Here is a 219808-nt window from a genome sequence, read left to right as displayed (position 1 = left end):
TGGGCTTCCGCGAGTCGCGCTGTGGGCTTCCGCGAGTCGCGCTGTGGGCTTCCGCGAGTCGCGCCCTGGACTCCCGCGAGTCGCGCTGTGGGCTTCCGCGAGTCGCGCTGTGGGCTTCCGCGAGTCGCGCTCAGGGCACGGGCGGCCACGAGGTCGGTACCGGTCGCGAGCAGCGGGTTCCAGGCCCCGGCCGCGGCGTCGGCGGGAAGGTCCTCGACGGCGTCGAGCAGGTGGGTGAGCCGTCCGAACAGCCGCCCGGCCTCGGCGAGCGGTTCCGCGTTGTCCGGCCGTCCGGCCGTCCGGCCGTCCGGCCGTCCGGCCGTCCGGCCGTCCGGCCCGGCGGTGCGGCGGCCCCGGCCGGGGACTGGGCGTCGAGCAGGACCGAGACCAGCAGGCCGTCGTCGTTCGTGGCGATCCGTGCGGCCTGGCCGTGCTCGTCGCGCAGCGCGTAGCAGAGCCCGCACAGGTGGCCGACCCACTCGGCGCGCAGGGCAGGGGAGAGGGTGTGCCGGCAGGGCCGGACCATGCCGAACACGCGCGGGATCGTAGCGGGGGGCCGAGCCGTCCGGTGCGCGTCGGCTTCCCCGCCCCCGCGGGTCCTCAGTAGCGTCGCGTCGGGAGGGCGGTCGCGCGGACGAGGGGATGAGCGATGGCGAACCCGCTGGCCACGCTGCGGCAGGGGAAGCTCCGGATCGACAAGCTCGAGAACGTCCGGGTACCGCCGAACACGGAGCGCACGGTCTTCGCCCGGACCGGTCCCGGGGTCGTCGTCTCTCTCTGGATGGCGCTCGGCGGGGGCAACGTGCCGGCCCTGGACGCCCGGCTGCGGGTCGCCTACGACGGCTCGCCGACGCCCGCGGTTGACATCGACATGGGCACGCTGCTGGCGACGCACTGGGGCGCCGGCAGCGCGAACACCAGCCACTCCTGCCCGCACCTGCACGTCGAGATCGACAGCGCGAGCTACCGGACGGCGTTCCTGTCGACCTACCCCCTGCCCTTCGGGAGCTCGATCACGATCTCCTACTTCAACATCGACGCGGGGCAGACCGCGAGCATCTACTCGATGGCGACCTACAGCCTGAGCTCGACCGACGAGGCCGACGGCCGGCGCCTGCGCTGCCAGGGCCCGCGCTACCTCGACCAGAAGGTCACCCGCACGGCCGCATCCACCACCATGCTCGCGCAGATCACGGGAGGCCCCGGGTCGATCGTCCACCACTCCTACGTCGGCGGGGTGGGGGCCACGAACCTGTCCTGGCTCGAGCGCAACTTCTCGGTCGCGGTCGACGGCGAGCCGACGCCGCAGATCGAGGCGACGGGGACCGAGGACTGGTTCGACAGCGGGTGGTACTTCCACGGCCGCCGGGACTACGGCACCAGCGTCCACAGCTACGTCGGCACGGACCGCCCGGCCGGCAACGTGAACGTGGTGGGCATGGCCACCGACCTGTGGTCGAAGTGGGGCGGGATCCCCTTCACCAGCTCCGCCGTGGTCAGGTCCCTGCCCGAGCCCGCGTGCACCACGGGCGACACCCTCTGCTGGTGCCTCCTCTACTACCAGTGACGGCCCCGCGAAACACGTGGCGGAGGCACGAACCACCGCCTTACCGTCACCGGCATGCCCTCGACCGGCGGGATCCTCGCCTTCCTCGCCGCGTCGCTGGTCCTGGTGGCGATCCCCGGCCCAAGCGTGCTCTTCATCGTGGGCCGTGCGCTCGCGCACGGCCGCCGCGCCGCGCTGACCAGCGTCGCGGGCAACACGACGGGCGTGGCCGTGCTGGTCGTGGTCGTCGCGCTGGGGCTCGGCGCCGTGGCCGCGGCGTCGGCCGCGGTGTTCACGATCGTCACGTTCGCAGGCGCGGCCTACCTCGTCTGGCTCGGCGTGCACACCATCCGCACCCGCGGCGACCTGGTGGCCGCGCTGGGCGCTCCCGGCGCCGTCGCCGACCGGCGGGTGTTCCTGCAGGGCGTGGTCGTCGGGTTGACCAACCCGAAGGCGCTGGTGTTCTTCGCGGCCGTGCTGCCGCAGTTCCTCGGTCCGCAGGCGGCGGACCCGGCCCTGCAGCTGCTGATCGTCGGCCTGCTCTTCTGCGTGACGGCGGCGCTGCTGGACTCGACCTGGGGGCTCGCCGCCGGCGCGGCGCGGGACTGGTTCGCGAGGAGCCCGGCCCGCCTGCGCCGGATGGGCGGTGCGGGCGGACTGGTGCTCGTCGGGAGGGGGTCGGGCTGGCCCTCAGCGGCCGTCCCGACTGATCACGGCACCTCGCTCCCTTCTCTGCGAGAGTGGAACCCTTCGCCTGTGTGCGGGTCGGGGTGACCCCGGAAGTGTGCATGCCTGTACGTCGGATCGGTCTGGTCGCCGCCCTGCTCCTGCTGGTCGCCGCCGGGTGCGCGGGCGCACCGGCGGAGACCGCCCAACTGCTCCGATCGCCCGCCGTGCCCACCGGCGGCATCGCCCCGACCACGAAGTTCACGCCGCTGTCGGCCACCACGGTGACCACCCCCGCGCCCGTCCTGGCAACGGACGGCAAGACCCACGTGACGTACGAGCTGCTGCTCACCAACGCCACGTCGGCCCCGTTCACCCTGGACACGGTCGACGTCCTGGCGGACCAGGGCGTCGTGCTCTCCCTGAGCGGACCGGAGCTGGCCGCCCAGGCGAACCTGCTCGCCGCGCAGACCGGAGACCAGGGCGTCGGCGACGCGACCGGGTCCACCGCGCCGATCCCCGGCGGCAGCACCGCCACCGCCGCGGGCTGGCCCCGATCAACGGGCAGCTGCTGGTCCCGCAGCGCTACGCCATCGACTGGTACCTGCTCGACGACCAGCACCGCGCCTGGGTGAACGCCCCCTCGCAGCTGGGACGACGTGCTGGCCGAGCAGCCCCACCCCGGAGCTGCCGTACACGGCGTCGACGGACACGAGCGAGCGGCGGGGTCAGATGCCGCTCGACCGCAACGTCGTCACCTTCTGCTGAGCAGGGCGGCGGCGAACCACTCGAAGGCCGGGACGCTCGGCGGCCGCCCCGGCCAGCCGTTGAGCCGGCCGAGCAGGGTCCAGTACCGCTCGACCCGCCGGTCGCTGAACGTGCGGACCGTCGCCGCCAGCCCGGCCCGGTCGGCGGTCTCGTCGACGCCGATCCGCTCCAGCACCGCGGCCGCCTCCGGCGAGGCGGGGTCGACGCCCTCCCGCAGCGCCGCCCCGGCGTGCTCCAGCACCGCGGCGGGGTCGTAGGGCGGCGGCGCGGCGGCCTCCGACCCCGCGACGGCCATCTCCCGCACCCGCGCCTTGAATGCGGGATCGGCGACGAGGTCGGCGAGCTCGACCCACGCCTCCACCTGCTCCGTCGTCGGCTCGTCCGGCAGTTCGGCCGGCATCGTGCGCATGGCGGAGGCGATGCCCGCGCCGGGCGCTTCGGGGTCGGTGCCGGCGAAGGCCTCCGCCACGAACTCGTCGATCATCCGCTGCCGCTCCTCGGCGGACAGCCTGGCCAGGTCGTTCATCAGTCTCAGCTCCCTCGGTGCGGGATCCGTGCCGTCGCGGGCGAGCAGCGTGCACACGGCACGCTGCACCCGCAGGGCACGGATCCGTTCGTCGATGGCCCGCACGTGCGCGGCGGCCACCTCGCCGACGCGACGGCGACGCAGCAGCACCTCCCGCACGTCGTCCAGCCCCATCCCGAGCTCCCGCAGGGTGCGGACGAGATCGAGCCGGGCCACGGCGGCCGCGTCGTAGCGCCGGTAGCCGGCGGGGCTCCGGTCGGTCTCGGGCAGCAGGCCCTCGTCCGACCAGAAGCGGATGGTGCGGACGGGCACCCCCGAGCGCCGGGCGAGCTGCCCGATCGTCAGCAGGGGGTCCGGCCGGTGGTGCGTCGCGGTCACGGGATCCACCTTCGGGGTTCCAGCGGCTGGAAGGTCAAGGTGGTCGGGCCCTCAGCCCGCACACAGCCGGCGCTGCCAGACTCGGCGCGTGCTGCCACCCGAGGTCCAGGGCGTGCTCGACGCGATCGTGGACGGCCTCACCGCGCGCCCCGCCGAGCTGGCCGCGGCGGCCGCCGCACTGCTCGTCGTGCTGTGGACGGTGTCCTGGCGGATGACCAGGACGGTCGTGACGATCGCGCACGAGGGCGGGCACGCGCTCGTCGCCGTGCTGGTCGGGCGCGGGCTCACCGGGATCCGGCTGCACTCGGACACGTCCGGCGTCACGCACTCGACGGGTGCGGGCCGCGGGCCGGGCGTGGTGCTGATGTTCCTCGCCGGGTACGTCTTCCCGCCGCTGCTCGGGCTGGGCGGCGCCGCGCTCGTCGCGGGCGGGTACACGAGCGCGCTGCTCTGGCTCGGGGTCGCGCTGCTGGTCGCGACGCTCGTCTACATCCGCAACCTGTACGGGGCCTTCGCCGTGCTGGTGACGGGCGGTGTGCTCGGGGCGGTCGCGACGTGGGCGCCGCCGGACTGGCGGGCCGGGTTCGCCGCCGCGCTGTGCTGGTTCCTGCTGTTCGGCGGCCTGCGAGCGGTGCGGGAGCTGCAGCGAAGCCGCCGCCGGCGCCGCACCACGACCTCCGACGCCGACCAGCTCGCCGCCATCACGGGCGTGCCGGGCGGAATGTGGGCGGGGGTGTTCGGCTTGATCGGGCTGGGGGCCACACTGGCCGCCGCAGTGATCGTCTTCATGCCCTGAGCATGATCGGCCGAGAGGAACCCAGTGCCCGAGGACTTCAACGTCCGCGTCATCCGTGAGTTCAAGGAGAACGACGGCAAGGTGGGCCCGCCCTTCGAGGGCGCCCCGATGATCCTGGTCCACCACGTCGGCGCGAAGTCCGGCGCGGTCCGCACCAGCCCGCTGGTGTACTTCGAGGACGGGGACCGCTACCTGATCGTCGCCTCCGCCGCCGGCGCCCCGTCCCATCCGGCGTGGTACCACAACCTCAAGGCCCACCCGCGGATCTCCGTGGACCTGGCCACGGAGGAGGGCGTGCGCGAGTTGACCGTCGAGGCGTCCGAGCTCGCCGGCGCCGAGCGGGACCGGAAGTGGGAGGAGATCAAGGCCGCTGCCCCGGGCTTCGGCGACTACGAGAAGAAGACCGAGGGCATCCGCACCATCCCGGTCCTCGCCCTCATCCCCGCCGCCTGACGATCGGCCCGCCGAGGCCGTACCGGGCCGGGACGCGATCCGGGTCGGCGACGGGACCCCGCGTCTGAGAGGCTCGGGTCTCGTGAGCATCTCGCTGGAGCAGGCCCGCACGATCGTCGACGCCGCCCTCGCGCACGGCACCGAGCAGGGCTTCAAGCCCCTGACCGTCGCCGTCCTCGACCCGGGTGGCGCGATCGTCGCCCTCGCCCGCCAGGACGGGTCCGGCTACCTGCGGCCGGACCTCGCCGTCGCCAAGGCCAACGGCGTCCTGGCGCTGGGCATGACGAACCGCGCCATCGCGGCGCGCGCCGCCGACTCGCCCGAGTTCTTCACCTCGGTCGCCACCCTCGCCGGCGGGAAGATCCTCTCCGTGCCGGGCGGGGTGTTCGTCCGGGACGGCGAGGGCGTTCTCCTCGGCGCGGTGGGGGTGACCGGCGACCTGTCGCTCAACGACGAGGCCGCCGCCGTCGCGGGGATCGAGGCCGCCGGCCTGGTCGCCGTCACCGGCGCGGAGTGACACCCGGGCACGACCCGCGGCCCACCGATCCCGCCGGTCGGGCGATCCAGGTCGGTCTCGCGTTCGCCGTCGTGTCGGCGGTGTCGTTCGGGCTCTCCGGTCCGTTCGCGAAGGCGCTGATCGACGCCGGCTGGTCCTCCGCCGGGGCGGCGTTCGTCCGCATCGGGGGGTCGGCCGTCGTGGTGCTGGTGCTGCTCGCGGCGACCCGACCCGGTGTGCTGGCCGCGCTGCGGGCCGACGCCCCCGCCCTGCTGCTCTACGGCCTGCTGGCGATGGCCGGCGTGCAGGTCGCGTTCTTCAACGCGGTCCGGTACCTCCCGGTCAGCATCGCCCTGCTGCTGGAGTACCTCGGCCCGGTGCTGGTCATCGGCTGGGCCTGGGTGGTCCGCCGGCAGCCGCCGAGCCGGCGCACGCTCGTCGGCGCCGCGGTCGCGATCGTCGGCCTGCTGCTGGTGGTGCAGGTCTGGTCGGGCACCGCCGTGCCGCCGGCCGGTCTCGCGTGGGGCCTGGCCGCGGCGGTCTGCCAGGCGAGCTACTTCCTGCTCGCCGACCGCGCGGGCGTCGCGACCCCGCCGCTGGTGCTGGCGGGTGTCGGGATGGCAGTGGGCACGGTCGTGGTCGCGACACTGGGCCTGACCGGGGTATTGCCGCTGGTGATGACCACACCGCCCGCGGGCCCGGTGCTCCTCGCCGGCGTCGATGTCGGCTGGGTCGTGGCGGCGGGCCTGCTCGTGCTGGTCTCGACGGTCGTCGCCTATCTGACCGGCGTCGTCGCGATCCGGCGGATCGGGGCCGCGCGGGGTTCGCTCGTGGCGTTGCTGGAGGTCGTCGCCACCGCGGTGGCGAGCTGGCTGCTGCTGGGCGAGGTCCCCGCGGCGATCCAGCTGGCGGGGGGAGTGCTGATCCTGGTCGGCGTCGCGCTGACCCGGTCCCGCCCCGCCGGTGTCGCGGAACCCCTGGCCCCCTGAGAACGCGGCGACGGCCCGCCACCCCGGCGGAACGGGGTGCACGGGCCGCCACCTGGGCCGACCATCCGACCGCCGCGGCCCGACCGCGTACCCGCAGGCCGGACCGCGCTCGCGCGATCAGACGTCGTAGTACAGCGCGAACTCGTACGGGTGCGGGCGCAGCCGCAGCGGGTCGATCTCGTTCTCCCGCTTGTACGAGATCCAGGTCTCGATCAGGTCCGGGGTGAACACGCCGCCCTCGAGGAGGTAGTCGTGGTCCTCCTCGAGCTTGTCGATGACCGCACCGAGCGACGCCGGGACCTGCGCGATGTCCTTGGCCTCCTCCGGCGGGAGCTCGTAGAGGTCCTTGTCGATCGGGGCCGGCGGCTCGATCTTGTTCTTGATGCCGTCGAGGCCCGCCATCAGCATCGCCGAGAAGGCGAGGTACGGGTTGCCGGACGAGTCCGGGCAGCGGAACTCGATGCGCTTGGCCTTGGGGCTGTCGCCGGACAGCGGGATCCGGATGCAGGCCGAGCGGTTGCGGGCCGAGTACACCAGGTTCACCGGCGCCTCGAAGCCCGGGACCAGGCGGTGGAAGGAGTTCACCGTCGGGTTGGTGAAGGCCAGCAGCGACGGCGCGTGGTGCAGCAGGCCGCCGATGTAGTAGCGGGCGGTGTCCGAGAGCCCGCCGTAGCCGGACTCGTCGTGGAACAGCGGCTGGCCGTCCTTCCACAACGACTGGTGGACGTGCATGCCGGACCCGTTGTCGCCGAACAGCGGCTTCGGCATGAAGGTCGCGGTCTTGCCCGCCTGCCACGCCACGTTCTTGACGATGTACTTGAACAGCATGATGTCGTCCGCCGCGTGGAGCAGCGTGTCGAACTTGTAGTTGATCTCGGCCTGGCCGGCGGTGCCGACCTCGTGGTGCTCGCGCTCCACGGTGAAACCTGAGTCGATCATCGTCGACACGATGTCGGCGCGCAGGTCGGCGTAGTGGTCCACCGGCGGGACGGGGAAGTACCCGCCCTTGTAGTTGACCTTGTAGCCGAGGTTGCCGCCGTCCTCCTCACGGCCGGTGTTCCACCAGCCCTCGGAGGAGTCGATGTGGTGGTAGGTCTCGTGCGGGTTCGAGCCGAAGCGGATCGAGTCGAAGATGTAGAACTCCGCCTCGGGCGCCATGTAGGCGGTGTCGGCGATGCCCGAGGCGGCCAGGTACTCCTCCGCCTTGCGCGCGATGTTGCGCGGGTCGCGGCTGTAGGGCTCACCCGTGATCGGGTCGTGCACGAAGAAGTTGATGTTGAGCGTGCGGTGCTTCCGGAACGGGTCGAGCCGCGCGGTCTTCGAGTCCGGCAGGAGGGCCATGTCCGACTCGTTGATCGCCTGGAAGCCGCGGACGGACGAACCGTCGAACGCGGCGCCGTTCTCCAGCAGGTCGCCGGCGGTGGAGGCGGGGACGGTGAGGTGCTGCATCACGCCGGGCAGGTCGCAGAACCTGATGTCGACGTACTCGACCTTCTCGTCCGAGATGTACTTGAGTACCTCTTCGGAGTTGTTGAACACGCGCGCTGGCTCCTTCAGTCGTCTCCGTGGATTCGGCCGCGACGGTATGGCGGCCGTGTTGCCCGTGCATCACTCGCGGGTTTCACAGACGTTAACGGGCCGGTATCGCGTCGTCTCTCACATGGGACAACTAGGGTAGGGGCCATGGCGGGGTTCCTCGACTCCTGGAGGGCGGATTCACCGTCCGCGCACGAGCAGGACCACCCGGGTGAGCGGTTCGGCCTGCCGGCCGAGGGCGTGGGCGCGGTCGCGGGGTTCGGCAGGCGGCTGGCCGGGGTCACGATCGACTGGCTGCTCGCGTACGTGCTCACCCTGGCGGTCCTGGGCCTCGACGCGCTCGGTGGCTCGTCGGTCGGATGGTGGGTGTGGGCGGTCTGGTTCGTCCTCACGCTGGTGCCCACCGCGTTCTTCGGCATGACGCCGGGGATGGTCGCGGTCGGCATCCGGGTCGCCCGGGTGGACATGGCCGCGATGGTCGGCTTCCGGGCGGTTCTGCGCACGCTGCTGCTCGGCCTGGTGATCCCGCCGGTCATCCGGGACGCGGACGGTCGAGGCTGGCACGACCGTGCCGCCCAGACGATCGTCGTCCGCACCCGCGCCTGAACCGGCTCTCGCTCACCGGTGCACGAGTGGGAGCGTCCGGCCGCTGGTCCGGCAGTGGTGCGCCCAGGGCGCCCGTCCGCTCACGACAGGTGAACGGGCGAGCGGTCCACCGAGGTCCGGTCAGCGGCGGCGGACGGTCCGCTGCACGCTGCGCATCTTCGCGCCCTGCGGCATCGGCCCCTTGGGCAGCGCGGCGGCGCGGTTGCCCAGCGCGGCGAGCCGGGCGTCGAGCGACTCCATCTCGGTGGCGCTGATGTTGCGCGGCAGCTTCATCAGGTGCCGCTGCAGACCCTTGAGGGGGACCTGACCCTCCTCGTCGCCCACGATCACGTCGTAGATCGGGGTCTGGCCGACGACGCGCGCGGTGCGCTTCTTCTCCTGCGCCAGCAGCGACTTCACCCGGTGTGGTGCGCCCTCGGCCACCAGGACCACGCCGGGCCGGCCGATGACCCGGTGCACGGCGTCGAGGTGCGTGGTCCCCGCGACGCCCTGGGTCACCCGCCACTGCCCACGCAGCTGGTCGAGCGCCCAGCCCGCCGCACCCGGCTGGCCCTCCGCCTGCGCGTAGACCGAGCGCTGCACCCGGCGGCCGAAGATGCTGACCGCGATCAGCGCGCCGATGACGATGCCGAAGGCCAGGAAGATCCACTCGAGGCCGAAGATCAGCCCGATCAGGAACGCGACGACGGCCGCGCCCACCACCGACCCGATCATCAGCGGCAGCAGGAGCTTGTCCTGTTTGCGCTGCATCTGGAACGCCTGCCAGATCTGCGCACGCCGCTGCTTGGACGCCGCGCGCTTCTCCGCCTTCAGGCGCTTCTGGGTCTCCTTGTCGGGCTTGCCGGCCATGCGGGCCAGGATACGTCGCCCGGGCGGTGTTCCGCCGCGAGGACCGGGGTCCCGTCCGCCGGGCCGATCAGCTCAACTGCGGGCGAGCAGCGAGCGGGCCTCCTGGGCCGCCGGGGCCTCGGCGGCGAGGTGCGCGAGCTCGGGGGAGAGCTCCTGGCCGCGGTGCGCGACGGTCTGCGCGTAGAGCCGCCCGGCCCGGTACGAGGAGCGCACCAGCGGGCCCGCCATCACGCCCGCGAAGCCGATCTCCTCGGCGGTCTCGGCGTGCTCGACGAACTCCTCGGGCCTGACCCAGCGCTCGACGGGGTGGTGGCGCGCGGACGGGCGCAGGTACTGGGTGATCGTGATGATCTCGCAGCCGGCCTCGTGCAGGTCGGTCAGCGCGGCGGTGACCTCGTCGGGGGTCTCGCCCATGCCGAGGATGAGGTTGGACTTGGTGACCAGCCCGTCCCCGCGTGCGGCGGTGAGCACGTCGAGCGAGCGCTCGTAGCGGAACGCCGGACGGATCCGCTTGAAGATCCGGGGCACGGTCTCGAGGTTGTGCGCGAGCACCTCGGGGCGGGACCCGAACACCTCGGCCAGCTGCTCGGGCCTGGCGTTGAAGTCCGGGATCAGCAGCTCGACGCCGGTGCCGGGGTTCAGCGCGTGGATCCGGCGGACGGTCTCGGCGTAGAGCCAGGCGCCGCCGTCGGGCAGGTCGTCGCGGGCCACGCCGGTGACGGTGGAGTAGCGCAGGCCCATCTGGCGCACCGACTCGGCGACCCGGCGGGGCTCGTCGCGGTCCAGCTCGGCGGGCTTGCCGGTGTCGATCTGGCAGAAGTCGCAGCGCCGGGTGCACTGCTCGCCGCCGATGAGGAAGGTGGCCTCGCGGTCCTCCCAGCACTCGTAGATGTTGGGGCAGCCGGCCTCCTCGCACACGGTGTGCAGGCCGCCGGCGCGGACCAGACCCTTGAGCTCGGTGTACTGCGGGCCGGTGCGGGCCTTGGTCCGGATCCACGAGGGCTTGCGCTCGATCGGGGTCTCGGCGTTGCGGACCTCGAGACGGAGCAGCTTGCGGCCTTCCGGAGCGATCGTCACGGCGACCAGCCTACGCCCGGGATCAGGCGTGACGCCCGTCTCCGGCGGCTCGGCGCGGCCCGGGCTAGCGTTGCCCGGCGTGGACCTCCGGATCTTCACCGAACCGCAGCAGGGCGCCGACTACGACGACCTCCTCAGGGTCGCGAGGACCGCGGAGGAGGCCGGTTTCGACGCCTTCTTCCGCTCCGACCACTACCTCGCGATGGGCGGCAGCGGCGAGCCCGGGCCGACGGACGCCTGGCTGACGCTCGCCGGGCTGGCCCGCGAGACGTCCCGGATCCGCCTCGGCACGCTCGTGTCGTCGGCCACCTTCCGGCTGCCCGGGCCGCTGGCGGTCTCGGTGGCGCAGGTGGACCGGATGTCCGGCGGACGGGTGGAGCTCGGCCTGGGTACGGGCTGGTTCGAGGCGGAGCACGCCGCCTACGGCATCCCGTTCCCGCCCCTGCGGGAGCGCTTCGACCGGCTCGCCGAGCAGCTGGAGATCGTCACCGGGCTGTGGGGCACGCTGCCGGGGGAGCGTTTCGGGTACTCCGGCGACCACTACACCGTCACCGACTCGCCCGCGCTGCCCAAGCCCGTCCAGCAGCCCGGCCCGCCGGTGATCGTCGGAGGCAAGGGCAGGCGGCGCACGCCGGCGCTGGCCGCGCGGTTCGCCTCGGAGTTCAACGTCCCCTTCTCGTCCATGGAGGAGGTCGCCGCGCAGTTCCGCCGGGTCGACGAGGCCTGCGCCGCCGCGGGCCGCGACCCGGAGGAGATCGTCCGCTCCATCGCCCAGGTGGTCTGCATGGGCCGGACGGAGGAGCAGGTGAGGGCCCGGGCCCTGGCCATCGGCCGGGACGTCGACGAGCTGCGGGCGACCGGCCTCGCCGGGACCCCGGACGAGTTCGCGGACCGCCTGGGGCAGTGGGCGGAGCGGACCGGCATCACCCGCGTCTACCTCCAGGTGCTGGACCTGGGCGACCTCGACCATCTGGAGCTCATCGCGGCGCACCTCCGCTAGGCCGACGCGCCGCCCGTCACTTCTTCACGAAAAGTCCGTAACAGGCGCGTTCCCTCGTCCGATTGCCAAATGCAAGGATCGGCCACGCTCCGTGAGATTTCGGAGCAGCGCAGTAGTCCGTTCGCATTACTGGATTACTCGGACGAGGGATACCTGCTCGTGCGTACGCACTCCGGGTCAGGGCGCCGTACGGCCCTGAGCCTCTTGCTCGCCCTCGTGGTGCCGCTCCTCGCGGCCTGCGGCGCGGGCCCGTCGACGGACGCGGAACCGGACACCGCTCGGGCCGACACCGCGGCCACCGCCGCGCCCCCGTCCGGCACCCGGCTGCGGCCCTACGTCGACGCCTCGCTCGCACCCTCTCCGCTCCCCGCCATGGCCGACGCCACCGGGGTCGCCGATGCCGTCCTGGGCTTCGTCCTCGCCGGGCCCACCGGCTGCACGCCGACCTGGGGCGGCATCGAGCCCGTCACCGCCCCGGCCGTCGTCGCGGCGGCCCGCGACCTCACCGGCCGCGGTGGCACGGTCGCCGTCGCCACCGGCGGCGCCTCGGGGACCTACCTCGAGAGCACCTGCCCCGACGCGGCCTCCCTCGCCCGCGCGTACGGCGAGGCGCTCGACGCGGTCGGCAGCACCGACCTCGTCGTCGACGTGGAGGAGGACGTCCCCGTCGCCACCGTCGTCGAGGCGCTGCGGACCGTGCAGGAGGAGCGCGGGGCCACGGTCACGCTGACCCTGAAGGTCGACGACGCGGACCGCGGGCTCACCGGCCCCGCCGTCGACCTCGTGCGCGCGAGCGACCGGGCCGGGGTCGACGCCCACGTCGACGCGATGGTCATGAACTTCCCGTACACCGGATCCTGGGCCGATGCGATGACCGACGCGACGGACACGGTCCTCGCCCAGCTCGGCGAGATCCGGCCGGGCGCCGACGAGGCGGCCGTCGCCGCCCGCGCGGGCGTCACCTTCATGCTCGGCCGCACCGACCTCGGCGCGACCACCACGCTCGACGACGCCACCGCTCTCGTCCGGGCGGCCCGCGACCGCGGCCTCGGGACCGTCGGCTTCTGGTCCGTCGGCCGCGACAACGGCGGTTGCCCCGACCGCCCCACCGCCTCCTTCGACTGCAGCGGAATTGCGCAGTCGCCCTTCGCCTTCACCCTCGCCGCCCGCGACGCGGCGGCCGCGTCCCCCGAGGAAGGTCCCCGATGATCGACGACGACACCCTCGCCTACCGGGAGGACCCCGATCGGGGCCCGGTGTTCGTCGACGGCACCGGCCGCCGGCAGCGCCGGATCCGCAAGGTCGTGTACGGGCTGGTCTCGATGTGCCTGGTGTTCCTGATCGTCGTCGGGACGAGCCTGGCGGCCGGGCAGCGCACCCCGATGCTGGACATCCCCGTGCTCGGCGACCTGCTGCCCGTGCCCGAGGCCGAGGCCTCGGACGACACCGAGGGCGAACTGCGCCCGGCGGCCCCGCCGTTCCGGGACGGCCTGATCGGCGAGGTCGTCACCGGCTCCGGCGTGACCGCCGCCACGGGCGCGACGACGGCCGGCGCCGCGGGCGTGATCGCCCCGCTGGCCGGGCTGCCCGCGGCTCCGCTCGCGCCGGCTGCGGCGGGTGCGGCTCCGGCGGCGCCCGCCCCGGCACCGGGTGACCCGGCAGCCCCCACCGGCCCGACGACCCCGGCGGGCCCGGTCCCGGCCGACCCGACGACCCCGGCCGACCCGACGACCCCGGCCGACCCGACGACCCCGCCGGACACGGAGGGCGAGCCGGACCCCACGACCCCGCCCACCACGAACCCGCCGGCCGACCCGACGCCGCCCCCCGCCACGAGCACCCCACCGGCGACCACCGCGACGACACCCCCGGCCATCCCGAGGACGACCACCCCGGTGCCGACCAACCCGGCCCCGACGACCACGACCACGACGGCGCCGGTCGTCGTCACGACGACCACCACGACCCCCGTCCCGCCCCCCGCGTAGAGCAGGCAGGTCATGTCCCGTTCCCGCCGCCGGCGCGCGAGCTCCTTCTCCGCCGGCAAGTTCGTGGTCGCCGTGGTGGTGCTGGCGACGTTCGTCGCCGTGCTGCTCCTCAACGGCGTCCTCACCGCCACGACCTCGAACGACGCCGAGGGGCACCTCGAGCGCGGCGCCGACGACCGGGTCCCCGTCGCGGTGCACGAGGGCGGCTCGGCCATCGACACCATCCACGACCCGGTCCGCACGCTGGGCTACCCGGCGAAGACGATCGCCCTGACGTTCGACGACGGCCCGGACCCCGAGTGGACCCCGCAGATCCTCGAGATCCTGGAGAAGTACCGGGTCCCCGGCACCTTCTTCGTGCTCGGCTCGCTGGCCGCGCAGCATCCGGACCTGGTCCGGGAGATGCGCGCCACCGGATCCGAGGTCGGCCTGCACACCTTCACCCACCCGAACCTGGCGGAGGCGTCGGCGAACCGCCTCGACCGCGAGCTCACCCTGACCCAGCTGGCCCTGGCCGGTGCGACGGGCGAGATCTCCTACCTGGTGCGGCCGCCGTACTCCTCGCGCTCCGACGCGCTCACCAACAACGAGTACGAGGTCGTTCGGGAGCTCGGCGGGCGCGGCTACGTCACCGCGCTCACCGACTTCGACAGCCGCGACTGGGAACGCAAGGGCGTCGACGTCATCGAGAAGGCCTCGACCCCGACCTCCGACGCCGGCGGTGCCCTGCTGCTCCACGACGCCGGCGGGGACCGGGCGCAGACCGTCGCCGCGCTGGACCGACTGATCCCGCAGCTGCAGGCGCAGGGCTGGCGCTTCACGACCGTCAGCGAGGGTCTCGGGCTACCGACGGCCAACACGCCTGCCGATGTCTGGGACCGCGCCTTCGGCACGGTCCTGGTCGGCGCCGCGGCGGTCTCGACGTACATCGTGCGAACCCTGGAGTGGATGCTCCTGCTGGTGGGCGCGCTCGTCGTCGCCCGGCTGGCGATCATGATCGTGGTCGCCCGCCGGCACGCGAAGCAGAGCCGGATCGCCACCCGGAGCCGCAACGGACCCTGGTACACCGAACCCGTCTCGGTGGTGGTGCCCGCCTACAACGAGAAGGAGTGCATCGAGCACACGGTGCGCTCGCTGGTGGCGAGCGACCATCCGGTCGAGATCATCGTGGTCGACGACGGCTCCACGGACGGCACGCCGGACATCGTCGAGGGGCTCCGCCTCCCCGGGGTGCGCGTGATCCGGCAGCCCAACGGCGGCAAGCCCGTCGCGCTGAACGCCGGCATCAGGGCGGCGAGTCACGAGGTCGTGGTGATGATCGACGGCGACACCGTGTTCGAGCCGACGACGGTCGGGACGCTGGTGCAACCCTTCGTCCGCCCCGAGGTCGGTGCGGTCGCCGGCAACGCCAAGGTCGCCAACCGCCGCGGCTTGGTCTCCCGGTGGCAGCACATCGAGTACGTGATGGGCTTCAACCTCGACCGCCGCGTCTACGACCTGTGGCGCTGCATGACGACCGTGCCGGGCGCGGTCGGCGCGTTCCGGCGGACCGCGCTGCTCGACGTCGGCGGTGTCAGCGACGACACCCTCGCCGAGGACACCGACCTCACGATGGCGCTGTGCCGGGCGGGCTGGCGGGTCGTCTACGAGGAGCGCGCCCGCGCCTGGACCGAGGCGCCGGGCACGCTCGGCCAGCTGTGGCGGCAGCGCTACCGCTGGAGCTACGGGACGATCCAGTCGATGTGGAAGCACCGGGCGTCGGTCGCGGCGCGCGGGCCGGCCGGTCACTTCGGTCGGGTGGGCCTGCTGAACATCGCGCTGTTCCAGGTGGTGCTGCCCCTGCTCGCACCGCTGGTCGACGTGTTCCTGGTGTACGGCCTGTTCTTCCTCGACCCGGTGACCACGCTGCTGGCCTGGGGCGGCGTGCAGCTCGTCCAGCTCGTCGCGGCGGTCTACGCATTCCGGCTGGAGCGGGAGCGGATCGGTGTGCTGTGGCTGCTGCCCCTCCAGCAGATCGTCTACCGGCAGTTGATGTACGCGGTGCTCATCCAGTCGATCATGACCGCGCTGGCGGGGATCCGGCTGAAGTGGCAGAAGCTGCGTCGCACCGGCGACTTCGGCGGCGCGCCCGTGGAGAAGACGGTGGGCGCAGGCCTGTAGCCCGCTGTGAGTGGCGATAGTCGCCATGGCGACTATCGCCACTCACGAGGTCAGTGGAGCGAGGGGTGCAGCTGCAGGTCCAGGCCGGCGACGTCCGCGGCGACCGGGGCCTCGCGCCGCGGGACGACGTGCTCGCGGACCGGCAGCGTGCCCTCGAGCGCGGCGAGCACCGCGTCGGTGACGCTCACCAGCACCTCCTCCGTGGCCACCTCGCGGCCCAGCTCGGCCGACAACGAGGTCACCCCGGCGTCCGTGATCCCGCAGGGCACGATCCGGCCGAACTCGGTGAGGTCCGGGTCGCAGTTGAGGGCGAAGCCGTGCAGCGTCACGCCGCCCTGTACCCGGACGCCGATGGCGGCGATCTTGCGCTCGGGCCGCAGGTCGTCGGCCGGGAGCCACACGCCGCTGCGGCCGTCGATGCGACCGGCGGTGCTCACGCCGATGCCGTGGCAGACCGCGATCAGGGCCTCCTCGAGCCGCCGCACGTAGTCGACGACGTCGAGGGGCTCGCCCAGCGAGACGATCGGGTAGCCGACGAGCTGGCCGGGGCCGTGCCAGGTGATCCGACCCCCGCGGTCGACGTCGATGACGGGGGTGCCGTCCGTCGGACGGTCCTCCGGGCGGGTCCGCTTGCCCGCGGTGTACACCGACGGGTGCTCGAGGAGCATGAGCACGTCCGGTCCGGTACCGGCGCGCCGCGCCTCGGCGTTGGCGCGCTGCCCGTCCCAGGCGGTGAGGTAGTCGACCGTGCCGAGCAGGTCCACCCGAACGGGGTTGGGGGAGCGGCGGCACGAGGTTCCCTGGCTGGCCACCGGCCCAGAGTACGCCCGCGTCCCGGCCCGGCAGGGCGGGTGTGGTCACACCACAGGGACCTCACAGCCGTTGCTGTGCAGGGGATCAGCGGATCGCCACGTCGCTCGACGGAGCCCCGGCTTCGGGGTCGACGGGTTCTCGGGCGAGGGCGCGCAGCACCTCCGCGGCCGCCCGCCGGCCGCTGACCAGGGCGCCCTGTGTCGACGGGGTGTCCCGGTGGTCCCCGCACACGTACAGCCCCTCGCCGAGCGCCACCCCGCTGCGCACCGGGCGGTCGGGGAGGAAGGCGGGCAGTGCCCCGCGGACCTCCGCGGTGTGCACGAGCTCCCAGTCGTCCGTACCGGTGCCGTGGATCCGGGCCAGCTCGCGACGCACCTCGGGCTCGGGGATCGCCGGGCCGACGACCGTCGAGGACACCAGCGGGCGGCCGGAGGCCGAGTACTCCGGCGCCGCCGCGGTGAGCACGACGGTGTTGACGACGGGCCCGCCGGTCCCGTCGAGGTGCAGGACCGGTTCGTCGGCCGGGGGCTCCGCCATGGTGTGGTACCAGGTCGAGAGCGTGCGGGTCTCCGGTGCGGCCAGGTCGGGGAGCAGCCGCGCGGCCGTCTCACCGTCGGTGGCCACCACGACGGCGCGGGCGGCGATCACCTCCCCACCCGTGTGGACGGCCGGAGCCGGGCCACCGGTGACGTGCTCGACCGGGGCGTGCAGCCGGACCGGCACCCCGGCGGCGAGGCGCCGGGGGAGGGCCTCCATGCCGTCCGCCGGCACGAAGATCCGGCCGAGCGCGAAGCTCCGCCACACCAGCCGCACGAAGCCCTCGCTCGTCGCCAGCTCCCGCTCGGCGAGCACCCCGGACAGGAAGGGGCGCAGGAAGGTCTCGGTTGCGGTGCCGCCCAGCCCGGCCGCGGCCAGGTCGGCGGCCGCCGACCGGGCGGTGCGTCGGGCGGTGCGCCCCGGCGGGGTGGCCAGCACCCGCATGGTCCACCCCGCGAGCTTCGCCAGGTCGGCGGGTGGGAGCGCGCGCAGGGAGGCGGGCGCGCCGGTGGGGCTGCGCAGCGGGTTGACGAACCGGTGCAGCGACCCGTCGGCGGTCCGGATCGCCGCACCCGGGACGAACGGGCGTGCGGCCAGCGACTCCACCCCGTCCGGCCCGAGGACGGTGCGCAGGGCGGGGTAGGCGGTGTGGAGGACCTGGAAGCCGCGGTCGCAGCGGAAGCCGTCCACGACGTCGGTCGCGATGCGGCCGCCGACCCGGTCGGCCGCCTCCAGCACGGTGACGTCGAGGCCGCGGCGGCGCAGGATCCGCGCGGCCCGCAGCCCCGCCACGCCGGCGCCGACGACCACGACGTCGGTGTCGGGTCCGCTCACGTGCGCACGGCCGCGGAGAGGGCGTCGGCGAGCGTGGTGTGCCGGAACGAGAAGCCGGCGCCGAGCAGCGCCCGCGGCATCGCCCGCTGAGAGAACAGCAGCGTCTCGCGCCCCATCTCGCCCAGCACGGTGTTCACCACGACCGCGGGAACGACCAGCGGAGCGGGCCGGCCGACCGCACCCGCCAGGGTCTGGGTGAAGACCTTGTTGGGGACCGGCGTCGGCCCGGTGACGTTGACCGGCCCCCGCAGCGCCTCGTTCTCGACGGCGAACCGGATGGCGGCGATCTCGTCGTCGAGCGAGACCCAGGACATGTACTGCTCGCCGCTGCCGATCCGCGCGCCGAGGAAGGACTTCCAGACCGGCCGCATCAGCGCGAGCAGACCGCCCGACGGCGAGAGCACCAGCCCGGTGCGCAGCCGCACCACCCGGGCGCCCGCCTCGTCGGCCGGCACGGTCGCGGCCTCCCAGTCCCGGCAGACGTCGGCGAGGAACCCCTCCCCGGAGGGCGCGGACTCGTCGATCTCGTCCGGCCCGGCGTCGCCGTAGTAGCCGACACCCGACGCGCTGATCATGGTCGGGACCCCGGCGCGGGCGACGGCCGTGGCCAGGACCTCGGTCGGGACGTTGCGGCTGTCGCGGATCGCCTGCTTGCGCGCCCCGCTCCACGGCCGGTCGGCGAGCCCGACCCCGCCCAGGCCGACCACCGCCCCGGCCCCGTCGAGCGCACCCTCGTCGATCGAGCCGGACGGCGGGTCCCAGCCCCGCTCGTCGGGCGCGGACGGGGTGCGGCGGACGAGCCGCACGACCTCGTGGCCGGCCTCCCGCAGGCCGGCGACCAGAGCGGTTCCGATCAGGCCGGACGAACCGGCGACGACGACGCGCACGGACCGGATCCTTCCGAACCCGGCCGGGAGGCGCGACCCGGGCGCGCCGGAGCAGAGCCGTGGCGACGGCCGGAGGGCCCCGCGACCTGCGGAACCCCCCGGCCGTGCGCTCGGTGTGATCTCGTGAGCGGCGGCCGTTCGCCGCCACTCACCACGGGATCAGAGGCCCAGCTCGGCCTCGAACGCGCCCTCCTCGAGGCGGGCACGGATCGCGCTGACGAACCGGCCGGCGTCGGCGCCGTCGACGATCCGGTGGTCGTAGGTCAGCGGGAGGTAGCAGACCGACCGCACGGCGATGGCGTCCTCGCCGTCCGGCCCCGCCACGACCCTCGGCTCCTTCGCGATCGCGCCGGTACCGAGGATCGCGACCTGCGGCTGGTTGATGATCGGCGTGTCGAACAGCGCCCCGGCGCTGCCGATGTTGGTGATGGTGAAGGTGCCGCCGGACAGCTCGTCGGGCTTGATCGTGTTGTCCCGGGTGCGGGCCGCGACGTCGGCGATCTTGCGGGCGAGCCCGGCCAGCGACAGGTCCTCGGCGTTCTTGATCACCGGGACGAGCAGCCCGCGCGGGGTGTCGACCGCGATCGCCAGGTGGACGTTGCCGTGGTACTCGATCTGCTTGCCGTCCTCGGAGATCGAGGCGTTGACGACCGGGAAGGCCTTGAGCGCCTCGACCGTGGCCTTCGCGAAGAACGGCAGGTAGGTGAGCTTGACCCCCTCACGCTGCTCGAAGGCGGCCTTGGCCCGCGCCCGCAGCGTGGCGATGCGGGTGACGTCGACCTCCTGCACGGTGGTCAGCTGCGCCGAGGTGTGCAGCGACTCGCTCATCCGCTGGGCGATGATCTGGCGCAGGCGCGTCATCTTCACCGTGGTGCCCGGCTGCGGGGCGTCGGCGGCGCGCGCCGGCACCGTCGTGGGCTCCTTCGGCGCACCGGTCGGCGCGGTGGCCGCGGCCGGCTGCTCGGGGGCCGCCGCGGGGGCCGGGGCCTTGGCCGCCTCGGCGGCGGCGAGGACGTCCTGCTTGCGGATACGCCCGCCGACGCCCGAGCCCTCGACCTGGTCGAGGTCCACGCCGTGCTCCGCGGCCAGCTTGCGCACCAGCGGGGTGACGTACGGCGGCGTGGAGCTGCCCTTGGTCTCGGCCTGTCCGTTGCCGGACGGGCTGGGCGCGGTCTCGGTGGCGCGCGCGGTGTCCTCGGTCTCCGGCTCGGCCGGCTCCGGGGCGGCCTGTTCCTGCTTCACCGGCTCCCTCGGGGCCTCCTGCTTCGGCTCCTCGGTCCTGGGGGCCTCGGCCGCCGGGGGCTCGGGGGTCTTCTCCTCGGCCGGCGCCGGCGCGGAGTCCTGGTCGCCGATGACCGCGAGCCGGCCGCCGACCTCGACCGTGTCGTCCTCGCCGACCGACAGCTCGAGGACCGTGCCGGCGATCGGCGACGGGATCTCGGTGTCGACCTTGTCGGTGGAGACCTCGAGCAGCGGCTCGTCGACCTCGACGGTGTCGCCGACCTGCTTGAGCCAGCGGGTCACGGTGCCCTCGGTGACCGACTCGCCCAGCTCGGGCATGGTCACCGGGGTGCCGCCGCCGGAGGACGACCCGGTCGAGGCCCTCGGAGCCTCCTGCGGCTCCTCCTGCTGCTGGGGCGCCTCGGCCTGCGCGGGCTCCGGCTCCTCGGCCGCCTCGGACCGCGGCTCGGCCGCCTCGGAGCGGGGCTGGGCCTCGGGCTGCGCGGCGCCCTCGTCGGCACCCTCGTCGCCGATCAGGGCGAGCTCGCCGCCGACCTCGACGGTCTCGTCCTCGCCGGCCACGATCCGCTGCAGGACGCCGGCGACCGGGGACGGGATCTCGGTGTCGACCTTGTCGGTGGAGACCTCGAGCAGCGGCTCGTCGACCTCGACGGTGTCGCCCTCCGCCTTGAGCCAGCGGGTGACGGTGCCTTCGGTGACGCTCTCACCGAGGGCGGGCATCTGGACGGAGAAGGCCATGTCTGCTCGGATCCTCTTTCGACGTGCGGTGGTGCGGTCCGTGGGACCTCAGCCGTGGGTGTGCAGGGGTTTGCCGGCCAGGGCGAGGTGTGCCTCGCCGAACGCCTCGTTCTGGGTGGGGTGGGCGTGGACGAGCGGGGCGACGTCGCCGGGTTCGGCCTCCCAGTTGTAGACGAGCTGGGCCTCGCCGACGAGTTCGCCGACGCGGGCACCGACCATGTGGATCCCGACCACCGGGCCGTCCTTCGCGCGCACGAGCTTGATGGCGCCGGAGGTCTGCAGGATCTGGGACTTGCCGTTGCCGCCGAGGTCGTAGGTGAGGGTCTCGACCTCGCCGTGCCGCTCCTTGGCCTGCGCCTCGGTCAGGCCGACCGAGGCGACCTCGGGCTCGCAGTAGGTGACCCGCGGGATGCCGGCCTCGTCGATCGGGCGGGGGTCCAGGCCGGCGATGTCCTCGGCGACGAAGATGCCCTGGGCGAAGCCGCGGTGGGCCAGCTGCAGGCCGGCGACGATGTCGCCGACGGCGTGGACGCCGTCGAGGTTGGTGCGCAGCCGGTCGTCGGTGGTGACGAACCCGCGGTCCATGGCCAGCCCGGCCTCGTCGTAGCCGTGGCCGGTGGTGTTCGGGCCGCGCCCGACCGCGACCAGCAGCAGGTCGGCCTCGATCTCCTCGCCGGACTCCAGGGAGACGGTGACGGAGTCGCGGGTCTGCTTCGCGCCGGTGAACTTGACCCCGGTCTTGGTGGTGATCTTGCGGCGGCGGAAGGCGCGTTCGAGCAGCTTCGAGGCGAACTCGTCCTCGTTGGGCACGAGCCTGGGCAGGGCCTCGACCACGGTGACCTCCGCGCCGAAGCTGCGCCACACCGAGGCGAACTCGACCCCGATCACGCCGCCGCCGAGCACCACCACCCGCTGCGGCACCTCGTCGAGGGTCAGGGCCTGGTCGGACGTGAGGATCCGGCCGCCGATCTCCAGCCCGGGCAGGGTCTTGGAGTACGAGCCGGTGGCCAGCACGACGTGGCGGCCGGTGTAGGTGGTGCCGTCGACCTCGACCGACCTCGGCCCGCGGAAGGTGCCGGCGCCCTCGACGAGCTCGATCCTGCGGCTCGTCACCAGGCCCTGCAGGCCCTTGTAGAGGCGGCCGACGACGCCGTCCTTGTAGGTGTTGACCCCGGTCATGTCGATGCCGACCAGCTGGGAGAGCACGCCGACCTTGGCGCCGTCGCGGGCGGCGTCGGCCACCTCGGCCGCGTGCAGCAGGGCCTTGGTGGGGATGCAGCCGCGGTGCAGGCAGGTGCCGCCGAGCTTGTCCTTCTCCACCAGCACCACCGACATGCCCAGCTCCGCCGCGCGCAACGCGCACGCGTAGCCGCCGGACCCACCGCCGAGGATCACCAGGTCGGCAGTCCGTTCCGGCACGTCCGTTCTCCTCACTCGCGGCGTCGGCGACCCGGTGCTCGGTCCGGGGCGGCCCCATCTTGTCACTCGTCGGCGGCAGTCGCTGGAACAGGTCCGGGAGAAATCCGGACAGGTCACGCGTTGGTCGGGTAGCCGACGAGGAGCGGAGGCCCGATGGGACTGTTCGGTCGCAAGCGCGCCGGTCGACGGCGTGGTGCCGCGGCCGCGGACGCCGAGTACCTGCGCGCGTGGGCCGCGGTGCGCGAGGGAGTGGAGGCGTTCGTCGAGCCCCGTACCGCCGTGACCGAGACGACGATGGTCCTCGTGGCCAAGGACGGCGAATGGACGCGGCGTCGGGTCGCCGGACCCGAGGGCGCCCGCAAGCTCGCCCGGTCCCTGACGATCCCGGTCTACGACGTCCAACTCGTCGGTTATCCGCAGCGGATGCGCGACCACGACGCACGGCAGCGGGTGCTGCGCGAGCGGGAGCGACGGCGCGGGCTGGGAGAGCTCGGCGGCCTGGGCTGAACGGGGCCGGGACCCGGCCGGACCCGTGCTACCGGCTCTTGCGTGCGCCGATCGCCTGCATCACCGGGGCGGCGCGCAGCAGCGGGCCGGGGGCCAGGGCGGTGAGCCGCATCATCGCGCCGCGCCAGCCCGGGACCGTCCGGTAGACGCGCCCCGTGCCGAACAGGCCGACCAGCTCGGCGGCCACGCGGTCCGGGGTGAGCAGTACACCCGAGCGGACGAGCGCCCGCGCTCGCGGCTCCATCGTGTCGAGCAGGGCGGTCGCGACGCCGTCGGGATTGATCGCGTGCACGCGGATGCCGTCCGCCCGCACCTCCGCGGACAGGGCGGAGGCGAGCGAGAGCACCGCCGCCTTCGTCGCGGCGTAGAGGGACAGGCCGGGCACCGGACCGAGCCCGGACAGCGAGGCGGTGATCGCGAGGTCGCCCCCGTCGCCCTGCTCGCGGAAGGCCGCGATCGCCGCCCGGGAGCCCCACACCGGGCCCAGCAGGTTGATCTCCACCAGGGCCCGGGCCTCGGCGTCGGTCAGCTCGGCGAGCGGGCCGCCGGTGCCGACGCCCGCGTTGCTCACCCAGGCGCCGAGCGGGGCCAGGTCGCGGGCGCGGGCCGCGATCGCGCGCGCCGCCGCCGGGTCGGTGACGTCGTAGGCGGCGGACTCGCCGCCGATCTCGGCGGCCGCGGCCTTCGCCGCGGGCCCGTCGACGTCGGTGACGAGGACCCGGTAGCCGCGCCCGGCGAGCTCGCGGGCGACCGCGGCGCCGATGCCGCGTGCGCCGCCGGTGACGACGGCCGAGCGGGAGCCTGCGGGGACCGAGTGGGCGACACGGCGGCGGATCACGGGCGCGACCCTACCCACGGGTAGCCCTCCGGGGAGCCCCCGACGCCGATCGGGGGCTCCCCGGATGTCCGGTCCGTCCCCGGCGGGTGGACTCGGGAGGTGCCTCCCGCAACGCCCTCCCGGCCGGGCCCGTCCGGCGCCGCCCGTGGTTCCGCCCGGACCTGGCGCCGGCTCGCCGTCTGGGTCCACCTGCTGTCCTCGGTGGGCTGGATGACCTGCGCCCTCGCCCTCTTCGCGCTGCTCGTCCCGGCCCTGCGGGGCGGCGCGCCGTGGGCGGTCGAGGCGGCCCACCACCTCGACACCCGGCTGCTCGCGCCGCTGGCCAACACCTCCGGAGCGACCGGCCTGGTGCTCTCGCTCGGCACCGCGTGGGGGCTGGCGGTGCACCGGTGGGTCCTGACCAAGCTCGTCATCACCCTGGTGCAGCTCTACCTCGGGATCTTCGTCCTGTCGCGAGCGCTGGACACCGCCGCCGACACCCTTCGCGTCTCGCCCGCCCTGGTCGTGGGCACCGCGCTGATGGCGGGCGCGATCGCCGTACAGGCCTGGTTGTCGGTCGCCAAGCCCGGCGGCCGCACCCGGTGGGGCACCCGCGGCGGGCGGCCGGTCACCCTCCCGACCGCGCCGCCCTGGGTGTTCGCGGTGGTCGTCGCCGCTCCGGTGGCGGACGTGGCGCTGAGCCTGCTCCTCGGCTTCCCCTCGCCCCTGTGCTCGATCGCCGCCGTGGTCGTCGGCGCGGTGGTCCGCCGCCGCTCCCTCCGCCGCCGCTCCCTCCGCCGCCGCACCCTCCGCCGCACCCGCCGCGGGTCCGCCCCGGCGTAGCCCCGACGCGCGGTGCGTCAGCGCCCGACGCGCGAACCAAGATCACCGTTGCTCTGCTTCCAGGGTGGCCAGCTGAACCCTGGGTACACGCGGGTGCCGATCATGGTTGCGCGGCCGGGCGAGTGATCGCCGTTCGGGTGCAGCGGCGCTCGCGGACACCGCGCTCACCGCACGCGAACGTCGATCTTCAGCCGGCGCGCGCCCGGGCCGGCGTCGCCGCCACCGCCCCGACGCTCGTGGAACCGCCCGTGCCGGAGTGCCCGACTCGCGGGAGCCCAGGGCGCGACTCGCGGGGGCCCAGGGCGCGACTCGCGGGAACTCGAGCGATCCGCGGGTCAGCCGTGCGCGGCGATGTCCTCGAGGAGGGCGACCAGGGTGCGGACCGGGACGCCCGTGCCGCCCTTGGGCGTGTACCCCCAGGGGCCACCGGTGTTGAACGAGGGGCCGGCGATGTCGATGTGCGCCCACGGCAGCCCCTCCGCGACGAACTCGCGCAGGAAGATCCCGGCCGCGAGCATGCCGCCGAAGCGGTTGCCGGTGACGTTGGCCAGGTCGGCGATCCGGGAGTCGAGCTCGCCGCGCAGGTGCTCGGGCAGTGGCATCGCCCAGGCGTCCTCGCCGGCGGCGCGACCCAGCGCGGCGACCCGGTCGCGGAAGTCGTCGCTGCCCATCACACCGGCGGTGCGGGTGCCGAGCGCGACCATCTGCGCGCCGGTGAGGGTGGAGGTCTCGACGAGGTAGTCCGGCTCGTCCTCGGCCGCACGCACCATCGCGTCGGCCAGGATCAGCCGGCCCTCCGCGTCCGTGTTCAGCACCTCGACGGTCTTGCCGCCGTACATCGACAGCACGTCCCCGGGCCGGTACGCGGTGTCCGAGGGCATGTTCTCGGCCATCGGCACGGTCGCGGTCACGGCCACCGGCAGCTGCAGCTTCGCAGCCAGCACCGTCGTCGCGATCACGGCGGCGGCCCCGGACATGTCCGAGGTCATGTGGTCCATGTTCGCCGCGGGCTTGATCGAGATGCCGCCGGTGTCGAAGGTGATGCCCTTGCCGACCAGCGCGACCTTCTTCGCCGGGTTCTCCCCGCCCGCCCAGTGCAGCCGGACCAGCCGCGGCAGCCGCGACGAGCCCTGCCCGACGCCGAGGATCCCGCCGTAGCCGCCGGCGGCCAGCGCCTCGTGGTCGAGCACCTCGACCTCCAGCCCGGCCGCCTCGCCGAGCTCGCGGGCCCGGGCGGCGAAGGTCTCGGGGTAGAGGGCGTTGGGCGGGGTGTTGATCAGGTCGCGGGCGGTGGTGACCGCCTGGGCGACGGCGAAGGCGTGCTCCAGCACGTCGGCGTCGGCGCCCGGGAACTCGACGGACGTGATCGGCTTCTTCCCGGCCGCCGGGTCGCCCTTGAAGGCGGTGAACCGGTAGGCGCCGAGCAGCACCCCTTCGGCGGCGGCGGTCAGGTCCACCGCACCGAGGGTGCTGACCACGCGACCGCTGCCGGCCAGCGCCCGGGCCACCGCGCCCGACGCCCGCCGCACCTGGTCCGCGGGGACCGCACCGGACTCGTCGGGCTTGCCGAGGCCGACCCCGACGACGAGCGGTGCACCGACCGTGCCCCGCGAGGGCAGCTTGACGACCTCCTCGACCTTGCCGGTGGCTCCGGCGAGCGCGAGCAGCCCGGCGAGGGTGCCGTCGAAGGCGGCGTCGATCTCCTCGGCGCCGGGCGCGAGGACCGGCTCGGTCCCGGCGCCGTTCGTCGCGCCGGTGCCGTCACCGCCGTCGTCGCCGTTCCCGCCCGGCAGCACACCGACGACGAGGACGTCGGCCTCCGCCGCCGCGGCGGAGCCCTCCAGGGCGCCGATGCGGGTGCCGGGCTGCAGGGCGGTGGTCGTCAAGGCGGATCTCCTCCGGTCGGGATCGGCCCCGTCGGGCCGCTCGGTCGGGTCGCTCGGTCGCCGCACCGCCGCCGGGCCCCGGCGGGGGCACGGCGTGGGTACGGCGGCACGACGGGCGGGAATCACCGGGCCCGGGCGCCGCTCCGGCCGGGGACGGGCGGCCCGAGTGCCCGGCGAGACCTCTTCGAAATGCTAATGACACCGTCGCGGGTCCGTTTCGCGCAGGGTCGGATGCGATGGTGGTCCTGTGGCTACGACCCTGGGCCGTCGTCTGGGTACCGCCGACGTGGTGGTGCTCGGGCTCGTCGCCATGCTCGGATCGGGAGTGTTCGCCGTCTTCGCCCCGGCGGGCGCCGCCGCGGGGCCGTGGCTGCTGCTCGCGGTGCTGCTCGCCGCCGTCGTCGCCGGGGCGTGCGTGCTGTCGACCGCGGAGCTGGTGCTCGCGGGCGGCGCGGGCGGGGCGAGCTTCTCCGCCGGGTACACCGCGGGCTACGGCGCGGCCCGCGAGCGCCTGCACCCGGTCGCGGGCCGGCTCGCCGGAGTCACGCTGCTGATCGGCGGGGTGGCTTCCGCGGCGGCCGCCGCGGGGGTGTTCGGGGCGTACGTGCTGCCGTCGAACCCGCTGGTGGCCGCGATCGTCATGATCGTCGCGGCCTCGGTGCTCAACATCGTCGGGGTCCGGACCACCGCCCGGTCCTCCTGGCTGCTCGCCGGCGGCACGCTGGCGGTGCTGGTCGTGGTGGTCGTCGTCGGGCTGCTGGGGCCCGGCGGGGAACAGACGGTCTCGGCGTCGGTGACCGCGGCGGGGGAGGCCCGCGGGGTCGCGGTGCCCGTGCCGCAGGCGTCGCCGGGCGCGCTGGGTGTGCTGTCCGCGGCGGGGCTCGTGTTCTTCGCGTTCGTCGGGTTCGCCAACGTGGCGACCTACCGCGAGGAGGTCCGCACCCCGGCCCGGACCCTGCGCCGCGCGATCCCGATCGCCCTCGGCGTCTGCACCCTGACCTACCTCGCGGTCGCCGGGGCGTTGCTGATGGGCCTCGGCACGGACCGGATCGGCGAGGAGCACGCCCCGCTGGTGGCCCTCGTCGACACCGGCCAGGCGCCCGCGCTGGGCGTGCTCGTGCGGATCGGCGCGGCCGCGGCGGCCGGCTCGACGCTGCTCGCCGTGCTGATCGGGATCAGCCGCACCGCCATGGAGATGGGCACCCGCGAGGACCTGCCCCGCTCGTTCGCGAAGGTCTGCGGCAGCGGCGCGCCCTGGCGGTCCGACGTCCTCGGCGCGGCCCTGGCGATCCTGGTCGCCGTGCTCGCCGGGCCGATCGCCTCCATCGCGCTGTCGGCCTGCGCGATGCTGCTGCACTACGCGCTCGTGCACGCGGCCGCGTTGCGGGTGTCCGGACGGCGGACCCCGGCCTGGGTGCCGGCCGTCGGGTTCGTGCTCTGTCTGGGCCTGGCCGCGCTGCTGCCCCGGTCGTCCGTGCTGATCACCCTCGGCGCCCTGCTCGTCGGCTGGGGGCTGGCCGAGCTGTCGGCGCTGCGGGCCCGCCGGAGACCGCCGGCGGAACAGGAGGAGCCGCCGGGGGAGCAGGCCGCGTAGGGTTCCTCGGTACGGTTCGCCCGTGAGCGACGAGCTGATCACCGGACCGCTGCACGACCGGCACGTCGCGCTGGGGGCGACCCTGGGCGCCTTCGGCGGCTGGTCGATGCCGATCGCCTACCCGGCCGGCACGGTGGCCGAGCACACCGCGGTCCGCGAGGCGGTCGGGATCTTCGACGTCAGCCACCTCGGCAAACTCCTGGTCCGCGGGGCCGGTGCGGCCGACTTCGTCAACTCCTGCCTCACCGCCGACCTCGGGAGGATCGCGCCGGGCAAGGCGCAGTACACGCTGTGCTGCACGGATTCCGGGGGCGTGGTCGACGACCTGATCTGCTACCTCGACGGACCGGACGAGGTCCTCCTGGTCCCCAACGCCGCCAACGCCGCCCGGGTCGCCGAGCTCCTGCGCGCGGCGTCGCCGGCCGGGATCGAGATCGTCGACCGGCACCGCGAGCTCGCCGTGATCGCCGTGCAGGGCCCGCGCTCCGCCGAGCTGCTCCCCACCCTGTTCGCCGGGTTCCCCGGCGTCTCCGGACTGGACTACATGGCGTTCGCCGACGCCGGCGCCGTCCGGGTCTGCCGCACCGGTTACACCGGCGAGCACGGCTACGAGCTGCTGGTGCCGGCCGAGCAGGCCGCCGCCGTCTGGGACGGGCTGCTCACCGGCGCGGAGCCGCTCGGCGGGCGGCCGTGCGGCCTGGGCGCGCGGGACACCCTGCGCACCGAGATGGGCTACCCGCTGCACGGCCAGGACCTGAGCGAGGAGATCACGCCGGTGCAGGCGGGCAGCTCGTGGGCGGTCGGCTGGTCGAAGCCGGCGTTCTGGGGCCGCGAGGCGCTGCTGGGCGAGCGCGAGGCCGGCCCGGCGCGGCGGCTGCGCGGGCTGCGGGCGACCGGACGCGGGGTCCCGCGTTCGGGGATGACCGTGCTGAAGGCGGGCGAACCGGTCGGTGTGACGACCTCGGGCACCTTCTCGCCGACCCTGCGGACCGGCATCGCGCTCGCGTTGATCGACACGGCGGCGGGCGTCGCGGCGGACGACCTCGTCACCGTCGACGTGCGCGGGCGGGCGCTGGACGCACGGGTGGTCACGCCGCCCTTCGTGCCGTCGCACGTCCGGTGATCGGGCACTCGACCGGCTGACGCGTGCCTTGCCCGCCGGGTTACCGTTCACCCATGAGCGCGCCGCTGTTCACCCGAACCCCGAACCCCGCCCCGGCCTCCGACCAGCGGCGCGCCGAGATCCTGGCCGCGCCGGGGTTCGGCCGCTACTTCACCGACCACATGGTCTCGATCCGCTGGACCTCCGACGAGGGCTGGCACGACTTCCGGGTCGAGCCGTACGGGCCGCTCACGCTCGACCCGGCCACGATGGTCCTGCACTACGGGCAGGAGATCTTCGAGGGCCTCAAGGCGTACAGCCAGCCGGACGGCACCATCGCGTCGTTCCGGCCGGAGGAGAACGCGGCGCGATTCCGGCGGTCCGCGGTGCGGCTGGGCATGCCCGAGCTGCCGGACGAGCTGTTCATGGCCGCGTTGCGCGAGCTGATCGCGGTCGACCGCGCCTGGGTGCCTCCGGCCGGCGGCGAGGAGTCGCTCTACCTGCGGCCGTTCATGATCTCCACCGAGGTCGGGCTGGGCGTCAGGCCCGCCGACTCGTACCTGTTCCTGCTGATCGCCTCGCCGGCCGGCGCGTACTTCCCGGGCGGGGTCAAGCCCGTCGACGTCTGGTTGTGCACGGACTTCACCCGCGCCGCGATCGGCGGCACCGGCACCGCGAAGTGCGGCGGGAACTACGCCGCCTCGCTGCTCCCGCAGGCCCAGGCCGCGCAGCACGGGTGCGCGCAGGTCGCCTACCTCGACGCCGCCGAGAAGCGGTGGGTCGAGGAGATGGGCGGGATGAACCTGTTCTTCGTCTTCGGCTCCGGGGAGTCGGCCGAGCTGGTCACGCCGGAGCTGTCCGGCAGCATCCTCGAGGGCGTCACCCGGCACTCGCTGCTGACGCTGGGCAAGGAGATCGGCTGCCAGGTCACCGAGCGCAAGATCTCCGCGCGGGAGTGGCTGACGGGGTGTGCCGACGGCGCCATCACCGAGGTGTTCGCCTGCGGCACCGCCGCGGTGATCACCCCGGTCGGGACGGTCAAGTTCAGCGAGAACGACGGCGTCGGGTCCATCCGCGTGGCGGACGGCGAGCCCGGCGCGGTCACCATGCGCCTGCGCACGCTGCTCACCGACATCCAGCGGGGCACCGGTACGGACACCCACGGCTGGATGACGGCGCTCTGACCCCGCCGATCGATCGCCGTAGGGAACCATGATGCGCTCGTCGGACGCTGCGCTCGGTCGGCTCCGGGGTCGCCTCGTGGAGCCGTCGTGCGGTCAGGTAGCCAGGAGCAGGAGGACGGCCGCGGTGCCGAGCTCGGCGGCCGCGCCGAGGACGTCGCCGGACATCCCGCCGAAGCGGCGTGCGGTGTGGGCCGACAGCCCGACCACGACCACCGCCGCCAGCCCGACGCCGGCCGGGCCGCGCCAGCCCGCGAGCGCGTAGCCCGCTACGGCCGACAGCAGCCACCACGCCGGCGCCACCCAGACCGGCTGCGACTGCGCGACCAGGGCTCCGAGCCCGCCCGGGCGCGCCGCGGGCACCCCATGCCGTGCGACCCAGCAGAAGCCGGCGCGCCCGGTGGCGGCGGCGAGCGCGGCGGCCGCGACGACCTGCCAGCCCGCCGGGTACGAGCCCAGCGCCCCCGCCTGCACCCCCAGCACCACCAGCAGCGTCACCACGGCGAACGGGCCCGCGCCGCCGTCCTTCATCACCGCGAGCGCGCGCTCCGGAGGGCCGAAGCAGCCCAGGCCGTCGGCGGTGTCGGCGAGCCCGTCGACGTGCATCCCGCGCGTCCCGAGCGCCAGCAGCCCGACGGCGAGCAGCCCCGCCACCAGCCCGGGGACGCCCAGCGCGGCGAGCCCCCAGACGATCAGCCCCGCGCCGGCGCCGAGCCCCGCCCCGACCACCGGTGCCCAGCGCAGCGCCCCGGCGGCGACCTGCGCCGTCGGTTCGCCGGTGCGGACCGGCAGCACGCTCAGCCAGCTCAGGGCCAGGGCCAGCCCCTTCATGCGGTGCTCCGCGCCCGTCGGACGCGGCGGCGCGCGCCGGGGGTCATCCGGCGACGGCGCGCACCGGCGCGATCCCGCTGGCCTGCGCGGTCGCGGTCTCGCCGAGCAGCCGTGCGGCGGCCTGGACGAGTGGGAGCACGGCGACCGCGCCCGTGCCGTCGCCCTGGCGGACCTGCAGGTCCAGGACGGGCACGAGCTGCAGGTGCTGCAGCACCAGCGTCATCGCGGGCTCGGGGGACTGCTGGGCGGCGAGCCACCACTGGTGCGCGCCCGGGGCCAGGTCATCGGCCAGCAGGCCCGCCGCGCCGACCACCAGCCCGTCGAGCAGCACGGGGGTCCGGCGCAGCGCGGCCTGGACCAGGAAGCCGGCGAGGACGGCGAGGTCGGCGCCACCGGCGGTCCGCAGCAGCGCGTACGGGTCACGGACGTGCGGCTTCGCCCGGCGCAGCGCGTCGCGGATCGCCGCGGCCTTGCGCATCCACGCATCGTCGCCGATGCCGGACCCGCGCCCGACGACGGCGACCGGCTCGGCCCCCGTCACCGCCGCGACCAGGGTCGACGCCGGAGTGGTCGCACCGACCCCCAGCGAGGCGGGGACCAGCAGGTCGGCCCCGGAGTCGACCTCCTCGTCGGCCAGCGCGCGGCCGATGCGGATCGCGGTCTCCACCTCCTCGGCGCTCAGCGCGTCCTCTCTGTCGATCCGGCCGCTGCCCCGGCGGACCCTGAAGCGGTCCTGGCCGGGCAACACGGCCTCGCGGTCGAGCCCGGCGTCGACCACCCGGACCGAGGCCCCCGCGACCGACGCCGTCACCGCCACCGGCGCCGACTGCTCGAGCGCGGCCGCGACCTGCCGGGCGGTGACCTCCGGCGGGTACGCGGAGACGCCGGCCGCGGCGATGCCGTGGTCCGCGGCTACGACGACGACGCGGGCCCGCGCGGGCGGCCGTGGCGGGCACACACCCTGCATCGACGCCAGCCACAGTCCGAGGTCGGCGAGCACGCCCAGCCCGCCCGCCGGCACCGCCAGTGCCTCGTAGCGGGCGACGGCCTCGCGCCGCGCCTCGAGATCGGGTGCGGGGACCTCGGGGAAGGGGCTCTCGCTCACGCGCTCTTCCTACCGTCCGCGGCGCGCGGCCCGTTCGGCAGCCCGCCCCGGACGTCGGGCGGGCGCAGGACGACCGGCCACGACGAGCCGGTGGCGGGCCCTTCCGTCGGCCGCTAGTCCTGCTCCTGGGTCATTGTCAAGCCATTGCATCACAGAGTGGCGGCGATCACTATCGAATGCGCTCTTTCCGGCATCAGTGCGAGGAGCCGCCCGTGATCCCGATCATCGAATTCGTCCTGGGCATCGCGGTGCTGGTCTACAGCGCCGAGAAACTGATCGGACACCTGGTGGGGGTCGCCAGCCGATGGGCGATCTCGCTGTTCCTCATCGCGGTCGTCTTCACCGGGATCGAGTTCGACGATCTCGCGTTCGGTGTCGTGCTGAACGTCGAGGGCCTCGAACAGGTCGCCCTGGGCACCGTGATCGGGACGACGATCGCGATGACCGGCATCGTCCTCGCACTGGCGGCGCTCGTCGCGCCGTGCCGCGTGGACGTCCCCAAGGACTACCTCGCACTCTTCGTGGTGGCGCCCGTGGTGCTGTTCGCCCTCGCGCTGACCGGGGTGCTGACGCCCCTCCTCGGCGTCGTGCTGGTGCTCCTGTTCGTGGCCTTCGTGGGCTGGATCGCCTACCGCGAGTACGCCTCGCGACGGCCGGTCTTCCGCAACGCGGAGCTCTACGAGCAACTGGAGAAGGTCGGCGCCGACGGCACGACGATCACCCTCCCGCACGACGGCGGCGAGGCAGACCCGGCCGGAGGGGACGGCTCGGCCGACCGGGCGGGCGGGCGCGGCGGCTTCGACCTCCCGGACGACCTGCGCATCGACCAGGGGTTCCTGAAGGCGCGCCGGCGCTCCCCGTGGGGCGGACTCGCGCTCGCCGTGCTGGCGCTGGTCGGACTCGTCGTCGGGGCGTTCGTCGCGGCCCGGGGCACGGACGGGATCCTCGACACGTTCGAGATCACCGGCACCGTCTTCGGCGTCACGATCGCGACGCTGGCGCTCTCCCTCGAGGACATCTTCCTCACGGTCGAACCCGCCCGCCGGGGCGCGCCGGAGATCGGTGTCGCCAACGTCGTCGGCAGCGTGGTGTTCTCGGCGACCGGCAAGATCGGGATCATCCTGCTCGCCGGCGGGACGATCACCGTCGACCGCGGGGTGCTGTCCTGGCACCTCCCGGTCCTGCTGGTGATGACGCTGCTCGCAGCGGCCTTCCTGGCGACCGGCCGGCTGCGTCGCTGGCACGGGGCCGTGCTGCTCGCCCTGTACGTCGCCTACTTCGTCGTGAGCCTGGTGCTCTTCGGCGGGGTCCCGCTCGACAGCGACTGACCGGGGCCGCCCCGGCTCCCGGGCGGGAGCCGGCACCGGGCCGGGCACGACCACGTCCTGCAGCTCGCGCGGTCGGCCCGACGACCATCGACGAGGGCCGCGGTCAGGTCGCCGCGGCCGGCTTGAGCCGCAGGGGCAGGCCCGCCACCAGCAGCACCACCTCGTCGCACACCTCGGCGAGCGCGGCGTTGAGCGCGCCCAGCTCGTCCCGGAACAGCCGGCCGGCCCGGGTCGCCGGGACCACGCCCAGTCCCACCTCGGCCGACACGAGTACGCACGGCGCCTCGGGGGACGACGGGCACCGCCGCACGGCCTCGACGAGCGTCGCGACGGCATCGGCGACCGCGGGCGGCGGCGTGGCGGACTCCCAGGCCTCGCAGTCGTCGAGTACGCCGGTGAGCCAGGTGGCCAGGTCGTCGACCAGCAGCGGCCCGCCCCGGGCCAGCTCGGCGACGAGATCGGGCTCCTCGACCGTGGTCCAGCAGGCCGGGCGGCGCGCGGCGTGCCGGGCGATCCGGGCCTCCCACTCCGCGTCGTCCGGCCGGCGGCGGGCGGTGGCGGCGTAGCGGACCGGCGCGTCCGCGGGCAGCAACGCCTCGGCATGGCCGGACTTGCCCGATCGGGTGCCGCCCAGGACGAGGGTGCTCAGACCTGCGCCCCGCGCTGGACCCGGGGCTTGGGCACCCGCAGCTTGCGGATCTGGCTGGCCCGGGTGAAGGCGTACCACCCGGTGCCGAGACCGCTGATCTGCTCGTTCGGGAACTTGGCGCGCGCCTGCTTCGTGACCCGCATCCCGAGCAGGACGCCCTCGGCCACCATCACGACCAGCACGACCAGGCTGAACAGGCTCAGGTACTGCTGCACGGACGGGATCGGCAACAGGACCGAGATCAGCACCAGCACGGCGAGCGGCATGAACAGGCCCATGAGGTGCGGCCGGGAGTCCACGACGTCGCGGATGTAGGCCTTGACCGGCCCGCGGTCGCGGGGGAGGAGCACCCGGTCGTCACCGGCATCCATCCGGGCGCGGCGCTCGGCGGCCTGGGCGCGGCGCTCGTCCTTGCTCGGGCGGTTGGCCTTGGCCAGGCGGGCGGCCTCGCGCTGGGTCCGCGGCGGGGGCGGGGCGGGGCCGCGGCGCTTGGTCTCGGCGTCCCGCCGCTTCGGCGTCGGCCGGCCCTTGCCCTGGGTCCAGCGCGGATCGAGCGGCTTCTTCTCCTGCGTGCCCTCGGCGTCGTCCGTGTCGACGGACGTGGCCGGGGATTCGTCGGAGCGGCGCAGGAACCTCACAGGTCCACAGGGTACGGGCGATAGCGTGCGCGGTGTGCGTGTGGTCGTCGCTCCCGACTCCTTCGGTGGAACACTGAGCGCGCGGGCCGCGGCCGGCGCGATCGCGGAGGGCTGGCTGCGCGCCGTGCCCGACGCCCGGATCGACCGCCTCCCGCTGGCCGACGGCGGCACCGGCTTCGTCGACGTCCTGCAGGAGCGGCTGGGCGGGACCCTGCACGAACCGCGGGTCACGGGCCCGTTCGGCGACCCGGTGCCGGCGCCGTGGCTGCAGGTCGGTACGACCGCGTACCTCGAGTCGGCCGCGGCCTGCGGGCTGCACCACGTGCCCCGGGAACGCCGGACGCCGGAGGTCGCGGGGAGCGTGACGACGCGCGGGGTGGGCGAGCTGCTGCGTGCGGCCCGCGAGGCCGGGTGCACCGAGGCCGTGATCGGGCTCGGCGGCTCGGCGACCACCGACGGGGGTGCGGGCATGCTCGCCGCCCTCGGCGCCGCCCCGCTCGACGCCTCGGGGGCGGAGCTGCCGCCGGGTGGCGCCGCCCTGGGAAGGTGCGTGCGCCTGTCCGGCGCCCCGCAGGTCGGGATGACCCTGGTCGCCGCCGCCGACGTCGACAACCCGCTGCTCGGCCCGCACGGTGCGGCCGCGGTCTTCGGCCCGCAGAAGGGCGCCGACGAGCGGGCCGTCGCGGTGCTCGACGACGCGCTCGAGGTCTGGGCGGGCGTTCTGGCCGGGGCCACCGGACGCGACGTGCGCGACGAACCGGCGGCCGGGGCCGCGGGTGGGCTGGGCGCGGCCCTGCTGGCGCTCGGGGCGCGCCCGGAGTCGGGGGCGGGTCTGGTCCGTCGGCTGCTGGGGCTGGACGAGGCGCTCGACGCCGTCGCCGCCGAGGGCGGGCTGGCGGTCACCGGCGAGGGCAGCTTCGACTGGCAGAGTCTGCGGGGGAAGCTGATCACCGCGGTGGCCGGGGCGGCGGCCGAGCGGGGCGTGCCGTGTGTCGTCCTGGCGGGCCAGGTCGGCGTCGGGCGGCGGGAGGCGGCCGCCGCGGGAGTGGACGCCGCCTACTCGGCCTCGGAGCACGCGGGCGGGGTCGAGGCCTCGATGGCGGATCCGGCCGGGTCCCTGTCGGCCCTCGCCGAGCACGTCGCCCGTCGGTGGGGCGGGTACCCGGCCAGCCGGTGAGCCGGATCACCCGTCCGGCGGACGGTCCGTTCCCGCAGGCCCGGGAGGCTGTCGGCGCGAGGGCCTACTATGGGTCGCGGTACGACTCCCGGGTCACCGGGAACAGTTCCGCCACGTGCGCTGTTGGGAGAGTTCATGACCGTCGAGAACACCGTCGAGGCCGGCGCCGCCGAGGAGACCCACGGCGTCGAGCTGACCGACAACGCCGCCCTCAAGGCGCGCTCCCTGCTCGAGCAGGAGGGCCGCGACGACATGCACCTGCGCATCGCCGTGCAGCCCGGTGGCTGTGCCGGCCTGCGCTACCAGCTCTTCTTCGACGACCGTTCGCTCGACGGCGACCTGTTCCGTGACTTCCACGGCCTCAAGGTCGGCGTGGACCGGATGAGCGCGCCGTACCTGCAGGGCGCGGTCATCGACTTCGTCGACACGATCGAGAAGCAGGGCTTCACCATCGACAACCCGAACGCGGGCGGCTCCTGCGCCTGCGGCGACTCGTTCAACTGAGTTTCGGCGTCGCGGACCCCCGGGCGGAGGAGAGCACCTCCTTCGCCCGGGGGTTTCGTCGTGTCTGACGTAAGGTGACCCGACGTGCGCATCGCCGTCACCGGATCCATCGCCACGGACCACCTCATGCACTTCCCGGGGAGGTTCGCGGACCAGCTCGTCGCCGAGCAGCTCGACCGGGTCTCGCTGTCGTTCCTCGTCGACGAGCTCACGATCAAGCGGGGCGGCGTCGCCGGGAACATCGCCTACGCACTCGGCGTGCTCGGGCAGTCGCCCGTGCTGGTCGGGGCGGTGGGCGCGGACTTCGCGGACTACCGCTCGTGGCTCGACCGCCACGGCGTGGACACCACGGGTGTGCACGTGTTCGACGACGTCCACACCGCCCGGTTCGTCTGCACCACGGACGACGACATGCGCCAGATCGCCTCTTTCTACGCGGGCGCCATGGCCCGGGCCCGGCTGATCGAGCTGCAGCCCGTCGCGGAGCGGGTCGGCGGCGTGGACCTCGTGCTCGTCGGCGCGAACGACCCCGAGGCGATGGTCCGGCACACCGAGGAGTGCCGCCAGCGCGGCTACGCCTTCGCCGCGGACCCGTCCCAGCAGCTCGCCCGCATGGACGGCCCGGAGATCCGGAAGCTGATCGAGGGCGCGCGCTACCTGCTGACGAACGACTACGAGTGGGAGCTCCTGCTCAAGAAGACCGGCTGGACGCCCGAGCAGGTGGGCGAGAAGGTCGGCACCCGGATCACCACGCTCGGCGAGAAGGGCGTGCAGATCGTGGGGCGCGACGGGGTCGCCCTCGAGGTCGGGGTGGTGCCGGAGACGGCGAAGGTCGACCCGACGGGTGTCGGCGACGCCTTCCGCGCCGGGTTCCTCGCGGGCACGGCGCAGGGCCTGTCGCTGGAGCGCGCCGCGCAGCTGGGCTCCCTGGTCGCGGTCCTGGTGCTGGAGACGGACGGCCCGCAGGAGTGGCGGTGGGACCGCGGGAGCGCCCTCGACCGCCTGCAGCAGGCCTACGGACCCGACGCGGCCTCCGAGATCGCCTCCGCCCTCCCCGCCTGACCACCGACTCGCCGACCCACTGACCCACTGACCCACTGACCACGTCCCCGAAGTCCGCGAGTCGCGCTACGGCCTTCCGCGAGTCGCGCCCTGAGCTTCCGCGAGTCGCGCTCTGAGCTCCCGCGAGTCGCGCCCTGAGCTTCCGCGAGTCGCGCCCTGAGCTTCCGCGAGTCGGGGTGTGGGCTTCGGCGAGTCGCGCTACTCCGTCCGGCACACCGAGTCGGCAACTCCGGGACACCAGGTCGGCGAACCCGGGAGGCCACACGGCCGTGATGTCCTGATCAACGAGGTCAGGATGTCGAGATCGTGCTCGCGACGGCGATCGTCGCGCGGCCGGGTTGGGCGGCGCGCTGCTACTTCGATGGCTGTTCGACCCGGCCACCACCCACGGCCCGAGCCGGGAGCGCTCGGTGGGATCGGCGACCCGTTCGGCCTTGGCCTCTGAGACACCGCCCAGAGCAACTCGCGGGAGCCCAGGCCCCGACTCGCGGGAGCTCAGGGCGCGACTCGCGGAAGCTCAGAGCGCGACTCGCGGGAGCCCAGGGCGCGACTCGCGGGAGCCCAGAGCTCGACTCGCGGGAGCTCAGGCCCCGACTCGCGGGAGCCCACAGCGCGACTCGCGGGAGCTCAGGGCCCGACTCGCGGGAGCTCAGGGCCCGACTCGCGGAAGCCCAGGCCTCGACTCGCGGGAGCCCACAGCGCGACTCGCGGGAGCTCAGGGTGCGACTCGCGGGAAGGGTTACAGGGTGACGGGGTAGGCGGGTTCGGGGACCTCGGGAGTGATCCGACGCTCGACGAAGATGCCGTACCAGATCAGGAAGACCAGCAGCGTCCAGATCCGGCGGCTGTGGTCGACGGGGCCCTCGCGGTGGGCGTCGAGCATCGCCTGGACCGCCGGCAGGTCGACCAGGTGGCCGGCGCCGGAGTCGCGGATGATCTCGCGCGCCCAGGCGTACATCTCGTCCCGCAGCCAGTGCCGGATCGGCACCGGGAAGCCCAGCTTGCGCCGGTTCAGCACGTGCGACGGCACGATCTGCGACAGCGCCCCGCGCAGCGCGTACTTGGTGGTGCCGCCCGCGCCGCCGGTGATCTTCTGTGCCAGGGGCAGCGCGGAGGCGAGCCGGAAGACCTCGGGGTCGAGGAACGGCACCCGCAGCTCGAGCGAGTTGGCCATGGTCATCTTGTCGGCCTTGACCAGGATGTCGCCGCGCAGCCAGGTGAACAGGTCGACGTGCTGCATCCGCGCCACCGGGTCCCACTTCTCGGAGGCGGCGTAGTGCGGGGCGGTCACGTCGGTGTGCGAGACCCGCGGGTCGTACTGGCGCAGGATCTCGTGCAACTGGTCGTCCCGGAAGATCCGGGCGTTGCCGTAGTAGCGGTCCTCGAGGCGCAGCGAGCCGCGGCGCAGCAGGTCCTTGCCCCGCATGCCCTCCGGGAGCCGGCGTGACGCCCGCCCGAGCAGCGGCCGCAGCGTGCCCGGCACCTTCTCGAACGGCGCGAGCGACAGCGGCTCGCGGTAGATCGTGTAGCCGCCGAACAGCTCGTCGGCGCCCTCGCCGGACAGCACCACCTTGACGTGCTGGCGGGCCTCGCGGGCGATGAACCACAACGGGACGAGCGCCGGGTCGGCCACCGGGTCGTCGAGGTACCAGACGATGAGCGGCAGCGCCTCCATCATCTCGTCCGGCTTGACCGTCCGGACGACGTGCCGCACGCCGATCGCCGCCGCCGACTCGGCCGCGACGTCAACCTCCGAGTAGCCCTCGCGCTCGAAGCCGGTGGTGAAGGTGATGAGGTCCGGGTTGTGCTCCTTGGCCAGCGCCGCGATCGCCGTGGAGTCGATGCCGCCGGAGAGGAAGGCGCCCACCGTGACGTCGGCGCGCATGTGCTTGGCCACCGAGTCCCGCAGCACCTCGGTGATCTCGCCGTGCACGATCGCCTCCGCCTCGACGCTGGCCGGGGCGTGCGAGGGCAGCGAGACGAACTGCGGGTGGAAGTAGCGCTGCGGCACGGGCTGCTGCCCGGGCTTCACGGTGACGTACGTGCCGGACTCGACCCGCCCGATCGCGCGGTGCAGCGTCTCGGGCTCCGGGACGTACTGCAGGATCAGGTAGTGCTGCAGCGCGGCCGGGTCCAGCTCGTCCGACCCCGCGATGCCCAGCTCGGGGGCCAGCTCCAGCAGGCTCTTCTTCTCGCTGGCGAAGGCGACGCCGGTGGGCCCGGACGCGAGGAACAGCGGCTTGATGCCGAAGGGGTCCCGCGCGACGAACAGCTGCCGCTCCTGCGCGTCCCAGATGGCGAAGGCGAACATCCCGCGCAGCCGCGTGACGGCCTCGGCACCCCAGTGGTGGTAGGCGGCGACGATCGCCTCGGTGTCGCCCTCGGTCGCGAACTCCGCGCCCAGCCCGGCGAGCTCCTCGCGCAGCTCCAGGTAGTTGTAGATCTCGCCGTTGAAGACGATCGTGTACCGCCGGTCGCCGCCGGGCCGCAGGTGCGAGCCCGAGGGGTCCCAGTGCAGCGGTTGGTGGGAGCCGGCCACGTCGATGATCGACAGCCGGTTGAAGCCGAGCACCACGTCGTCGTCGTTCCAGGTGCCGCTCTCGTCCGGCCCGCGGTGCCGGGCGCACCTCAGCGCGCCGGCGATGGCCTCGGTCCGGTCGGCCGCGTCGGCCGCGGAGGTCAGCAGTCCCAGCAGTCCGCACACAGCGAGCAAGTATGGCGGGCCCGGACCGGGGACCCCCGGACGGGTCACGCGCGACGGCGCGACCCCCGGGGGCGCGTCGGGGCGATCTGCTCGGCTAGTCTCTACGCGTGGTCGAAGGTCCGCCCCGTCCCGGGTGCGCGGACGCTCGGCCGGACCGACCGGGCCCGACCGTGTTCGTGCTGGTCGGATCGAGGCAAGGGTGTGGTGGGAGCACCACGCGGACGAGGGGAAGGCGGCGGGCAGTGAGCCGATCGGAACGCGGCGGCACGACCGTGCGTGGCCGCACCGGGTACGTCCGGGCGGCGAAGCTCGCCGGTCTCGGGCTGCTGACGATTCCGCTCCTGGCCGGGTGCTCGGTCCAGGAGGTCATCCGCTTCGGGTGGCCGGTCGGCGTCACGCCCCAGGCCGAGCAGATGCGCCACCTGTGGACCTGGTCGGCGATCGCGGCGCTGGTCGTGGGCGTGATCACCTGGGGCGCGATGTTCTGGGCCATCGCCTTCCACCGCAAGAAGAAGGGCGACGACGAGTCGGTCCCGCGCCAGACCCAGTACAACCTGCCGGTCGAGATCGTCTTCACGGTGATCCCGACGATCATCGTGGCGGTGCTGTTCGGGTTCACCGTGGCCGTGCAGCAGTACGTCGACAAGGACGCCCCGGCCGACGTGCGGGTGGACGTCACCGGCTTCCAGTGGAACTGGGCCTTCCGCTACCCCGGTCAGATCGCGGCGAACGGCGAGCCGGTCGAGACCATCGGGACCTCGAACACGATCCCGCTGCTGGTCCTGCCGACGGACCGCTCGATCGAGTTCACGATCGCGTCGAACGACGTGATCCACAGCTTCTACGTGCCGGAGTTCCTCTTCAAGCGGGACGTCTTCCCGCTGCCGGAGAAGAACGACACCGACAACACGTTCATGATCGACCGGATCGACCAGGAGGGCGCGTTCGTCGGCCGCTGCGCCGAGCTCTGCGGGACCTACCACGCGTCGATGAACTTCGAGGTCCGCGCGCTCAGCCCGGCCCTGTACGACCGGTACATCGCGCTGCGCAAGGAGATCAACCCGGCCACGGGCGTGCCGTACTCGGCCCAGGAGGCCCTGGCCACGCTGAACTGCGGCCAGTGGTGCGCACCGGAGGCGATCACGACCAGCCCGTTCAAGAACCGCGGGCAGATCGCCCAGGCGGACGCCCAGCCCGTCGCGGCCGGGAACTGAGGGAGGACCACCGATGAAGGTCGAATCCCGGATCTTCGAGATCTGCACCGGCTTCTTCTTCGTCGCCGCGATCGTCTACACGGTCCTGACGCACGAGCCGGTCGGCATCGCCGCACTGTTCCTCACCGGCGGCCTGTCGCTGATCATCGGCACCTACTTCCGGTTCGTGTCCCGCCGGCTCGAGGAGCGGCCCGAGGACAACCCGGAGGCCGAGGTCGCGGACGGCGCCGGCGAGGTCGGCTTCTTCTCGCCGGGCAGCTACTGGCCGATCGCCGTCGCCGCCTGCGCCGCCCTCGTGGGCGTCGGGCTGGCGTTCTTCTTCTGGTGGCTGATCATCATCGCCGGCGTCATGCTGCTGATCGCGGTCGGCGGGCTGGTCTTCGAGTACCACATCCGCCCCGCGGACCACTGAGCCGCACACCGGGCCGGAACACCCGAGCACGCCGACCGACGGCGCCGGATCCCCTTCGCAGGGACCGGCGTCGTCGGCGTTCTCGGGCGAGTCAGAGGCTGGGGTGAGTCAGAGGCTGCGGTGAGTCAGAGGCTGCGGTGAGTCAGAGGCCGGGGTGAGTCAGAGGCTGCGATGCATGATGTGCAGCCCGACCAGCCCGTCCCTGGCGTGCCGGAAGGCCTCGGGGACGGTGCCGACGACCGCGAAGCCGAGGGACTCCCACAGCCGGACGGCCCGGACGTTGGAGGCGACGACGGCCGAGAACTGCATCGCTCGGTAGCCGCGGCGGCGCGCCTCGTCGAGGGTGAACTCCGCGAGGGCGCGGCCGATGCCGCCGCCGGCCTGCTCCGGGGCGACCATGAACCCCGCATTGGCGACGTGGTCGCCGAGGCCGGGCTGTACGGGCTTGAGCAGCGCCGTACCGACGACGGCGTCCTCCCGCTCGGCGACGATCGTGACCGCGGGTTCCGGGGGCATCCACAGGCCCCGGGCCTCGTCCTCGGAGGTCGCGGGGTCCCAGGTGTAGGTGTCGCCGGCCGCGACGACGCGGTGCCAGATCGGCCAGATCGCCGACCAGTCCTCCCGCCCGGCGAGCCGGACGGTCACCTCAGCCACGCGCGGCCGGGCCGAGCGCGTCGCGGGCGATGATGACCTGCTGGATCTGGCTGGTGCCTTCGTAGATGCGGAACAGCCGAACGTCGCGGTAGAAGCGCTCGACGGCGACGCCACGCATGTACCCCGCGCCGCCGTGCACCTGGACCGCCCGGTCCGCCACCCGGCCCACCATCTCGGAGCAGAAGTACTTCGCCGCGGCCGGTCCGGCGATCCGGTCCGTTCCGGCGTCGAACGCCCTGGCGGTCTCCAGCACCAGCGCGCGTCCGGCGTGATAGTCCGTCACCGAGTCCGCGACGAGGCCCTGGATGAGCTGGAAACGGGCGATCGGCGCCCCGCCCTGCTCACGCGTCCTCGCGAACTCGGTGGTCTCGTGGACCAGCCGGGCCGCCATGCCCGCACACACCGCCGCGATGTGCAGCCGGCCGTGGGCCAGACACTTGGCGGCGATCCGGAAGCCCTGGTCGACACCCTCCTCCCCGCCGATCACCGCGTCGGCCGGCACGCGCACGTCGTCGAGGTGGACGTCGGCGGTCCAGGCGCCCGACTGCCCCATCTTCTTGTCCTTCGGGCCGATCGAGAGCCCGGGCGTGCCCCTGGGCACCAGGAAGGTCGAGATGCCGCGGTTGCCCTTGGCCTCGGGAGTGGTCCGGGCGAAGACCATGATCACGTCGGCGACCGGGGAGTTGGTGATGTAACGCTTCGAGCCGTTGATCACCCAGTGGTCGCCGTCGCGCTTCGCGACCGTGGTCAGCGCCGAGGGGTCGGACCCCGCATCGGCCTCGGTGAGCCCGAACGACGCGGTGACCTCGCCCGACGCCAGCCGCGGCAGCCAGGTCTTCCTCTGCTCCTCGGTGGCGCCCTCCAGCAGCACGTGCCCGGCGATGCCGTTGTTGGTGCCGAAGAGCGACCGCAGTGCCGGGGTGGTCCAGCCGAGCTCCATGGCCAGCTGCACCTCCTCGTACGCGGAGAGCCCCAGCCCGCCGTACTCCTCGGGGATGGTGAAGCCGTAGAGCCCCATCTCCTTGCACTGCGTGACGATCCGCTCGGGTATCACGTCCTGCTCGTCGATCTGTTCCTCGAGCGGCACGACCTCGGTGCGGATGAAGTCCCGCACGGACTCGAGCACGTGCCTCAGGTCGTCGGCGTCCACCGCTGCTCCTCTCGTTCCCTCACCCATCGACGCTACTTCAGCGTCGATGTCTGCTCCGCGGACTCCGCTCAGCGCCGAGGTGAGCTCCGCGGGCTCCGCTCAGCGCCGAGGTGAGCTCCGCGGGCTCCGCTCAGCGCCGAGGTGAGCTCCGCGGGCTCCGCTCAGCGGTGGAGTGGGCTCCGCTCAGCGAACCCGGGCGAGGAGGAACCCGTCGTACCCCTTCGCGCCGACCGTCTGCAGCGCGGTCGCCTCCACCCGTTCCTCCCGCTGCAGGGCCGCGAACATCCGGCGCGAGCCCTCCACCTGCGGATCCCCGCCCGTGAGGAGCCGCCCGCCGCGGACCACGTTGTCGACGACGATCACGGTGCCGGGGCGCCCCAACCGGATCGCGTGGTCGAGGTAGGCGGCGTTGTTCTGCTTGTCGGCGTCGACGAACACCAGGTCGAACGGGCCCGTGAGGGTCGGCAGGGTCTCGAGGGCTGGCCCGACCCGGATCTCCACGCGCTCGGCGAGCCCGGCCTGCTCGAGGTTGGCCCGGGCGACCGCGGCGTGATCGGGTGAGTACTCGCAGGTGACGACGACGCCGTCGGTGGGCAGGGCCCGGGCGAGCTGGATCGTCGAGTAGCCGCCGAGCGTGCCGATCTCGAGGATCCGGCGGGCGCCCGCGATCCGCGCGAGCAGGTGCAGGAACCGACCCTGCGCGGGGGAGACGTCGATCGGTGGCAGGCCCTCGTCCGCGTTGCGTGCGAGCGCCTGCGCCAGCGCCGGGTCCTCGGGGAGGAGGGCGGTCTCCAGGTAGCGGTCGACCCTGCTCCAGACGTCCCGGTCCCCCGTGCTGTCGCTCATGACCCCACCCTGGCCCTCGGTCGGGTCGGCGGCCAGCGTGACCGGCGTCGCGGACCCCGACCGTGTCGGATCGGCCACGCGCGTCCGGTGGGCAGGCTGTGGACGGCCTAGGGTGCGGTACATGTCGGAAGCGAACGATCCGGGGTCCGCCCGGCGGGTCCCGGCCGGGGAGCGGGTCGTGTTCGACGGCACCGCCGGCAAGCTGGTCGGCGACCGCTGGTCCGCCGTCGGCGAGCGCCGGGGGCCTGCGCTCCTCCTGCACGGCGGCGGCCAGACCCGGCACTCCTGGTTCCGCACCGCCGCCGCGCTGGCCGAGGCGGGATGGGAGGCGACCGCGCTCGACGCCCGCGGGCACGGCGACAGCGACTGGGCGCCCGACGGTGACTACGGCACGGACGCCCTCAACGCCGACCTGGCCGCCGTCGTCGAGCAGGTGGGGGAGCCCGCGCTGCTGCTCGGCGCCTCGATGGGCGGGATGACCGCGCTGGTCACCGAGGGTGAGCGGGGTGGCATGGCTCGTGCGCTGGTGTTGGTGGACATCGTGCCCCGGGTCGAGCCCGACGGCGCCGCGCGGATCATGGCGTTCATGGGCGCGAACCCGGACGGCTTCGGCTCGCTCGAGGAGGTCGCCGAGGCCGTGCGGGCCTACAACCCGCACCGCAAGCGCCCGCCGAACCCCGAGGGCCTGCGCAAGAACGTGCGGCTCCGGGAGAACGGCCGGTGGTACTGGCACTGGGATCCCGCCTTCCTCCGGGTCGGGGACGAGCCCCGCCGCTCGACGACCCACGAGCGCGCCACGGCCGCCGCCGCCCGCGTGACCGTGCCGACGCTGCTGGTCCGCGGCGCCCAGTCGGACATCGTGAGCGAGGAGGGCGTGCAGGAACTGCTGCGGCTGATCCCCGGCGCGGTGCACGTCGACGTGTCCGCCACCGGCCACATGGTCGCGGGCGATGACAACGACGTCTTCACCAGCACCGTGCTCGGCTTCCTGGCCGACCAGGAGGTGTAGCCGGGCGCGCCGCCTCAGAGGTTGTCGAGCGCGACGCGGGCGATCGCCGTGGCGGCCTCCCGCGTCTGCTGCTCGGTGCCCGAGCCCTGCAGCGAGACGTCGATCGTCGCGCCGTCGCTGCGCACCAGCAACCCGCCAAGGCCCTCCGGGAAGTCCCGGTCGCTGTAGAGGAACAGCGCCTGGTCGCCGAGCCCGGGTACGTCGACGCCCGGCACCCCCACCGAGCTGCGCGAGGCCGCCGCCTTGGCGTCGAACCGCGAGCCCGACTCGACGCCCACGCTCAGCCCCGGCACCGTGCCCGACGCGGGATACGCGCACACGCTTCGCGTGGTGCCCGCCGTCGGCGTGGGCGTGCCGAAGGCCAGCCCGGTGGCCTGTGCGATCTCCTCCTGCGGGACCAGCTCGCAGGCCTGCGGCAGCGCGCCGCCGACGCCGGCCGGGTTCGGTTCGCCCGGTGCGACTCCGGCCGACGGTCCCGCTGCCGACGGTGCCGCCGCCGACGGTGCCTCCGAGGGCGACGCCGCAGGGGCGGCCGGGACCGAGGACGCGGCCTGTTCCCCGCTCCCGCAGGCGCTCAGCGCCAGAGCCCCGACGAGCACGCCGACCAGCGCGAACCCGCGGAGGCGGCTTCGGGCGCGCACGTGCGGGGAGCGTCGGGGCGAGGGGTTGAGGAAGCGCTGCGGGAACCGGACGGATCGGACGCGCATTCGCCGAGGGTAGCGACGCGCCGTGCACGACCCGCGACCGGGAGTGACCCCGACACGGGTACGGCCACGTCCGGCGAGGCGTTGCCGGCCTCGCGCCGGGGACGCCCGACCCCCTCATCCGATCAACGCCAGCGGTGTCGGCTCGGGCCGCGGGCGCCGGGCCCGGGGCACCCGGGCCGCGGGGACCGGCTCCGGTACCGCCGCCATCTCCGGCAGCCGGCGCCCGGCCGCGCGGATCAGCACCGCGGTCCACGTGCGGAACGGCCGCCAGGGCTCCGCGATCCGGGCCAGGTCCTCCTCACCGGCCGGGCCGCCGAGTCCATAGGCCGCGCCGACCAGGGCGGCGAGCCGGGGCTCGCCCGCGACCAGCGCGTCCTGCACCCCGGACGCGCGCAGGTGGATCAGGGTCGACGCGAAGGCGCCGATCCCGGGCACCGTGCGCAGCCGCGCCCGGACCTCGTCCGGGTCGCCCGCGCGCAGCGCAGGCGGATCGAGCAGACCGGCCTCGGCGGCCCGCGCCACCGCCCGGAGCCGCTCCTGCTTGAGCTCGGGCAGGCCGGGCAACCGGTCGGCGGCCAGCACCTGCGCGGGCGTGGGCACTGCGGCCGTCTCCTCGCCGGCGACCTCGAGCATCCGGCCGAACCCGCGGGCGAGCCGCTCGCGCGCCGCGAGCGACTGGCGCCGCCCCCAGCGCTGGGAGAGCACGCACCACAGCGCGGCCTCCCAGGCCGAGGGGAAGAGCACCGGCCGCAGACCCGGAGCGGCCGCCATGATCCGGCCGATCAGCGGGTCCCGCTCGCCGACCTCGGCGAACGCCGCACCGTCGCCGTCGAGCGAGAGCATCCGGGCCACCTGGTCCCGCACGGGATCGAGGGGCTCGCCCGGATCCAGTCCGCCGACGACGCCGTGCACGCCCCCGGCATCCTGCGTGAGGGCCACACCGACCTGGCCCCGCAGGTCGTCCCGGCAGAAGGCGAGCCGCAGCACGCCCCCGGCGGAGGCACCGCCACCGGGCCAGTCCCCGGCCGGCTCGGCGCCGCGGCCGAAGGCGCCCGCCTCCAGCAGGGAGAACGCGCCGCGGGGTCGGATCGTGAAGGTCTGCTCGGACACCGTCGAAGTGGTCATGGCCGCAGCATGCCCGCCGCCACCGACAGTTCCCGGCGCTCGGTGCCGCGTCCCGGCAGGTTGTCCACGGGCCGATGCTCCGGTCGGTGGTGATGCATCTGCATGACCTCCGCTCCGGGCCCGGCGTGGGCCATCCAGGGAGGACCGACCGCGACGGAGGCGGGGCATGACCGAGTTCGACCTGGTGGTCCGGGGTGGGCCCGTGCTCGACGGGAACGGGGCCGGCCCGCACGGCGGACGTCGGGATCGTCGGGGACCGGATCGCGGAGGTCGGCCGGGTCGCCGGCAACGGCGGGGTCGGCTTCCCGTCCGCCCGCCCGCTGCGCGGGGGCCTCGTGCGGTCTGCCCGACGAGGCGGGCGCCGAGGTGGTGGCGGTCGGCGACGGGGCGGCGCTGGTCACCGCGGTGAAGGAGCACCAGCCGCTCACGCCCCGTGAGCGCGAGGTGCTCGGCTCCATGACCGACGGGCAGCCCGACGTGGGCGGTCGGTCGCGACCTCGTGATCACGCAGGGCGCCGTGGAGAAGCACATCTCGTCGATCTTCACCGAGCTGGGGCTCGCGCCGTCGGGTGACGAGTATCGACGGGTGATGGCGGTCCTCGCCTGGTTGCGGACCTGACGCCCACAGGAGCCCCGGATCTTGCCCGTCCGTGTGATGGCGGATGCGGCACGTGTCGGCCAAGCTCTCGCCGGTCCAGTCGGGGCGACCGGTCGGGGGAAAGTCGATGGTGCTGCGCGAGCGTGTGCCGGCAACGGAGTCACGGTCCGTCACGAAGCGGTCGGGCCGGCACCGGGCCGGGTCGCACCGGCCCGCGATCGTCGTGCCGGAGCAGCGGGGCACCTCCCACCGCTGGATCACCGCGGAGGCCGACGAGCGGGCGCGGCGGCGTGCGTCGCGGCGGCGGCCGGCCGAGTCGGGTACCGGGGCGGAGGCCCCGTCGCTGTGCGCGGCGGCGGCCCGCGGTAGGGCCGACGGGACCGATGCCGGTGTCGAGAGCCGTTCCGTCCGTGCCGAGGCGGCCCGGAGCGCGGCCGCCGGCCTCGCGGGGGCGCGGATGGCCACGGCGCTGGTCGGGCGGGTCGTCGCGGACTGCCGCCGCGAGGCGGCCACCCGGATCGCGGACCGGATCGCCACCGTGCGCGCGCCGCAGCCCGAGCCCGGTGTCGTCGACCGCGAGCCGGAGCCGGGCGTCACGCGGACGCTCCCGGTCCGCTACCGGGGTGTGCCGACGCGCCACCGGCCGCGGCCGGCCGCCGGGGTGTGGATGCTGCTCGGGTTGCTGCTGGTGGTGGCGGTGGCCGTGCCGTCGGCGGTGCGGCAGGCCGGGCACGCGACGACCGCCGACGTGGCCGCCGAACGCTTCCCCGGCGCCTTCCCCGAGAACACCGGGCCCGGGTCCGGTGGTGGCGGACCGGTCGCGCCGGCGCCCGCCGAGTTCACGACCGCACTGCCCGACGGGCGCGCGCAGGTCGCGATCGACGCCGCCCTCTCGCAGGTGGGTGTGCCCTACCAGTGGGGCGGCGACGGACCGGCCGCCGGCGACCAGGGGTTCGACTGCTCGGGGCTGACCGTGTTCGCCTACGGTGCAGCCGGGATCACCCTGCCGCGCACCGCGCACACCCAGTACGTCGCCGGCCCGCACGTGCCCGCCGACGCCCCGCTGCAGCCCGGTGACCTCGTCTTCTACGGCACGCCGTCCGCGGTGCACCACGTCGGCGTCTACCTCGGCGACGGCCGGATGGTGAACGCGCCGACCTACGGCCGGCCGGTGCAGACCTCGTACTACCGCTGGCGCGGCGACGACTACCTCGGCGCCACCCGACCCGCCGCCCCCGGACCGCGCACCACCGGGATGCTGCAGGTGCTGCCGGAGCCCCGGGTCACCGCGCCCGACGGGTGGCCGCGGACCTTCGACGCCCCCGCCGCGCCGGTCCCCGCCGCCGCGATCGCCCCGAGCGAGAGCCTGCCGCCGGAGCCCGTGACCGCCGCCGCGGCGGTGGCCGCCTCCGCCGGGCCGCGAAGCGTGGTCGACGGCGCGGCACCGACCGAGGTGGTCACGGGACCGGTGTCCGGTGAACCAGCTGCCGCTTCGGCCACCGGCCCGACCTCGGCCCGGCAGGTGTGGCGGCCCGCCGCGGCGACGTGGCGGGTGCCCGTTCGGGCGAGCCGGTCCGGGGATGCGGCCACGACGGACCAGCCCGGCGCCGGTCCGGCCGAAGCCCCGGCGGCCCCCACGGTTCCGGCGGCCCCTACGGTTCCTGCGGCCCCGGCGGCTCTGGCGGCCCCGGCTGCGGCTCCGGCGGCCCCGACCGCTCCGACGTCGGCAGAACCTGCCGACACCGCCCCGCCCGGTGCCGCCCCGGCCGGGGGCACCCCGGCCGCGGAGGCCCCGACCGTCGGCACCCTGACCCTGCCCGGCGGTGAGCTCCCGCTGGTGGCGGCGCGGCTCGACGAGGCAGGCGTCCCGGTGACCCCCGAGCCGGGCACCGCCGCGTTGCTCGACGAGGGCGGCGCCCAACTCGTCGTGCTCCACTCGGCCGACGATCTCCCACTCGACCAGCAGCTGACCGTCGCCGTCGACGGCGCCAACCCCCGCTCGCGCACGGTCGTCGAGGCGACGTCGCTGGCGGCGGAGGCGCTGGCCGAGCACGTCCGCACCCTCCCGGAGGGCGAGTTCCAGGTCGCCGCCCCCACCGCCGACGGCACCTGGACGGTGGCCGAGCTCGAGTAGTGATCGTCGTCCCGGTGCGCTGAGGGCGGTGATGCCCGCCCTCAGCGCACACAAGCGCCGATCACGAACTCCGGCCCGTCACCGCCCGCAGGTCCAGCACGAGCTCGGCCGGGGCGATGCCGTCGCCGTCCGCCACCACCCGCACCGGCACGCCCCAGTCCTGCTGGTACCGATGGCAGGCCGCGAAGACGGCGTCGCCCTCGTCGCAGGCCGCGGCGGCGACGCTCACCGACAGCACCCCCTCGCCGGGGGCCAGGACGAGCGAGCGGACCAGGCCCGGCGCGGTGCCGCCGCCCTCGACCAGCAGCGACGACGGCGACGCGTCCACCGTCAGCACCGTCGGATCGCCGAAGCGCGTGTCGAGGTGCTGCCCGGTGGGCGGGGTGAAGTCGATCGTGAGCGCGACGGGCCCGGCCGCGAGGTCGGTGCGCGGGCGGCGGACGGTGCGCGCGCCGGCGTCGACCAGGGCGCCGGCCGGGATCGGCAGCCGCACCAGCCGGTGCGCCGCCGACTCCACGACCACCAGCGTCTCCCCGTCGACGAGGACGTCGCCGGGTTCGGCGAGGCCCTGCGCCAGCGTGGTCACCTGCCCGCCCGCGATCCGGCGGACCGCGCCGTTGTAGGTGTCCGCCACGGCGATCGAGCCGTCGGGCAGCACGCCGACACCGAGCGGGTGCTGAAGCAGCGCCTCGCGGGCCGGTCCGTCCCGGAACCCGAAGTCGAACAGGCCGAGCCCGACGGCGGTGCTGACCTGCGGCGTCGCGTCGAGATCGAGGGCGCGCACGGCGGAGGTCTCGGCGTCGGCGATCCAGAGCGTGTCGCCCGCGACCGCCAGCCCGGACGGCTGGGCGAAGAACGCGTCGGTCACCGGCCCGTCGCGGAGTCCCTCGGTGGTCGTGCCGGCGAGGACGACGAGCTTCCCGGAGACCGGCGAGAAGGTCCACAGCTGGTGCCATCCCGCCATCGCGACGACGATCCGGCCGCGCCACCACGCCACGTCCCACGGCGTCGACAGCTCGGCCGCGGTGCCACCGGGCTCGATCCGCTCGCGCAGTGGTGAGCCGGTGCCGGCGACCGTCGTGACGTGTCCGTCGGCGAGCCGCAGCCCGCACAGGGCGTGGTTCACCGAGTCGGCGACGACGACGTCGTACCCCGTCTCCGCGGCCACCTCGGGGGGCAGCACCGCCAGGCCCTGCGGCTCGGAGAACTCCGGCGCGGACCCGTCCGCGAAGCCGCGGGCGCCGGTCCCGAACCGCCGGACCTCGGTGAACCCGGCGTCGACCAGCACCACCTGGTGGTGCGCCGTGTCCGAGACCAGGAACCCGCCCCGGGAGATCGACGACGGCACCGCCGCGACCTTCCCCGGGAACCGCAGCGCGGTCGACGGCGGCGGGGGCGCCACGTACGGCCCGTCGCCCCGGCGCAGCGTCCCCTTCGCGGTGTGCTCGGCCACCAGCTCGTGGATCAGCACCGCCAGGCCGTGCGCGTGCCCCTCGCCCGCCAGCTGCGCGACGACGTACCCCTCCGGGTCCACCACCGCGAGGGTCGGCCAGGCGCGGGCGGCGTAGGCGTCCCACATCGCGAGGTCCGGGTCGTCGAGCACGGGGTGGTGCACGCCGTACCGCTCGACGGCCGCCTCGACGGCCTTCGGGTCGCCCTCGTGGGCGAACTTCGGCGAGTGCACCCCGACGACCACGAGGACGTCCGCGAACTCCTCCTCGACCGGGCGCAGCTCGTCGAGCACGTGCAGGCAGTTGACGCAGCAGAAGGTCCAGAAGTCGAGCAGGACGATCTTGCCTCGCAGGTCCGGCGCCCGGCCGCCCGTGTTGAGCCATCGACGTCCCTGCAGCTTCGGCGCCCTCACCCGCATCACGGTCCGGATCAACGCGCGGCCCGCCCGCCGCTGTTCCAGACTGGGGCCGTGCCGGAACTGCCCGAGGTGGAGACCGCGCGGAAGGTGCTGGAGGAGGCCCTGGACCGCGAGATCAGGTCCGTCGACGACAACGACGAGTGGGTCTGCCGGCCCCATCCACCGGGCGAGATCGCCAAGGCACTCGTCGGGGGGAGGCTGACCGCGGCCCACCGGCGCGGCAAGACGATGTGGTGCGAGACCGTCGACCGGGACGGCGAGGAGGGCCCGACCCTCGGGGTGCACCTCGGCATGGGCGGGCGCGTCATCGTCACGAGCCCGGACGGGGAGCGTGTCGGCGGCGGCCCGGAGCGCCCGGACCGGCAGCCCCGCAAGCCGGAGTGGGACCGGTTCACGGTGAACTTCGCCGACGGCGGCCGGTTCCGGCTGTTCGACAAGCGCCGGCTGGGGCGGATCCGGCTCGAGCCGGACCTCTCCGGCCTGGGGCCCGACGCCGAGGAGATCTCCGCCGCCGACTTCCGCACGCGGGTCGCGCGCAGCCGCTCCGCGGTGAAGGCGCGGCTGCTGGACCAGTCCGTGATCGCGGGGGTCGGGAACCTCCTCGCCGACGAGACGCTGTGGCGCGCCAGGATCAACCCGGCGGCGCCCGCGGACGAGCTGGAGCGCACGGAGCTCGACCGCCTGTACCGCAACCTCGAGAAGTCGCTGAGGTCCGCGATCGCGAACGGCGGCGTGCACACCGGTGAGGTCATCGAGCACCGTCACCCCGGCGGGCACTGCCCACGCTGCGGCGCCGAGATGCGTCACGGGACCGTCGGTGGCCGCAGCACCTGGTGGTGCTCGAAGGAGCAGCAGTAGCCAGGTCAGCTCAGTTCAGGGCGGGCTCGGGGTGCCGGGCGCGCCGCCACAGCAGGACGCCGGTGCACACCGCGAGCCAGGCGGCACCGGTGGCCCAACCGGCCACGACGTCGCTGAACCAGTGCACGCCCAGGTAGATGCGGGTGTAGCCGATCCCGCCGATCCACGTCGCCGCGACCAGCAGGGCGCCCAGCCGCAACGGGCCGCTGAGGTGCGGCCAGGCCAGCACGACGAGCGCCCCGACGACGGCCATGGACATCGTCGCGTGCCCGGAGGGCAGCGACTCGTTCCCGGCCTCGACCAGGCGCACCGCCAGCGGTGGGCGCGGACGGTCCAGCACGTGCTTGACCAGCGTGAACACCGCGCTGGCGCCGGCCATGGTGGCGATCAGCCACACGCCGTCGACCCGTCGTCCGCGCACGATCAGCACGATGCCCGTGACCACGGCGAGCACCGCCATCGCGGCGGTGCTGCCGAGGTTGGTGAACACGACCAGGATCGCCGTGACCCCGACGGACCGGCTGTCGATCGCCCCGGCGAGGGCCGAGCCGTCCTCGTCCGCCGGCCCGACGCCGGTGAACGCGGCCCAGATCAGCCCGGCCGCCAGGGCGAGCAGGAGGACGGAGCAGGTCGCGGTGAGCGCGAGGACGCGGCGGCCGGGCACCCCACCACTCTGCCCACACCGGACCGCCGGCGCCCGCCGACCGGCCGGATCCTCAGCCGCAGCTCAGGAGGGGTCGGGAGTGCCTACCGCCCCTCAAGGGGCAGTAAGCACTCACGGGTCAGCCGCGGCCGCGGAGGGTGCGGTACCGGCGGATGAGCGCCGCGGTGGAGGCGTCGAGCGCGGAGAAGTCCGGGTCGTCGCCGTACAGGGCGGGGCCGAACTGCTTGGCCATCACCTTGCCCAGCTCCACGCCCCACTGGTCGAAGCTGTCGATGCCCCAGATCGTGCCCTCGACGAAGGTCTGGTGCTCGTAGAAGGCGATGAGCTGGCCCAGCGTCGACGGCGTGAGCTTCGGCGCGAGGATCGTCGACGTGGGCCGGTTACCCGGCATCACCTTGTGCGGCACGACGTCGGCCGGGGTGCCCTCGGCCTCGATCTCCTCCTTGGTCTTGCCGAAGGCGAGCGCGGCCGTCTGCGCGAACAGGTTGGACATGAACAGGTCGTGCATGTCCGCCCCACCCTCACCCGGCAGGTCGTGGTGGGGCTCGGCGAAGCCGATGAAGTCCGCCGGCACGAGCCGGGTGCCCTGGTGGAGCAGCTGGTAGAAGGCGTGCTGGCCGTTGGTGCCGGGCTCGCCCCAGAAGATCTCGCCGGTCTCGGTGGTGACCGGGGTGCCGTCGCCGCGCACCGACTTGCCGTTGCTCTCCATCGTGAGCTGCTGCAGGTAGGCGGGCAGGCGGTGCAGGTACTGCGAGTACGGCAGCACCGCGTGGGTCTCGACGCCGAAGAAGTTGTCGTACCAGACGCCCAGCAGGCCGCTGATCACCGGCAGGTTCGCGGTCAGCGGGGCGGTGCGGAAGTGCTCGTCGATCGCGTGCATGCCGGCGAGGAACTCGGCGAAGCCCTCCTTGCCGATCGCGACCATGAGCGAGAGCCCGATCGCGGAGTCGACGGAGTAGCGCCCGCCCACCCAGTCCCAGAAGCCGAACATGTTGGCCTCGTCGATGCCGAACTCGCGGACCTTCTCGGCGTTCGTCGACACGGCCACGAAGTGCCGCGGGATCGCCTTCTCGGCGGAGACGTCCCCTGGCAGGCCGTCGACCAGCCAGGTCCGGGCGTTGCGGGCGTTGGTGAGCGTCTCGAGCGTGGTGAAGGTCTTCGACGAGACGATGAACAACGTGGTCGCCGGGTCGAGGTCGCGGGTGGTCTCGGCGAGGTCGGTCGGGTCGATGTTCGACACGAACCGGCACTCGATCTCGCGCAGCGAGTAGTCCTTGAGCGCCTCGTACGCCATGACGGGGCCCAGGTCCGAGCCGCCGATGCCGATGTTGACGACGGTGCGGATCCGCTCGCCGGTGGCCCCGGTCCACTCCCCGGAGCGGACCGTGTCGGTGAACTCGCCCATCCGGTCGAGCACGGCGTGGACGTCGGCGACGACGTCCTGGCCGTCGACCGTCAGCGAGGCCGTCCGCGGCAGGCGCAGCGCGGTGTGCAGCACCGCCCGGTCCTCGCTGGTGTTGATGTGCGCGCCGGAGAACATCGCGGTGATCCGGTCCGGCAGGCCGGCGGCCTCGGCCAGCGCCACCAGCTTCGGCAGCGTCTCGCCGGTGATCCGGTGCTTCGAGTAGTCGAGGACGAGGTCGGCGCCCTGGACGGTCATCGCCTCGGCCCGGCCGGGCTCGGCGTCGAACAGCTCGCGCAGGTGCGCCGGCCCGACGGCCGCGTGGTGCTCGGTCAGGGCCGCCCACTCCGGGGTCGCGGTGATGTCTCGGGGGATGTCCACGCCGGACATCATGCCCGCGTACGGCCTGCCTGACACGTCCCGCGAACCGGCCGTCGGCGGGTGTGGCTACCACGAACCCGGGTGTGGTGGCGGTGTGCTGTCCGGGGCGGGGTCCCGCGGGATCTGCTGTGACCCGACCCGAGAGACCAACCCCCGAAGGAGCGTCCCGTGAGCGAGCAGCCCGTCCCCGCCCCCGACAGCACCGGTTCCGCCGTCCTCGCCAGCCCCGCATGGGTCATCGGCGGCCTGCGCAACCGCCCCGGCTACCTCGTCGCCGCGGAGAAGCGAGTGGCGTTCACCGACGGCGAGGAGACCCTGTTCGACGTCCCGCTCGCCGAGATCTCCGGCGTGACCTACCCCTGGTACTGGTTCGGCGGCGGCCTCAAGGCCCGGATCGCCGGGAAGACCGTGAAGATCACGTTCGTGAAGCCGAACGGCATGCCGAGTCCGGACCCGTCCGCCCTGGAGCTCGGCCTCTCGGCCCTGGGGGTGGCGGCCGCTTTCCAGGGCGTCGGGCACGTCGGCGACCTGGCCGGGCCGGCGTGGATCGCCGCCGGTCGCAAGGCCACGGCGCAGTGGCGGGAGGTGCTCCCGACCTGAGCTCCGCGGGGCCCGTCCGGGCCCCTCCCGTCCACGGGCGTACCCCCGCTCGCCGACGCCGCGCCACCCGGGTGGGTGGACGCGGCGCGCCGACCAGCGGGGGAGTCGCAGAGACGAACGGTCCGTAACCACGTGCTCCGGGTTTCGTTACACGGATGAGTGGTTCGCACGTGCTGTTCATCGCGTGCGAACGGCGGACCACCGCAGGAGCGGCTGTTCGGCCTAGCTTCGGCCGCGTTCCGGTCTAGCTTCGTCACTCACCGCGGTTGCCGACGACCCGTAGTCAGGAGAGCCCGAGAATGTTGACCCGTTCGCTCCCCGAACCCGCGAAGCACGTGCTGATCCTCCTGGCCCGGTTGACGGTCGCCTTCATCATGTTGGCGCACGTCTGGGACACCTTCTGGGTCAAGGGCTTCGGGACGGCAACCGACGCGTTCACCAACTTCGGGATCCCGTTGGCCATCGTGGCCACGGCGTTCACGCTGGTCGTGGAGCTCATCGGGTCGATCATGCTGGCGCTGGGGATCTTCGTGCCCTGGGCGTCCGGGGCGATGGCGTTCGTCATGCTCGGCGCCATCTACTTCGTTCACGCCCCGCACGGCGTCTTCGTGAAGAACAACGGGTGGGAGCTCGTCGCGCTGATCGCGGGGATCGTGCTGGCCATCGCGGCCTTCGGTCCCGGCCGCTACAGCCTCGACCACCTGATCTTCGAGCGGAGGCGCGAGGACGACGTGCCCGCGCCGGTCGACGTGCGCTCCGACCCCGCCGGTGTCCCGATCGCCCCGGCCCCTGCCGCGTTCGCCGCCCGTCCCGGCCCGCGCTGGGACGCACCGCGCCGGGAGGACGAGCAGCACCGGCACGCCGCTGCGCCCGCCCCGCGCTGGGACACCGAGCCCGCCCCGCAGCAGCCGGTGCGGGTCGGCACCGCCCAGCCGTTCTCCCTGTGGGACGACGGGCAGGCCGGCCCCGGTGTCGCCGCCCCGGCGCCCCGACGGGTGCCGAGCGCGTACTCGAACTCGACGACCCGGCCCGGTGCCCGACGCGCCGTCCACCCCGGCGCCCCGTCCGTCGATCACGTCGACCACGCGGACTACGCGGACTACGCGGACCCGTACACCGGTCCCCGGACCCACCTCGACGCCCCGCAGCAGCGCGAGCAGCAGCACTGACCCCGGAGGCGCACCCGAGCGCACCGTGACCTCCTGACCAGGGCCCCGCGGCCCGTCCGTCCCGCCGCCACGCGACCGCGGCGGGACGGGCGGCCGCGGGGCCCTCGTCGTTCCCGGCAGGGCGTGCCGCTGCTGGTCGTGGGCGCGTGACGGTCCCGCCGCCGCATCCGTTCGCGACGCAGGGGATCATCGGGGCGGAACGAGGGGGGATCGCGTGCTGCGCCACGTCACGGCGACCCGCTACGTCACGCCGCTGCGTGAGGGCGGGTCGTTGCCCGGCCTGATGGAGGCCGACGACCTCGGTACCTACGTCGTGAAGTTCCACGGCGCGGGGCAGGGCCGCAAGGTCCTGGTCGCCGAGATCGTGGCCGGCGAGCTGGCCCGGGAACTGGGTCTGCCGGTGCCCGAGCTGGTCACCGTCGACCTCGATCCCGAGCTCGGCCTCGCCGAGCCGGACCAGGAGGTGCAGGACCTGCTGCACCGCTCCGCCGGGCTGAACCTCGGCCTGGACTACCTGCCGGGCGCGCTGGACTTCGACCCGCTGGCCTTCGACCCGGGCCCGGAGTTCGCCGGGCGGGTGCTGTGGTTCGACGCGCTGGTCGGCAACGTCGACCGCTCCTGGCGCAACGCCAACATGCTGCTCTGGCACCGGGCGCCGTACCTGATCGACCACGGGGCCACGCTGACCTTCCACCACGGCTGGGCCCGGACGCTCGCCGATCCGGCGGCGGTCGCCGCCCGGCCGTTCGACGCCGGCGACCACGTCCTGCTCGGGTCCTTCCCCGACCTCGACGCGGCCGACGCCGCCCTCGCGCCGCTGCTCACCGCGTCGACCGTCGAGCGTGCGGCCGCGGCGGTGCCGGACGGGTGGCTGGCCGGCGAGCCCGGCTTCGCCGGCCCCGACGAGGTCCGTGCCGCCTACGCCGAGATCCTCACCGCGCGGGTCGCGGCCCGGGAGGCCTGGCTGCCGACCGTGCGGGAGGCGGCGGCGACGGGCCGTCCCCGCCCGATCACCCGGACCGGCCGCCCGCCGGCCTGGCTGGCCGCCCGACTCCCGAAGGTGCCGCGGTGAGCACGGCGAACGCCCTGGAGGTCTACGAGTACGCGGTGCTGCAGGTCGTGCCGCGGCCCGAGCGGGGCGAGACGATGAACGCCGGCGTGCTCGTCTACTGCCGGGCGAGGGACTTCCTGGGCGGGCGGGTGCACCTGGACCGGGACCGGTTGCGGGCCCTCGACCGGCACGCCGACGCCGACGCGATCGCCGATGCCCTCGAGGTCGCCGCCGCGGTCTGCGCCGTGCCCACCCCGCCGCGGGCGGACCGGCGGACGGAGGGGGCGCTGGCCGCGTCGGGCCCGGGGGCGGGGGAGGACCTCGGCCGCCGCTTCCGCCGGCTCACGGCCCCCCGCAGCACGGTAGTGCGGCCCGGCCCGGTGCACAGCGGGCTCACCGCGGACCCGGCCGCCGAACCGGACCGCCTGCTCGCGGCGCTGGTCCTGCCCCTGTGAATCCTGCCCCTGTGAATCCTGCCGCTGTGAATCCTGCCCTGCAGTGGGCGCGGTGCCGCTCGTCACCATGGCGGTGATCGCAGGTCACGAGGCAAGGTGACGGGATGAGCGGATCGACGCAGATCGCCACCGACCCCGTCCCCGCCGCGGCGCTCACCGAGTGGCTGCGGGCCGAGGTCCCCGAGATAGCGACCGGTGCCGGGCCCGTCGAGGTCCGCCGGATCTCCGGCGGGCACTCCAACCTGACCTACCGGGTCGTCGACGCCGCGGGGGGTCGGTGGGCCCTGCGCCGCCCGCCCACCGGCGGGGTCCTCGCCACCGCCCACGACATGAGCCGCGAGTGGCGGTTCATCGCCGCGCTGGCCGACACCCCGGTCCCGGTCCCGCGGGCCGTGGCGTTCTGCTCCGACCACGCGGTGATCGGCGCCGACTTCTACGTCATGGGGTTCGTCGACGGCGTCGTCCCCGGCGACGTCGAGGCCGGCGCGGCCATGCCCGTCGGGATCCGCCACGCCGCGGGGTTGGCGGTCGCGGACGTGCTCGCCGACCTGCACGCGGTCGACCCCGACGCCGTCGGGCTGGGGGAGCTCCGCCGCCCCGGCAGCTACCTGGAGCGCCAGCTGCGCCGCTGGCACCGGCAGGCCCACGACTCGGCCGTCGAGGACCTGTCCGTGGTCGACGAGGGCCATCGGCTGCTCGTGGAGCGGCGGCCGGCCGACGAGGAGCTGACCATCGCGCACGGCGACTACCGGCCCGGCAACCTTTCCTTCGGCCCGGACGGGCGCATCGGGGCGATCTTCGACTGGGAGCTGGCGACGCTCGGCGAGCCGCTCGCGGACCTCGGCTACCTGTTGGCGTCGTGGGGTCGCCCGGACGACACCGTCCGGGAGATCACCTCCGGCCCGACCACGCTCGAGGGCTGGCCCGAGCGCGACGAGATCCTGGCCCGCTACGCCGAGCGCTCCGGCCGCGGCGACCGGATCGCCGGGCAGGCGGACTACTTCGAGGCCTTCGCGCGGTGGCGGTCGGCCTGCATCGGCGCGGGCGTCTACACCCGGTACGCCGCCGGGCACATGGGCGAGTCCACGGACGACCCCGGGACGGCCCGGTCGCGCCTGGCGAACCTGCAGGAGCAGGCGACCGCGGCCGTGGAGATCCTGCACCGGGACGCGGGTTAGGGTCACCGGGTGACCTGGGGTTCCTACGGCGCCTACCTGGGCATCGCCGTCCTGCTCGTGCTCGCGCCGGGGCCGGACACGCTGGTCCTGCTCCGCAACGCCCTGGCCGGCGGCCGCCGCGGCGGCCTGCTCGCGTGCGCGGGCATCCTCGCCGGGAACCTGCTGCAGGGCAGCGCGGCGGCCTTCGGGCTCGGCGTGCTGGTCGCGAGCTCGCGGCCGCTGTTCGAGACGCTGCGCTGGGCAGGGGTGGTCTACCTGTTGTTCCTCGCCGTGCAGGCGCTGCGCGGCGCGTGGCGCGGAAACTACGCGGCGTTCACCGAGCTCGTGGAGAAGCGCCGTGGGCAGGGCTTCCGCCGGTTCCGCGAGGGCTTGCTGTCCAACGTGACCAACCCGAAGGTGCTGGTCATGTACCTGTCGGTGCTGCCGCAGTTCCTGGTCCCGGGCGTCACGACCACGGCCGACGCGCTGCTGCTCGCCTACACCGTCGGTGTCCTCGGTGCGGTGTGGCTGGTCGCGCTGGTGTTCGTGGTGCACCGGGTGCGGGCGTGGCTGGGCCGGCGGCGCGTACGGCGGACGATCGACGCGGCGACCGGGACCGCGCTGGTCGGGTTCGGCCTCGCCCTGGCCGCCGAGTAGGGCCCTGGGGCACCGAGGAGGCGTCGCGGCCGGCGCCGGGACCCCTGCCGGGAGGCGCTCCCCGCTACCGGACCGGCGGTTTCTCGGTGCCGTGGGCGAACCCGGCCGACTCCGGCCCGCGCTGCGGCCCGCTCTGCCGGCGGAGCTGCTCGAGGGCCCGGTCCAGGTCGTCGAGCAGCAGGTTCGCCAGGTCGTGGCTGAAGCCGTTGCGCACCACGATCCGCAGCGCCGCGATGTCCTCCCGTTTCGCCGGGAACGTGTAGGCGGGCACCAGCCAACCGCGCTCGCGCAGGGCCGCGGACACGTCGAACGCCGAGAAGGGCTGCCCGTCGGCCACGGTGAAGGCGAAGACCGGCAGCTGCGAGCCGTCGGTGAGCAGCCGGAAAGCGCCCGTCCCGGCGATCCGGGCCGACAGCGTCATGGCCACGTCCCGGCAGGTCTGCTGCACGCGCGCGAACCCGGCCTGGCCCAGCCGCAGGAACTGGAAGTACTGCGCGATCACCTGGCCGCCGGGCCGGGAGAAGTTCAGCGCGAAGGTCGGCATGTCGCCGCCCAGGTAGTTGACCCGGAACACGAGGTCCTCGGGCAGCGCGTCCTCGTCGCGCCACAGCGCCCAGCCGACGCCGGGGTAGACCAGGCCGTACTTGTGCCCGGAGGTGTTGATCGACGCCACCCGCGGCAGCCGGAAGTCCCACGGCAGGTCGGGGTCGCAGAACGGGGCGATCATCGCGCCGGAGGCCCCGTCGACGTGCACCGGGACGTCCAGCCCGGTGCGGGACTGCAGGTCGTCGAGCGCGGCGCAGACCTCCTCGACGGGTTCGTAGCTGCCGTCGAAGGTCGAGCCCAGCACCACGACCACGCCGATGGTGTTCTCGTCGCAGAGCGACACCGCCTCGGCGGCCCCGAGGTGTAGCCGGTCGCCCTCCATCGGGACCAGCCGCGGTTCGACCTCGAAGTAGTTCGCGAACTTCTCCCAGCAGATCTGGACGTTGATGCCCATCACGATGTTGGGGCGGGCGGTGTCCTTGCCCTCCGACCGCCGGCGGGCCTGCCAGCGCCGCTTGAGTGCCAGCCCGCCGAGCATGCAGGCCTCGCTGGACCCGGTCGTCGAGCAGCCGATCGCCCGGCTCGGGTCCGGCGCGTTCCACAGGTCCGCGAGCATCCGCACACAGCGCTGCTCGATGTCGGCGGTCCGCGGGTACTCGTCCTTGTCGATCATGTTCTTGTCGAACGACTCGGCCATCAGCCGCTGTGCGGCCTCCTCCTCCCACGTCGTGACGAACGTGGCGAGGTTGAGCCGGGCGTTGCCGTCGAGCATCAGCTCGTCGTGCACGATCTGGTAGGCGACGCCCGGGTCGAGCCCGGACTCCGGCAGCTCGAAGCGGGGGACCGTGATGGGCTCCGCCCCGAAGACGGGATTCGCGACGACCGGCCGTTCGCCGGGCTCGGACCGCTGAGGTGTGGGCATTCTCACGACCTTAAGGGAAGTCGGTGACATATCCGTGGGCCCGAAGCCACGGAAGGAGACGGTCCAACGCCTCCACCGTCCGGGCGCGGTTCCCGGCCCCGGTCGTGCAGGAGGACGACGCCCGATCACGCCGCGAGGCGACCCAGGAGTCGGCGCAGCTCCGGAAGCGCGTCCTTGATGCTCGTCGTGACTGTGAGGTCGGCGGGGTGGTCCTGGGCGATCTCGGTGCTGATCAGGACGTGGGTGCCGCCGGTGGAGGTGATCTCGAGCTCCTGGGCGGTCAGCTTCGCCCTCGTCGGCGGGAAGCCGTCGATGTCGCCGCCGAGCAGTTCCCTGGCCGGCCGCGTACTGGTGTTGACCGCGGCGATGTGGTCGTAGTGGTACTCGTGGGTGTCCACGTTCTTGTGCGCACCGGTCGCCAGGTCGAGCTCGAAGGTCAGGACGGCGAGATGGTGCTTCGCCGAGCAGACGATCGCGACCGAGTAGGCCGTGAAGCGGCGGATGCGGTCCTCGGAGTTCGGCCGGTGCCGGGCACCCGGTGCCGGTCCGGCGAAGACCAACGGGTCACCCGGACCGCGCTCGACGACACGGGCGTTCGGGAGGTGTACGGGACCGGCATGCAGGATCAGGTCCTCGCCGGTGAGCCCGAACCTCTCGAGCGCCTGTGTCATCGCCTTGCGCAGGTCGGCGTCGAGGGTGCGGTCGAGGTGCCGGCCGCTCGGCTTGGCGTCGGCGTGGCGAACCGCGAAACAGTGGGTGCGGTAGAGCGTGAACCCGCTGAGGAGCAGAACCAGGCCGACGCCCGCGAACGCGGCCGACCAGCCCGCCATGCCGACGGCGAGCTGGGCCCCCGCCAGGAGCAGGCCCAGTCCACCGAACTGCGCGTAGCGGATCGCGCGACGGCCCTGCTCCGGCGGCGGCGACGGTCGGAAGTACCGCCGGACCCACTCCTTGCGCTCGCCGCTGCCCGCCGGACCGAGCGTCCGGCGCCCGGGCGCCGGCGCCGGCCACGGCCCGGGCGCGACCCGCTCGAGGTGTTCGCGCCACGACGCGCCGAGCGCGGCCCGTCGGCGGGCGAAGGCACCCCGGACGCGCCGGAACCAGTGGTCGATTCGTCCATCGAAAGCGTTCACGTTCGTTCCCCCCGCGCCCGACCTCCGTGCACCGGGCGTGGGGAGGACTCGTTCCGCCCGCTCCCGGCGTTGCGGGGGAGCGAGCATGATCACTCCGCTGGAGTAGATCCGCAGCTCCGAAGGGGATACTGCGGACGAACGGGTGCACGAGCGTCACGCCGTCCGCTCTTGCGGACGCAGCGGTGGGCGGCCCACGACGTCCGGACGAGTGGTCCAGGTCGTCGACCGCCGGCCGGCAGGGGTCAGGGGCCGCCGACCGCGACCGCCAGTCCGGTGGATCCGCGGTCACCGCGGAAGAGCCGGCTGGACCCCACGACGAGCCGGCCGACCAGCCCGTACTTGCGGGCGACGGCGCGGCGGACCCGGCGGACGCCCTCGGCGTCGAGCAGCTCGGCGGTGCCGGGGACGGCCGGCCCGAGCGGCTTCCCGCGGCGGTCGCACTCGGCCACCTCGACGGCCCCGGACCGGCGGATCCGCGTGACCTTGCCGGACTTCGCGACCGTCCAGACGCCGAGCCGGCCGTCGTCCAGCCCGGCCGCCCAGACCGGCGTCGGGACGGGGGTGCCGTCTTTGCGGAAGGTCGTGAGCAGCAGGTACCGGGCCTCGGCGAGGCGCTGTGCCGAGGGACCGTGCGCGGGCTCGCTCACGCCGGCACGCTCGCCCGGTTCAGCTCCACCGGCACGCTCTCGTAGCCGCGCAGGAGCTTGGTGCGGCGGCGGACCGGGGTACCGGCCGGGCGCATGTCCGGGAAGCGGTCGACCAGGGCGCGCAGCGCCACCTCGCCCTCCATCCGCGCCAGCGCCGCGCCGAGGCAGAAGTGGATGCCCTGCGAGAACGCGAGGTGCTTGTGCGCCTCCTCGCGCGTGACGTCGAAGCGGTGCGGGTCCGGGAACACCGCGGGGTCGCGGTTGGCCCCGCCGAGGTGCGTGATCACGAAGGTGCCCCGCTTCACCGGGACGCCCCCGACCTCGGTGTCCCGCTCCGCGACGCGCCCGGTCCGCTGCACCGGCGACTCGAAGCGCAGCATCTCGTCGATGGCGACCGGCCATCGCTCCGGCTCGGCGTGCAGGAGTTCCAGCTGGTCGGGGTGGTCGAGCAGGAGTGCGGCCCCGCTGCCGATGAGGTTCACGGTGGTCTCGAAGCCGGCGGCGAGCAGCAGCATGGCGATGCTAGACAGCTCGTCCTCGGTGAGCGCGCCGCCCTCGTCGTGCGCGGTGACCAGGGCGGACAGGATGTCCTCGCCCGGCTCGCGGCGGATCCGCCCGAAGTGGCCGAGCATCCAGGTGTGCAGGGCGTCGATGTCGCGCTCCGAACGCCGGAAGTCGGCGTAGGAGAGCCCGGCGTCGAGCGAGATCGCGGCGCCCTCGCCCCACACCAGGAACTGCTCGCGCATCGACACCGGCGCGCCGAGCATCTCCGCGATCACGGTCGCGGGGAGCAGGGCGGCGAAGTCCTTCACGAGGTCCGCGCGATCGCCCTGGGCCGACGACCGGGCGGCCATCGCGTCGAGCAGCTCGACGGCGATCTCCTCGGCGCGCGAGCGCAGCGCCGCGACCTTCTTGGCGCTGAACGCCCTCGTCACGAGCTTGCGGTAGCGGGTGTGGTCCGGCGGATCGGAGGCCAGCATGGACGGCGGCTGGGCCGGACCGAGGGCCCAGGACCCGCCGAGCGCCAGCGCGGCCCTGACCACGCCGGGCAGGTTCTCGGGCATGCGGCCGCCGACGCCGAAGTCCGGACTGCGCAGGACCTGGGTGCAGACCTCGTGATCCACGGTCGCGTGCAGCATGCCGGTGTCGACGAGCCTCCCGCGGGAGCGCAGCTCGTCGTAGAAGGGGTACGGGTTCGCGACGACCTCGGGATCGGTCATCAGCCGCGCGCCCAGTTCCCCGGCCCGCACCTGGCGGCGGACCATGCGTCGCATCATCCCGTGCCGGATCCCCCACCGGACCACCCGGCGCACGCCCCGTGACCCCGCCATACTGACCTCCTCGCCGTCGTCCCCGGTTCAACTTACCGCCGGTAACCAGTGCTGCCCAGGACCGCGGCTCAGGGGATCCTCAGCGCCCGTTCCCGCCCCGCCCGCTGGTGCCGGTGCTCGCTCCGCCCGCTCCGCTCGGTGCCGGTGCTCGCTCCGCCCGCTCCGCTCGGTGCCGGTGCTCGCTCCGCCCGCTCCGCTCGGTGCCGGTGCTCGCTCCGCCCGCTCCGCTCGGTGCGTCTGCTAGATGTGGTGGGGTGTCCCGCCTGCTCGCCGTCAGCGACCTGCACGTGCGTCATCCCGAGAACCGTGAGATCGCGGAGGGGCTGGCCGGGGACCCGGGGGACTGGCTGATCGTCGCCGGGGACGTCGCGGAACGGGTCGAGGACACCGTCGCCACCCTGGCCGACCTGGCCGCGCGGTTCGCCCGGGTGATCTGGGTGCCCGGCAACCACGAGCTGTGGACGCGCACGAAGGACCCCGTGGACCTGCGCGGCGAGCACCGCTACCGGCACCTGGTGGAGCGGTGCCGGGAGCTCGGCGTGGTCACGCCCGAGGACCCCTTCCCGGTGTGGGAGGCCGACGGCGGCCCGGTGGTCGTCGCCCCGTTGTTCCTGCTCTACGACTACTCGTTCCTGCCCGCCGGGGCGACGACGGGCGAGGAGGGCCTGGCCGCGGCCTACCGGGCGGGCGTGGTCTGCACGGACGAGCACCTGTTGTACCCGGAGCCGCACCCGTCGCGGGAGGCGTGGTGCGCCGCCCGGATCGCGGAGACCCGCCGCCGGCTCGACGCGCTCGACCCGGACCTGCCGACGGTTTTGGTCAACCACTGGCCGCTGACCCGGCTGCCCACCGAGGTCCTGCGCTATCCCGAGTTCGCGCTGTGGTGCGGCACCACGGCGACGGCGGACTGGCACGTCCGCTACCGCGCCCGGGCCGTCGTCTACGGGCACCTGCACATCCCGCGGGTGCTCTACGAGGACGGCGTCCGCTTCGTGGAGGCCTCGCTCGGCTACCCGCGGGAGTGGCGGCCACGGGAGGAGCGGCACGGCCACCCCGCCGACGTCCTGCCCCGCCAGGTGCTGCCCGTCCCCGCCGAGGACTTCGGCGTCCGCCGCTGAGAACACGGGAACGGCACCCCCGCCTGTGCGAGGGTGCCGTCCGCGTGGTCGCTCAGCGCCGGCGGCCGTAGCGCCGGGTGAACTTCTCGACCTGGCCCGCCGAGTCCAGGACCCGGGCCGCGCCCGTCCAGAACGGGTGCGAGTAGGAGCTCATGTCGACGCGGACGAGTGGGTAGGTCCGCCCGTCGGTCCACTCGATCGTCTCCCGCGAGGTCGTGGTCGACCGGGTGAGGAATGCGTCGCCCGTGCTCCGGTCCTGGTACACGACCGGCTCGTACGTGGGGTGGATGTTCGGTCGCACGGTGTCCTCCTCGGGCTGTCCTGCTATGTTCACTGATGATAACGGTTGTCGTTTGCAGGAGATTCCCATGGATCGCACCGGGTTCGTCGCCGTCCGCTGCACCGCCTGCGCCGCCCACCCGGCGCTCGACGACACGCTCCGCGAAGCGGTGCGGGGGAGCAGGGGCGGGATCCTGGTCCGGTCGCGGTGCGTGCTCGGGGCGGGGTGCGGGGGCGGGTTCGTCGTCGTCCAGCCGTGCGACGACGCACAGCGCGCCACCCACCCGGCCCTGCGGATCGGGCCGGTGCGCACCACGGCCGACGTCGCCGCCGTCGGCAACTGGCTGGGTGCCGGGCGCCTCGACCCGCGGGAGCTCCCGGCTCACCTGATCGGGCTGCCCGCGGCGTCGGTGAACTGACCCGATCACAGACGCCGCACAGGCGACGGACAGGGACGCGACAGAGCGCCGACGGACCCTCGTGGGAACAGCTCGACGACCGCGAGGAGACCCCCGTGAGCACCGCGACCCCGGTCCGCCCTCCGCGCCCCCCGCGCGCGCCCGACCCCGGGCGGCACCGCGCCGAGAGATCCCAGGGGGGCGCTCCGCCCGGCGCCCCCCGGCTCCGACGGCTGGTGCGCGGTCCGGAGGGCGAGCCCCGCTGGTCCCGTCCGGCGCTGCTCGTCCTGCTGGCCGGCACCGCCGTGCTGTACCTGTGGCACCTGTCCGCCTCCGAGTGGGCCAACGACTTCTACGCGGCCGCCGTCCAGGCCGGCACGCAGTCCTGGAAGGCCTGGCTGTTCGGGTCACTCGACTCCGGCAACGCGATCACGGTCGACAAGCCGCCCGCCGCGCTGTGGGTCATGACGCTCGCGGCGCGGATCTTCGGCTTCTCGTCGTGGAGCCTGCTGGTGCCGCAGGCGCTGATGGGCGTCGCGTCCGTCGGGCTGCTGCACGCGGCGGTGAAGCGGTGGGCCGGGCCGGCCGCGGGCCTGCTGGCGGGGGCGGCGCTGGCCCTCACCCCCGCCGCGGTGCTGATGTTCCGCTTCGACAACCCGGACGCGCTGCTGGTCCTGCTCCTGGTGACGGCCGCCTGGGCGGTCACGCGGGCCGTCGACGCCGCGTCGGTGAGGGCGTCGAGCTGGTGGCTGGCGGCGGCGGGATCGGCGGTCGGGTTCGCCTTCCTGACGAAGATGGGCCAGGCGCTGCTCGTCGTCCCCGCCCTCGGCTGCGTGTACCTGGTCGCCGGGGCGCCGCGGCTGCGGACCCGCATCGTGCAGCTGGTCGGGGCGCTCACCGCGATGGTGATCTCGGCAGGCTGGTTCGTCGCGCTCGTCGAGCTGTGGCCGGCGGACAGCCGTCCCTACATCGGCGGGTCCACCACGAACTCGCTGCTGGAGCTCGCACTCGGCTACAACGGGCTGGGCCGCCTGCTCGGCGGCAGCGGCAACGGCGGCGGTGGCGCCGCCGGGAACACCGGCTTCGGCGGGGAGGCCGGCATCACCCGGCTGTTCACCGGCGAGATCGCCCACGAGGTCTCCTGGCTGCTGCCCGCGGCGCTGATCCTCCTGGTCGCGGGCCTGTGGGTGACCCGCCGGTCGCCGCGGACCGACCGCACCCGCGCCGGCCTGCTGCTCTGGGGCGGCTGGACACTGGTCACCGGCCTGGTCCTCAGCTTCATGAGCGGCACGATGCACCCGTACTACACGGTGGCGCTGGCCCCGGGGATCGCCGGCGTGCTGGCGGTCGGGGCGCGGGCGCTGTGGCAGCGCCGCGCCTCGATCCGGGCGCGGGCGACGCTCGCCCTCGCGGTCGCCGCCACCGGCGCCTGGTCCTTCGCGTTGCTGGCCGCGAGCGCGGAGGGCTTCACCTGGCTGCGCTGGCCGGTCGTGGTGCTCGCCCTGGTCGGGGTGGTCACCCTGGTGGCGGGGGGCCGGTGGCGGCGCCTGCTGCTGGTCGGGGTCACCGCGGCCGTGCTCTCCGGCCTCGCCGGCACGAGCGCCTACGCCGTCGCGACGGCGTCGGTCGCCCACACCGGCAGCATCCCCTCGGTCGGGACCACCTCGAGCTCGTTCGGCTCCTCGGGCACCGGCGGTGGCCTCGGCGGCCCGGGCGGCGGCATGCCGCCGGGGGCGGCGCCGGGCACCGACGGGGTACGGGGCGCTCCGACCGGGCTGCCCGACGGCGGTCAGGACGGTCAGGGCGGGCCCGGTGGCCGCACGGGCGGCATGGGCGGCGGGACGAGCGTCGAGCTGAGCGCGCTGCTCGCGTCGACCGACTCGACCTGGTCGGCGGCGGTGTCGACCTCGCAGACCGCGGCCTCGCTGGAGCTGGCGTCGGGCACCGCGGTGATGTCGACCGGCGGCTGGGGCGGCTCCGACCCGGCGGTCACGCCGGCGCAGTTCCAGCAGTACGTCGCCGAGGGGAAGATCCACTACTACGTCGCCGGCGGCCAGGGCGGCGGGCCCGGCGGCGACTCGGACTCCAGCAGCAGCGAGATCGCGGCCTGGGTGGCGGAGAAGTTCACGGCCACCACGATCGGCGGTCAGACCGTCTACGACCTCACCACCGGCTGAACACCCGCGCCCGGCACCCCCGGCCTCCTCGCGACCCGGGGGTGCCGACGCGTCAAGCCCCCGTCCGCGTGCGTCTCCCCACCGGACGTCGCCTGTTCGCAGGATGGGCACCCACGGATCCGGGCACGCAAGATCTGGATCGGTACACGGACGTCGGACCGAGGGGAGCCCGCGAGTGGTGGTCACCACCGCCCGGACGCGCACGCGTCGGCCGGGCCCGCGCGGCGGCCGGCTCCGCGCGCTGGTTCGCGAGTCCCGCTCCTGGCCGACGCTGCTGATGATCGGGCTGTGCCTGCTCGCGGGCATCCCGCTGACCATCGCGCTGACCCCGGATCAGGAGCTGACGATCCTCGGCCAGCACATCTCCGTCGGCGCGCGCACGCCCGACCTCTCGCTGGAGGGCCCTGCCCGGCTCGTCCAGATCGGCAACACCGAGCTCGACATCCCGCGGCTGCAGGTCGTCGGGCCGCTGCGGCCACAGCTCGAGATGGGCCCGGTGCAGCGCAACGAGGACGCCGCGAAGGTGTTCGACCCCGACACGACCGCCGAGGCGACCGCCCGGGCGGTCGACCAGCTGCGGACCGGGTTCGTGAACTGGTACCTGCTCGCCACGCTCGGGGTGGTGGGTACGGCCCTCGCCGCCGCCGCGCTGGTCGGGTGTGCGCGGGTGCTCGGCATCCTGCGGCAGGCGAAGACGCGCGAGCACGTCACCGTGGCCGACGTCTGGCACCGCTGCTCCGGCATGATCGGCCGGATGGCGCTGCTCGCCGTCACGGTGTCGCTCGTGGCCTGGGGTGCGTGCGGAGCGCTCGCCTACAGCGGCACCATGCGCGGCCTGGCCCAGGTCGGTTCGCTCTCCGACCTGGTCGGCGGTGCGCGCGTCACGCCGGCGCCGGTCGGTCCACCCGTCTTCGGCTATGCGGGGGCAGTGATCGGCGACTCCCGCGCCGCCCGGGTCGGCGGCCCACCGGTGGCGGAGCCGGAGGGCGACGACGTCGCGTGCGAGCGGAGCGCGGACTCCCTCGCCGCCGAGCTGAGCACCATGGTCCCCGGCCGGGTCCGCAACCTGGCGTGCCCGAGCGCGACCGTGGCGGAGGGCCTGCGCGGGCCCCAGCAACGCGGCGACGTCCAGGTCCCGGCGCAGCTCGCGCTGCTCAAGCAGATGCAGGACCTGGAGTTCGTGGTGGTCGCGATCGGGCCCAACGACGTGGGCTGGTCGGATCTGATCACCTACTGCTACGGCGTCGGGACCTGCGACGACAACCTCACCCGGGGCGAGTTCGACTACCGGATGGCCGCGTTCGACCGCGACTACGCCGCGCTGCTGCAGGACCTCGCCACGCTGCCGGGGGCCCCGCAGGTGATCGTCATGACCTCCTACGACGCCTTTCCCGGGGACACCGATCCGGCCTGCCCCGACGCCCGCGGCCCGGTCCACGCGGTCGGCCTCACCCAGGACAAGATCGACCTGCTCACCGGCCGCAACGACGAGCTCAACGCCGTGCTGCGGGCGGGCGCCGAGAAGTACGGGTTCGCCGTGGCGGAGCCCGCCCTGACCCTGCTGTGCAGCGCCGGGGCCGACGGGCTCGGGCCGGACCTGCAGGGTCTGGCCGACCCGTTCGCCTTCCACCCGACGGCCGTCGGGTCGCTGCGGCTCGCCGCGACCGTGGCCCGCGCCGTCGGCCCGTTCGACGGCTGAACCCACCACCGGGGGAGCGGGCGCCCGGACCTGGAACGATGGTGGTATGGCCTTGCCGATCGACCTGTCCCCGGAGGACCACGCGCGCCCCGGCGCCGTCACCGACCCCCGCGAGGTGCTGCGCCTCGGCGGGACACCGCTGCCGCTGACCGTCCCGGCGCGGCTCTACGTCTGCGGCATCACCCCGTACGACGTCACGCACCTCGGGCACGCGGCGGCCTTCGTCTGGGCCGACACCGCGGCGCGGGTGATGCGGATGAGCGGGGTCGAGACCGTGGTGACCCGCAACGTCACGGACGTCGACGACGTCCTCACCCGCGTCGCCGCCGAGCGCGGCCGGGCGTTCGACGAGTTCGGCCTGACCCAGGAGTACTACGTCGAGCGGGACATGGCCGCCCTGCACGTGCGCCCGCCGACGCACTCGCCGCACGCGCGCCACCACGTCGCGCACGTGGTCCGGCTGGCGATCGCGCTGCTCGCGGCCGACGCGGCCTACGAGCGCGACGGCTTCGTCTACTTCCGCGGCGCCGCCGTCGTCGCCGGCCGGGACCGCGAGGAGTCGCTGGCGCTGCTGGCCGAGAACGGCGACGACCCCCGGGACCCGCACCGCGACGACCCCTTCGACGTCGCCGTGTGGCGACCGTCCGGCGACGGTGACCCGGCGTGGCCGAGCCCGTGGGGTCCCGGCCGGCCGGGCTGGCACGCCGAGTGTGCGGCGATGGCGCTGGCCACCCTCGGCGGGGTCGTCGACGTCCTGGCCGGCGGGGCGGATCTCGCCTTCCCGCACCACGCCTACCAGGTCGCGATGGCCGCCGCCGCCACCGGGAGCGCCCCCTTCGCCCGCCGGGAGCTGCGGGCCGGAACGGTCGGGATCGACGGCGCCAAGATGGCCAAGTCGGCCGGCAACCTGGTGCTGGTCCACGACCTCCTGCGCGAGGCACCGGGGCCGGCGGTGCGGCTCATGCTGCTCGACCGCGCGTGGGCGCAGCCGTGGGACTACCGCCCGGAGGCGCTCGACGACGCGGCCGCGCTCCTGGAGCGGCTCTACGTCGCGGCGGGTCGCCGGGGCGGCTCGCCCGGGGCCGTCGGGGAGGTCCGTGCGGCGCTGCTCGCCGATCTCGACGTCCCGCGGGCGTTGCGGATCGCGGTCGACGCCGGCGGCGATGCGGCCCGGCAGGTCCTGCGCACACTGGCCCTGCAGTAGCTACTTCTTCAGGTCGAAGTAGCTAGCGACCAAGCGACATCCCGCTCCAGCACCTGGCGTTCCTGGTGCCCGAGGAGGACTTCGACGCGATCGTCGGCCGGATCCGCGCCGCCGGTCTCGACCACTTCGCCGACCCGCGCAGGACGCAGCCCGGCATCAACCACAACCACGGCGGCCGCGGCGTCTACTCCTCGACCCCGCCGGCACGGGATGGAGGTGCTGACGGCGCCGTACGACACCCACGCCTGAGAACGACGGAGGCCCCCGGTCTGCGGGGGCCTTCCCGAACGGCCGGATCGTCTCCCGCCGTCACCAAGGTATAGCGCACCGGGGGGCTTGCGGCAAGACCCGGGGAGTGCCGCAGAATCGCCGTCCGACGCCGCGACCTGCGGAAACGCCGGAGGCGGGCGGGCGACGACCTCGGGGGGTCCATGTTCGACGTGATCATCGTGGGTGGCGGGCCGACCGGCATGATGCTGGCGGCGGAGCTGCGCCTGCACGACGCGCACGTGCTCGTGCTGGAGAAGGAGGAGGAGCCGCCGCAGTTCGTCCGCGCGCTCGGGCTGCACGTGCGCAGCATCGAGGTGATGGATCAGCGCGGGCTGCTGGAGCGGTTCCTGGCGCAGGGGAAGAAGATCGAGGTCGGCGGGTTCTTCGCCGGCATCCCGACGCCGTGGCCGCGGCTGGACTCCGCGCACGGCTACGTCCTCGGGATCCCGCAGACGGTCACCGACCGGTTGCTGGGGGAGCACGCCGCCGAGGTCGGCGCCGAGATCTGTCGCGGCACCGAGGTCGTCGATCTGGAGCAGGACGCCGACGGGGTGACCGTCGGGCTCGCCGACGGCACCACTCTGCGCGCCCGCCATCTCGTCGGCTGCGACGGCGGCCGCAGCACCGTGCGCCGGCTGCTCGGCATAGGCTTCCCGGGCGAGCCCTCGACCGTCGAGACGCTGCTGGGCGAGATGGAGGTGACCGCGCCGCCGGAGACGGTGGCCACGGTGGTGGCGAAGGTCCGGGAGACCGAGAAGCGGTTCGGCCTCGGCCCGGTCGGGGACGGGCGGTACCGCGTCGTCGTGCCCGCGGACGGGATGACCGGGGACCGCGCCGTCCGGCCGACCCTCGAGGACTTCCGCCGGCAACTGCAGGCGTTCGCGGGCACCGACTTCGGCGTGCACTCGCCGCGCTGGCTGTCCCGCTTCGGCAACGCCACCCGGCAGGCCGAGCGCTACCGGGAGGGCCGCGCGTTCCTGGCCGGCGACGCGGCGCACGTCCACCCGCCCACGGGCGGGCAGGGCCTCAACCTCGGCATCCAGGACGCGTTCAACCTCGGCTGGAAGCTCGCCGCCGCAGTCGCGGGGTGGGCACCGGAGGGCTTGCTGGACAGCTACGGGGCGGAGCGGCACCCGGTGGCCGCGGACGTGCTGGACAACACCCGCGCGCAGATGGAGCTGATGTCGACCGCTCCCGGGCCCCGGGCCGTGCGGCGGCTGGTGGCGGAGCTGATGGAGTTCGAGGAGGTGAACCGCCACCTGATCGAGAAGATCACGGCGATCGGCATCCGGTACGACCTCGGCGAGGGGCCCGACCTGGTCGGGCGCCGCCTGCGGGACCTGTCGCTCGAGAAGGGCCGCCTCTACGAACTGATGCGCGACGGCCGCGGCCTGCTGCTCGACCGGACCGGCCTGCTGTCGGTCGCCGGGTGGGCGGACCGGGTGGACCACGTCGTCGACGTCGGCGACGAACCGGACGCCCCGGCCGTCCTGGTGCGACCGGACGGCCACGTGGCCTGGGTGGGGGAGGACCAGGAGGAGCTGCACGACCGGCTGGCCCGGTGGTTCGGCGCGCCCCGAGATTCCGGGAACCGTCCCGGGTCCTGAGAACGCCGACGGCCCCCTGTTTCCAGGGGGCCGTCTCGGGTGGTGGGCGATACTGGGATTGAACCAGTGACCTCTTCCGTGTCAATGCTGATTCAGTGGGCGACTGGATAGGCTTTGGTCGCGTCGGTACAGGTCAGCGGCCCGGCGCATTGGGGCTTATCACGTCCAGTGCCGGTGGCGCGTGCCTCCGTTGATGACTTCCGGTTGACGTACTGACCGCTCACAGATGGCAGACGCTGGCTCCGGTGTCGGGCGTCTTCCTACTCTGCTCCCCGCTCCTCTATGGGAGGGTTCCATGGGTTGGTGCCGTCCCCGGCCGGAGTCGACTAACGTGCTCGGATGAACGCGGGAGCTCGCCGGAGCGGGCTGAGAGGGCGGTTATCGGCCGCCGACCGCAGGAACCTGTCCGGGTAATTCCGGCGTAGGGAGGCGAATGGTGGAGCGGACTGTGGGCGTTACCCCGCCGCGGGTGTTGACGATCGCGGGCACCGACTCCGGCGGGGGCGCCGGCGTGGCTGCGGATCTGCGCACATGGGCTGCGTGCGGAGTTCACGGGTGCGTCGCCGTGACCGCAGTGACCGTCCAGAACTCGGTCGGTGTGTCCGATGTCCACCTCATCCCTGCGCGAGCTGTCGCCGCGCAGATTCAGGCGGTCGTCGACGATATCGGCCTCGACGCCGCGAAGACCGGGATGCTCGCGACGGTCGCGATCATCGACGCGGTGTGCGACGCCTGTGACCAGGCCGCTATCGGCTCAAGCGGTGACATTCCGTTCGTCGTCGATCCGGTCGCGGCGGCCTCGACTGGGGCGTCGCTCCTGACCGACGATGCGCTCGACGTGGTACGGAGGAAGCTGTTCCCCCGTGCCACTCTGGTCACCCCGAACCTCGACGAGGTGCGACTACTGGTTGGCGTCGACGTGCGCGACCGCACCGCTCAGTACGAGGCCGCCCGCCGCTTGCACGCGCTCGGTCCGGCTCATGTGCTGGTCAAGGGCGGGCATCTGCACGAGGACACCGACCAGTGCGTGGATCTCCTGTATGACGGCGCGGAGTTCGTCGAATTGCCGGGCCCGCGGTTCGACACGCACCACACCCACGGCAGCGGCGAGACGTTCGGCGCGGTCATCACCGCCGGGCTCGCGCATGGCCTCAGCATCCTCGACGCCGTGCAGGTGGGCAAGCGGTTCATCATCGACGCTGTCCGCCACTCGTATCCGCTCGGGAAGGGAAACGGCCCGGTGTCGCCGCTGTGGGCGACGTCGAGCTGGTGGGGGACTCGTCCGGGTGTCCGGAACTACGACGTCACGGCTGGCATGACGGGACCGGACGCGGGACGGACGGCATGAGTGAGCTTCCCGATGACGGACTACCGATTGTGGAACGAGATGTTGTGCGGCTCATCGTCCTCGACGCCGGGTCACGGATCCTCCTGCTGGCGACGCGCGACGCTACTGAGGCGACTGGGGAGGTGGTCTGGCAGGTCCCCGGCGGTGGCATCGAGTTCGGCGAGAGCTGGGCTGACGCTGCGGTTCGTGAGTTGCGAGAGGAGACCGACCTACGCATTTCTGGGTCCCAGCTCCGAAAGCCATGTTGGCGGCGGACCGCGACCTACCGCTATCGAGGTGCGCGACGTCTCCAACATGAACGAATTGCCACCGTGCAACTGACCCAGCACGAGCCGGACGTGACCTCGCGCGGCGGGGACGACGACGAGAAGACCGACTGCATCGGTGCTCGCTGGTGGCTTCCCTCGGAGATTGTGAGCAGCACGAGCCGGTTCTATCCCGGCAGCCTGCCCAGCTTGTTGCCTGAAGTGCTTGCCGGTACGCCGATCGACGAGCCGTTCGAAATCTGGTCGTAGGCAGGAGAGCAGCCCCCTCGGGGCCCTTCTCGTCCTGCTCGGCACGGACGGATGGATCGAGGAAGAGTGGTGATCCACATCGGCGTGGGTTCTTCCACGTCACGGGCGCCCTCGTGCTGGTCTCCTCGCGGCGCGGGTTCCACCCTGCCGGGGCGAGGGGTGGGCTGCAAGGCACGCTGTCCCGCCTTGTGGCCCACCCCTCGGTCCGGCAGCCGTCTCGGCGCGCCGTGAGGAGGGCAGCACGTTCCCTGGTCTCCGAGCGGTGTCGGGTGTGGGCGGAGCCCGCGATTGACCTGAACCCGAGTCGAGGGGCGACTATGCGCTTCGTGGACTTCGATGTTGATGAGTTCCTGCAGGCGCCGCTGACGGCCCGTGTTGCGACGTCTGGTCCGACGGTGCGCCCCACCTGGTTCTTGTGGGAGGACGGCGCGTTCTGGATCCTGACCGGCCCATGGTCGCGTCTGCCTGGCCACGTCGAGGCTGATCCTCGTGTCGCGCTGACGATCGACGTCTGTGATGTGTCGTCCGGGTTGGTGCGGCAGGTGATCGCAAGGGGCCGCGGGGTGCTCATGCCCTTCGACGTGGCGCGGGGGCGTCGGAAGCTCGTCCGGTACCTCGGCGCTGACGAGATGCGCTGGGACTCGCGGTTCCGGGACTACCTCGCTGGTGAGCCGGGGGCCAGGGGCACGGTGTGGTTGCAGGTGCGCCCGGAGCGCATGACGGCTGCTGACCTGAGCTACCGAGTCGCTGATGAGCAAGAGCCCGACCCGGAAGACAGGGCCGGGTAGCTGGTGCCGCCGGCCGCGCGCGGGCCGGAGGCAGGAGCGAGCGAGCCGAGCGGGGCCGGCGTGGCCGGCCCGCGCCGCCGGAGGCGGCGCCTTGATCCATAAGAGGTAGATCCGGCAGCGCGACCAGCGCGGCCCGCCTTCGGCTCGGCCCGACCCGTAGCGGGGCTGGCGTCGTCCGTCGAATCTGAAATTGCGAGTGAGTCAAGCTTGTCGGCTGTAACTTGGCACTATGGCTACCGATATCCCGCATCTCGATCGATCTCGGGTGGAAGGTTTGGAACTTCGGCGCTTGAGTACGACAAGTTTCGTCCCCACTATCCCAGTGAGCTGTTCGACAAGTTCGAGGCGCTCGGCCCTGTTCACGTTCTCGATATCGGTTGCGGGACTGGTCGTGTCGCACTCCCCCTCATTGATCGCGGAATGAACGTTCTAGCTAGGCTAGGGCTAGGCTTGGAGCCGGACGCTCGCATGGCGGACGTTGCCCGATCCCGTGGAGTTCCGGTTGAAATCGGCACGTTTGAGCGCTGGGATGACGCTGGTCGGCGCTTCGACCTCATCACCTGTGGGGCCGCCTGGCATTGGATCGAGCCTGAGGAGGGCGCCGACAAGGCTGCCCACATCCTCAGGTCTGGTGGAACACTCGCCCGCTTCATAAATTTCCGACTGTTGGATGATCATGCGCTGGCATCGTTCGATGCCGTCTACTCCTCGTATGCCCCTGAGGTGACAACAGACGGGCGTCCTCCCTCGTATCTCGATGCGGACGACCCGGTCTCTACCAGCACCTCATCTTCTGGCACTCGATCTCACGTTCTACGCAGTATTCGGGAGTTCTCAACCGATGAGTGGCTTGGCATGATCGCAACCCTCAGTGATCACATCGCGCTCGGGTCGGAGCGACTGGGCGCGCTTCTGATGGTGTTGCGCGATCTCACCGACAACGATTTCGATGGCCGGCTTCGCGTCACGTCCTGCACACACGTTGTGCTGCCACGCGCCTTCGAAGAACCTGTAGCTCTGGTGCTCTATCTGCATTTCGAATCGGTGCTGACGTCGTTGGATAGTCCGGCGATGGCGTGGGCTGCCGAGTTACTACTCTTGACCTGTGCGTATTGTTCGGTGGGCCGAGTCGACAGCCCGTGATCGCTTGGCGGAGGCGTTGCCGCGTCGGTGGTCGCATGTGCAGGCGGTGGCTCGTCGCGCTGAGCAGCTCTCGGAGGCGCTCGGTGAGGATGGGGAGCTGCTGCACGCTGCTGCGTGGCTTCACGATGTCGGCTATGCCCCGGAGCTGGCGAGGACCGGGTTTCATCCGCTCGATGGGGCTCGGTACCTCGTGAACACGGACGTCCCGGAGCGGCTGGTCGGCCTGGTCGCGATGCACTCGTCGGCGGCTGCGGAGGCGGAGCTGTTTGGGGTGGCGGATCAGCTGGCGGAGTTCTCCGATGAGCGGACGCTGACGCGGGATCTGTTGTGGTGGTGCGACATGACCACCGGCCCGGACGGGCAGTGCATGTCCTTCGAGGAACGGATGGACGAGGTGCGGGCTCGGTACGGCCCGGACCACTACGTCACGCAGGCCCTGGACCGGGGCATGGCTGAGCGGGTGGGTGCGGTCGAGCGGGCGGAGGCGTGGATCGCCTCGGTGGGGCTGGCCGGTCAGGTGTAGAAGGGCTCTGCCCGTTCCTGGAGTCCGTGGTCGATGCGGAGCCGGATGGAGGGGTGGATGTCCAGCTCGTCGAGCTGGGCGGGGTCGACCCACCGGACCTCGGAGGACTCGTCGCTCGTGCGCGGCTCGCCGGCCACGGGGCGGGCGCGGAAGCAGATGGAGAACTCCTGGCGGACCTCGCCGTCGTCGTAGGCCATGACGTGGTGGGGGTTGGAGTAGATGCCGATCAGGCCGGTGACCTCGACGGTGATGCCGGTTTCCTCGATGGTCTCGCGGATCACTGCTTCGGTCATGGTCTCGCCGAGCTCGTGGCGGCCGCCGGGGATAGCATGCTTGTCGTTGTCGGTGCGGCGGATCATGAGCAGCCGCCCGGCGTCGTCGCGGACGAGCGCGGACAGGGCGATGACGATGCTGTTGGGCTTGGGTGCGTCGGGGTCGTCGAGGTAGTCGGTCCGGGTCACGGACTCAATGGTTCACCATGTGGCGGGCTTCGACAGCTTCCAGACGTCGACGAAGCTGGTGGCGTAGGTGTCGAACAGGTCGCCGGCGCCGAGTTTGCGCAGGTGCAGGGCGGGGGCGTGGGCTCCGGGGACGCCGTAGACGTGGGCGTTCACGATCATCTGCTCGTCGAAGCGGAAGATCGAGTTGTAGAGCGTGGTCTTGTGGAAGCGGAACTCGATGCCGGGGGTGCCGAGCAGGGGCTTGTAGGCGGCGAGGCCGTAGCGGATGCGGGCGGCGAGGACGCCCTTGCCGAGCTGTTCTTCCTCGCTGCGCATGGTCACCGCGCGGCTGGCGGGGTCGCCGAAGTTGATCCGGATGGTGACGCCGGCGGCGGCCTTCTCCGACAGGGTGCGGATGAAGTTGGGGCGCTCGACGAGGAACTGGCCGGCGTGCACGAGGACGTCTATGCGGTCGCGGGCCTCGGCGAGCAGGTGGTCCCACAGGTCGAGCGGGACGGCGTTGCGGTGCGGGTAGGCCCCGACGATCTCGGACGCGGCGATGCTGGCCTGACGCTCGGGCGGCAGCGCAGCGGGCCACAGGTACGACTCCGGCTGCGCGAGCACGGCGGCTAAGGCGTTGCGGTGCTTGGGGTACGGCGTGCGATCCTGTGTCATCCACCGCTCGACCGTCTTGGGGTCGACGCCGATCTTCTCGGCCGCGTCGGCGGTGCTGAGGCCGGCGCTGAGCAGTGCGTCGCGGAGCCGTTCGTTCGCCACTGCCACTCCCGAGGGGACGACTTCAGGGACGACTTAATCGTCCCTTAGACGTCCTGAGTTGTCCAGCTGTGTGGTGAAGCCGTCCGCCTGATCTGCGGAGAGTGAGTAGCCGACGGACACCGGGTCGGCCGGGTCCGCGGACCTCACGGAGTCACCTGTGATGCAGGGCAACACGTACGCCACCTACAACAAGTTCCCCAGCTCGATGGAGCAGCTGATGCCCTTTGGGGCGTGGCTCGTGTCGGGTGTCGAGCCGATCAAGGACTTCGATGCGTCCGGGCGCGGTCCGGACGAGTTCGTGCAGGCACGGGACAAGGACACCGGGCTCCCGCTGTGGACGGTCACGGTGCAATCCGGGGACCTGGAGAACGCCCCGGCCTGGCTGCACCGGCTGAAGGTCAAGGTCGTCGCCGAGCGCCAGCCGGAACTGCCGCCGGTCATGCCCGGCACCCCGTTCCGGCCGGTCTACCTGGAGGGGCTGGTCGTCGTCCCGTACATGGACGATAAGGCGTGCACACCGGCTGAGCCGGGGCGCCGGCACCGGTGCCGGGCCAAGGTCGCGTACTCGGTGCGGGCCTCGGGCATCCGGGCGCCGAAGACCAACGAGCGTCCGGCGCCGAGCCAGGAGAACGCGGCATGAACGCTCCGTCCTCGACCGCGCTGACCGTGATCCCCGTTCCCGTCCTCGTCGACCGCGCCCTCGACCGGCTCTGGCGGGCCAAGACCGCGGCGTTCCGGATGCCCTACGCCACCGACGCCCAGTCCGCGGCCCGCGCTCGCACCATCGCCGAGCTGTATAGCCGTGAGCGGCGTTGGTGGGAGGTGCTGTCGCGGCACGCCTCCTCGGATGTCCTGTCGGCCTACCGGCTGGCGGTGATCGAGGCGTCGGCCAAGGCCCGCGGGGACGCGATCTTCTGGAACGACACCGCCGCCTACTGGGCCGCCCGCGCCAACGGCGCCACCGCGGCTGAGGCGGACACAGCCAGGTGGTCGGCATGAGTACCGATCGTGTCCTGGCCCGCGTGCGGCAGGTCGTCGGCACCGCCGGGCTGGAGCGCCTCGGCCCCGGCGGTACCCGCTCGACGCTGCGGGCGCTGTTGTTCGGCGGCGCCGGCGTTCCCGTCTGGCATCAGGCCGCCGCGTGCCGGGATCTCGGCTCGGAGGCGTTCTTCGTTGACTCCGGCCCGGACGCGAACCTGCGGGTGCAGGCGGCCAAGCGGGTTTGCCGGGGCTGTCCGGTCCGCACGGCCTGTCTGGCCGACGTCATGGCCTGGGAGCGGCCCTCGCGCCGCTACGGCGTCGTCGGTGGGCTGTCCCCGGTCGAGCGGCAGCGGCTGCACCTGCGGATGCGGGAGGCCTGATGCGCCGCACCCGCCCCCGCCGGGCCCCGGAGCGCTGCGGTCTGTGTGACCGGCAGATCGCCCGGCGCACCGCCACCCACCGCCACCACTGCTGTGCCCGACTGACCGCCGGTCTCGTCCCGGCGAGGAGGTGCCTCTGATGTCCCGTCGCATGATCGTTCGCCCGAGCGACACCCGGAACAACCGGGCCGAGCCGTTCGAGGTCTTCACCCGTCCCCAGCGCTCCCTCCCGGCCCGGATCGCCGGGCTCGTGCTGCGGCTGCGCGCCGAGATCACCACCGCCGCCGTCGTGCTGATCGTCTGGCTCTGGCTCGCCGGCCTGGTCGACGACTGGCCGGTCACCGCGACGTTCGGGGAGCTGATCACCGGCCCACCCGAAACGCCGGACACTGGGCCGGCCACCGTCGGCGGGCTGGTGCTCTCCGGGCTCGTGGTCGCTCTGGTCGTCGGGGTCCTGTTCGTGGTGCCGCGCTCGCGTCGGTTCGTGGTCCGTCGCGGGTGGGCGGTGATGTCGCGGCACCGGCTGCGGGCGGTGTTCGTCGAGCGCCGGGTCATGAACTACACCGGGAACCTGCCGGTCATTGTGTGGGCGCGCCCCACTGCCGTGGGTGAGCGGGTGTGGCTGGTTCTGCGGGCGGGGATCGAGCTGGGCGACGTCGAGCGCAACCTCGACTACATCGCGTCGGGCTGCTGGGGAAGGGCTGCCCGGGCGGAGGCGCGCCGCTCGATGACGGCGCTGGTGGTCGTCGATGTCGTGCGCCGCGACCCGCTGTCCACCGGCCCGGCCGTGGTCTCGCCGATCCCGCATGTGGTCCCTGCGCCGGTGCCCGTCCTGGAAGGGGCCTGAACCATGAGCGTCCTGTCCCGCTTCACCCCACGCCCTGCGCCGACTCCGGGCAGGCTGTCGATGTTCGATCCGGTCGCGCTGGGCATCGACGAGAACACCACCCCGGTGCGGATCGGGCTCGCCTACCGGAACATCCTGCTGGCCGGGGAGCCCGGCTCGGGCAAGTCCGGCGGGCTGAACAACATCGTTGCCCACGCCGCCCTCTCGCTGGACTGTCGGCTGTGGCTGATGGACGGCAAGCGCGTCGAGCTCGGCCTGTGGCGCTCGTGTGCGGACCGGTTCGTCGGCGCGGACATCGCCGAGGCCCTCGACACGCTCGCCGCCCTGCAGGTCGAGATGGACCGTCGCTACGACGACCTCGACGCCGCCGGTGCGCGGAAGATCGCCCCGGGCGGGGAGCCGCTGATCGTCCTGGTCGTCGACGAGGTCGCCTACTACTCGGCCACTACCGGCGACCGCAAGCAACGCGACGCCTTCGCGATGCTGCTGCGTGACGTCGTCGCCCGTGGCCGCGCCGCCGGGATCATCACCGTCGCGGCCACGCAGCGGCCCTCGCACGACATCATCCCCACCAGCCTGCGCGACCTGTTCGGGTACCGGCTGGCGTTCCGGTGCACCACGGAGACCAGCTCCGACATCGTCCTCGGCCACGGCTGGGCCGCCCGCGGCGCCGACGCCTCGCTCATCGACCCGGCCGACCGCGGCGTCGGATGGCTGCTCGCCGAGGGCGGTCTCCCACGCCGGATCCGCTGCGCCTACCTCGACGACCCCACCATCACCGCGATCGCCTCCTACGCGGCGGAGCTGCGCGGGGGTGAGCACTGATGGGGCTGCACCGCTCCACCGAGGCGACGCTGATCCACGTCGTGGTCACCGTGGTCACGCTCGCCGCCGGGGTCGCCGCGGTCTTCCCGACCGTCGAGTTCTGGTTCAACACCGTGGGCCTGGTCCTGCTCGGCGCTGGCGCGCTGTGGATCGTCGTCGCGCTCGTCCGGCGGGAGCTGCGCATCCGTCGCCGCCTCGCCGCCATCCGCGCCGAGGCCCCATCGGTAGCGGCACCGAAGACCTGGAATCGGGAGGCAGCGTGACCGAGATCGAGACCCCGGCGCCGGTGGGCAAGCTCGTCGCCCCGCTCGCCCGCCAGCTCGCCGAGACCATGGCCACCGAGGTCGGCGCCTGCGTACGGCCCCTCGCCGTGCGCCGCACCGACACCACCACCGGCGCCACCACCGTCGTACCGATCCCGTGCGGGACGACCCGCGCCTCCAAGTGCCCCTCCTGTGCGGACCGGGCGCGGAAGCTGCGGGTCTGGCAGGCACGGGAGGGTTGGCACCTCACCGAGGAGCCGCGGATCGAGACCGCCGAGCCCACGCAGGAACAGATGGCGCTGATCGGCTACCGCGCCGACCTCGAGGCCGCCCGCGCCGCCGCCCTCGATGCCGACGACCGACACCAGGTCACCGAGCTGGACCGCGCCATCGACGACTGCGAGACCCTGCTCCGAGGCGAAGGCATCCGCGGCAGCCTCCCGCGCCGTCACCCGGACGACGAGAAGCCCCGCCGACGTGTGCGCTCCACCCGCCGACGTCAGGACGTCCCAGATCTCCCGCGGCGGCGGGTCTCGGCCCGCACCACCGGCCGGACCTTCGAGGGCAAGGACGGGCGCACCTTCCAGCCCTCGACGTTCCTGACGCTCACGATGCCCTCCTACGGCCGCGTGCACGACGACGGGACGCCGGTCGACCCGAACCGCTACGACTACCGCCGCGCCGCCCGCGACGCGATCCACTTCGGGCTGCTGATCGACCGGTTCTGGCAGAACCTGCGGCGGGCGTGCGGCTGGAACGTGCAGTACTTCGCCACCGTCGAGCCCCAGCGCCGCGGGGCACCGCACCTGCACGCCGCGATCCGCGGCACCATCCCGCGGGCACTGCTCCGGCAGGTCGCCGCCGCGACCTACCACCAGGTGTGGTGGCCCCAGCACGACCAGCCCGTCTACTCCGCCGACGCACTGCCGATCTGGGACGAGACCCGCCCCGAGCCCTGCTACGTCGACCCCACCACCGGTGAACCGCTGCGGACCTTCGACCAGGCCCTCGACGACATCGACGACGACCCCCGGCTCCCGCCCGCCCACGTCGTGCGGCTCGGGACGCAGGTCGATGTTCAAGGCGTGCTCGGCGGCAGCGAGAAGGCCGGCGAGTGCCTGGGCTACCTCGTGAAGTACCTGACCAAGTCCATCGACGAATGCCACACCGCCGAGACCGACCGTCAGGCCGTGCACGTCGAGCGCTTCGTCCAGGCCCTCCGGTATGAGCCCTGCTCCGAACGCTGCGCGAACTGGCTGCTCTACGGCGTGCAGCCCGAGGGAGCCAAAGCCGGGCTAATCCCCGGACGGTGCAAGGGCAAGGCCCACAAGCCCGAACACCTCGGCTACGCCGGCCGCCGCTGCCTGGTCTCCCGCAAGTGGTCCGGCAAGAACCTCACCGAGCACCGCACCGACCGTCGCGACCACGTCCTCCGCGCCCTCGGCGCCGTCGGGATCACCCCGCGGCAGGCCACCGAAGACGAGCCCGGCGACCGGTACGTGTGGACGCCGATCCGGCCCACCGACCCCGACCAACCCGACCGCGTCGAGCTGCTCATGCGCTCCATCTCCGAACGACGCCGATGGCGCGAGCAGTACGAGCGAGCACGGGCAGAACTTCCGGCAACCGAGGGGAGGGCCGATGACACGACGGCTGCGTGAGGACGAACCCGCGCTGCGGCTCATGATCGGTCAGGAGCCCGACGACCCAGTCTCGCTCAACGACCTGCCCGTCCGGGCCATCCTGACCGTCCCGCAGGCGGCGGCACGGCTCGGCATCAGCGTCGGGCTCGCCTATGAGCTGGTGCGCACGGGGGAGATTCCGGCAAAGCGGCTCGGTCGCCGTTGGGTCGTCCCTCAGGCCCGGTTCACGGCCTGGCTCAACGACCTCCCGAAGGGCGCCTGATGTCCAACATCTCCAAGACCCCGGCCGGTACCTACCGCGCGAACTGGCGCGAGCCCTCGGGCCGGCTGCGGGCCAAGACGTTCAAGACCAAGAAGGAGGCCGCCCGCTTCCTCGCCGACCTCGACTCGACGCTGAGCCGCGGGACCTACGTCGACCCGCACGCCGGTCGGACGACGTTCCGGCAGCACGCGGAGCGCTGGCTCGCGAGCCGCAACGACGAGGCGACGACGAAGGCGCGTGACGCGTCGATCATGCGGAACCACGTCCTCCCACAGTGGGGCGACTGGCAGATCGGCAAGATCGACCACTCGGCCGTGCAGGAGTGGGTCTCAACCCTCGGCGCGGCCAAGGCGCCCGCCACGGTCGCCCAGTGCCACCGGATCACCTCGGCCGTGATGCGGGCCGCCGTGCGGAACCGGGTGCTGGCCGCGAACCCCTGCGACGGCGTCCGGCTCCCGCGCAACCGGCGTCGGGACACCGCGGACCAGATCATCACGCGCGAGCAGCTGCGCGAGAGTCTGCTCCCGGAGCTGCCCCGCCGGTATCGTGGGATCGTCGCGACGGCCGGGGGAGCGGGCCTGCGCTGGGGCGAGGCAGCGGGACTCTGCTGGGACGCGGTGGACCTCGACCGGCGGCGCATCTCGATCATCCGGACCGTCGTCGAGGTGAGCGGCCGGACGACCTTCAAGCCGTACCCGAAGAGTGCCGCGAGCCAGCGGACGGTGCCGATCCCGGCCTGGCTCGCACCGATCCTTGCGGAGCACCGGGCCTGGTACGAGCCGGGGGAGCGGGGGCTCGTGTTCGGCAACTCGGTCGGCAAGCCGCTCCGGCGAACGCTGTTCCGCTCCCGCGTCTGGCGGCCCGCGCTCGTCCGGGCCGGGCTGCTCGGCAAGCTCACCCAGGTCGCCGACGACCGCTACCGGGCCGAGTGGCCGGACGGGGAGGGTGGCAGCGCTGAGGCCGAGGTCGGCTCCGAGCGGGAGGCCATCGCGCTCATCGTGCGCTCGGCGGCGGGCGGCCTGCGCTTCCACGACCTGCGGCACTCCTACGCCACGTGGCTCGTCGACGACGGGGTCCCGGTCAACATGGTGCAGCGGGTGATGGGGCACGAGAAGTCCTCGACGACCCTCGACCTCTACACCCGCCGGACCGACGACCACGGCCGCATTTTGGAAGCCCTCGCCGATGACGACGAACCCACCGGATGACTTTTCGATGACTCTGGCGCCGGGAGCGGCCTACTCACACCGACCCCTGAAACGCCGAAGTCCCCCTGACCTGCTGGTCAGGGGGACTTCTCGGGTGGTGGGCGATACTGGGATTGAACCAGTGACCTCTTCCGTGTCAAGGAAGCGCTCTCCCACTGAGCTAATCGCCCGAGGCGGAGGCGGGAATCGAACCCGCGTACAGGGCTTTGCAGGCCCTTGCCTAAGCCACTCGGCCACTCCGCCCGAGGTCCCCCGGATGGCTTCACGGGGATCGGACCTGGAGGCCCAGGCATGAACACGTGGTTTCCTCCGAGCGGACGACGGGACTCGAACCCGCGACCCTCACCTTGGCAAGGTGATGCGCTACCAGCTGCGCTACGTCCGCATGCACTCGGTTTCCCGGTGCTCGCCGGGGCTGCTCGCTCCGACGTGAAGAACATTAGCGCAGGGTCCCGGGGGGCTCCACACCGGCCCCCCACTTTCCCTGCGCCGGACCTCTGACCTGCGCCAACGGGCCGCAGGGAGTGCTGCGGCCCGACGGCACGCCCCGGTCAGTCGCGGGCGCCGTCGCTGGAGTTGGGGGTGAGGAGCTGGTCCAGGGCGGCGTCGAAGTCGAGCCACGAGTACTCCGTGGCCGGCGGCACGAGCTCGAAGGTGCGGTCGAGGAACGCGGCCAGCGTCGCGGCACACGTGGTGAACACCGCGTGACCGGACGGGGAGGCGAGCTCGACCTCGATCCGGGTGGGCTCGTGCGCCACCGGCTGCACCCGGACGTCGCCGGTCCCGGCCGGGCCGAGCAGGCCGTCGGCCAGCAGGTCGCGGGCGAAGACCCAGTCGACCGGGCTGCCCTGGCCGGTCCGGAACGACGCCTGGACCGCGTACGGGTCCCGGCTGGAGTACGAGAGCTCGACCCGCACGGGGACCGGCGCCGAGTCCGGGGTGATGAGCTCGAACGTGGCCGGTTCGTGGATGATCGTGGGCTCGTCGCGCATCCTTGGTCCTCTTCCTCGTGCCGCGTGGTCCGTCGTGCGGAAGAACGAGCGGATCGCCGAGATGTGACGGGTCGGGGGACGTTCTCGGGGGGCCGGACCGGCCGCTTTCACACGGACGGGTTAGTGGTGTTCCCGTGTCGGGTGTGTCCGACCTGCGAGGACGGGTGATCGCCCGGACGGCTGTGATCCACGCTTCAGGCAGGATGTCGGTGAACCGGCCGTGCGCCGGCGCCGAACACGAGGCTGTGAGGGACGTACTGGTGGCGGATGTCGCTGACGGGGCGGGGCCGTCACCGGGGCGTCCCCGGGGCGTGCGCCCGGCGAGCGCGGTACGCGCCGGGGTCGACGCGGCCCTCGTCGCGCGGCTGGCGGAGGGTGACGACCGTGCCCTCGCCGAGCTCTACGACCGCTACGGCCGTCCGGCGTGGACCCTGGTGCGGCGCATCTGTGCCGACGACGGGCTGGCCGAGGACGTCGTCCAGGAGGTGTTCCTCACGCTGTGGCGTGATCCCGCACGCTTCGACGCCGGTCGCGGTGCCTTCGCGACCTGGCTGCTGACACTCGTGCACCACAAGGCCGTCGACGCCGTCCGGCGCGAGGCCACCGTCCGGCGTCGCACGGTGTCGGTCGAGGACACCGACGCGGTGGCGACGCCGGCCGTTCCGGGCGCGGACCAGGACGCGTTGGGTGCCGTCGTCGCCGGGCAGGTGCGCGACGCCCTCGATGGGCTGCCGACCGAGCAGCGGCAGGCCCTGGCGCTCGCCTACTACGGCGGCTACACCCAGCGGGAGGTGGCGGCGCTGACCGGCGTCCCGCTCGGCACGGTCAAGTCGCGGATGTTCACCGGGCTGGCCCGGCTGCGCTCGGCGCTGGGCCCGCTCGCCGAGGACGGACCGACCACGGACGGGGGTGCGCGATGACCGGTTCGGACGCGCGGGGCTGCCCCTCGGAGGAGCAGGTGGTCGCCTGGGCGCTGAGGGCCGCCGAGCCGGAGGACGAGGCCGAGGTGCGGCGGCACCTGCCCACCTGTCCGTCGTGCCGTGCGCTCGTCCGGGAGACCGAGGAGACGCTCGCCGCGCTGGGCGGGGCGGTCGAGCCCGACGAGCCGCCGCCGGACCTGCGCGACCGGATCCTGGACGCCGCCGGGCGCACACCGCAGGCGCGCCGCGCCGCGGCGAACCCGCCGAGACCGGCGGCGGCCGGTACGGACGAGGGCGCCGACGCCCCGCGCCCGCGGGCGACCTCCCGTCCGCGGGGTGGGAGCCCGTCCGGCGGCGCGGGAGCGGGCCCCGGCCGCGACGGCCGGCGCCGCAGCGTCCGCGGCCGGATCGTGGCCGCCGCGGCCGCCGGCCTGGTCGCCGTGGCCGCGATCACCGGGCTCGGGGTGTACAGCGCCGAGATGAAGGCGGAGCGCGACGTCGCGGCCGCGCGTGCACAGGGCGTGGTCACGGGGATCCAGCAGCTGGCCGAGCCGGGCACCACGCACGCCTTCCTCGAGCCCGTGGACGGCGGGCCGGTGGTCGCGGCCGTCATGACGCACGGGTCCGAGCGGATGGTCCTGCCCGTCGCCCTGCCCGCGAACGGCGACGACCGGGTGTACGTCCTCTGGGGCCTCCGGGCCGAGGGAACACCGACGCCGCTCGGGACGTTCGACGTCCGCGGGGACGCCGCCGGCGTGCAGTCGGTAGGGTCGTCCGCCGGCGGGACCGGATACGAGCAGTTCGCGATCTCGATCGAACCGGGTCGGGTCGCCCCGGCGACGCCGACCCAGGTCGTGGCGAGCGGGCGGGCAGAGATCTGAGCAGCACCGAGCAGGCCTCGCGCAGCGAGGACGAACACGAGGACGGACGGTCCCACGGCATCAAGGGCCGGCTGCGGGAGTTCCGCGCGCGCATCGACGAGCGCCCGACGGCGCGCCGCACCTACCGCGTCGCCATCGGGGTGCTCGGCACGGTCGTGCTCGCGGGCGGGATCGTCGCGATCCCCTACCCGGGCCCCGGCTGGGCGATCGTGTTCGTGGGACTCGCCATCCTCTCCTCGGAGTTCGCCTGGGCGAGGCGCGTGCTGCACTACTCCCGCGGGAAGTACGACGCCTGGACGGACTGGCTCGGCCGGCAGAACCTGTTCGTCAAGCTCCTCGTCCTCACCGCGACCGGCCTGGTCGTGGTCGCCACGCTGTGGCTGCTGAACGCGTTCTGGCTGGTCGCCGGGTGGTCCGGGCTCCAGGGGTGGACCTGGTTGCAGAGCCCGGTCCTGGGGTGATGTAGGGTTCCACCCGTGACGGCGGGCGATTAGCTCAGGGGGAGAGCGCTTCGTTCACACCGAAGAGGTCACTGGTTCGATCCCAGTATCGCCCACCAGCCGAAGGCCCTGGTCAAGGCTCCGCAAGGAGTTCCGAGACCAGGGCCTTCGCCGTTCCCAGGGCCGGGAAGGCATCAGAAGGGCATCACGTGCTCCGCGAAGCATCGTCGTCCGGGCCGTCGTTGAGCGCCCGGAGGATGCGATCGGAGTTGTTCGTCCGGCGCGTGTAGAGGTCGCCGGCCGCGTCCGCCCGGAGTCGATTGGCATCCGCATCCTGGTTCCGGACCCCGCCATGCCGTGACACTGCCCGCGACCGTAGACGGGCTCGGCGACAGCCCGGTGTTCCGCCGTCGTGGCACCGGCATCATGCAGCGCCACACCGAGGCGATCGTCGAAGCCGTGCAGGAGCTGGGCGATCTCGGGCTGGTGGCGGAGTCGAGTGCCGAGGTGCGGGTGGCTCCCGCGGTCCCGATGTTCACGCTCTATGTACGGGGGAGCCAGCACGCTGCCGATGCGGTGCGTCGTGCGCTCGGGGCAGCCGAGTGGCGTCGCATGGGCGACCACTCGGCCAGCTACTCCGAGGACCCGTTCGACGTGCTGCGGTACGTCTCGTGGCCCACGATGGAGGCCCGGATCGCTGCCTCGGAGTTGTTGCTGACGATCGTGATGGTGTGGTCGCTGGCGCGAAGGGCGGCAACAGCCTGACCTCGAGGGGAACGTCGACGGGGCGGTGGGCCGTACGCGGGCGCGGCCGACGATCTGAAGCCGGACCCGTTCCTGGTGCACCGAGCCCTGGACGAGCTCGCGGCGAAGCCGTCGGAGGGGCAGTACTCGTCGGAGACTCGATCACGGACATCCAAGCGGGCCGGGCTGCCGGAGTCGAAGTTATTGCCTATGCGAACAAACCGGGCAAGGACCGAGCACTCGGCTCGTTCGAGCCAGACGCCTTGATCACGTCGACGGCTGAACTCGTCCGCGCTTCCTGACTGACTTCCAAGATCAGAAGAGAGCGCACACCTAGCCCTGGGCTAGGCATCGTGATCCAGATGGCCTCGCGGGAGCAGTGTGCGACGAACCACGCGTCGAGCAGTAGGACCCCGTCTCCGAGGCGCTCGCAAGAATCTTGCTCCGAGGTACGCGAGCGTCCTTCGTCCTCCCGCTCGCCTCATATGGTCCGATCCGAGCGATGCGCCCGCCCGGTCGCACCCGGTTTCGTGTACGGCTGGTGCACTCGACGGAGGACGTCGGGAATGTCCGGCCTTCGTGACCGCGGTGCGGGGAGGAGCATGCCGTGAAGGATCGCCGTGATTGGGAGCAGGCGGGGGCCGCGATCGGCATCCTCGCGTCGTTGCTGCTTGCCCTGGGAATCGGGATGGGGGTAAGCGCCAATGTGCAGAGTCCGGCACCGAATGTCGCCAACGCTCAGTCCGCGCCCCTGTTCATCGCGTTGGGCCTTTCGCAACTGAGGCTGGCGGTGCTGTTCACGAGCCTCGGGCTGGCCTTGTTCCTGTGGTTCCTGGGGGCTTTGTGGGTTCGGCTCAGGGAGGGAGAAGGCGAGTCTGCGCGTGGCTCGATGGTCGCCGTGGTCGGGGCGACCGTCGGGTCGGCATTGATCCTCGGAGGGCTGGTCGTGCTGTCGGCGACGGCGTTGAGTGCCAGTGCTCTGCAAGCGAACGCGGTTCCCGCTCTCTATGTCGTTTCGGCGTTGTCGGTGGCCGTCGGTGGGGGCGTGTTCTCGATCTTCTTCTTCGGCGTCGCCACGGTGATCCTGCACACCGGCGCGATGGGGCGGTGGCTGGGATGGCTTGCCGTTCTCGTCGGCGTCTTGTGTGCACTCGCTTTCACGGCGCCGTTCTTCGACTCCGGGCTGCTGGACGCGGCGAGCGGCGTGCTCGGCCGTTACGCCTGGTTCATCGGGCTGGTGGTGTGGGTGTTGCTCGCGAGCGTCGTCCTGACACGAGACCAGCGGAGGCGGATCCGCCAAGGGGCAACCCCTTCAGGGACCACCCCGTCGGAGCGCGAAGCCGTGCCGCCGCCCGTCGAGCACGAGAAAGACGTTGCGGCGGCCAGCTACAGCACGGATGCCGGCCTGGCCGGCTCCGAGGGAAGGGCCTAGACGATGAGCGTGTGGCACAAGATCTGGCGTGTCGGGAAACCTGTGCTGGAGGTGGGCGCAGCCGTCGTCCTCGTCCTGGCACTCACGCTCATCCCGATGCTGTCCGGTACGAACGCCGCGGTGATCCCTACCTTGGAGGGGGTCGCGGTGGCTTCGACCTCGGCGAGCACGAACGGGCCACTCAGCGGAGCCCAGAGCGCATTTGTCAACGAGGTCGGGTGCATGAGCAAGCTGTCGGCGGACCCCGCCAACAACATGGTCAACTACTGGCCGTCCATCGGCGCGGCCGAACACGTGGACAACATCAAGACGGGTTCTTATCCGTGTGGCACCTGGACCGGGGACTTCAACGGAAGCAATCAGGTGTACCAGTACAAGTCCGACACCACCTACAGCCAGATCCTCTTCATCACCTTCAAGGGCCCGAACGACGCCTACCTGATGGGAGGCTCCGCCGGGCCGCCCTCACCGGGGCAGTACGTGTCGAAGTTCGACCCGAGCACGGGTCGGGAGATCTGGCGGACGACGCTGACGAACGTGAATCTCTCGGGCCAGTGGATGGCCGCCGGGAGTATGGCGATCTACAAGGACGGGTCCATCCTCGCTGCCGCCGGCCCCAACTTGTGGAGGTTGGATTCGGATACCGGGCGCATCCTCGCGAGCGGGACAGTGCCGATCGATCCGAGCGTGCAACCGGCGACAGGCGCGAACCTGGACGGGCTGACCCTCGCTCCGGATGAGCGCGGCACGATCTTGATGAAGACCCAGACCCGCCCGAACGGTTGCCCGACGCAGGGCAATCAGGCGATGTCGGCCTGCCAGCAGCAGTACGGGCCCCAACCCAACACCACCGTGGTCGCCGTCGACCCCGTCACGCTCACCACGCTGGCCACGCTCACACTCGACCAGTCGGTGACGGCGCGACCGATCACGACGGCGTACGACGGAACGATCTACATGTACATGAACGCGGCGAAGACCCTGCTGCGGGTGGTCTGGGACCCGGCGTCGTCGACCCTGCGTACCGATCCCTCCTGGCAGCCGGCGGTCATCCAGGACGGCCAGACGGGCGGGACCGCCCCCGGCGTGCTCGGCAAGTGGATCGTCTGGAACACCAATGCGAACCCCTCACAGACCGCGCCGCAGTGCGCGGGCACGGTCAGCCAGGCCGATCCCACCGACATCCACCGCGTGTGCCCGTGGGGGAACACGATGCCCGCAGGCGCGACCACGAGTGAGACCCCGGCGTTGCCGGGGGTGGATCCGGTCACCAGCCAGGTCTACTTCCAGGACTGGTTCCTCGGGGGCGTCCACGCCTACCGGGTCGATCAGAACACCGGCGATCTCACCGACGTCTGGAGCCGCGACGACTGGATCACCTCCGACTACTTCACGATGGTCGGGCCGGCTGATCAGCGGGTCCTGGTCAGCCAGAACCTCGAGCCGAACTTCAAGAAGGGCCTCGCCGGGTCGACGTATCGGGAGAGCGTCCTGTGGGTGAACAGTGCCAACGGGGCGACCGTCGCCGAATCCGCGCACAACTCGGCCACCGCCTGGGGCAGCCTCATCAACCTCGGCTACGGCGGCAGGTGGTACAGCATGGGCCTCAACGGCACGATCTACATCTACCAGGTGAGCGCCTGCTCCGCGATGATCCCGGGCGCGCAGCCCGCCGTCCCGCAGCCGACGACGAACTGCGCATCCCAGACCAGCGGTGGAGGCGGATGACGACACGCCCGCACCGGCCCTCGAAACCCGAGGGTCGGCGCGGTGTCGTGAATGCACACGGCCGCACGCGTTGGGCACCGGCGACATCCTGCGGAGTGTGCACAGCAGCTGGTTCGGGACGTCGAGGCGGAGTCAAGGGGCCAGCAGCCCGACCGACTTGGCCTGTCGAACGGCCGCCGTCCGTGAGGTGACCCCGAGCTTGCGGTAGATGGACAAGGCCTGGTGTTTCACGGTGTGAGGGGAGACGAACAGCTGTTCGGCGATCTCGCGGAACGACAGCTGTGTCGACAGGAGCGGGATCAGCCGCAGCTCCGCCGGGGTCAGTCGGGCGGACTCGGTGGGTCGCTTCCTGGCCTCCTTGACCGCGAGCGCGAGCTGGTCGGCCTGGCCCGGAAGGGTACCGAGTCCCGGAGCGACCCAGAGCAGGTTGCGGGCCTCGGCCAGGCTTCGCTCGGCCGCCTCCACCTCGCCGAGCCCGAGTCGCACGCGCGCCAGCTCCAGCCTGACGATCACGGCGAGGTGCGGCACGCACCGCGTCAGGGAACCGGACAGGGACTCGGCGGAGTCGGCCGCTGCGCGCGCACTGCCGGCATCACCGCGACACATCGCCACGCGGGCGCACGCCACGTGCGTCAGCGCGCTACTCGGGTAGCCCTCCAACCGGGCCTCCGTCACGATCGACGATGAGCGCGCGGCCAGCACCTCGGCGTCCGGCCAATTGTCCCGGCCCACGGCGATGAGGGCCCGTGCCGCCGTCGCCAGCGCGGTCGCGGCCATCGCGCCGAGCGCCGGGCCGTCTTCGGCCGCGGTGGCGAAGTGCCGGTCAGCCTCGTCCTCCTCGCCGGCGAGGAGCAGCGCCCACGCCACCAGCGTCTCGGCGGTCGGCCGCCACTGGCTGGTCGGGGCGAGGAGGTCCAGAGCGGTCCGGGCGGACTCCCGCATGGTGCTCAGGTCCCGGCCCATCGCCGCACGCAACGTGCAGCGCCACGCCGCGACGGACGTGCTGCCGTCGGGCAGCGGGCCCTCGAAAGATCCCCGCTCGGCGATCTCCGCCCACCGCTCCGCCTCGACGGGCCGGCCGCTGAGGATGCTCACCCAGGCGCCGAGCACACCCAGGGCTGCATCGGTCGGGCGCCGTCGAGCCAACCAGTCCAGCCAGCGACACAGCGTCGAGGCCCGCCCGGCCGCGTACCAGGGCAGCGCAAGGCGCGCGACGAGTCGTGACACACGCGGCGCGTCCTCGGCCAGCTGCGCATAGTGCACGGCCTGCTCGGGATCTCCGCTTCGCGCGTGGTAATCCGAGGCCCGCCGGGCCAGCACCGGGAGGGCGCCTGGGTCGAGGCGATCGAGCTCGCGGCACAGCAACTCGGCAAACAGGCGGTGGTACCGGTACCACCGGCGTTCCCTGTCCAGCGGGACCAGCAGCAGGTTCGCCGCCTCGAGGTCGTCGAGCAGGGAAGCCGAGCCGGTACGGTCGAGTACCGCATCGCACAGGGACGCCGACAACTCGTCGAGGAACGCCGTCCGGACGAGGAACCGGTACTGCTCTTCGGGTAGCCCGGCCAGGAACTGTGAGCGCATGTAGTCGGCGATGAGCCGGTCGTCGCCCCTGATCGGGACCGGGACCTCCCCACGGGGATCCCCCGTCCTGCGGGCGAGCGCTGCCAGGTAGATCCCGACCGGCCACCCCTCTGTGTGCGCGGTGAGGTCGGACACCTCCGGTGGTGTCAGGTCCACACCCGCGGCCCTGAGCAGGTCAGCGGCGTCCGGCGCGTTCATGCGCAGCTCGGTCACGCCGACGTCGAACACCTTGCCCTCCGCCCGTAGCCGAGCCAGAGGTAGTGCCGGCTCGGTGCGACCGGCGAGCGCGAGCTGACAGCCAGGGGGAAGGTTCGCCGCGAGTGTCTCGATGCTGCGGAGGTTCTCCGGATCGGTGAGGTGGTGGCAGTCGTCGATCGCCAGGACGAAGGGGTGCGGTGAGGAGGCGATGGAGACGGCCAGGCCCGCCAGGGCTCGTCGACGCGCCGGAAGATCGGGCACCTCCAGATTCCGCATCACGGCGGCATCCAGCGGAACGGCACGCCCGAGAGCGGTGGCCAGGTAGGTCAGCAGGACGGCCGGGTCGTCCATGCCCTCGTCCAGCGAGACCCAGGCGAAGCGGCGGGTGTCCCGCCTCCGCCACTGGGCCAGCACTGTGGTCTTCCCGTACCCGGCCGGTGCGATGAGCGCGGCGACCGGGATGTCGGCCGACGCACTGAGGCTCCGCAGGACCACGGTCCGGGGAACGAGTCCTGGACGCAACACCGGAGGCGCCAGCCGCGACGGGAGCACGGCCACCGAGCCTTCCTCGGGCCCTTCCCCACGATGTCGGGCCATGTCCGTCACCTCGCCGATCCACGCCCTACGAGGTCAACCGCGCCGACGGACGGCGGGCGTGTGGCCAGCCCAGTTCATCAGGGCCGGCCATCGGGCTCTGCACGCCAGTCAGGCTCCGCACGGGCGGGCGTCGATGATAGCCATCTCACGCCACGAACGACGGAGCCGAAAGCACGTAGTCAAGGCCCGCACGGGTCATACCGTGCATCTCGGTCTTCCCGCCCAACCTGGTCAGCTCGACCACCGCGGACCCGGCAACCCACGAATCACCGAGCACCGCCACGGCCGCGGCGCCGGCGTCCAGCTCGGCACCGATCCGGGCGATGTCGTCCGCTGACAGGGCTGACCCCTCGTCGAGGACATGAGCAGGGTCCGGGACCTCCCCTCCCGTCACCGCCAGGGCGATCACCCCGAGCACCGCCCCGACTGCGGCTGTGCTGCCGACGACACGAGGTCCCAGCGTCGCGGCGACCACCCGCCCGTGGTCGTCCTGGGCGAGCAGGCCGACGCTGCACCGCGTGGCATCGGCGCCCAGCCCCGCTTCCAGGAGGTCCACCGCCAGATTGGCCGCGGCCGGCTCGAAGAAGGCCACAACAAGATGCTTCTCGAAGGCGTCGGCCATCGCGACAGAACCTTTGCCTGGGGTGGTAGTAGTCGCAACCCAAGCACGACCGTCGAACTGGCACATCGCCCCGATCGGACCAAACGTCCAGCCGACGACGTGAGGAGGCGGAATCCGTGGCCACGATCCATCCGGTGCCGGGAGCGATGGAGGCCCTCAGCCGAGCGGTGCCCGACGACCAGCCCATCGCACTGCTCAACCTGCTGCGCTACCGCGAGTCGACCCAGCACCGAGGCGAGCAGCTCTCCGGCCGCGAGTGCTACGCACGCTACGCGGATGCGCTGCTGCCGATCCTCATGCGCGTAGGCGGCCGGCTCCTCTGGCGCGGACAGATCCGGCACATGCTGATCGGGCCTCCGGACGAAACCTGGGACGAGGCAGTGCTCGTCAGCTACCCGTCGCGCAGCGCATTCACACGGATGCTCGCCGACCCCGCCTACCAGTCCTGCGCCCAGCTGCGCGCGGACGCACTCGAGGACTCCCGCCTGATCGTCGCCGTCGCCCCGCAACAGGTCGGCCGGATGGTCTGGACGACACTCAGGCTCGCCACGCGCCTGGGTGCAATCAAGAGCAAGACCCGCGGACTGCGACCCCGCCGAACTGCCTGCAGCAGATGACGACGGCAGGCGACCCAGAGTCGCCACGCACTCCACCGGGGGAGCAGGGCGGCGACGGAGAGGTGCTGCCCGGCCAGGGACACGTTGCCGGAGCTGTTGACCAGGCGGTGAACCTCGACGGGTGCGCCGTCGGCGGCGGCGGGGTGGGCTGGTGGTGGGCCGGCGGGGCGGGCGCCGTCGGCGCGTAGTCGGGCCAGGCCGGCGGTGGTGATCCTCGAGGGCAGGGTCTTGAGATGGGTGCCGTCGACGGCGAGGTGGACGGTGGTGGTGTCGATCCAGAACGACACCGTCTGTCCGGTCCGGGCGGTGCCGAGCCAGAACTGTTGGCCGGCGACGGCGAGGTTCCCGCCGGCGGGGACGACGCGGTCGAGTTCGACCGGGGCGAGTGCGTCGAGGTCGCGGTGCGCCGGTGGCGGCAGGAGGTCTACTGCGGGAACGAGCGGTGCGGACGCGGCAGCGGCGGCGGCCTCGGTGACCTGCCCGGTGACCGGTGTGGCGGGTTCCTGGGCGGGGGCAGGCGTGGGGATGCCGGTGAGTTCGGGTGGTGCCCAGAGCGGCAGCTCGGCGCGTTCGCAGGCCGGGACCGGGACGAAGTGTGCGGCGGGGGTGTCCATGTCGCGGGCCTGGTGAGGGCGGGAGTGGTTGTAGTCGTGCACCCACGCATCGACCGCGGCCTGGGCTGCGCCGATGTCGGGGAAGGGGCCGTGGGCGGCCAGGTGGGGGTCGAGGAGATCGCCCTGGATGCTCTGGTGGAAGCGCTCGATCTTCCCCGTGGTGGTGGGGGAGCGGATCTTGGTGCGGAGGTGGTCGATGCCGTTGCGGCGGCAGGTCCGTTCGAAGAGGACCTCTGTCCGTTCGGGGCGGACGTAGGCGCCGGTGAACTGCATCCCGTTGTCGGCCACCGATCAAGCGGAGCCCGACAACCAGCCGAAGGCCCTGGTCAAGGCTCCGAAACGGAGTCCGGACCAGGGCCCTCGTCGTGTCCGGGGCGCGCTCCGGAGCAACTCCCGGATCTCCCGGTCGGACAGACGCTCGACGAACTGTCAGCAGCAGTGGTGCCCCTTCCAGGCTTCGCGTCCTTCTCGGATCGCGACGGCGGCGATCACGAGGGCGGCGACGGGGTCGGCCCAGGACCAGCCCACGAGGCTGTTGAGCAGCAGGCCGACGAGCAGGACCGCGGACAGGTAGGTGCACAGCAGGGTCTGCTTGGAGTCGGCGACCGCGCTGGTGGAGCCGAGTTCGCGGCCGGCGCGGCGCTGGGCGGCGGAGAGGAGCGGCATGATCAGCAGGGAGAGTGCGGCGAGCACGATCCCGATGGTGGAGTGGCCGGGCTCGGCGGCGCCGAGCAGGCTGCGGATCGACTCGACGCCGACGTAGGCGGCGAGCGCGAAGAACGACAGTGCGATCACCCGCAGCGCCGCGCGTTCGCGCTTCTCGGGGTCGGCCCCGGAGAACTGCCAGGCCACCGCGGTGGCGGAGGCGACCTCGATGACGGAGTCGAGACCGAACCCGATGAGTGCGGTGGAGGAGGCGATGTGTCCGGCGCTGAGTGCGACGACGGCCTCGACGACGTTGTAGGTGATCGTCGCGGCAACCAGCAGCCGCACCCGCCGCGTCAGGACCGTGCGCCGCTCCGCGTCGACTCCGGCGCCGGGTGCGGGGGTCGTGTCGGACGTCGCCATGGCGGCGGGCGAGTCGCAGCAGCCGTCGGCGCAGACCGTGGTGTCACTGCCTGGCTCGGGACGGGTCTCGTCGCTCATGTCGCCGTCCCGGTGGTCTGCGTCGCGGAAGGGGGGAAGTCGTCCTCGTCGAGGCAGGCGGGCCCGGTATCCACGGCCAGGACGACCGCGAGCAGCTCGCTGATCGCGCGGGCGAGGTGGGGGTCGGCGATCTCGTAGCGCACTCCGGCCTCGAGGGGTTTCGACGTTCGTGGAGCGGGCAGGAGCCCGGCATGGCCAGTCGTATCGACGCTGTCATCTTCGACGTGCTGGAGACCCTGCTCGATCTGGATCCGATCGCCGCGCGGCTCGAGGAGGTCGGTCAGCCGGCGGATGTGCTCGGGCCGTTCTTCATGCGCTTCCAACGGGACGCGATGGCCCTGACGCTGGCCGGTGACTTCGCGGAGTTCACCGCGACCGCCCGCCAGGCGCTGCGTACCGAGACCCGCCAGTCCATGTCCGAGGCGCAGATGGCGCACGTCCTCGAGGGCTTCGCGAAGGTCCCGGCGTTTCCGGACGCCGAACCCGCGCTGCGCAGGCTCTCCGAGGCCGGGATCGGGGTCGGCTGCCTCACCGTCGGCGACCCGGACAACACCCGCTCGTTCCTGGCCGGTGCCGGACTGGAGGCCTACGTCGACCACGTGGTGACCGCAGAGATGGCCGGGGTGTGGAAGCCCGCCCCCGGGATCTACAGGCACGCGGCGAAGGTGCTGGGGTGCGACCTGGACCGGATGGCCCTGGTCGCGGTCCATGCCTGGGACTGCCACGGCGCCAAGCGGGCGGGAGCCCTCGCCGGCTGGTGTTCCCGGCTCGAGGGCGAGCCCGGCGACGTGTTCCTGCCCGCCGACGTCCGCGGCGACGACCTCGTCGAGGTCGTCGACGGCCTGCTGGCACTCTGACCCGTCGACCATGCTCCGCGCAACGCCGGCTTGACCTTGACACCGTGACAAGGTCTTGGATCATAGGCGGAGGTGGTCGAGATGACCAGAGTGCACGAGGGAGCCGGCCGCGGGCCGAGGTCCGCCCTGGAGAGCCCTGCTGCGTCGGCCCGCCTGCAGGCGGCCCTGACCGCCGGGATGCAGCCGAACTCCTCTCAGGTCGAGGCGCTGGTCGAGCGGTGCGCCGTCGAGCCCGACTTCTTCGTCCGCGACATGCTGACCTGGGCGTTGACCCGCCACGACACCTCGGTCACGGTCGAGCGGTTGCTGTCCGAGCTCGGATCGGACGTCCCACAGGGGCGGAGCCAGGCCCTCCACACGCTCTCGAAGATCGGTGACGCGCGGACGTGGCCCGCGATCACCCCGGAACTTCTGACGGACGAGGACGACGAGGTCGCCCGTACGGCCTGGCGCACCGCGGCGGGACTCGTTCCGCCGGGTCGTGAGACCGAACTCGCCGAGACGTTGGCCACCCAGTTCGCCCGGGGGGACCGCGAGGTGCAGCGGAGCCTCAGCCGTGCCTTCGTCGCTCTCGGAGCAGGGGTCCTGCCCGTCGTCGAGCGGGCGGCAACCGCCCGTGACCCGCGCGTCCGCGCGCACGCGATCGCCACGAAGCGGCTCGTGCAGCGTCCCGAGGAGGACTTCGACGCCGCCATCGCGGAAGCCCGGCGGATCGTCGCGCTTCGCGGGGCGCCGCTCGTCGAGGGGTGAGCGGATGCTGATCGGGGAGGTCTCCACGCAGTCCGGGATCAGCGCGCGGATGCTGCGTCACTACGACTCCATCGGGCTGGTGTCGCCGACCGGACGCACGCGGGGCGGGTACCGGCAGTACTCGGAGGAGGACGTCCGTCGCCTGTTCCACGTGGAGGGCCTCCGCTCGCTGGGACTGAGCCTGCAGGACATCGCGGACGTGCTCGGGGACCTCTCCTTCAGCCCGGCCGCGATGGTCGAGCAGCTCGTCGCTCGCACCCGCGACCGCCTGACACGGGAGGAAGAGCTGCTTCGCCGACTCGACCAGGTCCGGGCGAGCGAGCCGGCCGCGTGGTCCGACGTGCTGCGGACCATCGGTCTGATGCGGGGGCTCGACTCCGATGACCCCTCGGCGCGGCAACGCTTCGCGCTCTCGTTCACCGGCGAGGGGGACCGCGACGTCGTGCCCCTGGTCGACGCGGCGCTGAAGGAGGCCGAACCCAACGTCGCCGGTGCGCTCGACTGGGTCCTCGCGCGGATCGGGGACAGCGCGGTCCCGGTCCTGGCGGAGGCGCTGGACGCACCGGACGCCGCGCGGCGACATCGGGCGCTGACGGCGCTGGTGAAGATCGGTACGCCGCGCGCCTCCGCCGTCCTGGCCGACGCGTACCGCCATCCCGACCCGGCGGTGAGCGGGCGTGCGGCGCTCGTGCGTGCCGAACGCGGCGAGGCGGACACCATCCCCGCGCTCGTCGCCCTCGTCGTCGAGGGGCGCGACGACGTCGACGCTGCCGACGCGCTCGCGCGGCTCGCGTCCCGGCACGACCGGGCGGACGAGATCGCCCGGGCGCTCGCGGCCGCGCTCACCGGCGCCACCGGCGCGGCCCGCCGACGGCTGGCGTCGGCGCTCGCGGTCGTTCCCGGCCCGAAGGCGCAGGCGACGCTGACCGGGCTCGTCGACGACCCCGACCGCGGCGTGGCACTCACGGCCTCGTTCCTGCTCCGCGTACGGCCCCCCGACACCTGATCGACCTGCGTCGGGCAGGTCAGCGGCGGGGGCGTGCCGATCCGCGCTGGCCGCCGGGTGTCCCGGCCGGGGACGCGGCGAGCTCGGCCAGGTGGTCCAGCGAGTGGGTGAGGTGTTCTGGGCCGAACGGCGGGAAGTGCAGGTACTCCCGGACGGCCTGCGGCACCACCGACCAGTCGTAGGTGAGCGTGACCTCGGTCTCCGCCGGACCACGGGACGCCAGGTCGTAACGCCAGGTCCAGCCGCCGAACTCCAGCCGGCCGTCGTCCTTCTCCTGCCCCGGCCGCCAGCCGATGGCCCGTGGCGGCTCGAGCACGTCGACCTCGTTGGCCACCGCGTAGTGGCCGTCCGGGTGGCGGGGGTGGTACATGCGCATCCGGAAGACCTGCCCCACCTCGGTCAGCGGTGCCCGGTCGACGGGCTCCCGCACCCAGCCGGTGCCGTCGATCGCGGCATGGGTCGCCGGGTCCGCCAGCACCGCGAACACCCTCGCGGCGGGTTCGGCGACGGTCAGGGTGACGCTCAGCTTCTCCTCGCACACGGTCCGCACGCTCCTCGTCGTCTCGTCCTGCGTCTCCCGCAGGCGCGGGAGGGGTGTCCCCCTCTGCAGACGACGGGGCGTGGCGGAACTCATCGGTCCGGGCGGTCTCCGGCCAGCCACGCCAGCAGACGGCCCTGCGACCAGCAGCGACCGACGGCCTCGGCGCGCAGGGCCGTCCCGTCGAACACCGCCAGGCCGAGGATGCTGTGGCCGGAGGCGCGGCGATCGCCGAGGGTCGGTACCGCCGGTGCGACCCCGACCCCCTCCGCCGACACCCAGGCCACCGGGCGGCCGGCCGCCGCGTGGTCGAGGCGGTGCAGGAACCGCAGCCGGCTCTCGAGGGGGAAGCGCGAGAGTGCCCAGGTCGTGGTGACGACGGGCAGGGCGTTCGCGGGCACGCGAGCGACGACCTCCGGGAGCAACTCGACCGCATCACCGCGCAGCAGCAGCGGGGGAGCCGTCGCCGCCAGCGCCGTCTCCGCGTCCAGACCCGCGATCCGCTCCGGCTGGTCCGGTGGCAGGCAGGCACGCAGCCACCGGACGTCGTCGGCGTCGGTCACGTCGAGCGGCTCGAGGTCGACGCCGATGCGGGCGACGACCTCGGGCATCGCCCGAGCCGGAACGGGCCGGTCCCCCACGACCGACGACGACATCTGCACAGGAGACGCCGGGTCGCCCAGCGCGAGGCCGGTGCCGTACCGGATGCCGACGCGGTCGACGGAGAGGTTGAGCCCGGCCGAACGGCCCACGTCGATCAGGCCGACGGCGGGCGCACCCACCCGGTGCGCCGCTTCGGCGATGAGCGGATACAGCACGGCGTGACGCCCGGATTCGTTCGCCCGCACCGGCCGGCGGGTGGCGGCGGCGACCACCGCGTCGGTCCGGTGTAGCAGGGTGTCGATCGCCGCGACGGCGGCGAGGTCGGCGTCGGCGGCGTCGTAGGCCGCAGCGAGCGCCGGGGCGCGTCCGGCGAGGGCGAGGTCGTGCAACGCGGCGAGGATCGCCGCGGGGTGCCGCCTGCGCGCCGGTGCCGTCTCGATGGCCCGCAGTGCCTCGTCGCACTCGCTCAGGGCGACGGCGACGCACCCGTACAGCGGCGACACTCCGCCGGCGTCGGCCTCCCCGAAGCGCCGGTACGTCCGGGCGAGCGGGCCCGCCCGACCCGCGGGTCCGACGCTCCTGCGGTCCGCCCCCGGCATCCCGGCGATCGTAGCCAGGACCAGGAGCGGCCGACCAGGGCACGAGCCGCGGGGTTCAGCACGCCGCGCGGACCCGGTCGAGCACCGTCTCGGAGATCCGGGTCAGGGCCTCGACGTCGGCCGGCGCGAGCCCGTCGAACACCAGCTCGCGCACCGCCTCGACGTGGGCCGGGGCGGCGCCCTCGATCGCCCGGCGCCCGTCGGCGGTGAGCACGACGAAGGCGCCGCGGGCGTCGTCCGCGCATTCCTGCCGCTCGACCAGGCCCCGCTTCTGCATCCGGGACAGGTGGTGGGAGAGCCGGCTCTTCTCCCACTGCAGGGCCTCGGCGAGCTCGAGCACCCGCATCCGGTCCCCGGCACGGTCGGTCAGCGCGACGAGCACGTCGAAGTCGGCGTACGACAGGCCGGAGTCGGCCTGCAGCCGTCGGTGCAGCTGCGCCTGCAGCTGGGCCTGCATGGCGAGGTAGCCGCGCCAGGCCCGCTGCTCCCGCTCGTCGAGCCATCGGGGTTCGGTCACCGGACCAGCGTAGCGGAATAGTTGACGCGTCACCGAAGTTCCGGGAAGGTAGATGACAGATCAACGAACGAGGTGAGGGTCATGCAGTTCGGAGTGTTCTCCGTCAGCGACGTCACGACCGACCCGACGACCGGGCGCACGCCGTCCGAGGCGGAGCGGATCAAGGCGGTCGTCGCGATCGCGAAGAAGGCCGAGGAGGTGGGCCTGGACGTCTTCGCCCTGGGCGAGCACCACAACCCGCCCTTCTTCTCCTCGTCGCCGACCACGACCCTCGGCTACATCGCCGGGCGGACCGAGCGCCTGCAGCTCTCGACGGCCACGACGCTGATCACCACGAACGACCCGGTGAAGATCGCCGAGGACTACGCGATGCTGCAGCACCTGGCCGGCGGGCGCGTCGACCTGATGACGGGCCGCGGCAACACCGGCCCGGTCTACCCGTGGTTCGGCAAGGACATCCGGGACGGCATCGCGCTGGCCATCGAGAACTACGCGCTGCTGCGCCGGCTGTGGGACTCCGACGTGGTCGACTGGGAGGGCCGGTTCCGCACCCCGCTGCGGGGCTTCACCTCGACCCCGCGCCCCCTCGACGGCGTCGCGCCCTTCGTGTGGCACGGCTCGATCCGCAGCCCGGAGATCGCGGAGCAGGCCGCCTACTACGGCGACGGCTTCTTCCACAACCACATCTTCTGGCCGGCCGAGCACACGAAGCGGATGGTCGAGTTCTACCGCCGTCGGTTCGAGCACCACGGCCACGGTGCCGCGGACCAGGCCATCGTCGGGCTCGGCGGGCAGGTGTTCCTGCGCAGGAACAGCCAGGACGCGGTCCGCGAGTTCCGGCCGTACTTCGACAACGCCCCGGTCTACGGGCACGGGCCGTCGCTGGAGGACTTCACCCGGGAGACCCCGCTGACCGTGGGCAGCCCGCAGCAGGTCATCGAGCGGACCCTCGGATTCCGCGACTACGTCGGCGACTACCAGCGTCAGCTGTTCCTCGTCGACCACGCGGGCCTGCCGCTCAAGACCGTGCTCGAGCAGCTCGACATCCTCGGCGAGGAGGTCGTGCCGGTGCTGCGGCGCGAGTTCGCCGCGCTCAAGCCGGCGCACGTCCCCGACGCCCCGACCCACGAGTCGCTCGTCGCTGCTCGCGGCGGTGCCCACGACTCCACCGTCCACGCCCCGGTCGACGACGTCACCGGGCGGGCGCCGGAGGAGGCGGCCTGAATGAGCAGGATCGCCGTGGTGAGCGCGGGCTGATCGCCGGCGGCCCCGAGTGCCGGTGGGGGCGAGGGGGATGTGCGACCGGGCCCGACGGTGGCAGCATCTCTGGTCCGCGTGCACGAGGGGGTGTGCCATGTCCGACGTCGCCCGACCCACCTCGGGTCGCTACGACGTCCTCGCCGACGTCGACGTCCGGGACCCGGAGCGGTAACGAGACCAGCTCCGCCCGGACTCGGGGAGGTGGGCGCTCCTGCGTGCGGGCGATCGAGCCGGTGGACGACCTGGTCGCCGGGGCGGCAGGCAGGGCGTAGCCGCCGCTGCTCGATCGGCAGCCGCACCCCCGCGAGGCGTGGTTCTGGCAGCGGGAGTCGTGAGTTCTGGCGACGGGAGTCGTGAGTTCTGGCGGCGCGCCCGTCGCTGCACCGCGACGGGAGGCCCGGCACCACGAGCCGTTCGCTCGGATCCCGTCCTGCCGCGCAGCGAGGTCGGGCCTCGAGGGCCTGGAACGGGTCGAGCCGACGAGTGATCGTGTCAGGCGTTGCTCTCGCCGGGGATCCCGATTCCGTCGGGGATCGAATGTATGTTCGGATCATGTGGCCGACCGGATACGTTCCGGCCGGGCTGGCGGAGATGGCGCCCGGCCCGGAGTTGGCTGCTGTGCTGGCCGGGATCGACGTGGCGGCGGTGCCGGCGGGGGAGCGGGTGACGGTGCTGCAGGCCTGGCACCGTCAGGACAGCCACACCCGGGCGCGGTTGTACCGGGCGATCGTCGCGGTGGGGCACGCCGACCCGGAGCGGCCGGACTCGTCCGAGGAGTGGCCCGAGCCGTTCGTGGACTGGGCCGACGAGGTGCGGGCCGCGCTGTCCTGGACCCGCCGGGCTGCGGACGGGCATGCCGACGACGCCTACTTCCTGGTGCGCGAGCTGCCGCTGGTCTGGGCGGCGTTGGAGCGGGGACAGATCGACCCGCCGAAGGCGGCGGTGTTCCTGCGGCACCTCGTCGGACTGCCGGCGGCGCAGGTCGCGCACCTCTGCGGGTTGGTGTTGCCGCGGGCGCGGCGGTGGACGACCAGTGAGATCTCGCGGCGGTTGCGCCGGTTGATCGTCGAGATCGATCCGGCGCACTACGAGCGACGGTTCCGGGCGGCCCATGCTCGGCGTGGGGTGTCGGCGTGCGTGGTCGAGGACGGCACGGCCACGGTGTCGGCGTACGGCGTGGCCCCGGAGGACGCCGATGCGGCGGTGTCGCGGGTGGACCGGCTCGCGCGTCAGGTGAAGCGGGCGGGGCATCCGGGGCGGTTGGACCAGATTCGGGTGGACCTGTTCATCGGGTTCCTCGACGGCCGGCTCCACGCCGTGAACGACGAGCAGATCGTGGCCGTCATGGTGCGGGACGCGGCCGAAGCCCTGGCTGCGTCACCGGCGGACCGGGCTCGGGCCGGTGCCCGGGGCGCGACCCGAGCCGGCTCGGCACGCTCGTCTGCCGGGAGGTCGACCCACGACGCGGAGCCGACCCACGAGCCTGTGTCGGCCACGACGTGCAGCCCACACAGGACTCGGGACTTGCACGCGGCCCGGCGCCGCGTGAGGACGTGGCCCGGCCCGGTCCTGCGGCGGAATCGTCGGTGCGGGCGCGGCAGGGGGTGCATCTGCAGATCGCGCTCTCGACCGTGCTCGGGCTCGACGACCGGCCCGCGGTCCTGCCCGCGCTGGGGCCGATCCCGGCCTGTCGGGCGCGGCGGGTCGTGGTCGCCCAGCACGGGGCGCCGTGGCGGTACGCGGTCACCGGTCCGGACGGGCGGCTGGTGCGGGCCGGTGCGCTGCGCACCCGGCCTGATCCGGCCGATCTCGCCGTCGAGGGCCCGCCGGCGGCGGCGACCGCTTCCGGCGCGCCGGGTCTGGTGGATCTGCTGGTCGATGCGGAGTTGTTGGCGCGGCTGGCCGAGCAGGGCAGTGGTCTGCCCACGTCGTGGCGGCCGGTGCTGGCCGAGATCATCGCCGCCCGTGGCCGCGATCTCGACGACGATCCGGGCGCTCGCTTCCCGCACACCGGGTTGCGTCGGCATGTGGAGTTCCGGGACCGGCACTGCGCGTTCGCGGGCTGTCTGGCCCCCGCGCGCACGGCGGACCTGGACCACACCCGTGACCACGCACGGGGTGGGCGCACCACGTCGGACGGACTGGGGCCGCTGTGTCGGCATGATCACGGGCTCAAGCACCGCGGCTGGATGCTCACCCAACCCGAGCCGGGGCGCTTCACGTGGCGCAGCCCGCTCGGGCACATCTATCGCACCCGTTCCGAGCCGTTGCTGCCCCCGCCGCCCCCGCCGCTGCCGGTCCCACCCGAGGACGACTCCTGCTGCAACGGCACCGACACCGCCCGGAACGAGGAGCGGCGTCCCGACCCACCCCTGATCGTCTGGCGACCCCCGACACCAGCGGAGGACCCCCGGCCACCACCCCCGCCGTCCACCGACCTCGACGAGCCACCGCCCTTCTGACCCTGCCCTGCACCCCTGCAGCGCCCGTGCTGCGCGTGCGAGGGCCGACCGGTGCTGCTCTCGATCCGCCACGCAACTCGTGCGGCGCCTCGGAAGCGCGGCTACGTCGACGAGTCAGGCCCCGGCCGGCCGCATCCGGCGACGACGTCGATCCGGTCGAAGCCCTCGCCGGCCGAGGGCGGGACGAGCCGGCCCGGGTGCCGAGCACGCCGACGAGGGGGACCGGCGCGCGGCGACCCGGCGCCGGGTGCACTCGGGCCCGCCCGGGCGTCAGCGCCGCATGCGGTCCATCTCGCTGCGGATGCGCCGCTCGCTGATCGGACCACGGAAGGCGTCCCAGGCGTTGGCGCCCAGGCCGATGCCCCACAGGACCAGGGGGAACACGGGCCAGAAGAACGGCGCCCCGGTCCAGGCCCACACCGCCACGAGCATGCCGTTGACGGCCAGGTACACCAGCAGGTGCACCCAGAAGCCGTTCTTCTTCTCCAGCCGCTTCACGGCCTCCGTGCGGAGCTGCTCCTCCGCCGGCCCGCCAGCTACGGCGGCGGTGTCCTTGCGGTCGTCGATGCTCATCGGGCTCTCCCTCCGGATTCCGGCCGGCGCGGAGCCGGCACGTCACGAGCGTCCGCCCGGCGGCCGCGCGGGTGGAGTGCCGGAGGGCCCGCGTCGGTCGCCCGAGGGACCCGGGTCGGCCGGACCTCAGGCCTTGAGCCAGTCCTCGAACCGGGTCGCGCCGATCCGGGCCTCGCCGGCGGGGACGAGCGCATCGCCGATCGTGGTGCCGAAGTAGCGGGCGTCGGGGCTCGTGGCGACGGTGCGCGGGTCCTCGCGAGAGGCGAGGACCTCGCGCACGAACTCCTCCATCGTGCGGCGGTCGGGCCCGGCCAGGTCGACGGTCCGGCCGAGTGGTGCGCCCGTGGCGAGCTCGGCGAGCGCGGCCACGACGTCCGCCGCGGCGACCGGCTGGAAGGAGCCCTCGGGCAGGGTCACCGTGTCCTCCTGGGTGGCCGCGTCCGCGATGGTGCCCAGGAACTCGAAGAACTGAGTGGCGCGCAGGATCGTGAACGGGATCTCCGACGCCGTGACCAGCTCCTCCTGGGCGACCTTGGCGCGCAGGTAGCCCGCCTCGGGCGGCCGGTCGGTGCCGACGACGGACAGGGCGACGTGGTGCCCCACTCCGGCCTCCCGCTCGGCCGCGAGCACAGTCGTGGTCGAGCGGGTGAAGAAGTCGAGCACCGGACCGTCCTCGAACGACGGCGAGTTGGTGACGTCGACGACGACCTGCGCACCGCCCAGGGCGTCGGCCACCCCCGCCCCCGTCACGGTGTCCACGCCGGTCGACGGCGAGGCGGGCACCACCTCGTGCTCCCACCCGCGCAGCGCCTCCACCAGCGCTGACCCGATCAGACCCGTACCCCCGACGACGACGATCCGCATGGCCGAACCCCTTCCGCTGAACTCGGATACCTGATGTCCGGGATGCTACTCGGACAAACACTATCCGAGTCAAGTAGGCTGACGGGGTGAAGATGTCCGGGGGAGTGGAGTGGGCGCTGCACTGCTGCGTGGTGCTCACGGGCACCACCGGCCCGGTGCCCGCCGCGAAGCTCGCCGAGTTCCACGACGTGTCGCCGACCTACCTGGCCAAGCAGCTGCAGGCCCTGTCCCGCGCCGGTCTCGTGCGCTCGGTGCAGGGGCAGGCGGGCGGGTACGTGCTGACCCGGGACCCGGAGGAGATCACCGTGCTCGACGTCGTCGAGGCCGTCGACGGGCCCGAGCCGGCCTTCGTGTGCACGGAGATCCGGCAGCGGGGGCCACTCGCCGCCGCGCCGGAGGCGTGCACCACGCCGTGCCCGATCGCCCGGGTGATGATCGAGGCGGACCGCGCGTGGCGCGGCGCGCTGCGCGGGGTCTCGATCGCGGACCTCGCCGGCGACGTCGCCCGGACGACGGGAGCGGAGACCCTCCCGCGGGTGCGCGCCTGGCTGCAGGGCCTCGCGGGGTAGGCCTCGCGGGGTAGGGCCTCCCGGAAGGACTCCGCCCGTGCCGCCCGGGCACCTCGTGTCGACCTTGGCGACGGGTGAGCCGACCGCCGGCCGCCAGGGTCCATCGGCCCGGGAAGGGCCCGTCCGGGCCCGGGACCCCGTGGACCCCGCGGGGTCGTCCGCCCCTGCCGTCGACCACCCCTCGTACAGCAAGGTCGTCGGCGGGGACGAGTCGGGCCGTGGCGGGGGACGAGGGGGGCTGCGGGGTGGTTCGCGCCGGGGGGTACGGGGGCGTCCGCGGGGGTCGTCGCCGCTGGTGGCTGTGGGTGGCCTGGCCGCTGGCGGTCTCGGCGGTGCTGGCGATCGAGTGGGCGCTGCTGCACGAGCGGATCGAGGCGGACATCGCCCTGCTGTTCGCCAGCGGACGGGACACCGAGGAGGTCCCCGCGCCGACCCCGCCGCTCCCACCCCTGCCGGCAGCGCCCGCGCCGGTCGCCGCCGGAAGCGTCGGGACCGTCGACCTGCGCACCGTGCGGACGTGCGCGCCCGGGGAGGACTGCCTCGTCCGGATCCACGTCGGGCTCCGGCCCGCTCCCGAACCGATGACCGTCGACTGGTCCGTGCGGCTCGACGACCTCTGCGGCGGGACCGCCGGCACTCTCGCGGCCGGCATGGTGAGCGTCCAGGCGGGCGCGGACCGCGCCGACGTCGTCGCGGCGGTCCGGATGCCCGAGGCCCCCGCCACCGCCCTCACCGCTGTCACCGGCGGGGCGCCCGGGGCCGCGGCGAGTCCCGCGGTCCGCGTCCCGCCGACGGGCGGGTGCACTCCGTGACCGGCCGGGGGTGGTCCCGGTGAGGCCCGCGCGGCCCCTCCGCCGGGTGCGACGCCTGCTGCCCGGCCGGCGGCGCGTCTCCACGTGGGCGCGTGACGAGCGGCCCGCGCGGTCGGCCCGGCCGCCTCGGGATCCCCGCAAGCGCGGGCTGGCGTTCGACGTCGTCGCGGTGCTGGCCACGCTGGTCCTGGTCCTGGCCGGGCTGGCGAACCTCGCCGTCGTCGAGGGAATCGACACCGCGGTGCGGCAGGCCGTCATCGCCGCCGGCGGGCTGGTGCTGCTGGCGCTGTTCTGGCGGGTCCGGGTCGGAGTGCTCGGGGTGCTGGGCGTCGTCTGCTACTCCGCCGCGGTCGTGCTGCTCGCCGCCGTGCCGGTGGTCGGTCTGGCGGCGAACGGCGCGCGCCGCTGGATCGCCGTCGGCGGGTTCACCTTCCAGCCCTCGGAACTCGCGAAGCTGGGCATGCTGCTGGTGGTCGCCGGGGTGCTGGGGTCGCACCGTCCGGCGGGGCGCCGGTTCGTCGCCGCGCTCGTGCTGGCCGCCGTGCCGATCGTGCTGACCGTGCTGCAGCCGGACCTGAGCACCACGACGCTGCTGGTGGCCGTCGCCGTCGCGCTGCTGATCATCGGGCGGGTGCCGGCGAGGTATGTGCTGCCGGTGTTCGCGACGGCCGCCGTCGCGGCGCCGCTGGCCGTCGGGCTGCTGCGGCCCTACCAGGTGGAACGGCTGGGCAGCTTCCTGGCCGGTGCCGCGGAGTCACCGGCCGGAGCCGGCTGGGCCGTCGCGCAGGCGCGGATCGCGCTGGCCACGGGCGGGGCGTTCGGCCGCGCCGGGCACCCGCTCACGGACGTCCTGGAGCGGTACCTGCCCGAGCGCGACACCGACCTGGCCCCGGCCAGCGTCGTCCTGCAGTTCGGGATGGTGGCCGGGGTGCTGGTGCTGCTGGCCGCGATCGTGCTGGTGTGGCGGCTCGCGGTCGCCTCCCGCACCTCGCGCACGGCCCACGGGGCCCTGCTCGCGGGCGGGCTCGCCGTGCTGTTCGGCACCGAGGTCGTGGTGTCGGTCGGCGGCAACCTCGGCCTGCTGCCGCTCGCGGGAGTGCCGTTCCCGCTGGTCAGCTACGGCGGGACCGCGGTGGTGGTGCACCTCGCGGCGATCGGGGTGGTGCTCGGGGTCCGGCGGGACGGGGCCCGCCGGGTGCTGTGGGCCGCGCCGGAACGGCTGCGGCCGCGGCTGGTCCGGGTCGCCGCGCTGGGCGTGACCGCGGTGCTGGTCACCTTCGGGGCCTTCGGCTGGCGGTTGGAGGCGGTCGAGGGCCCGGCGCTGGTCGCCGCCGGCCAGCAGCAGATGGAGCGGTGCGTCCGGCTCCCGGCGCCACGGGGGGAGATCACGGACCGGCACGGCGCCGTCCTCGCCGTCGACGCCGCCGCGACCGACTCCGGCACCGCCCGGATCGAGGCGGTCCCGGCCCTGGTCCGGCCCGCTGACGTCGACCGGCTCGCGGGCCTGCTCGGCCGCCCGGCGGCCGACGTGCGTGCGGACCTGGACGCCGCGCCCGAGACGACCCTGTCCCTGGAGCTGGGGGTCCTTCCCGTCGCCGAGACCCGCGCGGTCGCCGGGATCCCCGGCGTGCGGGCCGCGGCCGAGCCGCGCCGCAGCTACCCCACGGGTGAGCTGCTCGGCCCGGTGCTGGGCTACATCGGGGTCGCGACCGAGGCGCAGACCCGCCGGGACCCCTCGCTGGGGTCCGGTGTCGTCGTCGGCCGGGCGGGGCTGGAGGCGAGCTACGACGCCGTGCTGCGCGGCCTCGACGGCGAGCAGTGCTACTGGGTGACCCCGGCCGGTGTCCCGACCGCGAGCGGCATCCGCCGCGAGCCGGTCCCGGGCGCCGACCTGCGCACCGCCCTCGACCTGCCGCTGCAACAGCGGCTGACCGACTCGCTGCGGGCCTCGCTCGGCGCCCAGCGCAACCCGCGGGCGGTCGGCGCCGCCGTCGCGATGGACCCGCGGGACGGCCAGGTCCTCGCCCTGGCGAGCCTGCCGGCGTACGACAACAACCTGTTCGGCCCGCCGGTCGACGTGCAGGCGCTGCGGGCCGTGGAGTCGCGGCCGGGGCACCCGACCCTGGAGCACGCCAGCCAGGTCGCGGTGCCGCCCGGGTCGACCTTCAAGTTGGTCGTGGCGGCCGCGAACGTGGTGCACGGGACGATCCCGCCCGAAACGATCATCCCGACGGGGGCGAGCTTCACCCTGGCCGGCCACACCTTCGGCAACTGGCGACCGATGGGGCCGATGAACCTGCCGCAGGCGATCGCCTGGTCGAACGACGTGTACTTCTACAAGCTCGCGGCGCTGATGGGGCCGGACCCGATCATCGAGGCTGCGCACGCGCTCGGCGTCGGGGCGCCGACGGGCATCGACCTGCCCGGCGAGTCCGGCGGCTACCTCGGCACTCCGCAGACGATCGCCGACGACGGCGGCCACTGGTACGGCGGCACGACCGTGATCCTCGGCATCGGGCAGGGTCCCCTGCAGGTCACGCCGCTGCAGAACGCCCGCTGGACGGCCGCCATCGCGACCGGGCAGCTGGTCACGCCCAGGCTGGGGATGGCGGTCGGCACCCCCGAGACCGGGTACACCCGATTGCCCCTGCCGGCGCCGGTCCCGGTGCCCTTCGCCGCCGCACTGGGCCCGGTGAAGGACGGGATGCGCGCGGTGGTGCGCGGGGGCACGGCCACGTCGCTGTCGACCCTGCCGTTGGACGCGGGGGGAAAGACGGGCACCGCGCAGGACGGCAGCCTGTCGGGCGACGAGTACGACAACTGGATCTCCGTGGTCGCACCGCTCGACGCGCCGACCGTGGTGATGACCAGTCTGGTCCAGGGCCACGGCAAGGGCGGGAACAGCGCGAGCCGGATCGCCCGCGAGGGGCTGCAGCAGTACGTGGAGGCGCCGCCGGGTTCCTGAGCCCGGAGCAACGGGTGGGAACCCGGCGGGAATCCGGCGGCGGGTATATCCGGCGGGGCCCGGGGTCGGGTCGCGGAGGTCCCGCTCAGGCCCGGGTGTAGGCCTCGAGCACCCCGGGCAGGGTGAAGGCGCGCGCGGCGCCCTCGGCCACGCAGGTCGACGGGTTCTCCGCCTGCTTGACCGGCAGCCCGAGACCCGCCTCCAGCGCGGCCCGCAGCCCGCGGGTCGGCGAGGCGCCCCCGACGAGCAGCACGCCGTCGGCGGCGAGGTCGTCCAGCGCGCGGGCGGGGAGGTCGTCCAGGCACCCGATCAGCGAGGACGCGAGCTCCGCCACCCGCGGCGCCACGACGCCGTGCAGTTCCGCCGCGCGCAGGCGCAGCGTGCGAGGGCGGCCGTTGTCGCCGTCGCGCCCGACGACCACGACCTCCGCGCCGTCGGGCGCCGCCCCGGCGCGGATGGTCAGCTCCTCCGCGGCGTCGCGGCCGACGACCAGGTGGTGCTGCTCGCGGACGTGCCGGCGCACGGCGGCCGCGATCGCGTCGCCGGCCACCCGGCGCGAGCGCACGGCCAGTATCTCGCCGAAGCACAGGGCGACGATCTCCGCGGTGCCGGCGCCCACGTCGGCGACCATGTGCACCCGCCGGTCGAGCGGGTCGACACCGCAGCCGATGGCGCCCGCGACCGGGCCGGCCAGGGCGAGGACGCGGACGATGCCGGCCTCCTCGGCGGCCTCGACCAGGGCCCGCCGCTCCAGCGGGCTGGCCCCGGCCGGGACGGTGAGGGCGGCGGTCAGCCGCGTGCGCTGCCAGGGCCGCGGGAACACCCGGCGGACGACCGCGCGCAGGTAGCGGCGGGCCGTCTCGAGGTCGGTGATGACGCCGTCGCGCACCGGCCGGACGGCGTGCGCCCCGGAGGGGACCCGGTCGACCAGCTCGGCGGCCTCGCGGCCCACGCTCACCCCCTGGCCGTGCGGGCGGCCGAGCATGACCGACGGCTCGTCGTACTGGAACCCGCCCTCGGCGTCGTAGAGCACCGTGGTCCCGGTGCCGACGTCCATGCCGAAACGCGCCATGGTCCACCCCCAGATCTCGGCACGGCGCCCCCCGTGCCGCCCCCTGCCAGCCTGGTACCTCGGCACCGTCCCGCGGCAGGGCCGAAGGACCGGTTGTGCGGCCCGTCAGGCGTCCGCGGTCTCCGCCGCGGCCGCCGTGCGCACGACGACCACCGGACACGGGCCTCGGTGGACCGCGAGCCGGGCCGGCTCGTCCCAGCGCCCGGCCCCGTCGGGCCGGCCGAGGACCAGCGCCGCGGCACCCGAGGCGCGTTCCAGCACGTGCTCGACGAACGGGCCGCGTACCCCGGCCGACTCCACCCGGACCTCGGGGAAACGGGCGGTCCACGGTTCGAGCGCGGTGTCCAGCGCGGCGGCCGCGACGGCGTCGGCGTCGGCGTCGCCGCTCTCGGGAACCTCGACGACGAGCGGGACGCCGCGACCGGCGGCGAGCGGGAACGCGACGGCGAGCAGCGGTGCCTCCCGCGCGGGGTCCGTGACGGCGGCGACCACCACCGACCGGTGCCGGCGGTGCGGCGCGCGGACGACCGCAACGGGGCAGCGGGCGCGGCCGACCAGGTCGAGGGCGACGGAGTCGTCGGCGGCCTCCGGTGGGTCGTCGCGCCCGCCCATGCCCACGACCAGCAACGACGCGGTGCGTGCGGCCTCGAGCAGCGCGGGCCCCGGCGCCCAGTGGGAGACGCGGCGCAGCACCTCGACCTCCGGGGCGACGGCGAGGGCCCGGGCCGTGGCCCGGTCCAGCAACGCCTCGCCGCGGTGCGCCGACTCGTCCGGCCGCACGGCGTGCACCAGGACGAGGGGGACACCGAAGGCGCGGGCCTCGCCCGCCGCGAACGCGACGGCGAGCAGCGAGGCGCTGCTCCCGTCGACACCGACCGCCACGGGCGATCCGGACACGGTCACCGTTCTTCCTCCCGATCGAGCACCTGCCGAGCGTGGGCCGGGGCGGGCGTTCCCCGTGAACGCCCGCCCCGGCGGGTTCCACTCGTCCGCTCCCCAACGACGAGTGGCGGCCGGCGCGGTGCCTTCACGCTGCCGGCGACGTCGATGGTGCCCGCGGGCCACGGCCGTGAGCAGGGCCGAAAGTCCCGGGTTCGGGCGGGGGCGCTCAGCCGACGTGCGTCGCGCCCGCGACCTCGCTGCGGGCGACCTGCACCAGGCGCCGGGCGAGGTCGGTGAGCGCCTCGGCCGCGGCCAGCTCGCTGGCCACGCCCGGGACGTCGGCGTCCGGCGGGGCCAGCCGCGCCTGCCCGGTGCCGACGAGCCGGTCGGAGACCCGGTCGTACAGCCGGGCGACCGCCCGCGTCACCCCGGATTCCGCCTCGAGGTCCACGATCACGGTCCAGCGCGTGGTCGGCGGCAGCCCGGAGGCGCGGGCGCGGCTCGCGGCCGTCAGGGCGTCGGACAGGGTGTGTGCGGTGGTCTCTTCGGTCATCTCGCGGTCCCTCCCGCCGTGGTGGGTCGAGCGTGCCCCCGTCGGCCGCGCGAGGGAAGGGCCCGACGTCCCTCGGCCGCCGGGCGTCACGGATCGGCCGTGCACCCGGCCGGGCGCGGGTGTGGGGGGACCGGTGCGGGCCCGGCCGCGTGGCGGCGGCCACGTGGTCGGACCCGCACCGGCGACGGGCCGCCCACCCGGGGGCTGGGGGGTGTAGCGCGGGTGGGCGGCCCGGGTCCACGAGGACGGGCGGAACCGGCGTCCGGGGCCGGGACGGCGCCGGGACGACGGTGAGCGTGGCGGAGCGGGACGCGGAGGGACCGTGTCCGGATGGTGCACACCCGTGACGGTGGAGTCATGGGACCCGCTCGAAAAGGCCGGGCGCGCTGTGGGCTCAGGCGGACCGGATGTGCGCAGACTAGCGCTCCGAGGGTGCCGCCGCACCCGCCGGGAGCCGGCCGGTCTCGACGACTTCCAGGGCCAGGTCGCGCAGCTTGCGGTGCAGGCGGCGGGAGGCGGTGCGCAGCCGGTCGAACGCCTGCTCCCGGGTGATCAGGTGGCGCGCCATCAGGATGCCGATGGCGGTGCCGATGTCGCGGCTGGAGCGCAGGGCCTCGTCCAGCTCGGCGCAGCGGCGGCGGTTGCGCGCGTCGGTGACCGCGAGGGCCGCGTGCGCGGCGAGGACCGTGCCGATCGCGACCGCGTGGTCGTCGAAGGCGCCGGGGGTCGCGGACGAGAGGGTGAGGGCGCCCAGGACGTCGTCCTCGACGAACAGCCGGAAGCAGAGCAGCGCACGCACGTCGGTCTCGGCGACGGCGCGGCGGCTGAACCCGGGCCACCGGTCGTCCGTGGCCAGGTCGGCCACCGAGCAGACGATGCGGTCGTGCAGCACGCCCAGGCAGGGGCCCTGCCCGACCTCGTGCTGGATCTCGTCGACCCGCTTCGCGGTCCCGCCGGTCGGCGCCACGGAGACGATCCCGCCGTGGCGGTCCCGCAGCGAGATGCCCGCGTGGTCGCAGCCGGGCACCGCCGCGACGGCGTAGAGGGTGATCCGCTCCTGGGCGTCCTCGGGGGTCGCTGCGGTCCGCAGCGCGCGGGCGAGCCGGGCGAACCGCTCGGCCAGCTCGACGCCGCCGGTCACCGCGCGTCCTTCAGGACGCGCAGCAGGTCGGCCAGGGTGACGATCCCGGCCACCCGGCCCCCGTCGAGGACCGGCACGACCCGGACGTCCGCCTCGCGCATGCGGTGCACGAGGCCGAGCAGGTCGCCGTCGGGGGTCGCGGTCGGCGCGTTCGTGCGCACCAGCGGCTCGACGGCGGCGGTGCCCCGCCTGTCGCCCGACGGGTCGGGGACGAGGTCCGCCTCGGCGAGCATGCCGACGAACCGGTCCTCCTCGTCGACCACCGGTACGTCCGACAGCCCGTGGGCGGCGAGTGCCGCGGCGGCGTCGCGGACGGTGGACCGTACCGCCACGACGAGCACCGGGCCGCTCATGACCTCACGCACGCGCACCCGCGGAGCGTGCCGCGTGCACCGTGCCGCGGCCAGGGTCCGAAGCCCCGAGACCACCTGGTGCAGCGCACGGTCAGCGGGCGGTGTCCACGTGGGCGTCCGGGCCCGGGAAGAACACGGACTCGTGACCGTCCTGCCAACGCACCCGGTAGTGCTCGGTGTCGCCCTCGCCGCCGAGCACGGCGACGATCGTCCCGCGCCTGCGGGCCGTGTCGAGGGTGTTGGTCTCGATGACGATGCGGTCGCCGACGTGTGCCTGCACGATGCCTCCCTGCACGCGGGTGGGCACCCCAGGATCCCGCCTCGACCGCCCCGGGGCCAGGGGCCGACGGGTCCCGGACCCGATAGGGACTTCCGGCCCTGGTGCGCGGCGGGTGCATCGCCCAGGCTCGCCATCCGACACCGTGCGAACCGCGGTGATGCATGCGTGTACCGGGTCCCGTCGTCGAACGGCCCGGCCCGCCACCTCTGCCGGGCGGCCCACCGGTCCGCTCGTCCACCCACCCCGCCCGCCGCCTGCGTGCGGCGCCGCACGAGGAGCCCGATGACCCTCACCGCGCTGCCCCTCACCTCCGCCCCCCTGCAGTCGCGTGTCCCCGTGCAGTCGCGCCCGGGCGGGTTCGCCGCCGTGCCGGAGGTCGACGCGGTGACGCCGGCGGTGGCGCGACTCGCCCGCGAGTTCGCCGGGCGCGTCTCGCGCCGGACGGTCGCGCGGGTGGTGCGCAGCTGCCGCGCGGACCTGTCCGGGGTGCCGGCGGGGGCCGTGCCGGAGCTGCTGGAGCGGTTGGCCCGGCAGCGCCTGCTCGACGTCCTGGCCGACGGGACGTCCGGCGCCTGAGCCCGGCGGTCCCGGTCTCCGGGCCTCGGGTCCCGCGGGCTCGCCCGGGCAGGCGATCCCCGGCCCCACGAACCCGGCCCCACGAACCCGGCCCCACGAACCCGGCCGCACGAACCCGGCCCCACGAACCCGGCCGCACCAACCCGGCCGCACCAACCCGGCCGCACCAACCCGGTCGGACTCAGTCCTGCAGCAGGGCGGGGAGCATGCCGGGCCGGGGCAGCACGTCGCGCCGCGGCGGCGCCGGTTCGGGCACCACGAGCACCGGGCAGCGCGCCGCGGCCAGGACGTCGTCCCCCGGTGAGCCGGCGACGGCCCGCACCAGGGCGCCCCGACCGGACCGGCCCAGGACGAGCAGCTCGGCGTCGACGGAGAGCATCGTGAGCACCGCGGCCGCGTCCCCGTGCACCACGATCGGGTGCAGCGGCAGCGTCCGGTAACCGATCCGCCACGGCGAGACCAGGTGCTCGAGGTCGCGCCCGGCCTCCTCGGCGGTGCCGCCGCGGTCGGGGCCGAACCCGCCGTCCGGGCCGAACGGGCCGGGCAACAGCCGGGCGAGGTCGAGCAGCCCGTGCGTCCGCGCCCGCCAGGCCCGGACCACGACCAGCTCGGCGCTCCGGTCGAGCGCCTCGTCGACCGCCGTTCGCAGCACCTCCTCCGGGGTCCACGGCGCGATCCCGACCACGACCCGGCCGCGCGCCGTCTCGTCGGCCGGCACGACGGCCGTCGGGCAGAAGGCGCTGCCGAGCACCGGCTCGGCGGCGGGGGCGGGCAGCGCCAGCAGCGTCGCGTCGGCGGTGAGCGAGCGCAGCGCCCGGCCGAGCGGATCGGGCAGCCGGCGGCGCTGCACCGGCAGGCGCGGGTACTCGCCGCGCAGCCGGCGCACCGCCTGCGCGCCGTCGGCCTGCGTCCCGACGACCTCCAGCGGCAGATCCCGCCGGCAGGCCTCGGCGGCCGCCCAACGCTGTGCGGCGATCCCGGCCACGGTGCCGCCGTCGTCGAGGACGAGGACGGGCCGGGCCGGGACGGCGGCGGTCACGAGCGGCCCGCGACGACGGGCCGGACGGGGCGGGGCCGGACCGGGCGGGGCCGGGGGGAACGGGACCACATGGGCCCAGCCTCCGTTCCGCACACCCCCGCCCGGGAGGGCCGGAAGTCCCCTGTCGGCCCGCCGGGGTCGGCGGCGGACCCGCGGGCTCCCCACGGGCGGGGCGTCCGGCGGCCGGCCCGGCCGCTGGCGCGCAGGTCCCGCCGTGCGTAGCGTTCAGGTCCGTGGCGCGGCCGGGACGTCGACGCGCCACGCGGACGGGGGACCGCGGAGGGGGCACGATGTCCGTCGACGAGCCGGTCTCCGGCGCGGGTCCGCGCCGGAGACCGAACGGCACACCTGCGGACCCGTCGCTGACCTTTCCCGACCAGCCCCGGCTCGAGCTCGACCAGCTGCTCCGCCAGCTGGTGCAGCGGGCCGGCGAGGTCATGTCGACCCAGGGCCGACTGCGCGGGCTGTTGCGCGCCAACCAGGCCGTCATCGCCGACCTCGCGCTCCCCACGCTGCTGCGCCGGATCTGCGAGGCCGGCCGCGAGCTCGTCGACGCCCGGTACGCCGCGGTCGGCGTCCTCGGCGGGGACGGACGGATCGCCGAGCTCGTCCACGTGGGCATGGACGAGGCGACGGTGCGGGCGATCGGCGGTCTGCCCCAGGGCAAGGGGCTGCTGGGCGCGGTGCTCGACGAGGACAGGCCGATCCGGTTGTGCGGCCTCGCCGACGACCCGCGCTCGGCCGGCGTCCCGCCCGGCCATCCGCCGATGCGCAGCTTCCTCGGGGTCCCGATCCGGGTCCACGACAAGGTCTTCGGGAGCCTCTACCTCGCCGAGTCCCGCCGGGGCGAGTTCACCGCGGAGGACGAGGAGCTGACCCGCGCGCTCGCGGCCACCGCCGCCTTCGCGATCGACAACGCGCGGCTCTACGAGTCCACCCGGCGCCGGGGCGAGTGGCTGGCGGCCACCGCCGCGGTGACCCGCGAGACGCTCGACCCGGCCGACGGCCGGCCGCTCGGCACGATCGCCGAGCGCAGCCGGGAGCTCGCCGCCGCCGACCTCGCCGTGGTGCTGCTGCCCGCGGACGACGGCGCGCTGCGGATCGAGCTCGCGGCCGGCTGCCCCGGTCAGCGCGGGTTGGCCGCCCAGCTGGCCGGCCGGTCCGTGCCGATGGAGGGGACGGTGTCCGGGCACGTCTTCGTCACCTCCCGGTCGCTGCGGTTGTCCGACCCGCATGAGGCCCCGGGCCTCGAATCGGCCGTGGCCATCCGCGAGCTGCGCATCGGGCCGGTCCTCGTCGTGCCGCTGCTCGGGGCCGAGCGGACGGAGGGCGTGCTGATGCTGGCCCGCACCGCCGGGCGGGCGCCGTTCACCGAGGAGGACCTCGAGATGACCGCCGGGTTCGCCAGCCAGGCGGCGGTCGCGCTGGAGCTCGCCGCGTCCCGGGTCGAGCGGGAGCGGCTGCGGGTGCTCGACGAGCGCGAGCGGATCGCCGCCGACCTGCACGACCACGTCATCCAGCGGCTCTTCGCGGCCGGGTTGTCCCTGCAAGGCATCGCGGCCCGGGTCCGGGGTACCGAGGGCACGCAGCTGACGCAGGTCATCGGCGACCTCGACGACACCATCGCGCAGATCCGCACCAGCATCTTCTCGCTCCAGCGCAGCGGCGACGACGAGGGCGTCCGCAGCCGGATCCTCGCCGTGGTCACCGAGGCGGCCCGGCTGCTCGGGTTCACCCCGCTGCTGCGGTTCAGCGGCCCGGCCGAGACCCTCGTCGCGGCCGCCCACGACGCGGCTCTGGTCGACGACCTGATCGCCGTCCTGCGGGAGGCGTTGGTCAACGTGGCGAAGCACGCCCGGGCGTCGCGGGTCGAGGTGGACGTCGTCGCCGAGCCGGCCGGGAGCGACGACCGGATCCTCCTCGTGGTGACGGACGACGGGAGCGGTCCCGGGAACGGGGCCCGGCGCAGCGGCCTCGCGACCATGGAACGGAGGGCGCGGCGCCGCGGGGGCACCTTCGAGCTCGCTCCGCACCCCCCGCGGGGCTCGCGGCTCACCTGGGCGGCGCCCCTGTCCTGAGCGGCTCGGTCCCGGGCCGATGCGGGGTCCGGCGGGGACCTTCGGCCCTGCCCGGGACGCGGCGTCCTCCCCAGGCTGGCGCCATGGCCGCACCACCGCGCCGGGACCGGCTGCCCCGGCGCCGCTCCGACCGTCTCGCGGATCTCGCCGCGTGGGCGATCTGCGTGCTGGCGCTCGTGGCTCTGGGTGCGGGCGTCGTGGTCGGCCTCGGCGTGCACCGCGACCTCTCCGCCCGCGCCGAGGCCGAGGCCCGCGACCGCACGCCGCTCACGGTGGTCGTCGCCCACGACGTCGCGGTGGTCCCGGAGGCCGGGGGCCGGATCCCGGCCGACGTCCGGTGGACCGGCCCCGACGGCGTCGAACGGACCGGGCGCACCGAGGTCGCCGCTCCCAGGCACGCCGGGGACGAGGTCGCCGCGTGGGTGACCGCGGACGGGCGACTGGTCCGCGCCCCGCTCGACGGGTCCGAGGTGCTGTTCGTGTCGCTCACCTCGGCCGGCGCGCTGCTGCTGCTCTGCGGGGTCGCGGTCGCCGTGCTCGGGCGGCTGGCGTTCGCCGGGGTCGGCCGGCTGCGCGGCGCGGAGTGGGAGCGGGAGTGGGCCGAGGTGGAGCCGCGCTGGACCGGCCGGGCCTCGACGGGCTGAGTCGGTCCCCGGGCCACCTCGAGGGACGGCGTGTACGGGTTCGCCCGCGCCCGACCGGGACCTTGGTCCCCTCTCGTGGGGACCTCCGCGGGTACTGCGGGCGTGCGGCCGCGACGGACCCTGCGGACAACGCCTGACGACCGACCCGCACACGGGCGTGCGGGGAAGGAGCAAGTCCATGACCGCGGTGCTTCCCGTCCAGCTCTCCGTCGAGGTGCCCGGCACCGGCACCGTGGTCGTGCGTGTCGCGGGCGACCTCGACGCGGGCAACGGGACGCGGCTGCTCCGCCTGCTCGACGACCTGCTGCGTGGGTCCTCCGCACTGGTCGGCCGGGCGGGCCCGGACGGCGCACGGCTGGTCGTGGACCTGCGCGACGTCCGTTCCTTCGAGTGCCGGGGGCTCGACGTCCTGCGGCACGCGCGGCACCGGGCCGACACGGTCGGGGTGGAGCTCGTCGTCGCCGGCGTCGAGGACCGCAGGCCCGTGCTCCCCGGTCGGGTCCTCGCCCTGCTCGACTCGGCCCTCGCCGGGTGAGCGCACACCGGTCGGGGGTTCCTCGCCGGCCGAGTCTTCTCGCCGGCCGAGTCTTCTCGCCGGCCGAGTCTTCTCGCCGGCCGAGTCTTCTCGCCGGCCGAGTCTTCTCGCCGGCCGAGTCTTCTCGCCGGCCGAGTCTTCTCGCCGGCCGAGTTTCCTCGTCGGTCGGGGAGATGGAGGGCCGAAGGACCCTGGCGGCGGCCTCCCTCCGCACGCTACACCGCCGGGGCGATCCGAGGAGGGTGTCGTGCACCGGAAAGACCAGCGGTACGAGTCGGGCCTCGTCGAGGCGATCTGGGTGGGTGAGTGTCCCGCCTGCGGTGCCACCGTCCGGGTCAACCACCCCGCGCAGGCGCGCAGCTGGGAGACCGCGCACTCGCGCTGCGGCTGCGGGCGCCCGCTGATCCCGGACGAGACCGGGCGCGGCTGGCGGCCCCGCCGCGGCACCCCGGTCGGCTGACGGCACGGACGCCTGGCTGCGCTCGGCGGCCGCACGTCTCGATCCCGCCGGCGTCGTGCCTGCACCGGCTCGGCGCGCGCCCCGGTCCCCGCCGACGGGGTCCCCGCCGACGGGTCCCCGCCGACGGCTCAGGTCACGACGGCGCGCGGAACCCGCTTGCGGAGCTCCCCGTCGGCCTTCTCCTCGAACCCGTGGGCGCGCAGCCAGCCCGAGACCTCCTCGCGCCGCGGGTGCGTCAGTGGCACGACGTTGTCGACGTAGTTGAGGTGCCGCCGGCCCGCCTCGTGCTCGAGCCGGTCGAGAACCACCGCGCCGAGACCCTCGCCGCGCCGGTCGGGGTGCACGACGATCAGGATCTCGGCATCGCCCCAGGAGTCGTCGAGCCGGCCGTAGCCGATCACCCCGCGGCCGTCCTCGGCCCGCCACCACTCGTCGCCGAGCGGCTCGCCGTCCGCGGGGGTGCCGAGCCCGAACAGCGCCGGCGAGAGGTCGCCGAACGCCGCGGCCTTCGCCGCGTCCCAGCGGGCCGGCGCCTCCTTGGTCCACCCCTGCCCGTGTACCTCCACGTCGTCCTCCTCGCGTCGGCAGCCGGGCGGAGGGCCACGGTACCGCCCTCGGTGGGGCACGGCGCACCCCCGCGCCGGGGACCTTCGCCCCCTGCACGGGCCGGTTCCGGACGTCGAGACTCGACGGCATGTCCGCACACCCGGCGGTCACCCCGGACGCGTCGCGGGCCGGACTGTCGATCGCCCCGCTCGTCGACGCGGCCCGGATGGCCGCGGCCCCGGAGGGGTCGGCGCCCTGGTTCGTCAGCGCCGTCGACGACGGCGTCGCACTCCGGTCCGTGGTCCGGCGCTGGTCGCACGCCGAGGAGCCGCCGGCCCGGCTCACCCGGGTCGCGGCGGGCGCCGGGCTGCGGGCCGTCCGCCTCGCCGTGGCCGCGCAGGGCCGCCGACCGCAGGTCACTCACCCGGGGGAGGAGGGGCTGCTCGCCGTCGTGCGGCCGGGGGAGGCGCGTCCGCCGCGGCCGCTGGAGCGCGCCCTCCACGGCGCCCTGCGCGACCACGGCCGGCCGCGTGTCGCGGAGGGGCCGAGCGGGCCCGCCACCCGGTCGATGCTGCGCCGCGCGGCCGAGATGGAGAACGCGTGGCTGCGCAGGATCGGCCACCCCGTGGTGCCGGGCGACGAGCTCGGCCCCGCCTGGCCCGGCCCGCTCGACGAGGGGGAGCTGCGGCCGGCGCCCGACTTCGTCCTGGTCGGCGCGGCCGGGCGGGTCCCGCACGCGGACCTGCGTACCGGGCAGGCGGTCGAGGCGCTGCGCCTCACCGCCGCGCTCCTCGGGCTGCGCACCGCGATCGTCGCCGCCCCCGCGGACCCGGCGGCGCTGCGTGCCCGCCTGCCCGACCGGGCGCGGGACGTCCTCGAGGGCGCCCGCGGCAACACGGTCGCGGTGCTCGAGTTCTGGCGGGACGGGGTCGAGCCCGCCTGATCTGCGCCCCCGGATCACCCCGGGTGCGCGTGCCGGGTCGGCGTCCGGGTGCCTGTGTTCCCTCTTCCGGCGCAACTTCGCCGCGCGGCGCCACGCCGTGTAACGACTGCGGGATCCGTCGCGCTGGAGGCGTGGCGGGCCGGACGGACAACGCCCCCCGACGTCCGGCCCGTCATCGATCGACCAGGAGGTGGAGTGCCCGCCCTCGCCAGCTCGACCGCGGTGGCCGTCGCCGCGGCCCGCGACTCGCCCCCGCTCGCCGACGCGCTCGCCGCGGCCCGGGCCGGGGACGAGTGGGCCTTCGTCGTGCTCTACCGCGACCTGCAACCGCGCCTGCTGCGGTACGCCACCGCGCTGGTCGGCGCCGACGCCGAGGACGTCACCGCCGAGACGTGGCTGCACGTCGCGAAGGACCTGCGCCGCTTCTCCGGCGACCTGGACGGCTTCCGGGGCTGGGTCACCACGATCTGCCGCAACCGGGCGATGGACTCGGCGCGGGCCCGCACCCGCCGCCCGGCCGATCCCGCGGAGCCGGCGGACCTGGTGGCCCTCGCCGACGTCCGGCACACGGACGGGACGGTCCTCGACGGGCTGTCCACCCGGTGGGCGCTCGACCAGATCCTCGCGTTGCCGCGCACCGAGGCGGAGGCGGTGCTGCTGCGCGCGGTGATCGGGCTCGACGCGACCAGTGCCGCCCGGGTCCTCGGCAAGCGGCCCGGTGCGGTCCGGGTGGCGGCCCACCGCGGGCTCCGGCGGCTGGCCGAGCGGCTGCGGGAGAACGCCGACGGCGTGGGGGCCGGACCGAGGAGGGGCGGCGAGCGGACGGGGGTGGCCGATGTGTGAGCACTGCACGGGCCGGGGCGCCGACGCGCCGCCCGGCACCTGGATGGCGATCACCGACGTCGACCGACTGCTGGACGGCGACGGCGGGCCCCGCGACCTGCGCCGCCTGCTCGACGCCGCGGCGGCCCCGGGCAGCCCCGCGGAGCTGCGCGGGGAGCGCGACGCCCTCGCCGCCTTCGCGTCGGCCGCGACGCCGCGCGGCCGGTGGCGGCTGCGCGGGGCGTCGGTCACCGCGTCAGGTGCGGTGGCGGCCAAGTCTCTGGCCGCCGCCCTCGCCGTCGTGGGCACGGCGACGGGTGGTCTCGCCCTCGCCGCGAACGAGACCCACTCCTCCGGTGGGCCGGCCGAGCGCGGCCCCTCCCGGAGCCCGGTCTGGTCGACGCCGGGGGAGCACGCCGCCGGGGTGGCCGGGGCGGCCCTCTCGGCGGCCTCCGCCGTTGCGGCAGCCGGCGAGGACGCCGCCGGAGACCCGGTGTCGGGGCGTGAGGTCGCCGCACACGGCATCGGTCCCGTCGGCCGCGTCCCGGCGAACCGGGGCGCGGGTGGCCCGACCGCCCGCGGGGCCGCGGGCGGGAGCGGGGGCGACACGATCGACGAGGCCGGGTCCGACGGCTCGGCCGGTGCCTCGGACGACGGTTCGGCCGGTGCCTCGAACGGCGGCTCGGTCGGTGTGTCGACCGGGGAGGAGGCGGGCAACTCCGGCCGGACCCCGCCCGGCCTCGCCCGCCGGGCCGAGACGCCGGCGGGGGCGAAGTAGGGCCCGGCCGCGGTGGTCGGGGGGCATCGCCAGCCGCGGCCGGGTGTCGGTGGAGGGTCAGCCTGGCTGGCCCGGGTCCGCGGGTAGCAGGGCCGTCCGATCAGCGTCCGCGGGCCGCTCGGTCCGCGTCCGGGGGACGAAGGTCCCGAGACCGGTCCGGGCGCGGACCGTCGGTGATCGTCCGCTCACGCGCCCGGACCCGGTCCGGGTCGGGTGCGCCGTGCGGGCCGGCCCGTGCGCCGTCCGCGCCCCGCCCCCCGTCGCCGTGCCCACCGGTACCCCGTGCCGACGACCACGACGCCCACGCCGACGGCCACCGACTGCCAGGGCAGGGTCGCGGCGAGCACCGCGCAGCCGACCATCCCGAGTGCCGGGAAGGCGCGCGGGTACCGGCGTTCGGCGGCGGGCTGGCCGAACGCCGCGAGGTTGGCCACGAAGTAGTACAGCAGCACGCCGAAGGACGAGAAGCCGATCACCCCACGAAGGTCCACCGTGGACACCAGGACCACCACGACCAGGGTGACGGCGATCTCGGCCCGGTGCGGCACCGAGCGCCGCGGGTGGACGGCCGCGAGCGGCGCGGGCAGGTCCGACTCCCGCGCCATGGCGAGCACGGTCCGCCCCACCCCGGCGACCAGCCCGAGCAGCGCGCCGAGGGACGCGAGCGCGCCGCCGACCGCCGCGATCCACGCCGCGCCGGGTGGGAGCACCTCGGCGAGCGGTGCCGTCGCATCGGCGAGGCGCTGCGGGCCGAGCACGAGCAGCAGCACGACGCCGACCACCGTGTACACCACGACGGTGCCGGCGAGGGCGAGCGTGATCGCCCGGGGGATGGTGCGCGCCGGGTCGCGCACCTCCTCGCCGAGGGTCGCGACGCGCGCGTACCCGGCAAACGCGAAGAACAGCAGGCCGGCGGCCTGGAGGACGCCGTAGACGCTCGACGGGCCGGCCGGCCCGGCGGGCTGCAGCGGCGCCCGCGTGACCGCGACGAGCAGGATCGCCGCGAGCGCCGCGAGCACCAGCGCGACGAGGACCCGGGTCAGCCGCGCGGTGCGCGTGACGCCCGCGAGGTTCACCCCGGCCACCACGACCACGGCGAGCACGGCCGTCGGCCGCTGCCACTCGGCGGGCACGAGGTAGGCCGCCGCCGTCAGGGCCATCGCCGCGCAGCTGGCCGTCTTGCCGACCACGAAACCCCAGCCCGCGACGAACCCCCACCACGGGCCCAGCCGCTCGCGGCCGTAGAGGTAGGTGCCGCCGGACCGGGGGTACCGGGCGGCGAGCTGGGCGGAGGACGTCGCGTTGCACCACGCCACGACGGCGGCCAGGGCGAGCCCGACCAGGAGCCCGGACCCGGCGGCCGCCGCCGCGGGGGCGAACGCCGCGAACACCCCGGCGCCGATCATCGAGCCGAGCCCGATCACCGTCGCGTCGAAGGTGCCGAGCCGGCGCCGGAGCGCGGGGGTGCTCATCGGGGGGAGACGATAAGGGGTCGGGAGGGGAGCGCCGGCCGGAGCGTCGCCACGGCGGTGGGCGGTGACGTGGACACGGTTGCACAATCCGTGATGCAGCTCACAGTGGGCAGGATGTCGAGGGCGGGCCGACCACTCCGTACGTGCTCACGACGGACGCCCGCCGGGCGCCGTCACCGACGGTCGAGGGAGAGGAGACGTCGTGAAGTACCTGCTCATCATGCAGATCGACCCCGCCGTGCTGGAGAGCCTGACCGAGGCGCAGGGCCGCGAGATCGAGACCGGGCACGGCCGGTTCATGGAGGAGATCACCCGCACCGGGGAGCTGATCGGCACGCAGGCCCTGGCCGACCCGTCGCGCAGCGCGGTCGTGTCCGTCCGCGACGGCGCGACGACCGTGACCGACGGGCCGTTCGTCGAGGCCAAGGAGTACATGGGCGGCTTCTACGTGGTCGACGTCGAGACCCCGGAGCGGGCGTACGAGCTGGCCGCGACGATCCCCGACGCCGGGATCGAGGGGCTCGCGGTCGAGGTGCGCCCGGTCGTCTTCACCGCGGGCTTCGGCCTGGCCGGACCCGAGGCCTCCTGACGATGACCGACCGCGCGCTCGAGGACCTGCTGCGCCGCTGTGCGCCGCAGGTCCTCGGCGTGCTCGTGTCCCGCTTCCGGCAGTTCGACCTGTGCGAGGACGCGGTGCAGGAGGCTCTCCTCACGGCCTCGACCGCCTGGCCGCAGAGCGGCGTCCCCGAGGAGCCGGTGGGGTGGCTGGTCACCGTCGCTCGCCGCCGGCTGACCGACCTGTGGCGCAGCGACAGCGCGCGCCGGCGCCGGGAGGAGGCCATGGCGGTCGATCCGGCCGAGGCCGTCGACCTGGAGGCCGCGGCCGTCGACGACAGCCTCGAGATGCTGCTGCTCTGCGTGCACCCGGGCCTCACCGAGGCGAGCCGGATCGCGTTGACGCTGCGCGCCGTCGGCGGGCTGACGACCGCGGAGATCGCCCGCGCGTTCCTGGTCCCCGAGGCGACGATGGCCCAGCGGATCAGCCGGGCGAAGGCCACGATCGGGGCCGGCGGCACCGTGTTCACCCTGCCCGCCGACGTCCGCACCGAGCGGCTGGCCGCCGCCCTGCACGTCCTCTACCTGATCTTCAACGAGGGCTATACCGCCAGCGCGGGCCCGGGACTGACCCGTGTCGACCTGTCCACGGAGGCGATCCGGCTGACCCGGATGCTGCACCGCCTGCTGCCCGCGGACGGCGAGGTGGCCGGGCTGCTCGTCCTCATGCTGCTGACCGACGCGCGGCGGCAGGCCCGGACCGACGTCGACGGCCGCATGGTCCCCCTCGCCGAGCAGGACCGGAGCCGGTGGGACCACGTGGCGATCCGCGAGGCGGCCGCCCTGCTCGAACGCACGCTCGCCCGCCGCCGGGTAGGCCCGTACCAGCTGCAGGCCGCGATCGCGGCGGTGCACGCCGAGGCGCCCACGGACGCCGCCACCGACTGGCGGCAGATCGAGATCCTCTACCGGTTGCTCGAGGAGTGCACGGACAACCCGGTCGTCACGCTGAACCGGGCCGTGGCCGTCGGGATGGCGTACGGGCCCGAGCGGGGCCTGGAGGTGCTGGACCGGGTGGCGGGGGACAGGCGGCTGGCCCGCCACCACCGTCCCGACGCGGTCCGCGCGCACCTGCTGGACCGGCTCGGCGACCACGAGGGGGCCCGTGACCACTACCAACGGGCCGCCCGCGCGACCCTCAACCTGGCCGAGAAGCGCTACCTCGCCGACCGGGCCCGGCGGGCGGGTACGGCGGCCGGCGCACCACCCGACGACGACCCGGGCACCTGAGGACTGCTGGGTCGTCACGGGGACGCGGGGTCGTCACAGGTTCGCGGTCCGCCACGGCGGGGTCGTCACAGAAGGGGCGTCCCGACAGGGGGCGTCCCGAGAGGGGGCGTCACGGGAGGCGGCGGTGGAAGGCCCGGATGTGCGCCTCCGTCCGTTCGGCGGCCTGCACGGCGTCGCCCGCCTCGATCGCCTCGAGGATCCCGCGGTGCTCGCGGCGCAGCTGCGCCCGCAACCCCGGCCAGTCCTCCTCGGCCCGCATCCCGTCGAGCAGCGCGCCCCGGAGCGACTCGCGGATCGCCGCCGTCAGTTCGCCGACCAGTCGGTTCCCGCCGGACTCGGCGATCGCCACGTGGAAGGCGGTGTCGAGCGGGTTGAACTCCTCGCGCGGGAGGTCGGCGTCCATCGCCGCGAGCGCCTCGCGCAGGAGCGCGAGGTCGGCGGGGGCGCGCCGCTCGGCGGCCGACGCGGCGCTGGTCCGTTCCAGCAGCACCCGCGCGCCGGTCAGGTCCTCGGTGGGGAAGGAGCTGACGGCGAGGTGCACCGTGAGCAGGCGGGACAGCGCCTTCGCCGGGGCGGGGACGATCACCGTGCCCGAGTCGCTGCCGGTGCCCTGCTGCGCCCGCACGACGCCCTGGGCCTGCAGCACGCGGAGCGCCTCGCGCACCGCCTGCCGGCTCGCGCCCAGCATCGAGGCCAGCTCGCGCTCCGGGGGCAGCCGGTCGCCCGGGCGGAGCGCCCCCGAGACGAGCTGCTCCTCGATCCGCTCGATCACGAGCTCGTAGGTCGGGACGCGCTGGACCTGGTCCCAGCGTGGTGCCGCCATCTCCACCCCCTCGGTGGACGTGAGCCTAACCTGCGGACTAAGGTCCGACCATAGCTCAGTGCGAGTCGTTCTCTCCGCCCACCACCGGAGGCACCGTGCCCGTCGGCCTGCTCGTCACCTGCATGAACGACGCCCTGTTCCCGGACGCCGGCCGCGCCGTCGTCACCCTGCTGCGCCGACTGGGCGTCGAGGTCGACTTCCCGGCCGGGCAGACCTGCTGCGGCCAGCCGATGGTCAACACCGGGTACCTCGACGAGGCCGTCCCGTTGCTGCGCCGGCACCTGGAGGCGTTCGCCGGGTACGAGGCCGTCGTGGTGCCGTCGGGCTCGTGCGCGGGGTCGGTGCGCCACCAGCACCGCCTCGTCGCCGAGCGCTCCGGCGACCCCGGTCTGGTGCGGGCCGTCGAGCAGGCGCCGCCGGCCTACGAGCTGTCCGAGTTCCTGGTCGACGTCCTGGGCGTCGTCGACGTCGGGGCGTACTTCCCGCACCGGGTCACCTACCACCCGACCTGCCACTCGCTGCGGATGCTGGGCGTGGGCGACCGGCCGATCCGGCTGCTGGGAGCGGTGCGGGGGCTGCGGTTGGTCGAGCTGCCGGCGGCCACGGAGTGCTGCGGGTTCGGCGGGACCTTCGCGGTGAAGAACGCCGAGACGTCGATCGCCATGGGCGCGGACAAGGCGCGGCACGTCCGGGAGTCCGGCGCCGAGGTGCTGGTGGCGGGGGACAACTCCTGCCTCACGCACATCGGCGGGCTGCTCTCCCGGCAGCGCTCGGGCGTGCGGGTGATGCACCTCGCGGAGGTGCTGGCCGCGACCGAGCCCGTGATCGAGGAACCGCCCCGGGAGGCGGATCGCGGCTCCGCCGGCAGCGCGGCCCTGACCGGGGGTGGCCGGTGAGCGCCACGTTCCTCGGCACACCCGCCTTCCCCGCGGCGGCCCGCACCGCGCTGGCCGACACCCAGCTCCGCCGCAACCTCGCCCACGCGACGGGCACGATCCGGGCCAAGCGCGCCGCCGTCGTCGCCGAGGTCGACGAGTGGGAGCGGCTCCGGCGCGCCGGCGCAGCCCTGAAGGACCGCACGTTGCGGCACCTCGACACGCACCTCGCGCAGCTCGAGGAGTCGCTGACCCGCGCCGGGGCGACCGTCCACTGGGCGCGCGACGCCGCCGAGGCCAACCGGATCGTCGTCGACATCGCGCGGGGCCACGGCACGGACGAGGTCGTCAAGGTCAAGTCGATGGCGACGGCGGAGATCGGGCTCAACGAGGCCCTGGAGGCCGCCGGGATCCACGCCTGGGAGACCGACCTGGCCGAGTTGATCGTGCAGCTCGGCGAGGACCTGCCCAGCCACATCCTGGTACCGGCGATCCACCGCAACCGCTCCGAGGTCCGCGAGATCTTCCTGCGCGAGATGGGCCGGCACGGGAAGGCGGCGCCGCGCGACCTCACCGACGCCCCCGCCGAGCTCGCCGCCGCCGCCCGCGCTCACCTGCGGGAGAAGTTCCTGCGCGCCGAGGTCGCCGTCTCCGGGGCGAACTTCGCGGTGGCCGAGACCGGCACGCTCGCCGTCGTCGAGAGCGAGGGCAACGGACGGATGTGCCTGACCCTGCCCGAGGTGCTGGTCAGCGTGGTCGGCATCGAGAAGCTCGTGCCGACCTGGGCGGATCTCGACGTCTTCCTGCAGCTGCTGCCGCGCAGCTCCACCGGGGAGCGGATGAACCCGTACACCTCGACGTGGACGGGAGTGACCCCGGGCGACGGGCCGCAGGAGGTGCACGTCGTGCTGCTCGACAACGGGCGCACGGACGTCCTCGCCGACGAGGTCGGCCGGCAGGCGTTGCGCTGCATCCGGTGCTCGGCCTGCCTCAACGTCTGCCCGGTCTACGAGCGCACCGGCGGGCACAGCTACGGCTCGGTCTACCCCGGCCCGATCGGGGCGATCCTCACGCCGATGCTGCGCGGCGTGGGGCACGACGCCCAGCTCGACTCGCTGCCCTACGCGTCCAGCCTGTGCGGGGCGTGCTTCGAGGTCTGTCCGGTGCGGATCGACATCCCCGAGGTGCTGGTGCACCTGCGCACGAAGGTCGTCGACGCCCACCGCGGCGTGCCGAAGGTGCAGAACCTGGCGATGAAGGCGGCGTCGTGGGCCTTCGCCGACGCCCGGCGGACGGCCGCGGCGGAGCGGATCTCCGGGGCGGTCGGGCGCGTCCTGCGGGGCACGAAGCGGCGCGCCCCGGGCGGTCGCGGGGTGCTCGGCGCCCTGCCCGGGCCGGCCGCGGCCTGGTCGGACGCGCGGGACGTGCCGGTGCCCGCGCCGGAGTCCTTCCGGGCGTGGTGGGCGCGGACCGACGGTGGGCGGAACGAGGACGGGGGAGCGCGGTGAGCGCACGGGAGGAGATCCTGGGTCGGGTGCGGAGGGCGCTGAGCGACGTCCCGGCCGCCGAGACCCCGGCCGACGTCGAGGTGGACCGCCCCGAGCCACGCCCCACCACGTCCGCGGATGTGGAGCTGTTCGCGCAGCGGGTCGCCGACTACCGGGCGACCGTGGTGCGCTGCACGCCCGAGGACCTGCCGACGCACCTGGCGGCGGCCCTGCGCGGCGTCCCGCGGCTGCTGGTGCCCGCGGACCTGCCGGAGGACCTGCGCCCGGCCGACGCGATCCTCGACGAGCAGCTGACGACCGCCGAGCTCGACACCGTCGACGGCGTGCTGACCACGGCGGCGCTCGGCATCGCCGAGACCGGGACGATCGTGCTGGACCACGGACCGGGGCAGGGCCGACGCGCCGCGACCCTGGTTCCGGACCGGCACGTCTGCGTGGTGCGGACGGACCAGGTGGTCGCCGACGTCGCCGCCGCCGTGGCCCGCCTCGACCCGGCCCGCCCGCTGACCTGGATCAGCGGGCCGAGCGCGACCAGCGACATCGAGCTGGACCGGGTCGAGGGCGTCCACGGCCCCCGCACCCTGATCGTCCTGCTCGTCGGCTGACCCGCACTCTGGATCCATAACGCTCGCGAACGCCGTCGATGATCGTGTTGGGGAACCATAACGCGCGAAATGACGGTCGAAGATCGCGTTATGGTTCCATAGTGCGTCAGAGGAGGGGGGCGCCCGTCTTCTCGCGGACCTCGTCCTCGGACACGCCGAAGGTCTCGACGAGCTTCAGGCCCTCGTCGGTCACGTCGATCACCGCGAGGTCGGTGACGATCCGGTTCACGCAGGCCACGCCGGTGAGCGGCAGGGTGCACTGCTCGAGGATCTTGGGCGAGCCGTCCTTGGAGACGTGGTCCATCATCACGATGACCTTCTTCGCCCCGTGGACGAGGTCCATCGCCCCGCCCATCCCCTTGATCATCTTGCCGGGGATGGCCCAGTTGGCGAGGTCGCCGGCGGCGCTGACCTGCATGGCGCCGAGGACGGCGACGTCGACCTTCCCGCCGCGGATCATCGAGAAGCTGTCCGACGAGCCGAAGTAGCTCGCGCCGGGCAGGACCGTGACGGTCTCCTTGCCGGCGTTGATCAGATCGGGGTCGACCTCGTCGTCGGTCGGGTAGGGGCCGACGCCGAGGATGCCGTTCTCGCTGTGCAGCACCACGGTCCGGGTGCCCGGGATGTGGTCGGGCACCAGCGTCGGCATGCCGATGCCGAGGTTGACGTAGGAGCCGTCGGGCAGCTCGTCGGCCACCCGCTCGGCGAGCTGGTCCCGGGTGAGACTCACTTCTGCACCGTCCTGAACTCGACCGGCTTCTCGGCGTCGGGCACGTGCACGACGCGCTGGACGTGGATGCCGGGGGTGTGCACCGCGTCGGGGTCGATCTCGCCGGGCTCGACGAGGTGCTCGACCTGCGCGATGGTGACCCGGCCCGCGGCGGCGCAGTCCGGGTTGAAGTTGCGCGCGCTGCGCCGGTAGACGAGGTTGCCGTGCCGGTCGCCCTTCCAGGCGTGGACCAGTGCGAAGTCCGGGGCGATGGCGCGCTCGAGCACGTACCGCACGCCGTCGAACTCCCGGACCTCCTTCGGCGGGGACTTCACCGCGACCGTGCCGTCCGCCGCGTAGCGCCACGGCAGGCCGCCGTCGCCGACCAGGGTGCCGACGCCGGCGGGGGTGAAGAAGGCCGGGATGCCGGCGCCCCCCGCCCGCAGCCGCTCGGCGAGCGTGCCCTGCGGGGTCAGCTCCAGCTCGAGCTCGCCGGCGAGGTACTGCCGGGCGAACTCCTTGTTGTTGCCGACGTAGGAGCCGATCGTCCGGCGGATCCGGCCCGCGGAGAGCAGCGTGCCCAGGCCGAAGCCGTCCACACCGAGGTTGTTGCTGATCGTCTCGAGGTCCGTCGCACCCTGCTCGAGCAGGGCCGCGATCAGCGCGGTCGGGACGCCGGACATGCCGAAGCCTCCGACGGCGAGGGACGCGCCGTCCCCGATGTCGGCGACCGCTTCGCGCGCCGACGCCACCACCTTGTCCATGCGGGGCACCGTACCCGGCGTTCGCATCTCGCACAAGAGTTCGTATTGCGAACACAGTCGTAGCGCCCTGCGAGCGGCGCTCCCGCTCCCGGCCCTGGGCGAGAGCGCCGCCCGTCCGGTCAGGACAGGAGGGCGCGCTGCAGGTCGGTGGCGGAGTCGTGGACCGCGACGGCGCCGGCGGTCTCGAGCTCCCCGGGCTCGCCGTAGCCCCAGCCCGCGCCGAGACAGGAGATGCCGTGCCGGCCGGAGCCGACGACGTCGTGCAGCCGGTCCCCGATCATGATCGTCTCGGCGGGCGCGGGAGAGTCGAGGCGGCGCAGAGCCTCCGCCACCACCGCGGCCTTGCTCGGGCGCCGCGCGTCGACGGTGTCGCCGGTGATCGCGGTGAACAGCTCGGTCCAGCCCTGGTTGGCGAGGATCTCCCGGGCCGCCGGCTCGGCCTTGCTGGTCGCCAGCCCGAGCCGTACCCCGGCCGCGACGAGGGCCTGCAGCAGGTCCTCGATCCCGGGATAGGGGGTGGACTTGAGCAGGCCGCTCTCCCGGTAGAGCGGTCGGTACAGTGCCAGGATCCGCTCGCTGTTCCCGGCGCCGACCAACGGCGGCAGGGACTCGTAGAGCGGCGGGCCGAGCAGGTGGGGGCCGATCACGGTGTCGTCGTAGGGCACGCCGACCTGCTCGAAGGCGGTGCGCAGGGTCCCGAGGATGCCGGGGGCGGAGTCGACGAGGGTGCCGTCGAGGTCGAGGAGCACGGTGCGGTAGCGGGGGCGGGTCACGGGCCCATTGTCCCCGACGGCATCGGCCGCATACCGTACGGTCGTGCGCATGACGAACACGGGGTTGCTCTCGCCGCTGTCCGGCACCGACGCCGTCGCCGCGCACCTCGACGACGCGGCGTGGGTCCGCGCGCTGCTCGACGTCGAGGTCGCGCTCTCCCGCGCCGCCGCACGGTACGCCCTCGTCCCCGCGGAGGACGCGGAGGAGGTCGCGGCCGCGGCCGGCCGGCTGGCCGCGGACCCGGACCGCCCGGCCGAGCTGGCGGCGGCCGCCGTCGAGGGCGGCAACCCGGTGATCCCGCTGGCCCGGTTCCTCCGGGAGGCCGCGGGCCCGGCGAGCGGCGCCGTGCACCCCGGCGCGACCAGCCAGGACGTCATGGACACGGCGTTGGTGCTGCTGGTCCGCCGCGCCGCACCGACCCTGCTCGCGGACCTGCGCGGCGCCGCCGACGCCGCGGCCCGACTGGCCGCCGCCCACCGGGACACCCCGACGATCGCCCGCACCCTCGGCCAGCAGGCGCTGCCGACGACCTTCGGGCTGGTCGCCGCGGGCTGGGCCGCCGGGCTCGACGGTGCGGCCCGCGAGCTCGCGGCCCGGGTCGACGCGCTGCCCGTGCAGTTCGGTGGCGCGGCCGGCACCCTCGCGGCCTCGTACCCGCACGGCCCCGCCGTCGCCGACGCCGTCGCCGACCTGCTCGGCCTCGCCCCGCAGGGGGTCCCGTGGCACACCGAGCGCACCCGGATCGGCACGCTGGCCGGGGCGCTCGGCGTGGCCGCCGGGGCGTGCGCGAAGCCGGCGACGGACGTCGTGCTGCTGTCCCAGACCGAGGTCGGCGAGGTCTCGGAGGCGGCGCCGGGCGACTCGTCGGCCATGCCGCACAAGCGGAACCCGATCGCGGCGATCACGGCCCGGGCCTCGGCGCGCCGGGCCCCCGGTCTGGTCGCGACGCTGCTCGCGGCGATGGACCACGAGCACCAGCGAGCGGCCGGTGCCTGGCACGCGGAGTGGGGCACGCTGACCGACCTGCTCACGGTGACCGGTGGCGCCGCGGCCCGGCTGCGCACCAGCCTGGAGGGGCTGCAGGTGCACCCGGACGCCCTGCGGCGCAACCTCCTGCTCACCGTCGAGGGCGAGCCCGACACCGGGCACGCGGGTGAGCTCGTCGACCGGATCCTGGAGGCCCGGTGAGCGCCCCCGGGCCCGCGAGCCACGGGGGGCACGCCGACCACGCCGTGCGTGCCGAGCACGTCCAGTCGCTCGCCCGCGGGCTGTCGGTGATCAAGGCGTTCGACGGGGCCCACCCCTCGCAGACGCTCTCGGACGTCGCCCGGGCCACCGGGCTGACCCGGGCCGCGGCCCGGCGTTTCCTGCTCACCCTCGTCGAGCTCGGCTACGTCCGCACGGACGGCCGGCTCTTCGCGCTCACCCCGCGGGTGCTGGAGCTGGGCTACTCCTACCTGTCCGCGCTGTCGCTGCCCGAGCTCGCCGCCCCGCACCTGGAGGAGCTGGTCGAGACGGTGCACGAGTCCGCGTCGGTCTCCGTGCTCGACGGCGACGACGTCGTCTACGTCGCCCGGGTCGCGACCGCGCGGATCATGGCCGTGTCGATCACCGTCGGGACCCGCTTCCCGGCCTACGCCACCTCGATGGGCCGGGTGCTGCTGGCCGCCCTGCCGCCCGACGAGCTCGACGCCCGGCTGGGCGCCCTCGAGCCCCTGACCGACCGCACCGTGGCGGACCGGGACACGCTGCGCGACGTCCTCGGCGACGTCCGCGCGGCCGGCTACTGCCTCGTCGACCAGGAACTGGAGGACGGGCTGCGCTCGGTCGCCGTGCCGATCCGCGACGCGTCCGGCACCGTGGTCGCCGCCGCGAACGTCAGCACGCACGCGCTGCGCAACAGCACCGCCTGGCTGCGCGACGAGGCCCTCCCGCACCTGCGCGCCTGCGCGGCGACCGTCGAGGCGGACCTGAAGGGGTTGCGAGGGTGACCCCGTCGGGTACCCGTCGCGTGCCCGTGCTGCGATGGGGCCGGAGATGCGACGAGGGGGAGACCCGTGGCCGAGCGACCGATCGTGCTGGGCGTGCAGCCGTGCGGGGAGGGGTCCGATCCCGGGCGGCACCTGGAGCGCCTGACCCTGGCGGCCCGGGGTGTCGACGTGCTGTTCCTCGCCGACCCGCCGGCCACTGCGGGTGGCGCGCCGGCGACCGGGCCCCTCGCCCCATCGGCCCCGCTCGACGCCCTCGCGATCGCCACCCGGGTGGCCCCGGGCGTGGTGGGCACCGGGTTGGTGCCGCAGGTGCCCGCGACCGGCACCGATCCGGTCGCCCTGCACAACACGGTGGCCGCGCTCGACGCCGCCTCGCTCGGCCGGGCCGGCTGGGAGGTCGTGGTGACGGACCCGGTCGCGCCCACCCCGCCGGGCGAGCTGTGGGCCGAGGCCGCGGAGGTCGTCGAGGTGGCGCACCGGCTCCGGGCCGGCGGCGGGACCGGATTCGGCGGCGAGTTCGTGCAGGTGCGCGGGCGGATCCCCGTGCCGCGGTCGCCGCAGGGCGAGCCGGTCGTCGTGATCCGCGCCGACGCCGCGGAGGCGCTGTCCGTCGCGGCGCGGTGCGCGGACGTCGTGCGGATCTCGACCGGGTCCGTCGCGGAGGCCGCGATGCGCCGGCTCGACGTCGAGGCCGCGGCCGCCGAGGCCGGGCGCGACCCGGGAGCGCTGCGCGTGCTGGTCGACGTCGGTGTCGGGGCGGGGGAGGGGTTGCACCATTCCGGCTCGGCGGGGCTGGCGGCACTGACCCGCGAACTCGCGGCGACCGGAGCGGACGGGGTGGTGTTCCTCCCGGTGCGGCCGCGCGGACTGGAGAAGGTGGCCGACGACGTCGTGCCGCTGCTGCGGGCCCACCGGACCCCGCTGCGCACCCTGCGCGAGCGCTTCGGGCTGCCCGTTCCCGCGACCGCTCTGGCCGCCCCCACCGGCTGAGGCCCCGCCGGGCCGTCCGTGGGCCCGGGCGGGCCCAGGTGGGTCTAGGTGCGCAGCCGGGTCTCGATGTCCGCGGGTGAGTCCGGCAGGGCCCGCAGGTCGGCGAGGAGGCGCTCCCGGTCGCGGTCGGCCGGGAGCACACCGGCGAACGGGGCCGCCGGACGGAACTGGGCGAGGCGGAACCGGCGCCGTCCGCTCCGATGGGCCCGGGTGAGGCTCCACCCGAGGAGCGCGAGGGCGGCGAGGGCGAGGATCGATGCGGTCATGGCAGGAAGTCTGCTCAAAGCCACTTCCTGCCAGGAGTGGCAGGGAAGGCACTCTGCGCAAAGATGCCGCCACTATGCTGGCCGCATGCTGCGCAGCGTCGCCGTCCTGGTCCTGCCCGAGCTCGCCGTCTTCGAGTTCGGCGTGTTGTGCGAGGTGTTCGGCCTGGACCGCTCGGACGACGGCCTGCCGGTGCTCGAGTACCGCGTCTGCGGCCTCGAGGCCGGACAGCCCGTCAGCACCACCGGCGGCGTGCAGGTCGTGCCGGAACACGGCCTCGAGGGGCTCCGCGGCGCCGACCTCGTGGCCGTGCCGGCCACGCGCCTGCGGGAGTTCCCGGAGGAGGCGCTCGAGGCCCTGCGCGAGGCGGAAGCCGCCGGCGCGACGCTGCTCACCGTCTGCTCCGGCGTGTTCGTGCTGGCCGCGGCCGGCCTGCTCGACGGGCGGAAGGTCACCGCCCACTGGCACAGTGTCGACGAGCTGCGCGAGCGCTACCCGACCGTCGAGGTGGACCCGGACGTCCTCTACGTCGACGACGGCAACCTGATCACCAGCGCCGGCACGGCGGCGGGCATCGACGCCTGCCTGCACCTGGTGCGCCGCGAGCTCGGCAGCACGGTGGTCAACGGGATCGCCCGCCGGATGGTCGTGCCGCCGCAGCGCGAGGGCGGGCAGCGCCAGTTCATCGACCGGCCCGTCCCGGAGCACTCGGCGGACTCGCTCGGCCCGCTGCTGGACTGGATGCTGACCCACCTCGAGGTCGAGCACACGGTCGCGGACCTGGCGCGGCGTGCGGCGATGTCCGAGCGGACCTTCGCGCGGCGCTTCGTGAACGAGACCGGGACCACGCCGCTGCGCTGGCTCACCCGGCAGCGGGTGCTGCACGCCCGGCGCCTGCTGGAGGAGACCGACCTGCCCGTCGACGCCGTGGCCACCCGGTGCGGGTTCGGCAGCGCGACCCTCCTGCGCCACCACTTCCGCAAGGTCGTCGGCGTGGCGCCCGCGGACTACCGGCGGGTGTTCCGCAGCAGCGAGGAACTCGCCGGCTGAACCATCGCGGGCGTGCGTGGCCCCACTCACCCGCAGGTCGTGCGGCGCGGGTGATACTGGGCCGGACAGACGCGCATTCCCCACCACCTGCGCCCCGGTCACCGCGGCCGCGACTGCCGTCGGCCCCGCCGACCGGGGGCGCGCAAGGAGCAGTGACGTCCGAGATGCCCGCGCAACCGAGAGTGGCAGTGGTCGGGGCCGGCCCGTCCGGCCTGTACGCCGCGGCCGCCCTGTTGGCCTCCGAGATCCCCGTCGACGTCGACGTGCTCGACCGGCTGCCCGCCCCGTACGGCCTGGTCCGTTACGGGGTTGCGCCGGACCACGTGAAGATGAAGTCGGTCATCCGGGTGCTGCAGAAGCCGTTCGCCGACGGTTCCCGCGTCCGGTTCCTCGGCAACGTCCGGGTCGGGGAGGGCGGGATCCCGCTGGAGGTCCTCCGCGAGCACTACCACGCGATCGTCCACGCCTCGGGCAGCTCGGTCGACCGCGCCCTGGGCATCCCGGGAGAGGAGCTCGAGGGCAGCCACGGCTCCGGCGCCTTCGTGAGCTGGTACTGCGGGCACCCGGACTTCGTCGACCTGGACCCGCTGCTCGACCACCCCGGTGTCGTCGTGGTGGGCGCCGGCAACGTCGCGCTGGACGTCGCCCGCGTGCTCGCCCGTGGCCACGTGGAGATGGCGGAGACGGACGTGCCGGACCGGGTGCTGGAGACCCTGCGCGGCAGTGCGGTCGCCGACGTGCACGTGGTGATCCGGCGAGGTCCGGAGCACGTCAAGTTCACCCCGGCCGAGCTGCGGCAGATCGGCGAGCTCGAGGGCGTGCAGGTGCTCGTGCACGACGACGGCGTGCTTGCCGCGGGCGTGCCCGACGCCGTGCTGGAGGAGATGGAGCGGCGGCAGAAGCAGAACCTGACCCTGCTCACCGAGTGGGCCGCGCACGAACCCGGCGACGCTCCCCGGCGGATCCACCTGCACTTCCTCCGCACGCCCGTCCGGCTGGTGGAGGAGAGCGGCCGGGTCGCCGGCATGGTCGTCGAGCGCAACGAGGTGCGCGACGGGAGGGTGACCGGGACCGGTGAGGAGGAGATGATCGACGCCGGGCTGGTGGTCCGGGCGATCGGGTACTCCGGTGAGCCGATCCCGGGCCTGCCCTATGACGAGCGGAACGGCATCGTGCCCAACGTGGCGGGCCGGGTCGTCGAGGGCGACCGGCCGAGGCCCGGCGCCTACGTCACCGGCTGGATCAAGCGCGGTCCGACCGGCGTGATCGGGACGAACAAGGGCGACGCGGTGGAGACCGTCGCCGCCCTGCTCGACGACCTCCACGCCCTGCCGGACCCGGAGTACCCGGACCCGGACTCGGTCCTCGAGCGGCTGGAGGCCTATGGCATCGAGCCGGTCACCTGGACGGACTGGGAGCGGCTCGACGCCGAGGAGCTGCGACTGGGCGAGGCCCGGGGCGGGGCCGAGCGGGTCAAGGTCGCGGAGTTGGCCGACATGCTCTCCGCCGCCCGGGGCCGGACCCGCGTCTGATCGCGTGCGGGAACCATGACGCTCGACAGGGAGCTCAGAGACCGCGTTGTGGAACCATGACGCTCCTCGACCAGCTCAGGAACCGCGTCATGGTTCCATACTGCGGTTCGTCCTAGTACGGGTCGACGGACTCGACGCTCGGCAGGGCGCGGAGGCGGGCCGCGAACTCCGCGGCCTCCTCCGCGGTCATGCTGACCGAGCAGGTGAGCTCGCTGCAGCCCACGCCCTCGCGGACGTCGACCGCCATCTCCTTGACGAGGCCGCCGCAGGCCCGCAGCTCGGCGGCGACCAGCAGCACGCCGTCCATGCCCTGCGTGGTGACGATCGTGTGGCGGCGCAGGATCCGGCAGCCGGCGCGGTACGTGGACGTGGTGGGCCGTTCGACGGTGATGCTCATGGAAGTGCTCCGGGGAGTGCGTTCGTGATGCTGCTGGGAACGCGAGCCAGGTCTCGGCAGGGTTCTCGGCTTCGGGGAGGGCGGGGCGAGAGGTCCCGCTCGGGCGCGACGGCAGCCTGGCTCAGCCGACGCGCGGGGCTACTACGAGCCCGGGGCGCGCGGCGAGGAGGATCGCTGCGATTCGCACGTCCGCCACCGTAGCAGCCGGGCGGGCCCCGCGACACCTGCCCACCCGGAGAGGGGCCACCCGGAGAGGGTGCCGGACCCCGAGAACGGGAGGAGGGGCCCCGCGATGCGGGGCCCCTCCTCCGTGGGACGTGCGGTGCCGACCGTCAGTCGGTCTGGTCCTTGGGTCGCCCAGCGTCCGGCCGGCCGGCCAGCTCCAGCTCCTGCGCGGCCGCGGCGCGCCGGTCGTGCTCCTCGAGCTCGCGGTGGTGGTTCTCGGCGCGGGCCTGCTCGAGGGCCACCGTCTCCTCGACGGGGTCCGGGCCGAGCAGCGAGCCCGCGACCGGCGTCCCGGCCGAGCCCAGCTGGTTCATCCGCTTGGGGACCGGGGCGCCCTGGTACTCCAGCGGGATCGGGTGGCCGTGGGCGTCCACGCCGGCCAGCGGCTGGTGCACCTCGATGAACTCACCGTGCGGCAGCCGCCGGATGATGCCCGTCTCGATGCCGTGCTCCAGGACCGCCCGGTCGCTCTTCTGCAGGCCGATGCAGATCCGGTAGGTCACCCAGTAGGCGATCGGCGGGACCACCAGCAGGCCGATGCGACCCGCCCACGTGGTCGCGTTGAGCGAGACGTGGAAGAAGTAGGCGATCCAGTCGTTGACGCCCGAGAGCACCAGCCAGACGTAGAACGAGATGCCCATGACGCCCAGCGACGTGCGGACGGGGACGTCGCGCGGGCGCTGCAGCAGGTTGTGCAGCGCGTTGTCGCCGGTCATCCTGCGCTCGATCGCGGGGTAGACGCCCGCCACCACGAACAGCACCGGCAGGAACGCGACCGTGGCCCAGAACGCCGCCGGGATCGTGTACGTGCCGAACAGGTAGATCTCCCACGGCGGGAAGATGCGCGCCATGCCCTCGGAGAAGAGCATGTACCAGTCCGGCTGTGAGCCCGCCGAGACGTGCGAGGGGTCGTACGGCCCGAGGTTCCAGATCGGGTTGATCTGCAGGACGCCGCCCATGATGCCCACGACGCCGGTGACGATGGCGAAGAACGCGCCGCCCTTGGCCGCGAACGCCGGGAGGATCCGCACGCCGACGACGTTGGTCTCCTTGCGGCCGGGTCCGGGGAACTGCGTGTGCTTCTGGTACCAGACCAGCGCCAGGTGCACGCCGATCAGCGCGAGCAGGATGCCCGGGAAGATCAGCACGTGGACGATGTAGAGCCGGGGGATGATCTCCATCCCCGGGAACTCGCCGCCGAAGAGCGCCCAGTGGGTCCAGGTGCCGATCAGCGGGATCGAGAGGATGAAGCCCGAGGCGATGCGCAGGCCGATGCCGGAGAGCAGGTCGTCCGGCAGCGAGTAGCCGGTGAAGCCCTCGAGCATGCCCAGCAGGATCAGGAGCAGGCCGATGATCCAGTTCGTCTCACGCGGCTTGCGGAACGCGCCGGTGAAGAAGGTGCGGAACATGTGCGCGACCATCGAGGCGACGAACAGCAGCGCCGCCCAGTGGTGGACCTGCCGCACGAACAGTCCGCCGCGGACCTCGAGCGAGATCTCGATGGCGCTTTCGTAGGCGCGCGACATGTGGATGCCGCGCAGGTTGTCGAAGGCGCCGTTGTAGACGACCTCGGTCATCGACGGGTCGAAGAACAGCGCGAGGTAGGTGCCCGACAGCAGCAGGATGATGAAGCTGTAGAGCGCGACCTCACCCAGCATGAACGACCAGTGCGTGGGGAAGACCTTGTTGAACTGCTTCCGCAGGCCGGCGGCCGGGTGGTAGCGCTGGTCCAGCTCGTCCAGGGCGGCGGCCGCCTTGGTCTTCGGGCCACCGGACTTGGTGACCGGTGTGGTGATGGCGCTCATGGCCTCCGCTCCCAGAATGCCGGTCCGACGGGCTCGATGAAGTCGCTGCGTGCCACGAAGTACCCCTCACTGTCCACGGTAATGGGCAGCTGGGGAAGCGCGCGTGTCGCCGGACCGAACACCGGCCGCGCGTACTCGGTCGCGAGGAACTGCGACTGGTGGCAAGGGCAGAGGATGCGGTTGTCCTGCGTCTGGTAGAGCGACGTCGGGCAACCGAGGTGCGTGCAGATCTTCGAGAAGGCGTAGTAGTCGCCGAAGTGGAAGTTCTCCTGCCCCTGGCGCTTGATCGTCTCCGTGCCCGGCCGGAGCCGGATCAGCATGACCGGGGCGTCCGAGGCGCGCTGCGCGTGCAGCAGCGCCTCCTCGTTGCCCCGCTGCGACTCCCGGTACGGGAACACGGTCTCCATGGCACCGGGTTCGAGGTCCTCGGGGCGGACCCGGGAGATCTCGCCGAGGATGCCGGTGTCGCGGCGCAGGTAGACCGTCTCGCCCGTGATCGAGCCCCACGGGGTGACCCAGAGCGCCGCCTGGTCACCGCCCTTCCACGGGTTGCGGATGAGCGGGCCGAGCGCGGCCACGAGGAAGCCGATGCCGAAGATGCCGGCCGCGGCGCCCGCGGAGCGGGTGATCAGCTTGCGGCGGGCGATGTCGGACGACTTCCCGGCCGACGCCAGCTGGGCCAGGATGGTCTTGCGGTCGACCTCGTCCGAACGGCCGTCGTGCCGCTGCTGGACCGAGACCTCCTCCGGGAAGAACTTCCGCACGTAGGCGATCACGCCGATGCCCAGCGCCAGCACCGTGAACCCGAACAGGAAGCCGATCGCCGGGGTGTACGAGGCGTACCAGCCGTACCCGGGGGCCCCGGGCGAGACGTACTCGTGCGGCCAGGCGATGAACGCGACGATGAAGCCGAGGGCGGAGAGCGCCGCGAGGACGAACCAGAGGGCGACGCCGCGCTCGGCCCGCTTCTCGGCGCGGGTGCCCCGGACGGGCCACTTGGGCGCGTTGTGCACGACCTCGACGTCGTCGAGCGTGCCGGCGAGGCGGGCCAGCTCCTCCTGGCTCATCCCCTCGAGCTCCTCGGGGGTGGGGCGGGTGGGCTGGGCCGACGACCCCGTGTCGGTGGCGCTCAATTCTTCGCTCCCAACCACATTGCGAAACCGATGACGGCAGCGAGGCCGATGACGAAGGTGGCGACGCCCTCGGTCGTCGGGCCGAGGCCTCCGAGGTCGTACCCGCCGACCTGGTTGCTGCCGTTGGTGACGGACTTGACGTACGCGATGATGTCCTGCTTCTCCTCCGCCGTGAGCTGCCGGTCGCCGAACTTCGGCATGTTCTGCGGGCCCGTGAGCATCGCGGTGTAGATCTGCTCCTCGGTGGGCTCCGCCAGCGACGGGGCGTACTTGCCGGACGACAGCGCACCGCCGACGCCGGTGAAGTTGTGGCAGGAGGAGCAGTTCAGGCGGAACAGCTGGCCGCCGCGGGCCGGGTCGTCGCCGCGGAGGGCGGCGCCGGTCAGCGCGGGGGTCTCGGGGCCGCCGCCGTGGGCCTGGACGAAGGCGCCCAGCGCGTCGAGGTTCGCCCGGCCCTCCTCGGTGTCCGGGTCGAACTCCGGCAGCGGCGGCTTGCGCATCGCCTGGGCCTCCTGGCGCGCCAGCGGCATGCGCCCGGAGGAGACCTGGAAGTAGACGGCGGCGTCGCCGACGCCGATCAGGCTGGGCCCGCGCTGCTCGACGCCCTGCAGGTTCGAGCCGTGGCAGGTGATGCAGGCGGAGTTGTAGAGCTCCTGGCCCTTCGCCACCAGCGCGGCGTCCGGCTGCGCGACGGCCTGGTTCTGCTCGGCGTTCGGCGCGAAGAGCGTGTAGCCGGCGCCGACCGCCAGCAGGGCGACGCCGATCGCGAGGAGACCGGCGAGCTTGCGCCGCATCTTGCCGTGCGGGCGCCGCTGCCGGGGCGCGGGTGGGGTGGTGGTCTCGGTGGTCATCGTCGGCGTCTAACCCTCACGGTCGGCGTTCGGTGCTTCCGGGGAGCGGGGTTCGCTACCGGATGAAGTAGATGACGGCGAACAGGCCGATCCACACGACGTCGACGAAGTGCCAGTAGTAGGACACGACGATCGCCGCAGTGGCCTGCGCCGGGGTGAACTTGCTCAGCCTGGTCCGGATCAGCAGGTAGACGAACGCGATCAGACCACCGGTCACGTGCAGGCCGTGGAAGCCCGTGGCCATGTAGAAGACCGTGCCGTAGGCGCTGGACGAGATCGTCGTCTCGTGCTCGGTGACCAGCGTGTGGTACTCGTTGATCTGCCCGAGCACGAAGAACGTGCCCATGAGCAGCGTCAGCGTGTACCAGCGGCGGAGGCCGAACACGTCGCCGCGCTCGGCGGCGAACACCCCGAACTGGCACGTGAAGGACGACGCCACGAGGACGATCGTCACGACCAGCGCGTAGGGGACGTCGAGATGGGTCGGCGGCGGGGGCCACTCGCCGACGTTCTGGGCGCGCGCGGTGAAGTAGATCGCGAACAGACCGGCGAAGAACATCAGCTCGCTGGACAGCCAGACGATGGTGCCGATGCTGACCAGGTTCGGTCGGTTCAGCGAGTGGATCCGCGCGCTGATGTTGGGAGCCGCTGTCGTCACGCGGGCATTATGACCCCACGCGAACTTCTACAGCCTGTCGGGATACCCACTTCGTCAGGCCGAACCGGTCGGACAACGCCCGACCAGCCCCTGGCGGTTCCCGCGCGTGCGCGCCCGACGGTGTGAGGGTGATGACTAGTATGCGGCGGGTGAGCAGCGCCGGAAGCCTTCCCGCGAGCACCAGCCCGTCCCCGTCGTCCGGGCGCCGGACCTGGAACGTGCTGGTCTACAGCCACCGTTCCGAGGTCAGGGAGGCCGTCGTGACGGCGGTCGGGCGGCGCCCGGCGCCCGACCTCGGCCGGATCCGGTACGTCGAGGCGGCCGGGGTCGCCGAGGTGCTCGCGGCGTGCGACGCGGGCGAGGTCGACCTCGCGATCCTCGACGGCGAGGCGCAGCCCACCGGGGGCCTCGGGCTCGCCCGGCAGCTGAGGGACGAGATCGCCGACTGCCCGCCGATCGTGGTCTCGGTGCGGCGCGCGGACGACCGCTGGCTGGCCACCTGGTCGCGCGCCGACGCGGTGCTCGTCCACCCGCTCGACCCGCTGACGGCCGCCGAGACGGTGGCCGACGTGCTACGCGGGCTCGGCGACGGGCCGGACGGCGCCGCTCCCGCCCGCCGCTGATGGCCGAGCAGACCTGGCCCGCCCTGCTCGGCCGGCTCATCTCCGGCCGGGACCTCGCCGCCGAGGACACGGCGTGGGTGATGGACCGCGTCCTCTCGGCCGAGGCCACCCCGGCCCAGCTCGCGGGATTCCTCGTCGCGCTGCGGTCCAAGGGCGAGACGGCCACCGAGATCACCGGGCTCGCCTCGGCGATGCTGTCGCACGCGCACCGCGTCACGGTCGACGGCCGCGCGGTCGACATCGTCGGCACCGGCGGGGACCAGGCCAACACGGTCAACATCTCCACGATGGCCGCGATCGTCGTCGCCGCCGCCGAGGTGCCGGTGGTGAAGCACGGCAACCGGGCCGCGTCGTCGTCGTCGGGGGCGGCGGACGTCCTCGAGGCGCTCGGCGTGGTCATCGACCTGCCGCCCGCCGCTGTCGCGCGCTGTGTGGCGCGGGCCGGCATCGCCTTCTGCTTCGCCCCGGTCTTCCACCCGGCCATGCGGCACGCCGGACCGGTGCGCCGCGAGCTCGGCGTGCCCACGGCCATGAACATCCTCGGCCCGCTCACCAACCCGGCGCAGCCGTCGGCCGGCCTGGTCGGGTGTGCGGATCCGCGGCTCGCCCCGGTGATCGCGGAGGTGCTCGCCGGGCGCAGGGCCTCCGCCCTCGTGGTGCGGGGCGACGACGGGCTCGACGAGCTCACCACCACCACGACCAGCGCGGTCTGGGTCGCCGGTGGGGGAGAGGTGCGGCGGGCCACCGTGGACCCGACCCGCCTCGGCATCGGCCCCGCCACCCGGGACGACCTGCGCGGCGGCGACGCCGCGGCCAACGCCGAGGTCGCCCGCGACCTCCTCGCGGGCAAGCAGGGCCCCGTCCGCGAGGCCGTGCTGCTCAACGCCGCCGGTGCGCTCGCGGCCTACGACGGCCCGGTGACCGACCTCGACACGGCCCTGTCCGCCGGTCTGGAGCGGGCGGCCCGCGCGATCGACTCGGGCGCGGCCGAGCGACTGCTCGCGACGTGGGCCGAGGTCTCCACACAGCTCAAGGGGTAGGTGGGTGGGTCGGGTCCGCCCGCCCCGCCGCGCCGGTCGCGCCCTGTCCTCCGGCCGCCGTGATCGTTGCGAGCGAGACGGGAGCGCTGCTCCGTCGACCGTCGGGTGACTCTCGCGGCGTCACGGTGCGGGCGCGGGCGGGCCGGGCGATCGCGGTTGCCTCGCTAGATCGTCGCCGGATCGGTGCGGGCCCCTGCGAGTCGCCCTCCGGCTTCGCGTGATCGCTCCGGGGTGGGAGGGGAGTGCGGGAGGGGAGTGCGTTTCAGCACTGTCCAGTGACGCTTCGTCATGGGTCGCTGACGCTTCGTCATGGGTCACTGACACTTCGTCATGGATCACGTCGAGGGCCGGCGGATCGGCTCGAGGCGGTCCTCTCGCGCTGGGTCAAGTCCGCTGTTGTGCTGTCGGTCTCCCGGAGTCGCGGTTTGGTCTCCGTGATCGTTCTGAGCGATACGTGCGGGCGGCTTCGACGACTGTCCTGTCCCTCTCACGGTGATCATGTGGCCTCGAGGTCCGTCGGATGGGCCGAAGCGGTCCTCTCGCGCTGTCGTGCTGTCGGTCTCCCGGAGTCGCGGTTTGGTCTCCGTGATCGTTCTGAGCGATACGTGCGGGCGGTCTCGACGACTGTCCTGTCCCTCTCACGGTGATCATGGGGCCTCGAGGTCCGTCGGATGGGCCGAAGCGGTCCTCTCGCGCTGTCGTGCTGTCGGTCTCCCGGAGTCGCGGTTTGGCCTCCGTGATCGTTCTGAGCGATACGTGCGGGCGGTCTCGACGACTGTCCTGTCCCTCCCACGGTGATCATGTGCGTCGAGGCCCGTCGGCACGCCGGCGTGGTCGCCGGCTCTTCGCGGCCGTGTCGGGCGATCTCACTGATCGTGACCGGTTCGGCGACTCTGCGTCAGACACGCTGTTCGGACGCGTGGTTCGTGGTTCGAGCTCTCGAGGGTGCTCGCTGCACCGGGTGACGCCCGTCCGGGGACGCGGTCACGCCTTCGAGGGGCTTTGGTCGCTTCGCGGTGACGTAAAGCGCACATGCGCATCATGATTCCCGCCAGCACCACCTACCTCAACGACATCATGAGGTGCGGCGGGTAGTGACAGGCGTACTGCGCAGAGTCACCGCACCGCCGGGCCGCGTAGCCCGCCCGGGCGACGGTGGTGCAGGCGAAAGGCGATCCGATGAAACTCCGAACCCGCAGACACCTCGCCCTGATCGCGACGATCGGTGCCCTGGGCCTGATCGGGCCCGGCGTCGCGCTCGCCCACGGCACCGCGAGGGAGATCCCCGGCCCCGCACCGACCGCCCTCGCACCGACCGTCCTCGCGCAGACCGGCTCCGCGCCGGCCGGGTCGGGGCTGCTCCCGGCTCCCGGCGCGGCCGGGCCGGTCGCGCCGGCGGCCGGCGTGGAGGCGGCACCGGCAAGCCTCCCGACCTCCCCGGCAAGCCTCCCGACCTCCCCGGCAACTCTGCCGGCGGCCCCGGAAACCCCGCTGACCTCCCCGGAAACCCCGCCGCCCCCGCCGGGTACCGCACCGACGGAGCCGCCCGCCGGCTCGACGGCCGTGGGAACCGCGCGTACCGATCCGGCGACCGGGTCGACGGGTCCGGGAACCGTGGATCCGGTGACCGGACCCATGAACCCGGCCACCGGGCCCACGAACCCTGCCCCCGGACCCACGAACCCGGGGACCGAGCCCACGAACCCGGGGACCGAGCCCACGAACCCGGGGACCGAGCCCACGGCGCCGGTGGGCGCGCCGGTCGTGGACCCCGCGACAGTCGCCCCGTCGGCGGGCAGTGCCGTGGCCGGACCCGGTGCGGGCGCGGTGCAGGACCCGCCGGCGGTACCGCCGCCAGCAGTGTCGTCGCCCACACCGTCGGCGCCCGACGTGCAGGAACCGCCTGCCGTGCCGCCGCCCGCGCTGCCGACACCGCCGGCCGAGCCGGATACCGCTGCCGAGAGGTACGGCTGGGGCACCCCGCTGCCGGAGTCCGACGAGTTCGACTACACCGGCTCCCCCGACTCCGCCAAGTGGCACACGATCGACGGGTGCTGGGCCGGCCACAACGGCAACGGAAAGCGCTGCGGCGCCAACAGCACGGTGGACGGCGAGAAGCTGATCCAGAAGGGCAGCGAGAACGGCGACACCGGCTGGCTGGCCTCGACGCTCGACCAGCAGTACGGCCGGTGGGAGGCGCGGGTCCGCTCCTTCAACACGGGGGAGTCGGGCAAGGAGTACCACCCGCTGCTGATCGTCTGGCCGGAGTCGGACCGCTGGCCGCAGGACGGTGAGTACGACTTCCTCGAGAACCAGGCACCCGGCGAGGACTGTGCCAACGCCTTCATTCACTACCCGCACCCGCGGATGCCCGTCCAGCAGGAGTTCCTGGAGGAGGAGGACTGCGGGGCGCCGCTGTCGGAGTGGCACAACATCGCCTTCGAGTGGACCCCGGACCACGTGCGCGGCTACATCGACGGCAAGGAGTGGTACACGCTGGAGGACGGCGCGGGTCCCGGTGGCCGGAAGAACATCCAGGACATGCCCTCCGGGCACCTGACCATCCAGTTCGACAACTTCCACGGCGGCGGGATGCGCGAGGCCAGCTACGAGATCGACTGGGTGCGCATCTACTCGCTCGACGGCGGAGGGGGTCCCGCGGCCGGCGAGCCGGACCCGGGTCCGGCGGCCGGTGAGCCCGCCACGGGCGGCGGCCAGGACGAGGGATCGATGACCGAGGCGGCGCCCGCCGCGTCGTCCACCCGGGCGTCGTCCTTCGACGCGCTCCACTCGGGCTGACCCGATCGTCCGCTCCCCCACCGGTGGCGGCCTGGCACGGGCCGTGCGGGTGCGCGACAGGGGTGCCGCACCTCGCCGTTCGCCGATCGCGGTCCGGTGTGGAGCGCGGCACCGCGAACCCGGCTGCACTAGCCTCCGCAGCGAACCGTCCCGAGGCCTCGTGAGAAGGAGAGCCCGTGATCACCGCGATCGTCCTGGTCCACACCCTCGCCGACCGGATCCCCGAGACCGCCCAGGCGATCGCGGACATCGAGGGCGTCGCCGAGGTCTACTCGTGTGCCGGCGACGTCGACCTGATCGCGATCGTGAAGGTCCGCGAGCACGAGCAGCTCGCCGACCTCATCGCGGGGAAGATCTCCAAGGTCGAGGGCGTGCAGCACACCGACACCCACATCGCCTTCCGCTCCTACTCCCGCGCCGACACCGAGGCCGCCTTCTCGGTGGGCTCGAACTGAGCCTCATCCCCTGCCCGCCAGCATCTCGACGACGCTGCGGCCGGCTTCCGTGCCCTCCCGGGCCTTGAGCGCCCACCCGCTCCACCGCGCGGCGCCACGGGCGGGCTCGGACCAGGGCGCGCAGTACACGAGCCGGGTGCCGCCGGTGGTGAGCCAGCGGTAGATCAGGCGCACCTCCTCGGGCGGGGCGCCGTGCAGCGGGCCCTCGCCCGGCAGGATCGTCTGCGCCCCGGCCCGCAGCGCCTCCACCACCGGCATCGGCCGGACGCCGCGGCGCGCGACGTCCGCCGCCGCGAGCTGCCCGTACCGGACCACGGCGAGCTCCCAGCCGCCGCGCCCGTCCGGCCGCGCACCGACGAGCTCGGGCTGCGCGGCCAGCTCGGCCAGCGTCTGCCGCCGCTCGAGGGCGGAGATCAGCGCGGCCAGCCGGTCCCGGTCGCCCGCCGCCTCCTCGAACCGCTCCTTGTCCGCCAGTTCGTCGACGCCGCGCGCGAGCTGGTGCAGCGGGTCGTCGCTCGCCCCGTGGACCAGCGCCCGCAGCGAGTCGACGGCGGGGGCGTACTCCTCCGGTGTCTGCAGACCTGCGCACGGTGCCCCGCACCTGCCCAGCTCGTGCAGCATGCACGGTGACGCCGAGGGGGCGCGGGCGGGGATCCGTTGCGTGCACCGCCGCAGCGGAACGGCGTCGAGCAGGGTGTCCAGGGCCGCGGTGGCGGAGCGGTGCGAGGCGAACGGGCCCAGCGCCCCCTCGCGCGCCGCGGTGACCACCGACAGCCGGGGGAAGGCCTCCGCCGTCGGCGCCACCCACCAGGTGCGCCCGGGGTTGCGCGAGCGGCGGTTGTACTTGGGTTTGTGCGCCGCGAGCAGCCGCAGTTCCCGGACGCCCGCCTCGAGCGCGTGGGCACAGACCACCGAGTCCACCCGCTCGGCCAGCGCCACCATGTCCCGGATCCGGCGCCGCCGCTCGCCCGCCGTGAAGTAGCTGCGCACCCGCCGTCGCAGATCCCCGCTGGTGCCGACGTAGAGCACCTCCTCGCGTGGACCGCGGAACAGGTACACGCCGGGCGCGGACGGCACCGTCTCGGCGAGGTGCCGCTGCTGCCGCTGGCGCTGGGTCGGCCGGTGCGCAGACGCCTCGCGGGTGAGCGCGAGCAACTCCTCCAGGCTCTGCACGCCCAGGTTCCCGACCCGCTCGAGGAGGTGGTGCAGCACCTCGACGGTGGCCCGCGCGTCGGACAACGCCCGGTGGTTCGGCTGAGTCCGGGTGCTGAAGTGCCGGGCGAGCGCGCCGAGCCGCACGCTCGGGCACTCCTCACGGGGGAGGACCGCCCGGGCGAGCCGCGCGGTGCACAGGACCGGCGGCCGCGGCCACACCTGCCCGTGCCGCTCGCAGGCCGAGCGGAGGAACCCTGAGTCGAACGGGGCGTTGTGCGCCACCAGGACGGCTCCGGTGAGGAACTCCAGCAGTGACGGCAGCACGGCGGGCAGTCGCGGTGCGGTGCGGACCATCGCGGTGGTGATGCCGGTGAGCGCCACGATGTTCGGCGGGATGCCGCTGCCGGGGTTGACGAGCGTGCCGAGCTCGCCCAGCACCTCGCCGCCGCGCACCTTGACGGCCCCGACCTCGGTGATCCCGTCCCGGTCGTGGCTCCCGCCCGTGGTCTCGAGGTCGAGCACGACGAACGTCACCTCGCGCAGCGGGGTGCCGAGCTCGTCGAACGAGAGCTGGGGAGCGGTCACGCGGCGAACGCTAGTTCGAACCCCCGACATTTCCTCGCACGCCCGTTCGACGCGTGTCGCGGGGGAGGGCGCGGACGGGTGCGTCGCGGCCGAATCCGTGGCCGCCCGTCCGGATCGGGGATAACCTTGACCGATGTACCCGGAGGACGCCGCGCACGAGCACCCGCAGGGTGCGGCGGGGTCCTCCGGAGGTGCCGCGGACCTCGACTGGGACCTCCTCCCGGACCCCGTCCGGCACCGGCTCGCCGAGGTCGCCGGCACCGCGCTCGCCGGCCTCCCGCCCGCGGAGGTGCCCGCCGCGCTGCGCCCGTTCGCCCGGTTCACCCCGGCCAAGCGCGCCCGCCTGGGCGGGGCCAAGCTGGTGCGCGAGCTGCGGGACGACGCGAGCTTCCGCACCGCCGTCGTCGCCTGGTGGGAGGAGAACCGGCCGGGTGAGCTCGCCGCCGGGCCCGACGAGCCGCTCACCGCCGCGGCGGCCGCCGTGCTCACCGGCGCGCCCGGCGCCCGGGGCGCCGTCGCGTCCGTCGCCCGCCGTGGGGACGCGGCCGAGGCCAGGGCCGAGCGCGACGAGGCCCTGTCCCGGGCGGACAAGCTGACCGTCGAGGTCGAGCGGCTGCGCGCCGAGCTGACCGAGGCCCGCGACCAGGCCCGGGAGGCCGCCGCGCAGCGCGAGCAGGAGGTCGCGCGGCTGCGCCGCAAGGTGTCCGAGCAGGGCACGAAGCTGCGGTTCGCGCTCGACAGCCGGAGCGAGCTGGAGGCCGAGGTCGCCCGGCTGCGGGCGGGGGTCGACGACCGGCTGGCCGAGGTGATCGCGGAACGGGACCGCGAGCGCGAGCGCGCCGAGGAGGAGCGCCGCCACGCCCGGCGCGCCCAGGCGGAGGTCGCGGCCGCGCGGCAGGCGGCCAAGGAGGCCCGGCAGGGCGACGAGGTGCGGCTCGGGCTGTTGCTCGAGACCCTCGGCGGCGCCGTGCAGGGGCTGCGCCGGGAGCTGTCCCTCGGCGGCGGTGGGCCCCGCCCCGCGGATCTCGTGGCCGGCCCGGGTGGCGTCCGGGGCGCCCCCGTCGCCAACCTCGCGATGCTCGACGGGCTGCTGGCCCTGCCCGCCGCCCACCTGATCGTCGACGGCTACAACGTCAGCAAGACCGGCTACCCCGAGCTGCCCCTGGCGGACCAGCGGACCCGGCTGGTCGGCCAGCTCGGCGCGCTCGCGGCACGCACCGGCGTCGAGGTCACCGTGGTGTTCGACGGGGCCGCGGTCACCGCGGCCCAGACCCGTGGCGCCCGGGGGGTGCGGGTGTTGTTCAGCGACCCGGGCGTGATCGCCGACGACGTCATCCGCGATCTCGTCGCCGCCGAGCCCCAGGGCAGGCCGCTGCTCGTCGCCTCCTCGGACCGCGAGGTCGCCGCCTCGGTGCGCCGGCGCGGGGCGCACGCGGTGCCCTCCTCGTTGCTGCTCGGCCGCCTCCGTTCCTGAGGGATCCGCTGGTCACGGCCGGTTCTCCGGAAACTGTCGGTGCCGCTCCGTACGGTGCGCCCGACGAGATCACCGGAGGCGAGGAGCGACACGATGATCGTCGACTGCGACGGCTGCGAGGTCCGGGGGCGGTCCTGCGGGGACTGCGCGATCGGGGTCCTGCTGGGCGTGCCCGAGGTGCCGGAGGCGGGGCCCCCGGCCGCAGAGGCGGGCCTGCTCGACGCGGTGGGGTCGATCGCCGGGGACGGTGAGGACCTGCCGCCCGGCGCGCCACGGGTGCAGCTCGCCGCAGCCGAGCGGCAGGCGTTGGCCGTGCTGGCCGATCAGGGACTGCTGCCGCGGTTGCGCTTGGTCCCCACCCGGCCCCGCACCGTCACCGACATCGGGGGCCAGCCCGCCGATCGCCGCAACGCTGTGTAGCGAAGTGCCGCACCGATCGCGTCGGACGGCCACGATGGGCGACGAGAGGGCGGACGACCGTTCACAGCACGGCTCGCGTCGCGGGTCTGGACGAGTGAATCACACACTCGTAATCTCGCCGCGACCTCGCGTCGAGCGGCCGTCGTCCCCAGGGCGGCCCGTGGGGTCACCGCCGCGGCGCCCCTCCGGCGCCCCGCCGCCCGGGACCCCCGACCCGGGCGGACGCGGCGGGGCGAGGAGGGAGTCGCGTCCGCGTGCTGTCGCCCGGAGAGCGGAGGACCCGGCTGGCCGGAGCGGCCCGGGCGGCCGTGTCGGTCGCACTGGTCGCGGCGGCCGTCGTCGCGCTCCCGGCCGGCACCGCGGCCGCCGACCCGATCCTGCCCGGGCTCCCCGGGGTGCCCGCTCCGGCGCACCCGAGCCCCGCTCCCGCGGGCCCTGCCGCGGTCGAGGACCCGGCCGCTCCCGCGGACCCCGCCGCAGCCGGGGTGCAGATCCCGGTCGCGCCCGGGGCCCGATCGCCCGCGCCGGAGCCGCGCACACCGGAGGAGGCGCGGCAGCGGCTCACCGACGTGCGTCGCGAGGCGGAGGTCCTCACCGAGCAGTGGCACGCCGCCACGGACGAGTTCACCGCGGCGCAGGGCGAGGCCGACCGGCTCCGCGACGCCGTGGAACCGCTGCGCGCCGTCGCGGACGGCGCCCGCCGCGACGAGGAGAGCTACCGGGCCACACTCGACGGGGTCGCGCTGTCGTTCTTCGAGAACGGGCGGCTGGACCAGTTCAACGCCCTGCTCGTCAGCTCCTCGCCGCAGGCCTATCTGGACCAGATGTCGGCGCTCGAGACGCTGACGGCCGATCGACTCGTCGCGCTCGACGAGCTGAGGGAGAAGGTCGACCACGCCGCGCGCAGCCAGGCCGAGGCCGACGACGCGACGCTGCGCGCCCAGCGGGCCGCCGACGACGCCCGGCAGGCCGCGGACGAGATCGGTGTGCGCAAGGCCGAGGCCGAGAAGCGCATCGGCGAGGTGGAGGCCCTGCTGCGCCGGCTGAGCCCGGACGAGATCGCGGCGCTCAACGGCCCGGCCGAGGACGCACCGGACGTCCTGCTGGGCACCGGCGTCGGTGCCGACGCGCTGCGGGCGGCGGCGACGAAGCTGGGTCGGCCCTACGTCTGGGGGGCGAGCGGGCCGCGGTCGTTCGACTGCTCGGGACTGACCTCCTGGGCGTTCAGGCAGGCCGGGATCACGTTGCCGCGGTCCAGCAGCGCGCAGGCCCGGGTCGGCACCCCCGTCTCCTGGGACGAGATGCAACCCGGCGACCTCGTCTTCTACTACACGCCCGTGAGCCACGTCGGCATCTACGCCGGCGGCGGCACGATGATCAACGCGCCGCAGAGCGGCGACGTCGTCAAGTACCAGACGGTCTCGCGCAGCGCGTTCACCGGCGCCCGCCGCATCTGATCCCGTCCGCTCCCCGCGCCGCCGCGGAGCCACCCGGGATCCCGGCGGGCCCCGCGGTCGGGCCCGATAGGTTCGCCCCGTGGCCCGCACGCTCCTCGTCACGAACGACTTCCCGCCCCGCCGGGGCGGCATCCAGAACTACCTGCGGACCCTCGCCGACCGGCTGCCGCCCGGGGAGCTGGCCGTCTACGCCCCGGCGTGGGAGGGCGCGGCCGCCTTCGACGCCGGTCTCGGCTACCCCGTCCACCGACACCCGACCTCGCTGATGCTGCCGGTGCCCGCGGTCGCCCGGCGAGCGGCCGGGTACGCCCGGGAGCACGGCGCCACCACCGTCTGGTTCGGCGCGGCGGCACCACTGGCGCTGCTCGGCCCCGGCCTGCGCCGCGCCGCCGGCGTCCGGCGGGTGGTGGCCAGCACGCACGGGCACGAGGTCGGCTGGTCGATGCTGCCCGGCGCGCGGCAGGCGTTGCGCCGCATCGGTGACGACGCCGACGTCGTCACCGTGGTGTCGCGCTACACCCGGGGGCGGTTCGCCTCGGCGTTCGGGCCGGGGGCGGCGCTCGAACACCTGCCGCCGGCGGTCGACACCGCGGTCTTCCGGCCGGATCCGGCCGCTCGCACCGCGCTGCGGGCCCGGTACGGGCTGGGGGAGGCGCCCGTCGTGACCTGCCTGTCGCGGCTCGTGGCGCGCAAGGGGCAGGATGCGCTGATCGCGGCCCTCGCGCCGCTGCGCGAGCGGGTTCCGGGCGCCCGGCTGCTGATCGTCGGCGACGGGCCGGACCGGGATCGGCTGCCGCGGCTGGCGCAGCGGCACGGGGTGGGCGGGCACGTCGTGTTCACGGGGGCGATCCCGGCGGAGGAGCTCGCCGCGCACCAGGCGGTCGGCGACGCGTTCGCATTGCCGTGTCGGACCCGCGGGGGCGGGCTCGACGTCGAGGGCCTCGGCATCGTGCTGCTCGAGGCGTCCGCGTGCGGCGTGCCGGTCGTGGCGGGGAACAGCGGCGGGGCACCGGAGACGGTGCGCGAGGGCGAGACCGGGCACGTCGTCGACGGCCGGGACCGGGCTGCGCTGGTCGAGGCCCTCGCCGACCTGCTCGCCGACCCCGGCCGCGCCCGGAAGATGGGTGCGGCCGGGCGGGCGTGGATGGAGGAGGAGTGGACCCTCCCCACCCAGGTCACCCGCCTGCAGGCCTTCCTCGCCGGCGCGCCCCGGGAGAACGTGCCCTGAGCAACCCCACGCACTCGGGAACCACAACGCGCGCCGGCGGCCCACGAATGCGCGTTCTGGAACCATGATGCGCGCCAGCGAGCCACGAACGCGCGTGATGGAGCCATCATGCGCGCCAGCGGGCACGACACCGGTCGGCCCGCGTCGGTTCAGGCGGGTTGCGGGGTCTCGGCAGGGGTGTAGATGGCGGCGATCTCGCCGGCGTACTGCTGCGCCACCACCGCGCGCTTCACCTTCAGCGTGGGTGTGAGCTGCCCGCCCGCCTCGGAGAAGTCGGCGGGCAGGACGCGGAACCTGCGGATCCGCTCCGCCCGCGACACCGCCTGGTTGGCCTCCTCGACGGCGGCCGCGATCTCGCCGCGCAGCTCGGGGTCATCGACCAGGTCGGCGGCGGAGGCCGGGTCGCCGTCCGTGGACTTGCCGTTGCGCTCGCGCCAGCCCGGCAACGCCTCGGGGTCGATCGTGACCAGCGCGCCGATGAAGGGCTTGCCGTCGCCCACGACCATGCACTGTCCGACCAGCGGGTTCGCCCGCAGCCGGTCCTCCAGCACCGCGGGGGCGACGTTCTTGCCGCCCGCGGTGACCAGGATCTCCTTCTTGCGACCGGTGATCGTGAGGTAGCCGGCGTCGTCGAGCTCACCGAGGTCCCCGCTGTGGAGCCAGCCGCCGTCGAGCGCCTCGGCGGTGGCCTTCTCGTTCTGCCAGTACCCGCGGAAGACGATGTCGCCGCGCAGCAGGATCTCGCCGTCGTCGGCGATCCGGACGGCGTGGCCCGGGACCGGCCGGCCGACGGTCCCGACCCGCTGCGCCGACAGCGCGTTCACGGTGATGCCCGCCGTGGTCTCGGTGAGGCCGTAGCCCTCGAGGATCGGCAGCCCGATGCCGCGGAAGAAGTGCCCGAGACGCTCGCCGAGCGGGGCGCTGCCGGACACCGCGGCGACCACCCGCCCGCCGGTCGCGGCGCGCAGCTTGCCGTAGACGAGCTTGTCGAACACCGCGTGCCCGATCTTCAGTCCGAGCCCGGGCCCGCCGGTGTCCTGCGCCTTCGACCACGCGATCGCGGTGTCCGCGGCGGCGTCGAAGATCCGGCCCTTGCCCTCGTCGTGCGCCTTCTGCCGGGCGCCGTTGTAGACCTTCTCGAACACCCGGGGTACGGCGAGCAGGAAGGTCGGGCGGAAGCTCTGCAGGTCCGCCAGCAGGTTCTTGGTGTCCGGGGTGTGCCCGATGACGGTGCGCGAGGCGATCGCGCCGCATTGGATGACCTTGCCGAAGACGTGTGCCAGCGGCAGGAACAGCAGCACCGAACCGGTGTCGGTGAGCAGCTCGGACAGCACCGCGCGGGTGGCGGCGATCTCGGTCAGCAGGTTGCGGTGGGTCAGCTCGCAGCCCTTGGGCCGCCCGGTGGTCCCGGAGGTGTAGATCAGCGTGGCCAGGTCGTCCGCCCCGACCGCCCGGCGGCGCTCGTGGACCTGCTCGTCGGCGAGTTCCTTGCCCGCGGCCACGAGCTCGTCGACCGCGCCGGAGGCGATCTCCTCGACGAACCGCACCGGGACGCCCGCCCGGGCGACCAGCGCCGCGTGCTCCGCGGTCTCGACCACGATCCCGACCGCACCCGAGTCGGAGAGGATCCACTCGATCTGCGAGGCCGACGAGGTCTCGTAGATCGGCACCGTGACCCCGCCGGCGGCGAGGATCGCGTAGTCGAGGAGCGTCCACTCGTAGCGGGTCCGGGACAGCAGCGCGACGCGGTCGCCCCGCCCGACCCCGGACGCGATCAGCCCCCGCGCGACGGCGGTGACCTGCGCGGCGAACTCGGCGGCGGTGACGTCCCGCCAGCCGCCGGCCTCCTGGACCCGCAGCAGCGTGGCCCTCGGGATCTCGGCCTCGTTCGCGTAGACGGCGTCGAGGAGGTTCTCCTGCGCGCCGACCGTGACGGTCGCCGGGACGCTGTACTCACGCACGATCCTGACCTCCTGGCCGGCGTCGACAGGGTTACTCGTGAGGAAAGATAGCGCGTCCCGCCCCGGACCGGCAGGCACGGCGTGTCCGGGTTGTCCGCTTCGCCCCGACGGTCCCGCCGCGGCGCTCGGCGGGTCCGGCGACGGTCCCGTGGCCCGGGACGGGAGGATCGACGCGGAGACCGACCGGCGGAGGAGGTGCCCGGTGCCCACTGTGGACGTGGTGGACGAGGCATTCCTGGCGGTGCCGCGGGCGCGCGTCGCGGTCGAGTTCGCCGACCCCCGCACGTGGCCGGCGCTCTGGCCGGACCTGCGGCTGGAGCTGGTCGCCGACCGGGGCGACGAGGGCGTGCGGTGGACCGTCGGAGGCGCGCTCACCGGGAGCATGGAGGTGTGGCTGGAGGCCGTGCTCGACGGCACCGTCGTCCACTACTACCTGCGCGCCGACCCCACCGGGCCCGGCGGCCTGCCGACGACCTGGCCCCGCCGCCGCGCCACCGCCGAGTCCCAGCGCCGGCAGCGTGCCGCGAAGCGGATCGCGTTCGCGCTCAAGGCGAGGCTGGAGGCGGGCCGGGCCCCGGGGGAACCTCCTGCCGGCGGAGCCGGCACGGCGGAGCTGACGTAGCGTCTGCAGATCATGCGGGTGCATGTGGTCTCCGACGTGCACGGCAACGTGGAGGCCCTGGCCAGGGCGGCCGACGGCGCCGACGCCGTGTTCGTGCTCGGCGACCTGATCGACTTCGTGGACTACCGGAACCCGGAGGGCGGCATCCTCGGGCGGGTCCTGGGCGCCGAGGTGAGCCGCCGGTTCGGCGAGGTGCGCCGCGCGGGCGGGCCGGGCGAGCTGCGGGAGTTCGCGCGGCGGGCGTGGTCGCGCATCCCCGATCCGGCCGCCGTGGTCGAGGAGGCGATCGCCGAGCAGTACGAGGCGATGTTCCCGGTCCTGCCCGATCCGACCTGGGCGATCCCGGGCAACGTCGACGTCCCCGACCTCTGGCCCACGCACGTCCGGCCGGGCACCCGAGTTCCCGACGGCGAGGTCGTCGAGATCGGCGGGCTGCGCGTCGGCTTCGTGGGCGGGGTGCCGCTGCCGCCCGGCCTCCCGCCGCGCACGGGCGGCCCGTGGCGCCCCCACCTCGTCGCGTCCGAGGACTATCTCGCGGCGGTCGGCACGCTCAGCGACGTCGAGCTGCTGTGCACGCACGCCCCGCCCGCGGTGCCCGCCCTGTTCTACGACGTCGTCACCGCGCGGCGCGAGCTGCCCGGGCAGGGCCTGGTGGAGCTGATCGAGCGGGACCGGCCGCGGGCCGCGCTGTTCGGGCACGTCCACCAGCCGCTGGCGCAGCGGGCGCGGCTGGGGCGCACCGAGTGCGTCAACGTCGGGCACTTCCGCACGACGGGCGAGCCGTACGTGCTGCGCTGGTGATCGGCCGGGTACGGTGCGCGTCATGGCCGACGCGACGACGTCCTCGATCACCATCGACGCCGACCCCGACACGGTCATGGCGGTGATCGCGGACTTCGAGGCCTACCCGGAGTGGGCGGACCAGGTGAAGACGGTCGAGATCCTCGAGAAGGGCGCGGGCCCGGAGCCCGCCCGCGCCGAGCGCGTCCGGTTCTCCATGGACGCCGGCCCGATCAAGGACACCTACACCCTCGACTACGACTGGGCGCCCGACGGCCGCTCGGTGAGCTGGACGCTGGTCAAGGGGCAGATGCAGAAGGCGCAGAACGGCTCGTACATACTGGAGTCCGCGGGTGGCGCGCCGACCACGGTGACCTACAGCCTCGCCGTCGACCTGAACATCCCGATGATCGGTATGTTGCGCCGCAAGGCCGAGAAAGTGATCATCGACACCGCGCTGAAGGGGTTGAAGCGCCGAGTGGAGAGCCGCTCCTGAGCGCACGCCCCGTGGCGGCTACGCTGCCGCGCGTGCGGGTCGTGCTGTTCACCGGCAAGGGGGGCGTCGGGAAGACGACGCTCGCCGCGGCCACGGCCGTCCGCCTCGCCCGGTCCGGGCGCAAGACCCTGGTGGTCTCCACCGATCCCGCACACTCCCTCGGCGACGCGCTCGGCGAGCCGCTCGACGGCACCACCGAGACCGAACCCGCCGAGCTGGGCGGCGGGCTGTTCGCCGCGCACGTCGACACCCGCGTGCTGCTCGACGACACGTGGGCCGAGCTGCAGGGACATCTGCGCACGCTGCTCGCCGGGGCCGGGATCGACGAGCTGCTGGCCGACGAGCTGACCGTGCTGCCCGGCGTCGAGGACCTCCTCGCGCTGGCCGAGGTGCACCGGCTCGCCACGTCCGGGCTGTGGGAGGTGGTGGTGGTCGACTGCGGTCCCACCGCGGAGACGCTGCGCCTGCTCGGCCTGCCCGAGGCGCTCTCCGGGTACCTGGAGCGGCTGTTCCCGGCGCACCGCCGGGCCGTCCGTGGGATGATCGCCGGACTGGCCGGCGGACGGGCCGGCGCCGAGCACGCCGGGGGCTGGGACCGCACGGTCGACGCCCTCGACCGGCTCGCCGCCCAGCTCGTCGGGCTGCGCGCCCTGTTGGCCGACCGCGAGGAGACCTCGATCCGCCTGGTCCTGACGCCCGAGCGGGTCGTCGCCGCGGAGACCCGCCGCACCCTGACCGCGCTGGCCCTGCACGACCTGCAGGTCGACGGCCTGGTCGTCAACCGGGTCATGCCCGCGCCGCCGCCGTCGTTGCGCGGCCCGACGGCGCGCTGGTTGCGCGAGCGGCACACCGAGCAGCAGGCCGTGCTGGCCGAGGTGCGTGCGGAGTGCGGCGACGCCGTCCCGCTCGTGACCGTGCCGTACGCCGCGGCCGAGCCGACGGGGGTGGCGGCGCTGGACGTGCTCGCCGCCGACCTGTACGGCGGGGCGGACCCCGTCGCGCCCGCCCCGGCCGCGGGACCGGCGCTGCGCGTCGAGCGCACCGCGGGCAGCGGCACCTCGGGGGACTCGGAGTTCGAGCTGTCCCTGCGCCTGCCCGGCGCGGCCGACGGTCCGCTGGACCTCACCCGGGTCGGGGACGAGCTGGTGGTCACCCTGGGCGCCACACGCCGTCGGGTCAGTCTGCCCGCCGTGCTGCGCCGCTGCGAGGTCACCGCGGCCCGGCTCGTGGGCGACGGTCACGCGACGGAGCTGGTCGTGGTGTTCGCGCCGGATCCGGCGGTCTGGATGCAGCGGTGAGGGGCCGGCAGCGGTGAGCTGCACCCACTCCGACACCCTCACCCGCGAGCTGCGGGCCCTCGCCCTTGCCGTGCTCGACCGGGTCGGTCCGCTGGTCGACGCCGCCCGCACGGGCGAGCGAGGGGTGCGTCCGACCGCGTCGAGCTGTGCGTCCTGCCCGGTCTGCGCCCTGCTGGCGTTGCTGCGCGGGGAGCGCCCGGAGCTGGCCGCGCGGCTGGCCGAGCACGCCTCGGGACTGCTGACGGTGCTGCGGGCGTTGACCGAGGAGCTGCCGGACCCGCCGGCGGAGGGCACGGCCGGCGGTGCGGGGCGTCGACCCGGGGAGGCGAGCGGACAGGGCGCGACCCCTGAGGGACCGGACGACCTCCGCGGCGGCGGTGACGAGCGGCGACGGGCCCGACCCGAGCCGGCCCGGCGGGTCCAGCACATCCGCGTGGTGCGGGCCTGACGTGTTGACGGTCGGCGTGGACGTCGGGGGGACCAGCGTGCGGGCCGGGGTCGTCGACCCCGAGGGCGGGGTCATCGACAGCGCGAGCGCCGCGACGCCCAGGAGCGACGAGGCCCTCGAAGCGGCCGTCGCCTCCTGCGTGGGCGAGCTCGCCCACCGGCACCGGGTGTCGGCGGTGGGCCTGGCGCTGGCCGGGTTCATCGACGCCGACCGGGGCCTGGTCCGGTTCGCGCCGCACCTGTCGTGGCGGGACGCACCGGTGGCCGACCGGATGCGCGCGCGTCTCGGCGTGCCGGTCGTCGTCGAGCACGACGCCAACGCCGCGGCCCTGGCCGAGCGCCGCTACGGGGCCGCCGCCGGCGCGTCGAGTGTGGTGTTCCTGGCCCTCGGCACCGGCATCGGCGGCGCGCTGCTGCTCGACGGTGTGCCGTTCCGCGGCGCGTTCGGGGTGGCCCCGGAGTTCGGGCACGTCCGCGTGGTGCCCCGCGGCCGCCCGTGCGAGTGCGGCAAGCGCGGCTGCTGGGAGCGCTACTGCAGCGGCACCGCGCTGGCCACCACGGCGTTGGAGATGCTCGCCGACCCCGACGCGACGACGTCGGTGTTGTACCGGGAGGCCGCGCGGGACCCGGGCCGGATCACCGGTCAGCGGGTGGCCGCCGCGGCGCGGGACGGGGACCGGCTGGCCCGGCGCGCAATGGCGGACATGGGCCGGTGGCTGGGGGAGGGCCTGTCGCTGATCGCCGACGTCCTCGACCCCGAGCTGGTGGTGGTCGGCGGCGGCGTCTCGGTGTCCGCGCCGCTGTTCCTCGACGAGGCCCGCGAGCACTACGCCCGCATCGTCACCGGGGCGGGCAACCGGCCGCTGGCGCGCATCCGCACCGCGCAGCTCGGCTCCGCGGCCGCGGTGGTCGGGGCGGCCGAGCTGGCCCGCGAGGCGGTCCTGACGGGCGGGGCGGCCCGCTAGGCCGGCGATCCTCGGTCGCTGGAGCAGAAGCAGGTCGGCGACTCGTCGGAACGGCGTGGGCGATGGGGTGCTGTGAGGATGGGCGCGTGACGTCCGAGCCACCGTTGTTGCTCGCGCTCGATCTGGCCGGCACCTTCGTGTTCGGCCTCAACGGCGCACTGACCGCGGTGCGCACGGCACGGCTCGACATCGTCGGCGTCCTGGCCCTCGCGGTGATCACCGCGCTGGGCGGCGGGATCACCCGCGACGTGCTGATCGGTGCGATACCTCCGGCCGCCTTCGACGACTGGCGCTACCTCGCGCTCGCCGTGGGCGGCGGCGTGGTCGCGTTCGCGCTGAGCCGGTGGCTGGACCGGCTGGAGACGCCGATCGTCCTGCTCGACGCCGTCGGGTTGAGCGTGTTCGCGGTGATCGGCACCGTCAAGGCCCTGGAGTTCGGCCTCGGCCTCGGCCCGGCCATCCTGCTCGGTGCGGTCAGCGCCGTGGGCGGCGGCACGATCCGCGACGTCCTGATCCGGCAGATCCCGTCGGTGCTGCACTCGGACCTGTACGCGATCCCGGCGCTGGTCGCGGCCGCCCTCACCGCCGCCGCCGTGCGCACGGGGATCTACGGGCTACCCGCGGCCCTGGGGGCCGCGGCGGTCTGTTTCGCCATCAGGATGATCGGAGTCCGGTTCCACCTGCACGCCCCGGGGCCGCCCGGCGCGGGCCGGTTCCACGACCGTCACGGCCACCCACGCGACGAGGCCCGCGACGACCGGCGCGACGACGACTCCTGAGCTACCCGGCCGACCGGGCCGACGCGGCGACGAGTACCGGTGCCGAGGTGGGCTGGGTGATCGGGGCGGAGCCCGGCGAGGGGGCCGACCGCCGTCGTCGGCGCTCGAGCCTGCGGTCCGACAGGCCCGCCGCTCGCCGTGACCTAGACGGTCCCCTCGTCGTCGTACGGGTCGGCGTCCTCGTCGGCGGGCTGCCAGAGCCGCATCAACAGCCAGGTCAGGCCGCCGGCGATGGCGACGAGGCCGAGCGGGAGCCCGTAGACCGAGGACATCCCGATCCACCGTGGAGCCGCGACCAGCACGATCCCGAGCACCACCAGGACCAGACCGACGCCCACGGCGGCGCCGACCCGGGGCAGCGGCGGCGGCTCCGGCGGGACGTAGTGCTCCTCCGGGTCCAGCCGGGGATCGATCTCGGGCGCCGGCGGGGGAGCGGCAGCCGCGCCGTCCGCCGGGCCGCCCGGCCAGTGCGGAACGGTGCCCTCCGCCTTCCACGAGGCCACGACCTGCTCGAAGGGGTCCGGATCGGAGCGCCGCCCCTCCCGGCCCGGGTCGCCCGGCACACCCTCCGGCTCGCCCGTGCTCATGCTCGCGGCCTCCTCGGGGTCTGCGGGGACAGACCCGTGCATCCTGACACGGATGCGCCCGCGAGGGCGCCGGGAGTCCCCTTGTTGTCGCATCGACACGGCGCTCCGTAGGCTTGGGCTCCCTTGCGGTGAGGAGGCCCTGCCCGGTGCTGTACTGGTGGTCGAAGTACGTCCTGCTCGGCCCGTTGCTCCGGTTGTACTGCCGCCCCACCATCGAGGGCCTGGAGCACATCCCCACCTCGGGTGCCGCGATCCTCGCGAGCAACCACCTGGCGGTGGCCGACTCCTTCCTGCTGCCCCTGCAGGTGCCGCGCCGGATCACGTTCCTGGCCAAGCGCGAGTACTTCACCGAGCCGGGGCTCAAGGGCTTCGTCAAGAAGCAGTTCTTCAGCGGGGTCGGGCAGGTCCCGGTCGACCGGTCCGGCGGCAACGCGGCGCAGGCGGCCATGGACACCGCCGTCCGGCTGCTGCGCGAGGGCAACCTGCTCGGCATCTACCCGGAGGGCACCCGCAGCCCGGACGGACGGCTCTACAAGGGCAAGACGGGCGTCGCCCGGATGGCGCTCGAGGCGGCCGTCCCGGTCGTCCCCGTCGCCATGATCGGCACGGACAAGGTCAACCCGATCGGCTCGACGATGTGGCGGCCCGGCCACGTGCACGTCAAGGTCGGGGAGCCCCTGGACTTCTCGCGCTACGAGGGCATGGCCGGGGACCGGTTCATCGAGCGGTCCATGACGGACGAGATCATGTACGCGCTGATGGAGCTCTCCGGACAGACCTACGTGGACCTCTACGCCGCGTCGGTCAAGGAGAAGGCCGCGCTGGCCGAGAAGGAGCAGCAGGGCCGCGCCGCCGCCTGACCGGCGGCCCCGGGGCGACGCCGGCGAGGGAGCTCAACCCGCGGCGACGGCGGCGTTGGCCGCGTCCTGTGCCTGCTGCAGGCCCGGGCCCACGGGCAGCCGGCCGGCGAAGACCTCCCCGAGGATCGGGTCGAAGGCCCGCAGACCGGTGCCGAACTTGGGCCCGAGCGGCGGCTCGATCGTCGCGGTGCCGCCGAGGCTGCCGAAGTAGCCCGTCTCGACGCCGCGCTCGCGCCAGTAGTCGAAGAACTTCTGCTGCGAGCCGATCACCGCCGGCAGCGCGGCGCCCCGCCCGCCGACCGGGTCGGCGCCCGGTTCGGAGCCGATCCAGTCCAGGACCCGTGCCACGGCCTCGGGGTGCGGGCTGCGCGCGTTGCCGGCGGCGATCACGCTGTTGACCACCGACACCCGCCCCGCGGGACCTGCCACCATCGGCGCCACTCCCCACTCGAAGGCGGCGCCGTCGGCGACGTTGCGCAGGTTGTAGGTGCCGGACTGGAACACCGCGAGCCGCTGGTCGAGGAAGGCGTCCCGGCCGTAGTCGGAGTTGACGTTCGTGTCGTCGGCGTCGGGGGCGACGTGGTGGGTGTTGATCAGGTCGACCAGGTACCGGAAGGCCTGCACGGACCGCGGCTCGGCGAAGGCGAAGGTGCCGTCCGGCTTCTGGAACCGGCCGCCGTTCGAGCCGACGAACTCGTAGTACACCGCCTGGAGGTCGCGGCCGGCGTTGAAGCCGTACCGGGCCACCCGGTCGGGGTCGAAGCCGGGCTCGTCGGCGGTGCGCCCGTGGACGTCGACCGTCAGCTTCCGCATCGCCGGCAGGAAGGTGTCCTCGGCCGGGTCGGTGTGCCAGGTCAGGGCGGCGGGGTCGACGCCGGCCTCGGCCAGCATCCGCCGGTTGTAGTAGGTGACGATCCGGCCGTCGGTCAGCGCGGGGACGCCCCACAGCGCCCCGTTGCGGGTGTACTGCTCGACGGCGGCCGGGACCCAGGCCCGCCGCCGGCCGGGCAGCACCCGGTCGACGTCCACGAGCGCGCCGGCGTCGGCGAGCGAGGCGAACCAGGCCGAGTTGAGCCAGAAGACGTCGTCCGCCGTGCCCGAGGCGAGCTGGGTGGTGAGGCTGACGAAGTAGTCGGTGTACGGGACGACGTCGAGGTCCACCCGGATGTCGGGGTGCTGTCGCTCGAACTCGGCGAAGGACGTGCCGTAGGCCTTCGCCACCTGGTCGTCCCAGAGCCGCACGGTGACCGTGGTGACCGGCGCCCTCGGGGGGCCCGCGCAGGCCGCGGCCAGCACGGCGCAGAGCAGCACGACGAACCCCGGGAGCAGGGCGGTGGGGGAGCGGCGCATGGGCTCTCGTTCGCGGGTCGGCGGGTCCTCGGGTAGGTCGTCCCGGACGTCCGGGTCGTGACGCGGCGACCACATCTTCGCTCGACCGGCGTAGTCCCGGCGCACCACCCGCCGTTCGGGCGACGTAGAGTCGCGGCAGGTCCGAAAGGGTTGGCATGCGCTTCTTCTACGACACCGAGTTCATCGAGGACGGCAGGACGATCGATCTCGTCTCGATCGGCATCGTCGGCGAGGACGGGCGCGAGTTCTACGCGGTGTCCACCGAGTTCGACCCGGGGCGGGCCGGCCCCTGGGTACGGGCCAACGTGTTGCCCAAACTGCCCTCGCCGGCCGACAGGGCGTGGCGCTCCCGTGCCACGATCCGTCGCGAGCTGCTCGAGTTCCTCACCGGCGCCCCCGGCGAGGTCGAGCTGTGGGCCTGGATCGCCGCCTACGACCACGTCGCCCTCTGCCAGCTGTGGGGCGCCATGCCCGCGCTGCCCCGGGCCCTGCCGCGGTTCACCCGCGAGCTGCGCCAGCGCTGGGAGGACGCGGGCCGCCCACCGCTGCCGCCGCCCACCTCCGACGCGCACGATGCGCTGGCCGACGCCCGGCTCAACCTGCGCCGCTGGCAGGTGATCGAGACGGCCGTCCCGACGCCCTGACGCCGAGCGGGTGTCGGTCCGGGACGGAGGGAACGAGCGGACAGCGGCCCGGACCGGAGTGCGCCCACACCGGCGGCGACCGGGGGCGGGGTGTGCCGGGAGCGAGGCCCGCGCCCGGACCGCATACCCTCTTCCCCGTGAACTGGTCCGTCGACGCCCCCGTGGACGTCCTCCCGGAGCTGCCGCCGCTGCCCGGTGAGCTCCGCACCCGGCTGGACGACGCGCTCGCCCGGCCCGCCGCCCAGCAGCCCGAGTGGCCGGACACCTCGGTCGTCGAGCACACCCGCACGGTCCTGGAGAGCGTGCCACCGGTGGTGCTGCCGCCCGAGGTCGACCGGCTCTCCCAGCGCCTGGCGGACGTGGCGAACGGGAAGGCCTTCCTGCTCCAGGGCGGGGACTGCGCCGAGACGTTCGTCGACAACACCGAGCCGCACATCCGCGCGACCATCCGCACGCTGCTGCAGATGGCCGTCGTGCTGACCTACGGCGCGTCGCTGCCGGTGGTGAAGGTCGGCCGGATCGCCGGGCAGTACGCCAAGCCCCGCAGCTCGCCCGTCGACGCGCTGGGCCTGCCCTCCTACCGCGGCGACATCGTCAACGCGCTGGCCCCGAACGAGGCGGCCCGCACCCCGGACCCGTCGCGGATGATCCGGGCGTACGCCAACGCGAGCGCCGCGATGAACCTGGTCCGCGGGCTGACCGCGACCGGCATGGCCGACCTGGCGATGGTGCACGCCTGGAACAAGGACTTCGTGCGCACGTCGGCGGCGGGCGAGCGGTACGAGGCCGTCGCGGCGGAGATCGACCGCGCCGTCCGGTTCATGGACGCCTGCGGGGTCACCGACCACCAGCTGCACGCGGTGGAGTTCTACGCCTCGCACGAGGCCCTGCTGCTCGACTACGAGCGGTCCATGCTGCGGCTGGACCTCGACCGGGACAACCCGGTCCTCTACGACCTGTCGGCGCACTTCCTGTGGATCGGCGAGCGCACCCGCCAGCTCGACGGCGCGCACGTCGCCTTCGCCGAGCTGCTGTCCAACCCGATCGGCCTGAAGATCGGCCCGACCACCACGCCGGAGCAGGCCGTCGAGTACGTCGAGCGACTCGACCCGCGCAACGAGCCCGGCCGCCTCACGCTGATCAGCCGGATGGGCAACGGCAAGATCCGCGACGCGCTGCCGCCGATCGTCGAGAAGGTCACCGCCTCCGGCCACAAGGTCATCTGGCAGTGCGACCCGATGCACGGCAACACCCACGAGTCCACGACGGGCTACAAGACCCGCCACTTCGACCGCATCGTCGACGAGGTGCAGGGCTTCTTCGAGGTGCACGGCGCACTGGGCACCCACCCCGGCGGCATCCACGTCGAGGTCACCGGCGAGGACGTCACCGAGTGCCTCGGCGGTGCCCAGGAGATCTCCGACACCGACCTCGCCGGCCGGTACGAGACGGCCTGCGACCCGCGGCTCAACACCCAGCAGTCCCTCGAGCTCGCCTTCCTGGTCGCGGAGATGCTGCGCGGCTGACGCCGACCGTGCGTGGTCGGTGGTGCTCCGGCCCGACCGACCACGGCCGGGCGTCGGTGGCGTGGGAGACGGTGGGCGCTAGAAGACGGTGAGGGTGACGGTCGAGCCCTCCTCGACCGTGCTGCCCGGGCTCGGGTCCTGGCCGACGACCCGCGGGTTCTGCCGGACGAAGGGCAGGCTGCGCTCGACCTCGACGACCAGGCCACGGCGGTCCAGTGCCTCCCGGGCCTCGTCGAGGCGGTCGCCGACCAGGCGCGGGACGTCCACCTCGGCCGGCGGTTCCACGCCCTTGCTGAGCACCAGGGTGACCGGGCCGCCGATCGGCAACGGGGTGCCCACCGCCGGTTCGGTGCGGAGCACGGCCCCCTGCGGCACGGTGCTGCTGAAGTCCGCCGCGGATCCCGAGGTCACGGGTGTGAGCTGGGCGTCCCGAACCGCCTGCTGCGCCGCCTCGACCGTGCTGCCCGCGGCGACGGCCGGGACGACGGGGCGGCCGGTCGACACCGTGAGCGTCACCGCGCTGCCGCGCAGCAACCGCGAGTCCGCGGCCGGGTCGGCGGCGGCCACCCGGTCCGCGGCGACGTCGTCGTGGTGCCGCTCGGTGACCGACCACGCCAGGTCGGCCTCGGTGAGCAGCTGCTCCGCAACGGTCCGGTCCAGCCCGACGACCGAGGGCATCGCGGTCCACCGGCCCGCGCCCAGCCACCACGCCGCGCCGCCGACGACCAGGCCGAGCAGCACCAGCACGACGATCCACAGCGCGAACACCCGCCGGCTCCGTCGGCGGGCGACGCGGTGGTCCGGTAGGGCGTCGAGGCGCGGGGCCGTCGCAGTGCGGCGTCGGCCGCCGACCCCGGTCGGCGGGTCCCCGCCGTCCCCCCCGCCGTCCCCCCCGCCGTCCTCCCTGCCGTCGAACCCGCCGTCGAACCCGCCGTCGAACCCGTCCCGGGTGAGCGCGCGGGTACCCCCGGGTCCGCTCTCGACCGGCGCGTCGACCCCGAAGGCCTCGGCGGGCACGGTGTCCTGCTCCTCGACCGGCGGCGGGGGCGGCAGCGGGACCGGCACCTGCGGGACGGCCAGCCACTCCCGCAGCCGGACCAGCTCGCCCAGGAACGCGGCGGCGTCGGCCGGGCGGCGGTCGGGGTCGCGCGAGGTGGCCCGGCGGACCAGGTCGTCGAGCTCCGGCGGGACCTCCGTCGCGACCGCCGACGGCGGCGGCACGTCGTCGTTCACGTGCCGGTAGGCCACCGACAGCGGGTTGTCGCCGGTGTACGGCGGGGCACCGGTGAGCAGCTCGTAGCAGAGGACACCGGCGGCGTAGACGTCGCTGCGGGCGTCGGCCCGGCCGGTGGCGACCTGCTCGGGGGAGAGGTAGGCCATCGTCCCGAGGATCATCCCGGCGTGGCTGACCCCGGCCTCGGCGGCCGCGGTGACCAGCCCGAAGTCGGCGACCTTGACGCTGCCGTCCCTCCCGAGCAGCACGTTCTCCGGCTTGACGTCCCGGTGCACCATGCCGAGGCGGTGTGCCTGCGCGAGGCCCGCGAGGACCGGCTCCAGCACGGCGAAGGTCGCCGGCACGCCCAGCGCGCCCCGGTGGCGCAGCACCTCCCGCAGGGTGCCGCCCGTGACCAGTTCCATGACCAGGAACAGCGTCGGCTCGCCACCGGGCGGCGTGCAGCGGCCCTGGTCGTGGACGTCGACGACGTGCGGGTGGTCGATCCGTGCCGCCGACCGGGCCTCCCGCTCGAAGCGGCCCCGGAAGGTGGGGTCGGCCGCCAGCCGCGGGTCCATGATCTTGATCGCGACCGGGCGGTCCAGCCGGGTGTCCAGCCCGCGGTGCACGGTGGACATGCCGCCCCGGGCCAGGACCGGCCCGATCCGGTACCGCGCGTCGATCAGGGCTCCGGGGGAGCCGGGCGGTGCGGTCACCCCCCGACGGTACCGCCCGGGCGGTCCCTCCCCGCGGCGTCTCCCCTCGGGCGACGCGCTGTGGCATGGTGACGCGCGTGAGTGAACCGAACGGGGCGAGCGCCGTCCTGTCCGACGACGTCGCCGTCCTGCCCGCCACCGAGGTCGCCGAGATCCTCGCGGTCCCGCGGACCCGGGTGCACCAGCTGATCAAGGACGGCCAGCTGCTCTCGCTGAAGCGGGAGGGCACCACCTGCGTCCCCGCGGACTTCCTCGACGGCAACGCCGTGGTGAAGGGTCTGTCCGGCACGATCACCGTGCTCCGCGACGGCGGCTACCCCGACACCGACATCCTCCGCTGGCTCTTCACCGCCGACGACAGCCTCCCCGGCACGCCGATCGCGGCGATCCGGGCCGGGCGCCACCGCGAGGTCAAGCGGCGTGCCCAGGCCATGGCCTTCTGAGGATGCCCGGGCGCGGTCCGCTCAGGACCGGTGCCGCGTCCACACGGCGTGGGCGAGCGCCGGGCCCGCCACCGCCAGCCGGCGGCGCCCGGGGACCGTCACCCGGCGGTGCAGCACCTGGTAGTCCGCGGCGGCGATCTCGTCGAGGATCCCGCCGTAGAGGGTGAAGGCACAGCGCACGCAGTCCCGGGACTCCCGTGCGAGCATCGCGATCCCCGGCTCCGCCCGTCGGTAGACCGCCCGGGTGCGGGCGACCAGGTGGGCGAGGGCGCGGCGCACGCGCGGCTCGGTGGTCCGCCGGGTCCGGCACCAGGCCAGCAGCTCGCGGTCCACCCCGAACGCGGCCAGCTCGTCCGCCGGCAGGTAGACGCGCCCGCGGTCGAGGTCCTCACCGACGTCGCGCAGGAAGTTGGTCATCTGGAACGCCACGCCGAGCGCGGCGGCGTGCGGCGCGGCCTCCCGGGGCGTGGGCGAGCCGAGGACGGGCAGCACCTGCAGGCCGATGACGGCGGCGGAACCGTGGACGTAGGTGTCGAGCTCCGCGGTGGTCGCGTAGCCGGTGACGTGGGTGTCCATCCGCATGGACGTGAGGAACGGGGAGAACAGCCGCGCGTCGATCCCGTACCGGCGCACGGTGTCCGCCACGGCCGTGACCACCGGCTGCGTGCCCGGGTCCTCGCCCGAGAAGGCACCGACCAGGTCGAGGCCCAGCTCGTCGAGCACCGCCTCGCGTTCCTCGGTGGACGCGCCGGCACCGAGGTCGTCGACGATCTCGTCGGCGTGCCGGGCGAAGCCGTACAGCGCGTGGATCGCGGGCCTGCGGTCCGGCGTGAGCAGTCGGGTGGCGAGGAAGTACGTCCGGCCGTGCCGGGCGTTGAGCGCGCGGCACTCGGCGTAGGCGCGACGCAGCGCGGGATCGGTGATCCCGGCCGCGTCGAGCTCAGCCGCCGCCGACTGCGGGCGCACCGGGCGCGCGGGTCGGTGCGGAGGGGCGGGCCGGGACCGGCTTCGGCCGGCGGAAGCCGAGCGGGTCCGGGCGCAGCAGCGAGCGTGCCGCGAGCCAGGCCAGCACGGCGCAGACCGCGAGGTAGCCCCAGTTGTAGAGGGCGTCCTCGCCGTTCGGGTAGTAGACGACCATCAGCCCGAGCGAGCCGAAGACCAGCCACTGCAGGCCGCGGGCGCTCCAGGGGACCATGGCCAGGATCGCCATCCCCCAGCTGAGGTACCAGGGCAGCGTGGCGGGGGAGAGCAGGGCGACGGCGAGCAGCGCGATCCCGGCCCGGCGCACCGCGTCGGGGCCGCCGCCGCGGGCGCGCCACCACTGCACGGCGATGATCGTGACCAGCGCGATCGCGCCGATCACGCGGGCGACGTTGACGAAGGGCTGCTTGGGCAGCGGCGCCACCCCGAAGAACGCGGTGTGCACGAACTCGCCGATCCCGGTCGGCAGCGACAGCCAGTTGACGATCATGGAGGGGGCGCTGAGCGCGGGCAGCCAACCCAGGTCGACCTGCGCGGCCAGGGTGACGCCCGCGAACACGACGCCGAACACGGCCACACCCGCCGCGCCGGCCCGCACCAGACGGCGGGGGAAGGAACCCTGCAGCCGGGCGGCCCAGATCAGCACCAGGAAGGGCAGCGCGACGGCCGCGCTCGCCTTGGTCGCCATCGCGCACGTGACCAGTGCGATGCCGAGGACGTGCCTGCCGCGCAGCATCGCCAGGCAGCCGACGGCCAGGAAGCCGACGAGCAGCAGGTCGTTGTGCCCGCCGCCGACCAGATGGATGACCATCACGGGGTTGGCCACCACGACCCACAGGGCCACCGCGGGCCGCCCGCCGAGGCGCCGGGTCAGCTCCGGCATCGTCCAGATCAGCAGGACCAGGCCGATGCACATGATCAGCCGCATGCCGATCACGCCGAGCACCATGTTCGTGCCCGCCTGCACGGTGACCCAGGCCCACGCCTTGGCGATCAGGATGAACAGCGGGCCGTACGGCGCCGGGGTGTCCTGCCAGAAGTAGTGGACGTTGTCGGTGAACGTCCCCGGCATCGCCTCGGGGCCGACCGCGTACGGGTCGAAGCCGAACAGCGGCAGCGCGCCCTGGGCGAGGTAGCTGTAGACGTCCCGGGTGAAGAGCGGCGGCGCGACCAGCAGCGGGAGCATCCACACCACCGAGGTGGTGAGCACGGCCCGGCCACCCGCCCGGCGGGCGAGCACCTCGCGGCCGAGCTGGACCCACGCCCACGCCATGAGCACCACGCCGACGTACATCAGCGCGGTGGCCAGCTCCCGGCCGTGGCCGAAGCGCCAGAAGCCGAGCGGGCTGTTGGTGAGGATCGGGTCGTGGACCAGCGTGCCGCCGCCGCCCACGCCGCCGATCAGCAGCACGACCGAGGCGGCGAAGCCGATCCAGAGCGGCTTGCGCGGCGGGTCGCCCAGCCGTGACCGGAGGCCGGGTGCGGGGCGCGGCGCACCTGCGCCGGCCGCCGGCGGCGACTCGCGCCCCCCGGCGTCCGGGGCGAGCGCCGTGGCGGTGGGGACGTCGCTGGGCACGGGCGAACCCTCCGGGTCGGTCGGCTCCGACCCGGTCGCCGGTCGGGTGGGCTGCGCGGTCATGTCGGGGCCCATGCTCGCACGCGCGACCCGCCACCCCGCTGCGGACCCCGCTCGATCACGGACCGGTCACGCCCCGGTCACGCGGGCGGCGGCCAGCCTCCCGGACAGCACGACCGGCGGGATCCCGACCCCCGGCGTCGTCCCGCAGCCCGCCAGCACGACGTTGCCGAACCGCCGGGGCAGGTTCCGGGGCCGGAAGGGGCCGGTCTGGGCGAACGTGTGCGCAGCCGAGAACGGGGTCCCCGCGGCGAGCCCCTGGCGCGCCCAGTCGGCTGGCGTGACCAGCGCGGACACCTCGACGTCGCCGGTCAGGCCGGTGATCCCGCGCTTCTCCAGTACGCCGAGCAGCTCGTCCCGGTACGCCGGGCCGACACGGTCCCAGTCCGGCCGCGCCCGCTGCAGGTTCGGGCACGGCGCCAGGACGAAGAGCAGGTCCCGGCCCTCCGGCGCCAGCGTGGGATCGGTCGCCGTCGGCCGCGTGACCAGCAGCGACGGGTCGCTCATCAGTCGGCCCTCGTCGATGATCTCCGCGAAGGTCCGCTCCCAGGCCGCCCCGAAGGAGATGGTGTGGTGGGCGAGCTCGTGGCGCGGCCCGGTCAGGCCGAGGTGCGCGACGACCGCGCTGGGTGCCCACCGCACCGGCACCGGTCGCCGTGGGGCCCCGCCGAGCAGCCGGTGTGCGACGGGCAGGTCCGGGGTGAGGACGACGGCGTCGCAGGCCAGCCGCTCGGGCGCCACGGCGGTGGCCCCGGCCTCGACGTGGCGCACCGCGGTGACCCGCCCGTCCCGGCGTTCCAGCCCCGTGACCTCGCGGCCGGTCAGCAGCTCCGCCCCGGCGTCGACGGCCGCGGCGGCCAGCGCGGCGCCGACCTGCCGCATCCCGCCGCGCGGGAAGTACACGCCGGCGACGGTGTCCATGTAGGCGATGACGCCGTAGGCCCCGAGCGCGCGGTCCGGTGCGACCCCGGCGTAGAGGGCCTGGAAGGAGAAGATCCGGCGCAGCCGTTCGTCGGGCAGGAAGCGGGCGATCCGCGGCCCGAGCCGGCCGAACCCGCCGAGCGCGGCCAGCCGGACCAGGTCGGGACCGAGCAGGGAGAGCGGCGAGTCGAGGTTCGCCCCGATGAAGGAGTCGATCTCGGTGCGGTAGAGGTCGGTCAGCCACGCGCGCAGCCGGCGGTACCCGTCCGCGGACTCCGGACCACAGGTGGCGCGGACCTCGGCCGCCATCGCCTCGGCGTCCGTGTGGACGTCGATGGTGGTGCCGTCGGCGAAGGTGGTGCGGTAGGCCGGGTCGAGCCGGACCAGGTCCAGCCGTGCGGCGAGCGAGTCCCCGACCGCGCCCAGCGCCTCGTCCAGCAGCTCCGGCATGGTGAGCACGGTCGGTCCGGTGTCCACCCGGTAGGTGCCGGAGGGCCCCGCCAGGTCCAGCCGGCCGGCCCGGCCGCCGGGGTGGTCGTCGCGTTCCAGGATCGTGACCCGGCGGCCCGCACCCAGCAGGTGCAGCGCCGCGCACAGGCCCGAGAGCCCGGCGCCGACGACCACGACGTGGTCGGTGGGCCCCTCCAGACGTCTCACGGCCGGGTCACCGGTGCCGGCGGGTGGCCCGGACCGCCAGGTCCTGCAGCGCGGTCGCGGCGGGTTCGGCGATGTCGGCGGCGGTGAGCGCGTCGAGCGCGGCCCCGGTCAGTGCGGCGATGCGCTGCTCGACGGCCTGCGCCGCGCCCAGGTCGGTGAACAGGTCGCGGAGCCGTTCGACGGCCGCGGGGTCCAGGTCCGGGTCGCCGAGCGACCCGGTGATCGTGGCCCGGGTCGGCCCGTCACCCGCCCGCTCCAGCGCCAGCGCCACCAGCAGGGTGCGCTTGCCCTCGCGGAGGTCGTCGCCGGCCGGCTTGCCGGTGACCTCCGGGTCGCCGTAGACGCCGAGCAGGTCGTCGCGCAGCTGGAAGGCCACGCCGATGTCCGCGCCGAACCGCCGGTACGCGGCGACCAGGCGGTCGGGGGCGCCGGCGAGGGCCGCGCCCAGGTGCAGCGGCCGCTCCACGGTGTACGCGGCCGTCTTGAAGCGGTCGATGCGCAGCGCGGCGGCCGGGGAGTCGTCGCCGGTGGCCTGGGTGAGGACGTCGAGGTACTGCCCGCCCAGGACCTCGGTGCGCATCCCGCGCCACGGGTCCCGGGTCCGCAGCAGGGTCTCGGCGTCGAGCCCGGAGTCGTGGTACATGTCGTCCGCCCAGGTCAGGGCGAGGTCACCGAGCAGGATGGCCGCCGCGGCACCGAACCGGGCGGGCGGGCCGGACCACCCGGCGTCGGCGTGCCGGCCGGCGAACTCGACGTGCACCGTCGGGCGGCCGCGCCGGGTCGCCGAGGCGTCCATCAGGTCGTCGTGCACCAGCGCGGAGGCCTGGATGAGCTCCAGCGCGCTGATCGCCCGGAGCACGGCGGGTGCCTGTGCGTCGGCCGGGTCGCCGCCCGCGCCGCGCCAGCCCCACCAGGCGAAGGTCGGACGGATCCGCTTGCCCCCGCCCAGGACGAACCGGACGAGCGAGTCGACCGCGTCGCCGAACACCGCGCCGATCGCCGCGGCGTCCTCGCAGCGGCGCAGGAGATACTCCTCCAGGGCCTGCTCCACCTGCGCGCGGAGCTCGGCCGCGCCCGCGGGCTCGGGTGCCGGGCTCGGCAGGACGTTCGTGGGCGGGGAGGGATGGACCACCCGGCGAGCGTATCGGCGGGACGCACCTTGGGCGCGCCGACGCACGTCCGTAGGCTGAACAGGTGACCACGCGAACCGCGCAGCCGCGCACCTCGGTGATCGACCGGATCGACACGGACCGCCCCGTGTTCTCGGTCGAGTTCTTCCCGCCCAAGGACGAGCAGGGGGAGGCGGAGCTGTGGAGGGCGATCCGCCGCCTCGAGCCCCTCGACCCCGCATTCGTGTCGGTCACCTACGGCGCCGGCGGCTCCAGCCGGGACCGGACGATCCGGACCACCGCGCGCATCGCCACGGACACCACGCTGGTCGCGATGGCCCACCTCACGGCCGTCTCGCACTCGGTCGCCGAGTTGCGGCACGTCATCGGTTCCTACGCCGCCGCCGGCATCCGCAACGTGCTCGCGGTCCGGGGCGACCCTCCCGGCGGCCCGCTGGGGGAGTGGGTCGCCCACCCCGAGGGCCTGACCTACGCCGACGACCTGGTCCGCCTGGTCAAGCGCTCCGGCTCCTTCTGCGTGGGTGTCGCCGCCTTCCCGTACGGCCACCCGCGCTCGGTCGATCTCGACGCCGACCTGCACCGGTTGGTGGCCAAGATCCGGGCGGGCGCGGACTTCGGGATCACGCAGTTGTTCTGGGAACCGGAAGGGTTCCTGCGGCTCCGGGACAGGTTGGCCGCGGCGGGCTGCGAGGTGCCGTTGCTGCCCGGGATCATGCCGCTGCTCAGCGTGAAGACGCTGCGCCGCGGTCCGGAACTGTCCGGTGCGCCGCTCCCGCCCGGGCTCGCCGAGCGGTTGGAGCCGTACGCGGACGACCCGGCCGCGTTCCGTGCCGCCGGCCTCGACCTCACCGAGGAGCTCTGCCGGACGTTGCTCGGCGAGGGCGTGCGCGGGCTGCACTTCTACACGCTGAACCGCTCGCTGGCCACGGCCGAGCTGGTCGACCGGCTCGGGCTCGCCCGGCAGCCGGTCGTCTCCTGAGGCTCCTCCGGGTCCGGCGGGTCCGTTACCGGCGCACCGGCGGGTTGCGAGTGCGCCGGGCCAGCAGGACCACGGCCGCGACCGCACCCGCCACGACGACCGCGAGACCCAGGCTCCAGGCCGTGGCCGACGGCGCCTGCGGGTCGTCGTAGGCCACCACGGCGTCGACGTCCCCGACCTCCCCGGGGGTGAAGGTCCAGCTCACCGTGCCGGCCTCGGAGTCGCCGTTGGTGTCGAGGACCTCGCCCGGGAAGCTCACCTTGAGCTGGAAGTCCGCCCGGTCCACCGGGACGGTGGTGAGGTCGGCCGCGCCCGCCAGCACGATCCGGTTCCCGGCGCGGCGCAGGGTCAGGTTCGCCCGGTCGCCGTCCTGGACCGCCCCGGTGAGCTGACCGACCTGGTCGAACGTCAGCCCGGAGAACCGCAGCACGGAGCCCGCGTAGCCGTCCTGCCGGTACTCCGACACGTCCACGTCCGAGGCGAGCTCCGGCGGCAGGGTGATCGCGGGTCCCGTGTCGTCCGGGCCCTTCTCCGGCGTGGCGATCACGATCTCGCCGGTCACGGTGTCGTCCGGCTGGATCGCGAGGGCGGCCCGGACCCGGGCGCAACCGCCGAGCACCGCCACCGCGGTGGCGACGAGCAGGAGTACCGACACGACCCGGCGGAAGCGGGAGGTGCGAGCGGGGCGGGGTCGACCGCGGGGGCGGTCGCGGCGGGGAGCGGGCGGGGACTGCACGGCGGTCATCGTGCCATCGCCCGGTCGCACGACCGTGCAGTGACGGGCCGGTTCACCCGCGTTCGGGTGCCTGCGGCAGCGGCAGGGTGCGGCCGAGCACGGCGAAGGGCCTGCTGTCGCCGGTGAACCTATGGTCGCGCAGCACGTCGGAGAAGCCGAGCCTGCGGTAGAGCCGCCAGGCCCGGCCGGGGGCACGCGGCGCGTACTCGGGCGTGGACAGCAGGACCATCCGGTGCCGGACGCCGTCGAGCAGCGCGCGGAGCATCGCCTCGCCGAGGCGGGAGCCCTGTGCGTCCGGCCGCACGTGCAGCTCGGTGAGCTCGAAGTAGTCGTGCAGCCAGTCCGGCTGGGCGGGGTCCCGGGCGCTGCCGCGCGCGGCGAGCCCGCGCCGGACCTCCTCGAACCACCACTGTCCCGGGCCGCCCGAGTACCCGTACGCGATCCCGATCAGGTGCCCGCCCGGGGCCATCCAGCCGGTGCAGCGCCACCCGGCCCGGCGGGTGTGCTCCAGCCAGAGGTTGCGCCGCTGCCGCGCCGTGCCGGGCGGGTAGCCCATGGCGGCGACGTAGACGTCGAGGGCCTCGCCGAGGTGGTCGGCGAGCTCGACCGACGAGAGGGTGACCAGCCGGGGCCGGGCGGGCGCAGCGGTCATCGCCGGGACCCCGGCCCGGGCCGGAGCGCCGCCTGGACGGCGCGGACGCGGGCGGTCGCGCGACGGGCGGGGCGCGGGCTGGTCATGCCGCCATCTCACCACGGCACGCAACCGGGCGTCGGGTGCCGACCACCGGACCACCCGTCCGCTGCGGGAGCCACGGTTCCGTCGGTGGGCACCGGTAGGACAGGGGCGTGCACGCCGGGAGCGGGGACCCCTCCGCGGGCGGTGGGCGCCGACTTGACGGCCCGCGCCGGACGCGCTTCACTGAGGAAGTCGAACACATGTTCGATGCAGGTCGGTCCCGGGGCGGGGTGGGGGAAGCACCCCGTCCCCGGGTCGGCCTGCGGTGTCCGTACCGACCCCGCCGGCCCGCACCGGCTCCGGGCCGGTGCCCGTGTCCAGCCGGATCCCAGCCGGCCGGAAGGGGAGTGATCTGGCGTGAGCACCTTCTCCCGGGTGTTCGGGCCCCGCGAGCCCGCACCGGTCCAGGTCCGCTGGCTCGAGGGCGAGCCGGTGGAGTTCGAGCGCCGGCCGGCCCGGCGCGGGTCCCGGTACCTGGTCACGGACGTCCACGAGCGGTGGATCGAGGAGTCGCCGTGGCCGTTCCCGTCGCCGATGCCGATCGGCGGCGACCAGCTGCGCTGCTGGCGGGTCGAGGCCCGGTCGGCGGAGGCGCCGCAGGAACCGGCCCGGGAGTTCGTGCTGCGGATGCGCGCGGGTCCCGGGGTGTGGGACCTCGTGCGCGTGCCGGACCCGGAATGAGCGGGGCACGGGGGTGCCGGCCGGCGGTGCGGCCGTCGGGAGCGGCGCGGCAGCAGGGACGGGGACCCGCGGCGGTGCGGGCGTGCAGGGCGAGCACCAGGACCGGAGGAGCGGACATGACGATCACGACGAGCGAGCGGGCGCCGGGGGCGCCCGTGTCGAAGGCGGCACTGGGCCTGCTGCGTCAGGCCGCGGAGTGCGTGGCGGACGGCTACCGCGCGCCCGAGCCGCTGCTGCGGTACCCGGCGGCGTACCTCGCGGCGCTCCGGGCCGGGGCCGCGGTGCTGGCCGCCCGGGCGGTGCCGGAGCAGCGGCGGGGGCGGCCGCGCAGCGTCTGGCAGCTGCTCGCCGACATCGCCCCGGAGCTGGGGGAGTGGGCCGCGTTCTTCGCGTCCTGCTCGGACACCAGGGCGGCCGCCGAGGCCGGCATCTCGCGGCTGGTGGGCCGGCGCGAGGCGGACGACCTGCTCCGGCAGGCCGAGCAGTTCGTGGGGATCGTGCGGGAGCTGCTCGTCGACCGGTGAGGGCCCGGCCCGGTGCCGAGCCGGATCAGCTCCGGGAGCGGGAGCGCAGCAACCGGCCGAGGAGGGCGGTGAACACCGCCGCCACCTCCCGGGCCCCCGGGGTGTCCCAGGACTGGATGGGCAGGCACGCGCCCTGTGCCTGCTGCACCGCCGAGCGGTCCGGCAGCACGCCGCCGAACACCAGCGGGCCGAACAGCTCCCGCAGCTCCGCGATCCGGTAGTCGTGCTCGGCGTTGCGCGGGCGCACCCGGTTCACCAGCACACCGAGCGGCTGCAGGGCCCGGTTGCCGCGCTCGCGCTCGGCCTGCACGGCGTCGAAGGCCCGCTGCACGCCGGACACGGCGAACATCGTCGGGTCGGTCACCAGGATGGCCCGGTCCGCGGCGGCCAGGGCGCTGCGCGTGAGCTGCCCCAGCGAGGGCGGGCAGTCGATGATGACCATCTGGTACGGCTCGCCCGGCTTCTCGTCCGTGCGGCCCAGGCTGGAGCCCAGGTCCGGATCGTCGAGCCGGGACAGCGCGCGGGCCAACCGCTCGAGCTGCTTGGTGCTCGGGTCCGGGTGGTTGTGCCGCTCGTTCTGCTCCGAGCCCACCAGGACGTCCAGCCCCTCGCCCCAGGCGCTCGTCGCGATGGCCCGGCGCAGCACCGACCGGCTCGGCTCGTCCAGTACGTCGGCGACCGTGCCCGTCGTGGGCTCGACGTCCAGCGCGATGGTGGCGTTGGCCTGGGGATCCAGGTCCACCAGGAGGGTGGGGATGCCGTGGTGCAGCGCGGCGCCGGCGAGACCGAGGGCGACGGTGGTCTTGCCGACCCCGCCCTTCAGACTCAGCGTGGCGACGACCTGCACGGCGATCAACCTACAGTCTCGCCGCCGGCGAGCGTGCGGGCGCCACTAGGCTGCCCGTGTGAACGCGGCGGCAGGCGAGCGTCCCGGAACCGTGGGCGGCGGGGCGGTCCGCCGCGTCCTCGATGCGGAGGTCGAGCGGGTGCGGGCCGCCCGGCCGGACGGACGGCCCCGGGTGGTCGACGTCGGCGGGGGCAGCGGGTCGTGGGCGGTGCCCCTGGCCGCGGCCGGCTGCGCGGTCACGGTCGTCGACGTCAGTCCCAACGCCCTGGCCGCGCTCGAGCGGCGCGCCCGGGAGGCCGAAGTGCACGCGCTCGTCACCCCGGTGCAGGGCGACGCGGACCAGCTTCCCGAGGTGGTGGCCGACCTCATCGACTCGGGCGGTGCCGATCTCGTCCTCGGGCACGGGTTGCTCGAGGTGGTGGACGACCCGGCTCGGGCCGCCGCCTCGCTCGCGGCGGTCGCTGCTCCGGGTGCTGCCGTGTCCGTGCTGGCGACCAGCCGACACGCGGCCGTCCTCTGGCACGTCCTGGGCGGGCGGCTGGAGGAGGCGCGCGCCGTCCTCACCGACCCCGACGGGCGCTACGGCCCGGACGACACCCTGCGTCGCCGGCTCGACGGGCCCACCGTCATCGCCCTGCTCGAAGGCACCCGGCGCCTGCGCGTCGAGCTCGTGCAGGGCGACGGCCTGCTCGAGGCCTGGCTGCCGCACGCCGTCCGGGACGGCGGGCCCACGCACACGCGCGCCGCCGCCGAGCTCGAGGACCTCGCGGCGGGGGTGCCGGCCCTGCGCGAGGTGGCCGCGCGGTTGCACGTCCTGGCGCGCGCCGTCGCGCCCTGACGGCCGGCCGACCAGGACCGGAAGGGTGAGGTCGATCACCTCCGGTCGGGCGCGGGGGCCCGTTCGGAGATCGATCCGTCCCCGTTGTGACCTCCGGGTAGTGGACCAGCCCTTTGACTCGTATCCTCTTGGTCAGACGCCCATCCCGGGCGCTCGTCCCGTCACCGGCGCACCACGGTCGGCGGGACATCCCGTGACCGTTGTGCCGGAGGACGTCATGCCCCTCTCCGAGCACGAGCAGCGCCTGCTCGAACAGATCGAGCGTGCTCTCTACGCCGAGGACCCCAAGTTCGCCTCGACCGTGCGTGGCTCGAAGCTGCGCAAACCGAGCCGGCGCCGTCGGCTCCAGGGCATCGCGCTCTTCGCGGTGGGTCTGGTGCTGCTGGTCGTCGGCGTGGCGGTCGCTCCGCTCCGCGATCTCGTCAGCGCGGTTCCCATCGTCAGCGTCGTCGGCTTCCTGGCCATGCTCGGGGGCACGATGCTCGCCCTCAGCGCCCGCGGGGCCGGCAAGTCCGCCGAGGGCTCGGACGAGAAGCAGGCCGACCCGGACAAGAACCGCTTCACGGGGCGGATGGAAGAGCGCTTCCGGCGCCGGTTCGACCAGGACTGACCCCGATCACGAGGAGAGCCGCGGCCCACCGGGTCGCGGCTCTCCTCGTTCGCGATCGGATCGCCTGCCGAGGTGCGTCAGGGAGCCATGACGCTTCCCACCCTCCTGCCGGCATGCATTGTGGAGCCATAACGCTGTTCATGCGCGTGCTGGGGCGCGTGATGGATCCATCACGCACCCCACGCGCCCTCTGCCGCGCGTCATGGAGCCATCACGCGACCTCGGGGCGCCCGAGAAGGTGTGTGGTGGCGCCGTACTCCTGCCCGCGCGGGCGTCACCCGGCCTTGGCCGGGAGGCGCTCCGTCACGGTGGTCACCAGGGAACGGGGGAGGAGGGTCCGGGCCCACGATCTCCAGCCCCGCCCGTCGGACCCGCCGATCGCGGCGAGGACGGCCTCCAGCGGGTGCGCGAGGGCGCCGGGCGGTGGCGGCTCGTCGCCGTACCACTCCGCCTCCACCAGCCGGACGATCTCGCGGAGCTCCTCCTGCGTGGTGGCGCCGAGAGCGTGTGCGGCGACCATCGTCCGGGCGGTGCCGCGGACCGTGTCGCCGTCGGAGACACCCGAGCCCCCGTCCCGCGAGGTCGCGAGCACCTCCTCCCACGCGGCGCGCCCGGCCCCGGGGCCACCGGCGGCGGCCGCGGCCAGCCGACGCCTCCGCAGCGCCCGGCGCGCCAGCGCCGGGCCGGCCAGCACCGCGACCACCGACAGGACCACGAGCGGGATCAGCACGGGGAACCCTCCGCCCTGGTCGGCCGCGGTCGGGTCCGGCTGCGGCAGGTCGGCGGGCGGCGGCTCCGGCGTGGGCCGGGGGGCCTCGGCCCGTCGCTCCGGCTGGGGGACCCCGTCCTCGGGGGCGGCGGGCCGTTCGGCGCCGGCCGCGGCGTCGCCCACGGCCTCGAGCACGTACGGCGGGACGACCGTGCGGCCGTCCGTCAACGGGGTCGGGTCGAAGGTCGTCCACCCGTGGCCGGGGAACCAGGCCTCGACCCAGGCGTGCGCGTCCCGGGTGCTCACGCTGCGGTAGCCGTCGCCCTCGGTACCGGCGGTGAACCCGACGGCCACGCGCGCCGGCACGCCCTGGGTCCGGAGCATCACGGCCATCGCCGAGGCGAACTGCTCGCAGTACCCGGTGCGCCCGACGGTGAGGAAGTCGACGAGGGCGTCGTCGCCGCTGCCCTGCGCCGTCTCCAGGCTGTACCGGAACTGCGACGCCGGCCCGGTGAAGTACTCCACCAGGGCGATCGCCTTGTCGAACGCGGTCGGGGCGTCCCGGGTGACCTCGGCGGTGATCTGCGCGACCCGCGGATCGACCCCCGTCGTGTCCCGGTACACCGGGTCCACGCGGACGGGTCCGGTGGCCGAGCGCAGGTCCTCGGCGGAGGGCGCGGGCAGCACGGCCGTCTGCTCCCAGGCCTCCTCCTCGCGCGGCCGTGGGGTGTAGGCGATCCCGCTGCTGCGGTCGTAGGCCCACCGTCCGGCGTCGACGCCGGTCACGGACTCGGGCCGGCCGTAGAGCGGGAGCCAGTAGTCCCGGAAGCCGACGTTCTGCACCGCCACCCGGACCCGCTCGCCCGCCCCGGGGTCCTCCGTCAGCGGACCGGCGAGCGGGACGCCGGGGCGGGGCGTGGCGGCCGCCCAGCCGGAGTTGGCGCGGTAGTCGGAGAGGGTCAGGGCACGCAGGTAGGTCGGGCGCGGGAGCCCGGTGGTCCGGAACAGCTCGACCGGATCGCTCTGGGTGAGCTGGCCGCGCAGCGAGGTGAACGGGTTGAGCCCGATGGCCCCGCCGTCACCGCCCGTGCCGCCCCCGGCGAAGCGCCCCGCCGTACCGACCACGGTGGCCGCGCTCCCGAGCAGCAGCCCGAGCACCCCGGCCGCGGCGACGACCGCGACCCCGCCGGTCACGAGGGTGGTCCCGCGCCGTCCGGAGCCCTCCCGCGCGACGAGCAGGAGCCCGTAGCCGGCGACCGCGCAGGCCACCGCCCACCAGGGCAGCAGGGTGTCGGACAGCGCCGCCGGCACCGCGACCGCACAGAGCAGCGGTACCCCGGCCGCGGCCGGGGCCCCCGCGGACACCGAGGTGGCGTGCACGATCACGGCGAGCAGGCCGAACGCGGCCGTGATCAGGAAGAGCATCCCGGGCGTCGGGACGACGGGCGCGATCCCCGAGTCGATCTGCGCGGCGGCCTCGGTCAGGTGGTCGGCGAAGGCGCCGAACGCCGCCGGGCCCGGCAGGAACCCGGCCACCGCGCCGTCGCCGAACAGGCCGGTGAGCAGCAGGAGCACACCGAGGAGCTGCCCGAGCGCCACGACCGGTCCGGGGAGGCGCTGCAGGGCCACCCCGAGCCCGGTGACGACCGCGACGACCAGCGCCGTGTCGGTGAACCAGGTGCCGCCCCGCACCACGGCCACCAGGCAGGTGCCGGCGAGCAGGACGGCGAGGCCCGCCGCCACCGCCGCCACCCGGCGGACGCGGCCGCGCTCGGGAGGGGAAGCGGTGGCGGGCGGGGCCGGGCGGGCCGCGGTCGGTGTGCTCACGGCCGGTCTCCTCGAGCGGTGGGTGGGCTCACTACCGACCCCCTCGGGCCGTGGGTGTGCCCACGGCCTGCCCCTTCGAGCCGTGGGTGCCCACCACCGAGCCCGGTCGGAGGGCTCACCCGGTACCCGCCGGGATCACGGGGCTGCCGGCGACCAGTGCGGCCCACGCCTGCTCCGGGGCGTGGTCCGCGGTGGCGACGGCGACGTGCCAGCCGGCACGCCGGAGCACCTCGGCCGCGGCGGCCGGCCCGGGTGCCGGCCCGCCGGCGCCGTCCCAGGTGGCGGTGTCGAGCAGGATCGCGTAGCCGCCGCCGGGGTGCCGGCCGGCGAGCTGCCCGGCGTGCTCGGGCGTGCAGGCCCCCAGCACGGCGACGAGGTCCCGGCCCGGCGCGGTGGAGGGGCCGGACAGGTCGGGGCGGGCGGCGGGCCGGAGCACGGCGAGCCCGTCGAGCAGCGGATCGAGACCCTCGCCGGCGGCGACCGGTGCGCCGTCCTCGGAGACCACCTCGACCGGCTCCCCGCGGCGCAACAGATGGGCGCCGATGCTCGCGGCCAGCACGACGGCGAACTCGAGGCTGGCGCCGGCGCCGTGGCCGCGGTGGGCCCCGTCGCGCCGGTCGAGCAGCACGGTGACCCCGGCGTGCCACGGACGTTCCTCGAGCCGGACCATCAGCTCGTCGTGCCGGGCGGTGCTCCGCCAGTGCACGCGGCGCAGCTCGTCGCCCTGCCGGTAGGTACGGACCATGACGTCCGGGCTGCCCTGCCCCTGCTGGGCGGCGGCCCCCGGGAGGCCCTCGCCGCTGCCGAGTGCCTGCGGCGCCCCGTGCAGCGCGACGACCCGCGGCACGACGAGCAGCCGGTCCGGGCCGAGCATCTCGCGGGTGAACTCGGCCAGGCCGAGCGCGCCGACGGCCCGGGCGGTCAGCGGGCCCACCCGGTGCGCGCCGCGGAGCACGGGCCGCAGGGGATAGGTGACGCGCGCGCCGCGGGCGCCGATCCGGTGCACGGTGAACCGCGGAGGCGTCGGCGGCACGGGTCCGGCGGCGTCGGGCACGGTGTCGGCGAGGCGCAGGGCACCGAGCACCGGCCCGCCGCCCAGGCCCAGTGCCACCTCGACCGGGGCGCCCGTGGCGGAGCGGCCGGGCAGCAGCGTGCGGTCGGCCCGGACCGAACGCCGGGTGCGCACGGTCAGCAGCAACGAGACCAGCGGCAGCAGGCACACCACCAATCCGATCCGGAGCAGGTCGCGCTCGTCGAGCACGACCGCGCACACGGCCGTCGCCACGCCGCCGGCCAGCAGGCTGCGCCCGCGGACCGTCAGCCCGACGGTGCGGGTCCGGGCCGGGCGGGACGTCACGCCCGGGTGGACGCCCGCACCGGGATGCGCGACAGCAACCCGCGGACGACGTCGGCGGCGGTGACCCGCGAGGCGCCGGCCTCGGGGGCGACGGTCAGCCGGTGCGCGATGACGGGGACGGCGATCGCCTGCACGTCGTCCGGCACGACGTAGCCGCGCCCGGCGAGGGCCGCGTGCGCGCGCGCCGCCCGCACCAGGTGCAGGGTGGTGCGCGGGGAGGCGCCGAGCCGCAGCTCGGGCTGGCGGCGGGTCGCGCCGACCAGGTCGACGCAGTACTGCCGCACCTCCGGACCGACCCGGATCCGGCGCACGGCCTCGATCACCGAGCGGACGGCCCGGGCGTCGGCCACCGGGCGCAGGGTGTCGAGCGGGTCGGCGCCCGCGTGCTCGTCGATCATCGCGAGCTCCGCGGCCGGGTCGGGGTAGCCGACGCTGATCCGCGCGGTGAAGCGGTCCCGCTGCGCCTCCGGCAGCGGGTAGGTGCCGTCCATCTCCACCGGGTTCTGGGTGGCGACGACCATGAAGGGGCTGGCCAGCCCGTAGGTCCCGCCGTCGACGGTGACCTGGTGCTCGGCCATGCACTCCAGCAGCGCCGACTGCGTCTTCGGGGACGCCCGGTTGATCTCGTCCGCGATCACGACGTTGGCGAACACCGGGCCGGGCCGGAACTCGAACTCGCCGGTCTGCCGGTTGTAGACGGACATCCCCGTGATGTCGCCGGGCAGCAGGTCCGGGGTGAACTGCACCCGGCTGACCGAGCAGTCGAGCGAGCGGGCCAGCGCCTTGGCCAGCGACGTCTTGCCGACCCCGGGGACGTCCTCGACCAGGAGGTGGCCCTCCGCGAGGAGCGTGACCAGCGCGAGCCGGACGACCTCGGGCTTGCCCACGATGATCCGCTGCACGTTCTGCGCGATGCGGCCGGTGAGATCGGCGACGGCGCCCAGCGGCGGGGGCTCGGGCGTTCCGTCGCCGGTGACCGGCGGGCCCGGACGGCTGCTGGTGGTCAACCCTGCTCCTGTTCGTGGGCGTCCGCGGACGGGGTCGGACACGAGGACCTGCGAAGAGGTCTCCGCAGGACCGTGTCGCCCAGTCTGTCAAACGGGCGCGAGCCGCGTCCCCCGGACGTGTCACCGGTACACCGCGCCGGGCGTCCGTCCGGGGCTCCCACCCTGCCCCCCACCGCTCCCCACCCGGGGTCCCCACGGTCCCCCGCGGCACCTCCCACCCTCCCCACCGATCTCGGCGAACCTCGCTGACCTGCGCTTTCGCCGAAGCGGTCGGAGAGTCGTCCCCCGCCGATCGCGCCCTCCCGCCGACCTCCCCCCACTCGACCCCCCGTCATCCGACCTGCTGAAACACCGAACGGAGGCCTGGTCAGGGGTCTGTTCGAGTTGACGGTGGGGGGAAGTGGGGTAATGTGGCCGCCGTTGGAGCAAGACGGGGCTCCGAGGCGAGGTGGTGTGGGTGTTCCTCGGCACCTACACCCCACGGTTGGACGACAAGGGGCGGCTGACGCTGCCGGCGAAGTTCCGGGACGATCTGCGGGGCGGGTGCATGGTCACGAAAGGGCAGGACCACTGCCTCTACGTGTTCACCCGCGAGGCCTTCACCGAGATGGCCACCAAGGTCGCCGCGGCGCCGCTGACCAGCGAGTCGGCCCGTGCCTTCCAGCGGAACCTCTTCTCGGGAACCGACGAGCAGAACCCCGACGGCCAGGGCCGGATCGCGATCGCCCCGGAGCTGCGCCGGTACGCGGGACTGACCAAGGAGTGCGTGGTGATCGGCGCCTTCACCCGCGTCGAGATCTGGGACGCGCAGTCCTGGCAGGAGTACCAGGAGCGGCACGAGGAGGACTACGCCAAGGCGCAGGAGGAGGTTCTGCCCGGACTGATCTGAGCCCACCGGCACATCGTGGGCCCGGCGCGGTCCCCGACTTCGACACCGTCGCCGTCCCGACCCGGACGCCGTGGAGGCCTTCCCGGCCCGCCGGCCCTGGCGCACCTTCCCCGGTGCCAGGTCCGTCGGGCGGGGGCGGCCCCACGGCGGCCAGGTGGGGACGGCGGCACGAGCGGTACCACACCCGCCAGGCTGGGGAGCTGGAGCGGGACGGCAGCGGCTCGGGACGCCGGCGGGTCCCGGGCCGCTGTGCATGCAGGGCGGTTCCGTGTGCGGGCGCGGGGCCGGGGCGCGGCGGGAGGTGACCAGGGTGTCCACGACGGAGGACGAGCCGGGTCCGCACTCCCACGTGCCGGTCATGCTGCCGCGGGTGCTCGAGCTGTTCGAGCCCGCCCTGCGGGACCGGCCGGCGGTGCTGGTCGACGCCACCCTGGGCCTCGGCGGCCATGCGGCGGCGTTGCTGGCGACGCACCCCCGGCTGACCCTGGTCGGCCTCGACCGGGACCCGCAGGCGCTCGAGATGGCCGGGCGGCGGCTCACCGCCCACACCGGCCGCACGCACCTGGTGCACGCCGTGTACGACCGGATCGCCGACGTCCTCGCGGAGCTGGGGCTTCCGCGCGTCGACGGCGTCCTGTTCGACCTCGGGGTGTCCTCGCTGCAGCTCGACGCCACCGAGCGCGGCTTCTCCTACGCCCGCGACGCGGACCTCGACATGCGGATGGACCCCACCACGGGGCCCACCGCGGCCGAGGTCCTCAACACCTATCCGGTGCCCGAGCTGACCCGGATCCTGCGGGAGTACGGGGAGGAGCGGTTCGCCGGGCGCATCGCGTCCGCCGTGGCGAGGCGCCGGCAGCAGGCACCGTTCGTCCGCAGCGCCGAGCTGGTGGAGCTGCTCTACGCCGCGGTGCCCGCCGCCTCGCGGCGGACCGGGGGGCATCCCGCCAAGCGGACCTTCCAGGCGTTGCGGATCGAGGTCAACCGCGAGCTCGAGGCCCTGCGGACGGCGCTGCCGGCCGCGCTCGACTCGCTGGCGGTGGGCGGGCGGATCGTCGTGCTCGCCTACCACTCGCTGGAGGACCGGATGGTCAAGCGGGAGTTCACCGCCCGCGCGACCTCCCGGACCCCGGTGGACCTGCCGGTCGAGCTGCCGGGCCACGGCCCGGAGCTGCGGCTGTTGACCCGGGGGGCCGAGGTCGCAGGTGACGACGAGATCGAAGAGAACCCGCGCGCCGCCTCCGTGCGGTGCCGGGCCGCCGAGCGCATCCGGGAGGTCGCAGCATGATCCGCCACGACGGCAGCAACTCGGCGGGCGTCACCGGGGGTGCGGTGTGAGTGCCCCGGTCGCGGACCGGACCCGCACCCGCCGTCCCGCGGTGTCCGTCGGCTGGCAGCGCGCCGCGTCGGCACCGTCGACCACCACCGGGTCCCCGGCCCGGCGGATACCCGCCCAGCGGGGGAGCGTCACCGTCCCCGCGCCGCGGCGCGGGTCGGGCGCGGCGAAGGCCGCGTACGCCCGCCGCGACCAGCGCACCAAGCGCCTGGTCGGTGCGCCGAGGCGGACCGCGCCGCGGGCCGGCACCGGGGGCCGTGCCCAGTTCGTGCTGCTGATCATGGCGCTGCTGGCGACCGGTCTGGTGCTCACGCTGTGGCTGTCCACGGCCGCCGCGGCGGACTCCTACGCCCTGCAGGACGCCCGCACGGCGGCCCGCGACCTGACCGAACGGAGCGAGCGGCTGCACCGCGAGGTGGCGGCCATGGAGTCGGCGCCCGCGCTGGCCCGGCGAGCCACCGAGCTGGGCATGGTCCCGGTCCAGGACCCGGCCCGGCTGGTCGTGGGGCCGGACGGTGCGGTCACGGTCGTCGGCGAGCCGTCGGCGGCCACCCGGCCGCCGGCACCCGCCCCGGCGGCCCCGGCCATGCCGGCCCAGTCGCCCCCCGAGTCGCAGCTCGCCGCCGACGCGGGCGCGCAGCGGGACGCCGAGGGCGGGGGCGCGGCCGAGGAACCGGTCCCGGGCGCCGCCCAGGAGCAGCAGGCCGCGCAGGCCCCGGCCTCGACCGGCGGCGGAGCGGGCTGATGGCGATCGCGCCCCCGCGCGCCCGCTCCGGTTCGCGCCCGCGGTCCGGCCGGCGCCCGCCGGGGCCACCGCGCCGGCCCGCCTCCCGCCTCGCGCCGGCGGACCGGCGCTTCCGGATCGGCAGGCTCCTGCTCGTCGTGCTGCTGCTGGCCTCGGCCGTGCAGCTGCTGCTGATCCAGACGGTGCGCGCCGGCGAGCTCACCGCGAGCGCGGAGAAACAGCGCACCACCAAGATCACGATCGCGGCGGAGCGCGGCTCGATCCTCGACCGCCACGGGACCCCGTTGGCCTTCTCGACCGAGTCCCGCGCGCTCGTCACGAACCCGCGGTTGATCGACTCGGTGAAGAAGGAGCAGGCCGGCGCCTACAAGGCCGAGATGGCCCAGGCCGTCGGCCGGGCCACCGGCGGCGACCCCAACGCGATCCAGGAGCAGCTGAACGCCGACCGCGGCTACGTCGTGCTCACCACCCATGCGGACCCGGACGTGGCGCGCGCCCTCGAGGAGCGGTTCCCGGAGATCGCCGAGGAGAAGCGCGAGGCGCGGCAGTACCCGGCCGGCACCCTGGCCGCGAACATCGTCGGTGCGGCCACCTGGAGCGCGGACAACCGCAAGCTGGTCGGGCGGGTCGGCCTGGAGAGCTCCGACGACGACGTGCTGGCCGGCACGGACGGCTTCCAGGTCGTCGACACCGCCGAGGGCAGCGACACCGTCATCCCGGGCAGCACCCGCGCCCAGCAGGCCGCGGTGCCGGGGTCGGACGTCGAGCTGACGATCGACTCGGACCTGCAGTTCGTGGTGCAGCAGAAGCTGCAGGACTACGTGGCGAAGACCGGGGCGCGGGGTGGCTCGGCCGTCGTGCTCGACTCGGCGACCGGACAGGTCCGGGCGATGGCCAACGGCCGGACCTTCGACCCTCGCCAGCTCGCCGCCGCCGACCCCGCCACGCTCGGCAACCCGGCCGTGTCCAGCCCGTTCGAGCCGGGCTCGGTCAACAAGATCGTCACGATGGCGGGGGCGCTGGAGTACGGCCTCGCCGGCCCCGACGACGTGCTCGACGTGCCGGGCAGCATCAAGGTCGCCGACCGCACGGTGCACGACGCCTGGTCCCACGGGGTGGACCGCTACACGCTGACCGGGGTGCTGGCGAAGTCCTCCAACGTCGGCACGATCATGACCGCCGAGAAGCTCGGTCCGGACCGCTTCTCCGACATGCTGGCGCGCTTCGGGATCGGCGAGCGCACCGACGTCGGGCTGCCCGGGGAGAGCGCGGGCTCGGTGCCGGCGCGCTCCGCGTGGTCCGGCTCGACCTTCGGCAACCTGCCGATCGGGCAGGGCCTGTCGATGACGGTGCTGCAGATGGCCGGGATGTACCAGGCCGTGGCCAACGACGGGCTGCGGATCCCGCCGCGGATCGTCGGCGCCACGATCGCGCCGGACGGGTCGCGGACCGAGACCCCGCAGCCCGAGGGCGTCCGGGTGGTGTCGCCGGAGACGGCGGCACAGCTGCGCACGATGCTCACCGCCGTCACCCAGAAGGCGCCGGGCCAGCAGGGCACCGGGTACACCGCCCAGGTCCCGGGCTACCAGGTCGCGGGCAAGACGGGCACGGCCCAGCAGGTCGACCCGGACTGCGGCTGCTACGCCTCGTCGACCTACTGGATCACCTTCGCGGGCATGCTGCCCGCGCAGGACCCGCGGTTCGTGGTGGCGATCATGCTCGACGCGCCCAAGGGCGGTACCTCCGCGGCCCCGCTGTTCCACGACATCGCCTCCTACCTGGGGCAGAGCGAGAACATCCCGGTCGGCGAGCCGGCCCCGGTGCAGACCCTGGTGGTGCCCTGATCCCCGCGTGATGCCCCCGCCGGACCACCGGCCCCCGGACGTCGTGACCGGGGGCCGCTCCGGCGTGCGCACGGCCGTCGCGAGCTCCTCCGGCGGCCGGGGACGGGCGGGTGGTGCGGGGGAGGGGCGCCCGGCGGGCCTCGGTAGCCTCCCCGACGTGTCGCCCGCCAGCTCCGCCCCCACGGACCGCCCGACGGACACGGGCGGGTCGGCCGGATCGCAACCGCCCCGGAGCGTCCCTCCGCGCCCCGCGCGGGTCGCCCCCGTCGACCTCGCCCGCCTCGCCGCACTGGTCGGGGCCGAGCCGTATCCGGCCCAGGGGTCCGGGGTCGCCGTCACCGGGGTGACCCACCGCAACACCGACGTCCGCCCGGGTGACCTGTTCGCGGCGCTGCCGGGGGCGCGTGCCCACGGCGCGGACTTCGCCGGTGCGGCGCTCGCCGCCGGCGCGGCCGCCGTCCTCACCGATCCGGCCGGGCTGACCCGGCCCGAGCTGCGCGAGGCCGTCGAGCGCGGGGCCGTGCGGACGCTGCTGCACCCGCACCCCCGCACGATCCTCGGTGCGCTGTCCGCGGCCGTCTACGGGGACCCGACCGCGGACCTCACCGTGCTGGGCGTGACCGGGACCAGCGGCAAGACGACGGTCGCCCACTTCCTCGAGGCCGGGCTGCGGGCCGGTGGCCGCTCGACCGGGCTGCTCGGCACCGTGCAGACCCGGATCGGGGAGGACCGGCTGCCCAGCGCCTTCACCACCCCGGAGGCGCCCGACCTGCAGGCCCTGTTCGCGCTGATGCGCGAGCGCGGCGTCACGGACGTCGCGATGGAGGTCTCCAGCCACGCGCTGGCGCTGGGCCGGGTCGCCGGCACCCGGTTCGCGGTGGGCGCCTTCACCAACCTCTCCCAGGACCACCTGGACTTCCACCACGACATGGAGGAGTACTTCGCCGCCAAGGCGCGCCTGTTCGTCGACGACGGGCTGCGTGCGGCGCAGGGCGTGGTCTGCGTCGACGACGAGTGGGGTCGCCGGCTGGCCGGGATGGCCCCCGACGCCGTCACCGTGTCCACCATCGCGCCCGCCGACTGGACCGCCCGGGACCTGGTGACCGACCCCGACGGCGCCCAGCAGGCCGTCGTCGTCGCGCCGGACGGGCAGGAGATCCCGTTGCGGCTCCAGCTGCCCGGCGCGTTCAACATCGCCAACGCCGTGCTGGCGCTGGCCGTGCTCGATCTCGCCGGGGTGCCCGCCGCCGTCGCCGGCCCGCGCTTCGCCGAGCTGGCCGTGCCCGGGCGGATGCAACGGGTCAAGGCGGGCCAGGAGTTCCTCGCGGTCGTGGACTACGCGCACAAGCCCGCCGCGGTCGCCGCGCTGCTCGACGCGCTGCGCGGCCAGCAGCCCGGCGGCCGGGTCGTGACGGTGCTCGGCTGCGGCGGCGACCGCGACACCGGTAAGCGCCCGCTGATGGGGGCGGCCGCGGCGGCGCGCTCGGACGTGCTGATCGTCACCGACGACAATCCCCGCACCGAGGACCCGGCCGAGATCCGGGCCGCCATGCGCGCCGGTGCCGAGGCCGAGCCGGGTCGTGGCGACATCCTGGAGATCGGCGACCGGCGCGCGGCGATCGTGGCCGCCGTCGAGGTGGCGAAACCCGGCGACGTGGTGGTCGTTGCCGGTAAGGGACACGAGACCGGCCAGGAGGTCCACGGGGTCAAGCACCCGTTCGACGACGTGGACGAGCTCGCCGCGGCGATCCGCGCCGCGCGGCGATGATCCGGGGATCGAGGAAGGCACGATGATCGAGATGCGGCTGGCCGAGGTCGCCGCCGTGACCGGGGGGACGCTGCACCGGGCGACGGGCGACGAGCCCGTCACCGGGGTGGAGTTCGACTCCCGGAAGGTCGGGCCGGGCGGGCTGTTCCTCGCCCTGCCCGGGGAGCGCGCCGACGGGCACGACTTCGCGGCCGCGGCGGTGGCGGCCGGCGCCTCGGCGGTGCTCGCCGGGCGCGGGGTCGACGCCCCGGCCGTGATCGCGCCGCCGGCGGAGGACTCCTTCGCCGGTACCGACCTCGGCGACGCCGACCCGGACGGCTCGGGCGCCGCGGTGCTGACCGCGCTGGGCAGGCTGGCCCGGCACTCGGTCACCCACCTGCCGGACCTGCAGGTCGTCGGCGTGACCGGCAGTTCGGGCAAGACCTCGACCAAGGACCTGATCGCGGCCGTGCTCGCCCCGCTGGGCGAGACGGTCGCCCCGCCCGGGTCGTTCAACAACGAGCTGGGTCACCCGTGGACCGCGCTGCGCGCCGGTGCCGCCACCCGCCACCTGGTGCTGGAGCTCTCGGCGCGCGGGCCGGGGCACATCGCGCGGCTGTGCCGGACCGCGCCGCCGCGGATCGGCGTGGTGCTCAACGTCGGGAGCGCGCACGTCGGCGAGTTCGGCTCGCCGGAGGCGATCGCGCAGGCCAAGGGGGAGCTGGTCGAGGCGCTGCCCACCGCGGACGAGGGCGGGGTGGCGGTGCTCAACCTCGACGACCCGCGGGTCGCCGCCATGGCGTCCCGGACCTCCGCCCGCGTCGTCGGGTACGGCACGGGCGGTGCGGTACGGGCCGCGGACGTCCGGCTCGGGGCCGGGCGCGCCTCCTTCCGCCTGCTCACCCCGGCCGGCGAGGCGCCGGTCGCCCTGCAGCTGGTCGGCGAGCACCACGTGGGCAACGCCCTCGCCGCGGCGGCGGTCGCGCTGGAGCTCGGGGGCACGCCGGAGGGGATCGCGGTGGCGCTCTCCGGCGCCGGTGCCGCCTCCCGCTGGCGGATGGAGGTCACCGACCGGGCCGACGGCGTCACCGTCGTCAACGACGCCTACAACGCCAACCCCGAGTCGATGGCCGCCGCGCTGCGGGCGCTGGCCGCGATCGGCGGCGTCGGGGACGGTGGGCACCGTCGGCGCACCTGGGCGGTGCTGGGCCCGATGGCCGAGCTCGGGGACACGGCCCCGGCCGCGCACGCGCAGGTCGCCGACGTGGTGGCGGAGCTGGGTGTGGACCGCTTCGTGGCCGTGGGCACGGACCTCTACGGGACCGAGCAGGTCGCGGACCGGGAGGCCGCCGCCGCACTGCTGGCGGCGCAGGTCCGGCCCGGCGACGTCGTGCTGGTCAAGGCCTCCCGCTCGGCCGGGCTGGACCGGCTCGCCGCGGCGCTGCTGGACCAGGAGCTGATCCGACGGTGAGGGGTGTCTTCGTCGCGGCCGGGGTCGCGCTGGCCCTGTCCATCCTGCTCACCCCCTACCTCATCCGGTTCTTCGCGCGGCAGGGCTTCGGCCAGGAGATCCGCGCCGACGGGCCGAAGAGCCACCAGACCAAGCGGGGCACGCCCACGATGGGCGGGGTCGCCATCCTGTTCGCCATCTGGGCGGGCTACCTGGTCGCCCACCTGCTCACCGGCGAGCCGATGACGGCGTCGGCGCTGCTGGTCCTGTTCCTCACCACCGCGCTGGGGGTCGTCGGGTTCGTCGACGACTTCCTCAAGCTGCGCCGGCGCCGCAACCTGGGCCTGAACAAGACCTCGAAGATCGTCGGACAGGTGCTCACCGCGACGATCTTCAGCATCCTGGCGCTGCGGTTCGCGAACGCCCGCAATCTCACCCCGGCCTCGGAGTACCTGTCGTTCGTGCGGGACATCGCGGTGCTGGGGTTCGGCGTCGTCGGGTTCGTGATCCTCTGCAACCTGATCGTCGCGGCCTGGTCCAACGCCGTGAACCTCACCGACGGGCTCGACGGCCTGGCCGCCGGAACGGCCGCGATGGTCCTGGCCACCTACACGATCATCGGCTTCTGGCAGTTCCGGAACAGCTGCTCGGTCGCCGCGGCCGCCGGCTGCTACGAGGTGCGCGACCCACTCGACGTGGCCATCGTGGCCGCCGCCGCGATGGGCGGCTGCATCGGCTTCCTCTGGTGGAACGCCGCCCCGGCCCGCATCTTCATGGGCGACACGGGGTCACTGGCCCTCGGCGGCCTGCTCGCCGGGCTGTCCATGGTCACCAAGACCGAGCTGCTGCTCGTCGTCATGGGCGGGGTGTTCGTGGTCGAGGCGCTGTCCGTCTCGCTGCAGATCATCGTCTTCCGCACCACCCGGCGGCGGCTGTTCCGCATGGCCCCCTTCCACCACCACTTCGAGCTCGCCGGCTGGGCGGAGACCACAGTGATCATCCGGTTCTGGCTGCTCGCGGCGATCTGCGCGGCGCTGGGGCTGGGGATCTTCTACTCCGAGTGGCTCACCGCCTCCTCGGCCTTCTGAGATGAGCGGGTTCGCCGGGCGCACCGTCCTGGTCGCGGGCGCGGGGATCTCCGGGCTCGCCGCCGCCGAGGCCCTCGTCGCCGCCGGGGCCAGGACCCTGGTGTCCGACGACCGGGCCGCCGCCCTCGAGGACCTGCCCGACGGCGCCGAGGCCGTCACCGGGTTGCCTGCCGGGGTCGGGCTGGTCGTCACCGGCCCGGGCCGGCGCCCCGACCACCCGCTCGTCGCCGAGGCCGCGGCCCGCGGGATCGAGGTCGTCGGCGAGCCGGAGCTGGCCTGGCGGCTGGGCGAGGAGCGGGCGACCCCGCCGGTGTGGTTGGTCGTCACCGGGACGAACGGGAAGACCACCTGTACCGGCATGCTCGGTGCGATCCTGCGCGCGGCCGGGCTCGACGCCGTGGCCTGCGGCAACATCGGTTACCCGGTGGTCAGCGCGGTCGCGGCCGGGCACGCCGTGCTGGCGGTGGAGCTGTCCAGCTTCCAGCTGCACTGGTCGCCGTCGGTCGTCCCGGCCGCCGGGGTGGTGCTCAACGTCGCGGAGGACCACCTCGACTGGCACGGCGGCCTCGACGCGTACGCCGCCGCCAAGGCCCGCGCCCTGACCGGGTCCGTCGCCGTCGCCGGGATCGACGACGCGATCGCCGCGCGCCTGCTGCGCGAGTCCCCGGCCCCGACGAGGGTCGGTGTGACCCTGGCCGGGCCCGGTCCCGGTCAGCTCGGGATCGTGGGGGAGCAGCTGGTCGACCGCGCCTTCCCCGCGGGTCGGGAGCTCCGGCGGCGCGGGTCGGGAGGTCCCGCGGCGCGGGTCGGCGGCGTCGACGAGGGCCTGGTGCTCGCGGGGGTCGCCGACGTGACCCCCGGCGGGCCGCCCGGTCTCACGGACGCCCTGGCCGCGGCCGCGCTGGCCCGCGCCCACGGCGTCGGGCCCGGGGCCGTCCGGGAGGGGTTGGCCGCGTTCCGGCCCGGGCCGCACCGGTCGGCCCCGGTCGGGACCGTCGCGGGCGTCCGGTACGTCGACGACTCCAAGGCGACCAACCCGCACGCGGCCGACGCCGCGCTCGCCGCCCAGCCCGCGGGGCGGATCGTCTGGGTCCTGGGCGGGCTGCTCAAGGGCGCGCACGTCGACGATCTGGTGGCCCGGCACGCGGACCGGCTGGCCGGGGCCGTCGTGATCGGCACCGATCGGGCGGAGATCGTCGACGCACTCGCGCGACACGCGCCCCAGGTCCCCGCGCGCGAGGTGACGGAGGGCGACGATGAGGTCATGCCCTCCGCCGTCCGCCGTGCCGCCGCACTCGCCCGTCCGGGGGACGTCGTCCTCCTCGCGCCCGCGGCGGCCTCGATGGACCAGTTCCGGGACTACGCCGCGCGCGGGGAGGCGTTCGCCGCCGCCGTCGCGGCGCTGGCGTCGGAGGTGCCGCCGTCGTCCGCGACCGGCGGCGTGACCACGGGCGACGGGACCACGAGGGGCGGGGCCGGGGGGCCGGGCGCATGAGCGCCCCCACCCGGAGCCCGCGGGACCGCCGCGGGGCCCGCGGTCCGGACCGCGTCGCCCCGGCCCGGGCGGCCGTCGCCCGCGGTGTCCGCGCGCTGCAGGCCTGGCTGCGCCGCCCGCTCACCTCCCTGCACCTCGTGCTGGGGGTCTTCGGGCTGCTGACGATCTTCGGCCTGGTGATGGTGCTGTCGGCGTCGTCGGTGGAGGCGTACTCCGCGGGCGGCTCCTCGTACTCGGTGTTCGTGCACCAGCTCGGCTTCTGTGCGGTCGGCCTGGTGCTCTTCTACGTCGGGCTGCGGATCCCGCCGAGGCGGATGCGCGCCCTGGCACCGTGGATGCTGCTCGTCGGCGTCGCGCTGCTGGTCGCGGTGCTGATCCCCGGTCTCGGTGTGGTGCGCAACGGATCCCGCGCCTGGTTCGCCGTCGGCTCCTTCTCGCTGCAGCCGTCCGAGGGGGTCAAGGTTGCGCTCACCCTGTGGGGAGCGCACGTGCTCGTCGCCCGCCGCACCGTGATGCACCGCTGGAAGCACGCGCTCAACCCGCTGGTCCCGGTCACGCTGCTGCTGCTCACCCTGCTCGTCCTCGAGCCGGACCTGGGCATGACGATCTCGCTCGGCATCGTGATGATCGCGCTGCTGTGGTTCGGCGGGGCCCCCATGAAGCTGATCGCCGCGATCACCGTGGGCGGGATGGCGGGCGCGGTGGTCCTCGGCCTGACCGCCGGCTACCGGGTCAGCCGGATCACGGCCTTCCTGTCGTCGGACACGGCCGACCCGCTCGGTCCGGCCTACCAGGCCACCCAGGCCCTCTACTCGCTGGCCGACGGCGGGCTGTTCGGCGTCGGGCTCGGCCAGGGCCGGGCGAAGTGGGACTACCTGCCCAACGCGCACAACGACTTCATCTTCGCGATCATCGGTGAGGAGCTGGGCCTGGTCGGGGCGTTCGCGGTCCTCGGGCTGTTCGCCACGCTGGCCTACACCGGCCTGCGGATCGCGAAGCGCAGCACCGACCCGTGGCTGCGGCTGGTGACCGCCGCGTCGACGACCTGGCTCGTGGTGCAGGCCGCGATCAACATCGGCTACGTCGTCGGGCTGCTGCCGGTCACCGGGCTCCAGCTGCCGCTCATCTCCTCCGGGGGCACCTCGCTCGTCGTGACCATGTTCGTGTTCGGCATGCTGACGAACGCGGCCCGGCACGAGCCCGAGGCCGTGGCGGCGCTGCGGTCGGACGGCCAGGGCCGGATCGCCTCGTTCCTGCGGCTCCCGCTGCCGGAGCCCTACCGGGCCCCCGTCCCTCGTCCGCCGGCCCCGCGGTCGGTGCGCCGCTGAGCAGAGCGGACGGACGGCCCCGACCCAGTGACGGAACCCAGCAGAGCCCTCGAGCGGAGACGATGAGCGAGTACGGCACCCAGTTCCTGCCGCGGATGGGCCCGGGCCCGTCGGTGGTGGTCGCCGGCGGCGGGACCGCCGGACACATCGAGCCGGCGCTCGCCCTCGCCGATGCCGTCAAGCGGCTGCGGCCCGACGCGACCGTCACGGCCCTGGGCACGGAGAAGGGCCTGGACACCCGGTTGATCCCGGCCCGCGGCTACCCCCTCGAGCTGATCCCGCCGGTCCCGCTGCCGCGCAGGCCGACCGCCGACCTGCTCCGGCTGCCCGGCAAGGTGCACGGAGCCGTGGCCCGGGTGCGCGAGGTGCTCACCAAAGTGGAGGCCGACGTCGTCGTGGGCTTCGGCGGGTTCGTCGCCCTGCCGGCCTATCTCGGCGCCCGCGGCCGCGTCCCGATCGTGGTGCACGAGGCCAACGCCCGGGCGGGCCTGGCCAACAAGGTGGGCGCCCGGTTCGCCGCCGCCGTCGTGGCCGCCGTGCCCGGCAGCGGGCTGCCCAACGCGCAGGTGCTGGGCATCCCGCTGCGGCACGCCGTCACCACGCTGGACCGGGCCCGGCTGCGCGCCGAGGCCCGCCGCCGGTTCCGGCTGCCCCCGAACGGCCCGGTGCTGCTGGTCTTCGGCGGTTCGCAGGGCGCGCGCACCCTCAACGGTGCGGTGGCGCAGGCCCTGCCGGGGCTGCTGCACGAGGGCGTCGGGGTGCTGCACGCCCACGGTCCCACCGGGCAGGCCGCCGCGCCCCAGCCCGGGTACGTGCCGCTGCCCTACATCGACGACATGCACCTCGCCTACGCCGCCGCCGACGCCGTGCTCTGCCGGGCCGGCGCGATGACGGTCGCGGAGGTCTCCGCCGTCGGGCTGCCGGCGGTGTACGTGCCGCTGCCCCACGGCAACGGCGAGCAGGCGCTCAACGCCGAGCCGGTGGTGAAGGCCGGCGGCGGCGTGCTCGTCGGCGACGCCGAGCTGACCGGCGACCGGGTCCTCGCCGAGCTCGTCCCCTGGTTCCGCGAGCCCGGCCGGCTCGCCGCGATGGGCGCCGCGGCCCGCGCCTCCGGTCACGCCGACGCCGACGAGCGCCTGGCCCAGGTGGTGTTCGGGGTGCTGCGCCGGTGAGCGTCCCGATCCTCGGTCCCCACGTGCACCTGATCGGCATCGGCGGGGCGGGCATGAGCGGGGTCGCGCGGATCCTGCTGGCCCGCGGCGTCGCCGTGTCGGGGTCCGACGCCAAGGACTCGCGCACCGTCCTCGCGCTACGGGCGATGGGTGCGCGGATCGCGGTCGGGCACGCCCCGGAGAACCTCGAACAGCTCGACGAGCCGCCGACGGTCGTCGTCTCGACCGCGATCCGGGAGTCCAACCCCGAGCTGGCGCGCGCCCGCGAGCGCGGCCTCACCGTCGTGCACCGGGCGCAGGCGCTCGCCGCGCTCACCCAGGGCTACCGGGTCGCCGCCGTCGCGGGCACGCACGGCAAGACCTCCACGTCGTCCATGCTCACCGTCGCGCTGCAGCACTGCGGGCTCGACCCGTCGTTCGCCATCGGCGGGGACCTCACGGTCACCGGCGCCGGCGCGCACCACGGCGAGGGCGACGTGTTCGTGGTCGAGGCGGACGAGTCGGACGGCTCGTTCACCGCGTACGCCCCGCTCGTCGCGGTCGTCACCAACGTCGAGCCGGACCACCTCGACCACCACGGCGACGAGGCCGCCTACCGGGCGGTGTTCGAGGAGTTCCTCGGCCGGCTCGCGCCCGCCGGCACCCTCGTGACCTGCGCCGACGACGACGGCGCCGAGCGGCTGGCCGTCCTCGCCGAGTCCCGTGGGGTGCCGGTCCGCCGGTACGGGCGCACCGCCACCGGCCCGGAGGACGCCGTCCTGCTCGACTTCCGGCCCGAGGGCAGCGGCGCCCACGCCCGGTTGCGGCACCGCGGCGACGAGCGGGAGCTGCGGCTGGCGGTCCCCGGCGAGCACATGGCGCTCAACGCCCTCGGCGCGCTGCTGGCCGGGGTGGCGCTGGGCGCGCCGATGGCGGGCCTGGTCGAGGGGCTCGCCGTGTTCGACGGCGTCCGGCGCCGCTTCGAGTACAAGGGCCGCGCCGGCGGGGTCGCCGTGTACGACGACTACGCCCACCACCCCACCGAGGTCGCCGCCACCCTGCGGGCGGCCCGCGAGGTGCAGCCCGCGGCGGGAGGACCCGGGCGGCGCGGCCGGGTGATCGTGGCGTTCCAGCCGCACCTCTACTCCCGCACGCAGACCTTCGCCGAGGACTTCGGGCGCTCCCTGGCGCTGGCCGACGAGGTCGTGGTGCTCGACGTCTACGGTGCGCGCGAGGACCCCGAGCCCGGGGTGAGCGGTGCGCTCGTGGCCGACGCGGTGCCGCTGCCGGCCGAGCGGGTGCACTTCGTCCCGGCGTGGGCGGACGTGCCGAGCGTGCTCGCCGGCCTGGCCCGGCCCGGCGACCTGGTCCTCACCATGGGGGCCGGCGACGTCACCGTGCTGGGCCCGGAGATCCTCCTCGAGCTGGAGCGGGCCGCGACATGACCCGGCTCCCCTCCACCCGGCGCGGACGCCGGTCGCCGGAACGCTCCGCCGACCGTGCCGACCGTGCCGACCGTGCCGACCGTGCCGACCGTGCCGACCGGGTGACCGAGCGGCTGCCCGCGCGGCCGGCGGCCGCCGAGCGCGCCCGCCGCATCCGCGAGGAGCGGGCGGCGCAGCGGTCGCGGCTGCTGCCGCAGCAGCAGCGGGTGGAGGAGCGGCGGGCGCGCAGGTCGGCCCAGGTCGCCGCCCGGAAGGCCCGGAAGACCCGGAAGGCCCGGAAGGCGCGCACCGCGGAGCGCAGGGCGGTCCTGAAGGCGGCCCGGCCCGCCGACCGGCGGTTCCGGATCCGGCGGCGCGTGGCGTTGACCGTGCTCGTGCTGCTCCTGCTCGCGGGGCTCGGCGCGGGGGCATGGCTGCTGCTCGCCCGGTCCGGGCTGGCCGACGTGGAGAGCGTCGAGGTGACGGGCGCGCTGACGGTGTCCCGGGAGGCGGTGCTGGGCGCGGCGGGCGTCGAGACCGGCGTTCCGCTCGCCGAGGTCGACACGAAGGCCGTCGCCGGGCGCGTCGCCCGGTTGCCCGGGGTCGGCTCGGTGCAGGTCAGCCGCGGGTGGCCGCACACGGTGGAGATCACCGTCGTCGAGCGGACGCCGGTGGCGCTGGCCCGGACCCCGCAGGGCGTCACGCTGGTCGACGCGACCGGTGTCGCCTACCGGCCGGCGCCGGAGGTGCCGCCCGCACTGCCCATGCTGGGCTTCGGTGCCGTCGGGCCGGACGACCCGTCGACGAAGGCCGCCCTCGCCGTCCTGACGGCGCTGCCGCCGGACCTGCGCGCACAGGTCACCACGATCGACGTCGACAACGTGGCCACCGAGCCCACCGTCCGGCTCGGGCTGGGGGAGCGGCAGGTGCAGTTCGGCGCCGTCGAGCGCGTCGACCGCAAGATCGCCGTGCTGGTGCCGCTGCTGACCGAGGAGGGCACGGTCTACGACGTGTCGAGTCCCGAGCTGCCGACCGTCACCCGCTGACCGTCCGGTCGTCGGGGGTGCGCTGCTCCGCCCGACCCACTGTGTCGCCGTCGGTCAGCCTGGGTGAACGATGGGTCACGAGCACGTCGGGGATGTCCGGCGCCACACCATCGAGGTGTTGCCGACGCGCGGCGCGCCTGCTGGACCGTGCCCCCGCTCGGACCTAGCGTTCGACCGCGAACGGCCCGGACAGACCTGCTGGACGGAGCTGACCCGGACCCGAGCAACCGAGAGGTGCCGCGCATGACGCCCCCGCACAACTACCTGGCCGTGATCAAGGTCGTCGGCATCGGTGGCGGCGGCGTGAACGCCGTCAACCGCATGATCGAGGTCGGCCTCAAGGGCGTCGAGTTCATCGCGGTGAACACCGACGCCCAGGCGTTGCTCATGTCCGATGCGGACGTGAAGCTCGACATCGGGCGCGAGCTGACCCGCGGCCTCGGCGCGGGCGCCAACCCGGAGGTCGGGCGCAAGGCGGCCGAGGACCACCGCGAGGAGATCGAGGAGGTCCTCAAGGGGGCCGACATGGTCTTCGTGACCGCCGGCGAGGGCGGCGGGACCGGCACCGGCGGGGCGCCGGTCGTCGCGTCGATCGCCCGCAAGCTCGGTGCACTCACCATCGGCGTGGTCACCCGCCCGTTCACCTTCGAGGGGCGCCGGCGCGCGGGCCAGGCGGAGGACGGCATCACCCAGCTCCGCAACGAGTGCGACACCCTCATCGTCATCCCCAACGACCGGCTGCTGCAGCTCGGCGACGTCGGCGTCTCGCTGATGGACGCCTTCCGCTCCGCCGACGAGGTGCTGCTCTCCGGTGTCCAGGGCATCACCAACCTGATCACCACGCCCGGCCTGATCAACCTCGACTTCGCCGACGTGAAGTCGGTGATGTCCGGGGCGGGGTCCGCCCTGATGGGGATAGGGTCAGCACGCGGCGAGGGAAGGGCGGTGCAGGCCGCCGGCAAGGCCATCAACTCACCCCTGCTCGAGGCGTCGATGGACGGCGCCCAGGGCGTGCTGCTGTCGATCGCGGGCGGCTCGGACCTCGGCCTCTTCGAGATCAACGAGGCCGCGTCGCTGGTCCAGGAGGCCGCGCACCCCGAGGCCAACATCATCTTCGGCACGGTGATCGACGACTCCCTCGGCGACGAGGTGCGCATCACCGTGATAGCAGCCGGGTTCGAGGGCGGGACGCCCACGCACAAGAAGCTGGAGCCCTCCGCCTTCCGGTCGGCGGAGCCGGCGGCCCCTGCGGCCCCGCCCGCGCCGTCGGCGCCGTCGGCGCCACCGCCGGGCGGGCCGGGCAACGGGCAGCCGACCCACTCGTCCACCGCGTTCGGGGCCGGGGCCAACCAGAGCGGCACCCTGCCGCCGGTCGCCCCGTACTCGCCGCCCGCGCCCCGCCAGCCGGAGACCCGGCAGAACCCGGCCATGACCGAGCTGGGCGGACCGGTGGGCGAGCCGGGGTCGGCGCACCCGCAGCCCCCGCAGGAGCAGGTGCCGCCCGCCGCGAGCGCCCCGTCGACCGCGTCGAACCCCTCGCCGGGCGCGGAGGCCCCCGCGACGGAGGTCGACGACGACGTGGACGTCCCGCCCTTCATGCGCCGCTGAGGCGCGCGCCGCTCCTCGACGCCGTCGCCCTGTCGCGAATCCGCCTCCGGCCGGGCAGGGCGCGGCGGCGTGCGCGCCCCAGACGCCCCCTAGGCTCGACCCGTGAGTGAGACGGCGCAGCGCGCACGGGTCCGCAGGGTCGTGACCACCAGGGCCGGGGGCCGGTCCGCGGCTCCGTTCGACAGCTTCAACCTGTCCCGCTCCGTGGGCGACGACCCCGCCGCCGTCGACGCCAACCGCTACCGCCTCACCCGCGAGCTGGGCCTGCGCGGCACCGTGTTCCTGAACCAGGTGCACGGCACGCGCATCGTGACGGTCACCGAGCCGCCGCGGCGCAGCGCGCCCGACGTCCCGGAGACCGACGCCGCCGTCACCGCCGTCCCCGGGATCGGGCTGGCGGTGCTCGCGGCGGACTGCACCCCCGTGCTGCTGTCGGATCCGAGGGCCGGCGTCGTCGGCGCCGCGCACGCCGGGCGGGTCGGGGCGGCCGCCGGGGTCGTGCCGGCGGTCGTGGCGGCCATGCAGGAGCTGGGCGCCGCCGTCGAGGACATCGAGGTGCTGCTCGGCCCGGCGGTCTGCGGGCTCTGCTACGAGGTGCCCGCCGCGATGCGGGCGGAGGTGGAGGCGGCCCTGCCGGGCAGCGCCGCGACGACCCGCCGCGGCGCGCCCTCGGTCGACGTCCGCGCGGGCCTGTACCGCCAGCTCGCCGAGCTCGGCATCGCGAAGGTCGGCGTGGACCCGCGCTGCACCGTGGAGGACCCGGCCCTGTTCAGCCACCGCCGGGACCGGCGCACGGGGCGCCTCGCCGGCGTCGTCTGGCTCGACGCGGGCACCTGAGCGCTGCGTCGGCCCCCTCGGGACGGCACGGTGGACGTTCGGGAGACATCACGGTTGCGTGACGCTCGCGACACCACCCCTTCGGCTCGCGGGCCCAGGCGGACACGTTCCGTAAGGTTCGCCGGGTGACCCAGGAGGCCTCCCCGGAGCGGCGCGCCGAGCTCGAGCGGCGCCTCGGCGAGGTGCGCGCCCGGATCGCGCAGGCCTGCACCGCCGCGGGGCGGGACCCGGCCGAGGTGGAGCTGCTCGCCGTCACCAAGACGATCCCCGCGGCCGACGTCGCCGCCCTGGTCGACCTCGGGCTCGCCGCGTTCGGCGAGAACCGGGCGCAGGAGGCCGCGGCCAAGGTCGAGGAGCTGCGCGCGCTGCGCCCCGACGCCCGGGTGCGGTGGCACTTCGTGGGCGGGCTGCAACGGAACAAGGCGCGGTCCGTGGTCCCGTGGGTGACCCGGGTCGAGAGCGTCGACTCGCCGCGGCTGGCCGCCGCGCTGGACAAGGCGGTGCTCCGCGCACTCGACGAGGGACTCCGGACCGAGCCGCTGCCGGTGCTCGTCCAGTACAGCGTGGACGGTGACCCGGAGCGCGGCGGCGTGCCCGACGACGGCCTGCTCGGGCTCGCGGACCAGGTCGCGGGGGCATCCGGGCTCGTCCTCGACGGACTCATGAGCGTCGCCCCACTGGGTGCCGACGTCGAGAGGTCGTTTGCCGCCATCGAGGCGGCGGGTAGGCGGGTGCGGTCCTCGCACCCCGGCGCCACCGTGTTGTCGGCCGGGATGAGTGGGGACCTGGAGGTGGCGATCCGTCACGGTTCGACGGTCGCGCGTGTCGGAACGGCCCTTGTGGGGGACCGGACGTTAACCTCCCGGTGACTGCCCGGTCCGCGGGGGCGGACCGGCATCGGGGGCGTCGAGGATTGGGAGCTCGGATGAGTGCGATGTACCGGCTCAAGGCCTACTTCGGCATGGTGCCCGCCGAGGAGATGGACTACGCCGACGAGCCGACGGCCTTCGCCGATCCGCGCCGGGTGTCCCGCAGCGCGCGCGCCGACCGTTGGTCGGATCCGGACGACCACTTCGACGACGCGCCCGCTCCCCGGAGCGCCTACTCCGGCTACGAGCGGGCCCGCGACGAGCGTCCCCAGGACGACTGGGACCGCCGGTCGGCGCGCGAGGGCGTCCGTCCGGCGCGTGGCCCGCGGGAGCCCGTGCGCGCCGGCGCCGGGCTGGGCGGGGCAGGGGGCAGCGGCCTTCCGGCGGCGTCCCCGGCGACCCGCGGCGCGTTGGCCGTGGACCGCGAGGAGGCCGTCCTGCGGGCCGCGCCGGAGCCGCCGGCCCCGGTCACCACGCCGTCCGCGGTGCCCGAGCAGCGGGACCGCGGGGCGGCCGCCCTGGCCCGCATCACCACCCTGCAGCCGAGCAGCTTCACCGAGGCCCGCACGATCGGCGAGCGGTACCGCGACGGGGTGCCGGTGATCATCAACCTGACCGATCTCGACGAGGCCGCCGCGCGCCGCCTGGTGGACTTCGCCGCAGGTCTGGCGTTCGCGCTGCGCGGTTCGATCGACAAGGTGACCAGCCGGGTGTTCCTCCTGACGCCGGCCGACGTCGAGGTCTCGGCCGACGACGCCCGCAGGCTCGCAGAGCGGGGCCTCTTCCGTCAGGATTAGGGCGTGCCGATCGCCGTCCAGTTCGTCATCTACTACATCCTGTTCTTCTTCTGGCTCCTGCTCGTCGCGCGCATCGTGGTGGAGCTGGTGCACTCGTTCGCGCGCGAGTGGGTGCCCGCCGGACGTCCGGCCGCGGCTCTCGAGGTGGTGTTCAGCGTCACCGACCCGCCCGTCAAGTTGTTGCGGAGAGTGATCCCCGTCGTCCGGATCGGGGGCGTCGGACTGGACCTCTCGATTATGGTTCTGCTGCTGGTGGTGTTCATACTGATGAGCATTGCCAGACCGGCGGTGGCGTGAGCCCCAGTCACCCGCCAGCCGGTTTGCCGCCGAGGACTGCATGAGGTGATCCGATGCCGCTGACGCCCGCCGACGTTCACAACGTCGCGTTCAGCAAGCCCCCGATCGGTAAGCGGGGGTACAACGAGGACGAGGTCGACGCGTTCCTCGACCTGGTCGAGGCCGAGTTGGCCCGGCTGATCGAGGAGAACGAGGACCTGCGCGAGCAGGTCTCCCAGCTCGAACAGCGACTCGGCAACGCCGAGGCCGACCTGGAGGAGGCGCGGTCGCGCCCGCAGCAGGGCGGGATGGGTGCCCAGTCCGGGCCGCCGCCCACGCAGCAGATCCGCCCCGTGGAGGCCCCGCAGCCCCCGCGGCCGGTCGAGCCGCAGCGCGCCGTGGGCCCGATGGGCGACGGCGACGCCACCGGTGGGGACCACCACGTCCAGGCCGCCAAGGTCCTGGGTCTGGCCCAGGAGATGGCCGACCGGCTGACCGCCGAGGCCAAGAACGAGGCCGACGCGATGCTGTCGGACGCTCGGGCGAAGTCGGAGCAGCTGCTCAGCGAGGCCCGGACCAAGTCCGACGGCCTGGTGAACGACGCCCGTGCCCGCGCCGAGACGATGCTCAACGACGCGCGCACCCGCGCCGAGACGCTCGAGCGGCAGTCCCGCGACAAGGCGTCGACGCTGGTCAGCGAGGCCGAGCGCAAGCAGACCGAGATCATCGGCACGATCACGCGGGACAAGGGCGTGCTCGAGAAGAAGATCGACGAGCTGCGGACCTTCGAGCGCGAGTACCGCACCCGGCTCAAGACCTACCTGGAGTCGCAGCTGCGCGACCTGGAGGGCCGGGGCTCGGCCGCGCCGTCGGACGCCGCCCGGTCGAACGCCAACGGCGGGTACGCCGCCACCGGCTACGGCCAGCGCGCGGACGCCGGAAGCTGACGGCCCGGCCGAAGTCCGACCGATTGGCGGGCGGCAGTGCGGCCCTCGTGCCACCGCCCGCCGTACACGGGGTGAACAGTGCTGCTGCTGGTTCTCGTTCTGGTCCTGATCGCCTTCGGCCTGCTGGTCGTGGCCCTGCTCTCCGGCAGCGTCCTGTGGGCGTGGATCTCCGTGGCCGTCTCCGTGGCGGCCGCGGTGGCCCTGCTGGTCGACTGGCTGCAACGCCGCTCTGCCGTGAAGGCGGGGGCGGAGCCGCAGCAGGCGGCCGGCGGGGGCGCCAGGACGCCCGGTGCGCCGCCCGGCGTGCCGCAGGCTCCCCGGCGTGACATCGAGCCGGTCACCGAGGTGATCCCGGTTCTCGGGCACGGCTCACGCGGGCGCACGGCCCCGGCCGGGCCGGCGGGGGATCGTGGACGGTCCTCGTCGGACTCCGGTGGTGCGGACGCGGAGGCCACGTCCGTGATGCCTCTCGTGGGACCGTCCGGCTCAGCCGAGCGACCGTCCGGCGCTGCGGCGGGCGACACTCGGTCGAATGAATCTTCGTCACGCAGCGTCACGGGTGCCGAGGAGCGTTCCGACGACGCCGGACATCGCGGATCTCCGTCGGGGGACGACCGTTCCGGCAGCGGGTTCGCGACGGGACTCGCGGCGGGCGTCGCGGGTGCTTCGGCGGCGGGCCTCGCCGGATCGGCGCCCGGGAAGCACGAGACCGAGGAGCCGGGCGCGGGCCGCGGCGAGACCACGCCGGGGGCGTCGGTCGCGGCCATGCCGGAGCCGTCGGGCGCGACGAAGCTCCCGCACCCGGCGACGGAGCCCCCGACGGCCGACGACCCGACACCGGAGGGGCCGACACCCGAGGGGCCGACACCGGAGGAGGGCTCGACCCCGGAGCGGTCGGCAGAGCCCGGTGCGGAGCCGGCGGCCCCCCGCGCCCCGGAGGCGGACCTGGCTTCGGAGCCCGGTCGGGCGGGTGGCACGGCGGCAGCCGGCCCGGCCGCGGGTTCCGGTGCCGCGACCGGTGGTGCGTCCGCCGCCGGTGCCGCCGGCGAACCGCTCGCGCCGGCCGGTGCGGCGGGCGGGGCCGAGGGTGCGCCCACCCCGGACGCAGCCACCGGCGCCCCCGGATCCGGCGCGGCTTCCGCCCCCGGCGCGCAGATCGACGGGCCCACCGTGGCCACCCCGGCCCACACCGGATCCACCGCACAGGCGGAGCAGCAGGTCCGGTCGGCACCGGAGCAGCCGGGCGTCCCGGTTGCCCAGGGGGAGCAGGACCAGGCGGGCCGGCCCCAGGAGCAGTCCGGTCAGCAGTCCGCCGGCGGTCCGCCGCCGGGGTCGATGCCGCCCCCTGGTCCGCACGGCGAGCCGCCGGAGGAGCCCCGGGACGCGACGGTCGCCGCGCTGGTCGCCGAACTCGACGACGAGGTCGTCGTGGTCGACGAGCAGCCGCGGTACCACCTGGCGGGTTGCCGGTCGCTGCCCGGCCGCCCGGTGATCCCGCTGCCGGCCAAGGAGGCCGTGGAGCTGGGCTTCACCCCGTGCGGGTGGTGCGCCCCGGATCGCACCATGGCGGACCGGCACCGGGCCGCCGCGCGCTGACGTACCCCTCGACCTGCACGAACGGCGCTCTCGCTCGCCCGCACCGAGCGAGAGTGCCGTGCGCTCGTGCACCTCCCGGAACAAGCGTTCGCCGGGGCGCGTTACCCTTGCCGGACACAGGCACCGATCCGGCCATCACCGGGGAGCCTCCGGAAGAAACCGGCGCTGGGGTCGGAAGGGGCAGCGCCGGGAGTAGAACCGGACGGGTTCGGCCCGTCACAGCCGTCGAACGAGCGGTCCCGCGCGAGCGGGGCAAGCGGGGTGGTACCGCGGCGTGAGTCGTCCCCGTGCAGACCGGACACACACTGCACGAGGAGCACCGACCGCCATGAGCGAGAGCTACCCGCCGGTTCCCGCGCATCCCGCGTTCCCGCAGCTCGAGCGCGAGGTCCTCAAGTACTGGGAGGCCGACGACACGTTCGTCGCCTCCGTCGAGGCCCGCCCCGCCGGTGACAACGGCAGCAACGAGTTCGTCTTCTACGACGGCCCGCCCTTCGCCAACGGCCTCCCGCACTACGGGCACCTGCTGACCGGGTACGTGAAGGACGTCGTGCCCCGGTACCAGACCATGCGGGGCAAGCACGTCGAGCGCCGGTTCGGCTGGGACACCCACGGCCTGCCCGCCGAGGTCGAGGCGGAGCGCCAGCTCGGGATCACCCACAAGTCCGAGATCGAGAGCATGGGCATCGCCGAGTTCAACGAGGCGTGCCGCACCTCCGTGCTCCGCTACACCGGCGAGTGGCGCGACTACGTGACCCGCCAGGCCCGTTGGGTCGACTTCGACCACGACTACAAGACGCTCGACCTGGACTACATGGAAAGCGTCATGTGGGCCTTCAAGACGCTGTGGGACAAGGGGCTCGTCTACTCCGGGTTCCGGGTGCTCTGGTACTGCTGGCGCTGCGAGACCCCGCTGTCGAACTCCGAGACCAAGATGGACGACGTCTACCGGGACCGCCAGGACCCGGCCGTCACCGTCGGCCTGCGGCTGGTGAGCGACGACCCGGAGCTGGACGACGCCCTGGCCCTGGTCTGGACGACCACGCCCTGGACCCTGCCGTCGAACCTCGCCGTCGCGGTGAACCCCGAGGTCGAGTACTCGCTGCTGCGCGCCGACGGGGAGAAGTACGTCCTGGCGTCCGCCCGGGTGGGTGCCTACGCCCGTGAGCTGGGGGAGGAGCCGGAGGTCCTGCGGACCTTCACCGGTCGCGAGCTGCTCGGTCTGTCCTACACCCCGCCGTTCGACTTCTTCGTCGGCCGGGCGAACGCGCACCGGGTGCTGGAGGCGGACTACGTCACCACCGAGGACGGCACCGGGCTCGTGCACATCGCGCCCGCGTTCGGTGAGGAGGACAAGGCCGTCACCGACGCGGCGGGGATCGAGGCCGTCGTGCCGGTCGACCCGCGCGGCGAGTTCACCGTGGAGGTGCCGCCGTACGCCGGCCAGCAGGTGTTCGACGCCAACCCGAACATCATCCGGGACCTCAAGGCCGGCACGGCGCCGTACGTCACGGGCGTCCTGCTGCGGCACGAGACGTACGACCACCCGTACCCGCACTGCTGGCGCTGCGGCAACGCGCTGATCCAGCGGGCGGTGGACTCGTGGTTCGTGCAGGTCACGGCGTTCCGGGAGCGGATGGTCGAACTCAACGGGCAGATCAACTGGGTGCCCGGCAACATCCGGGACGGCCAGTTCGGCAGGTGGCTCGAGGGTGCCCGGGACTGGGGCATCTCCCGCAACCGCTTCTGGGGCAGCCCGATCCCGGTGTGGCAGTCGGACGACCCGCGCTACCCACGCACGGACGTCTACGGCTCGCTCGACGAGATCGAGCGGGACTTCGGCGTCCGGCCGACGGACCTGCACCGGCCCTTCGTCGACGAGCTGACCCGCCCGAACCCCGACGACCCCACGGGGAAGTCGACCATGCGCCGGGTGCCGGAGGTGCTGGACTGCTGGTTCGAGTCCGGCTCGATGCCGTTCGCGCAGGTGCACTACCCGTTCGAGAACGCGGACTGGTTCGAGCACCACTACCCGGGCGACTTCATCGTCGAGTACAACGGCCAGACCCGCGGCTGGTTCTACACGCTGCACGTGCTGGCCACGGCGCTGTTCGACCGGCCGGCGTTCGAGAGCTGCGTGGCGCACGGGATCGTGCTGGGCGACGACGGCGCGAAGATGTCGAAGTCGCTGCGCAACTACCCGGACGTCAACGAGGTCTTCGACCGCGACGGGTCGGACGCCATGCGGTGGTTCCTCATGGCGAGCCCGATCCTGCGCGGCGGGAACCTGGTCGTCACCGAGCAGGGCATCCGCGAGGGCGTCCGGCAGGCGATCCTGCCGCTGTGGAACACCTGGTACTTCCTGTCGCTCTACGCCGGGGCGGCCGGGGTGACCGGGAGGACGTCGACCTCCAGCACGAACGTGCTGGACCGGTACGTGCTGGCCAAGACGGCGGCGCTGGTCGACGGCGTCACCGCCGCGATGGACGCCTACGACATCGCGGGGGCCTGCGAGCAGGTCCGCGATCACGCCGAGGTGCTCACGAACTGGTACGTCCGACGCTCCCGGGACCGGTTCTGGGAGGGCGACCGGGAGGCCGTCGACACCCTGCACACCGTGCTGGAGGTGACCGCGCGGGTCGCCGCGCCGCTGTTGCCGCTCACCATGGAGCAGCTGTGGCAGGGGCTCACCGGCGGCCGCTCGGTGCACCTGGCCGACTGGCCGTCGGCGGACGAGCTCCCGCACGACGACGCCCTGGTCGCCGCCATGGACCGGGTCCGGCAGGTGGCCTCCGCGGGGCTGTCCCTGCGGAAGGCGCGCCGGCTGCGTGTCCGGCTGCCGCTGGCGTCGATGACCGTCGCGGCCGCGGACGCGGAGACCCTCGCGCCGTTCGCCGACGTCCTGCGGGACGAGGTGAACGTCAAGGAGGTCGTGCTGACCACGGACGTCGCGACCTACGGCCGCTTCGAGCTGACGGTCAACGCCCGCGCCTGCGGTCCCCGGCTGGGTGGTGACACCCAGAAGGTGATCAAGGCGGTCAAGGCGGGGAACTGGACGTCGACCGCCTCGGGGACGGTCACGGCCGGCGGCATCGAGCTGCTGGAGGGCGAGTTCGCCGAGCGGCTGCAGGCCGCGGACCCGGCCTCGACCAGCGCTCTCCCGGGCAACACGGGGCTCGTCGTGCTGGACACCGACGTCACACCGGAGCTGGCGGCCGAGGGCACGGCGCGCGATGTCGTGCGCGCGGTCCAGCAGGCCCGCCGCGACGCCGGCCTCGAGGTCTCGGACCGGATCGCCCTGACCCTCGACGCGCCGGAGCCGGTTCTCGACGCCGTCCGGGCCCACGAGGCCTTCGTGGCCGGCGAGGTCCTGGCGACGAGCGTGTCGTACGCCGCGCTCACCGAGCCGACCGGTACCGGCGGCGTCTCCGACCCGTCGGGGAGGAGCGCCGAGGTCCGGGTGGCCGTCACCAAGAACTGACCTCGTGAGTGGCGCTAGTCGCTAGAGCGACTGGCGCCACTCACAGGGGTCGTTAGGGTGACCACCGTGGGGAGTGCTGCCGAGCGGTGGGCGCAGCTGCAGTCCGGGCGGGGCATCCCGGCCGAGATCCTGGCGCGGGCGCCGGTGAGCCCGTGGGGGCACGACCCGGCCGACTTCACCGCGCCCGACGTCCCCGAGGACACGCCGTCGCGCGCCGCGGGCCTGGCCCTGCTCGGCACGTCGGGCACGGTCACCGACGTCGGCTGCGGTGGTGGCGACGCCGCGTTCGCCCTGGTCGGTCCCCTGACCCGGGCCACCGGCGTGGACAGCCAGCAGGACATGCTCGAGCTGTTCGAGGCCGGCGCCGACGTGCGCGGGGTGCCCGCCCGGACGGTCCTGGGCACCTGGCCGGAGGTGGCGGACGAGGCCGGCACCGCGGACGTCGTCGTGTCGCACCACGTGCTGCACAACGTCGTGGACCTGCCGCCCTTCCTCGCCGCGCTGACCGCGGCGGCCGGGCGCGGGGTCGTCGTCGAGATGCTGTCCGAGCACCCGATGGCCTGGCTCGACCCGCTCTGGCGGCGCTTCCACGACCTGGACCGGCCCGAACCCGCGACGGTCGACGACGCCGTCGCCGTGGTGCGCGAGCAGGGCCTCGAGCCGGAGGTCACCCGGTGGGAGCGGGAGCGGCCCGCGCCACGCTCGGCGGCCTGGGTCACCCGGCGGCTGTGCCTGGCGCCGGAGCACGAACCGGAGGTCGCCGCGGCCCTCGAGGACATCCCGCCGCGCCCCCGCACCGCGGCCACCCTGGTCTGGCGACCCTGAGGGCTCAGGAGATCAGGAACCAGGCGAACACCACGCCCAGCGAGTTCGTGGCCAGGTGCGCCAGCATCGGGGTGACGAGGTGCCCGCCCCAGCGCCGCCACGCGCACAACAGGATGCCGGCCGCGAAGGTCGACACGACCGCCAGCGCCGCCCGCCCGACGTCGCCCCAGTCCCCGAGCGTCGCCCCGACGGCGGCGTTCGCGCTGCTCAGGCCCAGGGAGGGCACGACGTGCCACAGCCCGAACAACGCCGATGCGACCAGCGTGCGCCGCCACCAGCCGCCGCCGACGAGCCCCGGCAGCACGGAGCGGAAGGCGACCTCCTCCAGCAGCACCGTGCCGAACGGGATGCGGACCAGGGCGGCGTAGAGCAGCACGCCCGCGCTCCCCGCGGCGCGGGTGTCCTCGAAGGCCGGGCGGGTCGCCGGCAGGGCGATCCCCACCAGGTACACCACGCCGATGATCACGACGGCGATCCCGCCGTAGACCAGCCCGCGGCCGAGGAAGCGCCGGCCCAGCCCCAGGTCGTCCCGGCCCAGGCCGCAGGCGCGGGCCAGGACCAGCAGCAGCGCCGTGACCGCGACCTTCCACGGCACCGCCCAGGCCGGCCACACGAGGCCGACCAGCACGTTGGTGGCCACGAGCAGCGCAACGGCGGCGACCAGGCCGGCCCATCGGGGGAGGACACGCCGCGGCCGGGACTGGGTGATCGTCCCGGCGGGCGGCGGCATGCCACCATCCTGCGCGAGGGTCGCACGACGTGCACCCGTGGCCCCGGCACGGACGAGGAGCGGGCATGGGCGAGACCGGTGCGGTCGCGACCGGCGCCGCACGCAACGCGTACGTCGACTTCCTGCGCGCCTTCTCGATCCTCGTCGTGGTGCTGTGGCACTGGGCCTTCACGATCCTCGTGTGGGGCCCGGACGGCCCGACGGCCACCAACCCGATCGGCTTCTTCTCCGGGCTGTGGGTGCTGACCTGGTTGTTCCAGGTGCTGCCGCTGTTCTTCTTCGTCGGCGGGTACGTCCACCTGCTGGCCTGGCACCGGGCGCGGGCCCGCGGCGAGCACCTCGGCCACTTCGTGTGGCGCAACCTGCGCAAACTGGCCGTGCCGGCGCTGGTGCTCGGCACGGTGTGGCTCGGGCTGGGTCTCGGGCTGTCCGCGGCGTTCGACCTGCACTGGCTGCTGCGGGCGGTGCTGCTGGTGATCAGCCCGCTGTGGTTCATCGGCGTGTACCTGCTGCTCATCGCCCTGATCCCGGTCTGGTTCGGGCTGCTGCGCCGGTTCGGCGTGGTCGCGGTGGTGTGGGTGGTCGGCCTCGTGGTGATCGTCGACATCCTGCGGTTCCGCGCCGGGTTCGCCGAGCCGGCCTATCTCAACCTCGTCCTCGTCTGGGGCCTCGCGTTCATGAGCGGCTTCTTCTACGAGGACCTCGTGCGGGCCCCGCGGCAGGTCGACGCGGCGCTGCTGTGGGCCGGGCTGTTCGGCCTGGTCGGCCTGGTCTTCTCGGGTCTCTACCCGGGCTCGATGGTCGGGGTGCCGGGGGAGCCGACGTCGAACATGGCGCCGCCCACCCTCTGCATCGTCGCGCTGCTGGCCTTCCAGGTGGGCGTCGCGGAGATGGTCCGCCCCGCGGTCGAACGCCGGCTGGAGCGGCCCCGGCCCCGGCGGGTCGTCGAGATCGTCAACCGCTTCGCGATGCCCGTCTTCCTCTTGCACACCACGGGCATGGCGATCGGCCGCGGGGTGACCTACGCGTGGGCAGGCCGGCTGGGGGAGCGCGAGGTCCCCGACCTGGTCTGGTGGCTGGAACGGCCGCTCCAGGTCGCCGTCTCGCTGGTCTGCACCCTGCCCGTGATCTGGCTCTTCGGTCGCTTCGGCCACCGTCGCCCGACGGTCCCGGCACCCGCCTGAGGAACGGGCGACCCTGCGCCGATAGGGTGATCGGCGCACGAGCCGGGGGTGGGCGATGAGTCTGGAGGTCCTGCTCGGCGTCGTCGCCGCCGTCCTGCTCCTCGGCGTGCTCGCCGTGCGCGTGTCCGTCCGGCTCGGGCTGCCCTCGCTGCTGCTCTACCTCGGGATCGGGATCCTGCTGGGCGAGGCGGTCCTCGGCGTGGAGTTCTCCAACGCGGAGCTCACGGAGAACCTCGGCATCGCCGCGCTGGTGCTCATCCTGGTCGAGGGCGGCCTGACCACCCGCTGGCAGGCGGTGCGGCCGTCGTTGGGGATCGGGATCGCGCTCTCGACGATCGCCGTCGTCGTCAGCATCGCCGTCACGGGTACCGCCCTGCACTACGTGCTGGGGCTGGACTGGCGGGTCGCCTTCCTCTGGGGTGCGGTCCTGTCCTCGACCGACGCCGCCGCCGTGTTCAGCGTGCTGCGCGGGGTCGGGGTCTCCCCGCGGCTGGCCGGCGCGCTGGAGCTCGAGTCCGGCATGAACGACGCCCCGGTGGTGCTCGCCGTCCTCCTCCTGGCCTCGGCCGACCCACTGACCTGGACGACCCCGTTCCTCGTCGTCTACGAGCTGGTCGCCGGGGCGCTGATCGGGCTCGGTCTCGGCTTCGCCGGCGGCTGGGCGCTGCGCCGCGCCGCCCTGCCGGCCACCGGCCTCTACCCGCTCGCCGCGCTGGCCGTGTGCGTCCTCGCCTTCGCGAGCGGGCAGTTCGCCCACGCCTCCGGTCTGCTCGCGACCTACGCCTGCGCGCTGGTCCTGGGGAACTCGCGGCTGCCGCACCGCGGGGGCGTGCTGTCCTTCGCGGAGGGCACCGGCTGGCTGGCCCAGATCGGGCTCTTCGTGCTCCTCGGGCTGTACGCCAGTCCCGCCCGGCTGGTCGACGCCGTGCTCCCGGCGGTGATCGCCGCCGGCGTGCTGCTCGTCGTCGCCCGGCCCGTGTCGGTCGTCGCGGCCGCGCTGCCGTTCCGGATGCCGTGGCGGGAGCAGGCGTTCCTGTCCTGGTCGGGGCTGCGCGGGGCGGTGCCGATCGTGCTCGCGCTGATCGCGCTGATCGAGGGGGCCCCGGGTGCGGACCGGCTGGTCGACGTCGTGTTCGTGCTCGTGGTGATCCTCACGCTGCTGCAGGGCACGACCCTGCCGTGGGTGGCGCGGCGGCTGCGGGTCGTGCGCGGGGCCGAGGCCAGGGACGTCGAGGTCGACGCCGCACCGCTCGACGAGCTGAACGCCGACCTGCTCCAGGTACGGATCCCGCCGGGCTCGAAGCTGCGCGGGGTCTACCTGCGCGAACTGCGGCTCCCGGTCGGTGCCACGGTCAGCCTCGTGGTGCGCGGCGACAAGGCCTTCACCCCCCACGGGCAGACCCGGCTGCGCGAGCACGACCAGCTGCTCGTGGTGACCACCGCCGAGGTCCGCGAGCGCGCCGAGGAGCGGCTGCGCGCCGTCGACCGGGGTGGCGCGCTGGTGCGCTGGCGCGACTCCGATCCCGGGCCCCGTCCGGACGGGCCCGGGAGGCCCGCATAATCGAGGACGTGACCGACGAGCCCACCGGACCCGCATCCCTCCCGCCGCGCCGGGTGTGGGTGCTCGCGCTCGTGGCCCCCGTCGTGCTGCTGCTGGACATCCTGACCAAGGTCGTCGCGGTCGCCACGCTGGCGGACGGTCCGCCGGTGCGGCTGCTCGGCGGGTTGGTCAACCTGGTCCTGGTCCGCAACCCGGGTGCCGCGTTCTCCATGGCGACCGGCTACACCTGGGTGCTGTCGATCATCGCCCTCGGCGTGGTCGTGGTGATCGTCCGGATCTCCCGGAAGCTGCGGTCGGTGGGCTGGGCGATCGCGCTCGGGCTCGTCCTCGGCGGCGCCCTGGGCAACCTCGTCGACCGGGTCTTCCGGGCGCCCGGGCCGCTGCAGGGCCACGTCGTCGACATCATCTCCGTGGTCGAGCCGGACGGCTCGTTCTTCCCGGTGTTCAACCTGGCCGACTCCGCCATCGTGTGCGGCGGGATCCTGCTGGTCCTGCTCGCGCTCACCGGCCGTGAGCTCGACGGGACCCGGGCGAACGCCCCGGAGCGGGAGACCGCCGGTGAGTGACGTCCGCCGGCTCCCGGTCCCCGACGGGCTCGACGGCATGCGGGTCGACGCCGGCCTGGCCAGGCTGCTGGGCCTGTCCCGGACCGTCGTCGCGACCCTCGCCGAGGACGGGATGATCGCGCTCGACGGGCGCGCCGCCGGCAAGTCGGACCGGCTCACCGCCGGCGGCTGGCTCGAGGTCGAGCTGCCCGAGCCGGAGGCCCCCGCGGCGATCACCGCACCGCCGGAGCTGGTCGGCGGGATGACCGTGCTCCACGAGGACGAGGACGTCGTCGTCGTCGACAAGCCCGTGGGGGTCGCCGCGCACCCCAGCCCGGGCTGGACCGGGCCCACCGTGATCGGCGGGCTGGCCGCGCTCGGCGTGCGGGTGTCGACCTCCGGGGCGGCCGAGCGGCAGGGGGTGGTGCACCGCCTCGACGTCGGCACGACCGGGGTGATGGTCGTCGCCAAGTCCGAGCACGCCTACTCCGTGCTCAAGCGGGCGTTCAAGGAGCGCACGGTCGACAAGCGTTACCACGCGATCGTCCAGGGACACCCCGACCCGAGCAGCGGGACCGTCGACGCGCCGATCGACCGGCACCCCAGGCACGACTACAAGTTCGCGGTGGTGGCCGGCGGCAAGCCCAGCGTCACGCACTACGACACTATCGAGGCGTTCCGTGCGGCGTCGCTGCTCGACGTCCACCTCGAGACGGGGCGTACGCACCAGATCCGGGTGCACTTCTCCGCGCTGCGGCACCCCTGCGTCGGTGACCTCACCTACGGCGCCGACCCCACGCTGGCCACGCGCCTGGGCCTGCGGCGGCAGTGGCTGCACGCCCGGTCGCTGGGCTTCGAGCACCCGGCCGACGGGCGGTGGGTCGAGTTCACCAGCGAGTACCCGCCCGATCTCGCCCGGGCCCTCGAGCAGCTGCGTGACTGAACCCGGCCGCCCCGAGGACGTCGACCGCCCCGACGACGGGGGCGGCCTGCTCACCCGTCGTGGGCGTCGGTGGCTGATCGTGACGTGCGTGCTCGCGGTGCTGGTCGCGGTGGGCTACGCGACGGCCCAGTCGCGGTCGCTGTCCGCGGGGCGCGGGCCCGCGGCGGCCCCGGGACAGGTCCGGCTCGGGCCCGATGCGGGCGAGGACGTGGCGGACTACCTCGCCCGGCTGCCCGCCACCCTGCCGGGTCCGGGCGAGCGCGCACTGGCGCTGGTCCAGCTCGACCGCGAGATCACGACGGCGGCCGCGGCCGGGCTGACCGGGTCCGCACCGGTCGCCGAGGTCGTGTTCCGGGTGCCGATCCCGCGGGTGCAGACCGCCCTGCGCTTCGAGACCCTGCCCGCCGGCGCCCCGGTCGCCGCGGCACTGGACACCGCACGGCAGCGGGCCGGCTACGCCGCGACCGCCGACGCCTCCCGGCTCACCG

The 219808-nt window shown here is 74.4% G+C and carries 212 protein-coding genes, 4 tRNA genes and 2 pseudogenes (1 of these 218 only partly in view); 137 read left to right on the top strand and 81 right to left on the bottom strand.

Features of this window, described 5'->3' with window-relative positions; genetic code table 11:
• Positions 1-131: 131 nt before the first annotated feature.
• Positions 132-535: pseudogene (locus ACL02T_RS12405) on the bottom strand (hypothetical protein); the annotation flags it as partial.
• Between the two features lie 114 nt (positions 536-649).
• On the opposite strand from ACL02T_RS12405, the gene ACL02T_RS12400 reads away from it, so the two are divergent.
• Genes ACL02T_RS12400 through ACL02T_RS12390 form a run of 3 tightly spaced genes read left to right on the top strand, consistent with a single transcriptional unit; the run spans position 650 to position 2847 of the window.
• Entirely contained in the window at positions 650-1567 is a 918-nt protein-coding gene (locus ACL02T_RS12400) for a DUF2961 domain-containing protein (RefSeq protein ID WP_412830803.1), read from the top strand.
• Between the two features lie 54 nt (positions 1568-1621).
• A complete protein-coding gene (locus ACL02T_RS12395; protein WP_412830802.1) occupies positions 1622-2320 on the top strand; it encodes a LysE family translocator in 699 nt (232 codons plus the stop codon).
• 14 nt (positions 2321-2334) lie between these two features.
• Complete coding sequence (locus ACL02T_RS12390) at positions 2335-2847, top strand: hypothetical protein (RefSeq protein WP_412830801.1); 513 nt, start codon at positions 2335-2337, stop codon at positions 2845-2847.
• A 119-nt stretch (positions 2848-2966) separates the two neighbouring features.
• Here the strand turns inward: ACL02T_RS12390 and ACL02T_RS12385 are convergent, their stop codons facing one another.
• Entirely contained in the window at positions 2967-3884 is a 918-nt protein-coding gene (locus ACL02T_RS12385) for a helix-turn-helix domain-containing protein (RefSeq protein ID WP_412830800.1), read from the bottom strand.
• Positions 3885-3972: 88 nt separating this feature from the next.
• Here ACL02T_RS12385 and ACL02T_RS12380 point away from each other — a divergent pair, with 88 nt between their 5' ends.
• The 4 genes from ACL02T_RS12380 (at position 3973) to ACL02T_RS12365 (ending at position 6618) form a co-directional block, all read left to right on the top strand.
• Positions 3973-4680 (top strand): M50 family metallopeptidase, encoded by a 708-nt coding sequence (locus tag ACL02T_RS12380; RefSeq protein ID WP_412830799.1) that lies wholly within the window; start codon positions 3973-3975, stop codon positions 4678-4680.
• Between the two features lie 24 nt (positions 4681-4704).
• On the top strand, positions 4705-5133 hold the full coding sequence (locus tag ACL02T_RS12375; RefSeq protein ID WP_412830798.1) for a nitroreductase family deazaflavin-dependent oxidoreductase: 429 nt from the start codon (positions 4705-4707) through the stop codon (positions 5131-5133).
• 82 nt (positions 5134-5215) lie between these two features.
• Positions 5216-5650, top strand: a complete 435-nt coding sequence (locus tag ACL02T_RS12370) for a GlcG/HbpS family heme-binding protein (protein WP_412830797.1) — start codon at positions 5216-5218, stop codon at positions 5648-5650.
• Positions 5647-6618 carry an EamA family transporter gene (locus tag ACL02T_RS12365; protein WP_412830796.1) on the top strand — a complete coding sequence of 324 codons (972 nt, stop codon included), beginning with the start codon at positions 5647-5649 and terminating at the stop codon, positions 6616-6618. Before ACL02T_RS12370 ends, ACL02T_RS12365 begins: the two co-directional genes overlap by 4 nt.
• Before the next feature lie 117 nt (positions 6619-6735).
• On the opposite strand, the gene glnA is transcribed toward ACL02T_RS12365, so the two are convergent.
• Entirely contained in the window at positions 6736-8157 is a 1422-nt protein-coding gene (gene glnA, locus ACL02T_RS12360; protein WP_412830795.1) for a type I glutamate--ammonia ligase, read from the bottom strand.
• A 144-nt stretch (positions 8158-8301) separates the two neighbouring features.
• Here glnA and ACL02T_RS12355 point away from each other — a divergent pair, with 144 nt between their 5' ends.
• Positions 8302-8760 carry an RDD family protein gene (locus ACL02T_RS12355; protein ID WP_412830794.1) on the top strand — a complete coding sequence of 153 codons (459 nt, stop codon included), beginning with the start codon at positions 8302-8304 and terminating at the stop codon, positions 8758-8760.
• Positions 8761-8880: 120 nt separating this feature from the next.
• Here the strand turns inward: ACL02T_RS12355 and ACL02T_RS12350 are convergent, their stop codons facing one another.
• Positions 8881-9609, bottom strand: a complete 729-nt coding sequence (locus ACL02T_RS12350) for a DUF4191 domain-containing protein (RefSeq protein ID WP_412830793.1) — start codon at positions 9607-9609, stop codon at positions 8881-8883.
• 72 nt (positions 9610-9681) lie between these two features.
• On the bottom strand, positions 9682-10686 hold the full coding sequence (gene lipA / locus ACL02T_RS12345; protein ID WP_412830792.1) for a lipoyl synthase: 1005 nt from the start codon (positions 10684-10686) through the stop codon (positions 9682-9684).
• A 79-nt stretch (positions 10687-10765) separates the two neighbouring features.
• On the opposite strand from lipA, the gene ACL02T_RS12340 reads away from it, so the two are divergent.
• From ACL02T_RS12340 to ACL02T_RS12325, 4 genes are all read left to right on the top strand, one after another.
• Entirely contained in the window at positions 10766-11686 is a 921-nt protein-coding gene (locus tag ACL02T_RS12340) for an LLM class F420-dependent oxidoreductase (RefSeq protein ID WP_412830791.1), read from the top strand.
• A gap of 159 nt (positions 11687-11845) precedes the next feature.
• On the top strand, positions 11846-12895 hold the full coding sequence (locus ACL02T_RS12335; protein WP_412830790.1) for a glycoside hydrolase family 18 protein: 1050 nt from the start codon (positions 11846-11848) through the stop codon (positions 12893-12895).
• On the top strand, positions 12892-13674 hold the full coding sequence (locus ACL02T_RS12330; RefSeq protein ID WP_412830789.1) for a hypothetical protein: 783 nt from the start codon (positions 12892-12894) through the stop codon (positions 13672-13674). The genes ACL02T_RS12335 and ACL02T_RS12330 overlap by 4 nt, the downstream gene beginning before the upstream one ends.
• A gap of 12 nt (positions 13675-13686) precedes the next feature.
• Entirely contained in the window at positions 13687-15834 is a 2148-nt protein-coding gene (locus ACL02T_RS12325; RefSeq protein ID WP_412830788.1) for a bifunctional polysaccharide deacetylase/glycosyltransferase family 2 protein, read from the top strand.
• 50 nt (positions 15835-15884) lie between these two features.
• Here ACL02T_RS12325 and lipB read toward each other — a convergent pair whose 3' ends face one another.
• The 5 genes from lipB to lpdA all read right to left on the bottom strand — a co-directional run bounded on the left by lipB (position 15885) and on the right by lpdA (position 22304).
• Positions 15885-16646 carry a lipoyl(octanoyl) transferase LipB gene (lipB, locus tag ACL02T_RS12320; RefSeq protein ID WP_412830787.1) on the bottom strand — a complete coding sequence of 254 codons (762 nt, stop codon included), beginning with the start codon at positions 16644-16646 and terminating at the stop codon, positions 15885-15887.
• A gap of 85 nt (positions 16647-16731) precedes the next feature.
• Positions 16732-18018 carry an FAD-dependent oxidoreductase gene (locus ACL02T_RS12315; RefSeq protein ID WP_412830786.1) on the bottom strand — a complete coding sequence of 429 codons (1287 nt, stop codon included), beginning with the start codon at positions 18016-18018 and terminating at the stop codon, positions 16732-16734.
• Positions 18015-18905, bottom strand: coding sequence for a TIGR01777 family oxidoreductase (locus ACL02T_RS12310; protein WP_412830785.1), 891 nt, complete (start codon positions 18903-18905; stop codon positions 18015-18017). Before ACL02T_RS12310 ends, ACL02T_RS12315 begins: the two co-directional genes overlap by 4 nt.
• 159 nt (positions 18906-19064) lie before the next feature.
• Entirely contained in the window at positions 19065-20885 is a 1821-nt protein-coding gene (gene sucB, locus ACL02T_RS12305) for a 2-oxoglutarate dehydrogenase, E2 component, dihydrolipoamide succinyltransferase (protein ID WP_412830784.1), read from the bottom strand.
• Positions 20886-20933: 48 nt separating this feature from the next.
• Positions 20934-22304, bottom strand: a complete 1371-nt coding sequence (gene lpdA, locus ACL02T_RS12300) for a dihydrolipoyl dehydrogenase (protein WP_412830783.1) — start codon at positions 22302-22304, stop codon at positions 20934-20936.
• Between the two features lie 153 nt (positions 22305-22457).
• On the opposite strand from lpdA, the gene ACL02T_RS12295 reads away from it, so the two are divergent.
• Entirely contained in the window at positions 22458-22811 is a 354-nt protein-coding gene (locus tag ACL02T_RS12295; protein WP_412830782.1) for an oxidoreductase, read from the top strand.
• Positions 22812-22839: 28 nt separating this feature from the next.
• On the opposite strand, the gene ACL02T_RS12290 is transcribed toward ACL02T_RS12295, so the two are convergent.
• A complete protein-coding gene (locus ACL02T_RS12290; protein ID WP_412830781.1) occupies positions 22840-23649 on the bottom strand; it encodes an SDR family NAD(P)-dependent oxidoreductase in 810 nt (269 codons plus the stop codon).
• A gap of 99 nt (positions 23650-23748) precedes the next feature.
• Here ACL02T_RS12290 and ACL02T_RS12285 point away from each other — a divergent pair, with 99 nt between their 5' ends.
• Entirely contained in the window at positions 23749-24471 is a 723-nt protein-coding gene (locus ACL02T_RS12285; protein WP_412830780.1) for a hypothetical protein, read from the top strand.
• 335 nt (positions 24472-24806) lie between these two features.
• On the opposite strand, the gene ACL02T_RS12280 is transcribed toward ACL02T_RS12285, so the two are convergent.
• Positions 24807-26357 carry a leucyl aminopeptidase gene (locus tag ACL02T_RS12280; RefSeq protein ID WP_412830779.1) on the bottom strand — a complete coding sequence of 517 codons (1551 nt, stop codon included), beginning with the start codon at positions 26355-26357 and terminating at the stop codon, positions 24807-24809.
• A gap of 247 nt (positions 26358-26604) precedes the next feature.
• Between ACL02T_RS12280 and ACL02T_RS12275 the strand changes: the two genes are divergently transcribed.
• From ACL02T_RS12275 to ACL02T_RS12265, 3 genes are read left to right on the top strand one after another with little or no spacing between them, the layout of a single operon-like run.
• On the top strand, positions 26605-27951 hold the full coding sequence (locus ACL02T_RS12275; RefSeq protein WP_412830778.1) for an APC family permease: 1347 nt from the start codon (positions 26605-26607) through the stop codon (positions 27949-27951).
• A gap of 22 nt (positions 27952-27973) precedes the next feature.
• Positions 27974-29074: a glycine cleavage system aminomethyltransferase GcvT gene (gene gcvT, locus ACL02T_RS12270; protein ID WP_412830777.1), complete on the top strand. Its 1101-nt coding sequence runs from the start codon at positions 27974-27976 to the stop codon at positions 29072-29074.
• A gap of 53 nt (positions 29075-29127) precedes the next feature.
• A complete protein-coding gene (locus tag ACL02T_RS12265) occupies positions 29128-30237 on the top strand; it encodes a branched-chain amino acid aminotransferase (protein ID WP_412830776.1) in 1110 nt (369 codons plus the stop codon).
• A gap of 93 nt (positions 30238-30330) precedes the next feature.
• Here the strand turns inward: ACL02T_RS12265 and ACL02T_RS12260 are convergent, their stop codons facing one another.
• Complete coding sequence (locus tag ACL02T_RS12260) at positions 30331-31065, bottom strand: adenosylcobinamide-GDP ribazoletransferase (protein ID WP_412830775.1); 735 nt, start codon at positions 31063-31065, stop codon at positions 30331-30333.
• A 43-nt stretch (positions 31066-31108) separates the two neighbouring features.
• The gene (cobT, locus tag ACL02T_RS12255) at positions 31109-32170 is read right to left on the bottom strand and encodes a nicotinate-nucleotide--dimethylbenzimidazole phosphoribosyltransferase (RefSeq protein WP_412830774.1); all 1062 of its coding nucleotides are present in this window, start codon (positions 32168-32170) and stop codon (positions 31109-31111) included.
• 212 nt (positions 32171-32382) lie between these two features.
• On the opposite strand from cobT, the gene ACL02T_RS12250 reads away from it, so the two are divergent.
• Positions 32383-33498 (top strand): sodium:calcium antiporter, encoded by a 1116-nt coding sequence (locus tag ACL02T_RS12250; protein ID WP_412830773.1) that lies wholly within the window; start codon positions 32383-32385, stop codon positions 33496-33498.
• 103 nt (positions 33499-33601) lie between these two features.
• On the opposite strand, the gene ACL02T_RS12245 is transcribed toward ACL02T_RS12250, so the two are convergent.
• The gene (locus ACL02T_RS12245; RefSeq protein WP_412830822.1) at positions 33602-34147 is read right to left on the bottom strand and encodes a bifunctional adenosylcobinamide kinase/adenosylcobinamide-phosphate guanylyltransferase; all 546 of its coding nucleotides are present in this window, start codon (positions 34145-34147) and stop codon (positions 33602-33604) included.
• Positions 34144-34785: a DUF3043 domain-containing protein gene (locus ACL02T_RS12240; protein ID WP_412830772.1), complete on the bottom strand. Its 642-nt coding sequence runs from the start codon at positions 34783-34785 to the stop codon at positions 34144-34146. The genes ACL02T_RS12245 and ACL02T_RS12240 overlap by 4 nt, the downstream gene beginning before the upstream one ends.
• Positions 34786-34819: 34 nt before the next feature.
• On the opposite strand from ACL02T_RS12240, the gene ACL02T_RS12235 reads away from it, so the two are divergent.
• From ACL02T_RS12235 to ACL02T_RS12225, 3 genes are all read left to right on the top strand, one after another.
• Positions 34820-35962 carry a glycerate kinase family protein gene (locus ACL02T_RS12235; RefSeq protein WP_412830771.1) on the top strand — a complete coding sequence of 381 codons (1143 nt, stop codon included), beginning with the start codon at positions 34820-34822 and terminating at the stop codon, positions 35960-35962.
• A gap of 135 nt (positions 35963-36097) precedes the next feature.
• Complete coding sequence (locus ACL02T_RS12230) at positions 36098-36466, top strand: HesB/IscA family protein (RefSeq protein ID WP_037040814.1); 369 nt, start codon at positions 36098-36100, stop codon at positions 36464-36466.
• A 126-nt stretch (positions 36467-36592) separates the two neighbouring features.
• On the top strand, positions 36593-37528 hold the full coding sequence (locus ACL02T_RS12225; protein ID WP_412830821.1) for a carbohydrate kinase family protein: 936 nt from the start codon (positions 36593-36595) through the stop codon (positions 37526-37528).
• Positions 37529-38267: 739 nt separating this feature from the next.
• Here the strand turns inward: ACL02T_RS12225 and asnB are convergent.
• The gene (gene asnB / locus ACL02T_RS12220) at positions 38268-40232 is read right to left on the bottom strand and encodes an asparagine synthase (glutamine-hydrolyzing) (RefSeq protein WP_412830770.1); all 1965 of its coding nucleotides are present in this window, start codon (positions 40230-40232) and stop codon (positions 38268-38270) included.
• A 242-nt stretch (positions 40233-40474) separates the two neighbouring features.
• Here asnB and ctaC point away from each other — a divergent pair, with 242 nt between their 5' ends.
• Positions 40475-41446, top strand: a complete 972-nt coding sequence (gene ctaC / locus ACL02T_RS12215) for an aa3-type cytochrome oxidase subunit II (protein WP_412830769.1) — start codon at positions 40475-40477, stop codon at positions 41444-41446.
• Between the two features lie 13 nt (positions 41447-41459).
• Complete coding sequence (locus ACL02T_RS12210; RefSeq protein WP_412830768.1) at positions 41460-41858, top strand: cytochrome c oxidase subunit 4; 399 nt, start codon at positions 41460-41462, stop codon at positions 41856-41858.
• Positions 41859-42017: 159 nt separating this feature from the next.
• On the opposite strand, the gene ACL02T_RS12205 is transcribed toward ACL02T_RS12210, so the two are convergent.
• The 3 genes from ACL02T_RS12205 to ACL02T_RS12195 form a co-directional block, all read right to left on the bottom strand.
• A complete protein-coding gene (locus tag ACL02T_RS12205; RefSeq protein ID WP_412830767.1) occupies positions 42018-42512 on the bottom strand; it encodes a GNAT family N-acetyltransferase in 495 nt (164 codons plus the stop codon).
• Entirely contained in the window at positions 42505-43662 is a 1158-nt protein-coding gene (locus ACL02T_RS12200; RefSeq protein WP_412830766.1) for an acyl-CoA dehydrogenase family protein, read from the bottom strand. The genes ACL02T_RS12205 and ACL02T_RS12200 overlap by 8 nt, the downstream gene beginning before the upstream one ends.
• Before the next feature lie 183 nt (positions 43663-43845).
• Positions 43846-44508, bottom strand: coding sequence for an O-methyltransferase (locus ACL02T_RS12195; RefSeq protein ID WP_412830765.1), 663 nt, complete (start codon positions 44506-44508; stop codon positions 43846-43848).
• 121 nt (positions 44509-44629) lie between these two features.
• Between ACL02T_RS12195 and ACL02T_RS12190 the strand changes: the two genes are divergently transcribed.
• Positions 44630-45517 carry an alpha/beta fold hydrolase gene (locus ACL02T_RS12190; protein ID WP_412830764.1) on the top strand — a complete coding sequence of 296 codons (888 nt, stop codon included), beginning with the start codon at positions 44630-44632 and terminating at the stop codon, positions 45515-45517.
• A gap of 14 nt (positions 45518-45531) precedes the next feature.
• Here the strand turns inward: ACL02T_RS12190 and ACL02T_RS12185 are convergent, their stop codons facing one another.
• Together ACL02T_RS12185 and ACL02T_RS12180 are read right to left on the bottom strand one after the other, a co-directional pair.
• Complete coding sequence (locus tag ACL02T_RS12185; RefSeq protein WP_412830763.1) at positions 45532-46224, bottom strand: DUF3558 family protein; 693 nt, start codon at positions 46222-46224, stop codon at positions 45532-45534.
• A 114-nt stretch (positions 46225-46338) separates the two neighbouring features.
• Positions 46339-47349, bottom strand: a complete 1011-nt coding sequence (locus ACL02T_RS12180) for a DNA-3-methyladenine glycosylase family protein (protein ID WP_412830762.1) — start codon at positions 47347-47349, stop codon at positions 46339-46341.
• A 671-nt stretch (positions 47350-48020) separates the two neighbouring features.
• Between ACL02T_RS12180 and ACL02T_RS12175 the strand changes: the two genes are divergently transcribed.
• A complete protein-coding gene (locus tag ACL02T_RS12175) occupies positions 48021-50081 on the top strand; it encodes a C40 family peptidase (RefSeq protein WP_412830761.1) in 2061 nt (686 codons plus the stop codon).
• A gap of 61 nt (positions 50082-50142) precedes the next feature.
• Here the strand turns inward: ACL02T_RS12175 and ACL02T_RS12170 are convergent, their stop codons facing one another.
• Positions 50143-51951: an NHL domain-containing thioredoxin family protein gene (locus ACL02T_RS12170; RefSeq protein WP_412830820.1), complete on the bottom strand. Its 1809-nt coding sequence runs from the start codon at positions 51949-51951 to the stop codon at positions 50143-50145.
• Positions 51952-52002: 51 nt separating this feature from the next.
• On the opposite strand from ACL02T_RS12170, the gene ACL02T_RS12165 reads away from it, so the two are divergent.
• The gene (locus ACL02T_RS12165) at positions 52003-52809 is read left to right on the top strand and encodes an Fpg/Nei family DNA glycosylase (RefSeq protein ID WP_412830760.1); all 807 of its coding nucleotides are present in this window, start codon (positions 52003-52005) and stop codon (positions 52807-52809) included.
• Positions 52810-52819: 10 nt separating this feature from the next.
• Here ACL02T_RS12165 and ACL02T_RS12160 read toward each other — a convergent pair whose 3' ends face one another.
• Complete coding sequence (locus ACL02T_RS12160) at positions 52820-53473, bottom strand: phosphatase PAP2 family protein (RefSeq protein ID WP_412830759.1); 654 nt, start codon at positions 53471-53473, stop codon at positions 52820-52822.
• 118 nt (positions 53474-53591) lie between these two features.
• Positions 53592-55256 carry a glucose-6-phosphate isomerase gene (gene pgi / locus ACL02T_RS12155; RefSeq protein ID WP_412830758.1) on the bottom strand — a complete coding sequence of 555 codons (1665 nt, stop codon included), beginning with the start codon at positions 55254-55256 and terminating at the stop codon, positions 53592-53594.
• A gap of 168 nt (positions 55257-55424) precedes the next feature.
• Between pgi and ACL02T_RS12150 the strand changes: the two genes are divergently transcribed.
• The 6 genes from ACL02T_RS12150 (at position 55425) to ACL02T_RS12125 (ending at position 60345) form a co-directional block, all read left to right on the top strand.
• Positions 55425-55856: a hypothetical protein gene (locus tag ACL02T_RS12150; RefSeq protein WP_412830757.1), complete on the top strand. Its 432-nt coding sequence runs from the start codon at positions 55425-55427 to the stop codon at positions 55854-55856.
• Between the two features lie 299 nt (positions 55857-56155).
• Positions 56156-57025 (top strand): DoxX family protein, encoded by an 870-nt coding sequence (locus ACL02T_RS12145; protein WP_412830756.1) that lies wholly within the window; start codon positions 56156-56158, stop codon positions 57023-57025.
• Between the two features lie 214 nt (positions 57026-57239).
• Positions 57240-58097, top strand: coding sequence for a HipA family kinase (locus ACL02T_RS12140; RefSeq protein ID WP_412830755.1), 858 nt, complete (start codon positions 57240-57242; stop codon positions 58095-58097).
• Positions 58094-58531 carry a DUF3037 domain-containing protein gene (locus ACL02T_RS12135; protein WP_412830754.1) on the top strand — a complete coding sequence of 146 codons (438 nt, stop codon included), beginning with the start codon at positions 58094-58096 and terminating at the stop codon, positions 58529-58531. The genes ACL02T_RS12140 and ACL02T_RS12135 overlap by 4 nt, the downstream gene beginning before the upstream one ends.
• A gap of 104 nt (positions 58532-58635) precedes the next feature.
• The gene (locus ACL02T_RS12130; protein ID WP_412830753.1) at positions 58636-59709 is read left to right on the top strand and encodes a phosphotransferase family protein; all 1074 of its coding nucleotides are present in this window, start codon (positions 58636-58638) and stop codon (positions 59707-59709) included.
• Positions 59710-59718: 9 nt separating this feature from the next.
• Positions 59719-60345: a LysE family translocator gene (locus ACL02T_RS12125; protein ID WP_412830752.1), complete on the top strand. Its 627-nt coding sequence runs from the start codon at positions 59719-59721 to the stop codon at positions 60343-60345.
• A gap of 64 nt (positions 60346-60409) precedes the next feature.
• On the opposite strand, the gene gad is transcribed toward ACL02T_RS12125, so the two are convergent.
• The 4 genes from gad to ACL02T_RS12105 all read right to left on the bottom strand — a co-directional run bounded on the left by gad (position 60410) and on the right by ACL02T_RS12105 (position 64924).
• The gene (gene gad / locus ACL02T_RS12120) at positions 60410-61813 is read right to left on the bottom strand and encodes a glutamate decarboxylase (protein WP_412830751.1); all 1404 of its coding nucleotides are present in this window, start codon (positions 61811-61813) and stop codon (positions 60410-60412) included.
• Positions 61814-61938: 125 nt separating this feature from the next.
• Positions 61939-62946 carry a hypothetical protein gene (locus tag ACL02T_RS12115; protein WP_412830750.1) on the bottom strand — a complete coding sequence of 336 codons (1008 nt, stop codon included), beginning with the start codon at positions 62944-62946 and terminating at the stop codon, positions 61939-61941.
• 242 nt (positions 62947-63188) lie between these two features.
• On the bottom strand, positions 63189-63593 hold the full coding sequence (locus ACL02T_RS12110) for a PPOX class F420-dependent oxidoreductase (RefSeq protein WP_412830749.1): 405 nt from the start codon (positions 63591-63593) through the stop codon (positions 63189-63191).
• Positions 63590-64924: a cytochrome P450 gene (locus tag ACL02T_RS12105; protein ID WP_412830748.1), complete on the bottom strand. Its 1335-nt coding sequence runs from the start codon at positions 64922-64924 to the stop codon at positions 63590-63592. Before ACL02T_RS12105 ends, ACL02T_RS12110 begins: the two co-directional genes overlap by 4 nt.
• Positions 64925-65178: 254 nt before the next feature.
• Between ACL02T_RS12105 and ACL02T_RS12100 the strand changes: the two genes are divergently transcribed.
• On the top strand, positions 65179-66042 hold the full coding sequence (locus tag ACL02T_RS12100) for a metallophosphoesterase family protein (RefSeq protein WP_412830747.1): 864 nt from the start codon (positions 65179-65181) through the stop codon (positions 66040-66042).
• 52 nt (positions 66043-66094) lie between these two features.
• Here ACL02T_RS12100 and ACL02T_RS12095 read toward each other — a convergent pair whose 3' ends face one another.
• Positions 66095-66343: a type B 50S ribosomal protein L31 gene (locus ACL02T_RS12095; RefSeq protein WP_412830746.1), complete on the bottom strand. Its 249-nt coding sequence runs from the start codon at positions 66341-66343 to the stop codon at positions 66095-66097.
• Positions 66344-66410: 67 nt separating this feature from the next.
• On the opposite strand from ACL02T_RS12095, the gene ACL02T_RS12090 reads away from it, so the two are divergent.
• The 10 genes from ACL02T_RS12090 (at position 66411) to ACL02T_RS12045 (ending at position 77993) form a co-directional block, all read left to right on the top strand.
• Positions 66411-66740: a hypothetical protein gene (locus tag ACL02T_RS12090; RefSeq protein ID WP_412830745.1), complete on the top strand. Its 330-nt coding sequence runs from the start codon at positions 66411-66413 to the stop codon at positions 66738-66740.
• Between the two features lie 215 nt (positions 66741-66955).
• Positions 66956-68896: an ArnT family glycosyltransferase gene (locus ACL02T_RS12085; RefSeq protein WP_412830819.1), complete on the top strand. Its 1941-nt coding sequence runs from the start codon at positions 66956-66958 to the stop codon at positions 68894-68896.
• Positions 68897-69071: 175 nt separating this feature from the next.
• Positions 69072-70595, top strand: coding sequence for a GDSL-type esterase/lipase family protein (locus ACL02T_RS12080; RefSeq protein ID WP_412830744.1), 1524 nt, complete (start codon positions 69072-69074; stop codon positions 70593-70595).
• Between the two features lie 46 nt (positions 70596-70641).
• Positions 70642-71799 carry a cysteine--tRNA ligase gene (locus tag ACL02T_RS12075; RefSeq protein ID WP_412830743.1) on the top strand — a complete coding sequence of 386 codons (1158 nt, stop codon included), beginning with the start codon at positions 70642-70644 and terminating at the stop codon, positions 71797-71799.
• Positions 71800-72230: 431 nt separating this feature from the next.
• Positions 72231-73676 (top strand): rifampin monooxygenase, encoded by a 1446-nt coding sequence (gene rox / locus ACL02T_RS12070; protein WP_412830742.1) that lies wholly within the window; start codon positions 72231-72233, stop codon positions 73674-73676.
• A 433-nt stretch (positions 73677-74109) separates the two neighbouring features.
• The gene (gene thiD, locus ACL02T_RS12065; RefSeq protein ID WP_412830741.1) at positions 74110-75024 is read left to right on the top strand and encodes a bifunctional hydroxymethylpyrimidine kinase/phosphomethylpyrimidine kinase; all 915 of its coding nucleotides are present in this window, start codon (positions 74110-74112) and stop codon (positions 75022-75024) included.
• A complete protein-coding gene (locus ACL02T_RS12060; protein WP_412830740.1) occupies positions 75021-75539 on the top strand; it encodes an NUDIX hydrolase in 519 nt (172 codons plus the stop codon). Before thiD ends, ACL02T_RS12060 begins: the two co-directional genes overlap by 4 nt.
• A gap of 317 nt (positions 75540-75856) precedes the next feature.
• Positions 75857-76327 (top strand): pyridoxamine 5'-phosphate oxidase family protein, encoded by a 471-nt coding sequence (locus ACL02T_RS12055; protein WP_412830739.1) that lies wholly within the window; start codon positions 75857-75859, stop codon positions 76325-76327.
• A 207-nt stretch (positions 76328-76534) separates the two neighbouring features.
• On the top strand, positions 76535-77470 hold the full coding sequence (locus tag ACL02T_RS12050; protein ID WP_412830738.1) for a class I SAM-dependent methyltransferase: 936 nt from the start codon (positions 76535-76537) through the stop codon (positions 77468-77470).
• Positions 77433-77993, top strand: coding sequence for an HDIG domain-containing metalloprotein (locus ACL02T_RS12045; protein ID WP_412830737.1), 561 nt, complete (start codon positions 77433-77435; stop codon positions 77991-77993). Before ACL02T_RS12050 ends, ACL02T_RS12045 begins: the two co-directional genes overlap by 38 nt.
• On the opposite strand, the gene ACL02T_RS12040 is transcribed toward ACL02T_RS12045, so the two are convergent.
• Together ACL02T_RS12040 and ACL02T_RS12035 are read right to left on the bottom strand one after the other, a co-directional pair.
• The gene (locus ACL02T_RS12040; RefSeq protein WP_412830736.1) at positions 77984-78454 is read right to left on the bottom strand and encodes an NUDIX hydrolase; all 471 of its coding nucleotides are present in this window, start codon (positions 78452-78454) and stop codon (positions 77984-77986) included. The genes ACL02T_RS12045 and ACL02T_RS12040 overlap by 10 nt on opposite strands.
• 12 nt (positions 78455-78466) lie before the next feature.
• Positions 78467-79210, bottom strand: coding sequence for a helix-turn-helix domain-containing protein (locus ACL02T_RS12035; protein WP_412830735.1), 744 nt, complete (start codon positions 79208-79210; stop codon positions 78467-78469).
• Positions 79211-79370: 160 nt separating this feature from the next.
• Between ACL02T_RS12035 and ACL02T_RS12030 the strand changes: the two genes are divergently transcribed.
• From ACL02T_RS12030 to ACL02T_RS11990, 9 genes are all read left to right on the top strand, one after another.
• Positions 79371-79850, top strand: coding sequence for a plasmid replication, integration and excision activator (locus ACL02T_RS12030; protein ID WP_412830734.1), 480 nt, complete (start codon positions 79371-79373; stop codon positions 79848-79850).
• Positions 79847-80209 (top strand): hypothetical protein, encoded by a 363-nt coding sequence (locus ACL02T_RS12025; protein ID WP_412830733.1) that lies wholly within the window; start codon positions 79847-79849, stop codon positions 80207-80209. Before ACL02T_RS12030 ends, ACL02T_RS12025 begins: the two co-directional genes overlap by 4 nt.
• Positions 80206-80571 carry a WhiB family transcriptional regulator gene (locus ACL02T_RS12020; protein WP_412830732.1) on the top strand — a complete coding sequence of 122 codons (366 nt, stop codon included), beginning with the start codon at positions 80206-80208 and terminating at the stop codon, positions 80569-80571. The genes ACL02T_RS12025 and ACL02T_RS12020 overlap by 4 nt, the downstream gene beginning before the upstream one ends.
• Before the next feature lie 139 nt (positions 80572-80710).
• Positions 80711-81418, top strand: coding sequence for a hypothetical protein (locus ACL02T_RS12015; protein ID WP_412830731.1), 708 nt, complete (start codon positions 80711-80713; stop codon positions 81416-81418).
• Between the two features lie 3 nt (positions 81419-81421).
• Positions 81422-82243, top strand: coding sequence for an FtsK/SpoIIIE domain-containing protein (locus ACL02T_RS12010; protein WP_412830730.1), 822 nt, complete (start codon positions 81422-81424; stop codon positions 82241-82243).
• Complete coding sequence (locus ACL02T_RS12005) at positions 82243-82506, top strand: hypothetical protein (protein WP_412830729.1); 264 nt, start codon at positions 82243-82245, stop codon at positions 82504-82506. Before ACL02T_RS12010 ends, ACL02T_RS12005 begins: the two co-directional genes overlap by 1 nt.
• Complete coding sequence (locus ACL02T_RS12000) at positions 82503-84167, top strand: replication initiator (RefSeq protein WP_412830728.1); 1665 nt, start codon at positions 82503-82505, stop codon at positions 84165-84167. The genes ACL02T_RS12005 and ACL02T_RS12000 overlap by 4 nt, the downstream gene beginning before the upstream one ends.
• Entirely contained in the window at positions 84148-84411 is a 264-nt protein-coding gene (locus tag ACL02T_RS11995) for a helix-turn-helix domain-containing protein (protein ID WP_412830727.1), read from the top strand. The genes ACL02T_RS12000 and ACL02T_RS11995 overlap by 20 nt, the downstream gene beginning before the upstream one ends.
• On the top strand, positions 84411-85619 hold the full coding sequence (locus ACL02T_RS11990) for a tyrosine-type recombinase/integrase (protein WP_412830726.1): 1209 nt from the start codon (positions 84411-84413) through the stop codon (positions 85617-85619). Before ACL02T_RS11995 ends, ACL02T_RS11990 begins: the two co-directional genes overlap by 1 nt.
• A gap of 95 nt (positions 85620-85714) precedes the next feature.
• On the opposite strand, the gene ACL02T_RS11985 is transcribed toward ACL02T_RS11990, so the two are convergent.
• The 4 genes from ACL02T_RS11985 to ACL02T_RS11970 all read right to left on the bottom strand — a co-directional run bounded on the left by ACL02T_RS11985 (position 85715) and on the right by ACL02T_RS11970 (position 86611).
• Positions 85715-85789: transfer RNA gene (locus ACL02T_RS11985), tRNA-Val, on the bottom strand.
• A 1-nt stretch (position 85790) separates the two neighbouring features.
• A tRNA-Cys gene (locus ACL02T_RS11980) sits at positions 85791-85862 on the bottom strand.
• Between the two features lie 69 nt (positions 85863-85931).
• Positions 85932-86004 (bottom strand) — tRNA-Gly (locus ACL02T_RS11975).
• 166 nt (positions 86005-86170) lie between these two features.
• Positions 86171-86611 carry an SsgA family sporulation/cell division regulator gene (locus ACL02T_RS11970; protein WP_412830725.1) on the bottom strand — a complete coding sequence of 147 codons (441 nt, stop codon included), beginning with the start codon at positions 86609-86611 and terminating at the stop codon, positions 86171-86173.
• 260 nt (positions 86612-86871) lie between these two features.
• Here ACL02T_RS11970 and ACL02T_RS11965 point away from each other — a divergent pair, with 260 nt between their 5' ends.
• The 8 genes from ACL02T_RS11965 (at position 86872) to ACL02T_RS11930 (ending at position 92756) form a co-directional block, all read left to right on the top strand.
• Positions 86872-87531, top strand: a complete 660-nt coding sequence (locus ACL02T_RS11965; protein WP_412830724.1) for an RNA polymerase sigma factor — start codon at positions 86872-86874, stop codon at positions 87529-87531.
• Positions 87528-88412, top strand: a complete 885-nt coding sequence (locus ACL02T_RS11960; RefSeq protein ID WP_412830723.1) for an anti-sigma factor domain-containing protein — start codon at positions 87528-87530, stop codon at positions 88410-88412. Before ACL02T_RS11965 ends, ACL02T_RS11960 begins: the two co-directional genes overlap by 4 nt.
• Entirely contained in the window at positions 88322-88873 is a 552-nt protein-coding gene (locus ACL02T_RS11955; protein WP_412830818.1) for a TIGR02611 family protein, read from the top strand. The genes ACL02T_RS11960 and ACL02T_RS11955 overlap by 91 nt, the downstream gene beginning before the upstream one ends.
• A 23-nt stretch (positions 88874-88896) precedes the next feature.
• Positions 88897-88971 (top strand) — tRNA-Val (locus tag ACL02T_RS11950).
• 238 nt (positions 88972-89209) lie between these two features.
• The gene (locus ACL02T_RS11945) at positions 89210-89617 is read left to right on the top strand and encodes a hypothetical protein (RefSeq protein ID WP_412830823.1); all 408 of its coding nucleotides are present in this window, start codon (positions 89210-89212) and stop codon (positions 89615-89617) included.
• On the top strand, positions 89524-89898 hold the full coding sequence (locus ACL02T_RS11940) for an HAD family hydrolase (protein WP_412830722.1): 375 nt from the start codon (positions 89524-89526) through the stop codon (positions 89896-89898). Before ACL02T_RS11945 ends, ACL02T_RS11940 begins: the two co-directional genes overlap by 94 nt.
• A 305-nt stretch (positions 89899-90203) precedes the next feature.
• Positions 90204-91028: a hypothetical protein gene (locus tag ACL02T_RS11935; RefSeq protein ID WP_412830721.1), complete on the top strand. Its 825-nt coding sequence runs from the start codon at positions 90204-90206 to the stop codon at positions 91026-91028.
• Between the two features lie 3 nt (positions 91029-91031).
• Positions 91032-92756, top strand: coding sequence for a hypothetical protein (locus ACL02T_RS11930; protein WP_412830720.1), 1725 nt, complete (start codon positions 91032-91034; stop codon positions 92754-92756).
• A 132-nt stretch (positions 92757-92888) separates the two neighbouring features.
• On the opposite strand, the gene ACL02T_RS11925 is transcribed toward ACL02T_RS11930, so the two are convergent.
• Both ACL02T_RS11925 and ACL02T_RS11920 read right to left on the bottom strand, forming a co-directional pair.
• On the bottom strand, positions 92889-95030 hold the full coding sequence (locus ACL02T_RS11925; RefSeq protein WP_412830719.1) for a winged helix-turn-helix domain-containing protein: 2142 nt from the start codon (positions 95028-95030) through the stop codon (positions 92889-92891).
• Between the two features lie 247 nt (positions 95031-95277).
• Positions 95278-95754: a hypothetical protein gene (locus ACL02T_RS11920; RefSeq protein ID WP_412830718.1), complete on the bottom strand. Its 477-nt coding sequence runs from the start codon at positions 95752-95754 to the stop codon at positions 95278-95280.
• A gap of 146 nt (positions 95755-95900) precedes the next feature.
• Between ACL02T_RS11920 and ACL02T_RS11915 the strand changes: the two are divergent.
• Positions 95901-96188, top strand: a pseudogene (locus ACL02T_RS11915) (DUF1330 domain-containing protein); the annotation flags it as partial.
• Positions 96189-96190: 2 nt separating this feature from the next.
• On the opposite strand, the gene ACL02T_RS11910 reads toward ACL02T_RS11915, so the two are convergent.
• From ACL02T_RS11910 to ACL02T_RS11900, 3 genes are all read right to left on the bottom strand, one after another.
• Complete coding sequence (locus ACL02T_RS11910) at positions 96191-97273, bottom strand: integrase core domain-containing protein (protein WP_412830717.1); 1083 nt, start codon at positions 97271-97273, stop codon at positions 96191-96193.
• A gap of 141 nt (positions 97274-97414) precedes the next feature.
• Complete coding sequence (locus ACL02T_RS11905; RefSeq protein ID WP_412830716.1) at positions 97415-98131, bottom strand: cation efflux transmembrane domain-containing protein; 717 nt, start codon at positions 98129-98131, stop codon at positions 97415-97417.
• Positions 98128-98274: a hypothetical protein gene (locus tag ACL02T_RS11900; RefSeq protein WP_412830715.1), complete on the bottom strand. Its 147-nt coding sequence runs from the start codon at positions 98272-98274 to the stop codon at positions 98128-98130. The genes ACL02T_RS11905 and ACL02T_RS11900 overlap by 4 nt, the downstream gene beginning before the upstream one ends.
• A 48-nt stretch (positions 98275-98322) precedes the next feature.
• Here ACL02T_RS11900 and ACL02T_RS11895 point away from each other — a divergent pair, with 48 nt between their 5' ends.
• From ACL02T_RS11895 to ACL02T_RS11885, 3 genes are all read left to right on the top strand, one after another.
• Positions 98323-98988 (top strand): HAD-IA family hydrolase, encoded by a 666-nt coding sequence (locus ACL02T_RS11895; RefSeq protein WP_412830714.1) that lies wholly within the window; start codon positions 98323-98325, stop codon positions 98986-98988.
• A gap of 81 nt (positions 98989-99069) precedes the next feature.
• Positions 99070-99738, top strand: coding sequence for a HEAT repeat domain-containing protein (locus ACL02T_RS11890; RefSeq protein ID WP_412830713.1), 669 nt, complete (start codon positions 99070-99072; stop codon positions 99736-99738).
• Between the two features lie 4 nt (positions 99739-99742).
• On the top strand, positions 99743-100744 hold the full coding sequence (locus tag ACL02T_RS11885; protein ID WP_412830712.1) for a MerR family transcriptional regulator: 1002 nt from the start codon (positions 99743-99745) through the stop codon (positions 100742-100744).
• Positions 100745-100763: 19 nt separating this feature from the next.
• Here the strand turns inward: ACL02T_RS11885 and ACL02T_RS11880 are convergent, their stop codons facing one another.
• The 3 genes from ACL02T_RS11880 to ACL02T_RS11870 form a co-directional block, all read right to left on the bottom strand.
• Positions 100764-101285 carry an SRPBCC family protein gene (locus tag ACL02T_RS11880; RefSeq protein ID WP_412830711.1) on the bottom strand — a complete coding sequence of 174 codons (522 nt, stop codon included), beginning with the start codon at positions 101283-101285 and terminating at the stop codon, positions 100764-100766.
• Positions 101286-101374: 89 nt separating this feature from the next.
• On the bottom strand, positions 101375-102484 hold the full coding sequence (locus ACL02T_RS11875) for a DUF2332 domain-containing protein (protein WP_412830710.1): 1110 nt from the start codon (positions 102482-102484) through the stop codon (positions 101375-101377).
• 55 nt (positions 102485-102539) lie between these two features.
• On the bottom strand, positions 102540-102941 hold the full coding sequence (locus tag ACL02T_RS11870) for a MarR family winged helix-turn-helix transcriptional regulator (protein ID WP_412830817.1): 402 nt from the start codon (positions 102939-102941) through the stop codon (positions 102540-102542).
• Positions 102942-103082: 141 nt separating this feature from the next.
• Here ACL02T_RS11870 and ACL02T_RS11865 point away from each other — a divergent pair, with 141 nt between their 5' ends.
• Entirely contained in the window at positions 103083-104225 is a 1143-nt protein-coding gene (locus ACL02T_RS11865) for an LLM class flavin-dependent oxidoreductase (protein ID WP_412830709.1), read from the top strand.
• A gap of 1622 nt (positions 104226-105847) precedes the next feature.
• The gene (locus ACL02T_RS11860; RefSeq protein ID WP_412830708.1) at positions 105848-106723 is read left to right on the top strand and encodes an HNH endonuclease signature motif containing protein; all 876 of its coding nucleotides are present in this window, start codon (positions 105848-105850) and stop codon (positions 106721-106723) included.
• Positions 106724-106993: 270 nt separating this feature from the next.
• Here ACL02T_RS11860 and ACL02T_RS11855 read toward each other — a convergent pair whose 3' ends face one another.
• Positions 106994-107296 (bottom strand): 2TM domain-containing protein, encoded by a 303-nt coding sequence (locus tag ACL02T_RS11855; protein ID WP_412830707.1) that lies wholly within the window; start codon positions 107294-107296, stop codon positions 106994-106996.
• A gap of 126 nt (positions 107297-107422) precedes the next feature.
• Positions 107423-108160, bottom strand: coding sequence for an SDR family oxidoreductase (locus ACL02T_RS11850; protein WP_412830706.1), 738 nt, complete (start codon positions 108158-108160; stop codon positions 107423-107425).
• A gap of 92 nt (positions 108161-108252) precedes the next feature.
• On the opposite strand from ACL02T_RS11850, the gene ACL02T_RS11845 reads away from it, so the two are divergent.
• The 3 genes from ACL02T_RS11845 (at position 108253) to ACL02T_RS11835 (ending at position 112506) form a co-directional block, all read left to right on the top strand.
• Positions 108253-108729 carry an RrF2 family transcriptional regulator gene (locus tag ACL02T_RS11845; protein WP_412830816.1) on the top strand — a complete coding sequence of 159 codons (477 nt, stop codon included), beginning with the start codon at positions 108253-108255 and terminating at the stop codon, positions 108727-108729.
• A gap of 218 nt (positions 108730-108947) precedes the next feature.
• A complete protein-coding gene (locus ACL02T_RS11840; protein WP_412830705.1) occupies positions 108948-109541 on the top strand; it encodes a hypothetical protein in 594 nt (197 codons plus the stop codon).
• 46 nt (positions 109542-109587) lie between these two features.
• Entirely contained in the window at positions 109588-112506 is a 2919-nt protein-coding gene (locus ACL02T_RS11835; RefSeq protein ID WP_412830704.1) for an FtsW/RodA/SpoVE family cell cycle protein, read from the top strand.
• An 85-nt stretch (positions 112507-112591) separates the two neighbouring features.
• Here the strand turns inward: ACL02T_RS11835 and ACL02T_RS11830 are convergent, their stop codons facing one another.
• From ACL02T_RS11830 to ACL02T_RS11805, 6 genes are all read right to left on the bottom strand, one after another.
• On the bottom strand, positions 112592-113578 hold the full coding sequence (locus ACL02T_RS11830) for a rod shape-determining protein (RefSeq protein ID WP_412830703.1): 987 nt from the start codon (positions 113576-113578) through the stop codon (positions 112592-112594).
• Positions 113579-113683: 105 nt separating this feature from the next.
• The gene (locus ACL02T_RS11825) at positions 113684-114481 is read right to left on the bottom strand and encodes a universal stress protein (RefSeq protein WP_412830702.1); all 798 of its coding nucleotides are present in this window, start codon (positions 114479-114481) and stop codon (positions 113684-113686) included.
• A 205-nt stretch (positions 114482-114686) separates the two neighbouring features.
• Positions 114687-115013, bottom strand: coding sequence for a dsRBD fold-containing protein (locus ACL02T_RS11820; RefSeq protein ID WP_412830701.1), 327 nt, complete (start codon positions 115011-115013; stop codon positions 114687-114689).
• 418 nt (positions 115014-115431) lie between these two features.
• Positions 115432-116154 (bottom strand): GAF and ANTAR domain-containing protein, encoded by a 723-nt coding sequence (locus ACL02T_RS11815; protein WP_412830700.1) that lies wholly within the window; start codon positions 116152-116154, stop codon positions 115432-115434.
• Positions 116151-116525 (bottom strand): CBS domain-containing protein, encoded by a 375-nt coding sequence (locus ACL02T_RS11810; RefSeq protein ID WP_412830699.1) that lies wholly within the window; start codon positions 116523-116525, stop codon positions 116151-116153. Before ACL02T_RS11810 ends, ACL02T_RS11815 begins: the two co-directional genes overlap by 4 nt.
• Before the next feature lie 73 nt (positions 116526-116598).
• Positions 116599-116787, bottom strand: coding sequence for a DUF1918 domain-containing protein (locus ACL02T_RS11805; RefSeq protein ID WP_412830698.1), 189 nt, complete (start codon positions 116785-116787; stop codon positions 116599-116601).
• A gap of 282 nt (positions 116788-117069) precedes the next feature.
• Here ACL02T_RS11805 and ACL02T_RS11800 point away from each other — a divergent pair, with 282 nt between their 5' ends.
• Positions 117070-117363 (top strand): hypothetical protein, encoded by a 294-nt coding sequence (locus ACL02T_RS11800; protein WP_412830697.1) that lies wholly within the window; start codon positions 117070-117072, stop codon positions 117361-117363.
• Between the two features lie 181 nt (positions 117364-117544).
• Here the strand turns inward: ACL02T_RS11800 and ACL02T_RS11795 are convergent, their stop codons facing one another.
• Positions 117545-118402: a universal stress protein gene (locus ACL02T_RS11795; protein ID WP_412830696.1), complete on the bottom strand. Its 858-nt coding sequence runs from the start codon at positions 118400-118402 to the stop codon at positions 117545-117547.
• 290 nt (positions 118403-118692) lie between these two features.
• On the opposite strand from ACL02T_RS11795, the gene ACL02T_RS11790 reads away from it, so the two are divergent.
• The 4 genes from ACL02T_RS11790 to ACL02T_RS11775 all read left to right on the top strand — a co-directional run bounded on the left by ACL02T_RS11790 (position 118693) and on the right by ACL02T_RS11775 (position 122119).
• A complete protein-coding gene (locus tag ACL02T_RS11790) occupies positions 118693-120480 on the top strand; it encodes a sensor histidine kinase (RefSeq protein ID WP_412830695.1) in 1788 nt (595 codons plus the stop codon).
• 83 nt (positions 120481-120563) lie between these two features.
• Entirely contained in the window at positions 120564-121124 is a 561-nt protein-coding gene (locus ACL02T_RS11785) for an Rv1733c family protein (protein WP_412830694.1), read from the top strand.
• Positions 121125-121302: 178 nt separating this feature from the next.
• Entirely contained in the window at positions 121303-121659 is a 357-nt protein-coding gene (locus ACL02T_RS11780) for an STAS domain-containing protein (protein WP_412830693.1), read from the top strand.
• Positions 121660-121906: 247 nt separating this feature from the next.
• Positions 121907-122119: a hypothetical protein gene (locus ACL02T_RS11775; RefSeq protein ID WP_412830692.1), complete on the top strand. Its 213-nt coding sequence runs from the start codon at positions 121907-121909 to the stop codon at positions 122117-122119.
• Between the two features lie 128 nt (positions 122120-122247).
• Here ACL02T_RS11775 and ACL02T_RS11770 read toward each other — a convergent pair whose 3' ends face one another.
• Positions 122248-122685, bottom strand: coding sequence for a GNAT family N-acetyltransferase (locus ACL02T_RS11770; RefSeq protein ID WP_412830691.1), 438 nt, complete (start codon positions 122683-122685; stop codon positions 122248-122250).
• Between the two features lie 128 nt (positions 122686-122813).
• Here ACL02T_RS11770 and ACL02T_RS11765 point away from each other — a divergent pair, with 128 nt between their 5' ends.
• The 3 genes from ACL02T_RS11765 to ACL02T_RS11755 all read left to right on the top strand — a co-directional run bounded on the left by ACL02T_RS11765 (position 122814) and on the right by ACL02T_RS11755 (position 125208).
• Positions 122814-123608, top strand: a complete 795-nt coding sequence (locus tag ACL02T_RS11765; RefSeq protein ID WP_412830690.1) for a nitroreductase family protein — start codon at positions 122814-122816, stop codon at positions 123606-123608.
• 195 nt (positions 123609-123803) lie between these two features.
• The gene (locus ACL02T_RS11760; protein WP_412830689.1) at positions 123804-124451 is read left to right on the top strand and encodes an RNA polymerase sigma factor; all 648 of its coding nucleotides are present in this window, start codon (positions 123804-123806) and stop codon (positions 124449-124451) included.
• On the top strand, positions 124444-125208 hold the full coding sequence (locus tag ACL02T_RS11755; protein WP_412830688.1) for a hypothetical protein: 765 nt from the start codon (positions 124444-124446) through the stop codon (positions 125206-125208). Before ACL02T_RS11760 ends, ACL02T_RS11755 begins: the two co-directional genes overlap by 8 nt.
• Before the next feature lie 185 nt (positions 125209-125393).
• Here the strand turns inward: ACL02T_RS11755 and ACL02T_RS11750 are convergent, their stop codons facing one another.
• Positions 125394-126680 (bottom strand): APC family permease, encoded by a 1287-nt coding sequence (locus ACL02T_RS11750; RefSeq protein ID WP_412830687.1) that lies wholly within the window; start codon positions 126678-126680, stop codon positions 125394-125396.
• Between the two features lie 202 nt (positions 126681-126882).
• Here ACL02T_RS11750 and ACL02T_RS11745 point away from each other — a divergent pair, with 202 nt between their 5' ends.
• Positions 126883-127269: a YciI family protein gene (locus tag ACL02T_RS11745; protein ID WP_412830686.1), complete on the top strand. Its 387-nt coding sequence runs from the start codon at positions 126883-126885 to the stop codon at positions 127267-127269.
• 2 nt (positions 127270-127271) lie between these two features.
• Entirely contained in the window at positions 127272-128525 is a 1254-nt protein-coding gene (locus ACL02T_RS11740; protein WP_412830685.1) for an RNA polymerase sigma factor, read from the top strand.
• Between the two features lie 109 nt (positions 128526-128634).
• Here the strand turns inward: ACL02T_RS11740 and ACL02T_RS11735 are convergent, their stop codons facing one another.
• Positions 128635-129348 (bottom strand): FadR/GntR family transcriptional regulator, encoded by a 714-nt coding sequence (locus ACL02T_RS11735; RefSeq protein WP_412830684.1) that lies wholly within the window; start codon positions 129346-129348, stop codon positions 128635-128637.
• Between the two features lie 95 nt (positions 129349-129443).
• Here ACL02T_RS11735 and ACL02T_RS11730 point away from each other — a divergent pair, with 95 nt between their 5' ends.
• The 3 genes from ACL02T_RS11730 to ACL02T_RS11720 are packed head-to-tail and all read left to right on the top strand — an operon-like array spanning position 129444 to position 132336.
• Positions 129444-130244: a (Fe-S)-binding protein gene (locus tag ACL02T_RS11730; protein WP_412830683.1), complete on the top strand. Its 801-nt coding sequence runs from the start codon at positions 129444-129446 to the stop codon at positions 130242-130244.
• Positions 130241-131731, top strand: coding sequence for a lactate utilization protein B (locus ACL02T_RS11725; RefSeq protein WP_412830682.1), 1491 nt, complete (start codon positions 130241-130243; stop codon positions 131729-131731). The genes ACL02T_RS11730 and ACL02T_RS11725 overlap by 4 nt, the downstream gene beginning before the upstream one ends.
• Positions 131728-132336 (top strand): LutC/YkgG family protein, encoded by a 609-nt coding sequence (locus ACL02T_RS11720; RefSeq protein ID WP_412830681.1) that lies wholly within the window; start codon positions 131728-131730, stop codon positions 132334-132336. Before ACL02T_RS11725 ends, ACL02T_RS11720 begins: the two co-directional genes overlap by 4 nt.
• A gap of 106 nt (positions 132337-132442) precedes the next feature.
• Here ACL02T_RS11720 and ACL02T_RS11715 read toward each other — a convergent pair whose 3' ends face one another.
• The 3 genes from ACL02T_RS11715 to ACL02T_RS11705 form a co-directional block, all read right to left on the bottom strand.
• Entirely contained in the window at positions 132443-133066 is a 624-nt protein-coding gene (locus tag ACL02T_RS11715; protein ID WP_412830680.1) for a CoA transferase subunit B, read from the bottom strand.
• The gene (locus ACL02T_RS11710) at positions 133063-133809 is read right to left on the bottom strand and encodes a CoA transferase subunit A (protein ID WP_412830679.1); all 747 of its coding nucleotides are present in this window, start codon (positions 133807-133809) and stop codon (positions 133063-133065) included. Before ACL02T_RS11710 ends, ACL02T_RS11715 begins: the two co-directional genes overlap by 4 nt.
• 119 nt (positions 133810-133928) lie before the next feature.
• Positions 133929-134582, bottom strand: coding sequence for an HAD hydrolase-like protein (locus ACL02T_RS11705; RefSeq protein ID WP_412830678.1), 654 nt, complete (start codon positions 134580-134582; stop codon positions 133929-133931).
• 49 nt (positions 134583-134631) lie between these two features.
• Between ACL02T_RS11705 and ACL02T_RS11700 the strand changes: the two genes are divergently transcribed.
• The 3 genes from ACL02T_RS11700 (at position 134632) to ACL02T_RS11690 (ending at position 137564) form a co-directional block, all read left to right on the top strand.
• Positions 134632-135771 (top strand): lyase family protein, encoded by a 1140-nt coding sequence (locus ACL02T_RS11700; protein WP_412830677.1) that lies wholly within the window; start codon positions 134632-134634, stop codon positions 135769-135771.
• Positions 135768-136574 carry an IclR family transcriptional regulator domain-containing protein gene (locus ACL02T_RS11695; RefSeq protein WP_412830676.1) on the top strand — a complete coding sequence of 269 codons (807 nt, stop codon included), beginning with the start codon at positions 135768-135770 and terminating at the stop codon, positions 136572-136574. The genes ACL02T_RS11700 and ACL02T_RS11695 overlap by 4 nt, the downstream gene beginning before the upstream one ends.
• 66 nt (positions 136575-136640) lie before the next feature.
• Entirely contained in the window at positions 136641-137564 is a 924-nt protein-coding gene (locus ACL02T_RS11690; protein WP_412830675.1) for an LLM class flavin-dependent oxidoreductase, read from the top strand.
• 44 nt (positions 137565-137608) lie between these two features.
• Here the strand turns inward: ACL02T_RS11690 and ACL02T_RS11685 are convergent, their stop codons facing one another.
• Entirely contained in the window at positions 137609-137830 is a 222-nt protein-coding gene (locus ACL02T_RS11685; protein ID WP_412830674.1) for a hypothetical protein, read from the bottom strand.
• 85 nt (positions 137831-137915) lie between these two features.
• On the opposite strand from ACL02T_RS11685, the gene ACL02T_RS11680 reads away from it, so the two are divergent.
• Together ACL02T_RS11680 and ACL02T_RS11675 are read left to right on the top strand one after the other, a co-directional pair.
• Positions 137916-138878 (top strand): helix-turn-helix domain-containing protein, encoded by a 963-nt coding sequence (locus ACL02T_RS11680; RefSeq protein WP_412830673.1) that lies wholly within the window; start codon positions 137916-137918, stop codon positions 138876-138878.
• Between the two features lie 164 nt (positions 138879-139042).
• Positions 139043-140410, top strand: coding sequence for an FAD-dependent oxidoreductase (locus ACL02T_RS11675; RefSeq protein WP_412830672.1), 1368 nt, complete (start codon positions 139043-139045; stop codon positions 140408-140410).
• 112 nt (positions 140411-140522) lie between these two features.
• Here the strand turns inward: ACL02T_RS11675 and ACL02T_RS11670 are convergent, their stop codons facing one another.
• From ACL02T_RS11670 to ctaE, 5 genes are all read right to left on the bottom strand, one after another.
• Positions 140523-140807, bottom strand: coding sequence for a hypothetical protein (locus ACL02T_RS11670; RefSeq protein WP_412830671.1), 285 nt, complete (start codon positions 140805-140807; stop codon positions 140523-140525).
• Between the two features lie 332 nt (positions 140808-141139).
• Complete coding sequence (gene qcrB / locus ACL02T_RS11665; RefSeq protein WP_412830670.1) at positions 141140-142837, bottom strand: cytochrome bc1 complex cytochrome b subunit; 1698 nt, start codon at positions 142835-142837, stop codon at positions 141140-141142.
• The gene (gene qcrA / locus ACL02T_RS11660) at positions 142834-143970 is read right to left on the bottom strand and encodes a cytochrome bc1 complex Rieske iron-sulfur subunit (protein WP_412830669.1); all 1137 of its coding nucleotides are present in this window, start codon (positions 143968-143970) and stop codon (positions 142834-142836) included. Before qcrA ends, qcrB begins: the two co-directional genes overlap by 4 nt.
• The gene (gene qcrC / locus ACL02T_RS11655) at positions 143967-144821 is read right to left on the bottom strand and encodes a cytochrome bc1 complex diheme cytochrome c subunit (RefSeq protein ID WP_412830668.1); all 855 of its coding nucleotides are present in this window, start codon (positions 144819-144821) and stop codon (positions 143967-143969) included. The genes qcrA and qcrC overlap by 4 nt, the downstream gene beginning before the upstream one ends.
• Positions 144822-144876: 55 nt before the next feature.
• Positions 144877-145479 carry an aa3-type cytochrome oxidase subunit III gene (gene ctaE / locus ACL02T_RS11650; protein WP_486362904.1) on the bottom strand — a complete coding sequence of 201 codons (603 nt, stop codon included), beginning with the start codon at positions 145477-145479 and terminating at the stop codon, positions 144877-144879.
• A 218-nt stretch (positions 145480-145697) separates the two neighbouring features.
• Between ctaE and ACL02T_RS11645 the strand changes: the two genes are divergently transcribed.
• The 4 genes from ACL02T_RS11645 (at position 145698) to ACL02T_RS11630 (ending at position 150396) form a co-directional block, all read left to right on the top strand.
• On the top strand, positions 145698-146102 hold the full coding sequence (locus tag ACL02T_RS11645) for a response regulator (RefSeq protein ID WP_412830815.1): 405 nt from the start codon (positions 145698-145700) through the stop codon (positions 146100-146102).
• The gene (gene trpD, locus ACL02T_RS11640) at positions 146102-147142 is read left to right on the top strand and encodes an anthranilate phosphoribosyltransferase (protein WP_412830667.1); all 1041 of its coding nucleotides are present in this window, start codon (positions 146102-146104) and stop codon (positions 147140-147142) included. The genes ACL02T_RS11645 and trpD overlap by 1 nt, the downstream gene beginning before the upstream one ends.
• 1179 nt (positions 147143-148321) lie before the next feature.
• Positions 148322-149941: a hypothetical protein gene (locus tag ACL02T_RS11635; RefSeq protein ID WP_412830666.1), complete on the top strand. Its 1620-nt coding sequence runs from the start codon at positions 148322-148324 to the stop codon at positions 149939-149941.
• A gap of 176 nt (positions 149942-150117) precedes the next feature.
• The gene (locus ACL02T_RS11630; RefSeq protein WP_412830665.1) at positions 150118-150396 is read left to right on the top strand and encodes an Lrp/AsnC family transcriptional regulator; all 279 of its coding nucleotides are present in this window, start codon (positions 150118-150120) and stop codon (positions 150394-150396) included.
• A gap of 3 nt (positions 150397-150399) precedes the next feature.
• Here the strand turns inward: ACL02T_RS11630 and ACL02T_RS11625 are convergent, their stop codons facing one another.
• A complete protein-coding gene (locus ACL02T_RS11625; RefSeq protein ID WP_412830664.1) occupies positions 150400-152166 on the bottom strand; it encodes a DEDD exonuclease domain-containing protein in 1767 nt (588 codons plus the stop codon).
• 103 nt (positions 152167-152269) lie between these two features.
• On the opposite strand from ACL02T_RS11625, the gene ACL02T_RS11620 reads away from it, so the two are divergent.
• The 4 genes from ACL02T_RS11620 to ACL02T_RS11605 all read left to right on the top strand — a co-directional run bounded on the left by ACL02T_RS11620 (position 152270) and on the right by ACL02T_RS11605 (position 156715).
• Positions 152270-153610 (top strand): NYN domain-containing protein, encoded by a 1341-nt coding sequence (locus ACL02T_RS11620; RefSeq protein WP_412830663.1) that lies wholly within the window; start codon positions 152270-152272, stop codon positions 153608-153610.
• Between the two features lie 93 nt (positions 153611-153703).
• On the top strand, positions 153704-154030 hold the full coding sequence (locus tag ACL02T_RS11615) for a hypothetical protein (protein ID WP_412830662.1): 327 nt from the start codon (positions 153704-153706) through the stop codon (positions 154028-154030).
• A gap of 254 nt (positions 154031-154284) precedes the next feature.
• The gene (locus ACL02T_RS11610) at positions 154285-155487 is read left to right on the top strand and encodes an NlpC/P60 family protein (RefSeq protein WP_412830661.1); all 1203 of its coding nucleotides are present in this window, start codon (positions 154285-154287) and stop codon (positions 155485-155487) included.
• A gap of 79 nt (positions 155488-155566) precedes the next feature.
• Complete coding sequence (locus tag ACL02T_RS11605) at positions 155567-156715, top strand: glycosyltransferase family 4 protein (protein ID WP_412830660.1); 1149 nt, start codon at positions 155567-155569, stop codon at positions 156713-156715.
• A gap of 149 nt (positions 156716-156864) precedes the next feature.
• On the opposite strand, the gene ACL02T_RS11600 is transcribed toward ACL02T_RS11605, so the two are convergent.
• Entirely contained in the window at positions 156865-158676 is a 1812-nt protein-coding gene (locus ACL02T_RS11600) for an AMP-dependent synthetase/ligase (RefSeq protein WP_412830659.1), read from the bottom strand.
• 202 nt (positions 158677-158878) lie between these two features.
• On the opposite strand from ACL02T_RS11600, the gene ACL02T_RS11595 reads away from it, so the two are divergent.
• The 7 genes from ACL02T_RS11595 (at position 158879) to ACL02T_RS11565 (ending at position 164063) form a co-directional block, all read left to right on the top strand.
• Positions 158879-159298, top strand: coding sequence for a polyketide cyclase / dehydrase and lipid transport (locus tag ACL02T_RS11595; protein WP_412830658.1), 420 nt, complete (start codon positions 158879-158881; stop codon positions 159296-159298).
• A 12-nt stretch (positions 159299-159310) separates the two neighbouring features.
• Positions 159311-160099: a metallophosphoesterase family protein gene (locus tag ACL02T_RS11590; RefSeq protein WP_412830657.1), complete on the top strand. Its 789-nt coding sequence runs from the start codon at positions 159311-159313 to the stop codon at positions 160097-160099.
• Positions 160100-160121: 22 nt separating this feature from the next.
• Entirely contained in the window at positions 160122-160574 is a 453-nt protein-coding gene (locus tag ACL02T_RS11585; protein WP_412830656.1) for an SRPBCC family protein, read from the top strand.
• Positions 160575-160606: 32 nt separating this feature from the next.
• Positions 160607-161872 carry an ArsA family ATPase gene (locus tag ACL02T_RS11580; RefSeq protein WP_412830655.1) on the top strand — a complete coding sequence of 422 codons (1266 nt, stop codon included), beginning with the start codon at positions 160607-160609 and terminating at the stop codon, positions 161870-161872.
• Between the two features lie 13 nt (positions 161873-161885).
• A complete protein-coding gene (locus tag ACL02T_RS11575) occupies positions 161886-162320 on the top strand; it encodes a hypothetical protein (RefSeq protein WP_412830654.1) in 435 nt (144 codons plus the stop codon).
• Between the two features lies 1 nt (position 162321).
• Complete coding sequence (locus ACL02T_RS11570; RefSeq protein WP_412830653.1) at positions 162322-163284, top strand: ROK family protein; 963 nt, start codon at positions 162322-162324, stop codon at positions 163282-163284.
• 86 nt (positions 163285-163370) lie between these two features.
• Complete coding sequence (locus tag ACL02T_RS11565) at positions 163371-164063, top strand: trimeric intracellular cation channel family protein (RefSeq protein WP_412830652.1); 693 nt, start codon at positions 163371-163373, stop codon at positions 164061-164063.
• Between the two features lie 143 nt (positions 164064-164206).
• On the opposite strand, the gene ACL02T_RS11560 is transcribed toward ACL02T_RS11565, so the two are convergent.
• A complete protein-coding gene (locus tag ACL02T_RS11560) occupies positions 164207-164650 on the bottom strand; it encodes a hypothetical protein (protein WP_412830651.1) in 444 nt (147 codons plus the stop codon).
• Positions 164651-164796: 146 nt separating this feature from the next.
• On the opposite strand from ACL02T_RS11560, the gene ACL02T_RS11555 reads away from it, so the two are divergent.
• The gene (locus tag ACL02T_RS11555) at positions 164797-165510 is read left to right on the top strand and encodes a lysophospholipid acyltransferase family protein (RefSeq protein ID WP_412830650.1); all 714 of its coding nucleotides are present in this window, start codon (positions 164797-164799) and stop codon (positions 165508-165510) included.
• Positions 165511-165543: 33 nt separating this feature from the next.
• Here ACL02T_RS11555 and ACL02T_RS11550 read toward each other — a convergent pair whose 3' ends face one another.
• Positions 165544-166860 (bottom strand): ABC transporter substrate-binding protein, encoded by a 1317-nt coding sequence (locus ACL02T_RS11550; protein WP_412830649.1) that lies wholly within the window; start codon positions 166858-166860, stop codon positions 165544-165546.
• Between the two features lie 155 nt (positions 166861-167015).
• On the opposite strand from ACL02T_RS11550, the gene ACL02T_RS11545 reads away from it, so the two are divergent.
• Both ACL02T_RS11545 and ACL02T_RS11540 read left to right on the top strand, forming a co-directional pair.
• Entirely contained in the window at positions 167016-167504 is a 489-nt protein-coding gene (locus tag ACL02T_RS11545) for a polyadenylate-specific 3'-exoribonuclease AS (protein ID WP_412830648.1), read from the top strand.
• Between the two features lie 137 nt (positions 167505-167641).
• Positions 167642-169030 carry a class II 3-deoxy-7-phosphoheptulonate synthase gene (locus ACL02T_RS11540; RefSeq protein WP_412830647.1) on the top strand — a complete coding sequence of 463 codons (1389 nt, stop codon included), beginning with the start codon at positions 167642-167644 and terminating at the stop codon, positions 169028-169030.
• 78 nt (positions 169031-169108) lie between these two features.
• Here the strand turns inward: ACL02T_RS11540 and pknB are convergent, their stop codons facing one another.
• A complete protein-coding gene (gene pknB, locus ACL02T_RS11535) occupies positions 169109-170959 on the bottom strand; it encodes a Stk1 family PASTA domain-containing Ser/Thr kinase (protein ID WP_412830646.1) in 1851 nt (616 codons plus the stop codon).
• Between the two features lie 77 nt (positions 170960-171036).
• Between pknB and ACL02T_RS11530 the strand changes: the two genes are divergently transcribed.
• The gene (locus ACL02T_RS11530; protein ID WP_412830645.1) at positions 171037-171402 is read left to right on the top strand and encodes an Rv2175c family DNA-binding protein; all 366 of its coding nucleotides are present in this window, start codon (positions 171037-171039) and stop codon (positions 171400-171402) included.
• 21 nt (positions 171403-171423) lie between these two features.
• Here ACL02T_RS11530 and ACL02T_RS11525 read toward each other — a convergent pair whose 3' ends face one another.
• The 4 genes from ACL02T_RS11525 to ACL02T_RS11510 all read right to left on the bottom strand — a co-directional run bounded on the left by ACL02T_RS11525 (position 171424) and on the right by ACL02T_RS11510 (position 176699).
• Positions 171424-172368: a phytoene/squalene synthase family protein gene (locus ACL02T_RS11525; RefSeq protein ID WP_412830644.1), complete on the bottom strand. Its 945-nt coding sequence runs from the start codon at positions 172366-172368 to the stop codon at positions 171424-171426.
• A complete protein-coding gene (gene mptB, locus ACL02T_RS11520; RefSeq protein WP_412830643.1) occupies positions 172343-174022 on the bottom strand; it encodes a polyprenol phosphomannose-dependent alpha 1,6 mannosyltransferase MptB in 1680 nt (559 codons plus the stop codon). Before mptB ends, ACL02T_RS11525 begins: the two co-directional genes overlap by 26 nt.
• Positions 174023-174088: 66 nt before the next feature.
• Complete coding sequence (gene crtI / locus ACL02T_RS11515; protein ID WP_412830642.1) at positions 174089-175597, bottom strand: phytoene desaturase family protein; 1509 nt, start codon at positions 175595-175597, stop codon at positions 174089-174091.
• A 7-nt stretch (positions 175598-175604) separates the two neighbouring features.
• The gene (locus ACL02T_RS11510; RefSeq protein WP_412830814.1) at positions 175605-176699 is read right to left on the bottom strand and encodes a polyprenyl synthetase family protein; all 1095 of its coding nucleotides are present in this window, start codon (positions 176697-176699) and stop codon (positions 175605-175607) included.
• A gap of 92 nt (positions 176700-176791) precedes the next feature.
• On the opposite strand from ACL02T_RS11510, the gene ACL02T_RS11505 reads away from it, so the two are divergent.
• Positions 176792-177706 carry a methylenetetrahydrofolate reductase gene (locus ACL02T_RS11505; RefSeq protein ID WP_412830641.1) on the top strand — a complete coding sequence of 305 codons (915 nt, stop codon included), beginning with the start codon at positions 176792-176794 and terminating at the stop codon, positions 177704-177706.
• A gap of 25 nt (positions 177707-177731) precedes the next feature.
• On the opposite strand, the gene ACL02T_RS11500 is transcribed toward ACL02T_RS11505, so the two are convergent.
• Positions 177732-178451: an LppM family (lipo)protein gene (locus tag ACL02T_RS11500; protein ID WP_412830640.1), complete on the bottom strand. Its 720-nt coding sequence runs from the start codon at positions 178449-178451 to the stop codon at positions 177732-177734.
• Positions 178452-178494: 43 nt separating this feature from the next.
• On the bottom strand, positions 178495-179094 hold the full coding sequence (locus tag ACL02T_RS11495; RefSeq protein WP_412830639.1) for a GNAT family N-acetyltransferase: 600 nt from the start codon (positions 179092-179094) through the stop codon (positions 178495-178497).
• Positions 179095-179535: 441 nt separating this feature from the next.
• Here ACL02T_RS11495 and ACL02T_RS11490 point away from each other — a divergent pair, with 441 nt between their 5' ends.
• Positions 179536-179859, top strand: a complete 324-nt coding sequence (locus tag ACL02T_RS11490; protein ID WP_412830638.1) for a hypothetical protein — start codon at positions 179536-179538, stop codon at positions 179857-179859.
• 116 nt (positions 179860-179975) lie between these two features.
• Positions 179976-180383 (top strand): SAV_6107 family HEPN domain-containing protein, encoded by a 408-nt coding sequence (locus ACL02T_RS11485; RefSeq protein ID WP_412830637.1) that lies wholly within the window; start codon positions 179976-179978, stop codon positions 180381-180383.
• 25 nt (positions 180384-180408) lie between these two features.
• On the opposite strand, the gene ACL02T_RS11480 is transcribed toward ACL02T_RS11485, so the two are convergent.
• The gene (locus tag ACL02T_RS11480) at positions 180409-181230 is read right to left on the bottom strand and encodes a ParA family protein (protein WP_412830636.1); all 822 of its coding nucleotides are present in this window, start codon (positions 181228-181230) and stop codon (positions 180409-180411) included.
• 58 nt (positions 181231-181288) lie between these two features.
• Here ACL02T_RS11480 and ACL02T_RS11475 point away from each other — a divergent pair, with 58 nt between their 5' ends.
• Together ACL02T_RS11475 and ACL02T_RS11470 are read left to right on the top strand one after the other, a co-directional pair.
• The gene (locus tag ACL02T_RS11475) at positions 181289-182068 is read left to right on the top strand and encodes a class I SAM-dependent methyltransferase (protein ID WP_412830635.1); all 780 of its coding nucleotides are present in this window, start codon (positions 181289-181291) and stop codon (positions 182066-182068) included.
• A gap of 217 nt (positions 182069-182285) precedes the next feature.
• Positions 182286-182678 (top strand): SCO2097 family morphological protein, encoded by a 393-nt coding sequence (locus ACL02T_RS11470; RefSeq protein ID WP_412830813.1) that lies wholly within the window; start codon positions 182286-182288, stop codon positions 182676-182678.
• Between the two features lie 274 nt (positions 182679-182952).
• On the opposite strand, the gene ACL02T_RS11465 is transcribed toward ACL02T_RS11470, so the two are convergent.
• The 3 genes from ACL02T_RS11465 to ACL02T_RS11455 form a co-directional block, all read right to left on the bottom strand.
• Positions 182953-185214 carry a transglutaminase TgpA family protein gene (locus ACL02T_RS11465; protein WP_412830634.1) on the bottom strand — a complete coding sequence of 754 codons (2262 nt, stop codon included), beginning with the start codon at positions 185212-185214 and terminating at the stop codon, positions 182953-182955.
• A gap of 115 nt (positions 185215-185329) precedes the next feature.
• A complete protein-coding gene (locus tag ACL02T_RS11460) occupies positions 185330-186571 on the bottom strand; it encodes a DUF58 domain-containing protein (protein ID WP_412830633.1) in 1242 nt (413 codons plus the stop codon).
• Entirely contained in the window at positions 186568-187578 is a 1011-nt protein-coding gene (locus ACL02T_RS11455) for an AAA family ATPase (RefSeq protein WP_412830632.1), read from the bottom strand. The genes ACL02T_RS11460 and ACL02T_RS11455 overlap by 4 nt, the downstream gene beginning before the upstream one ends.
• Positions 187579-188035: 457 nt before the next feature.
• Between ACL02T_RS11455 and mraZ the strand changes: the two genes are divergently transcribed.
• The 21 genes from mraZ to ACL02T_RS11350 all read left to right on the top strand — a co-directional run bounded on the left by mraZ (position 188036) and on the right by ACL02T_RS11350 (position 214357).
• Positions 188036-188467: a division/cell wall cluster transcriptional repressor MraZ gene (gene mraZ, locus ACL02T_RS11450; RefSeq protein ID WP_412830631.1), complete on the top strand. Its 432-nt coding sequence runs from the start codon at positions 188036-188038 to the stop codon at positions 188465-188467.
• A 358-nt stretch (positions 188468-188825) separates the two neighbouring features.
• The gene (gene rsmH / locus ACL02T_RS11445) at positions 188826-189755 is read left to right on the top strand and encodes a 16S rRNA (cytosine(1402)-N(4))-methyltransferase RsmH (RefSeq protein WP_412830812.1); all 930 of its coding nucleotides are present in this window, start codon (positions 188826-188828) and stop codon (positions 189753-189755) included.
• A 46-nt stretch (positions 189756-189801) separates the two neighbouring features.
• Complete coding sequence (gene ftsL / locus ACL02T_RS11440) at positions 189802-190548, top strand: cell division protein FtsL (RefSeq protein WP_412830630.1); 747 nt, start codon at positions 189802-189804, stop codon at positions 190546-190548.
• Complete coding sequence (locus ACL02T_RS11435; RefSeq protein WP_412830629.1) at positions 190548-192392, top strand: peptidoglycan D,D-transpeptidase FtsI family protein; 1845 nt, start codon at positions 190548-190550, stop codon at positions 192390-192392. The genes ftsL and ACL02T_RS11435 overlap by 1 nt, the downstream gene beginning before the upstream one ends.
• Before the next feature lie 289 nt (positions 192393-192681).
• Positions 192682-194160, top strand: coding sequence for a UDP-N-acetylmuramoyl-L-alanyl-D-glutamate--2,6-diaminopimelate ligase (locus tag ACL02T_RS11430; RefSeq protein WP_412830811.1), 1479 nt, complete (start codon positions 192682-192684; stop codon positions 194158-194160).
• 22 nt (positions 194161-194182) lie between these two features.
• Positions 194183-195610, top strand: a complete 1428-nt coding sequence (locus tag ACL02T_RS11425; protein ID WP_412830628.1) for a UDP-N-acetylmuramoyl-tripeptide--D-alanyl-D-alanine ligase — start codon at positions 194183-194185, stop codon at positions 195608-195610.
• Complete coding sequence (mraY, locus tag ACL02T_RS11420) at positions 195607-196677, top strand: phospho-N-acetylmuramoyl-pentapeptide-transferase (protein ID WP_412830627.1); 1071 nt, start codon at positions 195607-195609, stop codon at positions 196675-196677. The genes ACL02T_RS11425 and mraY overlap by 4 nt, the downstream gene beginning before the upstream one ends.
• Before the next feature lies 1 nt (position 196678).
• Positions 196679-198172: a UDP-N-acetylmuramoyl-L-alanine--D-glutamate ligase gene (gene murD / locus ACL02T_RS11415; protein WP_412830626.1), complete on the top strand. Its 1494-nt coding sequence runs from the start codon at positions 196679-196681 to the stop codon at positions 198170-198172.
• Positions 198169-199500 (top strand): putative lipid II flippase FtsW, encoded by a 1332-nt coding sequence (ftsW, locus tag ACL02T_RS11410; RefSeq protein ID WP_412830625.1) that lies wholly within the window; start codon positions 198169-198171, stop codon positions 199498-199500. Before murD ends, ftsW begins: the two co-directional genes overlap by 4 nt.
• Before the next feature lie 62 nt (positions 199501-199562).
• Positions 199563-200672 (top strand): undecaprenyldiphospho-muramoylpentapeptide beta-N-acetylglucosaminyltransferase, encoded by a 1110-nt coding sequence (gene murG, locus ACL02T_RS11405; RefSeq protein ID WP_412830624.1) that lies wholly within the window; start codon positions 199563-199565, stop codon positions 200670-200672.
• On the top strand, positions 200669-202096 hold the full coding sequence (murC, locus tag ACL02T_RS11400; RefSeq protein ID WP_412830623.1) for a UDP-N-acetylmuramate--L-alanine ligase: 1428 nt from the start codon (positions 200669-200671) through the stop codon (positions 202094-202096). Before murG ends, murC begins: the two co-directional genes overlap by 4 nt.
• Positions 202093-203121 carry a cell division protein FtsQ/DivIB gene (locus tag ACL02T_RS11395; RefSeq protein ID WP_412830622.1) on the top strand — a complete coding sequence of 343 codons (1029 nt, stop codon included), beginning with the start codon at positions 202093-202095 and terminating at the stop codon, positions 203119-203121. The genes murC and ACL02T_RS11395 overlap by 4 nt, the downstream gene beginning before the upstream one ends.
• Positions 203122-203364: 243 nt before the next feature.
• The gene (gene ftsZ, locus ACL02T_RS11390; RefSeq protein WP_412830621.1) at positions 203365-204729 is read left to right on the top strand and encodes a cell division protein FtsZ; all 1365 of its coding nucleotides are present in this window, start codon (positions 203365-203367) and stop codon (positions 204727-204729) included.
• Positions 204730-204831: 102 nt separating this feature from the next.
• A complete protein-coding gene (pgeF, locus tag ACL02T_RS11385; RefSeq protein WP_412830620.1) occupies positions 204832-205566 on the top strand; it encodes a peptidoglycan editing factor PgeF in 735 nt (244 codons plus the stop codon).
• A gap of 125 nt (positions 205567-205691) precedes the next feature.
• Entirely contained in the window at positions 205692-206435 is a 744-nt protein-coding gene (locus ACL02T_RS11380) for a YggS family pyridoxal phosphate-dependent enzyme (protein WP_412830619.1), read from the top strand.
• A 56-nt stretch (positions 206436-206491) separates the two neighbouring features.
• Positions 206492-207232: a cell division protein SepF gene (locus ACL02T_RS11375; protein ID WP_412830618.1), complete on the top strand. Its 741-nt coding sequence runs from the start codon at positions 206492-206494 to the stop codon at positions 207230-207232.
• A gap of 3 nt (positions 207233-207235) precedes the next feature.
• Positions 207236-207529 carry a YggT family protein gene (locus ACL02T_RS11370; RefSeq protein WP_412830617.1) on the top strand — a complete coding sequence of 98 codons (294 nt, stop codon included), beginning with the start codon at positions 207236-207238 and terminating at the stop codon, positions 207527-207529.
• Positions 207530-207582: 53 nt separating this feature from the next.
• Positions 207583-208455: a DivIVA-like cell division protein Wag31 gene (gene wag31 / locus ACL02T_RS11365; protein WP_412830616.1), complete on the top strand. Its 873-nt coding sequence runs from the start codon at positions 207583-207585 to the stop codon at positions 208453-208455.
• A 78-nt stretch (positions 208456-208533) separates the two neighbouring features.
• Complete coding sequence (locus ACL02T_RS11360; RefSeq protein WP_412830615.1) at positions 208534-210051, top strand: hypothetical protein; 1518 nt, start codon at positions 208534-208536, stop codon at positions 210049-210051.
• 328 nt (positions 210052-210379) lie between these two features.
• Entirely contained in the window at positions 210380-213532 is a 3153-nt protein-coding gene (gene ileS, locus ACL02T_RS11355) for an isoleucine--tRNA ligase (RefSeq protein ID WP_412830614.1), read from the top strand.
• A 66-nt stretch (positions 213533-213598) separates the two neighbouring features.
• On the top strand, positions 213599-214357 hold the full coding sequence (locus tag ACL02T_RS11350) for a class I SAM-dependent methyltransferase (protein ID WP_412830613.1): 759 nt from the start codon (positions 213599-213601) through the stop codon (positions 214355-214357).
• A 4-nt stretch (positions 214358-214361) separates the two neighbouring features.
• On the opposite strand, the gene ACL02T_RS11345 is transcribed toward ACL02T_RS11350, so the two are convergent.
• On the bottom strand, positions 214362-215087 hold the full coding sequence (locus ACL02T_RS11345) for a CPBP family intramembrane glutamic endopeptidase (protein WP_412830612.1): 726 nt from the start codon (positions 215085-215087) through the stop codon (positions 214362-214364).
• A 65-nt stretch (positions 215088-215152) separates the two neighbouring features.
• Here ACL02T_RS11345 and ACL02T_RS11340 point away from each other — a divergent pair, with 65 nt between their 5' ends.
• The 5 genes in view from ACL02T_RS11340 to ACL02T_RS11320 are tightly spaced (at most 55 nt apart) and all read left to right on the top strand, a layout consistent with a single transcriptional unit that may run on beyond the window.
• Positions 215153-216271: an acyltransferase family protein gene (locus ACL02T_RS11340; protein WP_412830611.1), complete on the top strand. Its 1119-nt coding sequence runs from the start codon at positions 215153-215155 to the stop codon at positions 216269-216271.
• Between the two features lie 55 nt (positions 216272-216326).
• Positions 216327-217832, top strand: coding sequence for a potassium/proton antiporter (locus ACL02T_RS11335; protein ID WP_412830610.1), 1506 nt, complete (start codon positions 216327-216329; stop codon positions 217830-217832).
• An 8-nt stretch (positions 217833-217840) separates the two neighbouring features.
• Entirely contained in the window at positions 217841-218398 is a 558-nt protein-coding gene (lspA, locus tag ACL02T_RS11330) for a signal peptidase II (protein WP_412830609.1), read from the top strand.
• A gap of 37 nt (positions 218399-218435) precedes the next feature.
• A complete protein-coding gene (locus ACL02T_RS11325; protein ID WP_412830810.1) occupies positions 218436-219320 on the top strand; it encodes an RluA family pseudouridine synthase in 885 nt (294 codons plus the stop codon).
• Positions 219313-219808, top strand: the 5' portion of a protein-coding gene (locus ACL02T_RS11320) for a hypothetical protein (protein WP_412830608.1). 248 nt of this gene lie beyond the right edge of the window; 496 of the gene's 744 nt are visible here — the first part of the coding sequence; the start codon lies at positions 219313-219315; the stop codon falls past the right edge of the window. The genes ACL02T_RS11325 and ACL02T_RS11320 overlap by 8 nt, the downstream gene beginning before the upstream one ends.

Origin of the sequence: Pseudonocardia oceanicola (assembly GCF_047200735.1) — a bacterium.
GTDB lineage: Bacteria > Actinomycetota > Actinomycetes > Mycobacteriales > Pseudonocardiaceae > Pseudonocardia.
This window is presented reverse-complemented; position numbering and strand designations above follow the sequence as displayed.

Excerpts from the sequence above, each read along its gene's own strand:
- ACL02T_RS11990 (WP_412830726.1), top strand. The coding sequence starts at position 84,411 with ATGTCCAACATCTCCAAGACCCCGGCCGGTACCTACCGCGCGAACTGG.
- rsmH (WP_412830812.1), top strand. The coding sequence starts at position 188,826 with ATGCTGCCGCGGGTGCTCGAGCTGTTCGAGCCCGCCCTGCGGGACCGG.
- ACL02T_RS11435 (WP_412830629.1), top strand. The coding sequence starts at position 190,548 with ATGGCGATCGCGCCCCCGCGCGCCCGCTCCGGTTCGCGCCCGCGGTCC.
- ACL02T_RS11495 (WP_412830639.1), bottom strand. The coding sequence starts at position 179,094 with ATGACCGCTGCGCCCGCCCGGCCCCGGCTGGTCACCCTCTCGTCGGTC.
- ACL02T_RS11425 (WP_412830628.1), top strand. The coding sequence starts at position 194,183 with ATGATCGAGATGCGGCTGGCCGAGGTCGCCGCCGTGACCGGGGGGACG.
- gad (WP_412830751.1), bottom strand. The coding sequence starts at position 61,813 with ATGCCCACACCTCAGCGGTCCGAGCCCGGCGAACGGCCGGTCGTCGCG.
- ACL02T_RS11485 (WP_412830637.1), top strand. The coding sequence starts at position 179,976 with ATGACGATCACGACGAGCGAGCGGGCGCCGGGGGCGCCCGTGTCGAAG.
- ACL02T_RS11930 (WP_412830720.1), top strand. The coding sequence starts at position 91,032 with ATGAGCGTGTGGCACAAGATCTGGCGTGTCGGGAAACCTGTGCTGGAG.
- ACL02T_RS11345 (WP_412830612.1), bottom strand. The coding sequence starts at position 215,087 with ATGCCGCCGCCCGCCGGGACGATCACCCAGTCCCGGCCGCGGCGTGTC.
- ACL02T_RS11325 (WP_412830810.1), top strand. The coding sequence starts at position 218,436 with ATGCGGGTCGACGCCGGCCTGGCCAGGCTGCTGGGCCTGTCCCGGACC.
- ACL02T_RS11920 (WP_412830718.1), bottom strand. The coding sequence starts at position 95,754 with ATGGCCGACGCCTTCGAGAAGCATCTTGTTGTGGCCTTCTTCGAGCCG.
- ACL02T_RS11560 (WP_412830651.1), bottom strand. The coding sequence starts at position 164,650 with ATGAGCACGGGCGAGCCGGAGGGTGTGCCGGGCGACCCGGGCCGGGAG.
- ACL02T_RS12355 (WP_412830794.1), top strand. The coding sequence starts at position 8,302 with ATGGCGGGGTTCCTCGACTCCTGGAGGGCGGATTCACCGTCCGCGCAC.
- ACL02T_RS11550 (WP_412830649.1), bottom strand. The coding sequence starts at position 166,860 with ATGCGCCGCTCCCCCACCGCCCTGCTCCCGGGGTTCGTCGTGCTGCTC.
- ACL02T_RS11735 (WP_412830684.1), bottom strand. The coding sequence starts at position 129,348 with ATGGCGGCACCACGCTGGGACCAGGTCCAGCGCGTCCCGACCTACGAG.
- ACL02T_RS12055 (WP_412830739.1), top strand. The coding sequence starts at position 75,857 with ATGCGCTTCGTGGACTTCGATGTTGATGAGTTCCTGCAGGCGCCGCTG.
- ACL02T_RS12350 (WP_412830793.1), bottom strand. The coding sequence starts at position 9,609 with ATGGCCGGCAAGCCCGACAAGGAGACCCAGAAGCGCCTGAAGGCGGAG.
- ACL02T_RS12185 (WP_412830763.1), bottom strand. The coding sequence starts at position 46,224 with ATGCGCGTCCGATCCGTCCGGTTCCCGCAGCGCTTCCTCAACCCCTCG.
- ACL02T_RS11470 (WP_412830813.1), top strand. The coding sequence starts at position 182,286 with ATGCCCCTCTCCGAGCACGAGCAGCGCCTGCTCGAACAGATCGAGCGT.
- ACL02T_RS11875 (WP_412830710.1), bottom strand. The coding sequence starts at position 102,484 with ATGCCGGGGGCGGACCGCAGGAGCGTCGGACCCGCGGGTCGGGCGGGC.
- sucB (WP_412830784.1), bottom strand. The coding sequence starts at position 20,885 with ATGGCCTTCTCCGTCCAGATGCCCGCCCTCGGTGAGAGCGTCACCGAA.
- ACL02T_RS12060 (WP_412830740.1), top strand. The coding sequence starts at position 75,021 with ATGAGTGAGCTTCCCGATGACGGACTACCGATTGTGGAACGAGATGTT.
- ACL02T_RS12145 (WP_412830756.1), top strand. The coding sequence starts at position 56,156 with ATGTTGACCCGTTCGCTCCCCGAACCCGCGAAGCACGTGCTGATCCTC.
- ACL02T_RS12295 (WP_412830782.1), top strand. The coding sequence starts at position 22,458 with ATGGGACTGTTCGGTCGCAAGCGCGCCGGTCGACGGCGTGGTGCCGCG.
- ACL02T_RS12265 (WP_412830776.1), top strand. The coding sequence starts at position 29,128 with ATGAGCGCGCCGCTGTTCACCCGAACCCCGAACCCCGCCCCGGCCTCC.
- ACL02T_RS11750 (WP_412830687.1), bottom strand. The coding sequence starts at position 126,680 with ATGAGCACCCCCGCGCTCCGGCGCCGGCTCGGCACCTTCGACGCGACG.
- ftsZ (WP_412830621.1), top strand. The coding sequence starts at position 203,365 with ATGACGCCCCCGCACAACTACCTGGCCGTGATCAAGGTCGTCGGCATC.
- ACL02T_RS11790 (WP_412830695.1), top strand. The coding sequence starts at position 118,693 with ATGTCCGTCGACGAGCCGGTCTCCGGCGCGGGTCCGCGCCGGAGACCG.
- ACL02T_RS12025 (WP_412830733.1), top strand. The coding sequence starts at position 79,847 with ATGAACGCTCCGTCCTCGACCGCGCTGACCGTGATCCCCGTTCCCGTC.
- ACL02T_RS12225 (WP_412830821.1), top strand. The coding sequence starts at position 36,593 with ATGCACTTCCCGGGGAGGTTCGCGGACCAGCTCGTCGCCGAGCAGCTC.
- ACL02T_RS11340 (WP_412830611.1), top strand. The coding sequence starts at position 215,153 with ATGGGCGAGACCGGTGCGGTCGCGACCGGCGCCGCACGCAACGCGTAC.
- ACL02T_RS12105 (WP_412830748.1), bottom strand. The coding sequence starts at position 64,924 with ATGGCGGGGTCACGGGGCGTGCGCCGGGTGGTCCGGTGGGGGATCCGG.
- ACL02T_RS12325 (WP_412830788.1), top strand. The coding sequence starts at position 13,687 with ATGTCCCGTTCCCGCCGCCGGCGCGCGAGCTCCTTCTCCGCCGGCAAG.
- ACL02T_RS11635 (WP_412830666.1), top strand. The coding sequence starts at position 148,322 with ATGAAACTCCGAACCCGCAGACACCTCGCCCTGATCGCGACGATCGGT.
- ACL02T_RS11865 (WP_412830709.1), top strand. The coding sequence starts at position 103,083 with ATGCAGTTCGGAGTGTTCTCCGTCAGCGACGTCACGACCGACCCGACG.
- ACL02T_RS12395 (WP_412830802.1), top strand. The coding sequence starts at position 1,622 with ATGCCCTCGACCGGCGGGATCCTCGCCTTCCTCGCCGCGTCGCTGGTC.
- ACL02T_RS11780 (WP_412830693.1), top strand. The coding sequence starts at position 121,303 with ATGACCGCGGTGCTTCCCGTCCAGCTCTCCGTCGAGGTGCCCGGCACC.
- ACL02T_RS11500 (WP_412830640.1), bottom strand. The coding sequence starts at position 178,451 with ATGACCGCCGTGCAGTCCCCGCCCGCTCCCCGCCGCGACCGCCCCCGC.
- ACL02T_RS11620 (WP_412830663.1), top strand. The coding sequence starts at position 152,270 with ATGTACCCGGAGGACGCCGCGCACGAGCACCCGCAGGGTGCGGCGGGG.
- rox (WP_412830742.1), top strand. The coding sequence starts at position 72,231 with ATGTTCGACGTGATCATCGTGGGTGGCGGGCCGACCGGCATGATGCTG.
- ACL02T_RS11800 (WP_412830697.1), top strand. The coding sequence starts at position 117,070 with ATGACCCTCACCGCGCTGCCCCTCACCTCCGCCCCCCTGCAGTCGCGT.
- ACL02T_RS11680 (WP_412830673.1), top strand. The coding sequence starts at position 137,916 with ATGCTGCGCAGCGTCGCCGTCCTGGTCCTGCCCGAGCTCGCCGTCTTC.
- ACL02T_RS11755 (WP_412830688.1), top strand. The coding sequence starts at position 124,444 with ATGTGTGAGCACTGCACGGGCCGGGGCGCCGACGCGCCGCCCGGCACC.
- ACL02T_RS12170 (WP_412830820.1), bottom strand. The coding sequence starts at position 51,951 with ATGCGGGTGAGGGCGCCGAAGCTGCAGGGACGTCGATGGCTCAACACG.
- ACL02T_RS11335 (WP_412830610.1), top strand. The coding sequence starts at position 216,327 with ATGAGTCTGGAGGTCCTGCTCGGCGTCGTCGCCGCCGTCCTGCTCCTC.
- ACL02T_RS12130 (WP_412830753.1), top strand. The coding sequence starts at position 58,636 with ATGAGCGGATCGACGCAGATCGCCACCGACCCCGTCCCCGCCGCGGCG.
- ACL02T_RS11960 (WP_412830723.1), top strand. The coding sequence starts at position 87,528 with ATGACCGGTTCGGACGCGCGGGGCTGCCCCTCGGAGGAGCAGGTGGTC.
- ACL02T_RS12190 (WP_412830764.1), top strand. The coding sequence starts at position 44,630 with ATGTCGGAAGCGAACGATCCGGGGTCCGCCCGGCGGGTCCCGGCCGGG.
- ACL02T_RS12005 (WP_412830729.1), top strand. The coding sequence starts at position 82,243 with ATGGGGCTGCACCGCTCCACCGAGGCGACGCTGATCCACGTCGTGGTC.
- ACL02T_RS12210 (WP_412830768.1), top strand. The coding sequence starts at position 41,460 with ATGAAGGTCGAATCCCGGATCTTCGAGATCTGCACCGGCTTCTTCTTC.
- ACL02T_RS11590 (WP_412830657.1), top strand. The coding sequence starts at position 159,311 with ATGCGGGTGCATGTGGTCTCCGACGTGCACGGCAACGTGGAGGCCCTG.
- ACL02T_RS11615 (WP_412830662.1), top strand. The coding sequence starts at position 153,704 with ATGATCGTCGACTGCGACGGCTGCGAGGTCCGGGGGCGGTCCTGCGGG.
- ACL02T_RS12195 (WP_412830765.1), bottom strand. The coding sequence starts at position 44,508 with ATGAGCGACAGCACGGGGGACCGGGACGTCTGGAGCAGGGTCGACCGC.
- ACL02T_RS12180 (WP_412830762.1), bottom strand. The coding sequence starts at position 47,349 with ATGACCACTTCGACGGTGTCCGAGCAGACCTTCACGATCCGACCCCGC.
- ACL02T_RS11740 (WP_412830685.1), top strand. The coding sequence starts at position 127,272 with ATGACCGACCGCGCGCTCGAGGACCTGCTGCGCCGCTGTGCGCCGCAG.
- ACL02T_RS11885 (WP_412830712.1), top strand. The coding sequence starts at position 99,743 with ATGCTGATCGGGGAGGTCTCCACGCAGTCCGGGATCAGCGCGCGGATG.
- ACL02T_RS11870 (WP_412830817.1), bottom strand. The coding sequence starts at position 102,941 with ATGCAGGCCCAGCTGCAGGCGCAGCTGCACCGACGGCTGCAGGCCGAC.
- ACL02T_RS12030 (WP_412830734.1), top strand. The coding sequence starts at position 79,371 with ATGCAGGGCAACACGTACGCCACCTACAACAAGTTCCCCAGCTCGATG.
- ACL02T_RS12330 (WP_412830789.1), top strand. The coding sequence starts at position 12,892 with ATGATCGACGACGACACCCTCGCCTACCGGGAGGACCCCGATCGGGGC.
- ACL02T_RS11585 (WP_412830656.1), top strand. The coding sequence starts at position 160,122 with ATGGCCGACGCGACGACGTCCTCGATCACCATCGACGCCGACCCCGAC.
- ACL02T_RS11785 (WP_412830694.1), top strand. The coding sequence starts at position 120,564 with ATGGCCGCACCACCGCGCCGGGACCGGCTGCCCCGGCGCCGCTCCGAC.
- ileS (WP_412830614.1), top strand. The coding sequence starts at position 210,380 with ATGAGCGAGAGCTACCCGCCGGTTCCCGCGCATCCCGCGTTCCCGCAG.
- ACL02T_RS11765 (WP_412830690.1), top strand. The coding sequence starts at position 122,814 with ATGTCCGCACACCCGGCGGTCACCCCGGACGCGTCGCGGGCCGGACTG.
- ACL02T_RS11685 (WP_412830674.1), bottom strand. The coding sequence starts at position 137,830 with ATGACCGCATCGATCCTCGCCCTCGCCGCCCTCGCGCTCCTCGGGTGG.
- ACL02T_RS11375 (WP_412830618.1), top strand. The coding sequence starts at position 206,492 with ATGAGTGCGATGTACCGGCTCAAGGCCTACTTCGGCATGGTGCCCGCC.
- ACL02T_RS11890 (WP_412830713.1), top strand. The coding sequence starts at position 99,070 with ATGACCAGAGTGCACGAGGGAGCCGGCCGCGGGCCGAGGTCCGCCCTG.
- ACL02T_RS12090 (WP_412830745.1), top strand. The coding sequence starts at position 66,411 with ATGGATCGCACCGGGTTCGTCGCCGTCCGCTGCACCGCCTGCGCCGCC.
- ACL02T_RS12400 (WP_412830803.1), top strand. The coding sequence starts at position 650 with ATGGCGAACCCGCTGGCCACGCTGCGGCAGGGGAAGCTCCGGATCGAC.
- ACL02T_RS11625 (WP_412830664.1), bottom strand. The coding sequence starts at position 152,166 with ATGTCGGGGGTTCGAACTAGCGTTCGCCGCGTGACCGCTCCCCAGCTC.
- ACL02T_RS12075 (WP_412830743.1), top strand. The coding sequence starts at position 70,642 with ATGGCCTTGCCGATCGACCTGTCCCCGGAGGACCACGCGCGCCCCGGC.
- qcrC (WP_412830668.1), bottom strand. The coding sequence starts at position 144,821 with ATGACCACCGAGACCACCACCCCACCCGCGCCCCGGCAGCGGCGCCCG.
- ACL02T_RS12260 (WP_412830775.1), bottom strand. The coding sequence starts at position 31,065 with ATGAAGGGGCTGGCCCTGGCCCTGAGCTGGCTGAGCGTGCTGCCGGTC.
- ACL02T_RS12020 (WP_412830732.1), top strand. The coding sequence starts at position 80,206 with ATGAGTACCGATCGTGTCCTGGCCCGCGTGCGGCAGGTCGTCGGCACC.
- murD (WP_412830626.1), top strand. The coding sequence starts at position 196,679 with ATGAGCGGGTTCGCCGGGCGCACCGTCCTGGTCGCGGGCGCGGGGATC.
- ACL02T_RS11395 (WP_412830622.1), top strand. The coding sequence starts at position 202,093 with ATGACCCGGCTCCCCTCCACCCGGCGCGGACGCCGGTCGCCGGAACGC.
- ACL02T_RS11855 (WP_412830707.1), bottom strand. The coding sequence starts at position 107,296 with ATGAGCATCGACGACCGCAAGGACACCGCCGCCGTAGCTGGCGGGCCG.
- ACL02T_RS11710 (WP_412830679.1), bottom strand. The coding sequence starts at position 133,809 with ATGGACAAGGTGGTGGCGTCGGCGCGCGAAGCGGTCGCCGACATCGGG.
- murG (WP_412830624.1), top strand. The coding sequence starts at position 199,563 with ATGAGCGAGTACGGCACCCAGTTCCTGCCGCGGATGGGCCCGGGCCCG.
- wag31 (WP_412830616.1), top strand. The coding sequence starts at position 207,583 with ATGCCGCTGACGCCCGCCGACGTTCACAACGTCGCGTTCAGCAAGCCC.
- ACL02T_RS11670 (WP_412830671.1), bottom strand. The coding sequence starts at position 140,807 with ATGAGCATCACCGTCGAACGGCCCACCACGTCCACGTACCGCGCCGGC.
- ACL02T_RS11895 (WP_412830714.1), top strand. The coding sequence starts at position 98,323 with ATGGCCAGTCGTATCGACGCTGTCATCTTCGACGTGCTGGAGACCCTG.
- ACL02T_RS12015 (WP_412830731.1), top strand. The coding sequence starts at position 80,711 with ATGTCCCGTCGCATGATCGTTCGCCCGAGCGACACCCGGAACAACCGG.
- thiD (WP_412830741.1), top strand. The coding sequence starts at position 74,110 with ATGGTGGAGCGGACTGTGGGCGTTACCCCGCCGCGGGTGTTGACGATC.
- trpD (WP_412830667.1), top strand. The coding sequence starts at position 146,102 with ATGGCCGAGCAGACCTGGCCCGCCCTGCTCGGCCGGCTCATCTCCGGC.
- ACL02T_RS11830 (WP_412830703.1), bottom strand. The coding sequence starts at position 113,578 with ATGGCGCGTTTCGGCATGGACGTCGGCACCGGGACCACGGTGCTCTAC.
- mptB (WP_412830643.1), bottom strand. The coding sequence starts at position 174,022 with ATGACCGCGCAGCCCACCCGACCGGCGACCGGGTCGGAGCCGACCGAC.
- ACL02T_RS11545 (WP_412830648.1), top strand. The coding sequence starts at position 167,016 with ATGCGCTTCTTCTACGACACCGAGTTCATCGAGGACGGCAGGACGATC.
- ACL02T_RS11970 (WP_412830725.1), bottom strand. The coding sequence starts at position 86,611 with ATGCGCGACGAGCCCACGATCATCCACGAACCGGCCACGTTCGAGCTC.
- ACL02T_RS11850 (WP_412830706.1), bottom strand. The coding sequence starts at position 108,160 with ATGCGGATCGTCGTCGTCGGGGGTACGGGTCTGATCGGGTCAGCGCTG.
- ACL02T_RS11700 (WP_412830677.1), top strand. The coding sequence starts at position 134,632 with ATGACGAACACGGGGTTGCTCTCGCCGCTGTCCGGCACCGACGCCGTC.
- ACL02T_RS11820 (WP_412830701.1), bottom strand. The coding sequence starts at position 115,013 with ATGACCGAAGAGACCACCGCACACACCCTGTCCGACGCCCTGACGGCC.
- ACL02T_RS11995 (WP_412830727.1), top strand. The coding sequence starts at position 84,148 with ATGACACGACGGCTGCGTGAGGACGAACCCGCGCTGCGGCTCATGATC.
- ACL02T_RS12390 (WP_412830801.1), top strand. The coding sequence starts at position 2,335 with ATGCCTGTACGTCGGATCGGTCTGGTCGCCGCCCTGCTCCTGCTGGTC.
- qcrB (WP_412830670.1), bottom strand. The coding sequence starts at position 142,837 with ATGAGCGCCATCACCACACCGGTCACCAAGTCCGGTGGCCCGAAGACC.
- ACL02T_RS12010 (WP_412830730.1), top strand. The coding sequence starts at position 81,422 with ATGAGCGTCCTGTCCCGCTTCACCCCACGCCCTGCGCCGACTCCGGGC.
- ftsW (WP_412830625.1), top strand. The coding sequence starts at position 198,169 with ATGAGCGCCCCCACCCGGAGCCCGCGGGACCGCCGCGGGGCCCGCGGT.
- ACL02T_RS11845 (WP_412830816.1), top strand. The coding sequence starts at position 108,253 with ATGTCCGGGGGAGTGGAGTGGGCGCTGCACTGCTGCGTGGTGCTCACG.
- ACL02T_RS11905 (WP_412830716.1), bottom strand. The coding sequence starts at position 98,131 with ATGAGCGACGAGACCCGTCCCGAGCCAGGCAGTGACACCACGGTCTGC.
- ACL02T_RS11675 (WP_412830672.1), top strand. The coding sequence starts at position 139,043 with ATGCCCGCGCAACCGAGAGTGGCAGTGGTCGGGGCCGGCCCGTCCGGC.
- ACL02T_RS12230 (WP_037040814.1), top strand. The coding sequence starts at position 36,098 with ATGACCGTCGAGAACACCGTCGAGGCCGGCGCCGCCGAGGAGACCCAC.